Origin of the sequence: Aeromicrobium sp. HA, assembly GCF_027171405.1 — a bacterium.
In the GTDB taxonomy this organism is placed as follows: domain Bacteria; phylum Actinomycetota; class Actinomycetes; order Propionibacteriales; family Nocardioidaceae; genus Aeromicrobium; species Aeromicrobium tamlense.
Genome location: NZ_CP114372.1, coordinates 901,345 through 1,124,756 on the forward strand (window position 1 = coordinate 901,345; position 223,412 = coordinate 1,124,756).

Genomic DNA, 223,412 nt, shown 5'->3' on the forward strand with positions numbered 1-223,412 from the left:
CTCCACCGTGGATGAATGGCCGCGGTGGGTTGAGAGCACGGACATCATCGCAGCGCTGGAGCCCAAGCTGGTCGTCGCCGGGCACAAGCGGCCCGAGCTCCCGGACGACCCGAAGGCGATCGCCGAGACCAAGGCGTACCTCACCGCCTTCATCGAGGGCCACGACCACTTCGACTCCACCCGTGACCTGGTCAATCACATGCAGGCCAAGTTCCCCGATCACGACAATCCGTCCGCGTTGCTGTTGTCGGCCGCGCTGGCGATGAAGGCGAAGAAGAGGTTGAACCATGGTTGAGGCAGTCATCGTCTCCACGGCTCGTTCCCCGATCGGGCGGGCCGTGAAGGGTTCCCTAAAGGACCTGCGTCCCGACGACCTGGCCACTCGCATGGTCGAGGCCGCCCTGGGCAAGGTGCCCGAACTCGACCGCGCGGACATTGCCGATCTGCACCTCGGCGTCGGCCAGCCCGCCGGCGAGAGCGGGAACAACCTGGCGCGTGTCGTCGCCGTCCAGGCCGGCATGGACCACGTCCCGGGCGTCACCGTGAACCGGTACTGCTCGTCGAGCCTGCAGACGACCCGCATGGCGATGCACGCCATCCGCGCCGGCGAGGGTGACGTGTTCATCTCGGCCGGCGTCGAGACGGTCTCGCGATTCGGCAACGGGTACTCCGACAACCCCGAGGCCTTCAATCAGGGGGTTTTCGGTGACGCCATGAAGCGCACGGAGTCCCGGGCGGACGAAGGAGCGGCGTCCTGGACCGACCCACGTCTCGACGGTCGGATCCCGGACGTGTACATCACCATGGGCCAGACCGCCGAGAACGTCGCCCAGAAGATCGGCATGAGCCGGCGCGAGCAGGACGAGTTCGGTGTCCGCAGCCACAACCTCGCGGAGCAGGCGATCGCGAACGGATTCTGGGCCAAGGACATCACGCCGGTCACGCTGCCCGACGGCACCGTCATCAGCAAGGATGACGGGCCCCGGGCGGGGACGACGTACGAGGCCGTGTCACAGCTCCGTCCGGTCTTCCGGCCCGACGGAACGGTGACCGCCGGCAACGCCTGTCCGCTCAATGACGGAGCCGCGGCGGTGATCATCATGAGCGACGTCAAGGCCAAGGAACTGGGGCTCACGCCGCTCGCCCGCATCGTGTCGACGGGCGTGACCGGCCTCTCTCCCGAGATCATGGGCCTGGGCCCGATCGAGGCGACCAAGCAAGCCCTCGGACGCGCCGGACTGACGATCGACGACATCGATCTGTTCGAGATCAACGAGGCGTTCGCCGTCCAGGCGCTGGGCTCGGCCCAGGCGCTGGGCATTCCGCTCGACAAGTTGAACGTCAACGGCGGGGCCATCGCCGTTGGTCACCCGTTTGGCATGACGGGCGCGCGGATCACCTCGACCCTCATCAACTCGCTTCAGCACCACGACAAGCAGTTCGGTGTCGAGACGATGTGCGTCGGCGGCGGCCAGGGCATGGCGATGGTTCTCGAGAGGCTCAGCTGATGAGCAATCTGACCTTCGACTTCGCCGGACGATCGGTGATCGTGACCGGCGCGGGCCAGGGCATCGGCCTCGAGATCGGGCGCGCGTTCGCCCTCGCGAACGCCACCGTTTTCCTGGTCGACTTCGACCAAGGTGCTCTCGACTCCGCGACGAAGGAGCTCGGATGTCAGGGTGTGCTGGCTGACGTCAGCAGCAGCGAGGACGTGCAGCGAGTCGTCGACACCGTGATCGAGCAGACCGGGCGGATCGACGTGCTGGTCAACAACGCCGGGATCCTGCGGGACAAGCTGCTCTGGAAGATGAGCGATGACGACTACGAGTCGGTCATGGCGGTGCACTCAGGTGGCACCTTCCGGTTCACTCGGGCCTGCGTTCCCCACTTCCGGGCCCAGGGCAGTGGGCGAGTCATCAACGTCACGTCCTACACGGGACTCCGGGGCAACATCGGCCAGTCGAACTACTCGATGGCCAAGGCCGGGATCATCGGCTTCACGAAGACCGTGGCCAAGGAGCTCGCGCGCTTCGGGGTCACTGTGAACGCCATTTCACCCAATGCGGACACCCGCATGATTGCCAGCATCCCGCAGGAGAAGCGGGTGGGCCTGGAGGCTGCGATCCCGCTCGGCCGGTTCGCCCCGCCGAGCGAGATCACCGGAGCAGTCGCATTTCTAGCCTCAGACGAGGCTTCTTACATTACGGGCGTCGTACTGCCCGTCGACGGAGGGATTTCCATATGACCACGTTCAACTCGATCGAAGAGTTGCGCAACGCGGTGGGCACCGACCTGGGCGCGAGCCGCTGGTTCGAGCTCACCCAGGACCGCATCGACGTCTTCGCCGACAACACCGAGGACCGACAGTGGATCCACATCGACCCGGAGCGCGCGAAGGATGGTCCCTTCGGCACCACCGTGGCGCACGGGTTCCTCACCCTCTCGCTGCTCGCAGCGATGTTCGGAGACCTCGTCGACGTCAAGGGGGTGACGGCCGGAATCAACTACGGACTTAACAAGGTTCGCTTCCCCGCCCCCGCCCCTGTGGGCTCACGAGTGCGAGGGCACGGCAAGATCGTCGAGGTCACGGAGATCCCCGGCGGCGTGCAGATGGTCACCGCAGTGACCGTCGAGCGCGAGGGCTCGGACAAGCCGGTGTGCGTCGCCGAGTCCGTCAACCGGATCTTGGCCTGAGAGAACAGCCGTCGTCATGATCACGACCGATTTCACGACGCTGTTCGGGGTCGAGCATCCCATCGTGTGTGGGGGCATGACGGGCTTGGGCACTGCGCCGCTGATCAGCGCAGTGGCCAACGCCGGCGCGCTGGGCTTCCTGACGGCCCTGACCCAGCCGACGCCTGAGGAGCTGGTCCGGGAGATCGAGCGCACGCGCGACCTCACTGATCGACCCTTCGGGGTCAACCTGACGATCCTGCCGAGCCTGGTACCGCCTCCCTACGACGAGTACCGGGCGGCGATCGTGGAGTCGGGAGTCAGGGTGGTGGAGACCGCAGGTTCGTCTCCCGGGCCTCACCTGCCCGATTTCCACGGCGCTGGGATCAAGGTGATCCACAAGGCGACGAGTGTGCGTCATGCGCTCTCGGCTCAGCGCGCCGGCGTTGACGCCATCAGCATCGACGGGTTCGAGTGTGCCGGGCATCCGGGTGAGGACGACGTTCCCGGTTTGGTGCTGATCCCCGCCGCTGCTCGCGCGTTGGACATCCCCATCGTGGCGTCGGGTGGGATCGCCACTGGCGCCGGACTCGTCGCCGCCCTGGCGCTCGGTGCATCGGCCGTCAACATGGGCACGCGGTTCATGGCGACGGACGAGGCACCGATCCATGACAACGTGAAGCAGCAGATCGTCCGGAACGACGAGCGCGACACCGTGTTGGTGTTCCGCGAGTTCCACAACTCGGCGCGCGTGGCGCGCAATACGATCAGTGCGAAGATCGCCGAGATCGGAAGCAGGCCCGGCGCCGTCTTCGACGACGTGGCCGAGCTGGCCTCCGGCGCCCGCGGACGTGCGCAGGTCCTGGAAGCAGGTGACATGGACGGCGGCATGTGGTGGGCAGGGCAGGTCCAGGGCCTGATCCACGAGGTCGCGCCCGTCGCAGAGATCGTCGACACAATCGTCCAGACGGCCGAGTCCATCATCACCGACCGATTGCCGGAGGTGACGACGACCGTCTGAATGAGTTGGTGCCGAGGCGGCGGAAGAAGTTCGGACCGTTGCAGGGATCTAGTAGGCAGCCTCGCCGACCCGTGGGTGCTGATCTAGGTCACCTGCAGCTTGCTCATATAGACGGACGACTTGAACGTCTCGGTCGCCGCCATATCGGTCGCTGGATCCGGCTGACTGCCGGTGCCGACTTAGCCGACATCGTCGTCGAGCCCGCAGACCGGAGCTGGTCGGCTGGGGACCCGGTCGTCTTCAACGGCTGGCTCGCCCCGGTGCAGAGGCGCGAGGCGCTGTCCATCGCGCCGACGCCGGCTCGGGGAATTCTCGAGGCCAACTCAGCGGCCGGCGGGTGCTGGAACTCACGAGATCAGAGTGCGGCTCAGACGGCAACCGATTCGGCGATCGCCGCCGAGACCGTCTCCAGGGCACCCTCGTCGCGCGTCGACTGCGCCACGACGAAGGCGCCTTCGACGTAAGCATGAATCGTCGCACTGAGCTCGAAGACGTCGCGATCGGTGCGCACGTCACCGCGTGCCTGGCCGTCGAGAAGAATCTGCTCGACGGTGGAACGCCACCGGTTGAACTGCTCGGCGAGGGTGACGCTGATCGACTCCGAGCCGTTGGCAATCTCGGTGGCCAGCTTGCCGATGAGATCGACGTGCGTGAACCCCGAGTTCACGAAGTTCTCGACCAAGTCCTCGAAGTAGCCGGACAGCATCTCCGCAGTGGATAGCTCCTTGCGACTGCTCCATTTCTCCAGCAGCCTCTGATGGAAGTGGTCGTAGCGATGCAGGACCGCCACGACGAAGCTCTCTTTGTCGCCGAAGTGGTGGTAGAACGAGCCCTTCGGGACCCCTGTGGCGTCGAGCAGGCCGTCCACCGTCGTGCCGTGGTAGCCGTGGATGAACAGCTGGTTCAGGCCTTCGCGCAGCAGCGCGTCGCGGTGCGACGTGCTCGCGGCGACGTCGGTCACTGGTTCGGCCGCGGTGAGATCAGGTCGACGAGGCTGGTCGTCACCGCGTCGAGATAGCCGCGACCACGCAGGGCGAGCGCAGCCACGAAGGCCCCTTGGACCAGGGCCAGGCTGGCGTCGGCCAGTTCCTTAGCCGTGCGATCGGTGCGGACCTCGCCACGCTGCTGACCCTCGAGCAGCATCTCGGCGAGAGCATCGCTCCAGGCAACGAAGCCGCGGGCGAGCTCCCCGCGGTACGTATCCGAACTGGCGGCCAGTTCGTTGGAGAGCTTTCCCGCCAAGCACGCCCACCGCCAGTTGCTGTCAACGAGCGCATCGACCGAGGCGCGGTGGTAGCCGGCGAGCCGTTCCGGAACGCTGAGGTTCTCCTGCTCGGCCCATGAACGAAGCCGCGCCGCCTGGATGTCGTCGTAGCGGCCCAGAACTACTTGGCCGAATCGCTCCTTCGAACCAAAATGGTGATAAAACGAGCCCTTGGGAGCCTCGGCCTCCGTCAGGACGGCGTCGACGCTGGTCCCGTTGTAGCCGCGATCGTAGAGCAGCCGGATCCCCGCGCGCAGCATTCGTTCCTTATGGGGAACCTTCGCCGGGGTCGTCATATCTGATCCTCTTTCTCAATCAACCTGGGCGGGACCGGTCGCGCCCGCCTTCTTAGACTAATGCGTCTAACTGGCGAGCGCCATGATCCGTGCATCACGCCGAGTCGGCTCCTTCGCTGCGATGAAAGCGGAGTTCACCTGAGTCCGCGGGTGCAGCTCGTTTTCTACGAACCCGTCCCGTTTGCCAGGAGGCACACGCATGCCGGGGATGCACGGGGTGGTGCCCCCCTCTTACCGACCTGGGTCATCGTTGACGTGAAGCCGTCCGTCTTCGTCCAGATAGCCGAAGTCCCCAGTATGACGCCACGAGCTCGCCGCGATCGCAATCGACTCGGATCCTTGTTGACCGGGCTTCCGTACCAAGATCGAACCGTCGCCAGCGATCGTGACCCTCGAGCCCGGAAGGGGTATCCCGGCCGACCCAGGGATGCCCGTTCCTGGGAGATCGACCGAGATGAAGCCGGCGCATTCGTTGGTGCCGTAGGCACAGAGAACGTCGATTCCGACGGAGGCCCAGAACTGGTGAACGTCCTCCGCGAGGGTCGCTCCGCAGACCACGACGGCCAGTCTGTCGAGACCGAGATTAACGCGTACCTCGCGCATGGTGCCCCCGCGCGCGATCGCGGCGCGAACCATCACGTCTTGCGAGATCAGACCGCCCCCGCGGCGCAGCCAGTGAGCTTCTTCGAGAACGCGCCGAGACTGGACGATGTCGGCACGTGCGTGCGCGAGAACAGGGGAGGTCAACATCGAGTCGATCCAGCATCCCAGTGCCGAGAACATTGGGGGCCATCCGAACATGAAGGTGGGACGGAACTTGATCAATAGGGTGACGAGCGACTCTGCGTCGGGACAACACACCACATGTCCTCCAACTGTCGCCGGAAGGTGAATTGCCAGAAGTCGTGTCATGGCACTGTCCAGTGGGCTGTCCGCGATGTATCGATAGTCGAAGTCAAAAAGTCCCGTGGCTAGGAGGGATTCGGTGGCGCTCAACACGTCGATGGTGGAGATCGCGACTGTCTTCACGCTGCCATCGGCGCTCCGCTCGTGCAGCACGGTGATTGGGTCGTTCGAATCTAGGTCTCTGAGCCGCTGAACCAATTGGCCGCGCGTATCTCTTGGATCGCCCGGCTCCTGACCTGCGAGCACGTGCCTCCACAAACCGTCGGCGTCGAGATGGACGAGCTTGTATCCCAGTTCCGCATCATCGATCCGGCTCAGAACATCCACCATGCCGGGATCCTCTACGAACAAGACGGCTGGAGCGCTGACGCTGAGCAGGCTGCTCACTTCCGCCCCGTCGAAGTCCCCGGGAACGATCACGGTGGCCGCGCCACAGTGCATTGTTGCGAGGTCGATGACCAGATGATCGACGGTGTTTCCGAGCGCGAGCGCAACCGGACCTTGCGGACCCACACCCATGCCGATAAGCCATTCGGCGACGTTGAGTACCCTCTCGCGAAGGTCGGACCACGAAAGAGTGTGAGTCTCCAGGCCCTCGGACCAAGTGATCGCTGGCGCGGTTGGGCATGAAATCGCGTTACGAAGTACCAGCGCGGGAAGCGTCTGGTCGGTCGGTTCGATGGGCAGCACCCAGGCACCCTGTCCGCTCATACGCGGTTCTCCTCACTCGCGGTCCCGTCAGCTTCGACTAGACTGATGAGTCTAGTGTCCTGAGGCGGGGTGGTGCGACGCCGTCCATGAACGGAGCGCGCCAGAGGCTGAGCGATGTTCCGCCTTGATACGTGGTACGTCCTTGCGATGCGTAGGTCAGTAGCCACTATCGAGCGGACGTCGGACCAGTACGGCCGCAAGGGAGGGCGCCCCAACGTTCTGTGGCAACCTCCCGTGGCGTCGCGTTCTTCGGGATCACAGCCCTGGAACTCACGGGGAGGGGCTGGCTCCTGCGTCATGGTGACGATTCGAGTACAGCTCCTCGATTGCATCGGCATGTCGCTCTGCGACAGCCTTCCGCCGAATCTTCAGCGTGGGTGTGAGTTCACCGGTCGAGATGGCGAAATCCTCAGGGAGGAGCCTGAAGTACTTGAGTCGCTCGGGACGCGACAGGGACTCATTTGCGGCGTCGACGAGCCGTTGCGCTTCGGCCAGAACGACCGGATGCTCGATGGCTTCGCGAGGGGTCAGCGCACTCAGGCCCTGCGACTGGACGAACGTGGCAAGTCGCTCGGTGTCGACAGTGAGCAGAGCAACCAAGTACGGCCGCGCGTCGCCGATCGCCACGGCTTGGGACACGAAGGACTGGCCGGCGAGGCGAAACTCAATCGCCTGCGGAGCGATGTTCTTCCCGGATGCGTTGACGATGATCTCCTTCTTGCGCCCCGTGATGAACAACCGCCCGAACTCATCCAATCGGCCGAGGTCACCGGTTCGCAGCCAACCGTCCTCCGTGAAGAGTTCAGCATTCGCTTGGGGTGCGTTGCGGTATCCAGGGGTGTTGCCCGGGCCTCGAACCAAGACCTCGCCGTCCTCGCCTAAGCGCACTTCGGTACCGGGTATCCCAAAGCCCACGGAACTCGGGCCCGGAATGCCGGGGACTTCCGCGGTCACCACGCCGCTTGTCTCTGTCAACCCGTAGCCCTGAAGAATATCCAGTCCGAGAGTTGCGAAGAACTCAACGGTGTCCGGCCCAATCGCGGCGGCACTGCTGGCCGCAAGCGCCTGATCGAGCCCCATCAGCACCTTGACGTCCCGTACCGGGCCGCGGCGCGCGCGCATCGCGTCGACTTCAAGTGCCTGACTCACGTGACGCGCCGCCTGCCGCAGCTTGAACACCTCACGCAGAACTTCCCGATCCCGTTGCAACTCACCGTGGCGATCGGCCAAAGCCGGCGATGCCATGATCATCTTGGCCGCACTCGCAAGCTTCTCCCAAGCTCGCGGAACTGTCATGAAGTAGGTCGGCCTGTGGTGCTGCAGGGCCGCCAGCAACTGCGTCGTGTCAGGGCAGAGGTAGACGTGCCCGTGGGTTCGCACCGCCACGAAGATGCTCCAGAGTCGCTCGGCGACATGTGCCATGGGCAGCGCGCTGAGGGCTCTGTAGGGATAGTCGAAAATCCCGGCGCCGATCAAGGAGTTGGTCTCCCAGAGCAGATTGCCGTACGTGAGTACGACCGCCTTCGGCAATCCGGTGGTGCCGGACGTGTAGATGTAGGTGGCGGTGTCATCCGTGTGAACCGAGGACATCCGTTCCAGGAGGACTTCCTCGTGGGCCAGCCTGGTCGCCGCACCATGTGCCACCATCGATGCCCACGCGCGTTGTTCGCCGGCTGGTGCATCCATGACGATGACTGTTGGCTGGTGTTCAACGACCCACGGCAACTTCGCGAAGTCATCCGCGGTGGCCGCGTCCTCGACCAAAATCACCTTGGGAGCGCAGTCGGAGAGGACGAAGTCGATCTGCTCGGGGGCCAGCGTCGGGTAGAGACTGACCGGGATGGCATGAACCTGGCTGGCTGCCAAGGTGTAGGCGAGATGCTCAATGCGGGTGGGGGCGAGTACGGCCACCACATCGTCGATCCCGACGGACAGGTCGATCAAGCCGCTTGCAACGTCAAGCACGAGTTCTCGGTACTGGAACCACGTGAGCCCGCGTACCTCACCATCCGGCGCGGTCCAGGAGACAGCGGGATCATCCCGGTGATCTTCCGCGTTCAACTCGAGCAGTGTGGAGAGGCCAACGGCCCTACGTGTGAGTTCGTTGTTCATCGTCATCGACCCTCGAAGATGATCTCGTCGTGGTTCTGGATGAACCGCCGCGGGCCTTCCGTCAGCATGAAGTTGACCGCCTTCTGCATGTCCGCGCTCTCGAACAAGTAGGTAGCGTTCTCCACGTTGTACTGGTCGGCAGCCCGGATTCCGTACGTGGAGGAGTGCTTGATCAAGCGCTTTGTCATCTCATGCGCCAGCGCCGGACCCGCGGCGAATTCCCTGGCCAGCTTCATCGCTTCGTCGCGAAGGTCGGCCAAGGGAACGACACGATTGATGATGTTCCACCGCTCGAACGTTTCGGCGGGGTAGCGTCCAGCGGTGTAGACGATTTCGCGGGCTCGCGCGGGACCGCACCGCTCGGCGATGCGGTAGGCGCCGCCGAGGAAGGTTGTCGCCCCGATGAGTGCGCCGACCTGGGAGAAGACTGCGTCGTCGCTCGCGATGATCATGTCGCAAGCGAGGGCGAGCTCGAGCCCCGCGGCAAGAACCTGACCATTGACGGCGGCGATCACCGGGAAGGTCGCGTCCTCGATGCCGTTGATCAGTTCGAAACCCTCGGCCAACATCGCCGCGGCCTCGCGCTGGGACTTGCCCTTGAACTCGTGAAGATCAACTCCGCCAGAGAACAGGCCGCCATCGCTCCAGATGACCATGGCGCGGACCTCGTCTCGCTTCGCCTGCTCCACGCGCTTTGCGACGTCGCTCAGGAACTCTTGCGTGTAGAGCTCGGCGGGCGGATTGGTGAAGGACAGCACGGCCACGCTGTCGAGAACCTCGTACTTGGTGGCGTCCATGACATCTCCTCACTTCGTGTCGCCTCGGCGAGGGCGATCCTGAGATAAACTAGGTCGTCTAGACCAAAGCGTCAAGGAGTTCCAGCCTCGATGTGCATCCGCAGTGGAGGCCGAATTCGCTCGTCGCTGCGTTCGACGAAAGTCGGCGAGGACGCATCCGCCCTCGGTTGCGACGACGGGACTCCGCGTACTTCACCCGCTCCACCACGTGCCCTTCGAAGCGGTGCAGGCTCAGCAGGAGTTCCCCCAGGAATGTTGAGCGGCACCATCGTCCGCCAGGAGCGAGTCGTCGATGGCTGTCATTGGTCACCTTTCACACCGACTCCATGACCGGGCTCGGCAGAATAGACGATCTAGTCTAGACTTCCGGACGTACTGCGGGCGGGGCACTCGAGCCGCCTCACCTCCACCGGAAGGACGTACGGAATGCCATCACGATTCCTTGAAGCCCTCGGCCTCGAAATCGACTCCCCGATTCGTGCAGGCGAGGAGCTTCGTGGCTCAATCGAAGTAGGGCCGGACCACCACACTCCATGGGGCATCGTGCACGGGGGTGTGTGGGCGACCGTGATCGAGAGCCTCGCAAGCACAGCGGCATCCGCAGCCGTTGAGGATCGCGGGGAGTTCGCCGTCGGCATCGACAACGTCACGGACTTCGTGAGGGCCATGCGTGAAGGGCGGGCCGAGGCGGTTGCCACCCCTGTCCACATCGGTCGTCAAACGCAAATGTGGTCCGTGACGGTGACCGGAGCGGACGGCCGGGTTGTCGCCTCGGGTCGAGTTCGGCTTGCGAATCAGCCACTTGCGGGGCCATCGAACTAGTCGATCGCTTGGCGCGGTCAGGTGTGAAGCCGTGTTGTGGCCGCCGGGTCCATCAGGAGCGATCGTTGAGCCGGCGCAACCGTTCGCCCAAGAGCGCCATGACACGGTGCCGTTCCGGCATGTTCGCGACGACGGCCGCGCCCGACGTGCAGAGATCCCACCCCTCAAACCAGGAGCAACCATGGACTTCGCCCTTTCCTCCCAGGCCCAGGAAGCCAGCGAGAACATGTGGGACTTCATGACGTCCCACGTCTTCCCCGCCGAGTCGGAGTGGCAGGCGTACCTGCGCGAGCACGGCGCCCACACCAATCCGCCCGTGATGGAAGACCTCAAGGCCGAGGCTCAGCGCCGGGGCCTGTGGAACCTGTTCATGCCGAAGCTGTCAGGGTTGTCGAACGTCGAGTACGCCTCGATCGCTGAGATCTCGGGCTGGTCACCGGTCATCGCGCCCGAGGCGATCAACTGCCAGGCCCCCGACACCGGGAACATGGAGACCCTCGAGCTGTTCGCGACCGACGAGCAGCGCCGGCAATGGCTCGAGCCGCTGCTGGCCGGTGAGATCCGCTCGGCGTTCGCGATGACCGAACCCGCCGTCGCGAGTTCGGACGCGACCAACATCGAGACGCTGATCACCCGCGACGGCGACGAGTACGTCATCAACGGCCGCAAGTGGTTCATCACTGGCGTCGCCGACGAGCGCTGCCAGGTCTTCATCGTCATGGGCAAGACCGACACCAGCGCCGAGACCCACCGTCAGCAGTCCATGGTGCTCGTCCCCCGCGACACCCCTGGGCTCGAGATCGTGCGGCACCTCCCGATCTTCGGCTACCAGGACCAGCACGGGCACTCCGAACTCGTCTTCCACGACGTCCGCGTCCCCGCCACCAACCTGCTCGCCACCGAGGGCGACGGCTTCCTCATCTCCCAGGCCCGTCTGGGTCCCGGCCGCATCCACCACGCCATGCGGGCCATCGGCATGGCCGAACGCGCCCTGGCCCTCATGGTCGACCGCGCGAGGAACCGCGTGGCCTTCGGGCAGCACCTCTCGGAGTTCGCCAACGTCCAGGACCTCATCGCCCAGTCCCGCATCGAGATCGACCAGGCCCGCCTCCACATACTGGATGCCGCATGGAAGATCGACCAGTTCGGCGCGAAGGGCGCTCGCAGCGAGATCTCGGCGATCAAGGTCTCCGCGCCGGCCATGGCGACCGCCGTCATCGACCGCGCCATCGAGGTCTACGGTGGCGCCGGCGTCTCGGACGACACTCCGTTGGCCTATTTCTACGCGTGGGCGCGAGTCCTGCGTATCGTCGACGGGCCAGATGCCGTCCACCGCCGCACCATCGCGCGTGTGGAGATGAAGAAGACCCCGCGTTACCTCGGCTGAAGGCAGAGCATGGACCCGTTGGACCGTTTCCGACTCGACGACAAGGTCGTCGTCATCACCGGTGCCAGTTCCGGCCTGGGGCGCGGCTTCGCCCACGCGGTCGCCGCGGTCGGCGCACATGTCGTGCTCGCCGCTCGCCGGAAGGAGCAACTGGAGTCGCTACGTGACGAGTTGGCCCGTGCGGGGACTTGGGTCCTCGTGCACCGCACGGACGTCTCCGCCCTCGACGACTGCGAGGCATTGGCAGCCGCCACGGTGGCCGAGTTCGGTCGCATCGACGTGCTCGTCAACAACGCCGGCATCGGGTTGGCTGGCAGCGCGCTGCGCCAAAGCCCTGACGACTTCACGCATACGATCGACATCAATCTCAACGGCACCTACTGGATGGCTCGAGCCAGCGCACCCCACATGCCCACCGGTTCCGCGATCGTCAACATCGCCAGCGTCCACGGGTGGATCGCCAACCGCTACCCCCAGGCCGCATACGCGGCCAGCAAAGCCGGCGTCCTCGGACTCACCCGGGACCTGGCCCAACAGTGGTCACAGCGTCGCGGCATCCGCGTCAACGCGCTCTGCCCCGGCTACTTCGAGTCCGAGATCACCAGCTCGGAAGGCGCCGCGAACCTACGCACCATGGTCGCCGAAAGCTCGGTCCTCGGACGTTTCGGCGAGCAGGAGGAACTCGACTCCGCCCTGCTGTTCCTCGCGAGCCCCGCGTCCTCTTACATGACTGGAGCGTCTCTAGTCATTGACGGCGGACTGTCCTCCGGAGTCTGAGGCCCAGCCGGGGGGTCTCAACCGCGACCGATTGCGATCCGTCAATTCAAACTCATGCTTCGAACTTCAACCGTGATCTCGGGTCAGCTCCACGGTGCCGGTCCCGCACCGCTCGGCAGGAAGGGACTACCCGTTGCCGAGGTCTGGAGCAGTTCGGAGCCGTGGCGTAGGCACGAGTGAAGTGGTTTCTTGGTCGCGGGACAGATCCGCTCGTGCGGGCGTATCTGCATGCACGCAGGCACATCGGGAAGTGAACGCCCTTGACCCGAACCCCTGCGACCTCGCGATGGGCGATGAGCGATGGCGTAGTCGAAGGACACGTCTCCGGACATGCCGGATGTGTCGGCTCGATGATGGAAGAGATGCGCGATCTCCGCGTTGCGCAGGAGCGCCTCCGAGGGCACGCAGCCGACGTTGAGGCAGATCCCGCCCCAATGCTGGGACTCGACGATCGCGACGGTCTTGCCGAGTTGGGCCGCGCGGATGGCGGCGACTTATCCGCCCGGTCCGGCGCCCCGGACGTCGACGTCGACGCGTGTGCTCGTGTGAGGGCTCTCTGTGACGGCTGCGTGGGTGACGTGGGCGCCCTCAGGAGGCGGCCGCCGGCAAGTCCACGACGGTGACCTCGCCTCGTCGAACGACCTCGCCACAGGCTGCGCATGCCATCACTGGGTGGTAGGTGGCGCCGCAGGAGTGTTCAAGTCGGATCGGGGGCCCGTCGGAGCCGGCGAGGTGACGGTCTCCGAACTCGCGCAGTGTGGCGATGATCGGAATGAGGGACCGCCCGAGGTCTGTCAGGTGGTACTCGAAGCGCGGCGGGCGCTCCTCGTACTGGACGCGGGCGACCAGTCCCTCCGCCTCCAGCCTGCGCAGGCGGTCGGTGAGGATGTCGCGTGGTGCGCCCGTGTAGCGGGCGATCTCCTCGAAGCGATGGCTGCCCAGCAAGATCTCTCGGACGGCGAGCAACGTCCATTTTGTCCCGACCAGGTCGAGGGTACGTGCAACCGAGCACTCGCGAACATCGGGTTTCATGTTCTCAGTGTAAGTCAGTTGGACATCACAACCCACCTTGCTAGGTTGGAATTCGCAACGGAGGTCGCACGTGGCGCCCTCGCAAGGAAGAGAGGTTCTGCCATGACGTGTGGGAGTTCGCAGCAGGCGCTCCATTTCGCAGCTCAAGGCGCCATAGCCGGAGCCTACGACGTGGCCATCCGCACGGCGAGTCGGGTGCATGACTCGTGACCACCTTGCTGAACAACGTGGAGCAGACCGGCGGACGCTACGGACTCCAAGTCATGTTCGAGGCCGGCGGCCTGACCAACGCCACCATCATCGAGAGGATCTGAAATGCCAACGCCGAACGGAGCCGTCGTGCTCGTGACAGGCGCAAACGGTGGTCTGGGCGCCCACTTCGTCACCCAGGCGCTCGAACGCGGTGCGGTGAAGGTGTATGCGGCGGCTCGCGCGCCTCGCGAATGGGGCGACGAGCACATCGTGCCGTTGCGCCTCGACGTCACGGACCCAGAATCAGTCCGTTCGACCGCGGCTCGGGCCAGCGACGTCACCGTCCTGATCAACAACGCGGGCTCATCCAACGGATCGAGCGTCCTTGGTGACGTCCCGGCCGTGCGGGCTCTCTTTGAGACCAACTTCTGGGGAGCGCTCGACGTGGCGAACGCCTTCCTCCCTGCCTTGCTCGAGTCGAAGGGCACGCTGCTCAACGTGCTGTCCGTGCTGAGCTGGCTCGGCACCGGTGACGGGTACAGCGCCACCAAGGCAGCCCTGTGGTCGGCCACCAATACCCAGCGGATTGCGCTGGCCGGGAAGGGCGTCCACGTGGCGGCACTCCACCTGGGCTACACCGACACTCCGATGACGGCTGGCCTGAGCGTGGACAAGAACGATCCGGCTGACGTCGTCCGTGCTGCCTACGACGGAATCGAGGCGGGTGTCTACGAGATCCTCGCCGACGACATCAGCCGAACCGTCAAGGCCGCACTCGCGGCTCCAGTCGAAGCCCTCTACCCGCAGCTCAAAGGTGGTGCCGGATGAACCGTGAACGCACATATGGCTGGGAAGACCCGCACGCGCTCGCCGAGGCGAGCCGTGAGCTCAGCGGTCTGGACTTTCTGACTCGCCTCGGCGCGGGCGAACTCCCGGTCGCTCCGGTGAGCGCGACAACCGGCGTACTTCTTGACGGTGTTGGGGACGGGTGGGCTGTCTTCACTCTCGAACCCGCCGAGTGGCATTACAACCCGATCGGTTCGGTGCACGGTGGCATCCTTTCGACTCTCGCGGACAGCGCACTGGGCTGTGCTGTCCACACCAAACTCCCCGCTGGCATCGGCTTCACGTCCTTGGACCTGACGATGAAGTTCACCCGGGCTGCCACCGTCGACAGCGGTGTCCTGTCCTGCAAGGGGAGCGTCCTCACCATCGGTCGCCGCACGGCGACGGCCGAGGCGACGATCACCGGCAGCGACGATCGAGTCATCGCCCACGCTGTCTCGACCTGCATTCTGATGCGGTGACTGGCACCTGACATGGCAGTGACTGACAGCTCGGAACGATGGACCCGGCGCCGAGGCCGAGGTCCGGTGCCGGCGATCGTCGCAGGTACGGCGCTCGTGCTCGTGACCTACGTGACGCCGATGGCCACGCTGCCACCGACCGCCCGCGATCTCACGGCCTCGGGAGTCGCGCAGGCCTGGATCCTGAGCTCGATGAGCATCGGCCTGGCCGGGGGTCTTTTGGCGGCCGGTGTCCTGGGCGACCGGTACGGTCGCCGCCGGGTCTACCTGGCCGGGCTCGTCCTACTGACGGCGGGTGCCGCCGCCTCGGCGGCCGCGTGGAACCCGTGGATCCTGGTGGGGTCGCGAGTCCTTCAAGGACTCGGCGGCGCGGCGATCCTCGCGTGTGGCCTGGCGGTTCTGGCCCACACCTTCGCGCCGGGCCCGCAGCGCCTGCGTGCCACCGCCGCCTGGGGCGCCAGCGTCGGCGCCGGCATTGCCGGAGGCTCCGTCATGGCCGTTGCGCTCGACTTCGGCACGAGCTGGCGGGAGAACTACGTGGCCACCGCTGCCCTGGGTCTGCTCCTCCTGGCTCCCACGGCGCGAACCGTCCAGGAGTCCCGATCTGCCTTGCCGCGGCGGCTCGATGCGGCGGGAATGGCGCTGCTCGCGGCCGGCATGGTGCTCTTGGTTGCCACGTTGACCCAAGCCCGGACCGGGTGGGGTACGTCCTCGACGCTCCTGGTCGTCCTGGCGCTCACGAGCTTCATCGGCCTCGCCGTCATCGAGAGCCGCACACTTCAGCCGTTGGTCGACCCCGAGATGCTCCGGGAGCTACGATTTCTCGCCGCGATCGTCGGTGCCCTCACCGTGGGGTTATCGATCATCGCGGTCACCTCCTTCCTGCCCACGGTGGCCCAGGCGGGCTTCGGAGACTCCCTCCGGATCGCGAGCATTCCGACCTTGGCCTGGGCCGTGGCCAGCACGCTCGCTGCAGTGCTGCTGCGCCGAGTCCCGGTCAACACCGAGGGTCCGGCCGCCGTCAGCGTCCTGCTGGCCTTCACCGTCGCGGGCATGCTGTTGATGCTCCTCGCGGACTCCACTGCCGGACTCGTCCTCCCGATGACGATCGCGGGAATCTCCACTGGGATCCTCAACGCGGTCCTCGGCCGCGAGGCCGTGGCCAGCGTGCCGCTCGACCACGCGGCCATGGCCAGTGGCGCGACCAACACCGCACGCTACCTCGGTGCTGCGTGCGGCATCACGCTCATCGTGGTGATCGGCATGCACGGCGGCGCGGACATCGTCGCAGGGTGGCATCGAGCCGTCATCGCAGCAGCCGCCTTCGGTGCGTTGGGGTCACTGCTGACTGCCGTGATCGCGGTCCGCGGGCAGTCATAGACCCCGGGCGAGAAAGTCGGAGCCGGACCTCGCGTCGGCACGCCACGAAGCCGCGATCCGCAAGGCGGCGCCACGGCGCAACCCTCGTAGCCTCATGAGGATCACGTGGCGCATCCTCGCGAGACGCCTCGCCTATCTGACCGCAGAAGGCGCGATTGTCCGTTCGCAGTACCAAGTGCGGCCGCCGCGTTTCGAGTACGTCCTGACCGGCAAGGGCCGCGCCCTGTCGCCGGTGCTGGAAACGATCGAGCACTGGGATCGCACATGGCACGACATCGCATCGGAATCGTCAACCGTGAAGCGTTCTGGGGATCGTTTCGCTGCACGTTTACTGCACGGTTTGTGATGCGCAATAGTGGCGGTGGACGCGTTATATTGAGAAGCGTCAAAGTGCTGATTCATCAGCTATTTCAGCAGAAATTCGTTGGAACGGGAACCGCCGAGAAGCGTTGGGCAACGCCCCGGCTTCTTCCAGAGGTCGCAGGTTCAAATCCTGCCCCCGCTACCACCAACAGGGCCTGACCTGCGGAAACGCAGATCAGGCCCTGTTGCCATTTAGCGTCGTTCCCCACTTACTCCCCAGAAACGGCGCGAAGGGCCGGCTTGCCACTGGGAAGCACCATGACCTGAGCCGCGCGGGTAGGAGTGGTCTTCCGCCCGAGGTACTTCGCGGTGACGTTGATGTCTGCGTGCCCGAGCTGGTTCGCGATCTCAGCAAGTGGTGCCCCTGCAGCGTCCAACCAGGAGGCGACGGTGCGACGGAAGGTGTGGGTGCCTGCCCATGGGACGTCGGCGGTCTTGAAGACGCGACGTAGTGCCTTGCTGACGTTGTTGCGATCCCGGGGCTGCCCCGTCTTGCTAGTGAAGTACGTGATGCCGAAGACGAGCCCCTCGCGGCCGAAGAGGTCGGCGCGATCCCTGAGACGGTCCACGAGGCCTTCGCTCATCACGAGAACCCGGTCAGCCTGTGTGGTCTTCGTTCCACGGATGCGGACAGTGCCGGCCTCGAGGTCGACGTCGTCCCATGAGGTGCAGTGCAGGCCTTCGGAGATGCGGGCTCCGGTGCCGAAGAGGAATGCAGCAAGGTCGCCCACATCGGCCTTCGCCGAGTCGGCGGCCTCTTGGACTCGAATAGCCTCCGCGTGCGTGAAGGCTCGCTCGGTGTCGAGGTGACGCTTGCCGCAGTCGAAGTCGCACTCAGGGTCGGTGCACTTGCGATCGCCCGTTGACCCGGGCTTTGCGCCGGGAGTCTTGACGCGGTGCATCACGCTCGAAGCAATGGCCCCGCGCCGCTCGGCCAGGCCGAGCATGCCGGACAGAACCTTTCGAGCCTGCTTGGCTGCCGTCTCGCCCCGCTGGTCCGCAACCTCTGTCAGCCACGCTTCGATCCGGGCCACATCGTTGGCTTCGGAGATCGACAGGTGCGACAGCACGCCTTGTTTGATCGTGCGATCGATGTACCCCCGGTAGTCGCGCATCGTGTTCGCGGAGAGGCGCTCTCGCGCCTTGGTGTCGAGCCAGATCTCGGCAGCCTGAGTGAGCCGAGTGTCTTGATTGAGGACGTTGTCACCGCCCTTGTGCTGCTCTCGAGCTGCAGTGACCTTCGCCTGCAGAGCCCGCTTCGCGGCGGCCGCTGACTTGCCGCTGGCGGTGACTTCGGCTCGTCTGCCGCGGGTGTCCTTGTAGTAGCCACGTGCTTGGACCGCACCTGAGGTGGTCGGATGGGGCTTGGTGCTGATCGCGCCGAGCGTGTACGGCGGGTTGCTCGGTCGAGCCACGGGTCGAGTTCTCCTTCAGTTGTCGTCGTCTGGCCAACCCTGCCGGTTTGGTAGGGAATAGTCAACGCGGTTCAAAGTGCTGAGGGAGTGACCCCATTGGCCTCCTCGGCGCGACCGGTGGTGGATAGCAGCCAGGAACCTGCAACGGTTTCAGGGTCGCAATGTTCATACCCTGGGGGTATGAACCCTTGACGGCACGGTTTCGGACCGCCGCGTCATAGCAGCAGAGATCCCGCGCAGGTTCCAAGGTTGTCCAGGTTCTCCGGAAAGCGCCGGACGCGGTCGGTAAAGTGCCGATCATGTTGACGATCCCGGGGGCGAAGCGTTGAGCAGCGGCATCGACAACCCGATCCTGAACGGTCCGTACGACGCTCCCGATCGGCACTACGAGATCGGACCGTCAGGTCCGACCGGCGTGATCATCGATGGCCGACGCCCCAGCGAGTCCTTCATCCCGATCGCGGTGACCAGAAAGGGCAAGAAGGGACCAGACGGGTCGGAGCAGCAAGGCTTCGACTTCGATCTGACCGGCGAGCGCCGCGAGAAGAACAGTCTCATCAACGACATCCGACGTGACGTCGACAAGTGGCGGGCGAGCGGACACTACGACGGCGTCACCCCCATCACGCGCAAGCTCCTGCAACACTGGGCCGATCCGAACCGCGAGAACCGAGTCATCTTCGCCCAACGCGAGGCCGCCGAGACCGCGATCTTCCTGACGGAGGTTGCCGGCAGGCACCCGTCTTACGCCGACTGGCGCAAACGGCTCGAGCCGGAGAACGAAGTTCACAACGACAGGCTGCCGCGAGCAGCACTCAAGATGGCGACGGGCGCCGGCAAGACGATCGTGATGGCGATGCTGATCGCCTGGCAGACTCTCAACAAGGCGCAGTCGCCGAACGACGCACGGTTCACCAACCGGTTCCTCATCGTCGCCCCGGGTATCACCATCCGCGACCGCCTCAACGTCCTGCTGCCCGAGACCGAGGGCAACTACTACGACGTGCGCAACCTCATCCCGTCCGACCTCAAGGGCGGCATGGCGAGTGCGCGGATCGTCATCACGAACTTCCATGCGTTCCAACTCAAGGACGCCAAGGAGATCAAGGGCGTAGCCAAGAACACTCGCCTCCTCCTGAAGGGAAACAAGACCAGCGATCCCTTCAAGGAGTCGCCGAAGGCGATGGTCAGCCGCGTGCTTCGCGGCCTCGGTGTCACTGAGGCGGGCAAGAAGCAACAGATCATGGTCTTCAACGACGAGGCGCACCACTGCTACCTCGCAAGGCCCCTGGCATCGGGCAAGGAGACCAGTGAAGAGAAAGACGCCAACGAGAAGGCCGGACTGTGGTTCAACGGACTTCGCGCAATCGCGAAGTACGTGGGGATCAAGCAGATCTTCGACCTCTCCGCGACCCCCTTCTACCTGTCTGGGTCGGGTTACGCCGAGGGCTACATCTTCCCGTGGGTTGTCAGCGACTTCTCCCTGATGGATGCCATCGAGTCCGGCATCGTCAAAGTGCCAAGAACCCCAGTCGACGACGATGCAGAGACCGAGCACGTCGTCTTCCTCAGACTCTGGGACTTCGTGGGCAAGGAGCTGCCGAAGAGAGCAGCCAAGGATGCCGTCACTGATTGGGCACCACCGAAGGAGCTCGAGGCAGCCTTACGTAGCCTGCATCGCTCGTATGAGAAGGCCTTCGTTCACTGGGAGGAGAACCTCCAGCAGTACGGCGAGACCCCGCCGGTCTTCATCGTGGTCTGCCCGAACACCGTGGTCAGCAAGCTCGTCTACACCTGGATCGCAGGTGAGGAGGTCGCCCGGGATGACGAGGTCATCGCCCACAGGCCGGGCCACCTCGCGCTCCTCAGCAACGTCGTCGACGGCAGACCCTTGCCCAAGCCCCGCACGATCCTGATCGACTCTGCGCAGATCGAGTCCGGAGAAGCCATGAAGGCGGACTTCAAACAGGCGGCTGGCGCCGAGATCGCTCAGTTCAAGGCCGAGTACCGCAAGACCAACCCCGGCGCCGACGTCGCAAAGCTCACAGACGAGGACCTCCTGCGCGAAGTCATGAACACGGTGGGCAAGCCCGGCAAACTCGGAGCAGACATTCGCTGCGTGGTCAGCGTCTCCATGCTCACCGAAGGCTGGGACGCCAACACCGTCACCCACATCCTGGGGGTGCGAGCATTCAAGTCTCAGCTCCTTTGTGAGCAGGTCGTCGGCCGAGGCCTACGTCGCCGCTCCTACGAGGTGAGCGACGAGACAGGCAGGTTCGAGCCTGAATACGCCAACGTTTACGGGATCCCGTTCCAGTTCGTCGCCGGCGAACCGGCCGAAGGTGAGCCCGCACCTCCCAAGCCGTCCATCCACGTCCACGCGGTCGAAGGACGGGAACACCTACGGATCAACTTTCCGAAGCTGGACGGCTACCGAGTCGAGATCCCCGATGAGGACATCTACACCGACTTCGATGAGGCGCCCGAGTTCCATATCGGTAAGGACACAGTCCCTTCATGGGTCGAGCTGGGTGGACTCGTCGGCCAGAAGGAACTCGAAGAGGGCGACCCGACCATCTATCGAAAGCAGGAAGTCGCCTTCCGGCTTGCCAAGCGCATCCTCGACCAGCACTTCACGCGCGCAGGCGACAAGCGACCATGGCTCTTCCCAAGACTCGTCGGCATCTGCTCGGAGTGGATTGACACCAAGGTTGTCGTACACGAGGGGTATTCCCTGGGCTTCCTCGTCACCATCACCCAGGCTCAGATCCTTGCCGCCGAACAAGTCTGGAACGAGGTCATCCGGCTGTCCGGCAATCGCCGCGAGCGCTTGCGGCCGATGATCAACCGGTTCGACCCGGAAGGGTCGACCGGGGATGTCGACTTCGTGACACGGAAGCGAACCGTCCCGGTTGAGAAGTCCGAGGTCTCGCATGTGACGCTCGATGGGAACGGACCGGAGGGGAATGCGTGGGAGAGACGAATGGCCGCGATCCTCGAAGCGGACTCGAACGTCGCAGCGTTCGTCAAGAACGACCAGCTCGGTCTCACCATCCCGTACGTCCACAAGGGCCGCAGCCACTCCTACATCCCCGACTTCTTGGTTCGTCTAAAGCGCACGGACGATGATGTCGAACGAACCCTGATCATCGAGATCTCCGGCAGCCAGAAGAGTCCCGGTCCGACGAACCAGAAGGCGGAGACTGCCCGGAACTCTTGGTGCGTGGCGGTCAACAACCATGGCGGCTGGGGCCGCTGGGCCTACATCGAGATGAAGGATCCGGACCAGTTCAAGACGCTCCTCGCCGACGCGATCCAAAGCCTCTATGGCGACAACCCCATCATCGGCGACCCCGACCTACTTGACTTCGCCGAAACGAACGCTGACATCAACACCGCAAGGAGCGCTCGTGGCGCGTAACACCTCGAAGGGCCCGACCCCGATCGACTCGATCACGCACGGCGAGACCCGGAAGAACATTCCCACTGCCGACGCGCAGGATTTCGTGACTCCAGAGATCGAGGCCGTTCGCAAGGTCCGCTATCAGCGCGACGAAACCCTCGACCCCCAATTGGTCTGGCGGGGCAAGTACCCCGAGGACGCAGACGCGGCTGACAACGCCGACTCCGACCTGGTTACGGATGCGCCGCCGATCTACATCCAAGAGAAAATCGACCCGCGTGTGCTGGTCGAGAACCTCCGCCGCACTGCGGCTCGTCCGGACGACGAGCCAGAACTCACCCTCTTCGACACCTTCGATGGTCTTGACGAACTCGAGCAGGTGGACTTCTACCAGCACGACGCCAACTGGTCGAACCGAATGATCCTGGGGGACAGCCTGCAGGTGATGGCCTCCCTTTCTGACCGCGAGCATTTGCGCGGCAAGGTGCAGATGGTCTACATCGACCCGCCGTACGGCATCAAGTTCGGTTCGAATTGGCAGGTGTCCGCTCGAAACCGCGACGTGAAAGACGGCCGTCTCGAGGATGCAGTTCGCGAGGCTGAGGTCGTCAAGGCGTTCCGCGACACCTGGGAACTGGGCATTCATTCGTACCTTTCGTACCTGCGCGACCGGCTGCTTGCTGCCCGCGACCTCCTCTCTGAGTCGGGATCTTGCTTCGTCCAGATTGGCGACGAGAACGTCCACTTGGTTCGGTCCCTCATGGACGAAGTCTTTGGCCCCGAGAACTTCTGCTCGCAAATCAACTACCTGACGACGACGGGAGCCGGCAGTCCGGCCGTGCGGACTGATGTCCTGGCTAGCATCTCGGACACCGTGCTCTGGTACGCGCGCTCGAAGGAGGACGTCAAGTACCGGACGTTGTACAAGCGACGGAGCGTTGGGGATGACGCCAACTACCGCTTCGTTCAGGAGGACGGCGTAATCCGCTCCCTTTCAAGCGCGGAGTTGGCGCGGGTCGAGGAGCTGGCCAAGGCGGGGGCCAAGGTTCTGAGCCAGAACCCCCTCACCTCACAGACCGGTGGCGTGACAACTCAGTTCCCGGTTGAGTTTGCGGGCAAGGAATTCCGGCCAGCAAAGGGCGGATGGAAGACAAATGCGGAGGGCATGGAGCGGCTGCGTCACGCAGGCCGGCTCATGTCGAGTGGTTCAACGCTGCGCTTTGCACGCTATTTTGACGACTTTCCTTTCCAAGCGATCTCAAACTTCTGGAGCGATACTCGTCAGAGTGGCTTTGGCGAGGCGAAGGTCTACGTGGTCCAGACGGCGAGCCGGGTTATCGAGCGGTGCATGCTCATGTGTACTGATCCGGGCGACCTGGTTCTCGACCCAACATGCGGTTCGGGAACAACCGCCGTTTCTGCTGAGCAGTGGGGTCGTCGCTGGATCACGATCGACACATCCCGCGTAGCGCTTGCCCTTGCTCGGCAAAGAGTGATGGCGTCAAGGCATCCTTGGTATCTGCTCGCTGACTCGGCTGAGGGGCACAAGAAGGAGCAGAGCCTCACCGCGCATGTCGTCCCGAGATCCAACTTTGCAAACGACATCCGGGAAGGCTTCGTTTACGACCGCGCTCAACACATCACCCTGAAGTCCATCGCGCGCAACCCTGACATCGTCGCTGGTCTTTCGGGCGATGAGATCGACACCGCCATTCGTCGCCACGCCGACTACGAGTTGCTGTACGACCGCCCGTACGAAGATCCGAAGAAGGTCCGTGTCGCCGGCCCGTTCACAGTTGAGTCGCTAAGCCCGCACCGGGCTATCTCGTTCGGCGATGCCCCCGAGTCGCTCTCGGAGACGGACGCGGCAAAGGATGCTGATGGCCCTAACTTTGAGCAGTCGATCCTCGACAACCTAGCCAAGGCTGGGATCCAGAACGGCCAGCGTGCCGAGAAGCTGAAGTTTGAGGCGTTCGAGACCTACGCTGGACGGTACATCCAGGCCATCGGGCAACAGATCCCGAACGCGGAGCATGCCTCACCAAGTCGGATCGGCATTGCGATCGGGCCGCAGTACGGAACCGTCAGCGCGAAGTACGTGAAGGACGCCGCCAGGGAAGCCATCCGTGCTGGCGACATCGACTTGCTCTGCGTCCTTGGCTTCGCGTTCGATCCCCAAGCGACGAACGTGACAGAGGAGGACGGTTTCACAATCGAAGCCTCCGACGAGGGCTTCGCTCAGATCGGAGGAGCACGCACTGTTGGCCGTCTACCCGTCTTGATGGTCCGTATGAATGCGGACCTCCTCATGGGCGAGGAACTGAAGAAGACCGGATCGGGCAACCTCTTCACCGTCTTCGGCGAGCCCGACATTGACCTGCGTTCCACGGACGAGGGCTACATCGTCGATCTCAAGGGGGTCGATATCTATGACCCCACGACTGGGGAGGTCAGGAGCAGCGACACCGGCCAGATCGCGCTCTGGATGATCGACACCGACTACAACGAGGAGTCGTTCTTCGTCCGGCACTGCTACTTCACCGGCGGGAACGACCCCTACAAGCGACTCAAGACAGCGTTGAAGGCTGACATCGACGCGGACGCCTGGGAGTCGCTGTACCAGACCATCTCTCGGCCATTTCCGAAGCCGTCGACGGGCAAGATCGCGGTCAAGGTCATCAACGACTACGGCGACGAAGTCATGAAGATCTTCGAGGTGAGCGACTGATGCAGTTGATGTCCTTTTACCACGAGGAGCCGATCAAGGCGAAGGAGTCATCCGTACTCCAGCTCCCATTCGATCGTGCTCGCGAGTTCACGTTCGGGAACGAGCCGACGATCGCCAAGGTCGTCTACGTAAGCCACCCGCGGATTGCCACGCGAGTCGTCCCCTATGGCCAGTACGACAGTCTGGTCATGACTGACAAGTTCAACGAAGCGCTGCGTATCGTCCAGACCCTCGGCGCACATAAGGTCGTCACTAGGAGTTTCCGGGGCAACCTCTCGAGACTCTCCATCAAGGGAAAGCTCCCGCAGGGATCTGCCGCGTCGGAGATCTCGAAGTCGACAAGTGACGAGATCGCCTTCGAGCAGGTCGGAACGGGCGGTCCGCCGGTCGATCCCGGCGAGAGTGTCTACCCCGATGAAGCTGGCTTCGAGGCTGCTCGGCGGGCGGTGCTCCTCAACGGGGCCCGTCATGTAGCGATCAACATCGAGAGCCAATCAGCTTTCCGCGTGGACTCCGACGTGGCCACTGCGCTCAAGAAGTTCGGCTTCACCTTGGGGGCGAACGGGGAAAAGGCTCAAGTACGCCTACTGCGTCTCGATGCCTACTTCCCGGAGAAGGGCAAGCTGCACTCTCCCGATCTTTCGAGGCTGTCGCCGCTCTTCGATCCCCGCCCGGCGCTCGACCCTGACGCGCCTTCTTCGACCTCCAAGTGGCTGAAGTTCGGCAAGTGATGTGGGCATGACAACACAGATCTCTCAGGGGTGAGGCACTTGCCGACGACCACATACACGGACGATCAGAAGGCCGCGATCGACACGATCGACGAGCCCCTGCAGATCATCGCCTGCGCTGGGTCCGGCAAGACCCAGGTGATCTCCCAACGCATCGCCAAGATCTTGAGGCAGCCCGGGATCGAGCCACGCAACGTCATCGCCTTCACCTTCACGGAGAAGGCCGCAGCGGAGTTGAAGGAGCGAGTGCTGGGGATCCTTCAGGAGGAACACGGCGAGGTCACAGGCCTTGCCGAGATGTACATCGGCACCATGCACGGATACACGCTCGATCTCCTGCAGCGGCTGGTGCCCGACACGTTCAAGTACTCCGTGCTGACCGAGATCACGGCACGACTTCTTATCGACAAGTACAGCAAGCAGTCGGGTCTGACCACCTGCCCCACGATCGGTACGAAGCAGAGTCATCTCAAGCGCTGGCAGAACTCTCGGCTCTACCTGCAGGTCCTCGGCACGCTTCGAGAGGACGAGATCGATGAGTCTCTGGTCCCAGCCGGGGTTCTGGACTCTCTCGACTCCTACGTCCGGTTGATCCACGGGCAGGCCAGCTTCGATTTCACTTCAATGATTGCGCTCGCGGTCGAACTCTTGGAGATCGATCCTCACGAGGACGAGAACGCCGAGAACATCCAGCGGCACATCCGGGACGACATCAAGTACTTGGTCGTCGACGAGTACCAGGACGTCAACCCTTTGCAGGAGCGCCTGATCCGAGGGCTTGTCCAGTACGGCGCAAACCTGTGCGTCGTGGGAGACGATGACCAGACGATCTACCAGTGGCGGGGCAGCGAGGTTGCGAACATCATCGACTTCGCCGATCGGTACGGCGACGTCAAGCAGGTCGTGCTGAACGACAACTTCCGCTCGTCCAAGGGCGTGGTCGAACTGGGGCGATCCGTCGCGGAGCTGATCCCAAGCGGTGACCGTCTTCCGAAGAAGATGGTCGCTTCTGGTCACCAGAACTGGGAGCGAGGCGACCTCCTGGCCCTTGACTTTCCGACCCCTGAGGACGAGGCAGCCTGGATCTGCGACCGGATCGAGCACCTTCAGGGCGTGCCCTTCACGGACAAGCCGGGAGCAGAGCCGCGCGGCCTGTCGTATTCCGACTGTGCTGTGCTGCTGCGCTCGGTCGCCAAGGACGCAGGGCCGATCGTCGAGGAGATGAAGAAGCGCCAGATCCCCTACGTGATCAAGGGGTTGAACCGCCTCTTCGAGGCGGACGAGATCAAGGCGTGCGTCGGCATCTTCCGCTACATGGTGGACGAGATTGACGCGAGCCTGCTTCGGGACCTATGGGTGAGGGCAGACCTGCTGCCCAACCCCGCCAAGTGGGCCTCGGCTGTGGCGATCCTGAACGCTGGCAAGGACTTCAAGAAGGGTGAGCGTTGGGGGGTCTACAACATTCAACGCGTCTACCTCGACTTCCTCGCTGCCCTTGAGATCCGAGAGGAGACCATCCCCGGGCCGAAGGGCAGGGGAGAGCTCGTCTTCTACGAGCTGGGGAAGTTCAGCCAGGCCATCTCCGACTTCGAACAGATCCACTTCTCGAGCGAGCCGAGCGAGAAGTACAAGACGTTCGCCGGCTGGCTCGAGCACCAGGCGCCCGACTACTACGCCGAGTCGGACGGTGACGTTGGCTACGCAACCCCCGATGCCGTCACCATTGCCACCGTCCACCAATCGAAGGGCATGCAGTGGCCGGCCGTCTTCCTGCCCTGCATGCGCGCCAACAGGTTCCCGGCCCAGCGCATCGGCGGACTGTCGATGTTCCACGTCATCCCGGCAGAGGCGATCAACGATCCCGACCGGTACAAGGGAACGAAGGACGACGAGCGGCGCCTGTTCTACGTCGCAGTCACTAGAGCCCAGAAGTTCCTGAACGTCACCTTCTCGCCTGGTGAAGGCCGCAACCACAAGCGCCAGTCCGAGTTCTTCCTTCACTGCACCGGCAACCAGTGGGTATCGACGAGCGTGAAACCGATCCCAGGCGACCGTCTCGAGCCTCGAGCGATCCACGAGATCCCCCAGGTGACACTTTCCTTCTCGGAATTGAAGTACCTGTTCGAGTGCCCGTACGAGTTCAAGCTCCGCTTCCTCTACGGGTTTAACGCGCCGCTCCACGAGGCGCTCGGCTACGGCAAGGGACTGCACGACGCGCTCTCGGAGGTCCACAAGAAGGCCACTGACGGCGAAATGATGACGCCCGCCGATGCGGCCGACCTGGTCGAGCGGCACCTTCACACCCCTTTCGCGTACCCCGAACTGCGACGCAACCTCGAGCGATCTGCGACTGAGGCGATCGAGCGATACTTCAGGGTCCACGGCGACGAGATCGCCAACACGGTTCATTCCGAGAAGCAGATCCAGGTCCACATCGCCCCCGGCATCACCGTCGACGGGCGCATCGACCTGATCCGAAAGCTGGACACCGACGAACTCGCGATCGTCGACTTCAAGTCGACTGAGCGCGCCCAGGCTGAGGACGTCACCCGTGACCAACTGCACGTCTATGCCCTCGGATACGAGGAACTGAGTGGTGAGAACGCGGATGTCGTCGAGGTGCTGAACCTCGACGCCGGCGGCAAGAGCCATCGGGACCAAGTGGACAACCACCTGCTCGACGACGTACGAGGTCGCATCGGCAAGGCAGGCGATGCACTTCGCAAGAACGAGCTGCCTCGACTCGCGACCTTCGGGCACAAGTGCTCTACCTGTGATGTGGTCGAGCTCTGTCGTCCCAAGCCTCCTCGCTCCAAGTGACGAAGAAGGCCGGGCCCGCCAGGGCCCGGCCGTTTCTTGGCATCTCTTCGCTTCGAGATCAAGCCAAGGTCTCATTTGGGGGCTCCGCCCCCTTCCCGCCTGTTCCTCCGGTGAGAGAGATAAGAGAGAGCGCAAGCCGCTGACCTGCGCAAATGGCCGAGAACCTTGGCCTCATGGGCATCCGTCGACGGCCTGTGGTGCCAACTTCGGTCGAGATCACTGGCCCGTCAGGTCAACCTCAATGCACGGGGCAGTCGTAGTACGGCCCGCTATTCGCCTGGGCGACGATGTGTGGCACGACGAGGCAACGGTTGCTGCTGTCGTCAGCCAGAGCTCCTCGTTCGACGGCCTTCCTGACGGCACGGTTGATCGAGTCCGATCGCGCGCTCCTGACCTCGCCGGTCCGTCTGTCGACCATCGAGCAGATCCGCATCAGCTCACCCCGCTTGAACCGCGCATGGCCCTTCCGGTCCATCCTTCCGAGAGCGGCGAAGTAGACACGCGTTGGCAGATCGAAGTCCGGTGACTGCGCGAGGAGCATCTGCTGCTGCTGCCCCACAGCGACCCAGGACCCGTCCCCGCCGAACTGGATCTTGCCGTTCACGCAGCCGCCTCAACTTCGCTGAGTTGGGCACAAGACTGTGCGTGCCCTGCAGGTGAGTTCGTCAGCGATGCCCACATCTGCGGACGGCGGAGGCGCCTTCTCGAGGCCTTCCGCCACCCGTTCGGTGCGTCGTACTCGAAGGTCTCGACCACGGGCACGCAGAGCATGCACGGGCTCAGGACCACGCGGAACCCGTGCTGGTGGCCGTAGGAGGCCTGCCCGGCGCAGACACCGCAGAGCCCGTTGCGCTCGTAGCAGTTCCGTACTCGCTCGAACTCGAGATACTCCGAGATGCTCTCCGGTCGATCCATCCGAGCCATCACGCAGCACCCGCCGTGACAACCATGTTCTGTTCCTCGAAGGCGAGGACGTCGTCGATGCGGTAGAGCACCCTGGTCCCGATCTTGAAGTAGTGCGGGCCGGTCCCTCCGCTACGCATGTTGGCCAGTCGCCCCGTCGTCGTGTCCCACCGCTTGGCCAGCTCGACCGCGTTCATCGTATTGATGTCGATACCTCCTTGTTCTAGTGACCTCCGGGTGAGGTCACGTGAGTAGTGAACGCGGAAGTACCGGTTATCTGTTGCTACCATCACTATTTGTGGAACAGGGACGTGTTAAGAAGGTGCCTTCAAGCACCGTCGAGGCTGTCGCCATGAGCGATAGCGAGATCCAGATACTCAGGGATCAAGACGCCGGGCGCTGGTTCTGTGTCGTGACCCGCGGCGATATCAAGTTCGGAGTCGAACTGGCGGAGGGCATCCCCGGCTCGGGCGACATGTCGGTCGTGGGGCTCGAGGTTCGTCCACGGGTGGGCGCGCTGACGGTCGGCACCTTGAGGGATGCGCCCTACGGTGATGCGATCCGCACTGCTCGGGCAGAGGTTGAGAGAGCCACGGCAGCTCGCAGGCCTCGGATGTTCGCGAGGCCGAGTGATCCGCCGGCTGCTTTCAGAGGCGATAGGCGCGGGCGAGCCGCGAGGACAGACAAGGACTACGCGCTGCTCGCAGCGTCTTACCTCGCCATGGGTAAGGAGGCTCGTCGCCATGCCGCGGCAACTTGGGCGCAAGACTTCCCCGAGGGTGGTACAAAGCGGACTTGGTTGAACAGGCTCGTGCGGGCCAAGCGCTTCGTGGAAGGGGAACGTCTGACAGATGCAGGCATGGCTCTGGTCTACGGGGAGGACTGGCTTGAGCGCTTCGAGTTCGACGAGAAGTGGGACAATGCGCTCAACATCGCCACCATGACCCCCGGTGGCAAGTTCTGGCGCAAGCTGCAGCTCGACGGCAAGGACCCCAGGGCGTGGCTGCGCGCGGCACAGTGGGCCATCCAAGTCGACGCAGAGGGTCAGCCATTTCCCAAGCATTCCCCACAAACTTCCGAAGAATGTGGGGAACAGGAGTGATATGGGATGACGTCTCGGCACTGGAAAGACGCGGTTTCAAGCGTGATAATGACCCCGTATGATCAAGGGTGATCGTGGCACGTAGGACCCCAGAGGTCGCAGGTTCAAATCCTGCCCCCGCTACCACGAAGATCAGGCCCGGAATCCATTGGATTCCGGGCCTGATCGCGTGTCTGTGGGGCCATCGGGCCCGCGCTCGGTGACCATGCGCGACAATGAGCAGGTGATCGGAGCGAGTCTGGCTGCAGCCTCCATCGCTCTGGTCGCTGCGTGCCTCCTTCTGCCGGTGCGGACCTCCGCTGCCGCCCGACCGATCGCCATCCTGTGCCTTGCTGCGGCCCTCTGGTCGGCCGGCGCTGCCTGGAACTACGCCGAGCCCGGCCCGAACGCCAGCGCGAACGCCTGCATTCTCGCGGCCGCCGCCTCCGCCGCGGCCGCCGCCTTCGTGGCTGCCCAGCGCCTCGTGTCGGGTCGATGGTCGATACCCACCCTCGTGATGATCGTCTTCTTCATCGAGCCGATCGTGATCGTGTTCGTCCGCCTGGTGGTGTACCCGGACCTCACCTCGGCCGAGTTCCGTCGCACCGCGCCGTTCATCGTCCACGCGGCCTACTGCTTCGCCCTGCTGCTGAGCGTGATCCTGACGTTGAACATCCGTCAACGGCACCCTCAGCGTCGCGTTCGCATCTTCGTCCTCACGTCCCAGGTCCTGGTGATCGCGATCATCGCGATGGAGGTCTCAGCCAGCGAGCAGACGCACTTCGTGCTCGTCCTGGCCGCCCTCTTCGCCGTCTGGGTGGCGCGCCACCCGGACGATTGGAGCACGTCGCGAGCCCGCGCCGACAGTCTGCTCAACGCCATCGGCGTCTTCCTGTTCGTGTTCGACCACTTGGGCCGGCTCAAGGACTGGAACGGACCAGCCGATCGGCTCATTGAGCTGATCACGGGAGAGCGGTCACAACGCGAGCTCACGGCAGCGGACATTCTCGGTCGCCCGCTTCCCTTCGAGGATGGCGAGCGGATCGACCTCGACCTCGTGGGTGGGCGCATGCGCACCTCCGCCCACATCCACCGGGTCGATCCCACCTCGCGAACAGGACGGAGCGACTGGGTGGTGATGCTGCGGCCCGTGCGGTCGAGCGTGAGCACGTCATCGTTCCCCTCGATCTCCGGAGCCCTCGCCGGTCACGACCCCGCCACGCAGACCCTCAACCAGCGCGAGACCATCGACCTCCTGCGCGCTGCCACGACGAGCAGGCACGCAGCAGTCCGCGTGGACGTTCTCCCCGCAGACGCTGGGGCCCGTGAGGACGAGACCATGTTCGTCGTCGCCCGGCGCCTGGAGATGATGTTCCCCGGCGTGCGCTGGGGGCGACTCGCGGACTGGGCTTTCGTCGCCCTGTTCAAGCCCGCCCAGGCTCAGCAGGCGAAGCTGCTCATCGACGACGAGGCGCAGACGGCCCTGGGTCTCGATGCGTCCGTCGCCACCACGATCTGTGTGCCCACGCCGGGTGAGGACGCCGAGCGCTTCGTCCGGCGAGTCCAACTGCTGCACAGCCCCTATGGCTCATCGGACTCTTGATGGCAATGTCCCGACACACAGGACGGATCACCTGCTCCGTCCCCGTGAAAGGACACCTGATGAAGAACAACCCCCGTTCCCCATCCACTCACGTCCGTCCGGCCCGCGTGACCGACGTGCCCAGACTGGCCGAGATGATCCAGGCCCTCGCCGATTTCCATGGCGAAGGTGAATCCTGCCGGATGACCTGGCCCATCCTGCGCATCCAGCTCTTCGGAACCGATCCCACCCTGAGGGCTCACGTGGCCGAACGGGACGGGCGCATCACCGGGATGGTGCTCTGGTACCGCACGTACTCGACCTGGGACGCCGCGCCGGGCATCCACGTCGAGGACTTCTACGTGGACCCTGAGGCCAGGGGCCAGGGCACGGGTCTGATCCTGATGACCGAGCTCGCACGACTCGCCGTCGATCAGGGTTACACCCGTCTGGAGGGGCAGGTGATCAGCAGCAACCCCCTGCGCAGCGCCCTGGTCAGTCACGGCGGCGACCAGATGGACGTGTGGGAGACCTACCGCATCGACGGGGACGACCTGCTGGCACTGACCGGCCGAGAGCCGGCCGCTGCCGCCATGTGAATCCGACGGTGGCCACGGTCGATCTCGGCCGTGGCCACCGCCCACAGCTCCGCCCTCAGGCGTCGCGTGTCCTGAGGACCAGATGGGCGGCAAGCGTCGCCCAGAGGGTGAAGATCGTCATGACCGCCAGCCCGATGACCGGGGGCAGGGAGCCAGCTCCAGCGTTCGTGTACGAGATCTGTCCGGCGGTGGTGGGCCAGTAGGTTCCTGCGACGTCACCGAGGAGGCCGGGCATTCCCGGAGCGAGAGCGGGGACGAGCAGGGCGACGGTGACCATGATCGCCAGCGCGCCCGAAGAGCTCCTCGTGATGGCGCCGCATGCCAGGCCGAGGGCGGCGGTGAGGACGAGGTAGGCGACCGCACACAGGATGGCGCGGATCGTGCCCGGGTCGGCCACGCTCGCGGTCGGCAGTCCGGCCGCGGCGAGTGCCGCCTGGCTGGCGCCGAAGCTGCAGGCCACCGTGACGACGGCGGTCGCGAGCGAGACGAGTGCGGCGATGGCGAGCTTGGTCGCCAGGAGCTTCCCACGCCGAGGAGTGATGGCGAGACTCGTGACGATCTGACCTGTGGCGTACTCGCTGGTGATGGCCTGTGCGCCCAGGGTGGCGACGAGGATCTGGCCGACGAGGATGCCCTTGAAACTGACCCCGGTGGGGTCGAAGTCGGCGGGAAGATCGGCCTGCCAGTCGGCCAGCAGGCCGCTGATGCCCAGCAGGCTGACCATCACGGTGACGATGACGGTGGCTGCCGCGATGACCCATGTGCTGCGGACGCTGCGGGTCTTGATCCATTCGGAGGCGAGGACGCTCATGTCAGGCGGCCCCGTGCTCGGTGGCGGTCATGCTCAGGAATGCGTCTTCGAGGGAGTCTCGGACGAGCGTGAGCTCGGACAGCTCGATCGCGGAGGAGGCGGCGATGTGGCCGACGTGATCGGTCGTCGCCTCGGGGATGGTCAGCTCGTCGGAGGCGCTTGCTTCGGGTGCGGCGGACAGCCCGGCGCGAGAGAGTGCGTGGAGAAGTCCCTCTCGGTCCGGCGTACGGACGCGGACGTACTCGCTCGCATGGGCAGCGATGAACGCCTTCAGCGGCTGGTCCGCCAGGAGGCTGCCTCGGTGGATCACGACGAGATGGTCGGCGGTCAGCTCCATCTCGCCCATCAGGTGGCTGGAGAACAGCACCGTGCGGCCTTCGGCTGCCAGGTCGCGCATGAGGGATCGGGCCCACCGGATGCCCTCGGGGTCGAGGCCGTTGAGCGGTTCGTCGAAGATGACGATGCCGGGGTCGCCGATCAGCGCTGTTGCCATGCCGAGCCGCTGCTTCATCCCCAAGGAGTAGTCGCCGGCCGGCCGGTCTCCGTGCTCTGCCAAGCCGACGAGCTCCAGGGTCTCGGCCACCCGGCGCCGTGGCACACCGCCGGCGCGAGCGACGGCCGTGAGATGGTCGGCTGCCGTCCGACGGGGGTGCACCGCGCGCGCGTCGAGCATCGCACCCACCACGCGCATGGGCTGATGCAGCTCTGCGAGTCGGCGCCCGTCGATCGTCGCTGTGCCGCTGGTGGGCTTGTCCAGGCCCAGGAACATCCGCAAGGTGGTGGACTTGCCCGCGCCGTTGGGTCCGAGAAAGCCCGTCACCATGCCCGGCGTGACCTCGAACGAGAGGTGATCGACCGCGGTGATGGGTCCGTAGCGCTTCACGAGCGCGTGCGCCTCGAGGGGCGCGGGTGGGGAGGTCTGCATGCGAACAACACTACACCGTGTCGTGTAGTTCTACACTGATCGGTGTAGACTCGGGCGGGCACCGAGAAAGGACGCGACCATGACCCAAGCACCGGCGAAGCCAGTGCGGCAAGGACAGGCGCACAAACGCGCTGCCATCCTGGCTGCCGCGCGCGAGCTGTTCAGCCAAGAGGGCGTGGAGCGCACCAGCATGGATGCCATCGCCGCACGTGCGGAAGTCTCGAAGCGAACCGTCTACGACTATTACGGCGACAAGCGACGACTCCTGCTGGGCGTCATCGAAGATGCGGGCGAGGCGGCGCTGGCCACGTTGCGCGAGCTGATCGAGCAGCACCTGTCCGAGGAGGACCTCGACCGCTCCGCCGCAGGACTGGAGCGAGCCCTCACGACGTTCGCGACCGCTCTGGGGGGCTCCCAGCTCGCTTCATCGAACTACGCAGCCGCGGTCAAGCTGATCGCCGAGAACGAGTCACAGCTGCCTGAGCTGGACGATCACCCCCTGGACCGGGCGCATGCAGACGCGTTGGCCGAGCGGCTTGCCCGTTTCGCGAGCATCGGTCTGCTCGACGTCGAGGACCCTCGCCTTGCCGCCGACCACTTCCATGCCCTCACCACCCTGCGGGTGCTGAACGAACCGCTTCGCCGGCGCGCAGACCTCGAGCATGTCCGGCGCGTCATGGCCGACGGCGCACGCGTGTTCATGCGTGCCTACGGGACCGAGGCGCCTGCATGACCGGCGCCGACTCCGAGGGGTGCAACTCCCTCGTCGACAGCGAGGCGGCGACGCGAGCGCGTCAGGCGGCGGCACTGAAGGAGCGCATCTACGTCGTCTTCACGGTCCTCGCCGTCGTCATCGCGCTCCGCGCTCACGGCCAACATCCCACGGCCGGCGTCGCGATCGGTACCCTGGCGCTCGCTGTCATGGCCACCATCTGCGCGGTCTACGTCGCGGACCTCCTCAGCCACATGGTCATTCACGCCCACCTGCCCAGCGCCTCCGAGCACCGGCACATGCTCGTCGGCACTCTCGGTGCAGGTGCTGTCGCGATCCCGTCCCTGGTGTGCCTCGCGCTCGCCGGAGTCGGTCTCTATGACATCGCTACGGGCCTGCTGGCCGCCATGCTGGTCACGATGGCCACGCTCGTCGCCGTCGGCCTACTCGCTGTCCGCAGGCTCTCCATGTCCCGTGCTCAGCGGATCGTCATCCTCTTCGCGGAGAGCGCCCTCGTCCTGGTCGTCATCGCCCTCGAGCTCCTGTCGCATCTGTAGGCCGACCCCGTCATCGCTTGCGAGTGCCGATGCCGAACTGCATGAGGTCGCGTCCCACGACGACCTTCCCGTCGAAGCCACGTCCTGCGTTCTTCCACCGAGACTCGGGCCCCGAGGGTGGCACGAGGTGCGAGAGAACGAGCTGCTTGACGCCTGCCGGCTGGGCCACGTCCCGTCCCACCTGTTCGATGGTCGTGTGCGATGCGAGGAGGTGCTCGCGCGTGGCTGCGGCGATCTCCCCGGGCAGTTGAGACGTGATGTCCTGGACGAACATCGGATCGATCACCTCGTGGACCAGGCAGTCGGCACCCTCTGCCAGCGCGATGAGGTTCGGGCTCACCGTCGTGTCCCCGGAGACGACGATCGAGCCGTCGGGGGTGTCGAAGCGATAGGCGAACGCCGGGGCGGTCGGACGATGGTCGACCAGTGTCGCCGTCACTTTCACGTCCCCGTCGACCCAGACGTCGAGAGGACGGGTCAGTCGGGGCGGGACCCCGGCGGCGTCGACGTCCCACGTTCCGGCGAGGTCGATCTCGGAGATCTCGAACCGCGAGGCCGGGTCCGCCATGTTCGTGTCCCTGATCCGATCGTTGAGGTCAGCTGCGAACGCGTTGCGCAGCGTCGCGGTCATGCCTGCGATGCCCAGGGACGGATCGGCAGGATTGATCGGCTCGACGTCGGGGCGCGTGGGCGGGAAGAGTCGCGGCAGTTGCGCGCGCGGACCCGGCCCGAAGACGCGGATCGGGTCCGTGCGGCGGATCGAGTTCGGCGGTGCCGTCGCGTAGAGCGTCGGCCAGTCCGCGACGTGGTCACTGTGCAGGTGCGTGAAGAAGATCCCGCGGACGTTGTCCAGGAGGGCGCCGGCCGCATCGGGTGCGCCGCTCGAGGCGGCGACACCGCTGCGGTTGAGGCTGGCCATCGCTCCCGCGCCCAGGTCGACGAGGTAGACGCTTTCTCCATAGACCACGGCGGTGGAGATGCCGCACGACCTCTGGTCCTCGAAGAGCCCCGGTCCACCTGCGGTACCGAGGAGGACGACCCTGGTGAAGTGCTTGCTCACCGGGCCCTCGGCCCGTGGCGGCGCCGCCGCGCCCGCCTCCGGACTGGCGCCCAAGCCGAGCGGGTCCGCCAGGAACAGCGCCGACGACGTGGCTCCGAGTGCCGCAGAGGCGCCGAGAGCCCCGAGGAATCGTCTCCGACCAGGCGGAGCGGGTGAGTTCGACATCGTGAAGGTCTCCTTGCCGATCGTCGTGTGCCGAGAGCCTCAGGCCTGCGGCAGCGTCGAGACCCAGTCCCGCAGGATGCCGACGTAGCGCTCGGGCTCGAGCGCGTGCATGATGTGCGGCGCGTCGGGCGCATCGACGTAGTCGACCTTCACGCCGGCTTCACGCATGAGCTCCATCGCCTTCTCGGCCTGGAGGTCCGACATGGCGCCCATCAGTCCAGCGGTGGTGGGGTCGATGAGGCGGAAGTGGTGCGTCACGAGGACGGGAGCCTTGACCTGCGCCAGCATCGTGTGGTGAGGGCAGGTCTGGGCGACCGTGCCGTCGTAGAAGGCTCGAGCCCACTCGGCGTCGTACTCCTTCAGGTTCTGCGGGGCTTCGTCGGGGAGCGGCACCTGCCGGAGCATGGGGATCTCGGAGTTGCGCATGGCCTTCAGGTACGCCTCATAGTCCCCCACGCACCACTGGTCTCCGAGGAAGTCACGCCAGTTGACGAAGATGTGGCCGGCAGCCTGTCGGATCGTGTGTCCGACCTTCGGAGTGAGCTCGGAGGCGAAGAAGGGAGCATCCTCGGCGAACGCGGCACGGATCTGTCCCGGGAGGGAGTACGCCGCCAGCCACGCGGCGATCAGTCCGCCCGACGAGTTCCCCGCCACGATGACGGGGCGACCGATCACCTGGTCGATGAACCGGACGAGGTCGTTGCCGAAGTTGTCGAGGCTGTATCGGCCCGGAGTCCACGTGCTCCGCCCCTGTCCGCGCATGTCCACCGCGAAGACATGGAAGTCGTCCGTGAGCAGATGCATGACCTCTTCGTAGCCCCACCACGACTCGCTCTGGGACGGCAGGAGAAGCAGGGCGGGCTTCGTGGGTGATCCGGCCTCCGCGTAGTTCATGTCGATCTCGCCGAGGTTCACGAGCTTCTCCTCGAAGCCGTGCGCGACGAACACGTCGTCCGGTGCTCCGTGTCGGGTGGGGGACCTGTCGTTCATGGGCATTCCGTTCTGTGAATGGTCGTGCGTGAGGGCGGGTTCGCTAGACCGAGGCGGTCAGCGAGGGCGTGTGCCCCGTGATGATGTCTGGATCGAGGAGAGAGGCGTCGTCGCCTGTCCACGCGATGTGCTGGTCCGGCCGGACCACGGTCAGGTGGGATTCGCCGCCTGTCGTCCCGGCGGGAACGGTCGCGACCTTCACGGGGATGGATCTGCTGGAGAACTCGTCCAGGATGCGGGCCAGCGACGGGGAATCGAAGTCGCAGGGCGCCAGGACGGTGAAGGCCGTTCCGAGCACGTCGTAGAGGGACAGCGTCGGCCCCAGCCAGGCATGCGGGAGTCGCGCCCCCGGTGCAAAGGTCGGCTCGTAGCGCTGGACCTCGCGACGATCCGGCTCGGGGCCCTGCGCAACGATCGGAGAGCCTGCGTACGAGTAGCCCAGGACGAGGCCGAGGGAGTAGAACTCCTCGGCCTTCGTCCGTTGCAGCCCCTCGGCGGTGCGGGAGATCCCGGGACCGGATGCCTCGAGATTCGCGCGTGCGGAGGCGATCGTCTCGGCCGCCACGTGACGTCGTTCCGCTTCATACGATGCGAGGAGGTGAGGTCCGCCCCAGCCCTGCAGAACGGCGGCGAGCTTCCATCCGATGTTCACCGCGTCCCCGACGCAGGTGTTGAAGCCGTGGCCGCCGAACGGCGGATTGAGATGGGCGCTCTCGCCGACGAGGAAGATCCGCTCCGACGAGAACCGGTCCGCCAGGAGCATGCGAGGAGTCCATGGGTCCATGGCCTCGATGCGGAGGTCGAGATGGGAGGAGTCCACGCCGGCGAGCTCGCCGATCAGCCGGCACACCTCGGCCTCGTCGCTCACGTGCCCCGCACCCGCGAGCCCGGCCCACCAGCGACCGTCGTGGTCCAGTCTTCCCAGACCTCCGGGGACCGTCGGGCCGATCGCCCAGTAGTGGATGGCATCGCCGACGACGGGGCGAAGCTCTCGCGAGGTGAAGACGACGTTGAGGTTGGCGCGGGGAGCCGACGTACCCTCCAGGACGGCGCCGATCGCGTCTCGACACAGACTCCAGCCGCCGTCGCAGCCGACGACATACCTGGCGCGCAGCGCAGTGACCGTCCCGTCCGTCGGCTCGATCTCGACGGTGACGCCGTCGACGTCTTCGGCGACCTTGACTGCGCGAGAGCCGAGCCGAAGCTCGACGAGCCCGCTGGACTGGAGATGCTCGCGCAGGACGTCCTCGACCACTGGCTGGGGTACTTGCTGGCTGGTCTCGGCGGCGAACGGGAGTCGCTCACCGGACAGTCCGAAAGCGCCGTCGAACTCCGTGATCACGTCGCCGGACAGGTTGTCGCAGAACAGGACGCGTTGCGACCATTCGGGCTTCAGGTGTGCGCGCTCCCGCACGTCGTCGGCGACTCCCCACCGACGAAAGTGCTCCATCGTGCGGATGCTGGTGGTCTTGGCGCGAGGGCGGTCGTGGGACACGTGCTGGCGCGGCTCGACCACGACCGAGCGCACACCGTGGTGTGCCAGCTCGGCAGCCGTGGCAAGGCCGGAGGGACCGCCGCCGATGATGACGACATCGTGGACGGCGTCACGCGGGGGAGACGAGATCATGGCCTGTATGTTTCACCGTGTGACCGCAGACACACGACCGCAATTCCGATGAGTGGAACACTCGATGCGCAACCGAGGTCCGGACGGCCGGCCGAAGGGGAGCCACTGCTGGCACGTGCCTTTCGGATGCTCGGCGCCTTTCGGGCCCCCGGCGAGGCGCTCTCGCTGAGTGCGCTGGCCACCCGCGCGAGGCTGCCGAAGAGCTCCGCGCTGAGAATCGCGTCTCAGCTCGTCGAGCTGGGGGCGCTCGAGAGACACGCCGACGGCAGGTTCGTGGTCGGCCTGCACCTGCTGGAGCTGGCCACGATGGCTCCTCGGGGTCACGGACTGCGCAGTGCCGCGCTTCCCTTCATGGAGGACCTGCATCGCGTGACCGACGAGCACGTGCAGCTGGCCGTTCGTGAGGGGTCCGAGGCCGTCCTGGTCGAGCGACTCTCCTCCAGGGGCGCGGTCGCCGTGGCTCACCGAGTGGGTGGTCGGATCCCCTTGGACCAGACGGGTGTCGGGATCGCACTGCTCGCGCACGCGCCCGACGGCGTCCTGGTCGACGTGCTGGGGGAGTCGGCCGCAGATGCCGAGGCGGCCAGGCACCATCGTCGAGTCCGGCAGCTCATCGCCGTCGTTCGGCGGGAGGGCGTGGTTGCCCTGACTGGTCCCAATCCCCTGAGGAGTGGGCCGCGCCAGATCACGACCATCGCGGCGCCCGTCATGGACGGCCGCGGCGAGGCGCTTGCGGCGATCTCGATCGTGCTCCCCGGAAGCGTCACCTCGAAGAACTCCCTTCGAGTCGCCCTGCGGGCTGCGAGTTTGGGCATCTCGCGCGCGGCGATGCTGTCCTGACGCGCGCTGCCGACCGCATCAGTGGGCTTCGAGGGCGACGTCGCCGCGAAGTCGATGTCCTTCCAGCAGCAGGTCCGTCGTGCGGCGGATGTGCGCCTCGGTGCGACTGACCGCGGTCTCAGGGTCGCGTCCGATCGCCGCTTCCATCAGTTCACGGTGCTCGGACGCCACGTCACGGTGCGATGCCTCGATCGCCGGTGCAGCCCAGCAGCGGTACACCTCGGCGACGGACCTCAGGCGACGCGCGGTGTCCACCAGGTACGGATTCGGGCAGCCGAGCAGGATCGCCAGGTGGAACTGCTCGTGCGCCACGATCCAGTCCTCGTGAACGGTGGTGCCGGTTGCCTCGGCGGTGCGGCGCACGAGCGCGTGGTGTCGGGCGACGATCTCAGCCTCCCAGGCAAGATCGCCGTGGTGAATCGCCTGACGTGTCACGAGACCTTCGATCGCGACTCGCGCCTCCGTCAGGTGGGTCAGGCGATCGATGGAGACGTCGATGACGCGGTAGCCCAGCTGGGGTTCGGACGTGGCGAGCCCCTGCTCGACGAGTCGAGGCAGCACCTCGCGAAGCACGCCGGTCGAGACGTCGTACCGTGCGCCGAGATCGGTGAACCCGAGCCGCGACCCCGGGGGAAGGGTGCCGTTGAGGATGTCCAGACGGATCGACCGCAGAACGCCGTCTGCTCGAGTCGTGTTCCGGGGTCGAGCACCTCGCGTGGGCATGCGTCCACTCTACTCAATCTCGTCCCGACGATACGATCGTGTACGGTATTTCGAAATTGACAGGTATTGTCGAACACCTTCGAGGAAAGAGGGACGCGATGCGACTCGCGAACCGTGACGGACGCGCCGTCATCATCTCCCCAGACGGAACCTCGCTGACCGATGTCGAGCGAGCATCGAGCGGTCGCTTCGGGCCGGGGCTGCCCGAGGTCTACGATCGCTGGACCGAGTTCACCGAGTGGGCCGAAGGAGCGACCCTCGACGGCGAGCGTGAGCCCGTCACGATCAGCGACTTGGGGGCACCGTCGCCGGCGCCGCGCCAGATCTTCGCCATCGGGTTGAACTATCGAGATCACGCGGATGAGGCCGGCCTCGACCACCCGGCGGTTCCCCCGACCTTCACCAAGTGGGTCGGGAGCTTCGCAGGCCCCGAAGGAGCCCTTCGGCTGCCCGCTGCGACCGTGGACTGGGAGGCCGAGCTCGTTGTCGTCATCGGCCGCCGAGCGGACCGGGTGGCCGCTTCCGATGCCTGGCAGCACGTCGCCGGCCTTGCCGTGGGCCAGGACTACTCGGAGCGAGCCCTCCAGCTGACCGGGCCTGCTCCTCAGTTCTCGCTCGGGAAGTCCTACCCGGGATTCGCTCCCCAAGGTCCATGGCTCTCCACCCTGGATGAGGTGGAGGATCCCGATGATCTGCCGATCGAGTGCTCCATCAACGGCGAGACGGTGCAGAAGAGCTCGACGGCGAAGCTCATCTTCTCCGTTCCCCAGATCGTCGAGCACCTGTCCGCCGTGGTTCCGCTTCTCCCCGGCGACGTGATCTTCACGGGTACCCCGGCGGGTGTCGGCGGTGCCCGGAAGCCTCCTCGCTTCCTCGCGGACGGCGACGTCGTGGAGACGACGATCGCCGGGCTGGGCAGCCTGAGACAGACCTGCTCGATGATCAAGCGAGAGGACGCCTGACATGGCACTGCACCGACTCACCGGCATCACCCTCGGCGTCCCGGACGTCGCGAGGACCGCCGCCTACTACGAGGACTTCGGTCTCACTCGCGTCGAGGGAGCGGCCGACGCCGATCGTGCGCGGTTCTCCACGGTTGACGGCGGCGAGCAGCTGGCCGTCGTGCGCTCGGCACGTCGGCGTCTGCTCGACCTCGGTGTCGGAGCCGACGACCCTGACGACCTCGATCGTGTGGCCCGCGCCCTCGAGCGGCTCGAGGTCGAGGTCATCCGCTCGGCGACCAGCGTCGAGGCGGTGGATCCCGGCACCAACGTGCGTGTACGGGTCGAGATCGCCGAAAGGATCTCTTCCGACCCCGGTCCGCTCGCGACCTACAACCGCCCCGGAGCCACCGACCGGCTGAACGAGCGTGCCTCGAGCGTCTCCCGCGAGGCCCCGGTCCGTCCGAGGAAGCTGGGTCACGTTGTCCTGGGCTCGACCCAGCAGGAGGCATCGCAGCGGTTCTTCACCGAGGGACTCGGCTTCAAGGTCAGTGACGAGGTCAAGGGCGCTGCCGCGTTCATGCGATGCTCGACCGACCACCACAACGTGCTCGTCCAGAGTGCGCCGGTCGATCTCCTGCACCACACGTCCTGGCAGGTCGATGACGTCGACGAGGTGGGGCGCGGTGCGTCGGCGATGCTGGAGGCAGATCCCGAACGACACGTGTGGGGCCTGGGGCGTCATGCCATCGGTTCCAACTTCTTCTGGTACCTCAAGGACCCCGCAGGGAACTTCTCCGAGTACTACTCGGACATCGACTGCATCGTCGACGATGCACTGTGGAAGCCGCGGGTGTGGGAGGGGGCGCGAGCCCTCTACGACTGGGGGCCGCCTCCTCCGCCGTCATTCCTGGCTCCCGAGGATCTCGCGGCGCTGATGACGGGTTCGCACTCGTCATGACCGAGCACGTTGCGAAGAGCAGAGCCGGGGAGCACGACCTGCCGTTGCCGCCGGGCACGGCCATGAGGGACTTCGCCGATCAGGTCTCCCGGAGGCACGGAGTCGGCCTCTCGACCTACGGGCTGCTCCACGCGTGGTCCGTGGAGCAGCCGGAGCAGTACTGGGGGGAGGTCTGGCGGTACTTCGACGTGCAGGCGAGCGCCCCGTTCGACGAGGTCCTCGACTCCCAGATCATGCCGGGAGCACGGTGGTTCGGTGGCGCTCGGCTCAACTATGTCGAGCAGGTGCTGCGGCATGAGCATCACGGCGACGACCCCGCGATCATCGTTCTCGGGGAGGGACGGGATCGAAGCGTCGTCAGCTGGGCGGACCTTCACACCCGCGTCACCGCATTCGCGGACACCCTTCGCTCGAACGGCGTCGTCCCCGGCGACCGGGTCGTGGGCTACCTGCCGAACGCGGATGAGGCGATCATCGCTTTCCTGGGATCTGCCGCCGTGGGAGCGGTGTGGGCCGGATGCGCGCCTGACTACGGCGCAGCGGCCGCAGCAGACCGCCTGCAACAGCTCGAGCCCAAGGTGCTCGTCGGAGTCACGGCGACATCCTTCGGAGGAGTCCTGCAGGATCGTCGCGATGTGCTCCTGGAGCTGAGCAAGCGGCTCGATCCCGACCTGGTCGTGACCGTCGCCAGGGGCGAGATGGAGATCAGCGCGCCCGCCGACGGCCCCACGACATGGCTGACGTGGGACGAGGCCGTCACTGCGCACGACCATCCGGCTCCGCTTCGAGCGGAGCAGGTCGCGTCGGACCACCCGCTGTGGGTGCTGTTCTCCTCTGGCACGACGGGCGTGCCCAAGGGCATCGTGCACGGACACGCCGGCGTCCTGGTCACGCACCTCGCGGCACTCGGGCTGCACCAGGATCTGGGCGCCGAGGACGTGCTCTTCTGGTACACCACGACGAACTGGATGCTCTGGAACATCGTGGTCGGAGCCCTGCTCGTCGGCGCGACGACGGTCGTCTACGAAGGCAGCCCGGCCCATCCGACCCTCGATGTCCTCTGGGACATCGTCGCGGACGAGCGCGTCACGCAGTTCGGCACCAGCCCGGGCATGCTCCAAGCGGCAGCCTCGGCGGGTCTGGAGCCCGGACGTGATCATGACCTCTCGCGACTGCAGAGCATTCTCCTGACCGGTGCCCCGGCTCCAGAGTCGGTCTATGAGTGGTCGGCCCGCGCTGTCTCACCCCGCATCCCGTTGATCTCGACCAGCGGAGGAACGGACGTGGTGAGCTCGTTCATGGGAGGAAGCCCCGGCGTGCCGGTGCGTCCGGGGCAGATTCCGGGACCACTCCTGGGCGTTGCGGTCGAGGCCTGGGATGACGACGGCCAGGCTCGGCGCGACCACGTGGGCGAGCTCGTCGTGACCGCGCCGATGCCGTCCATGCCACTGGGACTCTGGAACGACCCCGACGGCTCGCGCTACCGGGAGGCGTACTTCGACCACTTCCCCGGCGTCTGGCGGCACGGGGACTGGGTGACGCACACCAGTGCGGGCTCGTTCATCGTGCATGGGCGATCGGACTCCACGCTCAACCGGAACGGTGTCCGGCTCGGCTCTGCGGACGTGTACTCGGTCGTGGAGAGCGTCGACGGAGTCGCGGAGGCACTCGTCCTCGGCGTCGAACGTCCTGACGGCACCTATCGCATGCCGCTCTTCATCGTGGCCGAGGAGGGGCACGAGGTGGACTCCGCCCTCATCGAGCACATCACGGAACGGCTTCGCGCGGAGTGCTCTCCCCGGCATGTCCCGGATGAGTTCCACGTCGTCGAGGCGCTGCCGCACACGAAGACGGGCAAGAAGCTCGAGGTGCCCCTCAAGCGAATCCTGCAGGGCGCTGATCCGGCCGACGTCCTGAGCGCAGGTGCCGTCGACCGTCCGGACCTGGTGGAGGCATACGTCGAGCTCGAACGGGCTTGGACCGAGGCCGCAGCCCGTGCCGGGACGACGGCAGGAGGCACCGCGTGAACAGCTGGGCCCAGGCCCGACGCCTGGTGCGTCAGCGGAGCGCTGATCGGCCACCAGGAGATGAAGGCTCACCCTTTTGGTGTTCATTGGCTCCGAGCAGGACGACTACTACCGCCTGATCGAAGGACTTGCCGCCGACGGACTGCGCCGCGGGAGGACTCCCGCCGGGGTGGCGCGGGGTGCCGAGCTCAGCCGAAGGCGCCGTGGCGGCCGGCGCCTTCGGCGAACCGGGTCGCCCCGGCGACCATGCCGGCGTCGATGGAGACGACGCCGTGGCGGTACTCGGCTGCGAGGGCCGCCTGCTCGTCGAGACCCTCCTGCTCGAGCACCGAGAGGCGGTCCTCGCGCAGGCAGGTCTGCGGGAACGCGGCGATCTCGCGCGCGAGCTGCTGAGCGGCGGCTAGGGCCTCGCCCGGCGGCACGACGCGGTTGGCCAGGCCGATGCGCAGGGCCTCGTCGGCCTCGACCGCGCGTCCGGTGAGGATCAGGTCCATCGCGACGCTCGTGCCGATGAGGCGCGGCAGGCGGACCGTGCCGCCGTCGATGAGCGGCACGCCCCAGCGCCGGCAGAAGACGCCGAGCACCGCGTCCTGCGCCACGACGCGCAGGTCGGCCCAGACCGCCAGCTCGAGGCCGCCGGCGACGGCGTGACCCTCGATCGCCGCGATGACGGGTTTGCCCAGCCGCATCCGCGTGGGTCCCATGGGTCCGTCGCCGTCGGGCTCGAACCGGTTGGGGTCACCGGCGGCGAGCGCCTTCAGGTCGGCTCCGGCGCAGAACGTCCCGCCCTCGCCGTGCAGCACCGCGACGCTGGCCTCCGTGTCGGCGTCGAAGGCCGCGAACGCCTCGACGAGCGCCTCCGCGGTGGCCCGGTCCACGGCGTTGCGGGCCTCGGGCCGCGCGATCCCGATCGTCGTGACCGGGCCGTCCCGGGTGATCGTGACGGACATCGTTCAGGCCGGCATCGCGCGGTCGATGATCTCGCCGACGTCGGCGCGCGGGGGGAGCGTGCCGAAGGCGCCGCCCCAGTCGCGTTCGAGGCGCGAGCCGGTGAAGGCGTCCGCGACCGCCGCCGGCGCGTGCCGGACGAGCTGGCTGGCCTGGAAGACGAGGGCCATCTGCTCGACGATGCGCCGGGCACGGAACTCGAGGTCGTCGAACGAGGTGAACTCCTTCTTGAGCCGGTCGACCGCGGCGTCGTACCGGCGGTCCGCCCCGCTCGCGAGCTCGGCCTCGGCGAAGAACGCGTCGAGCGTGTGCGGCTCCTTGGTCATGGCGCGCAGCGCGTCGAGCGCGGCGACGTTGCCCGAGCCCTCCCAGATCGAGAGCAGCGGCATCTCGCGGTAGATGCGCGCGACGTCGAAGTCCTCGATGTACCCGTTGCCGCCGAGGCACTCCAGCGCCTCGTTGACCATGGAGGGCGCGCGCTTGCAGACGTAGTACTTGGTGACGGCGAGCGCGATGCGGCGCAGGGCAGCCTCGCCCTCGTCGCCGCGCGTGGCCCGGTCGTTGGCGCCCGCCAGCCGCAGCATCGCGGTGGTCGCGGCCTCGGACTCGACCTGCAGGTCGGCCAGCACGTTGCGCATCGCGGGCTGGTCGACCAGCCGCTTCCCGAACGCCGACCGGTGCCGGGCGTGGTGGGCGGCCATCGTGAGCGCCGAGCGCATGCCGGACGCGGAGCCGATCACGCAGTCGAGGCGGGTCATGTTGACCATCTCGACGATGGTGCGGACGCCGCGGCCCTCCTCGCCGACGAGCCACGCGACGGCGGCGTCGTACTCGATCTCCGACGAGGCGTTCGACCGGTTCCCCAGCTTGTCCTTGAGGCGCATGAACCGCATGGCGTTCCGCTCGCCGCCGGGCAGGACGCGCGGCACGAGGAAGCACGAGACTCCGGCGGGCGTCTGCGCGAGGGTGAGGAACAGGTCGCTCATCGGCGCGCTGGTGAACCACTTGTGCCCGCGCAGGACGTAGGTGCCGTCCGGCTGCCGGGTGGCCGTGGTGGTGTTCGCGCGGACGTCGGAGCCACCCTGCTTCTCGGTCATGGACATGCCCGCGATCAGGCCGCGCTTCGTCTCGGGGTCGCGCAGGCCGAAGTCGTACTCGCGGTTCGTCAGCAGCGGCTCGAACCGCGCCGCGAGCTCGGGGTTGGCGCGCAGGGCGGGAACGACGGCGTAGGACATCGAGATCGGGCAGCCGTGGCCGGCGTCGACGTTCCAGGTGAAGAACTTGGCCGCGCGGGCGACGTGCGCGCCGGGACGGTCGTCGGCCCACGGCGCCCCGTGCAGGCCGTGCTCGACCGCGGTGCGCATGAGCTGGTGGTACGCCGGGACGTACTCGACCTCGTCCACGCGGTGTCCGTAGCGGTCGTGCGTGTGGAGGCGCGGCGGCACGCACTCGGCGAGCCGGCCCCAGTCCTGGGCTTCCGTCGTGCCGGCCAGCCGGCCCAGCTCGTCGATCTCGGGGAGCGCCCAGCCGGCGCCCTCGCGCTCGAGACCCTCGCGCAGCGCGGGATCCGCCGCCGTGTTGTGCCCCACCAGCGGGGGGACCTGGTTGAACACCTCGTGCGTGGCACTCGTCATGCCGTGATGTTACATATTCGACAACAGTCGTGTCCAGATGCGTAGCGTGCGAGGATGGGGCCGTGGCTTCCCAGCGTGTCGCTCCCGCGTCGCTCTCCGCGCGGTCGACGGTCCTGAGCCTGGTGCTCGGCGCGCACCCGGAGCCGTTCACGCCGGCCGATCTCACCCGTGCCGGCCAATACTTCGGCATCGCGCCCTCGACGGTGCGCGTCGCGGTCACCCGCGCCGTGGCCGACGGCGACCTGCGGCGCACCGACGCCGGCTACCGACTCGGCGACCGCCTGCTGCGACGCCAGCAGCACCAGGACGAGGCCGTGCGGGACGCCGAGACGGCCTGGGACGGCACGTGGGAGATGGCGATCGTGGTCGTCTCCGGCCGCTCGGGTGCGGAGCGCGCCTCCCTTCGCGACGCGCTGGCGGCCCGCCGTCTCGCGGAGCTGCGGGAGGGCGTCTGGACCCGTCCGGCGAACCTCACCCGTGCGTCCCCGGTCGACCCCGTGCTGCGGACCTTCAGGGCGACGCCGGAGCAGGATCCCGAGGAGCTGACCGCGCGCCTGTGGGACCTCGGCGGCTGGGCGCGTGAGGGTGAAGAACTGCTGGACCGGCTCGCGAGCGTCCGGGAGCCGGCATCTCGCCTCGCTGCGGCCGCGATGCTCGTGCACCACCTCAGCACCGATCCGCTGCTGCCGGCGGCCCTGCGCCCGCCGCACTGGCCCGCGGCCGACCTGCGCGACGCCTATCGCGCCTACCAGGACGAGCTGCAGCGGCTCGCCCTGCTCAGGACACCTCCCGCGTCACCGGGACTGGACGGCGAAGGGCCGTGACGCCGTAGGCGGAGAGCAGGATCACCACGGGCCACAGGGCGAGGCGCTCGAACAGGCCGGCGTACTCGTCCCCGGCCAGGATGAACGCCGCGGCGCCGGCGCCGGTGACCACGCCACCGCCCAGCATCACGCGCGCCAGGATCGGCTGTTCGTCGCGGATGTGGAACGCCAGTGCCACGAGCGCTGCCGGCTGGGCGACGAACAGAGGGGTCGCGGCGATCACGTGGGCGGTGGGGTGCTGATCCTGTGGCGTCAGGCCCGTCGCGACCGAGCTCAGTCCCGAGACCACCAGCAGGCCCGTCGCCCACGGGCCGAGTCGACGGCTCAGCGTCACCGCACTGCCGGCCAGCAGCAGGCCGAACGCCACGAACGATCCGTTCATCCAGGCGTGGCGGACCGAGCAGTAGTCGGGCGCGCAGCCGGTCTCGCCCAGTCTGCTCACGGTGTCGGCCAGGAGGCTGTAGTCGCCGATCACCGCGGCGGCGACGAAGATCTCCGTCGCGATGTAGAGCGGACGCGCGACGAGCGCCAGGGCGCCCCAGCGGGAAGCGGTCGGCATCCGTCAACCGTAGCCGTGAGAGGTTGAGTCATGGCCCAACGTCAGCTGCCGCGTCCGAGGGAGGTCTTCGACCTCCTCCGCTTCAAGAAGCCGGTCTGGAGCGCCAAGCAGCGACGGCTCGACGCCGCGCTGACCATCCACGACCTGCGGCGCATCGCGGCGCGTCGGACGCCGCGTGCCGCCTTCGACTACACCGACGGCGCGGCCGAGAACGAGCTGTCCCTGGCGCGGGCTCGGCAGGCGTTCGAGGACGTCGAGTTCCACCCGCGCGTGCTGCGACCCGCTGTCTCGGTGGACACCTCGACCACGATCCTCGGCGGGCCGTCGCGGCTTCCGTTCGCGATCGCGCCCACGGGCTTCACCCGCCTCATGCAGACCGAGGGGGAGATCGCCGGCGCCGGTGCGGCGGGCGCCGCGGGCATCCCGTTCACGCTCTCCACGCTGGGCACGACGTCGATCGAGGACGTGAAGGCGGCCAATCCGGAGGGCCGGAACTGGTTCCAGCTGTACGTCATGCGTGACCGGGAGATCTCGTACGACCTGACGCGCCGGGCGGCCGCTGCCGGCTTCGACACCCTGCAGTTCACCGTCGACACGCCCGTCGCCGGGGCTCGTCTGCGCGACCGCCGGAACGGGTTCTCGATCCCGCCGCAGATCGCCCTGAAGACCATCCTCAACGCGGCCGTCCGACCGTGGTGGTGGTACGACTTCCTCACCACGCCGAAGCTCGAGTTCGCCTCCCTCACCTCCACCGGCGGCACCGTGGGCGAGCTGCTCGATGCCGCGATGGACCCGACGATCTCCTATGACGACCTCGACGTCATCCGTGGCCTGTGGCCGGGGAGGATCGTCGTCAAGGGAGTGCAGAACGTCGAGGATGCCCGCGCCCTGGCCGACCGCGGGGTGGACGGCATCGTGCTGTCCAACCACGGCGGCCGCCAGCTGGACCGCGCCCCGGTCCCGTTCCACCTCCTGCCCGACGTCGTGCGCGAGGTGGGCGCCGACCTGGAGATCGGCGTCGACACCGGGATCATGCACGGCGCCGACATCGTCGCGTGCATGGCGCTCGGGGCGGACTTCACCATGATCGGCCGCGCCTACCTCTACGGGTTGATGGCGGGCGGGCGCCAGGGCGTGGACCGCACGATCGAGATCCTCGAGACGGAGATCGTGCGCACGATGAAGCTGCTCGGCGCCTCCTCGATCGCCGAGCTCGAGCCGGCCCACGTCACCCAGTTGCGCCGCCTCGTCCCCTTCAGCCGGCCCTAGCCGGCCGTCTCACCAGGAGTCGCCGAACTCCGTGAACGTGAAGCTGGGGTCGGCGGCATCCTGGACGGCCTTCGCGACGGCGTGGTGCACGCCGGGGTGGAAGACGCTCGGGATGATGTAGTTCGCGTTGAGCTCGCCGTGGGTGACGGCGTCGGCGATGGCCTCGGCCGCGGCCACGAGCGCGCCGGCGGGGATGTCATGGCTCTGGGCGTCGAGCAGGCCGCGAAACGTGCCGGGGAACGCGAGGACGTTGTTGATCTGGTTGGGGTAGTCCGAGCGGCCGGTCGCCACGACGCGGGCGGTGCGACGGGCGACGGCCGGGTCGATCTCGGGCGTCGGGTTCGCCAGTGCGAACACGATGGCGTCCTCGCCCATGGCCGCGACGTCGTCGCCGTCGATGATGTTCGGGGCGCTGACGCCGATGAAGACCTCCGCGCCGGGCAGGACCTCCTTGAGGGTGCCCGTGACGTCGTCGGGGTTGGTGTGCTCGGCGATCCAGCGCAGCGACTCGTGGTCGTTCTCGCGGCCGCGGTGGACGACGCCGTCGACGTCGCAGACCACGACGTTGCGCGCGCCGGCGGTCAGCAGCAGCCTGAGGATCGCCGTGCCCGCGGCGCCCGCGCCGGCGAGCACGATGCGCACATGTGCGAGCTCCTTCTCCACCACACGCAGCGCGTTCGTCAGCGCTGCGAGGACGACGATCGCCGTGCCGTGCTGGTCGTCGTGGAACACCGGGATGTCGAGTCGCTCGCGCAGCCGACGCTCGACCTCGAAGCAGCGTGGCGCCGAGATGTCCTCGAGGTTGATCCCCGCGAAGCCCGGCGCGATCGCCGCGACCGTCTCGACGATCTGGTCGACGTCCTGCGTGTCCAGCACGATCGGCCAGGCGTCGATGCCGGCGAACGACTTGAACAGCGCCGCCTTGCCCTCCATGACGGGCAGAGCCGCGTACGGGCCGATGTTGCCCAGGCCGAGGACCGCCGAGCCGTCGCTGACCACGGCGACGCTGTTGCGCTTGACCGTGAGCCGGCGCGCGTCCTCGGGGTCGGCGGCGATCGCGTTGCAGATGCGGGCGACGCCGGGCGTGTAGATCATCGAGAGGTCGTCGCGGTTCCGCAGCGGGTGCTTCGAGGCGGTCTCGATGACCCCGCCCAAGTGCATGAGGAACGTCCGGTCGGAGACCTTGAGGATCTCGACGTCCTCGAGGTGGCGCAGGGCGTCGACCACGCGCTCGGCGGCCCCGTCGCCCTCGGACGCCGCGCACGTGAGGTCGATCTGCAGCACGTCGACGCCCGAGCCCGTCACGTCGAGCGCGGTGACGAGCCCACCGGCCTCCTCGACGCACGCGCTCAGCGCGCTCACGCCGGAGCCGCCGGCAGGAACGGTGAGGCGGACGGTGATCGAGTTGGACACTCCGGGAGCAGACACGACAGCGTTTCTACCCTGCAATCCCCGTTACTCGCGAGTCGGGCAGGTGTGGCGTGCGACTCCTCAGGGCTCGTCGCCGGCGGGCGCGCGGTAGGCGTCGACGAGCTGGTCCCGAGCCGTGTGCAGGTAGGACGTCAGGTGGTCCGCGGCCTCGTCGGTGCGGCCGTCCTCCAGGAGTCGGCAGATGGTCTGGTTGACCGGCAGATAGGGCTCGTGGAAAGGCTTGAGCGGCTGCATGACGTGGAAGGCCAGGCGCAGCTCGGCCAGGGTCTGGCGTGTCATGGCGTTGATCCGCTCGTTCCCCGCCAGCGCCACCAAGGCGTTGTGGAAGCGCATGTTGGCCGTGCCCACGCCGTTCCAGTCGTCGGCCTCGGCCGCCTCCAGGGCCTGCGTGACGGCCAGGCGGGCGCGGGAGATGTTGGCGGGGGAGTGGGTCGATGCGCTGCGCACCGCTGCGACCTCGATGAACTCGCGCACCTGGTAGATCGAGATGATGTCCTCCGCCGTGAGCTTCCGGACGAAGATCCCGCGATTGAGCTCGTGAACGACCAGGCCCTCGTGGGCCAGCAGTCGCAGTGCCTCGCGCAACGTGTTGCGCGAGACGTTGAGACCATGCGCGAAGGCCTCCTCCGGCAGGTGTGACCCCGGCTCCAGGCGGCCCTCGATCAGCAGGTTCCGCAAGACGTCGGCGACGCGTTCTCCCGTCGTGGCGAACGTCGGCTTGTTCGAGCCGGCGAAGAGTGCCGCGACGGCCTCCTCGGACGTCAGATCGGTCATGAGATCCTTCTTCTAATGCGTGAACAACTGCTGTTCGCGGTGCGGGCTCAGGTTATGGGGACATTGTCCTACGCACAATGGGCCATGTTGCACGGATGTAAAAAGTGGATGGCATCTGACGATTCTTATTGCCTAATGTGTGAACAATCCGTATGTTCCTGCTGTGTGGCCTGCGCCACCTCCCCCGAGATGCGGGACCCCCCGACTCCTGACGAGAAGGAAGAACGGCATGTTGAAGAAGCGCCCTGTGCGGATGGCGGTGACGGCCCTGGCCGCCGTGCCCCTGTTGTTGCTCGCCGCGTGCAGCGAGGATCCCGGTGCCGCGAGCGGCAGCGCGGCGGACACCTCGGAGTACCAGGCCGTCGCCGAGAAGGCCATGGAGCCGGTCAGCGAGTTCACCGGTCCCACCGAAGGACCCGCGGCGCAGCCCGGCAAGAAGGTGGTCTTCCTGACGTGCGGCTTCGAGGCGGAGGGCTGCAACCTTCCCGGCAAGGCTGCCGCCGAGGCGGGCGAGGCTCTCGGATGGGACGTCAAGGTCGTCGACGGCAAGTTCGATCCGCGCGTCTACAGTCGCACCATCCAGGAGGCCATCGACGACGGCGCCGACGGCATCATCCTCGACGCCGTGTCGGCCAGCTCGGTGAAGGGGCAGGTCAAGGCCGCCCGCGACGCCGGTCTGGTGGTCGGCAGCTACGACTCGCTCAACGAGGTCTCCGAGTCGGGCGCCTCCTACGACGTGCAGGCCAGCATCGAGGACCAGGGCAAGGCCATGGCCGCCTACATGATCTGGAAGTCCGAGGGCGCCGCGAACGCCTACGTCCTCAACTCGCCCGAGTTCAACGCGCCCTACGCCTGGACCGAGGTCGCGCAGCAGGAGATCGAGTCGTGCTCCTCGTGCGAGCTCGTCGGCAGCCAGGACTTCACCGCAGGTGACGCGGCGACCCGACTTCCGCAGCTCGCGGTGACGGCGGCGCGCAAGGACCCGAACCTCAACGTCATGATCGCGTCCTACGACGCCGCCATGCTCGCCGCCATTCCGTCGATGAAGCAGGCCGGCATCCTCGACCAGGTCAAGGTCGGCACCTTCAACGGCGTCTCCCCGGCGCTCGACCTCATCCGCAAGGGCGATCTCGCCGCCAGCGTCGGTGGCGCCATGGAGTGGGGCACCTGGGCGGCCATGGACAACATGAACCGCATGCTGGCCGGCGAGGAAGCCGTCGAGCAGAACGTCCCGATCCGCCTGATCACGGCGGAGAACATCGACAGCATCGAGCCCGGCGGTCCGTGGACCGGCGACATCGACTACGCCGCCGAGTACCAGAAGATCTGGGACGCGAAGTGAGTCAGGTGCCCTCGACCGCAGGTCATCAGCCCATCCGGATCGAGAACGTCAGCAAGACCTTCGGGGCGACGAAGGCGCTCCGCAACGTCTCGCTGGAGGTGGCCCCCGGCTCCATCCATGCCCTCATCGGCCTCAACGGATCCGGCAAGTCGACCCTCGTCAAGGTGATGGACGGCTACCACAGCGCGGACGAGGGCACCGTCAGCATGGGGGAGGTGGCCTTCGTCCACCAGGACCTGGGCCTCCTCCCCAGTCTCACCGTCCTGGAGAACTTTGTCATCGGTCGACCGATGGCGATGCGCTTCGGACAGATCGACTGGAAGACCGAGGCGAAGCGAGCCCGCAACGCCCTCGCCGAGTTCGGTCTCGAGAACACGCTGGACCAGCAGCTCGCCAGCCTGAGCCTCGCCAACCAGGCGATCATCGCCTGTGCTCGGGCGCTGGACCGCTCCCGCGGGGCGGCGATCGACTCCCTCGTCCTCGACGAGCCGACGTCAGCGCTTCCCTCGCACGAGATCGGTCTGCTCGCCGATGCCATGAAGGCCTTCGCGGCACGCGGGGTCGGCATCGTCTTCATCACCCACCGCCTGCAAGAGGTCAAGGATCTCGCCGACACGGTCACGGTCCTGCGCAACGGCGAGTCGGTCTTCACCGGCCCGACCGCGGACCTGGCCATCCCGGACATGGTCCAGTTGATGGTCGGGGACGCGCCGGTGCACTCCACGCACGAGGCCAGAGCCAGTGTGCGCACCGCCGAGCCCGTGCTGTCGATCCGTGCGCTGCACGACGACACCATCGACGACCTCGACCTGGACATCTACGGAGGCGAGATCGTCGGCGCCTTCGGCATGGTGGGCAGCGGGCTGGAGCGCCTCGGCGCGCTGGCCGCCGGGCGCGAGATCGCTCGCGCCGGCAGCGTCGAGTTCGAGGGCCGGCCGCTCACCGCGGGCGACGCCCGCGCGCGCCGCATCGGCTACGTCCCCAGTGATCGGCCGCGCCGTGGCGTCCTGCCGGGACTGACCGTGCGGGAGAACATCTCGGTCCGCAGTCTCGCGCGGACCATCCGGGCAGGCGGGATCTCGCGACGTCGCGAGCAGGCGCTCGCGGCCCGGTGGACCGAGGAGCTGAGCGTCAAGCCGCGCGACCCCGAGGCGTCGATCCTGACGCTGAGCGGCGGCAATCAGCAGAAGGCGATCCTCGGTCGCTGGCTGGCGATCGAGCCGGCCGCGATCGTCGCGGAGGAGCCCACCCAGGGGATCGACGTCTGGGCGAAGCAGGACATCCTGCGCCGGCTCCGCATGACGGCGGAGACCGGTGCCGGCGTCCTGCTGACCGCGGTCGAGCCCGAGGAGATCATCGACTTCTGCGACCGCGTCGTCGTCCTTCGCGCGGGTCGCGTCGTCCTCGACGCGCGGCGCGAGGACGTCGTCATCACCGACATTCTCAGTGCGATGCACTGACCCACCAGGAAGAGCATCGTGACCACATCCAGCACCCGATCGGAGACGACCGACGTGTCGACCGCATCCACCGCCGTCCCGCCTGCGCACCGACTTCGCGCGATCCTGCCCCGCTTCGGCATGGTGGGCCTGTTCATCGTCCTCATCGTCGTCTTCAGCATCCTGCGGCCCGTGTCGTTCGCCAACAGCGCGAACCTGCGGACGATCCTGGTCGAGAGCGCCGTCCTCACGATCCTGGCGCTCGCGGTGATGATCCCGCTGATCGCCAACGACTTCGACCTGTCCGTGGCGTCGGTCCTGGGGCTGGCGTCCATCCTGGCCGCCGGCCTGCCCGCCAAGCAGGGACTTCCCGTTCCGGTCGTGATCGTGGCCGTGCTCGCCGTGGGCGCGGTGGTCGGACTCCTCCACGCGGTCCTCATCGTGAAGTTCGACCTGCCCTCGGTGGTCGTGAGTCTGGGCACCAGCACCGTCCTCGGCGGACTCGTGCTCTGGTACACCGGGGGAGCAGTGCTCTACGAGGGCGTGCCCGCCGCACTGACGAACCTCGGCTCGAAGTCGTTCCTGGGCCTGCCGCTGCCGGTCTACTACATGATCGTCGTCGCCGCTGTTCTGTGGTTCGTCCTCGAACGTCGACCGTGGGGCCGCAACCTGTACGCCGTGGGCTCGTCCGAGGTCGCTGCCCGCCTCGCTGGCGTGAACACCGCGCGGACGCGCGCCACGGCCCTGGTCGCCTGCTCCACGCTCGCAGCCCTGGCGGGCCTGGTCCTCACGGCTCGGGTGGGCTCGGGCAACCCGTCGATCTCGAACGCGTACTTCCTGCCGGCGTTCGCGGCCGCGTTCCTCAGCCTCGCGGCGTTCCGGCTCGGCTTCTTCAACCCCCTGGGCGTCGTGCTCTCGGTCTACCTGCTCGCCGTCGGCGTCAACGGCCTGACCATTCTCGGCGTCCCGTCCTGGGTCGAGCCGGTCTTCAACGGCACCGCTCTGATCGTCGCCATCGGACTCGCTCGTCTCTCGATCGGCAAGTCCCGCCGGCTCGTCGGCGCCTGAGCCCGCCTCCCACCACGCAACGCAAGGAGCGTCATCCCATGGCACAGCCCGACCGAGTCGAGGTCCTCATCGTCGGCGCCGGACCCACCGGAGCCATCGCCGCCAGCGAGCTCATCGCTGCCGGATTCTCCGTCACCTGCCTGGAGCAGGGCGACTGGACCCATCGTGCGGCGTTCAAGGGCGCCACGAAGGACTGGGAGCTGTCCGCGCAGCGTGACTGGCACCCCAACCCGAACGTGCGTGGCCGGGCGGCGGACTACCCGATCGACGTCACCGAGTCCGACGTCAACCCGCTCATGTACGCCGGCGTCGGTGGCGCGACGATCCTCTACGGCGCCCACTGGGTGCGTGCGCTCCCGTCGGACTTCCGCGTCAGGACGCTCGACGGGGTCGCCGACGACTGGCCGTTGACCTACGAGGACCTGCAGCCGTTCTACGAGGACATCGACCAGCAGATGGGCACCGCGGGGCTCGGTGACGACCCGACCTACCCCGACGGGGAGGCGCCCCCGCTGCCGCCGTTGCCGATCGGCAAGATCGGCCTGCGCGCGGCGCAGGGAATGGACCAGCTGGGCTGGCACTGGTGGCCCGCGCCCAACGCCATCGCGTCCAAGGCCTACCGCGGCCGCGAGGCGTGCGTGCGGCGTGGCACGTGCCAGACCGGGTGCCCCGAGGGCGCGAAGGGCAGCGCCGACCTGACGCACTGGCCGGAGGCCATCCGGGCAGGCGTGCGGCTCATCACCGGAGCACGCGTGGCCGAGATCACCGTCAACGCGCAGGGGCTGGCGGACGGTGCCGTCTACATCGATCGCGACGGCGTGCGCCACCACGTGGCGGCCTCGACCGTGATCGTGGCGGCGAACGGCGTCGGCACCCCGCGTCTGCTGCTGATGTCGGGTCGTGACAGCTTCGACCACGGTCTGGCGAACTCCTCGGGCCTGGTGGGGCGCCGCCTCATGATGCACCCGTACGCGGCGGTGAACGGCGTCTACGAGGAGGACCTGGAGAGCTGGCTGGGTCCTGCCGGTCAGTCGATCGTCTCTCACGAGTTCTACGAGACCGATCTGTCCCGTGGATTCGTCCGCGGCGCGAAGTGGCAGGTCATGCCGGCAGGTGGCCCGCTGGGCAACCGCTCGGGTTACGGCGGCCATGCCGAGCACGGTGACGCAGACGGCGAGCCCGACCCGCTCGCGGCGTGGGGTCCCTCCTTCCACGAGGCGGCGCGCCGGACGTTCGGCCGGTCGTTCGAGTGGGGCATCATCGCCGAGGACCTCCCTGACGAGGCGAATCGCGTCGTGCTGTCGGACTCGCTCGTCGACTCCGACGGACTTCCCGCTCCGAAGATCATCTACAAGACCAGCGAGAACACGCGCCGGCTGCTCGACTTCCACCTGGCGCGGGCGCGCGAGGCGCACCTGGCCGCCGGCGCCATCGAGACCTACGACACCCCGCTCATGCGGGACTGTGGCTGGCACCTGCTGGGAACGACGCGGATGGGAGACGACCCGGAGACGAGCGTCGTCGACCAGTACGGCCGGTCCCACGACATCGCGAACCTCTACATCTACGACGGGAGCACCTTCGTGACCTCGACGGGTCAGAACCCGACGGCGACCATCGCGGCGCTCACCCTGCGCGCGGTCCGTCACCTCATCGCCGGTCGTCGTGACCAGGAGGTGGCATCGTGACGACGCCCATCGGCATGAGTCCGACTGCCCTGAACACGGCGCAGCGCGAGACGCTGGTCCGTGTCCTCGACGTGCTGATCCCCGCGGCGGCCGGGATGCCCTCGGGTGCCGAGGTCGGCGTCGCGGATCGGTGGATCGATGAGGCGCTGAGGCTGCGACCCGACCTCCGCGACGACCTCCTGCACGCGCTGGAGACCCTCGAGCCGATCGACGCCGGCCTCGAGGACGCGCTGCGCGCTTATGCGAAGCAGCATCCTGAGGCGTTCGTCGCCGTCGGTGTCCTGGTGTCCGGCGCCTACTACATGGATGACCGCGCCCGCCTCGCCCTGGGATACCCGGGCCAGGAGGACCGCCGGCTGGTCGACGACACCGGCGACTACCTCGACATGCTCGAACGAGTCGTCGAGCGCGGACCGATCTTCCGACCCACCCCCGCCGAAGGAGCAGAGGCATGAGCGAGAGGTTCACGCAGCCCGTCGCGATCGTCACGGGAGCGGCATCGGGCATCGGACTGGCGTCGGCGCGCGAGCTGGTGGGCCGTGGGTACGCGGTCGTCGTCGCGGATCTCGACGAGACGAACGGGAACGCCGTGGCGGCCGAGCTCTCCGAGGCCGGCACGGCGATCTTCGTCCACGCCGACATGACCTCGGCGACGGACGTGGCGGCGCTGATCGAGCGCGTCCGGGAGTGGGCCGGCCGACTCGACGCCGTCGTCAACAACGCTGGCATCCAGAGGTCCGGTCCGATCACCCAGTTCGACGAGGGGACCTGGGACCAGCTGATGGGCGTCAATCCCAAGACGTGCTTCCTGGCGGCCAAGTACGGCGTGCCGCTCCTGGCCGAAGGTGGCGGCGGAGCGATCGTGAACATCTCGTCCATCGCCGGCGTGCGTGGCGGACCCGGTCAGGTGGCCTACTCGGCGTCGAAGGGCGCGATCGTGGCGTTCTCGCGAGCGCTGGCGAACGAGCTCGCGGACGAGGGCATCCGCGTGAACTGCCTCGCGCCCGGTTGGGTCGACACTCCGTTCAACGCACCCGCGATCGAGAACATGGGTGGTCGCGAGGTGCTCGACGAGATGGTCGCCTCCTCCGTGCCGATGAAGCGTCAGGGGACCCCGCAGGAGATCGCCAAGGCCGTCGCGTTCCTCGCGACGGACGACTCGTCCTACATGACCGGTCAGACGGTCATCATCGATGGAGGCCTGCTGTGACTCGACTCGAGCTCGACCTCGCCCAGGCCGCGGTGGCCGGTGCTCTCGCCCACGCCGCTCAGCGGGAGGCTCCCTCCGCGGTGGCCGTGGTCGATCTCGGCGGAAATCTGCTCGCCTTCGCCGCGGACCCCGACGCGATCCTGGCTGCGCGTGACCTCGCCGTGGCCAAGGCCTACACCTCGTTGTCGCTCCGCGCCGAGTCCGGTGCCCTGGACTCGTCCGTCCAGCCCGGAGGTCCGTTCTACGGGCTGAACACGGCGCTGAGCGGGCGCCCGCTCGTCACCTTCGCGGGCGGCCGTCCCCTGACGGACGAGACGGGGAACGTCATCGGTGCCGTCGGCGTGTCCGGTGGCACGCTCGACGACGACACGCAGATCAGTGCCGCCGCCGTGAGCGCGTTCGAGGACGCACGATCCCAGCAGGCTGCTCGTGAGCGCCTCGACGACTGAGTCCCTGGCACGTCCGCGGATCGACCTCAACGCCGACCTCGCAGAGGGGTACGGCCGCTGGGGCTTCGGAACGGACGACGATCTGCTCGACGTCGTCACCTCGGCGAACATCGCGTGCGGCTTCCACGCCGGTGACCCCACCGTCATGCGCCGTGCCGTCGCCCGGGCCGTGGCCAACGGCGTGCGCATCGGTGCGCACGTCGGCTATCCCGATCTCGCCGGGTTCGGCCGGCGACCCATGACGATCGCGCGCGAGGAGCTGGCGGATCTCGTCGCCTACCAGCTGGCAGCCCTCTCCGGGATCGCCAGCGCGGAGGGCGGCGAGGTCCGGTACGTGAAGCCTCACGGCGCGCTGTACAACACCGCGGTGCACGATGCCGAGCAGGCCGCGGCGATCGTCGACGCCGTGTGCCGGATCGATGTGTCGCTGAGGGTGATGTCCCTGCCGGGATCGGTGCTGCTCGAGACGGCGGCTGCTCGAGGGCTCACGACGATCACCGAGGGCTTCGCGGATCGGGCCTACCTCGCCGACGGTCGCCTCGCGCCACGCTCCATGGAAGGGGCGGTCATTCACGACCCTCAGACGGTCGCGGACCGTGTGGTGCAGGTCGTGACCCGTGGCGTGGTGGGGACGCTGGACGGCGGCACGACGCCCGTCCGCCCCGCCAGCATCTGCGTCCACGGCGACTCGCCGGGTGCCGTGTCGCTGGCGCGTCGGGTGCGCTCGGCGCTGTCCGCCGCCGGCGTGGAGATCGCCTCGGCGGTCGACGAGCCGGTCGGGAGCGCGCGGTGAGGCTGATGCCCGCCGGCACGACAGCCGTGCTGGCCGAGGTCGCCGACCTCGAGGAGATGATGGCGCTGTACCGCGGACTGCAGCAGGCTCGCGACACGCCTGAGGGCCGCGGGATCACCGAGCTCGTGCCGGCGGTGCGGACCGTCCTGATCGAGTTCGACGCGGCGACCACGACAGCACGTCGCGTGGCGGAGATCGCGGCGGAGCAGTCCTTGGCGACCGTGTCGGACGACGCGGGGGAGGTCCTGACCATCCAGGCCGTCTATGACGGCGTCGACCTCGACGCGACGTGCGAGGAGCTGGGCATGACGCGTGCATCGTTCGTGCAGTGGCACACGGGTCTGTCGTGGCGGGTCGCCTTCACGGGCTTCGCGCCCGGGTTCGGCTACCTGGTCGCACCGGGTCACACCGCCTCGATCCCTCGGTTGAGCGAGCCACGCACCCGGGTGCCTGCCGGATCCATCGCGATGGCCGACCACTTCACCGGCATCTATCCGTCCGAGTCCCCGGGTGGCTGGCGCATCGTCGGGCACACCGACCACCTCCTGTTCGACGTCGACCGACCCGAGCCGGTGACGCTCATGCCGGGCACGGCCGTTCGCTTCGAGGAGCGTCCGTGAGGCGCCCCGCGACAACACCGGTCGTGCGCATCGTCGAGCCCGGGATTCTCACGACCGTCCAGGACCAGGGCCGCCGTGGTCTCGCCGCGATGGGCGTGACCGTCTCCGGCGCCGTCGACCGGTCCGCCTATGCGCTCGCGAACCGCCTGGTGGGCAACTCGCCGGGATGCGCGGTGCTCGAGGTCACCTTCGGCGGGTTCGAGGCCGTCACGACTGGCGCGACCTGGATCGCCACGACCGGTGCGACGGCGCCCCTGTGGGTCGATGGCATCAGGCACGGCGCCAACTCGCGCGTCCACGTCCCCGCGGGTGCGACCATCCGACTCGGCCAGCCGGCGTGGGGCCTTCGGACCTACCTCGCAGTCCGAGGCGGCCTCGACGTCCCGCAGGTGCTGGGCTCGCGCTCGCGGGACACGCTGGCCGGCATCGGCCCCGCTCCGCTCGAGCGCGGCGACGAGATCACCCTCGGCACGGACTGGGGACGGTTTCCTCCCGTCGACCACGCGCCGGTGTCGACCGGGCGTGCCGGGGCTCCCATCGAGCTGCCGCTGGTGCTCGGGCCGCGTGACGACTGGTTCACCGGCGCCGCGTTGTCCACGCTCGCGGCGGCGAGGTGGACGGTGGGCGCCGCGAGCAACCGGATCGGCGTGCGTCTCATCGGACCTGAGCTCACCCGCGCCGTGTCCGGAGAGCTTCCCAGCGAAGGCGTCCCGGTGGGTGCCGTTCAGGTGCCCTCCTCGGGTCCCATCGTGTTCCTCGACGACCACCCCGTCACCGGCGGCTATCCCGTCATCGGCGTGGTGACACGCGAGGGACTGGACTCCCTCGCCCAGGCCCGTGCGGGAGACACCGTCGTCTTCCGTCCTGTCCCGGTCGACTTCGTCGCCCACGAGGCAGCCCGCCAGCGCATCTCCCACTGACCACCCTCGATCCGCCCATCCCCACCGACACAATGGAGTGACCGGTAGCCATGTCCACCAACCCCTCGAGCGCTCTCGTCGCGGACGCGACTCCCACCCCGCTGAAGGACGCGCGAGCCCAGCTCGCCGAAGCCGTCAAGATCCTCGGCTATGACGACGGCATGTGCGACATGCTCGCGACGCCGCGGCGCGAGGTGACCGTCTCGGTACCCCTGAGGCGCGATGACGGCTCGGTCGAGCTCCTCGTCGGCCACCGCGTCCAGCACAACATGTCGCGGGGCCCGTCCAAGGGCGGGTTGCGGTACAGCCCGACCGTCGACCTCGACGAGGTCCGGGCGCTGGCGATGTGGATGACCTGGAAGTGCGCGCTGGTCGACATTCCCTACGGCGGCGCGAAGGGCGGCATCGCGTTCGACCCGCGCCAGTACTCCCGTGCCGAGATCCAACGAGTGACCCGGCGGTACACCAGCGAGCTGATGCCGATCCTCGGTCCGACGACCGACATCCCCGCGCCGGACATCGGAACCGACAGCCAGGTCATGGCGTGGATGATGGACACCTACTCCGTCAACAAGGGCTTCACGATCCCCGGCGTGGTGACGGGCAAGCCGACGCAACTCGGCGGCTCCCTCGGCCGCGCCAGCGCGACGTCGCGAGGTGTGGTCCTGGTCGCCCTCGCCGCACTGCGTCATCGCGGTCTCGAGCTGGAACGGACCACGGCTGCCGTCCAGGGCTTCGGCAAGGTGGGGCGCGACGCCGCGCTCTTCCTCTGGAGGGCGGGCGTGAAGGTCGCCGCGATCAGCGACCAGTACGGGTCGATCCAGAACTCCTTCGGCATCGACGTGCCCGCGCTCGAGCGACACGTCGACGAGTCGGGCAGCGTCGTGGGGTTCAGCGGTGCAGACGACCTCCCGCATCGTGACGATCTGCTCGTCGCCGATGTCGATCTCCTCGTGCCTGCGGCGGTCGAAGGCGTCATCCACGCCGGCAACGCGGAGAGCGTCCGTGCGTCCATCGTGGTGGAGGGCGCGAACGGCCCGACGACGCCGGAAGCCGATCGCATCCTCGAGGATGCCGGATGCCTCGTGGTCCCTGACATCCTCGCCAATGCCGGGGGCGTCATCGTGTCCTACTTCGAGTGGGTCCAGGCGAACCAGGCGTACTGGTGGAGCGAACTGGACGTCGAGGCCCGGCTGAAGGAGCGGATGGACCACGCATGGGAGCGAGTCCTGAGCACCGCGAAGAGCCGCGACGTCAGCTTGCGCCAGGCGGCGACGGTGCTGGCCATCGAGACCGTGGCGACGGCTCACCTGGCGCGAGGTCTGTACCCCTGAGCATCACTCGGCGTCACGCCGGGCGAACCGCACGGACCACGACGTCGTGCAGCACGGTCGCGTGGCCGCCAGGGCCGTCGACGATGCGCTGCGACTCCTCGGCCGTCACGATCTCCCAACCGGGTGAGTCGAAGCGGGCGGTGATGTTCGCGGCCGTCGCGGAGGCCTCGTCCGGGGAGTCGTGGCCGTGGAGGTGTCCCACGATGAGCAGCGTGCCGCCGGGCGCGACCCACTCGGCGAGGCGGTCGTAGAACTCCAGCTGCGGCATTGCCGGGTGGGCGTAGTGCGTGGTGACGAGGTCGTACGTGGTGCCGGGGTCCCACGTGGAGAGGTCGGCGCTCAGCCACTCCACCTGCCCGGCAAGTCCGGCGGCCACCGCGCGCTCCTGCCCGAAGGCGAGTGCTGCTGGGGAGATGTCGGCGGCGGTCACGGTCCAGCCCTGACCTGCGAGCCAGATCGCCTCGGCTCCGGCGCCGCAGCCCGCGTCGAGTGCCGTCCCGGGCTCGAGGTGGCGCGTCTCGCGCTGCAGGTGGGGGTTCGGGTCGCTCGTGCTCATCGCGACGGCGCGGTCGCCCGTCCAGATGTCGTTCCAGTAGTGGTCGTCGAAGGTGTGCTCCATGCATCGACCATGACCCGCGTGCCGTCGATCCGGCAATCTTTGTTGCCGAATGGCAAACTGGGGCCATGGAGATCGATCGCACGCTCGATGCCGTCGGGCCTCGGCTCAAGGAGCTGCGCCAGCGGCGCGACGTCACGCTGAGCGAGTTGTCCGCCGAGACCGGCATCTCGACCAGCACCCTCTCGCGTCTCGAGGCGGGACTGCGCCGTCCCACGCTCGAGCAGCTCCTCCCGCTCGCGAAGTCGCACGGCGTGACCCTCGACGAACTCGTCGACGCCCCGCCGACCGGCGATCCGCGCGTCACCCTGAAGCCTCTCGCGACGAAGGACGGGCGGACGATCGTGCCGCTGAGCCGCCGCCCGGGCGGCATCCAGGCCTACAAGTTCGTGCTGCCCGCCGGTCGCGACGACGACGAGCCCGAGCTGCGCACGCACGAGGGCTACGACTGGGCCTTCGTCCTCGACGGTCGGCTGCGGCTCGTGCTGGGCGAGCACGACATCGTCCTCAAGCCGGGCGAGGCGGTCGAGTTCGACACCCGCACCCCGCACTGGTTCGGCGCGACGAGCGCCGGACCCGTCGAGTTCCTCAGCCTCGTCGGCAAGCAGGGCGAGCGGGCCCACCTGAGGGTCGCGCCGAAGCGACTCCGCGATCAGTCTGCGACCACCGCGGGGTCTTGAGCGCCGATCCGCGCGACCTCCCGGTCATACGTCTCGGCGTCGAAGGTGATCCCGTGCGGAACCGGCACTTCGACGTGCCAGTCCCAGTGAACGACCTCCCCGTCGCGGACGATCGTCACGTCGGTCGAGCCGCAGCCGTACTCGCCGCACGAGCACCGGGCGATGCAAATGCGGCGCGGCTCCTCGGTGGCGATCAGCCGGCACCGGACCATCATGACTCAGCCGGCGCGACCGAGGATCACGATCGCGATGACGAGGCAGGCGATCGCTGAGACGCAGCCGAGGGCGAGCGAGATCCGCGCGAGGTTCCGCATGCCGGGGGTGCGGTCGACCTCGTGCGTGGCCATCGTCCGGATCACGCCCATCGGCAGCAGCCAGCCGGTGGCGATGAGGGTCGCGGCGAGGGCGGCATAGAGGGTCGAGTCGCTCATGTGAGGGACGTACCCGCTCGCGCCCGCGCGACGCGTCAGGCGGAGGCGAGCACCGACTCAACCTCGACCGAATCGAGCCCGACGCCCGCCGCGACGCCGGCGTGGGTGACCTCGCCGGCATGCGTGTTGAGACCCTGCGCAAGGCCGGCGTCGGCGCGCATGGCGTCCACCCAGCCGTGCTCGGCGAGCGCGATCACGTAGGGGAGGGTCGCGTTCGTCAGCGCGTAGGTGGAGGTGTTCGGGACCGCGCCGGGCATGTTGGCGACGCAGTAGAACGTCGAGCCGTGCACGGTGAAGGTCGGGTCGTCGTGGGTGGTGGCGTGCGAGTCCTCGAAGCAGCCGCCCTGGTCGATCGCGATGTCCACCAGGACGGATCCGGGCTTCATCCGCGAGACCAGCTCGTTGGTCACCAGCTTCGGCGCGGCGGCGCCCGGCAGCAGCACGGCCCCGATCACGAGGTCGGCCTGGAGCACCTGCTGCTCGATCGCCAGCATCGACGAGGCCAGTCCGTGGACGCGGTTGTCGTACCGCCAGAAGCTCATCCGCAGCTTGTAGAGGTCGGTGTCGAGCAGCGTCACGTCGGCGCCCATGCCGAGCGCGATGTTGGCCGCGTTCTGCCCCGAGACGCCGGCTCCGATGATGACGACCTTCGCGTTCGCGACGCCGCCCACTCCGCCGAGCAGCAAGCCGCGACCGCCCTGCGCCTTCATCAGTGCGTGCGCCCCGACCTGCGGCGCGAGGCAGCCCGCGACCTCGCTCATCGGGTACAGCAGCGGCAGCCCGCCGGTGGCGCCGGTGACCGTCTCGTAGGCGACACCGGTGATCTTCCGCGTGAGCAGCTCCTCGGTCAGTGGGCGGTCGGCCGCGAGGTGCAGGTACGTGAACAGCAGCTGTCCCTCGCGCATCCGGTGGTACTCCGCCTCGACGGGCTCCTTCACCTTCAGCACCAGATCCATCCCGCCGTCGGTGCCCCACGCGGCCTCCGCGTCGCCGACGATCGTGGCGCCCGCGGCGACGTAGTCCTCGTCGCTGATCGACGAGCCGACCCCCGCGCCGGTCTGGATGTGCACCTCGTGTCCGCGATTGGTCAGCTCGCGTACGCCAAGAGGCGTGATCGCGACGCGGTACTCGTGGTTCTTGATCTCCTGCGGGACACCGATCCTCACGGCCTTTGCCTCTCCTCGTGTGACCCACCTCACGCTACCGGCGATCGCGGAGGTGGGCACGCGAGTCCTTCCTAGGCCTGCAGCGACGCGAGCTTGTCGACGGCGCGGTAGCCGTCGGGCACCCCCTCGACGATGCAGGTCATCGAGTTCGAGTGCTCGGTGCGCAGCGCGAGGATCGCCCGGTAGGCGTCCGAGTCGTACCAGGCGCGGGCCGCGTCGGCGCTCGGGAACTCGATGATCACGAGGTCGCCGTCCCAGGGTCCCTCGATGCCGGTGAGCTGACCGCCGTGCACGAGGAAGCGGCCGTCGTAGGGCTCCAGCGTCGCGTCGATCCGCTCGATGTACTCGACGATCTCGGGTCCGAGGTCGACCTCGCGGAGGTAGGCGAGGGCGTAGGCCTTGGTCGTGGTGGTCATGAGGTGCTCCGTTCGTCGGGGTGGATGGCTCGATCACACCCCGAGCACGCTTGATGGTCGATGACCTCCGAGGTCATGGTCACGATGCCCTCACGTGGCTAGGTTGACGATCGTGAGCGCAACCGCCGGCACCCTGATCCGCGAGTGGCGCCAGCGCCGCCACCTCTCCCAGCTGGACCTGGCCAACCGGGCCGACGTGTCCACGCGACACCTGAGCTGGATCGAGACGGGACGCAGTCGTCCCACGAGCTCGATGGTGCTGCGCCTGTGCACCCAGCTGGACGTGCCGTTGCGCGAGCAGAACCAGGTGCTGCTCGCCGCCGGGCACGCGCCCGCGCACCCCGAGCACGGTCTGGCCGATCCGCCGATGGCCGAGGCGAACCGCGCGCTGGAGGCGATCCTCGCGGCCCACCACCCCTATCCGGCCCTCGTGGTGGACCGCCGCTGGGACCTCGTCGCCGCGAACGAGGCGACGTACGGACTGCTGGCGGGCGTCGGCGCCGACCTGCTGGAGCCGCCGGTCAACGTGATCCGCCTGTCGATCCACCCGCGAGGGCTCGCGCCCCGCATCGCGAACCTCGATGAGTGGCGCGCGCACCTGGCCGAGCGGCTGCACCGCGAGCACACGAGCACCGGTGACTCGTTCCTCGCCGAGCTGCACGACGAGGTCGTGGCCGGCGGCATCGAGCCGGTCACCTCGCCCGCGCTCGTCGTGCCGTTCCAGCTGCGCACCGAGGCCGGGGTGCTCTCGTTCATCTCGACCACCACGGTCTTCGGGACGCCCCGCGAGGTGACGCTCTCCGAGCTCGCGATCGAGGCGTTCTACCCCGCCGACGAGGCCACCCGCCGCGCGCTCGGCTGACCCGGGCGTCGCCGCCCCTAGGGTGGGGCCGTGAGCGACGCCGAGAAGTCCGCCGCGGCGCGGGGCGCGCGTCGGCGCGAGCGCACGCGCACCTCGCTGCTCGACGCGGCCGAGCTGCTCGTGTCGCAGCGCGCGCCCGAGGAGCTCCGGATCGAGGACGTCGCCGCGCAAGCGGGCGTCTCGCCGGCGTCGGTCTACGTGCACTTCGGCACGAAGGACGGGCTGCTGGCCGCCGTGACCGAACGGGTCGTCGCGGTCGCCACCGAGACGCTGCGTGCGGCGTACGCCGCCGAGACCTCGCCGCTCGAGCGGTTCGCCGGTGTCGGCGCCGCCTACCTGCGGCTGGTGCTCGACCACCCCGTCGTCGTGAAGTACCTGATGGTGACGGGGGAGCGCGGGCCGCGGACTCCCGTCGAGGTCCAGGTCGTCGAGCGGTTCGGCGAGCTGCGCCGCGAGTTCGAGGAGAGCATCCGCGACGCGGTGGAGTCCGGCGCGATCCAGCGGGTCGACCCCGAGCTCGCCTCCTTCTTCCTCTTCGGCGCATGGAACGGCGTCGCCGCCCTGGCCCTGCGGCGCGACGCGCTCGAGCTCTCGCCGGAGCGGGTCGAGGCGGCCGTGATCGAGTCGGGACTCGTGCTGCTCGAAGGCCTGTTGGTGGGTGCCGCGGCGCCCGAGCATGGTTGACTTGGAGTCAGACTCCAGATCACTCTTCGAAGGGCCGCCATGACGCAGACTCCGACGACCTCGCCCGACCCCGCCGTCTGGGACGTCGTCATCGTGGGCGCGGGCCCCGGCGGCCTGACGACCGGCGCGTACCTCGCCGCGAACGGCAAGCGGGTGCTGGTGCTCGAGGCCAACCAGGTCGTCGGCGGCAGCACGCAGGTCTTCCGCCGCGCGGGCAACAAGTTCGAGTTCGACGTCGGCACCCACTACGTCGGCGAGTGCGAGCCGGGTGGCCGCATGCAGACCGCGCTCGCGGGCCTCGCCCTCACCCGGCGGATCGAGTGGCTGCGTCAGAACCCCGACGGCCACTGCCGGGTCATGGTGCCCGGCACCACCTTCGAGACGCCGACCGGATGGGACGCCTACGTCGAGCGCCTCGTCGAGACGTTCCCCGACGAGGAGGCGGGACTGCGCCGCTGCGTGCGGATCCTGCGCATCATCTCCGCGGGCGAGGAGCCGCGCCGGCGCCCGTGGGCGCTGCTGCGCTGGGGCGTCCGGCCGATCACCAAGCTGCTCGACGCCTGCGGGCTCAGTGCCGACGCCCAGGCCGTGATCCTCGCGGAGAACGGCGACTACACGTGGCCCCCGCACCGCACGCCCGCCGTCATGCACGGTGGCCTGCTGCACCACTACCTCCAGGCCGGCGCCTACTACCCCCGCGGCGGTGGCCAGGTGATCGGCGCGCACCTCACCGACGTCATCCAGACCCACGGCGGTCGGGTCCGCACCAAGGCCACGGTCGAGCGGATCCTGATCGAGGACGGACGCGCGGCCGGGGTCCGTCTCGTGGGCGGCGAGGAGATCCGCTCGGAGGTCGTCGTGTCGGCGGCCGACTTCAAGAAGACGTGGGCCGAGCTGGTGGGCGACGAGCACCTCACCCGTCGGCTGCGGCGGCGCCTGCGCGACCTCGAGATGACACTGCCGATGTTCGCGGTCTACGTCGCACTCGACGTGGACCTGCGCGAGCGCGACACCCCGCCGCTGGCCTGGGTGTGGCCGAACCACGACGTCGACGGCTACTACCGGGAGGTGGCCGCGGGCCGCTGTCCCGAGCAGATGCCGGTGGGCATCAGCTGCCCGACCGCGAAGGATCCCCACGGGACGCACTCGGCGCCGCCCGGCTACTCGACCCTCGAGCTCGTGAGCTTCGCGCCGAAGGAGCACGCGTTCTGGAACGTGGACTCGGACCCGACGCAGGGCGCGGGCTACGGCCGCGACGAGCAGTACCGCCAGCTCAAGGCCGAGCTCACGGAGCGTGTGCTCGACACTGCCTCGATGATGATCCCCGACCTGCGCGAGCGCATGGTGTTCTGCGAGGCGTCGACGCCGATCACGCAGGAGCGGTTCACCCTCGCGACCGACGGCTCCTGCTACGGCATCGCCCCGCTGATGAAGAACCTCGGCCCGTTCCGCCCGCGCGTCACCACCCACGTCCCCGGCCTGTTCCTGGCCGGCGGCAGCACGGAGTTCCTGTTCGGCATCAACGCCACCATCTGGGGCGGCATGGGCACGGCGAGCGCGATCCTGGGCCGCGACCTCGTGCAGGAGGTTCGCGACGGTGCGGTGTTCGTGGACGAGTCCCGGCTCACGGAGATCACCGAGGACTTCGACCCGCTGCTCGCGTCCAAGCCCGGCTCGGTCATCCGGCGGGCCGCGCGACGACGCCCGCGGGTGGACGCCTGAGTCAGGTCCGCGGTGGCCCCGTCGGATGCTCGGTGCGGGCCACCTTGCGGTCGGTCATGACGATCCAGACGGCCAGGGCGACGCCCGCGCACACGGCGAAGAGGAACAGCAGCATCGCCAGGCCGGGGTAGCCGAGCAGGGTCCACTCCGAGGGAACGCGCATCGTCAGGGCGGCGCCGAGGATCGTGGCGGCGATGATGATGCCGAGCGTCAGCCGGTTCGCGACGCGCTGGAGCACGGTGTGCAGGCGCTCCTCGTCGACCGCGTCGACCTTGACCCGGAACTCGCCCTCGGCGAGCGCATCCATGATGCGGTTCGCGCGCTTGGGCAGCTCGGCCGCGAAGGTCCGCGACTCGATCGCCGCCGCGACGATCCCGCCCGGCGACATCGTCAACCCGGCCGTGAAGATGCTCGAGACGTTCTCGCGGATCGCCTCCGCGGGAGCGAAGCCGGGGTCGAGGTGCGAGGTGGCGCGGTCGAGGTTGAGCAGTGCCTTTCCGACCATCGACATCTCGGCGGGCGGGCGCAGGCCGTGGCTGCCGGACAGCCGGCTGAGGTCCACCAGCACGGCACCGACCTCGACGTCGGCACCGCTGGCCACGGCCTCGGAGACGAGGTGGGCCACGTCGTCGCGGAACGCCGCGGCGTCGAACCCGTCGAGCCGGTGTCCCGCGCTCGCGAGGATCGAGGCGGCCTCCTCGCCGTCGCCGTCGCTGATGGCCAGCAGCAGCTTGATGATGTCGTGCTGGACCCGCGGCGGCACCGAGGCGGTCATGCCGAGGTCGAGGAGCGCGAGCCGGCCGTCGTCGGTGAGCAGGAGGTTGCCGGGGTGCGGGTCGGCGTGCAGGATGCCGGCGTCGAGGATCATGTGCAGGTACGCGCTGAACAGCTGCTCGACGATGGGCCGCGCGTCGACGTCGACCAGGCCCAGCCGACCGATGTCGGTGACCTTGCGGCCCTCGACGTAGTCCATGACGAGGACCTTCGAGGTCGTGTACGCCGGTACGGGCTGGGGGACCAGGAGCAGGTCGTAGGCCGCCGTGAGCTCGCCGAAGGTCACCAGGTTGCGCGCCTCCCGGCGGTAGTCGAGCTCACCGGCCAGCGACCGGCGGAACTGGTCGAGCAGGCGCCCGAACCCGAAGCTGCGCCCGGCCTCGGTGCGCTTGTCGGCCACGCGGGCGAGTCGGCCGAGCACCTTCATGTCCTCGCGCACCGTCTCGCGCACGTGGGGCCGCTGGACCTTCACCACGACCTCGCGCCCGTTGCGCAGCACCGCCCGGTGCACCTGCCCGAGCGAGGCGGCGGCGAGGGGCTCGGGGTCGAAGTCGCTGAAGCGCTCCTTGATGGTGGCCCCGAGCTCGGTCTCCACGACCTCGCGCACGGTCTCGAAGTCGATCGGGTCGACCTCGTCCTGCAGGCGCTCGAGCGCCGTCGTGTACGAGGACGGCAGCAGGTCGAACCGCGTCGAGAGCAGCTGGCCGAGCTTGATGAACGTGGGGCCCATGCGCTCGAGGTCGGCGGCGAAGGCCTCCGCGCGCTCGGCGTCGCCGAGCGGGGTCTCGTCGTCGATGTCGAACTCGTCGAGGTGGGCTCCGGCGAGCAGGTCGGACCGGCCGTGGCGCCGGACCAGGCGGGCCAGCGCGACGTACCGGTTGTCGTCCAGGATCGTCATGACCGCAAGCATGCCCAAGTCGGGCGGCGGTCGCTCCCTCACGCGCCGTCGAGCAGCCGTTGGACGATCGGGCCGTAGGCCTGCTCGACCCCGTCGAGGTCGGCCAGCAGCTCGGGGCTCTCGAAGAAGCGCAGCACGGTCGCCAGACCGGTGAGCGCCGCCACGGCCAGCTCGGCGCGCAGGCGCGCGTCGGGGCCCTCGAGTCGCTCGGCCAGCGGATCGACGTAGCCGCGCAGGAACTTCGCGCGGACCGCCTCGGGATCGGGCGCGTTGACGCGCAGCATCAGCGCACGACCCAGGTGCTCGAGGTCGCCGCGCCGCTGGCGGTCGACGAGCTCCTCGACCAAGGCGGCGCCCAGGCCGCTCGCGGGGGCGTCCGGCAGCGTCGGCGCGCTGATCGTCGCCGTGCGGTGGAAGAGCTCCTCCTTGCTGCCCGCGACCTTCATGACGAGTGCGGGGGAGGTGCCTGCGCGCGCGGCGATCGCCCGGATCGTCACCTCGGGGAAGCCGTTGCGGGCGAACAGCTCGGCGGCGGCCCGCAGCACCGAGGCACGCAGGGCGGCAGGCTCGTCGCGGACGGTCATGCGAGGGGAGTCCCGAGCGTGAGGTCGGCCGTGCGGTTGGCCTCCCACACCGTGACCGGCCGCGCACCCGTCGCGCCGTTGTCGGCGATCGCGCTGAGCACGTAGCGTCCGTTCGGCGGTCGAGGCACCGCGTAGCGGCCGTCGTGGTCGGTGCGCGCGGAGTGGACCGCCTCGCCCGCGTGGTGCGTCAGGATGACGAGCGCACCGGGGATGGGCTGGCCGTCGGTGTCGGTGATCGTGCCCTCGAGCGTCAGCCGGTGGCGCAGCACGAGCGGCGGCATCCGCGTCTCGTCGCCGAGCGTGACGATGCGCGACCTCGGCTGCCAGCCGTCGGCCGACATGACGACGAAGTAGTCGCCCGGGCCCGGCACCGCGACGGCCACCTGACCCTCGGAGTCGGCCTGGCCCCAGTCGACGGCGCTGCCGTCGGTGGTCAGCACGGTCACGACGGCGCTGCGCACCGGGCGGGCCTGCTCGTCGACGACCTGGCCACGCACGACGCGGGTCGGGCGGCTCGTGGTCGCCGTGCCGGCTCGGTCGGCGTCAGGGGAGAAGTCCTGCATCCGCAGCGTCGGGACCGTGACCGCCGCCGCCGCGAGGGACGTGGCCGCCGCGAGCCAGAACAGCAGGGTGATGGCCTGCTCGCCGGCCACCTCCTGCCCGCCGACCGTCACGACGAACGCGGACGTGACGGCCGTGACGATCGCGCTCGCGCTCGTGGTGCCGATCGAGCGCAGCAGCACGTTCAGGCCGTTCGCCGACGCCGTCTCGGTGACCGGGACGGCGCGCATGATCATCGTCGGCAGCGCGCCGTAGACCATGGCGGTGCCCATCCCGACGATCACCGAGCCGATCACGACCTGGGCGAGGTCGTCGCTGAGGAACACGCGCAGGATGTAGGCGACGCCCATGATCAGCGTCCCGGACAGGGCGGTCACCTGGGGGCCGAAGCGGCGTGTCAGCCACGCCGAGACCGGCGCCATCAGGCCGAACGCGGCCGCGTTCGGCACCATCCACCAGCCGGTCTCCAGCACGCCGAGACCGAGCCCGAACCCGGTCTCCTCGGGGAGCTGGAGCAGCTGCGTGGTGAGCAGCATGTTCGCGAACATCGCGAACCCGACGAGGATGGACGTCGAGTTCACCAGCACGACGGCGCGCCGCGACGAGACGCGCAGGTCGACCAGCGGGCTGGGCGTCCGCAGCTCGATGGGGACCCACGCGGCCAGCAGCAGGCCGCCCACGACGACCAGGCCGAGCGTCGTCGGCGAGGTCCAGCCCCAGATCGAGCCCTTCGAGATCGCGAGCATGAGGGCGGTCAACGCGGCCGACAGCAGGACGGCGCCGCGGATGTCGAAGGTGCCGCGGGTGCGGACCGGGGACTCGGGCAGGACCGCCATGGCCGCGCCGAGCAGGACGAGACCGACGGCGCCGGTCACCCAGAAGATCGCGTGCCAGTCGAGGTGCTCGGAGATCAGGCCGGCCACCGGCAGCCCGACACCCGCGCCGATCGCGAGCGTCGCGCTCATGAGGGCCACGCCCAGCGGGATCCGCTCGCGCGGCAGCTCGTCGCGCATGATCGCGATGCCGACCGGGACCACGGCGGTGCCCACGCCCTGCAGGGCCCGGGCGACGATCAGCAGCGGCAGGTCCTGGCTGAACGCGCCGAGGAGCGAGCCGAGGACCGAGATCGTGAGGGCCAGCATCAGCATGCGGCGCTTGCCGTACATGTCGGCCAGGCGCGTCACGGTCGGCGTGGCGATCGCTCCGGCCAGCAGGGTCGCGGTGACGAGCCACGAGGCACTGTCGACCGACGTGTCGAGCAGGTCCGGCAGGACCGGGAGCAGGGGGAGCAGGAGCGTCTGCTGGAGCGAGACGACGATGCCGCACAGCGACAGCGTCGTCACGATCAGTGCCGCACTGGGAGCCGGCGCCTCGTGACGCCGTGAACGCTTGTTCACGGCGCCATTCAATCACCGTTGTCGACCCGGCGCACCAGGCGTACAGTCGAAGGACCGGTCGATGCGACCTCGAGCGAAGGAGAGCATCATGGCCACTGCTCATCTCCACCTGCCGCACCTGCACGTGCCGCACGTCGGCCAGCCGCAGGACCAGGCCCACCGCGACGGCACCAGACCCTCCCACATCGGCGGCGTCATCCTCGGCATCGGCATGCTCGTCGCCGTGGGCTGCTGGGCGGCCTCGGTCGTCGCGCTGCTCAGCCTCGGCCCCGCCCGCTCGGGTGCCGTCGACGGCGTCACTGCCGGCTGGACCGCCCTGGCCATCGCGTCGGCGATCAGCCTGTTCCTGATGGGCATCTGGAAGGCCCACAGGGCCTGACCGATTCGGACCCATCCGAATCGAAGCCGCCTACGAAGCCCCCTCGAGCGGCCGGATCCGCCGGTCGCCGAAAGGGGAATCCATCATGAGGAAGGCAATTCTCGCGCTGCTGACGGTCGTGCTCACGCTCGGCATGGCGACCGCCCTGGGGGCACCGGCGCAGGCCACGTCGGCGAAGCACAGCGGCAAGAAGGTCGGCTACACGCAGGTCGTCGTGGCACCGCCGGTCTACGACCTGATCGCGGGCGCGGGCATCACCCCCGCTCCGACCGCGGGCGCGAAGGCGTTCGCGTACAAGGGCACGCTCGCCGCCCGGTTCCCGATCACGGGCTACCGCCTCAAGGGTCTGCAGATCAAGCACAGCGGCGGCCTCAGCCTGACCGCCGGCGCGTCGACGATCACGGTCTCCGACTTCACCATCGACCTGGCGCGGGGACGCGTCAGCGGCAAGGTGACCGGCACGATCGGCGACGTCGGCCGGGTGGACCTCTTCAAGATCCGCAGCTCGGATCGTCGTGACCTCGGCGCGGTGCGGCTGACGCTCACCGACACCGCCGCGGGTGCGCTCAACGCCACCTTCGGGGTCGACGCCTTCGCCGAGAACGCGACCTTCGGCTACGCGACGCCGCGGCCGTTCTCGCGGTTCTGAGGGAGCAGGAGAAGGGCGGCCCCATCCCACCTGGGGCCGCCCTTCGCCTGCACCGGGTGCTCGGTGCTCCGCCGGGCCTTGATACGTTCGAGGACGCGGCGTGAGCGTTCATCGGACGATTTCTGTCGTGTGGTGCCTGGCTTGATGTGGCGATCGCATGGTGGTCGAACCGGAGAGATCGGCTCTCGTCGTGGGAGCGACGCTCCCGACCCGACCACCGATCCGCAGGAGCGCGAGTGCCAGTCATCCAAGCCGAGAGCGTCTTCAAGGTCTTCGGCAAGCGACCCGAACGCGCGCTCGAGCCGCTGCGACAGGGAGCCTCGCGACAGGACCTGATGGAGCGCGGCCTCGTTCCGGCCGTGATCGACGCGAGCTTCGACGTCGAGGCCGGCGAGATCTTCGTCGTGATGGGCCTGTCGGGCTCGGGCAAGTCCACGCTGATCCGCATGGTCAACGGTCTGCTGACCCCCACCGCGGGCGAGCTGGCGGTCGGCGGGCAGAGCGTCAGTCGCGCGAATGCCAAGCAGCTGCGTGAGATCCGCCGCGACCAGGTGAGCATGGTGTTCCAGCACTTCGCCCTGCTGCCGCACCGCACGGTCGGCGAGAACGCCGCCTACGGCCTGAAGCTGCGGGGTCTGAACCGCAGTGATCGTGAGCGCGCGGCGAACGAGGCCTTGGCGATGGTGGGGCTGGACGGCTGGGGCGACTCCATGCCCGACGAGCTCTCCGGAGGCATGCGTCAGCGCGTCGGCCTCGCGCGGGCGCTGGCCGCCGGGACGGACGTGCTGCTGATGGACGAGGCCTTCAGCGCGCTCGATCCCCTGATCCGCCGTGAAATGCAGGACCAGCTGGTCGAGCTGCAGCACCGGCTGGGCAAGACCATCCTGTTCATCACGCACGACCTCAACGAGGCCATGCGACTGGGCGACCGCATCGCGATGATGCGGGACGGACGCGTCGTGCAGGTCGGCACGGCCGAGCAGATCCTCAACAACCCCGCGAACGACTACGTCGCCCAGTTCGTCCAGGACGTGGACTGGACCCGGGTGCTGACGGCGGCCTCGGTCATGGAGCCGCCGGTGGCCGTGCTCGGCTCGCTCCAGGGGCCGCGCGCCGCGCACCGACTCCTGCGCGAGCACCAGATCTCCACCCTGATGGTCGTCGACCGCGAGCGGCGGCTGCGAGGCGTCGTGCTCGAGGAGGATGTCGTCTCCGCGCTGGCCCGCGGCCAGGAGTCGCTCGACGGACTGGTGCAGCCCGCGGTGACGGTGCGTCCCGACGTGCCCGTCGTCGACCTCTTCGGCGCCGCGGCGGACAGCCCGGCGGCGCTCGCGGTCGTCGAGGACGACCGGCTGATCGGGGTGATCCCGCGGGTGACGCTGCTCAGCGCGCTGGGCTCCGTCGGCGGCAAGGAGACCGGCGACAACGGCATCGGCACGACGGCAGGAGCAGTGTGATGACTTCGACCTTGGCAACCATCGACACCGTGGAGTCCGGCGTCCCGCGGATCCCCGTGGGCGAGTGGATCGAGGTCGCGTTCGACTGGGTCCTCGACCACGCCGGCGGGTTCTTCGACGCGATCGCCGACGGCATCGGCGCCGTCTCGGGCGCGCTGACCGACCTGCTCCAGTGGCCGCCCGCGCTCGTCACCGTGCTCGTCATGGCCGTGATCGCCGCGCTGTCGGCCACCTGGCGACTCGGGATCGGCGCGGCGCTCATCCTCACCGCGGTCATCGCGATGGACCAGTGGGACAACGCGATGCAGACGCTCTCGGTGGTGCTCGTCGCGAGTGCGATCGCCCTGCTCATCGGCGTGCCGATCGGCGTCGCGGCCGCGCGCTGGGACGGCGTGAGTCGCCTCGTGCGGCCGGTCATGGACCTCATGCAGACGATGCCGGCCTTCGTCTGGCTCGTGCCGGTCGTCATGCTCTTCGGCATCGGCGTCGCCGCGGGTCTGGTGGCGACCGTGATCTTCGCGCTCCCGCCCGCGGTGCGGCTCACCGAGCTCGGCATCCGCCAGGTGGACCGCGAGATCGTCGAGGCGGGTCACGCCTTCGGCGGCACCCCGCGGCAGATCCTCGGCGGCATCCAGCTGCCGCTGGCGATGCCGACCGTCATGGCCGGCGTCAACCAGGTGATCATGCTCGCGCTGTCCATGGCGGTGATCTCCGGACTCGTCGGCGGCGGCGGCCTGGGCGGCGCGGTGATGACCTCGATCTCGCGCCTGGACGTCGGTCTGGGCTTCGAGGCGGGCCTGTCCGTGGTCGCGCTCGCGATCTACCTCGACCGCGTCACCGCGGGCGTCGGCGCGCGCAAGCGGCGCCGGCCGTCGCGACGGCGCTCGCGAGAAGCGGAGGAGCCCGCCCTCGCCGCCTGATCACGCACCTCTCGCACTGACTGAACGCACGATTCTCGAACCTGACGAAGCAACACGAAACAAGGAGAAGAAGTTGACGACACACATCCGCCGCGTGGTGGGAATGACCGCGGCGCTCGTGGCCCTCTGCGCCGGCCTGGCCGCCTGTGGCTCCGACGACGGAGACGATGCCGGGGGCGCTGACAAGAGCATCACCCTGGGCATCATCCCGTCGTGGACCGACGGCCTCAGCACGGCGTACCTGTGGAAGGAGATCCTCGACCGCGAGGGCTACGACGTCGAGATCAAGGACATCGCCGACGCCGCGCCGCTCTACACCGGCGTCGCCAAGGGCGACATCGACGTGTATCCCTCGGCCTGGTCCGAGGTCACGCACGAGGCGTACATGGACCAGTACGGCGACGACCTGGAGGACCTGGGCGCCTACTACGAGGGCGCTGCGCTGACCTTGGCCGTCCCCGAGTACTCGAAGATCTCCTCGATCGCGGATCTGCCCGACTACGCCAAGGAGCTCGACGGCAAGATCATCGGCATCGAGCCCGGCGCCGGCCTGACCAAGACCACCAAGGAGAGCGTCATCCCGGCGTACGGCCTGGACGACGACTTCACGCTCGTCGAGTCCTCGACGACCGCGATGCTGGCCGAGCTGCAGAAGGCCGTGAAGGACCAGCGCGAGATCGTGGTGACCCTGTGGCGTCCGTTCTGGGCCAACGCCCAGTTCAAGGTCAAGGACCTCGAGGACCCGGACGGCGCGCTCGGCAAGACCGAGGCCCTGCACGCGATCGCGACGAAGGGCTTCGGCGACGAGCACCCGGAGGTCGCGAAGATGTTCGCGAACTTCACGCTCGACGACGAGACCTACGGCTCGCTCGAGAAGTCCGTGGTCGACGCGTACGACGCGGACAAGGAGGCCGGTGTCGAGGCCGCCGTCAAGACCTGGCTCGACGAGAACCCGGACTTCGTCGACAACCTGAAGAGCTGAGCCGATTCACCCTGCGCGGGTCACCCGCGCAGGGTGAATTCCCTTCGTGCACGAAACTCTGCACCTCTCCAGCCGCGAGGATCGTCCCGGCGCGCTCGCGCCCCGACTCCGAGGAGAGACATGAACGACGTGTGGGACTTCGTGCTGGTGATGCTCTGGGCCTTCTTCTTCGTGGCCTACCTGATCGTGCTGTTCAACGTCATCGCCGACCTGTTCCGCGATCACGAGCTGTCAGGCTGGCTCAAGGCCGTCTGGCTGCTGTTCCTGATCTTCGTGCCCGCGCTGACGGCGCTGGTCTACGTGATCTTCCGGGGCCGGGGGATGACGGAGCGCTCGATCGCGGCGGCCGAGCGCTCGCGTCGCGCGACCGAGAGCTACATCCGCGAGGTGGCCGCAACCCCGGCCGGCGCGGCCGGTCCTGCCGACCAGATCGCGATCGCCAAGGCGCTGCTCGACGAGGGCACGATCTCGGCCGAGGAGTTCGAGGTCCTGAAGGCCAAGGCGCTCGCCTGATCGACCGTCGGACGTTTGGACCGGGGCGCGTAGCGCCTGCGATAGCCTGCCCCGCATGGGGCAGGCCATCGTCGACGGGTCGGCGCCGTGGATGGCGATCCGCCCGCCCGAGCCGGCGCCCGGGATCGTCCCGCGACCTCGGCTCGTCGAGGTCCTGACCGAGGCCGTGGCCGGCACGTCGGCGGTGGAGATCGTCGCGCCGGCCGGGTTCGGCAAGAGCACGGTGTTGGCGGAGTGGGCGCGCGCGCAGTCGTGCCCCGTCGGCTGGGTCTCGCTGAGCACCCACGCCCAGAACCCCCAGCGCCTCGCGAACGTCGTCCTCGCCTCGCTGGCCGCGGCGGCAGCGACCGCGGGCGACGAGTACGCGCCGCTTGCCCGGCTCCGAGGCCGGGCGGCACCGCTGCAGGAGCTGCTCGGCGAGCTGCTGACGGCGCTTGATGCGCTTCCCGACCGGGTGGTCCTGGCGCTCGACGACGCGCACGAGGTGCCCGGCCTCACCGAACACGGCCTCGTGGCCGACCTCCTCGCGGCGGCGCCACGCCACCTCTCGATCGTCCTGGCGACACGAGCGCCCGCACCCGGACTCGTCCGCCACCGCCCGACCGGCCGTGCCGTCCAGGTCGCGGCCGACGACTTGCGGATGACACTCGACGAGGTCATCGAGGTCGGGCGGCGCGTCGACGCTCGGCTCGACGGGGACGACGCCGACCAGATCGTGCGGGCCACGGGCGGCTGGCCCGTCGCCGTGCGGCTCGACCTGCTGACGCCCGGCTCGACCCTTCCGGGCACCGAGGAGTCGGTGGGGGAGTACATCGAGCTCGAGGTCCTCGCCCGGCTGCCCGCGCCGCTGCGGGAGGTCGCCCTGCGCACCACGGTGCTCGACCAGTTCGACCACTGGACCGCGCGCGAGCTGTCGGGGCGCGACGACGTGGAGCAGCTGCTGGCCGACGCCGAGGCGCGCGGCCTCTTCCTCACCCGCATCTCTCACGACGGGCACGTGGCGTACCGCTGGCACGCCCGCTTCGCCCAGGTCTGCCGCGCGCTCCTGAGGCGCAGCGATCCGGCCGAGTTCGTCCGGCTGTGCCGCACGGCCGCACGCCTCGCCGGACCCACGGACCCGCTGGCCGCGCTCGACGTGGCGCGCGTCGCCGGCGATCCGGACCTCGTCCTGGGGACGATCGCCGCGCACTGGCTGTCCCTCGTGATCGAGGGTGACCTCGACGTCCTGCGCGCGGCGGTCGACGGCCTGCCGCAGAGCCACCGCGAGGACCCCGTGATCATCGTCGTCGAGGCCGTCTGCGCCGACCTCGGCGGGCAGCGCGCCGTGGCGACGATGCTGCTGGAGCAGGCGACGGGACGGGCCACCGAGTCCTCCGACCGCGCGCGGCTCGCCCTCGCCCGGGGGCGCCTGCTGGTGATCGACGACGGCGCCGAGCTGGCGGCGGCCTGCGACGAGCTCGACGAGCTGCTGCGCACCCACCTCGCTCCCGGCGACCCGGCGCACGCAGACACGCTGTTCCTGCTGGGCTGGGCGGAGATGCGACTGCGGCGGAAGCCACTCGTCGCACTCGAGCTGCTGCGCATCGCGAGCCAGCTCGCCGAGCGCCGCGGGGCCACGGTCCTGGCCCACCGGGCCCACGCCAACGCCGCCTTCGCGGCCGCGTTCGCCGGTGACTTCGTGGTCGCGAGGCGTGAGCTGGAGCTGCTCGGTCCCGGAACGCGCCGCGGCACCGACCTGTGGAACGTCTACGACGGCGGCATCGAGGCCTTCGCCGAGGGGTGGATCGCCTACTGGTCGGGGGACCCGACGACCGCGGAGACCCGGTTCCTCGAGGTCCTCGAGCGGCACGAGGCCGCGGCCTACGCGCCCTTGGCGCGGATCATGTGCACGTTCGTGGCCTGCGACACCGGTGACCCGCGTCGGCTGGAGCGTGCCGAGGCGCTGCGGCGCGACGTCCCGAGCGTCGACCAGCACGGCGTGCCGTGGGGTCACTACTCCACGATGGCTGCGGCGATGATCCGCGCGGCCCAGGGCGACCTCGCGACCGCGCTCGAGCTCGCTCGGGCCGCCGTCGATCGCGGCCACGTGCCCGTGATCGGACTCCAGGCCGCCGTGCTGATGTGCCGGGCGCGTCGCTGGCCCGAGGTCGCCGCCCAGCTGCGCCGGCTGTCCCCGCTGGAGCAGCTGCCCCTCTACCTCCGGGTCGCAGCGCTGGCTCTGAACGCCCTCGTCCAGCGCCAGCGCGCGCAGCACGCCTCGGCCGCGCGGCTGCTGGAGCGCAGCCTCGACCTGGCGGTGCCGCTCGGCATCGCGCAGCCGTACGACCTGTCGCTGCCCGGCATGCGCCGGATGCTGGAGGCCCACCTGGAGGGCGGCACCCACCACCCGGAGTTCGTGGCCGGCCTGCTGGCCGCGGGCGCCGTCGACGAGGAGACGTCCGGCGTGGCGGCCCTCTCACCGCGCGAGCGCGAGATCCTGGCCTACATGCGCAGCACCATGACGAACGCCGAGATCGCCGCGGCGCTGCACGTCTCGCCCAACACGCTCAAGACGCACCAGCGCTCGATCTACCGCAAGCTGGGCGCCTCGACGCGGCGCGAGGCCGTGCGACTCACCCTGGGAGGGTGAATGGCGCGCGGACCGCGCGGCAACCATCGCTCGCCGACGCGTCGGAGCTCTACGCTGTCGTCATGCTCATCATCGCGATCATCGTGTTCGGAATCCTCGTAGGCGGCTTGGCGCAGATGGTCCTGGGCCGTCGCATGGAATCGGTGAACTGGACGGTGGCGATCGTCGCCGGCCTGCTCGGCTCGCTGCTCGGCGGTCTCGTGTCGAGCCTCATCGCCGGCGACGGGATCGAGCTGCGGGCCAGTGGCCTCATCGGCTCGTTCCTCGGTGCGCTCGTGGTGACCGCTGCCTGGGGCGCCCTCGCCTCGCGCAAGGCCTGATCCGTGCCCGTACACGTCAACGTCGACAACTTCGTCGACGCCGAGAACTCCCGCATGCTTCGCGACCTGCAGGCCGACGCCGGCGGCGTCAACGCGTTCTCGCACGTGCGCGAGCCCTCGCCCGTCGACCACCAGCTCGTCGTACGGCTCAATCGCGACACCCTGTACAGCTTCGCCGTCGTCGACCTCGCGCAGGACGCGATCCTGACGCTGCCCGACTGCGGCGAGCGGTACCTGTCGGCGATGGTCGTCAACGAGGGCCACTTCGTCCCGCTCGTGCTGCACGACTCCGGCACCCACCGCCTCACGCAGGCCCAGGTCGGCTCGCGGTATGCCGCCGTGGCGCTGCGGATCCTGGTGGACTCGCAGGATCCCGCCGACGTCGCCGAGGTCAACCGCCTCCAGGACCAGGTGACGATCGAGGCCGGCTCGTCCGAGCCGTTCGCGATGGCCGACTACGACTCGTCGAGCTTCGACGCCACGCGCGACGCGCTGCTCGACCTCGCCCGCGGCCTCACCGGCTTCGACCGGATGTTCGGCCGTCCCGAGGACGTCGATCCCGTCCGCCACCTCATCGGCACGGCCGCGGGCTGGGGCGGACTGCCCAGCTCCGAGGCCGCCTACGTGGGCGTCCAGCCCGAGGGCGACGGACGCTTCGAGCTGACGATGCGCGACGTGCCCGTCGACGGCTTCTGGTCGGTCTCGGTCTACGACGCGAAGGGCTTCTTCGCGAAGAACGACCGCGACGCCTACAACCTCAACGACATCACCGCAGCCCGGAACGAGGACGGCTCGGTCACCGTGCGCTTCGGCGACTTCGGGCCCGAGGTGCCCAACGTGATCCCCACGCCCGAGGGCTGGAACTTCCTCGTCCGCCTGTACCGCCCGCGCCGCGAGATCCTCGACGGCACGTGGCAGGTCCCCGCACTCGTCCCCCTCCCATGACATCCCCGAGCAGGAGCACCATGAAGAAGACCCTCGCCACCGTCCTGACCGCCAGTGCGCTGACCCTCGGCCTGAGCGCCTGTGGCCAGTCGCAGGAGGAGAAGGAGGCCGCCGCCTGCGAGGCGATCGACGAGCTGCGCACCACGCTGGCCGACGTCGGGTCGACCCTGAACGCCCAGTCCACGGTCGACGAGTGGCGCGACGCCCGCTTCGAGGTCCGCAAGGCGATCGAGAAGGCCGAGGATCGGATCGAGGAGGCCGACGAGGCGTCCTGGGACGAGGTGGACGACGCGTGGGACCGCTTCGAGGACGCGGTCGAGAACGTGGACGGCAACTCCACTCCCGAGGAGGCGCGCGCCTCCCTCGTCGACGACTTCGCCCAGCTGCAGGCGGCGCGCGACCGGGCCGCCTCCGGCTTCAGCTGCTGAGCGAGGTCAGTGAAGGAAGACCTTCGCGCCCAGCAGCAGGAAGCCCAGCAGGCTGGCCATGAGGGACTCGTGGAACGCGCGGCGCGTCGACAGGCGCGCCGCGCGTGACGCGATGAAGACCGTGCCGCCGAGCTGGACGATCGTCCACCCGATCGAGACGTAGACGGCCTCGCTCAGGCTCAGCCCGACTGCGACGGCGGCGAGGTAGGCCAGGATGACCGGCACGCCCCCGACGAGCACGCCGACCTGCAGGCCGGCGTTGTCGGCCAGACGCCGGTGCAGCGGAGCGGCCTGGCGGCTGAGCTGGTCGCGCAGCGCATGCAGGTACACGTGGGTGAGCCAATACACGACGATCACCACCGCCCACGCGACCGTCACACGGGCGGCCGAGCTCGCGTGCGCGCCGGCGATGGTGACGGCCGCGGCGCCGACGATCGTGCCTTCGACGGGCGCGCCGATGTCACGCAGGAGACGGTGGCCGAAGCGGCGGGTCGTCGTGGTCACGGGCTCACGCTAGTGGACGGGCGGCGCGGTCTTGTCGGGGTGCCCCGCGGCCTCCAGACTGAGGACCCATGAGCGTGCGCGTGGATCTGAACATCTCCCTCGACGGCTTCGCCACCACCACCGACGGGACGCCGGACGACCCGATCGGGCAGGACTGGATGCGCCTCGTCGCTGCCTACGCCGCGACGCGCACGTTCCGCGAGCGTGTGTTCGGCGACACCAGCGGCGAGGGCACCACCGGCGTCGACGACCGATACGCCGCCGCCTACTTCGAGGGCATCGCGGCCGAGGTCATGGGCGCCGGCATGTTCGGCCTCCACACCTTCCCCGACGATCCGGACTGGCGCGGCTGGTGGGGTGAGGAGCCGCCGTTCCGCGTCCCGGTGTTCGTCCTGACGCACACGTCGCGCGCCGACATCGAGTTCGAGAACGGCACGGTCTTCCACTTCCTCTCCGCCACGCCGCAGGAGGCGCTCGACCGGGCGACGGAAGCGGCGAACGGGGGCGACGTGCGCATCGGCGGCGGCGCGTCGACCGTGCGCGAGTTCCTCAGGGCGGGGCTCGTCGACCGGCTCCACGTGGGCATCACGCCGATGATCCTGGGCGACGGCATCCGCCTGTGGGACGACCTGCGCGGCCTCGAGCTGACCCACGACCCGCACACCGAGACCGCCGAGAGCGGTGTCGTGCACGTGACCTTCTCACGCAGGGCCACGTAAGATGTTGATGTGTCAACCTATGCGAACGGCCGGCCGCTCCGGTTCGGCGTCGAGGCCACGGCAGCGACGGCCCACCTCGTCGACGCACTCGGCTACGACTTCGCCCTCCTGACCGACGACGACGCGCTCACTACGGCGGCCTGGGCGGCTGCGCGCACCGAGGCGCTGCACCTCGTGGCGCGCGTCGACGCGGACGAGCGGACGCCCGAGATGCTCGCCCATGCCGTGGGCACCCTCGAGCGACTCTCGGGCGGCCGCATCGAGGTCGTCAGCCCGGTCTGGCCACGTGACGACGCGAGCGCGGTCCCGATCACCACGGAGAGCATCGCCGAGCTGGCGGCGCTCGCGCTCGAGCACGACACGTTCGTCCTCCGGGCGGACGAGCCGGCGATGCGCACGTTCGCCGTGGAGATCCTGCCGAAGGTGCGCGAGGCCATCGAGGGACCGCGCCGACGCGCCCTGCGGCGCCCCGGCATCGGCTACGACCACGTCCCGGAGGAGCTTGCGCACCGGGTCGTCGAGCCCGGCGATCCGGAGTTCCCCGGGCTCCGATCGACCTATCTGCGCGGCGGCGATCCCGGCCTCGTCCTGCGTCCGACGAACGCCGACGAGGTCGCCAGCGCGATCGCCTTCGCGCGCACCCACCGCCACCTGCCGCTGGGGATCCGGAGCGGCGGACACGGCATCAGCGGCCGCTCGACGAACGACGGCGGCCTCGTCATCGACCTCGGTCGGATGAACGCGATCACGGTCCTCGACGAGGCCACCCGGCTCGTCCGCATCGAGCCCGGCGCGCGCTGGCGCGACGTCGCGACGGCGCTCCAGCCGCACGGCTGGGCCCTGAGCTCGGGCGACTACGGCGGAGTGGGCGTCGGCGGACTCGCCACGGCCGGCGGCATCGGCTTCCTCGGCCGTGCGCACGGCCTGACCATCGACCACCTGCGCGCCGTCGAGCTGGTGCTCGCCGACGGCCGTCTCGTGCGCGCGACGGCGGACGAGCACGAGGAGCTGTTCTGGGCGGCCCGCGGTGCCGGGGCCAACTTCGGCATCGCCGTCGCCTTCGAGTTCGAGGTGGACGAGGTCGCCGACGTCGGCTGGGCGCAGCTGGCGTTCCGTGCCCCCGATCCCGCTGCCTACCTCGAGTCGTTCGGTCGCGTCGTGGCCGACCTGCCCCGCGAGACCACGCCGTTCCTCATCCTCGGTCAGGGCATGGCGCAGGTGATGGCGATGGTCGACTCGTCCGACCCCGAGGTCATCGTGAGCCAGCTGCAGCCGTTCGCCGAGGCCGCGCCGCTCGTGCAGCAGCAGGTCGTCGTCGCGCCGTATGCGGCGGTGATGAACATGTTTCCCGAGACGCCGCACCACGGTCGCGGCGAGCCCGTCTCGCGCTCGGTCCTGGCCCGCGAGATGACGCCGGGACTCGCGTCCGCCTCGGCCGACCTGATCAACAGCGGTGCCTCGCACTTCTTCCAGGTCCGCACCGTCGGCGGTGCCGTCGCCGACGTGCCGTCGGACGCCACGGCCTACGCCCACCGCGACGCGACCTACTCGATCACCGCGATGGGCTCGAACGCCCAACGGCTCGACCACTGGTTCGACTCCGTGCGCCGCCAGTCCGACGGGCTCTACCTGAGCTTCGAGAGCAGTGACGATCCGGCCCGGCTCGCCGACGCGTTCCCGCCGGCGACGCTCGCGCGACTACGGCGGCTGAAGGCCGAGCTCGACCCGGACAACCTCTTCCGCGACAACTTCAACATCGACGTCCCCGAGACCAGGAGCGCCTCATGACCGACACCACCGCCTACGGCCACGACCTGTTGTTCGGCACCTTCGTCACCCCGGCGAACCGGCCCGTCCAGCACGCCGTCGAGCAGGCGATCGTGGCCGACCGCGCGGGTCTCGACCTCGTGACCTTCCAGGACCACCCGTACGTCGCGAAGTTCCACGACACCTCCACCCTGCTGGCCTATGTGGCGGCCAGAACCGAGCGGGTCCGGCTGGCGGCGAACGTCACGAGCCTGCCGCTGCGGCCGCCGGCCGTGCTGGCCCGCTCGGTCGCCACGCTCGACCAGCTCAGCGGTGGCCGCATCGAGCTCGGGCTCGGCGCCGGCGCGTTCTGGGACGGCATCGTGGCGATGGGCGGCCCACGCCGCACCCCGGGCGAGTCGATCGAAGCGCTCGAGGAGGCCATCGAGATCATCCGGGGCATCTGGGACGCGGAGAACGGCGTCGTCCTCTCGGTGCGCGGCAAGCACTACGACGTGCACGGCGCGAAGCGCGGCCCGGCGCCGGCGCACCCGGTGGGCATCTGGGTCGGCGCGTACAAGCCGCGGATCCTGCGGATGACGGGACGGGTCGCCGACGGCTGGCTGCCCTCGCTGTCGTACCTCGAGGGTGGCGCGTCGGACCTGGCCGACATGAACCGGCGCATCGACGACGCCGCCGTCGGCGCGGGACGCGACCCGCGCGACATCCGTCGACTGCTCAACATCGGGCCTGACCTGTCGGCCGAGCAGCTGGCGGACATCGCGCTGTCCTACGGCACGAGTGGGTTCATCGTCGCGTCCGATGACACCGCCACGACCGAGCGGTTCGCGGCCGAGATCGCCCCCGCCGTGCGCGAGCTGGTCGATCGTGGCTGAGTGGCTCGACGACGAGGAGCAGCGCACGTGGCGCGCACTGCTCGCGATGCACGACGACCTGATGGCCGAGCTGGCGCAGGGCCTGAAGGCGAACGCCGACCTCTCGGCGGCCGACTACGCCGTGCTGGCGCACCTCTCCGAGGAGGCCGATGGCGTCCTGCGAGCGCGCGAGCTGCGCTGCCGCCTCCGCTGGGAGAAGAGCCGTCTCGCGCATCAGGTCCGGCGCATGGAGCAGCGCGGCCTGGTGCGCCGCGACGCGTGCGTGGAGGACGGACGCGCGCCCCTCGTGGCGCTCACCGAGGACGGCTGGGCGACCGTCCGCTCCGCCGCGCCGGCGCACGTGGCGCAGGTGCGCGACCTGTTCTTCGACGCGCTGAGTCCCTCACAGCTGGAGGCGCTGCGCGACGCGGCGGAGGCGGTGGTCGGTCGACTCAGTGCCCGATCAGGGGCTTCTTCGGCGTCAGACCGCTGATCAGCAGGCTGAGGCCGGCGCCGACGAGCCAGATGTCCTTGGCGATCGCGGTGCCGTCCTGGCTCGGGCGGACGCTCGAGCCCTCGGCGGTCATGCCCGGCGTGCTGAGGTACATCTTGATGAGCCCGCCGCCGAACGCGGTGAGCGCGGCGCCGGCCACCGCGGACGGCACGAACGGGGCCAGCAGGGCCGCGCCGAGCGCGATCTCACCGTTGCTGAGCGCCTTGCCGAACGCCGTCGGCTCCATCTCCTTGGCCTGCGGCACGGCGTTCGCGGCCATGCCCTGGAGACCCTCGGCCGCCTCGGGCGGCAGGTTCCGCTTGCTCAGGCCGCTGTTGAGGATGAACGCTCCGGTGGCGAGGCGCAGGGGGAGTTCGGCCAGCTTCATGGGGGAGTCTCCTTCGAGGATCGGGTTCCCCTTCACGCTACGTCGATCGGCGCCTCTCCGCGCTCCAGGACCGTGACGGCGAAGTCGCCGCCGGGCTCGAATGGGTCGAGGTGCCACGTGGCGAAGCGGTGCTGGACGGTGGCGATGCCGCGTTCCTCCAGCGAGGCGAGGTCGGCGTCGAGGGCCTCGAACGCGTAGTCGCCTCCGGGGCGCGAGCCGACCACCACGCGACCGCCGGGACGGGTGACCGCGCACAGCCGCTCGAGGACCAGCCGCTCGGTGCCCGGGGCGAGGAAGACCATCACGTTCCCGGCGCACATGACCAGGTCGACCGGCTCGCCGCCCACGTCCGAGAGCGCCAGCTCGCTGAGGTCGGCGACGCCATACGTCGGCCCGGGGTGGTCGGTCTCGGCGGCGGCGATCAGCTCGGGGTCGACGTCGACGCCGTAGGCCGTGTGCCCGGCCTCGTGCAGCGCCGCCGCCATCCGCCCGGTGCCGCAGCCGGCGTCGAGGATCCGCGATCCGCGTGCCGCCAGCATGTCGGCGAACCGCGCCTCGCCGAGCAGGTCGGCGCCGTCGGCCTCCAGTGCCCGAAAGCGCTCGATGAACCACTGGGAGTGGCCGGGCTTCGTGTCGGTGAACCAGCGGGGCTGCGGCGAGGAGGTCATGCCCCCATCCTGACCTTCCGCCGGTGGACCGCGGTCGCGAGGACCCATGAGGCGACCAGGAGGGCCACGCACCAGGCGGTCGCCATCAGCACGTCCGAGGCGACGGGTTGCCCGTCGAGCAGCCCGCGGAGGGCGTCCACGATCGACGTCACCGGCTGGTTCTCGGCGAAGGCGCGCACGGGTCCGGGCATCGTCTCGGTGGGCACGAACGCCGAGCTGAGGAACGGCAGGAAGATCAGCGGGTACGCGAATGCGCTCGCGCCGTCGACGGACTTCGCCGTCAGTCCCGGGATCACGGCGAGCCACGTGAGAGCCAGCGTGAACAGCACCAGCAGGCCCAGCACCGCGAGCCACTCCAGCACGCCGGCGCTCGACCGGAAGCCCATCAGCAGTGCCACACCGACCACGACGGCCAGCGAGACGAGGTTCGCGACGAGCGAGGTCAGCACGTGCGCCCACAGCACGGCGGACCGGGCGATCGGCATGGACTGGAAGCGCTCGAAGATCCCGCCTTGCAGGTCCATGAACAGCCGGAACGCCGTGTAGGCGATGCCGGACGCGACCGTGATCAGCAGGATGCCGGGCAGCAGGTAGTCGACGTAGTCGTCGGTGCCGACCTCCATCGCGCCGCCGAACACGTAGACGAACAGCAGCATGAACATGATCGGCATGACCGTGGTCGTGATGATCGTGTCGGGGCTGCGCAGCACGTGCCGCAGCGACCGGCCGGTGAGGGCCGCGGTGTCACTGAGGGGGGTCCATCGAACGGAGTGGGTGGTCATGCCGCCTCCTCGGGCGTGCCGATGATCGCGAGGAAGATCTCCTCGAGGGTGGGCTGCTTCTCGACGTACTCGACCTTCGCGGGCGGCAGCAGCCGCTTGAGCTCTTCGAGCGTGCCGTGCGCGATGATCCGGCCGCCGTGCAGGATCGCGATGTGGTCGGCGAGGTGCTCGGCCTCGTCGAGGTACTGCGTGGTGAGCAGCACGGTGGTGCCGCCGGCGGCGAGTCGCTCGATCGTGCGCCAGACCTCCAGCCGCGCCTGCGGGTCGAGCCCGGTGGTGGGCTCGTCGAGGAAGACGACCGGCGGGTCGCCGATGAGGCTCATCGCGATGTCGAGCCGCCGCTGCATGCCGCCGGAGTAGGTGCCCACGCGCCGGGCGCCGGCCTCGACGAGGTCGAACCGCGCGAGCAGCTCGTCGGCGACGGCACCGGGATCGTCGACGTGCCGGAGCCGGGCGATGAGCACGAGGTTCTCGCGGCCCGTGAGCATCCCGTCCACGGCGGCGAACTGCCCGGTGAGGCTGATCGCGCCGCGGACGTCGCCGCCCTGCGTGGCCACGTCGAAGCCCTCGACCGTGGCCTCGCCGGCGTCGGCACGCAGCAGGGTGGCCAGGATCCGCACCAGCGTGGTCTTGCCCGCGCCGTTGGAGCCGAGCAGGGCGAACACGCTGCCAGTCTCGATCTCGAGGTCGACCCCGCGCAGCACCTCCACCGTGCCGAACGACTTCCGGACGTCGCGGACGCTGATCGCGCTCATGTCCCCGCCTTCGTGATCGCCTCGGTCAGCCGCTCGCGCTCCTTGGTGAGCCAGCGGCCGGACGGGTAGTTGGTGATGAAGTCCTCGACGAAGGCGACCGGGTCGTCGCCGACGATGTCGCGGACGGGCGTGCCGTCGGCGGCGGACTGCTCGAAGAGCTCGGCCAGGTCGTCGAACATCTGCATCAGGCCCTGGGCGTCACTCACGAACACCGCGCCGACGCGCATCAGGTAGTGCTCGACCGCCTCGGCGGCCGCGCGGTGCGGCTGGGGGAGTGCCGCGACGCGCGCCTTGTACTGCCGCCACTGCTTCTTCTCGCCGATCATGCGGGAGATGGGGTTGGTCATGTCAGTTCTCTCCTTCGTGGAGCTGGGCGAGTCGTTCGGTCAGGAAGCTCCACGTCTCCCAGAACTCGTCGAGGTACTGCCGGCCCTCGTCGTTGAGCGAGTAGACCTTGCGCGGCGGGCCCTTCTCGGACGGCACCTTGGACACGTCGACGAGCCCGCGCTTCTCGATGCGGATGAGCAGGGCGTAGACCGTGCCCTCCGCGATCTCGGCGAACCCCCGGTCGCGCAGCCACGAGGTGATCTCGTAGCCGTACGCCGGACGGTCCGACAGGATCGCCAGGACGATCCCCTCGAGCGTGCCCTTGAGCATCTCGGTCAGCTGCTTGCCCACGTCACTCCTGCTGCTACTCAGTGATGTTGAGTACCAGTAGATAGCATCACTGAGTAGTGGTCAAGGGGTTGCTGGCATGTCCTGCGGATCGAACCGGTGCCCGATGCCGGGCTCGGTGACGAACAGCGTGGGGCGCGAGGCATCGGTCTCGAGCTTGCGGCGGATGCTCGCGAGGTGGACGCGCAGGTAGTTCGACTGGCCCTCGTAGCCCGGGCCCCAGACCTCACGCAGCAGCTCGCCCTGGCGCACCAGCCGGCCGCGCCGGCGCACCAGCGCCGCCACGATCTTCCACTCGAGCGGCGTCAGGTGGATCTCCTCGCCGTCGCGGGTGGCGCGGGACTCCGTCACGTCGAGAGTCAGGTCGCCGGCGCGGACGACGAGGGCGGGCTCGGCCGCGGCGCGCCGCGTCATCACGCGGATGCGTGCCATCAGCTCCTCGATCGAGAACGGCTTGGTGATGAAGTCGTCCGCGCCGAGGTCGAGCGCCTCGACCTTGTCGTCCGGCTCGGTGCGCGCCGAGACCACGATGACCGGAACCTGGGTGAACTCGCGCAGGCGCCGCAGCACGGTGATGCCGTCGAGGTCGGGCAGGCCGAGGTCGAGCAGCACCACGTCGGGCATCCGCTCGTCGACGATCTGCAGCGCGGAGCGACCGTCGCCCGCCGTCTCGACGTCGTAGTCGCGCGCCCGCAGGTTGATCCCGAGCGTGCGCAGGATCGCGGGGTCGTCGTCGACGGCCAGCACGAACGTCATGGCTGCTCCTCGGTCGCTCGGGGGAGGTCGATGGCGAACGTGAGCCCGCCGCCGGGGGTGGGCTCGGTGGCGATCGTCCCGCCCATGGCCTCGGTCAGGCCGCGGGCGACGGCCAGCCCCAGGCCCACGCCGTCCTGTCCCGGGACGTCGCCGAGCCGCTGGAACGGGGCGAAGATGCGCTCGAGGTCTCCGTCGCCGATGCCCGGACCGGTGTCGGCGACGCGCAGCGTCACGCGACCGCCGACCACCGCGGCGTCGACCCGGATGGGGGTGTCCGCGGGCGTGTACTTCACGGCGTTCTCGCCGATGTTCGCCAGCACCCGCTCCAGCAGGCCGGGGTCCGCGAGGACATCGAGGTCGGGCGCGACGTCCACGCGGATGCGCTCACCGGACTCGAGCGGCGCGAGCGCGGAGAGGACGGCGTCCTCGAGTCCCACCACGCTCGGGTGCGCGGTCACGGCGCCGGCCTGGATGCGACTCATGTCGAGCAAGTTCGTGACGAGCGCGGTGAGCCGGTCGGTGGACTCCTCGATCGTCTCCAGGAGGGCGGCCTCGTCCTCGGGCGAGAAGGTGACCGAGGTGCCGCGCAGGCTGGCGACCGCGACCTTGATCGCGGCCAGCGGCGACCGCAGGTCGTGCGAGACCGCCGCGAGCAGCGCCGTGCGCGTCCGGTTCGCCTCTTCCAGACGGTGGCGGTCGACCTCCGCCTCCTGCGCCAGCGAGCGGTCGGCCATCACCTTCGCGTAGGCGGCGTACGCGTTGAGCAGCCCGCGCTCGTCGGCGTGCTGGGCGCCACCGCGCAGGGCGAGGACCGTCCGGTCGTCGATGGACGTGCTGGTGGTGGCGGTCTCGGGACTCGTCGGCGCGTCCCCGACGGTGGCGACGATCTCCGGGCCGTCGGTCCGGAGGACCGCCGCCCCGTCGGCACCGAAGAGCTCGACGGCCGAGGTCAGCAGCGCGCGGAGGTCGTGCCCGGAGGTCAGCAGCGTGTGCGCGAGCACGGTGAGGCTGTCCGCCTCGGCACGGGCTCGCCGGGCCTCGGCGGCTCGTCGCGCGGCGATGCCGACGACGCTCGCCACCGCGATCCCCACGAGCACGAACAGCACGAGTGCTGCGGCGTTCTCGGGCTCGGCGACCGTGAGCGTGTAGCGCGGCGGCGTGAACAGCACGTTCAGCAGGACCCCGCTGAGCACGGCCGACAGCACGGCGGGCCACAGGCCGCCGATCAGCGCGGTCGCCACCACGACGGTCATGAGCAGCATCGCCTCGGACGGCAGCCCGTGCAGGGAGTCGGTCCACCACAGCAGCAGGCTGAGCAGGCTCGGTGCGAGCACGGCGAACGCGAAGCCCACAGCCCGGCGCCGGGGACTCAGGGCGGGGTCCGGGCGCTGCGACGCGGAGCCGCGACCCCGCGCGTGGTCGTGCGTGACGATGTGGACGTCGACGTCGCCCGATGCGCTGATGACGCGCTCGCCGATCCCGGGCCGCAGCAGGGTGGAGAGCCGTCCGCGCCGGCTGGCGCCGATGATCACCTGGTCGGCGTTCTCGGCCCGGGCGAACGCCAGGATGGCCTCCGCCGCATCGTCGCCGACGACGGTGTGGAACGTGCCGCCGAGCTCCTCGGTCTTCGCGCGCAGCTCGGTCAGGCGGTCGGGTGAGATCGAGCTGAGTCCGTCGTGGCGCGTGACGTAGAGCGCCAGCCACTCGCCACCCGCCCGCCGCGACGCGATCCGGGCGGCGCGGCGCATCAGGGTGGTGGACTCCGGGCCGCCCGTGACCGCGGCGACGATCCGCTCGCGGGTGGCCCACGTGCCGGTGATCCGATGTTCCTCGCGGTACCGGTCCATGCCCTCATCGACCCGGTCGGCGAGCCACAGGAGCGCGAGCTCGCGCAGGGCCGTGAGGTTGCCCTCGCGGAAGTAGTGGTGCAGCGCGGCGTCGACCTTCTCGGCGGCATAGACGTTGCCGTGCGCGAGGCGCCGGCGCAGCGCCGGCGGGCTCATGTCGACGAGCTCGATCTGGTCGGCGCCGCGGACCACCTCGTCGGGCACGGTCTCGCGCTGGCGGACGCCGGTGATCGACTCGGTGACGTCGTTCAGGGACTCGAGGTGCTGGATGTTGACGGTGGTGATGACGTCGATGCCGGCGTCGCGCAGGGCCTCCACGTCCTGCCAGCGCTTCTCGTGACGGCTGCCCGGCACGTTCGTGTGGGCGAGCTCGTCGACCAGCACGACCGCGGGCCGGCGCTCGAGGATCGCGTCGAGGTCGAGCTCCTCCTGCACGGTGCCGCGGTACTGCCTCCGGGCCCGTGGGACGACCTCGAGCCCGGCGACGGCGTCGATCGTGTGGGCCCGGCCGTGGGTCTCGACGAAGCCGACCACGACATCGGTGCCGCGGGCGAGCCGGCGGTTGCCCTCGTCGAGCATCTTGAACGTCTTGCCCACGCCGGGTGCGGCGCCGAGGTACACGCGCAGCGTGCCGCGCTCGTTCGCCGTTCCCACGTGCTCAGTCTCCACCCGCGCCGGCGCTCCCGGCAGCCGCCTCGGCGACGGCCACGTTGAGCTCGAGCACGTTGACACCCGGCTCGCCGTGGATGCCGAGGAACCGGCCCTGCGTGTGTGCCGCGACGAGCTCCCGCACGTACGCCGGCGTGAGCCCGTTCGCGCGGGCGACGCGCTCCACCTGGAGCTCGGCGTACGCGGGGGAGACGTGGGGGTCGAGCCCTGAGCCCGACGCGGTGACGGCGTCCGGCGGGACGTCGGACTCGGGGACGGACTCCCGCTGCGCGACCTCCGCCCGACGCTGCGCAATCGTGGCGATCAGGTCCTCGTTGAGGGGGCCGAGGTTGCTCGGCGCGGACGCGAGCGGGTCGTGGTCGTTCGCCGAGGGCCGCGCGTGGAACCACTGCGGGCCGTCGAAGGACTGGCCCAGCAGACGGGAGCCGACGACGCGGCCGTCGACCTCCACCGGCTGACCGGCGGCGCGCTCCCCGAACGCCTGGCCGACGCCCCACGTGGCCACCGGGTACGCGATGCCGAGGACGAGCGTGAGGACGACGAGCAGGCGCAGCGCCGCGAGGGACTGGCGACCGAGGTCGGAGAGGGTGGTGAGGAGCATGATGATCAGCCGATTCCGGGGAGGTTCGAGACGAGCAGGTCGATGAGCTTGATGCCGGCGAAGGGGACGAGCACGCCGCCCAGGCCGAACACGAGGACGTTGCGGCGCAGCACCGAGACGGCCGAGGCCGCGCGGAACCGCACGCCCCGGAGCGCCAGCGGGATGAGGGCGACGATCACGAGGGCGTTGAAGATCACCGCCGAGAGGATCGCCGACTCCGGTGTGGCCAGGTCCATGACGTTGAGCGCGTCGAGCGACGGGTAGGCCGCCACGAACATCGCCGGGATGATCGCGAAGTACTTGGCCACGTCGTTGGCGATCGAGAACGTGGTCAGCGCGCCCCGCGTGATGAGCAGCTGCTTGCCGATCTCGACGATGTCGATGAGCTTCGTCGGGTCCGAGTCGAGGTCGACCATGTTGCCGGCCTCCTTCGCGGCGGCGGTGCCGCTGTTCATCGCGACGCCGACATCGGCGGCGGCGAGCGCGGGGGCGTCGTTGGTGCCGTCGCCGGTCATCGCGACGAGCCGACCACCCTCCTGCTCCTTGCGGATGAAGGCGAGCTTGTCCTCGGGGGTGGCCTCGGCGAGGAAGTCGTCGACGCCGGCCTCCTTCGCGATCGCCCGCGCGGTGAGCGTGTTGTCGCCGGTGACCATGACGGTGCGGATGCCCATCGCGCGCAGCTCCTCGAAGCGCTCGGTCATGCCCTGCTTGACCACGTCGGTCAGCTGGACGACGCCCAGCACCGTGCCCTTGCCGTCGGGGTCGGTCTCGGCGATCACGAGGGGCGTCCCGCCGAGCCGGGCGATCGAGTCGATCGTGTCCGTCACGATGTCGGACGGGGCAACCCCGAGCCACGCCGTCACGGCCGAGCCCGCGCCCTTCCGAATGGACCTCCCGTCCGGCAGGTCCACGCCCGACATGCGCGTCTGGGCGGTGAACTCGACGAACTCCGCACCCGCGGGTGCCTCGTCGCCGCCCTTCGTGAGCTCGACGATCGAGCGGCCCTCGGGCGTGAGGTCGGCGAGGCTCGCCAGCCTGGCCGCGTCACGCAGGCGCTCCTCGTCGATCCCGGGAGCGGGGATGAGGAGCGTCGCCCGGCGGTTGCCCAGCGTGATCGTGCCGGTCTTGTCGAGCAGCAGGGTGCTGACGTCGCCCGCGGCCTCGACGGCGCGGCCGGACATGGCCAGGACGTTCACGCGGACGAGCCGGTCCATGCCCGCGATGCCGATCGCCGACAGCAGCGCGCCGATCGTGGTGGGGATGAGGCAGACCAGCAGGACCACCAGCACGACCGGGTCCTGCGGCGCCCCGGCGTAGTCCGCCATCGGCGCGAGCGTCGCGACCGCGATCAGGAACACGAACGTCAGGCTCGTCAGCAGGATCGACAGGGCGATCTCGTTCGGCGTCTTGCGTCGGGACGTGCCCTCGACAAGTCCGATCATCCGGTCGAGGAAGGTCTCGCCGGCCGCCGCGGTGATGCGGACGACGATGCGGTCCGAGAGCACGCGCGTGCCGCCGGTGACGGCGCTGCGGTCGCCCCCGGCCTCGCGGATGACAGGCGCCGACTCGCCGGTGATGGCCGACTCGTCCACCGAGGCGATGCCCTCGACGACGTCGCCGTCGCCGGGGATGACCTCGCCCGCCTCGACCACGACGCGGTCGCCGACGGCGAGCTCGGTGCCGGGCACGCGCTCCTCACCGTTGGCAGTCAGGCGCCGAGCCATCGTGTCCGTGCGCGTGGCGCGCAGCGAGGCGGCCTGCGCCTTGCCGCGGCCCTCGGCGACGGCCTCGGCGAGGTTGCCGAAGAGCACTGTCAGCCACAGCCACGCCGCGATCGAGATCGTGAAGGTGCCGGGGTCGGCGATCGCGGCCACGGTGGCGGCCAGCGAGCCGAGCCAGACGATGAACATGACGGGGGAGCGCCACAGGTGGCGCGGGTCGAGCTTGCGCAGCGCCGCCGGCATCTGGTCGAGCGCTTGGCGGCCGAGCGTGCTGGTGTTGGTGGTGGTGCTCATGCGAGGGCCTCCGCGATGGGTCCGAGGGCGAGGGCCGGGACGTACGTGAGCGCCGTCATGATGACGATCACGCCGACGAGCATCCCGACGAAGAGGGGGCGGTGGGTGGGCAGCGTCCCGGCGGTCACCGGGACCTTCGCCTGCTGGGCCAGCGAGCCGGCGAGCATCAGGACGAGCACGATCGGGATCAGCCGGCCGAGCAGCATCGCCAGTCCCAGGGTGATCTGGAAGAAGTCCGAGGTCACGGTGATCCCGCCGAACGCGCTGCCGTTGTTGTTCGCAGCCGACGTGTAGGCGTAGAGCACCTCACTGAAGCCGTGGCCGCCCGGGTTGCCCATGGCGTCGGCGGTGGAGTCGCGGGCGATCGCGGCGCCGGTGCCCAGCAGCACGAGGGTCGGCGTGGTGAGGGCGTAGAGGGCGACCCAGGTCATCTCGCGGGCGCGGATCTTCTTGCCGAGCAGCTCGGGCGTGCGGCCCACCATGAGCCCGCAGACGAACACGGCGAGGATGGCCATCACGAGGATGCCGTAGATCCCGGCGCCGACGCCTCCTGGCGCCACCTCGCCCAGCATCATGTTGACGAGCGTGGCGCCGCCGCCGACCGGGGTCATCGAGTCGTGCGAGGCGTTGACGGCGCCGGTCGAGGTGCCGGTGGTGGCCACCGCGAACAGCGACGAGGCCCACTCGCCGAACCGCGTCTCCTTGCCCTCCATCGCCGCGCCGGCCGCCTGCGCGGACGGGGCGTGCGCGCCGGACTCGGCCCACGTGGCGGCGGCGAGTGCGGTGCCCGCGAGGACCGTCATCGCGCCGAGCACCGCGAGGCCCTGACGCCGGTTGCCGACCATCGTGCCGAGGGTGCGCGTCAGGCAGACGGGCAGGACGAGGATCAGGAAGACCTCGAGCAGGTTCGTGTACGCCGTGGGGTTCTCGAAGGGGTGGGCGGAGTTCGCGTTGAAGAAGCCGCCGCCGTTGTTGCCCAGCAGCTTGATGGCCTCCTGGCTGGCGACGGGTCCGCCGGGGATCACCTGCGAGGCGCCGGTGAGGGTGGTCGCCGTGGTGTCGCTGAACGTCTGGATGACGCCGCCGGCCATGAGGGCGACGGCTCCGACGAAGGCGAGCGGGAGCAGGATGCGCACGGTGGCGCGGGTGAGGTCGACCCAGAAGTTGCCGAGCGACCCCGACCGGGAGCGGGCGAAGCCGCGGATCAGCGCCACGGCCACCGCGATGCCGACGGCCGCGGACAGGAAGTTCTGCACGGCCAAGCCGGCCATCTGGGCGGTGAAGCCGAGGGTGGACTCGCCCGCGTAGGACTGCCAGTTCGTGTTGGTGACGAACGAGATCGCGGTGTTGAACGACATCCACCACGGCATGCCGTCGAGGTCGCGGCTGAGCGGCAGGTGCGCCTGCGCGAGCAGGATGCCCATCAGCAGGGCGACGCTCACGAGGGTGAAGCCGACGACGCTCGTGGCGTACGACCGCGGGCTCTGCTCGGCGTCGGGGCCGACGCCCGTGAGGCGGTAGATCGCGCGCTCGACGCGCAGGTGCCGGGTGCTGGTGAAGACGCGCGCCATGTGGTCGCCGACCGGCACGTAGGCGACGGCCAGCAGCGACAGCAGGAGGGCGATGGAGAGGAGGCCTGCGAGGGTGTCGGTCACTGGAACCGCTCCGGCAGGACGAGGGCGACCAGCAGGTAGATCGCCAGGACGACCACCACGGCCGTCACGAGGACGCTTTCGATGCTCATGCCGCCAGCCAAGACCCGCGCAGGCCGGAACCCGCCGGTCTTGACGCGTTCTTGACGCGGCTTGACGCAGGCTTGTCGGCCCGGCCTACGGGGCCGTGCGGTACCGCTCGACGTGCTGGAGGGGCGCGACGAGGTGGCGGTCGTGGAGGTGACCGTGGGACTTCATGTTGTGGTGTTTTCGACAGAGGCAGCGGAGGTTGGTTCCGCTGGTGGATCCGCCGGAGTCGTAGGCCTTCGCGTGGTCGAGGTCGGTCTCGTGGACCGGGGCTCGGCAGCCGGCGACGCGACAGGTGCCGTCGCGCCAGTGCAGTGCTTGGCGGAGTGATTCGGGTGGTCGGTACTTGAGGACTTGGGTGTCGAGGACGTGTCCGAGGGGGTCGAGGACCAGCCGTCGGAGCACGGCGTGCTCGGAGGTGGCGAGCTCGCGGACCCATGCGGCGCCGACGGGCTCGCCGTCGAGGGTGAGGCCGGGGCCGTTGGTGTAGCCGAGCAGGTCGGTGGCGCTGATGCTGATGGCGATCTCGGCACGGAGGTCGCCGACGGTCCCGGTGTTGGAGGTCAGCCAGTCGGCGACGAGGTCGGCCTGCTTCTGGTCGCGGGTGCGGCGGTCGCGCTCACCCGTGACGGGGTCGATCGTCGGGATCGCGCGGGCGGCCTTGCGCAGCCGTTCGCCGATCGCGATCGCCAGCCCGGTGGGCAGCAGCGCGTTGAACCACGACGTGCCGTCGTCGTTGTGGGTGATCGAGACGCGTCGCTGCTCGACCGCACGGTCGGCCTCGGCCTGCGTCTCCTCGGGCTCGAGCCGTGCCCGCAGCCGACGCAGCCACGACCGCAGCTCGGCCAGCGTGTGGGTGGCCGCGTACTCCGGAGCCGAGTGCTCCAGCGCCGCCCACGCCTCACGCGTCTGGAGCCGCTCGGCCGTCGAGGCGATCGCGGACGTGCGGTCGGCGTCGATGTCACCGGACCGGAACGACTCCCACACCCCCGGCGCCCGCGTCTGCAGCGTGTCGGCCTCGTGGACCATGCCCCACACCTGGTGCTCGGTGGTCCGCAGCGCTCGCGCCAGGTCGAGTGTGACCTCACGCCGGGCCAGATCCTTCGACAGCGGGATGTCATCGACGCGGTCGATCTCGGCCACCCGCATCGCATGGTGGGAGACCACGAACTCCCACTCCTCGAACTCCGCGATCGCACGCGCGCGACGCACCGCGTCACCCGTGACCACCGCTCGGCTCAAGTCCATGAAGCCCAACGTAGTGAGCACCACCGACAAGACGTCGGGACCGCTGCAGGGGTGTGGATCGGTCGGCTTGACCCTGACGCGACGTCAGGGTTTGGACTGGTCCCATGCGGACATCAGTGCTCTATCTCGGCTCCTACTTCGTCTCGGTCCTGGGCAACTCCATCGCGGCCATCGCCCTGCCGCTGATCGTGCTGCAGGCCACCGGCAGCGCCATGTCGGCAGGCTGGGTGGCGGCGGCGACCGCGGTGCCGGCCGTGCTCGCCGGCCTGTTCATGGGCGTGGTGATCGACCGGATCAACCGCGTGACGTCGTCGGTCGTGACGGACCTCGTGTCGGCGGCGTCGATCGCGGCGCTGCCGATCGTGGACGGGCTGGTGGGGCTCGAGGTCGGCTGGTTCGTCCTGTTCGGGGTGATCGGGTCGCTCGGCGACGTTCCCGGCATGACCGCGCGCGAGGCGCTGCTGCCGGGGATCGCGAGGAGCTCGAGCCTCTCGACCGAACGGCTCATCGGGCTGCGCGAGTCGCTCGGTGCCATCTCGCTGCTGATCGGCCCGGCGGTCGCGGGTCTGTTGATGACGCTCTTCGAGGGCTCGACCGTCCTGTGGATCACGGCGGGCACGTCGTTCCTGGCGGCCCTGTTGACGCTCGGCATTCCACGGAGCGTCGGGCGGACGGACGACGTGCCGGCGACCGCGCCGCTCGGGGCGTGGCGGGAGTTCGTGGAGGGCTGGCAGCTCCTCACGCGGACCCGTCTCGTGGCGATGGTGACGGGGTTGTCGCTGCTGTCGGTGATGGTGCTGTCGGCGTTCCAGGCACTGATCCTGCCGGTGCACTTCACGCTGATCGACCGGCCGGGGCTGCTGGGCTTCGTGCTGACGTCGATCGCGGCGGGACTGCTGGTGGGGAGTGGGCTGTACGTCGCCTTCGCCGATCGCCTGGCCCGGCGGACGTGGCTCGTGACGGGGCTGCTGGTGTCGTCGGTCGGGTTCGCGGTGATCGGGCTGCTGCCGCCGACGTGGCTGCTTTTCGGCGCGGGGTTCGTGCTCGGGCTCGGCAGTGGACTGTGTGGTGCGCTGCTCGGGCTGCTGACGATCAGCGCGGTGCCGGAGCGGGCGCTCGGCCGGGTGATGGGGACCCAGAACGCGCTCGTCACCGCGGCGGCGCCGGCCGCGATCCTGCTCGCCGCGGTCACGATCGAGCACGTGAGCCTGACGGCTGCGGCGGTCGGCTTCGTGGCACTGTGGGTCGTGACGTCAGTCGTCGCGGTCGCGGGTCCCGTGCTGCGCGACCTCGAGCCGAGCGAACCGGAGTCCATCGATGCGTAGTGGGGAGCTCGCCGAGCTGGCGGGCGTCACGGTGCGGACGCTGCGGCACTACCACCAGATCGGGATCCTCGAGGAGCCGTCGCGGTCGCCCAACGGGTACCGCGAGTACGACGTCGGCCACCTCGTGCGGGTGCTGCGGATCAAGCGGCTCGCGGACCTCGGGTTCTCGCTGCAGGACCTCCCGCTCGAGGACGACGCCGACCACGACGCGCGATTGGAGTCCCTCGACGCCGAGCTGGCGGCGCAGATCGACCGCCTCACCCAGCAGCGCGCGGTGGTCGCGGCGCTGCGCGCGGGCGGCGCCGCGCCGGACCTGCCGCCCGAGCTGGCCGCCCACGCAGCCCTCGTGTCCGCGATCGGCCTGCCCCCGCGGCTCGCGAAGCTCGAGCGCGAGCAGCTGCTCCTGCTCGCGCACCTCGGGGGAGAGGAGGCGTCGCGGCTCATCCAGGAGATGTACGAGCGCTTCGCGGAGCCCTCGCTGATGGAGTCGTTCGGTCTTATCTATGAGCGGTTCGACGCGCTCGACGAGTCGACGCCTGCTGCCGAGGTGGAGCGGCTGGTGGCCGAGTCCGTCGACGCCCTGGCCGGTGTGGTCGCTGGCCTCGATCTCGATACTCCGCTCGACCTCGGCACCGCCGAGACCCTCTTCGACGAGCACGGCGCCACCCACCTCAACCCCGTTCAGGTTCGAGCCCTCAACCTGATCGGCGACCGCCTCGTGCTGCGGCTGAGCGATTGACCCGTGAAGCGCTTCGGGCGCGAAGCTCGCCTGCGGTTGGCCTGCACGACGCCGCCACGGGCGGGCCCTGCGACGAGGACTAGGCGGCGGAGTTGTCGCGAGTCTGATGTCGCCGCTTCGGGGCCATCGTGGATCCACTACCTCCGTTCGGTATTGGTCCAGCAGATCCCGTGCAGAGAAAGGTCCATTGATGAGTCCAGGGGTGGACCGAATCTCACTCAGCCGACCGGCGTGATCTGCCGCGTGCTCGTGCGGCAGTTTGGTCGGTGACAGCGACGTGAGCGGGCTCGGGACCCGTAACGGCAGAGGTTGCCCAAGGGGGCCATCAACTTTGTCGCGCTTGAGAGAAGGCAACGTGTCCGAAGTCTGATCCGCCCAAGTGCCGTGTGATGACTCATCTCTAGAGGCGCGAAATGCGACTGATCCGTCCGGGTGAACCGCTACGTTCGTGTGCAGTTGGCCGTCAGCGAGGGAGTACACATGCGAGTAAGCCGAATCGAGTTCGCTGGGTTCCGACGTCTCGCAGACACTGCAACGAGCATCGACGGGTCGCTGACCGCTTTTGTTGGGTTCAACGAGGCGGGAAAGACCACGGTCCTCAACGCGCTGACTTGGTTCACACAAGGAGGGATCGTCTCTCCAGTCGACTTCAACCGCAGCCGTCCACCAGCGAGTGATTCCACGCCGGTTGTGAAGGTGTTCTACGAACTGGACGATGACGACCAGAAGCTCTTCGCCGATATCGCGATGGAGAAGCCTCCGACGACTCTGGTTATGAACCGGAACAGAGATGGTGGCCTCTTCAGGAGTTTCATTCCGCGGCCAAGTCGCCCAACGGCTGCTTTCACCGCTGCAGCGGAGAGGCTCGCGATCGCCAAAGTTAGGTTGGCGAGTCAATTGGAGGGCGCTGCCGACGAGGATGCGGAAGATCCGAACGACTGGATCGACATGGTCGAGTCAGTACTTGGTGACTTCAGCGGCGAGTGGCCAGAGCAATCTCTGAGAGCAACTGAAAACCTAAGTAGTTGGCTGCGAGAGGTGCCACCCGGGAGGAAGCAGTCGCGCGACGCGAAGTTAGCAGACTTGCTTGACGTTGTAGTCGACTTGATGGGTGAGGATCATCCGTCCGAGGCGGTCTGGCAGGCAATCTCGGGGCGTCGACCCGAGTTTGTCCTCTTCCAAGAACAAGATCGGCTCCTCGAGACGTCCTACGAAATCAACCCGGACCAACGCTCCTTGGTTCACCCTGCGGTGGTTAGGTTGCTTTCCCTCGCGGAGATCGATCTCGACATGATGTGGACTCACATACAAGGTGGGGACTCCACCAAGCGGGAAACCCTCTTGGAGCGCGGTAACGATCGACTCCGAGAAGTCTTCGACCAAGCTTGGAATCAGAGTAAGGTCACGGTGCGGTTCAACGTGAACGGCCATCGTCTCGAAGTCCTCATCAAAGAGCTGCATAGTGCAGGGGACGTCACCACCATCAGCGAGCGGTCAGACGGAATGAGGACCTTCGTCGCGCTGGTCGCCTTCCTTGAAACAGGCGACCACGATGTACCGCCAGTGCTGCTGATCGACGAGGCCGAAACGCATCTCCACTACGACGCGCAGGCTGACTTAGTTAGCGTCCTACTCAAGAGCGTCGACACGACACAAGTGTTTTACACCACTCATTCGCCCGGATGCCTACCTAGCGATCTGGGTACAGGTATCAGGGTTGTAGTCCGGGATCCTGACTATGCGGACGCTAGCGTGATCAAGAACAACTTCTGGAATGGCGAGGGCCCAGGCTTTTCCCCACTGCTCTTTGCGATGGGGGCCGGAGCGGCCGCGTTCTCTATGTGTCGAAACGCGGTCCTTGCCGAGGGTGCATCAGACATGGTCCTGCTGCCGTCCCTCATCCGTGCGGCAACAGGAATCGACGACCTGGACTTTCAGGTCGCACCGGGCTTGGCGAATGCCCATGGCTCAGGAATTCGTGTCGAAGAGGTCGCTGCAAGAGTTGTTTATCTGACGGACGGGGACCAAGGCGGCAAGGATCACGAGAAGTTGCTTACGGCAGTCGGCGTGGATGCATCGCGCATCTTTCGATTGCCGGAGAATCACGCGGTCGAGGACCTCCTGCGGCCGGAGTTTTACCTTGCTACCGTGAATGAGTTTTTGGCGCGAATGGGCCAGGGGAAGAGGTTCGAAGCCACAGACGTGCCGCCGGGCATCCCGATCGCTAAGGCGTTTGCGGACTGGGCCAAAACGAACAGAGTCCAAGCGCCCAGCAAGGTGGAGATCGCATACGCGCTTCTTCGGCGCGAGGACCGCCAACTCACCTCCCGGGGCAAGAAAGCTCTCGCGCGCCTGCACGAGAAGTTTGGTACAGCGTTCGCCGTCCGATCTGCTCCTAAATGACAGTGCAACGGGAGAGATAGGCAACGAATCTTCGGGAAGGACTCCATGCTCGCAGCCGTGTCCCGGCAACTTTGTCCTATTGGTCGCAAGTAGCAAAATGTAGGGCTTGTACAGCTTCCGATAGCACGCAATCAGGATATGGATCTCCCGTTCGGACGGGTCAAGCACGCACTGAAGATGGCGTCTGCCTAGCTGCTAGGACGGACTGCCGACCAGCGCAATGAGGACGGTCGCTAGTAACGCGAGACCGGCAACAACGATGCTCATCCACATGAGGCGAGTCGTCGCAGCATTCATATCGTTGACGGCAGTGGTCACCTCGCCGAGCGCCTCCCGAACGTCCTCACGCATCTGGCCTACCGCTCGCTCCACGCCCTGGACGGACGCGCTCACATCGTCGCGCATCGCACTCACGGCGCTTTCAACGTGACGGACCGCGTCCTCCACGTTCCGGACAGACCCGTCGACGCGCGCAGTAGCGGCTGCGACGTCGTCAAGCAACTCGGCAAGATGGATGCTGGCTTCGACTACCTCGTCGTGCCGGGCCTGCTCCTCCGCGCGCGCGGCGTCCTGGCTGGCTTGGACGTCGTGGGCGAGTTGCTGAGCGACGTCGTGCTGACGTGCGATTCCCGAGTTCATGTTTTTGAAGAGCTCATCAGATGGCACGCCGCAATCTTAGAGCTCTTTCAGCCCGCGAAGGTCGGGCCGGAAGATCCTGACCAACGGCACCAAGCACTTGCCTGAAGGGCCGCGCCGTGGGTACCTCGGAGCATGAGCGAGCATCCCCGGATCCTGCAGACGGTCATCGACGCGACGGACGTGCGGCGGACGGCCGAGTTCTACCGCGAGCTGTTCGGCCTGGAGTACCGGGCGGGCGACGAGCCGCGGGAGGGCGAGGAGGACGTCGAGTGGCTGGTGCTGCGGGGACGCGACGGCGGGCATGGGCTGGCGTTCCAGCATGCCGATGAGCTGAAGCGGACCACGTGGCCCGATCCCGAGGTGCCGATGCAGATCCACCTCGACACGAGCGTGCCCGACGTGGAGGCGCTCGAACGGCAGAAGGCGCGCGCCGAGGCGCTCGGGGCGACGGTCATCCTCGACCGCACCGACGACCCCGAGGAGCCGCTCTACGTGTTCGCGGACCCCGAAGGGCACCCGTTCTGCATCTTCGTCGGCTGAGTGAGCGTCGAGGTCGCACTGGTCGGCGACCCGGGGTAGACCTGAGGGGAACGCAAGGAGGCCTGGCATGCATCGAACGACCGATCGAGATCCTCGTTCTTCGACACCCCTTCTCGTCCGCATCACGCAGCGACTCGAGGGCGCCCGCGTGCTGGACCCCGCCGTCCGGGCCCTGAGTCCGGTGGCCGGTGCCCTCATCGGCTCGGAGGACCGTCGTCGCCTCCTGCAGGGCGACTGGCTGGGGCACGCGATCCACCCGCTGCTCACCGACCTGCCGCTGGGGCTCTGGACCTCGGCCAGCGTGCTCGACCTGGTCGGCGGCAAGGACTCGCGTCCGGCCGCGCGACGTCTGGTCGGCCTCGGGGTCCTGTCGGCGGCGCCGACCGCGATCACCGGCTGGGCCGAGTGGGGCAGCATCCCGCGCCGTCCCGAGCGACGGGTCGGCGTGGTGCACGCCGTCGGCAACGCGGCCGCCGTCGTCGGGTACGCCGCCTCGTGGCAGGCGCGCCGTCGAGGCGAGCACGGCCGGGGCCGGAACCTCGCCCTCGGCGCAGCCATCGTCGCCGCTGCGGCCGGGTACCTCGGCGCCCACCTCAACGAGGTGCGTGAGGTCGCCAGCGAGCACCCCGCATTCGAGTGAGCCTGCTGACGATCGGGCACGGCACGTCCGACCGGCCCGACCTGACCCGACGCCTGCACGAGGCCGGGATCGAGGTGCTCGTGGACATCCGGCGGTTCCCCGGGAGCCGCCGGAACCCCGACGTGTCCCGCGACGCCCTCGAGGCGTGGCTCCCCGACGAGAAGGTCGAGTACGCCTGGGAGGAGCGCCTCGGCGGGCGCCGCCGGGTGCCCGAGGACGCCGGCGACACCGACGCCTGGTGGCGGGTCGAGGCGTTCCGGGCCTACGCCGCGTACACGCGCACACCGGAGTTCGCGGCAGCCCTCGGCGAGGTCGTCGATCGCGCCCAGGACGCGACCGTCGCCGTGATGTGCTCGGAGTTCGTGTGGTGGCGCTGCCACCGCCGCCTCGTCTCGGACGCCGCCGTGCTCCTGCACGGGCTGCCGGTTGAGCACGTCATGCCCGACGGTCGCCTCTCGGCGCACGAGCCGAGCGAGGGCGCTCGCGTCGTCGACGGCCAGCTCGTCTACCCGACGCCCTGATCGCTCCGCGGGCACGAAGACCCGGTGCGGTCTAGGGTGACGGGCGACCGGCCACTGGAGGTGCCCATGAGCTCTGACGACGACGCCCACATCCCCGTCATCCGAGGTGTGGCGGGACCCGCCCAGGCGCGGCGCTCGCGCAACTGGCGCCGCCTCGGCATCGTGCTGTTCCTGGTGGTCATCGTGCTCGCGTGCCTGGGCTGGCTCGGACCCCGCGACGCCACCGCGCGGGGAGCGACGCCCGACGGCTCCGAGGTGACGGTCACCTACCCGTTGCTCACGCGGTCTGGCGCCGACGCCGCGCTGGAGATCTCGATCGAGGACGTCACCGGCCCGGTGACCGTCCAGCTGCCGCGCGACGTGCTCGAGACGCTCGGTCTGGAGGTCGTGACACCGCGCCCCGCCGCCGAGACCGGCGACAAGACGGCCGTGCGTCTGACGTTCGCCCGACCGCCAGCCGGCGAGCTCACGGTCTACCTGCACGGCCGCATGCCGACTCGGTCGACTCTCGGCCCCGTGAGGTACGCGGTCCAGGTCGGTACGGGGGGCGAGCCGCCGGCAGAAGTCGCCTCGGTCCGAACGGTGGTGCTGCCATGAGCATCGTCCTGAGCGCCACCGCCGTCTTCTTCCTCGTCTGGGTGGTCGTCCGGATCGTCGGCAAGCGCGAGCTGAGCGAGATGGCCCCGTTCGACCTCGTCATCCTCGTCGTGATGGGCGACCTCATCGCCGAGGCTGTGATCGCCGAGGACACCTCGGTCACCGGCGCCGTCACCGCCGTGGCCACCTTCGGCCTGCTGACCATCGCGATGTCGTGGCTGTCGTACCGGATGCCGAGCCGGCGCGCGTTCTTCGAGGGCGTTCCGACGCTGCTGGTGCGCGACGGCGAGCTGGTCACCGAGTCGATGCGCGCCGAGCGGGTGACCCACGACGATCTCATGGTCGCGGCCCGGCAGGAGGGCATCACCGATCTGGACGACATCGCCTGGGCGGTCCTGGAGCAGGACGGCTCGTTCTCGTTCTTCAGCCGCGAGTCGAAGTCCTGACGCGATTGCCCGTGTAGCCCTGCCGTCGTCGGGTACTCCCCGAAGGACCGTGACTTCGAGGACAGAGGTGGGGACATGAAGGCCGTGACCTGGCAGGGCAAGCGCGACGTGCGCGTCGAGACGATGCCCGATCCGACGATCCAGGAGGACACCGACGCGATCATCGAGGTGACGACCACGGGCCTGTGCGGCTCGGACCTGCACCTGTACGAGGTGCTCGGGCCGTTCATGACGCCCGGCGACATCCTCGGCCACGAGCCGATGGGCCGCGTCGTCGCGGTGGGCCAGGGCGTCACCAACCTCGACATCGGCGACCGCGTCGTCGTGCCGTTCCAGATCGCCTGCGGCTCATGCTGGATGTGCAGCCGCGACCTGCAGACGCAGTGCGAGGTCACCCAGAACCGCGACACCGGCATGGGCGCCTCGCTGTTCGGCTACTCGAGCCTCTACGGTGCGGTGCCCGGCGGCCAGGCCGAGCTGCTGCGCGTGCCGCACGCCGACTACGGGCCCATCAAGATCGAGTCCGACCTCGACGACGAGCACTTCGTGTACCTGTCCGACGTGCTGCCCACCGCCTTCCAGGCGCTCGAGTACTCGGCCGTCGGCGAGGGCGACACACTGCTCGTCATCGGCCTCGGGCCGATCGGCGACATGGCGGCGCGACTGGCCCTGCATCGCGGCGCCCGGGTGATCGGCGCCGACCTCGTGCCCGAGCGGCTCGCCCGCACCGCCGCGCGCGGCGCCGAGACGTACGACGTCACGAAGGTCGACGTCGCCGAGGTCGTCCGCGAGGCCACTGGTGGGCGCGGCGCGGACGGCGTGATCGACGCCGTCGGCATGGAGGCGCACGGCTCGCCCGTGGCGCACGCCGGCCAGACCGCGGTCGGCTTCCTGCCGGACTTCCTCGCCCGCAAGGCGATGACCACGGTGGCCGTGGACCGCCTGGGCGCGCTGCACCTGGCGATCGACGCGGTGCGTCGCGGCGGCATCATCTCGCTCAGCGGCGTGTACGCCGGCACGGTCGACCCGATCCCCATGCAGACCCTGTTCGACAAGCAGGTGCAGCTGCACATGGGTCAGGCGAACGTGCGCCGGTGGGTGAATCAGGTCAAGCCGCTCGCGGAGGACTCGTCCGATCCGCTGGGCCTGGCCGACTTCGCCACGCACCGGGTGCCGCTCGACGAGGCGCCCACGGCCTACAAGAACTTCCAGGACAAGACCGACTCCACGATCAAGGTGCTGTTCAAGCCCTGATCGGTCACCGGGGTCAGTGAGGATCGCGCAGGATGCAGAACTCGTTGCCCTCCGGGTCACGCAGGACCACGAAGGGGTCGCCGGCGTGCTGGACCCAGACCGTGGGAGCGCCGGCCGGGGCGTCCTCGCGGGGGAGCAGGTGGCACGTCCGCCCGTCGCTGCCGTCGGACTCGATCCGGTAGTCGAGCGCCCCGGACCAGAAGCCGGCCAGCCGCTCGATGTCGTGCGCGTCGATCGTCCACTGGCGGAACACGCTCGTCATGACGTCTCCTTCGGGTCGGTGCGGGCGATGAGGTCGGACACCACGGCCCCCAGGTCGGGCGGGTCGCCGGCGGCCGCGCGCTGCCGGGCGGCGCCGTTGCCGCGGGTCAGGACGCGATGGATTCCGTCGGTCACGACGTCGGTCGTGCCGGCGGCGTCGAGCGCGTCGCGGGTCGACGACAGCAGCGACTCCAGCGCCTGCTCGGCCGGGACGAAGCTGCGGGTGACGGGGTCGAGCAGCGTGCCGCCGAGTCCATCGTGGCGGGCGCGCCACCGCGCCGCGCGTAGGGTCTCGAGCCGCCACTCACCCGACTCGGGCCGAGCGACGAGGGTCGTCACCAGCGCGCGGGCGACCTCGGCCACGAGGAGCGCGTCGTCGACGTCGGTGCACACGTCCGCCACCCGCACCTCGACGGTCGGGTACTTCTCGGCGATGCGCGCGTCGAGGTAGAGCATGTGCTCGTCGAGCGCGGCACCCGACTCGATCAGCCCCTGGGCGGTCGCCTGATAGGTCTCGAGGTCGCGGAACGGCTCGACCGGACCGGCCGTGGGCCACATGTCCCACAGGTGCCCGCGCCAGCTGGCGTGGTGGGTGTCGCGGCCGTGGAAGAACGGCGCGTTCGCCGAGAGCGCGGTCAGCACCGGGGTCCAGGGACGCAGCGCGTCGATGACGCCGATCGCCTGCTCGTCCGGCACTTCGACGTGCACGTGCATGCCGCAGGTCATGCCGTTGCGGCCGATCTCGCCGTAGCGGGCGATCATGCGCTCGTAGCGCGAGTGGGGCGTCGGTCGCGGCTCGCTGCCGCCCAGCACGTCCACCGGCATCGCCACGGCGTTCAGCCCGACGGCCCGGGCGGCAGCGACCGCGCCGGACCGCTGCGTCAGCAGGTCGTCGCGCAGGTCGGCGTGGTCGGCGTGGGGCGAGGTCTGCAGCTCGATCTGCTGGAGGAAGAGCTCGTGGTCGAGCTCCTCGCCGGGGTCCATGCGGCGATGGGCCCTCAGCACGGCCTCGGACTCGGGGACGACACGTCCCCGGTCGTCGACGACGAACAGCTCCTCCTCGATGCCCACGCGATGCACGGCGGTCACGTACCCCGGGACGCGCGGGACGAAACCGTCAGGCCGGGCGCGGGTCGGTGCGGCGGACGAGGTCGGTCATGACGGCCGTGAGGTCGGGCGGGTCGCCCGCCACCGCGCGCTGGCGCACCGCGCCGGTGCCGTACGTGAGCAGCCGGTGCACGCCGGACTCGACCCGGTCGGCCGTGCCGGCGTCCTTCAGCGCGACCGCCACGGTCCTCAGCAGGGAGTCGAGCGCCTGCGCGGCCGGGACGAACATCCCGGACAGCGGGTCGAGCAGCGTGGCGTCGAGCGCGTCGCGGCGAGCGCGCCAGGCCGCGTCGCGCAGGACGTCGATCCGCCATTCGCCCGGCTCGGTCCGCTCGGTGACGATCGTGGCCACCAGGGCGCGGGCCAGCTCGGCCACGAGCAGCGCGTCGTCCGCATCGGTGCACACGTCGGCGACGCGGACCTCGACGGTGGGGTAGCGGGTCGCGATGCGCGCGTCGAGGTAGACCATGTGCTCGTCGATCGCCGCGCCCGACGCGATCGCGTGCTCGACGAGCAGCCGGTAGGCCTCCCGGTCGCGGAACGGCTCGACGACCCCGGCCGACGGCCACGTGTCGCGCAGGTGGCCGCGCCAGCTGGCCACGCGCGTGTCCCGGCCGTTCGTGAAGGGTGAGTTCGAGGCGAGCGCGGCCAGCAGCGGCGTCCACGGGCGCAGCGCGTCGATCACCGGGATCGCGTCGTCCGGATCGACCTCGACGTGGACGTGCATGCCGCAGACCATCGTCGTGCGGGCGAGCTCTCCATAGCGCTCGACGATGCGGGTGTAACGGGGGTACGGCGTCACCACCGGGTCCTCGCCACCGAGCACGTCCACGGGGACGGCCGCCAGCTCCAGGCCCAGCGAGCGGGCCGAGTCGATCGCGTCACCGCGGCGCGCCACGAGATCCTCGCGCAGGGCGTCGGGGTCGTCCTGGGCACCCGTCTTCACCTCGACCTGCTGCAGGAACAGCTCATGGTCGAGCGGGTGCTCGGGATCGCGCTCGAGGTGCGCCGCGAGCACCTCCTCGGCCCGCGGCACGAGCCGTCCGCGCGCATCGACGACGAACAGCTCCTCCTCGATCCCGATGTGGCGCACGGGGACTCAGTCGGGTTGCCGGTCGTCCTCGGCCACGTCGGGCCGGGTGGGCGACTGCGGCATGTCGTGCACGTCCTCGGACGTGGTGACATCGGTGTCCGGCGGCGTCGGGTTGGCCGCCGACTCGCTGACGGTGCCCTCCTGCTCGGCGTCGTCGGAACGGTCTCGGGGGTCCTGCGGATCTGTGGTCATCGTGCCTCCTTGTGGGTCTCCAGTACCCGTTCGCGACGAGATGACGCGCGCGCGATTGACCCCCATGCGGAGGGGTACGTCCGGAAAGGACGACCGCCGATTCCCCGAGGAGACCACGATGGACCCGAGCAAGGCCGCGAAGAACATCAAGGACGCCGTCGAGAGCACGGCGGAGAAGGCGCTCGACAAGGCGGCGGAGCTCGCGAGCCCGGACATCCCGGGACGGCCCGGCCCGGAGCCGGCCCCGCTGGACGAGCCGACCACCCCGCGCGAGCCGCTGCCGCGCAAGAAGGACCAGAGCGCACCCGACACCCGGTCGGCGACCGGCGCGCCGTCCGGCGCCCCCGACGACGTGCGCACCCAGCACGGCGCGTATCTGACCACCTCGCAGGGCGCGCGCCTGCGCGACAGCGACCACTCGCTGAAGGCCGGCCCGCGCGGGCCGATCCTCATGCAGGACCACCACTTCCGCGAGAAGATCACCCACTTCGACCACGAGCGGATCCCCGAGCGCGTCGTCCACGCCCGCGGCGCCGGCGCCCACGGCATCTTCGAGGGCTACGGCACGGCGTCCGAGGTGACCCACGCGCAGTTCCTCCGGGAGGGCGTCACCACCCCGGTGTTCACGCGCTTCTCCACGGTGCTGGGCTCGCGCGGCTCGGCCGACACGGTGCGCGACACCCGCGGCTTCGCCACGAAGTTCTACACCGAGGAGGGCACGTTCGACCTCGTCGCGAACAACATCCCGGTGTTCTTCATCCAGGACGGCATCAAGTTCCCCGACGTCATCCACGCCGGCAAGCCGCACCCGGACCGCGAGATCCCGCAGGCGCAGAGCGCGCACGACACGTTCTGGGACTTCGTCTCGCTGCACTCCGAGGCCCAGCACCACACGATCTGGAACATGTCCGACCGCGGCATCCCGCGCTCCTACCGGATGATGGAGGGCTTCGGCGTCCACACGTTCCGCCTCGTCAACGCCGAGGGCGGCACGTCACTGGTGAAGTTCCACTGGAAGCCGAAACTCGGCGTGCACTCCCTGACGTGGGAGGAGGCGCAGTTCATCAACGGCATCGACCCGGACTTCCACCGCCGCGACCTCTACGACGCGATCGAGGCGGGCGCGTTCCCCGAGTGGGAGCTGGGCATCCAGGTCTTCGAGGACAACCCCGAGGAGGAGTTCGCCGGCATCGACCTGCTCGACCCGACGAAGATCGTCCCCGAGGAGCTCGCGCCCGTGCAGCCGATCGGCCGCCTGACGCTGAACGGCAACCCGACGAACTTCTTCGCCGAGACCGAGCAGGTGGCGTTCCACCCGGGCCACCTGCCGCCGGGCATCGACGTCACCAACGACCCGCTGCTGCAGGCGCGGCTGTTCTCGTACATCGACACGCAGATCACGCGTCTCGGTGGGCCGAACTTCTCGCAGATCCCGATCAACCGGCCGCACGCGCCCGTCAACGACATGCTCCGCGACGGCTTCCACCAGCACGCCGTGCACGCCGGGGTCGCGCCGTACAAGCCGAACTCGCTCGACGGCGGCTGCCCGTTCTTCGCCGGCGCCGACGACCGCGCCTTCGAGGACACGCCGGTGCGCGTCGCCGAGGCGACGAAGGTGCGCGCGAACCCGGCCTCGTTCGACGACCACTTCAGCCAGGTGCGGCTGTTCTGGGCCAGCATGAGCCCCGTCGAGAAGGAGCACATCATCCGCGCCTACTCGTTCGAGCTGGGCAAGTGCTACGAGGACGCGATCAAGGAGCGCCAGCTCCAGCACCTGGCGGACATCGATCCCGTGCTGTGCCAGGAGGTGGCCACGGCCCTCGGCCTGCCCGCGCCGGCGCCCACGGTCGAGCTCACGCAGGAGACGCCGAGCCCCGCGCTGTCGCAGGTCGGCGGCTCGTGGCCCGCGGACGGCCGCATGATCGGCATCGTCGTCGACCCCGACGGCGACCTGGCGGGCGTCGAGGCGCTGCGTGCGGCGATCTTCTCCGCCGGCGCCGTCCCGCTCGTGGTGGGCCCGCACGGCGGCACGGTCGGTCCGCTCACGGTGCAGCGGACGTTCGCGACCGGTCGCTCGGTCGAGTTCGACGTCCTCCTGCTGGCCGGCCTTCCGAAGCCCGCGCCCGACGCGCTGGCGTCGCGCGACGACAAGTCCGGTGCGCCCAGCGGTCCGGCGCTCGATCCGCGCGTGCAGCTGCTGATCGACGAGACGTGGCGCCACGCAAAGGTGATCGGTGCGTGGGGCGACGGTGTGACGGCGCTGGAGTCGGCGGGCTACTCGGGCCGGCTGACGGGCGTCGTGACGGGTGACGACGCCACCACGGTGTTCGGACAGGTCCAGGAGCTGATGGCCTCGCACCGCGTGTGGGACCGGTTCCCCGTGGCCGTGTCGTGATCGGGGACCTGGATTGACCACGAACTTCGTCGCAGAGCGCACCGCCACCGGGTCGCTGCGCATCGCCTCCGTCCCGTCGACGCACGTCTACGTGCGGCACCTGCGTCCGCCGGACGGGCCGAGCCCGTTCGTGCACCTGCCGGATCCCGACCCCGACCACCCCTCGCGCTCAACCACCAGCACGTGGTGGCCGCCGGTCATGCTGCGTCCGGAGTGGGCGGCCACGGCCGACTTCGACGTGTTCCACGTGCAGTTCGGCTTCGACGCCTGCTCGCCGGAGGACCTCCAGCGACTCGTCGACGTCCTCCGCGAGCGCGGCAAGCCCCTAGTGCTGACCGCGCACGACCTGCGCAACCCGCACCACCCGACCCCGCAGCTGCACGACGAGCAGCTCGGCGTCCTCATCACCGCCGCCGACGCGGTGGTGACCCTCACCGAGGGCGCCGCCGCGCAGATCCGGCGCCGCTGGGACCGGGAGGCGATCGTGCTGCCGCACCCGCACGTCGTCGAGCTCGACACGATGGCGCGGCTCCGCCGCGAGCGGGCCGCCCGTGACACGGACGAGTTCCGCGTGGGCGTGCACATCAAGAGCCTGCGCGAGTCGATGGACCCGTTCCCGGTGCTGGAGGTGCTCGACGAGACGCTCGCGGGCCTGCCCGGTGCGGTCCTGCAGGTCAACGGTCACCGCGACGTCCTCGACGCCGACGGCGCCCGGCGCGACGACGAGCTCGCGCGCTGGCTCGAGCAGAAGGCCGCCGCCGGCCGGATCGACCTGCGGGTGCACGACTTCCTGCCCGACGACCAGCTGTGGGAGTACCTCGCGAGCCTCGACGTGGCCGTCCTGCCCTACCGCTTCGGCACGCACTCGGGCTGGCTGGAGGCGTGCCGCGACCTCGGCACCACCGTGGTGGCGCCGACGTGCGGCTTCTATGCGGACCAGGGGCCGGTGCTGAGCTACGGCTTCGACGAGTCGCACTTCGACGCCGAGTCCCTGCGCGACGCGGTCCGGTTCGCGCACGCCGCCCGGCCCGACCACGGGGCCGACGTGGACGAGCGTCGCGCCCAGCGGATCGCGGTGTCCCGCGCCCACGAGGAGCTCTACCGGAGGCTGCTGTCGTGAGCGGCCTGCGGATCTGCCTCATCGCCTCGAGCCGGTTCCCGATCAGCGAGCCCTTCGCCGGCGGACTCGAGGCGCACACGCACGCCCTCGCCCGCCAGCTGACCCAGCGCGGCCACGACGTCTCGCTGTTCGCTGCGCCGGGATCGGACCCCGACCTGCGCACGGCGGAGCTGCCGGTGGAGGCGCTGCGGCACGAGGAGGTGAACCGTCCGGACGTCGACGTGACGCCCGGGGCCTGGATGGACGAGCACCACGCCTACCTCGGGCTCATGCTCGACCTCGCGCGGAACGCCCGCCGGTTCGACGTCATCCACAACAACAGCCTCCACCACCTGCCCGTGGCGATGTCGGCGATGCTCGACGTGCCGATGGTGACGACGCTGCACACGCCGCCGGTGCCGTGGCTGGAGTCCGCCCTGAAGTTCGCGTCGCCCGCCAGCACGTTCGTGGCGGTCAGCCGCTTCACGGCGCAGGCGTGGGCCCACGTCACCCCGACGACGACCATCCCCAACGGGGTGGACGTCGAGCGGTGGTGGCCCGGGCCCGGCGGCCGCGCGGCGATCTGGTCGGGTCGGCTCGTGCCGGAGAAGGGTCCGCACCTGGCGATCGACGCGGCGCGGGCGGCCGGGATGCCGCTCGACCTCGCCGGGCCGTCGCTGGACGCGCACTACTTCCGCACGCAGATCGAGCCGCGGCTCGGTGGGGACGTCCGGTATCTCGGACATCTCACGCACGACTCGCTGCGGGCCGCGGTGGGCTCGGCGCGGGTGGCCGTGGTGACGCCGATGTGGGACGAGCCCTACGGACTCGTGGCCGCCGAGGCGATGGCCTGCGGCACGCCCGTCGCCGCGTTCGCCAGGGGCGCCCTGCCGGAGTTCGTCGACGGCACCGTTGGCGCGCTCGCCGCGGCGGACGACGTCGACGGTCTGGCCCGGGCCATGCACCTCGCGGCCCGGCTCGACCGGTCGCGCGTCCGGCGGGCCGCGGTCGAGCGCTGCTCGATCTCGACGATGGTGGACCGGTACGAGGACCTGTACCGGGCGGTGTCGACGCCGCTCGCCGCATGATCGGCTACTACGTCCACCACCAGGGCAGCGGCCATCTGCACCGCGCCACCGTCCTCGCGCAGTCGCTGGACGAGCCGGTGACCGGCCTGTCGTCCCTGCCGAAGCCGGAAGGCTGGGCGGGGGAGTGGGTCCGGCTCGAGCGCGACGACGCGTGGGCCGAGGAGGCCGGCGACACCGCCGACGGCTTCCTGCACTGGGCGCCGCTCGGCGAGCCGGGGCTGCGCTCGCGGATGGCCGCGATCTCGACGTGGATCGGCGAGACGGCCCCGTCCCTCGTCGTCAGCGACGTCTCGGTCGAGGTCGCGCTGCTGGCCCGCCTGCACGGGGTCCCGGTGGTCTCGGTCGTCCTGCCCGGCGACCGCGGCGACCGCGCCCACCGGCTGGGTCGGGCTGCCTCGAGCGCGCTCGTCGCGTTCTGGCCCGAGGAGGCCGAGGGCATGGTGCGCGGCGTGGACGAGCCGCTCCACTGCGTCGGCGCGGTCTCGCGATTCCCGGTGCAGGACCAGCCCGTCCGGAGGACGTCGGCGCGACGCGTCGTGGTGCTCGGCGGCAGGGGCGGCGGCGGCCTCACCGACGCGGAGCTCGAGGTCGCCCGGGCCCAGACGCCCGGCTGGCAGTGGGAGGTGCTGGGCGGTGCCGACGGACCGTGGCTCGCCGATCCGTTCCCCTCGATCTGCGAGGCCGACGTGGTGGTGACGCACGCCGGCCAGAACGCGATCGCCGAGGTCGCCGCGGCACGCCGCCCGGCGATCGTCGTCCCGGCCGACCGGCCGCACGACGAGCAGCACTCCACCGCGCGCGTGCTGGCCGGGGAGTCGTGGCCGGCACTCGTCGAGTTCGGGTTTCCCGCGGCCGGGTGGGCGGAGCGGCTCGAGCGCGCCGCACGCCTCGACGGCTCAGGCTGGGAGCGCTGGTGTGACGGCCACGCACCCGAGCGGTTCGCGGCGCTCGTCGCCGGACTCGTCGCGGAGCCGGTCGCGCGATGACGTCCGTCGCGGTGATCACCGTCGCCCACGGGCGTCACGACCACCTGCGGGCGCAGCACGCGAGCCTGGCCCGCAACACCCGCCTGCCGGACCAGCGCGTGCTCGTCGCGATGGACGACCCGGAGCTGCTGGAGTGGAGCCCGGAGGCGCCACCCGCCGTGCACGCCCTCGCGATCGATCGCGACCCGCTCGGTCTGCCGCTGGCCGCCGCGCGCAACGCGGGCGCCGACGCCGCGCTCCGTGCCGGCGCCGAGGTGCTGGTGTTCCTCGACGTCGACTGCCTGGTCTCGCCGGGGCTGGTGCAGGACTACGTGGACGCCGTGACCACCGAGCCGGACCTCCTGTGGTGCGGCCCGGTCACCTACCTCCCGCCCCCGCCGCCGGAGGGCTACCCGGAGGACGTCGAGGCGTGGGACTCACCGCACGCCGCCCGGCCGGCGCCGGCCCCGGGGGAGCGGATCCGAGGAGGCGACCCCGACCTGTTCTGGTCGCTCTCCTTCGCGGTGCACCGCGAGACGTGGGACCGCATCGGCGGCTTCCACGAGGAGTACGTCGGCTACGGAGGCGAGGACACCGACTTCTCGCAGTGCGCCGCGCGCGCGGGCGTCGACCTCGGCTGGACCGGCGGCGCGAGGGCCTTCCACCAGCACCACCCGGTGCAACGGCCCCCGGTGGACCACCTCGACGACATCCTGCGCAACGGGGCGCTGTTCCACCGCCGCTGGGGCCGCTGGCCCATGACGGGCTGGCTCGAGGCGTTCGAGGAGCAGGGCCTGGTCGAGCGCCGCGGCGACGGCTGGGGTGTGAGAGCACGCGCCGCGGGTACGTGTCCTGCATGAGGATCGTCATCACCGGCGCGACCGGGAACCTGGGGTCCGCCGCCCTGCACGAGCTGTCCACCGGCGGCGAGCACGAGCTCACCGCCGTCGCACGCCGTCTGCCCGAGATCGCGAATGCGGGGGCCTCCTCGGTGCGCTGGCATGCCGCCGACGTCTCGCACGACGAGCTCACGACCGTCCTCACCGGTGCCGACGCCGTGGTGCACCTCGCCTGGAAGTTCCAGCCGACGCACCGCCAGGACGTCACGTGGGCCACGAACGCCGTGGGCACCCGGCGCGTGCTCGACGCGGTCCAGGCGGTCGGCGTGCCGAAGGTCGTCGTCGCGTCGTCGGTGGCCGCCTACTCGCCGGTCGAGCACGACACGCCCGTCGACGAGTCGTGGCTGACGGACGGTGCCTCGGAGGCGACCTACTGCCGCGAGAAGGCCTACGTGGAGCGCACCCTCGACGGCTTCGAGGCGTCGCACCCGGACGTCCGCGTGGTGCGACTGCGTCCCGCCTTCGTGTTCCAGCGCTCCGCCGCGAGCGAGCAGCGCCGCATCTTCGGCGGCGCCCTCGCGAGGCCCGCGCTGCTGGACCGCCGCCGCATCCCGATCCTGCCCGTGCCCGCCGGGCTCCGGTTCCAGGCGATCCACGCCGGCGACGTCGGCCGTGCGATCCGGGCCGCGGTCGAGCGCCCCGTCAGCGGCCCGTTCAACCTCGCGGGCGAGGGGGTGCTGCGCCATCCCGAGCTGGGCGAGCTCATGGGTGCGCGCACGGTCGAGGTCCCGGCGCGCGCCGCGCAGGCCGTGCTCGGCGCCGCGTGGCGCGTGCACGCCGCTCCGGTGCCCGGGAGCCTGCTGGGTGCGCTGATGCGCGTGCCCCTGATGTCCACCGCGCGCGCCCGGACGGAGCTGGACTGGACCCCGGACCACTCGGGACGCGACGCGGTCAACGCGCTGCTGTCGGGCATCCCCGAGCGCGCCGGCAGCACGATGCCCCCGCTGCACCCGTGACCCGTCAGGAGCCCCGATGACCTCACTGCCCCGCGCCGCCGAGGAGCTCGCCACCGGAGCCGGCCGCGTGGCCGCGCGGGCCGGCGGGCTGGTCCTCGAGGGCGCCACGCACGCCGTCGCGGTGGCTCGTCGGGCCCGCAAGCCGCTGCACCCGCGCGGCACGGTGTGGGAGGCCGAGCTCACCCGCACGGGCACGCTGCTGCCGACCGGGGTCCCGTGGCTCGACGAGCCCGGCACCGAGCGCGCGATCGTCCGCGTCTCCGCCGCGTTCGGCTTCCCGCACGGCTGGCCCGACATCCAGGGCCTCGCCCTGCGGCTGCCCGAGCAGGGCGATGCCGACGTGCTGCTCGCCAGCACCGGCTCGGGGCGGTTCAGTCGCTTCCTGCTGCGCCCCGTGAAGTCCTCGGGCTGGCACCTGTCGACGACGCTGCTGCCGTACCGCGGCCCCGAGGGTCCGCTGCTGCTGGCCGCCGCGCCCACGGGACCGCAGCAGTACGTGCTGCTGCGTGCCGAGGGGCAGGGCGCCTGGGTCGCCTTCGCGGTGCTGCGACTGCTCCACGAGTCCGCCGAGCAGCCCTCGTTCGACCCCGTCCGCAGGACGGTCCCGGGACTGCAGAACTACGACTGGGTCCGGCGCCTGCGCGAGCCCGCCTACGAGACGGCCCGGGAGGACCGGGGGGAGTCGCCTTCGTCCGCAGGTCGTGACAATGTGACGTAGGTCACAGTAAGGTGCTCGAACATCGAGTCTCTCGGGCTGTCCTGTTGGGAGTCAGGCATGCGTGCACCCCACCGTCCCCTTCGTCTCGTCCTCGTCGGCGCCGCCGGGCTCGCGCTCGTGGCGGGCGCCACCGTCGCCGCCGAGGCCGGCAGCCCGCGCCACGGCAACGCCCTGCGCATCGAGGTGCTGTCGAGCGCCCCGGACCAGGTCTCCGCGGGTGACGCGCTCGTCGAGGTGAGTCTGCCGAAGCAGGTGCGGCCGTCCGACGTGGTGATCCGCGCCGGCGCGGCCGACGTCACCGACGCGTTCGACCTGACCTCCGACCGCACCCTCGTCGGACTCGTCGACGACCTGCGCGTCGGGCGGACCACGCTGCGGGCCGAGGTCCGCAGGGGCGCCCGGCACGGCGCCCGCTCCGCCTCGCTGCGCGTCACGAACTTCCCCGAGTCCGGGCCGATCTTCTCCGGACCGCAGCAGCAGCCGTTCGTCTGCACCACGGCGCGCGGCCGCTTCGACGGCCGCAAGATCCTCGGCCAGCCCATCGTGGACAACCAGGACCGGCAGGGCATCGCGGTGGCGCGCGAGGACGCGAACGGCGACTACCCGCAGGACGGGCGCGGCTACCCGACCGCCGACGCCGAGACCGTCGGCTGGAGCGCGAACTGCGCCGCCGAGCGCCGCATCGGCTACATCTACCGCTCCACCACGGACAACCGGTTCCACTGGCTCGACGACCCGGCGAACGCGCCGGCCGACACCGCGACCACGACGACGAAGGACGGTCAGCAGGTGCCGTTCGTGGTGCGGTGGGAGCGCGGCACGGTCAACCGCTTCGTCTACAGCATCGCGGCGCTCGCGCCCGTGGGCGACGCCGATCCCGAGCGTCCCGACGACGCGCTGTGGAACCGCCGCCTCGTGTTCAGCTTCCAGGGCGGCGTCGCCATCGGGCACGCGCAGGGCACCACGAGCGACAGCGCGATGCTGCCCGCCGACCTGCTCGGCCAGGGCTACGGCGTCATGTGGTCGAGCGGCACCCGCACCAGCACGCACTACAACCTGCAGCTCGGCGGCGAGACCGCGCTGATGCTCAAGGAGCGCGCGATCGAGACCTACGGCGTGCCGGACTACACGGTGGCCGTGGGCGGCTCGGGCGGCGCGATCCAGCAGTACGTCTACGCGCAGAACCACCCGGGCATCATCGACGCGGCGATCCCGCAGTACTCGTACCCCGACATGGTCACGCAGATCATTCACGTGGGCGACTGCGAGCTGCTGGAGCACTACTTCGACGCCACCGACCGGGCGAACCCGAAGTGGAAGGACCCCGAGGTCCGGCAGGCGATCATCGGCCTCAACGGCACGAAGGAGCCGAAGAACCTGTCCGCCGGCGAGATCGCGCAGTGGAACCAGCTGTACGGCGCGATGCAGGCGCTGGGCTACCAGGTGATGGACCGTGCGCCCGGCTCGGCGGCGCCCCCGCTGATGGAGTGCAAGCCCGGCTGGTTCGGGCTCACGCCGCTGGCGCTCAACCCGACGTTCACCGACGTGCAGGACCTCGACAAGCTCGCGCAGGGCACCGAGGGCGTCCAGTGGACCCACTTCGCCGACCTCGTGAACATCTACGGCACCGGTTCCGACGGGTACGCCCGCGTGCCGTGGGACAACGTGGGCGTCCAGTACGGCCTGCAGGCGCTGAAGGACGGCGTCATCACGCCGGCCGAGTTCGTCGACCTCAACGCCAAGGTGGGCAGCTGGAAGGAGGCCCGCGACATGGTGACCGAGGGGGCACCGTTCGCCGGCGCCACGACGCCGCAGAACTTCGACCCGTGGAGCTCGCGCAACATGAACCTCAGCCCCGGCGGCGACGCACCCGCGCCGCGGCGGTCGGGCGACCTGAAGGCCATCCGCGCGGCCTACACCTCGGGCATGCAGTTCCAGGGCGACATCGACATCCCGATCATCGACCTGCGGCCGTACCTCGAGGACGAGCTGGACATGCACAACACCCAGCAGTCGTTCGCGGTGCGCCAGCGCATGCTCAACGTCGACCGGGACGCCTCGAACCAGGTCATCTGGTTCGCCGACGCGCGGCCTCAACAGGACTACGACCCGACGATGCGGGCGTTCGAGGTCGTCGACGAGTGGATGGCGAACATCGCGCGGAACCCGAGGAAGGGCGTCTCGGGCAACAAGCCGGCGCGCGCGGTGGACACGTGCTTCACCACGAGCGGTGAGGTCATCGCCGCCGGGCCGAAGGTCTGGAACGGCGTCCTCGACACGAAGGCCGCGGGGGAGTGCACGCAGCGCTTCCCGATCTACTCCAGCTCGCGTCGCGTGGCCGGCGCCCCGTACGAGGGCGGCATCTGGAAGTGCGCGCTCCAGCCGGTCTCGAAGGCCGTGAAGTCGGGGCTCTACGGCTCGTGGCGTCCCGGCCGCGCGGAGATCGCCCGCCTCGAGCAGGTGTTCCCCGAGGGCGTCTGCGACTACCGCAAGGGCGACGTCGGCAAGCCGAAGGGGCACGGGCACTGGCGCTGACGCCCTCGCGCCGGCCTGCGCGCCGGGCTACGTTGGACACGACCTGAGGAGGCCGCAGTGACCGATTCCGACGACATGAAGGCCAAGTTCCGCGAGGCGCTCGACAAGAAGAAGCACCGTCACCACGCCACGGCCGAGGGGGCCGAGCACGACGGCAGCGAGAAGTCCCACGGCTCCAGCAAGCCGATCGAGCAGCCGGAGTTCCGCCGCAAGGCGACCTGAGCCACGGCTCCGCCGCGCGAGATGTGTAGCGGCATCCACCGTTTTCCGGCGGATCCACCCCGAAAAGGGTGGACAACGCTACACATCTCGTGTCCGGGACGGACGACTTCCGTCGGGTCTCAGATGACGCCGAGGGCCAGCATTGCGTCCGCGACCTGCGTGAAGCCGGCGATGTTGGCGCCCGCGACGTAGTTGCCCGGCGTGCCGTACTCGTCGGCGGTCTCGAGGCAGCGGTCGTGGATGCCGCGCATCGTCTCGGCGAGGCGCTCCTCGGTGTACTCGAACGACCAGCGGTCGCGCGAGGCGTTCTGCTGCATCTCCAGCGCGCTCGTCGCGACGCCGCCGGCGTTCGCGGCCTTGCCGGGCGCGAAGGTGATGCCGGACTCGCCGAACGCCTTGATCGCCTCGGGCGTGCAGGGCATGTTCGCGCCCTCGGCCACGATCGTGCAGCCGTTCTGCGCCAGCGTCTTCGCGTCGGTCTCGTCGAGCTCGTTCTGCGTGGCGCACGGCAGGGCGATGTCGCACGGCACGTGCCAGATCGAGGAGTCGCTCACGAAGTGCGCGCCGTCGCGGCCCTCGGCGTACTCGCTGATGCGGGCGCGGCGCACCTCCTTGACGTCCTTGAGCAGCTCGAGGTCGATGCCGTTCTCGTCGACGACGTAGCCGCTGGAGTCCGAGCAGGCCACGACCGTGGCGCCGAGCTGCTGCAGCTTCTCGACCGCGTAGGTCGCCACGTTGCCCGAGCCCGACACGACGACGCGCTTGCCGTCGAACGACTCGCCGCGGGTGCGCAGGATCTCGCCGGCGAAGAACACCGTGCCGTAGCCGGTGGCCTCGGTGCGCACGAGCGACCCGCCCCACGTGATGCCCTTGCCCGTGAGGACGCCGGACTCGTAGCGGTTGGTGATGCGCTTGTACTGGCCGAACAGGAAGCCGATCTCACGGCCACCCACGCCGATGTCGCCCGCGGGCACGTCGGTGTACTCGCCGATGTGGCGGTAGAGCTCGGTCATGAAGGCCTGGCAGAAGCGCATGATCTCGCCCTCGGAGCGGCCCTTGGGGTCGAAGTCCGAGCCGCCCTTGCCGCCGCCGATCGGCATGCCGGTGAGGGAGTTCTTGAAGATCTGCTCGAAGCCGAGGAACTTGACGATGCCCAGGTAGACGCTGGGGTGGAACCGCAGGCCGCCCTTGTACGGGCCGAGCGCGGAGTTGAACTCGACGCGGAAGCCACGGTTGATCTGCACGTTGCCCTGGTCGTCGACCCACGGGACACGGAAGATGATCTGGCGCTCGGGCTCGCAGACGCGGCGGATGACGGCGGCGTCGGTGTACTGCGGGTGCTTGCTGACCACGGGGTTGAGGCTGTCCAGCACCTCGCGCACGGCTTGGTGGAACTCGGTCTCACCGGGGTTGCGGTGCAGGACTTCGTCGTAGATCGTCCCGAGGCTCTCGTGCAAGGTCACCAGGCTTCATTCCCGTCTGCTTTGTTACGTTCAGATTTCGTGGCGTGCGGGACCAAGCCTGCCTTACGGGTTCCGCTGACGGCCCCCGGGGCCCGTCTGCGTCGGTGGTGCGCGTAGGAAAGAAGATTCCCCGGTTAGCAGGGGAATCCCTCACGATGCGGGGGAAGCTCCCCCCGCATCGTGCAGGAAAACCCGGTTAACCGGGGAATCGTGTGACGGCTGAGACTCAGGCCGGGACGGCGGCGAGGAGGTCGCGGCGGGCCTCGTCGTACTCGCGGACGAGGCGGGCGACGAGGTCGGCCGTGGGCACGGTCGCGTCGACGACGCCGAGGCCCTGACCGGCGCCCCAGATGTCCTTCCAGGCCTTCGCGTCGGTGGTGCCGCCCGAGCCGAAGTCCATCGTCGACGGATCGCCGGCGGGGAGGTTGTGCGGGTCGAGCCCGGCGGCCTCGATGCTGCCGCGGAGGTAGTTGCCGTGCACGCCGGTGAACAGGTCGGAGTAGACGATGTCGTCGGCCGAGCTCTCGACGATCATCTGCTTGTAGCCGTCGACCACGTTGGCCTCCTCGGTGGCCAGGAAGGCCGAGCCGACGTAGGCGAGATCGGCGCCGGCGGCCTGCGCGGCCAGCACCGAGCGGCCGTGTGCGATCGAGCCCGAGAGCGCGAGCGGTCCGTCGAACCACTGGCGGATCTCCTGCACGAGGGCGAAGGGGGAGAGGGTGCCGGCGTGGCCACCCGCGCCCGCGGCCACCGCGATGAGGCCGTCGGCGCCCTTCTCGATCGCCTTGTGCGCGAAGCGGTTGTTGATGATGTCGTGCAGCACGATGCCGCCGTAGGAGTGCACGGCGTCGTTGATCTCGGGGCGGGCGCCCAGCGAGGTGATGACGATCGGCACCTGGTGCTCGACGATCGTGGTCATGTCCTCCTCGAGGCGGTTGTTCGAGCGGTGCACGATCTGGTTCACCGCGAACGGGGCGGCGTCGGTGCCGGCGAGCTCGGACTCGATGCGGTCGAGCCAGTCGTTCAGCAGCGACGCCGGGCGCGCGTTGAGGGCGGGGAACGAGCCGACCACGCCGGCCTTGCACTGCTCGATGACCAGCTCGGGACCCGAGGCGATGAACATCGGGGACGCCATCACCGGGATGGACAGACGGTTCTCGAGGACGGTGGGCAGGGACATGGGGTGACCTCCGGGCCGGGACTCATGCAACTCGTTGCATACAACGAGTTGCATACTAGCCGCGACCCGGAGCCACCACAACCGTCAGACCGCGGTAGCGCGCGCGGCGCGACGCGCGCGGCGCCGCTCCTTGCGCGTGCGCCAGCGCTCGACCACGAGGTAGAGCACCGGGACCAGGATCAGCGTGAGCAAGGTCGAGCTGGCCAGGCCGCCGATCACGACGATCGCGAGTGGCTGGCTGATGAACGCACTGCCGCCCGTGACGCCGAGCGCCATCGGGGTCAGGGCGCAGATCGTGGCGAGGGCCGTCATGACGATCGGGCGGACGCGGTGGCGCGAGCCCTCGCGGACCGCCTCCTCGGCTGAGGCGCCCTGGCGCCGGTACTGGTTCACCAGGTCGATCAGCACGATCGCGTTGGTGACCACGATGCCGATCAGCATGAGCATGCCGATGAGCGACGGGACGCCGAGCGGCACGCCGGTGATGACGAGCAGCAGGACAGCGCCGGTGGCGGCGAACGGGATCGACACCAGCAGCAGGAACGGCTGGATGAGGCTCTTGAACGTCGCCACCATGACGATGTAGACGATCGCGATCGCCAGCAGCAGTGCGATGCCGAGCTGGGCGAAGGCCTCGGCCTGGTCGGCGGACACGCCGCCGACGGTGGCCTCGGCGCCCTCGGGGAGGTCGACGCCGTCGATCGCCTTCGCGATCGACGAGTTCACGGTGCCCAGGTCGTCGCCCTCGGGCGTGACCGAGACCGTGATCGAGCGGTCGCCGTCCTGGCGCGTGACCGACACGGGCAGCGCGACCTGCTCGACCTCGGCGACGTCGCCCAGGGTGGCGTCGCCGAACGGCAGCCGGCGCAGCTCCTCGACCGAGGTGGGCACCTCGCCGCCCGGCAGGACGACCACGTCGGTCTGCGCGCCGGTGAGCACGACGCTGCCCAGCGGCGTGGGACCGGTGAGCGACGACACGGCCTGGCTGATCTGCTGCTCGCTCACGCCGAGCGTGCGGCCGACCTGGTTGAGGGTGACGGTGATCGTCGGCTGGGCGGCCTGCGCGTTGGACGAGACGTCGGACGCGCCGTCGACGTCGGTGAGCGCCTCGAGCACCTGCGCGGCGGCGTCGTCGAGCGAGGCCGGGTCGTCGGAGGTGACGACGACGTCGATCGTGGAGGAGCCGCCCATCGCGGCCGCGGCACTGATCTGCACCGTGCCGACGTCCTGCAGCTCGTCGAGCCGCGCGGAGACCTCGTCCTGGAGGGCCTCCTGGTCGGCGTCCTCGTCGGTGGTGACGGCGAAGTTGGCGTCGCCGCCCCCGCCGAAGAGCGCGGCCAGGCCGTCGCCCGAGCCGATCGTGGCCTGGACGGTGTCGACGCCGTCGACCGAGGTCAGCGCGTCCTCGACCTTCTGCGCGGCGGTGTCGATCGCGGCTAGCGAGGCGCCGGGCTCGAGCGACTGCACGACCGTGAACGTGTTCTGGCCGGAGTTGCCCAGGAAGTTCGTCTTCATGAACGGCGTGAGCGCCATCGAGCCGACGAAGAGGACGGCCGCGAGGACCAGCGTGATGACGCGGTGGCGCAGCGCCCAGTCGATGACCGGGACGTAGCCGCGCTGCAGCAGGGTGCGGCGCTCCTTCTCCTGGGCGGCGGCCTCGACGGCGACGGGGTCGACCTCGCCCTGGCGCTCGCGCAGGAACCAGTAGGCCAGCACCGGCACGATCGTGAGCGCCACGAGCAGCGAGGACAGCATCGCCAGCGCGACGGTGAACGCGAACGGGCGGAAGAGCTCGCCGACCTGCCCGCCGACCAGGCCGATTGGCAGGAAGACCGCCACCGTGGCCAGGGTCGAGGCGGTGATCGCCGAGGCGACCTCGCGGGTGCCGGTGAGCACCGCCTCGGACTTCCGCGTGCCGTAGGAGAGGTGTCGCTTGATGTTCTCGATCACCACGATCGAGTCGTCGACCACGCGGCCGATCGCGACGGTGATGGCGCCGAGGGTCAGGATGTTGAGCGAGTAGCCGAAGACCAGCAGGCCGACGAACGTGACCAGCAGGCTGAGCGGGATCGAGATCGCGGTGACGATCGTGGAGCGCAGCGACGCCAGGAACACCAGGATCACGACGACCGCGAAGACCAGGCCCAGCAGGCCCTCGGTGGTGAGGTCCTCGATCGACTTCTCGATGAAGGGCGCCTGGTCGAACACGACGTCGACCGACGTGCCCTCGCCGAGTGCCGTGCCGGCCTCGTCGACGGCGTCGGCCACCGCGTGCGAGATGTCGACGGTGTTGCCGTCGGGCGTCTTGGTGATCGCGAGACCGATGCTGGGGTTGCCGTCGGTGCGCGAGATCGAGGTGGCGGCCTTCTCGGCGAGGCGGACGCGCGCGACGTCGCCCAGCGTGGTGCCGGGGCTGCCCGCGAGGGGGAGTGCGGCGATGTCCTTCACGTCCTGCAGCTCGCTGCCGACCTGGACGCTGAGGGTGGTGGTGTCGTCGGTGACGGCGCCGGCGGGCAGCAGCGAGCCGTTCTGCTGCAGCGTGGTGGCGATGTCGCCGACGTTCGCCTTCGCGGCGGCGAGCGCGGCGGGCTGGATCGTGAGCTGCACCTGGTCGACCGGTCCACCCGAGACGGTGACGTCGCGGACGCCGGCGATGTCGTCGAGCAGCGGGACGAGCTCCTCGTCGACCTTCGACGTGAGGTCGGCCAGGTCGGCGCCCTCGCCCGAGACCGAGAGCTGCACGATCGGGATGTCGGCGATGCTGCCCGCGATCACGAGGGGCTCGACGTCGTCGGGCAGGCCCGCCAGCGCGGAGCCGAGGCTGCTCTCGAGGCGCTGGCGCGCGTAGGCGGTGTCGGTGCCGTAGTCGAGCGTGACCATGACGATCGAGCTGCCCGGGGTGGACGTCGACTGGATCGACTCCACGCCTTCCAGCGACTTCGCGGCCGAGTCGACCTTCTGGGTGACCTGCGCGTCCACGACGTCGGCGGAGGCACCGGGGTACTGCGACACCACGATGACGGCGGGGAACTCCAGAGCCGGGATCAGCTCCTGCTTCAGCTGGGTCACGGAGTAGACGCCGGCGATGGAGGCGACCACGGTGACCAGCGCGATGAGGGCGCGGTTGGCCATGCTGAAGCGAGCGAACAGATTCACGGAACTCCTCGAGACGACGCGTTCGCCCGGGCGCGAACACTGAAGTGTTGCACCCCACTACGACAGCCGGACCAAGCGCGGGCGACGCGACGGCGACGAGTGATTGCCGGTGTTGATTGACAGTCCGGACGGACTGTGAAATCGTGACGGCGACCACACACCCCGAGAAGGAGCTGAGCGTGCCTTTCACCGGCCACACCGTGCGCTACGAGACCCGCGACCGCCGCGCCTACATCACCCTCGACCGCCCCGAGCGCCTCAACGCAATCACCGCCGAGATGGCCCGCGAGATCCACGCCGCCGTCGACGAGGCGAACGCCGATCCCGAGGTGCGCGTCATCGTCCTGCAGGGGAGCGGCCGCTCGTTCTGCTCGGGCTACGACCTGAAGGTGTACGCCGAGGGCGGCATCGACCACCAGGGGGAGGTCTGGGACCCGATCCAGGACTTCCAGATGATGAAGGCCAACACCGACCACTTCTTCTCCCTGTGGCGCTCGGCCAAGCCGACGATCGCCAAGGTGCAGGGCCACGCGGTGGCGGGCGGCAGCGACATCGCGCTCTCGTGCGACCTCGTCGTGATGGCCGAGGACGCGCAGATCGGCTACATGCCGGCGCGGATCTGGGGCTGCCCGACGACCGCGATGTGGGTGTACCGGCTCGGTGCCGAGCGGGCGAAGCGCATGCTGCTCACGGGCGACACGATCAACGGCGCGCAGGCCAAGGAGTGGGGCCTGGTGATCGACGCCGTCCCCGCCGACGAGCTCGACGCCGAGGTGGAGCGGCTGGCCGAGCGGATGGCCGGCGTCCCGATCAACCAGCTCGTCATGCAGAAGCTCATGGTCAACCAGGCGCTGGACAACATGGGCCTGCAGAGCACCCAGAACATGGCCGTCCTGTTCGACGGCATCACGCGGCACTCGCCCGAGGGCCGGTGGTTCGTGGACTTCGCGAAGGAGCACGGCTTCGGTGCCGCGGTGCAGTGGCGCGACACGGGCCGCTTCATCCCCGACGGCGGCGGAGCGATCCCCACGGCCGACGAGGTCGCGGCGATGCGGCGCGACACGGCGGGCGGCGGCCGATGAGGGCGCTGACCCGGTCGCTGTGGGAGGCCGACACCAGCGAGCCCGTCCTGCCGCTCACCGTCGGCGACCTGCTGCGTGACGGGGCGGGGCAGGCGCCCGACGCGATCGCGCTCGTCTCGGTCGCCCCCGACCGCGACGACCGCGTGTGGACCTACGCCGAGCTGCTGGCCGACGCCGAGCACGCGGCCGCCTGGCTGCTCGAGCGCTTCGAGCCCGGCGAGCACGTCGCCGTCTGGGCACCGAACGTGCCGGAGTGGATCGTGCTCCAGTACGGGGCGGCGCTGGCGGGCCTCGTGCTCGTCACGGCGAACCCCGCGCTGCGCGGCGAGGAGCTGCGCCACGTGCTGGAGGCGTCGGAGGCGGTGGGCGTCTTCCACGTCGACGACTTCCGCGGCACCGACATGGCCACGATCGTGAAGGCCGTGCTGCCGCAGGTGTCGCGGATCCGCGAGGCCGTCGCACTCGGCGGCTGGCTCGAGGACGTCCGCGCCGCCCCGCGCCGCGTGGAGCTGCCGGAGGTCTCGCCGGACTCGCCCACGCAGATCCAGTTCACGTCGGGCACCACGGGCCGCCCGAAGGCCGCGGTCCTCAAGCACGTCGCCATGGTCAACAACGCGCGCTACGTGCGCGAGCGCTGTGACCTGCCGTACGGGGCGACCTACGCCACGGCTCTGCCGCTGTTCCACACCGCCGGCTGCGGCCTGGCCGCGATGGGGACGTTCGGTCAGGGCGGCACGCTCGTGCTGGCCGAGCTCTTCGACCCGTCCCTGCTGCTGACGGCGATCCAGGACCATCGCGTCAAGGGCATCGGTGCGGTCCCGGCGATGCTGCACGCGATGCTCGCCCACCCGGGCCTCGCCGGCTTCGACCTCTCCGCGCTCGACGTCGTGATGTCGGGTGGTGACCTCGTGCCGCCCGTCCTCGTCGACCGCTGGGACGAGGTGTGCGGAGCCCGCTTCAGCGCCGTCTACGGCCAGACCGAGCTGAGCCCGATCGTGTGCCAGACCCGCCCGGACGACGCCCGCGAGGACGCCCTGCACACCGCGGGTCAGCCGCTGCCGAACGTGGACGTCGCGATCCTCGACCCGCGGTCCGGTGAGGTCGTGCCCGTCGGCACGGAGGGCGAGATCTGCGCTCGCGGCTTCCAGGCGATGATCGAGTACCTCGGCCAGCCGGAGGCCACGGCCGAGACGATCGACGCGCGGGGCTGGCTGCACACCGGTGACCTCGGCAGCATGGACGCCCGCGGCTACGTCACCGTGACCGGCCGGATCAAGGACCTCATCATCCGCGGCGGTGAGAACATCTACCCGCGCGAGATCGAGGACGTCCTCGTCACGCACCCGGCACTGGCCTCGGCCGTCGTCGTCGGGCTCGCGGACGCGGCATGGGGCGAGTCGGTCGCGGCCGTGGTGCAGCTCGCGGGCGCCGCGCGTCCCTCGGCGGGCGAGCTCCAGACGTTCCTGCGCGAGCACCTGGCACCGCACAAGACGCCGAAGTCGTGGTTCGTGGCCGATCAGCTGCCGACGAACGCCATGGGCAAGCTGCAGAAGTTCCGTCTTCGCGACCAGATCGCGGCCGGGGAGCTCGCGCAGCTGTGAACACCGCCGCGGAGATTCAGTAACGTGGCGTCGTGTCCATGACCCGCAAGGAGCAGCTCGCCCACACGCGTGAGCGCCTGCTGGACGCCACCGTGGAGTGCCTCGTCACCTACGGGTACGCGGGCACGACGACCCAGCGCATCCAGGACGCCGCGGGGCTCTCCCGTGGCGCCCTGCTGCACCATTTCGGCTCCAAGTCCGAGTTGCTGGTCGCGGCCATTCATCACGTCGCCGACCAACGGTTCGCGATGATCAGCAGCACACTCGAGGAGCTCGAGGACGGTCCGGGTTCGCTGCGGCTGCTCGTCGAGGCGATCCGCGAGGCCATGACCGGTCCGTACTTCCAGGCGGCGCTCGAGCTGTGGTCGGCCTCGCGCACCGACGAGCAGCTGAGGGCCGCTCTGCTGCCGGCCGAGCGTCGGCTCGGCTCTGCGCTGCGCGATCTCTTCCGCCGCCACGCCGGGATCGAGGACCCCGACGAGGAGGCGCTCGCCTTCGAGTCGCTCATGGCCCTCGTTCGCGGGCTGGAGGTCACGCGCAACATGCGCTCCACCTCCGACATGGCCGACCGCGTGGTGGCGGCATGGCTGGATTCGGTCGAACGGGTGCGCCGAGCCTGAGTCAGTCGGACTCGGGCGGCAGCGTGCGCTCGGACACGAGGCGCTCGGCGATGACGCGCAGCTTCGTGTTGGAGTGCTGGGAGTACCGCAGCAGCACCGCGAAGGCCTGCGCGTCGGACAGCGAGAAGCGCTCCATGAGGATGCCCTGCGCCTGGCCGATGAGCTTGCGCGAGTCGATCGCCGCGTTGAGGTTCTGCTCCCGCACGGACGTGGAGATCGCGATGGCCACGTGGCGCGCGAACGCCTCGACCACCGACCGGTCCTCGTCCGTGAACGCGTCGGGATGGGTCGAGTAGACGGTCAGGCTGCCGAAGGCTCGGTCGCGCGTGGACAGCTTCACGCTGACCAGGCTGCGCAGGCCCAGCTCGGCCATGGCCTGCGCCCAGTGCGGCCAGTGCGGCTCGGCGCGGATGTCCGAGACGAGGATGGACTGGGCCTCCTCGATGGCGGCGAGGTCGGGCCCCTCGCCGACCTCGGCCTGGACGGCGCCCGCCTTCTCGACGATGTCGTCCGATCCCGGGACGGTCTCGATCGCTGCCTTCTCGCCGAAGAGCAGGGCGCCCGCGTACTGGGCGCCCACCGCGGTCTTGATGTAGCCGAGCACGGACTCGACGGTCGCTTCGGCCGAGTGCTCCTGATGCATCGACAGGGCCACGTCCGCGAGCTGGTTGATGAGGGGAGTGGTGGTGTCGCCGGTCACGCCCGGATCCTTCCTACAGCCGGTGGAGCTCCTCCATTTTATGCCGCAGCCAGGTCGGGATGCCCGCGGAGCGAGGACAGCACCTTGGACAGCCGGCGCGACACCTGCATCTGGCTGATGCCGAGCCGGTCGGCGATCGCCTGCTGGGTCATCTCGTCGACGTAGCGCCAGTGCAGCAGCTCGCGCGACTCGCGCTCCAGCTCGCGCAGCGGGCGCGCGACCGTGAGCCACTCGTCGACGAACTCGAGGTCGTCGTCCTCGCGCACGAATTCGCGCCGTCCGTGGCTGACGTCGTCCATGGAGTCGGGGTGGAAGCAGCCCCGTGCCGCGGCCGCGTCCCGGAGGTCCTCCGGGGCGACGCCGAGGCGCGCGGCCATCTCGTGGAGGTTCGCCGTCGTCAGCTCGGGCAGCTGCTCGCCGGCGATGAGCGCCTGGATCTCCTGGACCCGGCGCGGGGGTCGCACCATCCAGGCCCGGTCGCGGAAGTGCCGCTTGATCTCGCCCTGGATCGTGGCGGTCGCGAACGGCGGGAACGGGCCCTGAGCGGGGTCGTAGCGCTTCGCCGCCTTGACCAGGGCGAGCCGGGCGACCTGCTCGAGGTCCTCGGCGTCGACGCCGCGGTTGCCGAACCGGCGGGCGAGGGCGGTGGCGAGCGACAGGTGCTCGAGGACGAGGTCCTCGCAGCTCGTCGTGTGGGGGTGGTCGTACAACGCAGTCATGGAGCCTCCGTCGGATCGGGAGAGAACCGGGTGGCTGGGGGTTCAACCGCTCTCAGCCTCACACCGCCCCCGGGGGTCGGCAACCCGAGCGGAGGTCAGCTCGGACGGAGCCGGTGGAGCAGCCGCTCGGCGTCGTGCGGCGCGTGTCCCTGGGAGTCGTTGTCGAAGTACACGTGCACGTCGCGGCCCTCGGCGGACCGCCTGCGACACCACTGCGCCCACGCGTCCAGGGAGGAATCGCTGTAACGACTGGCGTAGAGGCGGGTGTGGCCGTGGAGGCGCGCGTAGGCGATCGAGCTCGAGGGCAGGTCGAGGACGGGCCAGTCCTTGGGCGCGTCCGACCAGACGCCGGCGACGTCGAGATCGCGCAGCAGGGCCGCGAAGCCGGGATCGGCGAACGAGGGGTGGCGGACCTCGAGGGCGTGGTGGGTGGGGGGCATCGACGAGGGCCTCGGTGAGGGCGTGCTCGGGTGGCACGCGGTCGTCGTGCTCGCCCGCCAGCACGGCGGCCTCCGCGGTCGTGCGGACGCCGACGAGTCGCAGCAGGTGCGTCATGTAGCGGCTGCCCTTCAGCGCGAACACGAAGTCCTCGGGCACCTCCGGGGCCCAGCGCTCGAAGGTGGTGCGCCGCTGCAGCGAGTAGAACGTGCCGTTGACCTCGACGGCCGTCAGGCGCGACGCGACGTGCTCGAGCTCGCGACGCCGGGGCAGGCCCTTCGGGTAGAAGTCGCCGCGCCACCCGTCGTAGCTCCAGCCGCTGACGCCGATCAGGAGGCGCGACACGTCCGCCCCTGAGGCGCTCGCGACGTCAGGACTCCTCCGAGGGCTCGAGCCGCTTGAGCGGCTTCGTCGCGGGACCGTTCAGCACCTCGCCCTCGGGGGAGAAGCGCGAGCCGTGGAGGGGGCAGTCCCACGACTGCTCGTGGTCGTTCCAGCGCAGCACGCCGCCGAGGTGGGTGCAGAGCCCGGACACGCGGCAGGTGCCGGTCTCGGAGCGCGACTCGGCGACCACGTGGACGCCCTCGCGGTGCACGCGTCCCTCGCCGGTCTCCAGCGGCGCGTCCGAGCCGGACAGCGCGCGGACGGCGCCGGTGGCGACCTCCTTGGCGACCTTGGCGTTGATCGACGCGCGGCCCTTCACCGACTGCAGCGGCGAGGAGTGGTCGACGACGCTGTCCGCCCAGGGCATCGGGTCGCCGAGCACGTCGTGCGCGATCGCGAGGGCCGCGGCCGTGCCGTTCGTGAAGCCCCACTTGGCGAACCCGGTGGCGAAGCGGATCCGGTCGCCGCCGCGGGGCATCCGCCCGAAGCGGGGCAGCCCGTCGCCAGTGGTGTAGTCCTGCGCGGACCACGCGGCGACCTCGCGAGCGGCGGGGAAGTGCTCGGCGGTCCACGTGCGGATGGCCTCGACGTGCTCGCGCTCGGACTCGGTGCGCCCGACGCCGTGGCCGAAGCCGCCCACCAGCAGCGCGGGCCGCCCGTCGGCGGTGCGGGCGTCGCGCAGCGACACCGAGGGCGAGCCGGACGACAGCGCCATGATCTGCGGCGGGTCGGCCAGCTCGTAGCCGACGACGTACGACCGCTGGGGCTCGAGATCGCTGAAGGCCAGGCTGCGGTCGAGGATCGGCGAGCCGGTAGCGACGACGAGGGACTCGGCGCGCACCGTGCGGCCGTCCTCGAGGTGCGCCGTCGGCGGACCGACCCAGTTCACGCTCGCGACCCGCGCGTTCTCCACGATCACGCCCTGGTGGGCGCGCAGCTCCGTCGCCAACGCGGACAGGAGCGACCCGGGGTCGACCTGCGCCTGGTCGGCGAGGGTGACCGCGCCGTGCACGTGCACCGGCAGGTCGAGCCCGTCGGACCACTCCACCGGGAGGCCCACGGACTGCGCGGCGACGAACTCGGCGCGCGCCCGCGAGGTCTCGTTCGGGCTGGCGGCGAAGGTGGCTGCGGCGCGGCGGTCGATGCGGACGTCGTGGGCCGTGGCGAAGTCGACCAGCCAGTCGAAGCCGGCCCGGTTCTCCTCGACGTAGGACTGCACGACGTCGCGCGAGTGCTGCTCCAGCAGCGTGGACAGGCGCGTGCCCTGCAGCAGCGAGACCTTGGCCGAGCTGTGCCCGGTGGAGCCGGCGCCGACGTAGCGGGCCTCGACCACGCAGACCCGCCGGCCCGCGCGGGCCAGCAGGACGGCGGTGGTGAGGCCGACCACCCCGGCGCCGACGACGAGGTCGTCACAGGCGTCGGGGAGCGTGTCGGAGCCCGCGACCTCCGCGGGCACGAGCCAGAGGGGTCGGTTGTCGCCGGTCATCGGCGCCTCAGGCCAGCCCGTCGCGCTCGAGGAGCTGCTGCTGGACGTCCTGGTTCGGCGCGGCGTCGACCGCGTCGTGCGGCGGGTCGTCCGGCTCGGTCGGGTCGGGCTGCGTCGACGGGTCGTCGGGATCGGGGCCCTCGGCGGGAGCGTCAGGGTGCGGTGTGCTCATGGATCCTCCTCGTTTCGACGGTCGAGGGTCACGTACCCGACTCGCGCGGTTCCATGCGCCGACTCGCGCGGTTCCATGCGCCGGGGCACGATGGGCGCGCGGTGCGCATGAGGCGCGCTCCGGGGGGTACCCCCACCGTGTCCCCCCGTTGCAGATCGAAAGGACCACGGATGCCATCAGCCGTCATCACCGGAAGTGGGCCGACCACGTCGACCCTGCCGCAGCCTCGTGGCGACCTGAGTGCCGCGACCGTCGCGGCCCTCACCGGGGCGATGCCGTGGGACCGGATCCCGCGGGTCCGCCCGTCGAGCGAGGAGGACGGGCTGCTGACGGCCTGGATCGCGCACGAGCTGCACCACCGCGGCTTCGCCGACGTGCAGGACGCGGAGTGGACGCCGGAGCTCATCGCCGTGCGCAACGAGGTCGAGCGCGACCTGGAGGCGCGACTGCGTGAGCGCGCCGTGGGTCGCCTGCCCGAGTCCGCCGATCCCGACGTCCTGCTCGAGTACGTGCGCAACGACGACGGGCCGTCGCTGGCCGCGCACGTGCAGCGCTCCGCCACGGCGGAGCAGGTCCGCGAGCTGCTCTGGTATCGGTCGATCTACCACCTCAAGGAGGCCGACCCGACCGCGTGGACCGTCGCACGGCTGCCCGGTCCGGCGCGCGCCGCGCTGGCCGAGCTCCAGTACGACGAGTACGGCGGCGGTCGTCCCGAGCGGCTCCACGCGCACCTGTTCGCCGAGGGCATGCGCGCCCTCGGCCTCGACGCCCGCGAGGGCGCGGCGATCGACGACGTGCCGGTCGAGGTGCTCGAGATGAACGTGACCCTGACGATGTTCGGCCTCCAGCGCCGGCTGCGCGGGGCCTCCGTGGGCCACCTCGTGGCGTTCGAGGCCTCCAGCTCGGGACCGTCGCGCCGGATGGCGCGCGGCCTGCGGCGGCTGGGCCTGCCGGAGGAGATCGCGGCCTACTACGACGAGCACGTCGAGGCCGACGCCGTGCACGAGCAGACCGCCGCGCGGTTCATCGCCGGCGCGCTGGTCGAGGCCGAGCCGCACCTGGCCGAGGACGTCGCGTTCGGCGTCTTCACGTGCCTGGACCAGGAGAGCCGGTTCGCCACGGCGATGTTCGACAAGTGGGGGATCTGATGTCGCGCCGCGTCGATCTGAGCGTGTGCCCCAACGGACCCCTGCTCATCCGCGGGGACATCGGCGTGCGCGCCCCCGACGGCGAGATCCACCGCACCGAGAGACCCGTCAGCGCCGTGTGCCGGTGCGGCAAGTCCGCGTCGCTGCCCTGGTGCGACGCGACCCACCAGGCGATCAGGACCCGATTCGACGACGAAGGAGAGTCCCATGAGTGAGGACCAGAGCGGCTTCCCGCCGCAGCAGCAGGAGCCCCCGGGCCGCACCGACGTGATGGAGCCCGTGCCCGACCACGGCGAGGAGAGCTACGTCGGCACCGGCCGGCTGGAGGGCCGCAAGGCCCTCATCACCGGCGGCGACTCCGGCATCGGTCGTGCGGTCGCGATCGCGTACGCCCGCGAGGGCGCCGATGTCGCGTTCACCTACATGCCCGAGGAGGTCGAGGACGCCCGCGAGACGTCGCGCCTCGTCGAGGAGGCCGGCCGCACCTGCCTGGCCATCGAGGCCGACCTGCGCGACAGCGCCACGTGCGACCGCGTCATCGCTCACGCCCACGACGGCCTCGGGGGTCTGGACATCCTCGTCAACAACGCCGGCTACCAGATGGCGCGCGACGAGGGCCTGGAGCAGATGGACGACGAGCGCCTCGAGCGCACCTACACGACCAACGTGCTTGCCCTGCTGTGGCTCACCCGCGCCGCGCTGGCGCACCTGGGTCGTGGCTCGTGCATCATCAACAACACGTCGATCCAGGCGTACGAGCCGTCGACGAGCCTGCTGGACTACGCCTCCACGAAGGCCGCGATCAACAACCTCACGGTGAACCTCGCGGCCGAGCTCGGCCCGCGGGGGATCCGCGTGAACGCGGTCGCGCCCGGCCCGATCTGGACGCCGCTGCAGCCCGCGACGCAGCCCGTGGAGAAGCTCGAGCAGTTCGGCTCGGACACGCCGCTGGGTCGCGCGGGCCAGCCCGCCGAGGTGGCGCCGGCGTTCGTGTTCCTGGCGTCGGAGACGGACGCGAGCTACGTCTCGGGCACCGTCCTGGGCGTCACCGGCGGAAAGCCGGTCTTCTGATGCTCCAGGCCACCGAGCCCGAGGCGCGGTCGACCACGTTCGGCGGCCGGTCGATCGGCTACGACGAGCGCGTGCTGACGCCCCGCCCCTGGACGGAGGCGCAGTCGGCCTGGGCCCGCGAGTGGCTCGACCGCGTGCCGGCCGGTCCCGTGCTCGAGGTCTGCGCGGGGGCGGGTCACATCGGCCTGCTCGCCGTGGCCGGCACCGGAAGGCACCTCGTCCAGGTCGACGCCGACCTGCACGCCTGCGTGTGGGCCTCGCGCAACGCGCGGGCGTGGGGCGTGGACTCCGACATCCGTCACGGCGGGATGTCGGAGGTGCTGCTGCCCGACGAGCGCTTCGCCCTCATCATCGCCGACCCGCCGTACCTGACCTCGGACGGCGTCGGGCAGTTCCCGGAGGACCCGCTGACCGCGATCGACGGGGGCGCCGACGGACTCGACCTCGCGCGCGAGTGCCTGACCGTGATCGCCCGGCACCTGTGCCGCGGCGGCGTCGGCCTGCTCCAGCTGCGCGACGAGGGGCAGGGACGCGATCTCGAGGCCGACGCGGCCGAGCGCGGCCTCACGATCGCCGAGAGCCGGCAGCTCGACGGCGGCGCCGTCCTGCTGCTGCACCGCACCACCGATGGAGGACAGCATGGACAGCACGCCGAAGACCGGTGACCAGGCGGAGGGCAAGGCCGCGAAGCTGGCCGACGAGCTCACCGTGGACCCGCAGCACGCGAGCGTCTCGGAGCCGGGCGGGAACGAGCAGGAGGCCGGCACGGAGACGGTGCCCGGCGTCGAGGGCCCCGCGGGGGTTCCCGACCTGCCGACGCCCGACGACCCCGGCACCGGCGGCCCCGGCGACGAGGGCGAGGACGACGACGCCTGACCGTCCGCCCCCGCGGCTCAGCTCCGGCTGAGCCGCACGGGGCCGGTCGCCCCGAGCTTGTCGGGATTGCGCACGATGTTCATCGTGACGACGACCCCGTCCTGCACCACCGCGGTCGCGATCGCGGTGATCGCGCCGGCCTGACGGGTGACGAGGCCCAGCTCGCCGTTGATCCACGCGGCCTCGACGACGACGTCGTCGGGCATGACGCCCGCGAGGAACCGCAGCACCTTGTCGCGCCCGACGATCGGGCGCCGGGCCGCGCTGACCTTGCCGCCGCCGTCGGACACCAGCACCACGTCGGGGGAGATGACGTCCAGCAGCTGCTGGAGGTCGCCCTCGGCGATCGCGCGCTGGAACCGCGCCACCACCTCGGTGCGCTCGCGCGGTGTCACCTGCACGCGCGGCCGGCGCGCGGCCACGTGCGCCCGTGCCCGCCGCGCGATCTGGCGCACCGTGGCGGGCGTGCGGTCGACCGCCGCGGCGATCTCCTCGTAGGGGACGTCGAAGACCTCACGCAGCACGAACACCGCCCGCTCGGTCTCGCCGAGGGTCTCCAGCACGAGCAGCATCGCCGTGGAGACCGAGTCGGCCAGGGCCACGTCGTCGGCGACGTCGGGCGCGGTAACGAGCGGCTCGGGCAGCCACGGCCCGACGTACGACTCGCGCCGACGCGCCAGCGTGCGCAGGCGGTTGAGGGCCAGGCGCGTCGTGATCCGCACGAGGTAGGCGCGCGGGTCGTGGACGTCCTCGCGGTCCTCGGCGCTCCAGCGCAGCCACGTCTCCTGCACGACGTCCTCGGCGTCGGCGGCCGAGCCGAGCATCTCGTAGGCGACCGTGAACAGCAGCGCGCGGTGCGCCGTGAACTCGTCGAGGACGGACGTCACCGCACGTCCGCCAGCGGCAGCTCGCACACGTCGCTGAAGCCCTGGCTGGCCAGGCCGGCGGCCAGGTTGAAGCGCGAGCGCTGGTTCTCCACGGCCACCATCATCGTGAGCTCGACGAGCGCCTGCTCGCCCAGGGCCGCGCGCAGCCCGGATACCTGCTCGTCGGTGACCGTCGGCGGGGTCGCGGTCATCGCCTCGGCGTAGGCCATGACGTCGCGCTCGAGGTCGGTGAAGGCGTCCGACTCGCGCCACCGCGGGACCTCGCGCACCTTCTGCTCGTCGAGGCCCTCGTCGTGGGCCAGGTAGTAGCCGAAGTCGAGGCACCAGCTGCAGCCGATGCTCGCGGCCGAGGCCATCACGGCGTACGACTTCAGGTGCGGGTCGAGAGCGTCCCACGTCGCGACGCGGCGCTCCCACGCCAGCACGGCGCGCAGCACCTTGCGGTGGTTCCACAGCACGGGCACAAGGTCGGGCACGCGGCCGTACATCCGGCGCGCTGCGGCGCTCACGACGCGCGCGGCGGGGGAGTCCATCGGGGCGGCGGGGATGCGGAACGTGCTGGGCATGGTGTCTCCTTCATCGGACCTCGGCGAGGTCGTCCGACATCAAGACACCGGCCGCGACCGATCCGTGACACCCGGCGCTCGACGGCCGCTCCCGCCGCCTGACCTGGCGCCGCGGCTTGGCTGGCAGAGCGGTGAGTCGTCAACCCCATGGCAGCCTGATTCGGTTGGTGACTCACCGCCGCTCGGCGGGAAGGGTTGACCTCTCACCGCTCCTCAGCGGTCGGCTGATTCAGTCGTCGAGGTCCTCGGGGGAGACGACGTCCTGCCGGTACTGCTCGCGCAGCCACTTCAGCGCCGCGTCGTGGGCGGCGCGATCGGCCGACGTCACGGCGCCCTCGGCGATCAGCACGCGCAGGTCGTGGGCGTAGGCGGTGGCGGCGGTCATCGCGAGGCACGCCTCGGTGACCACGCCGCCCACGATCAGCTCGTCCACGTCGAGGGCGCGCAGCCGCTCGAGCAGGTCGGTGCCGTGGAACGCGTCGTCGCGTCGCTTGACGATCTCGACGTCGGGCCGCAGGTCCAGCTCGGTGAGCGTCTCGGCGCCCTGCGTGCCCTCGAGCACCACCGGCTGGTCGTCCTCGCGCATGTTGAGCGCCCACGTCGACTTGTCCTCCGGCAGCACCGTGCGCGCCTCGATCACGGGCACGTCGTGGTCGCGGGCCCAGTCCGCCCAGCGCTGCACCGCGCGGACCAGGTCCGAGCGCTGCTCGGCCAGCGGCGGCGGGTCGAGGAAGTCCTCCTGGAGGTCGATGAGAAGGAGAGCACGCATGGGTCCATCCTGCCGGGGCCCCCGCGTGCTCGCCTCCCGGGACGACCTACTTCGGAGGCATCCGGATCGCGCCGTCGACGCGGACCGTCTCGCCGTTCATGTACGAGTTCGTGACGCACTCGACGACCATGCTCGCCAGCTCCTCGGGGTGGCCGAGGCGCTTGGGGAAGTTGACCGACTCGCCGAGCTTGGCCTTGAACTGCTCGGCGGCCTCGCCCTCGCCGTAGATGGGGGTGTCGATCAGGCCGGGGGCCACGGTGTTGACGCGCACGCCGATCGCCGCGAGGTCGCGCGCGACGGGCAGGGTCATGCCGACGACGCCGCCCTTCGACGAGGAGTACGCCGCCTGGCCGATCTGGCCGTCGAACGCCGCGACGGACGCGAGGTTGCAGATCGCGCCGCGCTCGCCGGACTCCAGCGGCTCGGTGCGACCGATCGCGGTGGCGGCGAGACGGATGGCGTCGAAGGTGCCGATCAGGTTGATGGCGATGACCTTCTTGTAGGCGTCGAGGTCGTGCGCGGACTCGAACGAGCCGTCGCGACCGACCGTGCGCTGGGCCCAGCCGATGCCGGCCGAGTTCACCAGCACGCGCAGCGGCGCGAGCTCCTCGGCGGCGGCGACCGCCGTCTCGATCTGCGAGGTGTCGGTGACGTCGACGTGGATGAACACGCCGCCGACCTCGTCGGCGAGCGCGCGGCCCGCTTCGTCGTTGAGGTCCGCGACGACCACGCGCGCGCCCTTCGCGGCGAGCTGGCGGACGACGGCGGCGCCGATTCCCGAGGCGCCTCCGGTGACGATGGCTGATGCTCCAGTGATCTCCATGTCCTGATCCAACCATTCCGGCGGTGGTCCATGCTGGAGGTGCCGACACACCGAGGAGGACCCACCGTGGCCGTGGAGCGCGTGATGCCCAGCGACGAGGCGAGCGACCTGATCGACCTGACTCGCCAGATCGTCGACGACCAGCTGCGCCCGCGCGTGGACGCCGACGAGCGCTCGGCGACGTTCCCGCGCGACGTGTTCCGCACGCTCGGTCGGGCCGGGCTGCTGGGGCTGCCGTACGCGGAGGAGCTCGGCGGCGGCGGCCAGCCGTACGAGGTCTACCTGCAGGTGGTCGAGGAGATCGCCACGGCGTGGGCCAGCGTCGGCGTCGGCACGAGCGTGCACGCGCTGAGCTGCTTCGGCCTCGACCACGCGGGCACGCCCGAGCAGAAGCAGCGCTGGCTGCCCGACATGCTCGGCGGCGAGCTGCTGGGCGCGTACTGCCTGTCCGAGGCGCACGCGGGGTCCGACCCCGCCGCGATGCGCACCACCGCGAAGCGTGACGGCGACGACTACGTGATCCGTGGCGCGAAGGCGTGGACCACGCACGGCGGCCAGGCCGACTACTACAAGGTGATGGCGCGCGCCGAGGCCGGCATCACGTGCTTCCTCGTGCCCGCCGACGCCGAGGGACTCGCGGCGGACGTGCCCGAGGACAAGATGGGCCTGATGGGCTCGACGACGGCCACCATGCTGTTCGACGACGTGCGGGTGCCGGTCGAGCGCCGGCTCGGCGACGAGGGCCAGGGCCTCGCGATCGCGCTGGCCGGACTGGACTCCGGTCGGCTCGGCATCGCCGCGGTCGCCACGGGCGTCGCCCAAGGCGCCCTCGACGCGGCCGTCGCGTACGCCAGGGAGCGCGAGGCGTTCGGCGTGCCGATCATCGACCACCAGGGTCTGACGTTCCTGCTGGCCGACATGGCCGCGGCCGTCGAGAGCGCCCGCGCCACGTACCTCGCCGCCGCGCGCCTGCGCGACCTCGGCCGCCCGTTCTCGCGGCAGGCCTCGATCGCCAAGCTCGTCGCGACCGACAACGCCATGAAGGTCACCACCGACGCCGTCCAGGTGCTCGGCGGCGCGGGCTACACGAAGGACTTCCCGGTCGAGCGCTACATGCGCGAGACCAAGGTCATGCAGATCTTCGAGGGCACCAACCAGATCCAGCGCCTCGTCATCGGGCGCGACCTCAAGAAGCGCGGCTGACCCCCTCTTCCACTCTTGGAACGCGTTGAACCGTTTCCGTCCGCGAAACGGTTCAACGCGTTCCGAAAGTGGGGAGGGGAGCCGCGCCAGAACGCTCGCGGCGGCTGGCTCAGGCGGCAGGGACGAGGTCGTGGCGGCACAGCTCGACCACCGACTCGGCGGGGGTCGAGCGCAGCCGGGCGCCGCACGAGTCGAAGACCTCGCCCATCCGGGCGGTGTAGCCGAGCAGGAAGCTGCTGCTGATGGCGTGGGCCGCGGCGGGCGCGCGCCGCGCCGGGCACAGGGTGGCCAGGCGCGTGAGGGTCGCGACGAGGCCCTCCGGGTCGGCCGGTGCGAGCCGGAAGACCCAGCGCGGCAGCACGGGCAGCGCCGTCGCGGCGGCGGACGAGGCGTGGACGAGGGTGGTGCCCAGACCGGCCACCGCGAGGGTGGCGGCCGTGACGTTGATCGTGCCCAGGACGCGGGCGCGCACGATGGCCTCGGGTGAGTCGGCCGAGTCGGTGGTGCCGCCCGCGTGGACGACCGAGACGACGGGCCCCGCCTCGCGGGCCGCCAGCATCAGCGCCTCCACCGAGCGCAGGTCGGTGACGTCGGCCACGATCGACTCGGCCGAGACCCCGGGGGAGTCCAGACGGTCCAGGGCGCGCACCAGCCGCTCGCCTCGTGCGTCGCTGAGGACGACGTGATGGTCGCGCGCCAGCAGGCGTGCGGCGGCCAGCCCCGTCTCGCTCGCCCCGCCCGTCACGACTGCCACCCGGTGCGTCACGTCGACCTCGTTCCCGGGACGCGCCACGCGTCCCACCCGACCCATCCTGCGCGCGCCCGCACGCCGGGGCGAGGCTTTCGGCGACATTCCCGAGGTATCTGGAAACCGCTGGGATTCGAGTGACTTTCGCCACCGGCGGGGTCACCCGGAGTTACACCGGTTACGAATCCGTCCTGCGATTCGAGGACGAACCCGCCGCATCTTGGACAAGTCCCTGACGCGATCAAGTGACCCGCTGGTAACCTTCGTCACATTACCTGCCGGTACACACAGGATGCGGAGAGAAGATGGGCGACCTCGGTTACAAGTTGAAGGTGCTGCGGCGAATCGGGCTGCTCAAGGCCCAGAACCCCGTCCGGTTGGTGAAGGCAGGCAAGAAGCTCGCCTCGTGGGGTCCCGGATTCCCGTCCGCCGTCGGCGCCGCGGCTGCCCGCAAGCCCCAGCAGGTCGCGATCATCGACGACGCCGGCCAGCTGACGTGGCGCGAGACGAGCGACGCCATCAACCGCCTGACGCAGGCGTTCAAGGACAAGGGCTTCGTCCCCGGCGACCCGATCGCGGTGCTGTGCCGCAACCACCGCCACATGGTGATCGCCATGGTCGCGATCTCGCAGTTCGGCGGCCGCATGCTGCTGCTCAACACGATGGCCAGCGGCGGCCAGCTCACCGAGCTGGTCAAGCGCGAGGGCGCCAAGATGGTCATCCTCGACCAGGAGTTCCTGCCCGTCGCCGCCGACATCGACCGCGAGTCGATCGTCGTGGCGTGGGAGGACGACGAGACCCACGGCCTGCCCACGCTGGGCAGCCTGGCCAAGGGCCTGTCGCCGGCCGACCACCCGAAGCCGGCCAAGCCGGGCAGCATCGTCATCTTCACGTCGGGCACCACCGGCCTGCCCAAGGGCGCGAAGCGCAAGGAGCCCGAGAACCTCGAGCCCCTGCTGACCTACTTCGGCGCGATCCCGTACGAGGGCAACTCCACCGTGGTCGTCGCGGCGCCGCTGTTCCACTCGTGGGGCCTGCTGAACTTCGGCTTCGGCCTCTCGACCGTCCCCACCTACGTCCTGCGTCGCCGCTTCGTGCCCGAGCAGGTCATCCGGGACATCGCGAAGTACAAGGCCGAGGTCCTCGTCGTGGTGCCGCTCATGATGCAGCGCCTCGTCGACGCCGATCCCGAGGTCATCAAGAGCCACGACGTCTCCAGCCTCAAGATCACCGCGTCCAGCGGCTCGGCCCTGGCCGGCGAGCTGGCCACGCACTTCATGGACACGTTCACCGACTCGGTCTACAACTTCTACGGCGCCACCGAGACCGGCTGGGTCACGATCGCCGGCCCGAAGGACCTGCGCGACGCGCCGGGCACCGCGGGCCGCGTGCCGTGGCACACCGTGGTCAAGGTGCTCGACGAGAACGGCCACGAGGTCCCACAGGGCGAGACCGGCGTGATCCACGTCGGCAACTCGATGATGTTCGCCGGGTACACCGACGGCCGCACGAAGGACTTCCGCGACGGCCTCATGCACTCGGGCGACCTCGGCTACTTCGACGAGGCGGGCCGCCTGTTCGTCGCCGGCCGTGACGACGACATGGTCATCTCCGGCGGCGAGAACGTCTTCCCGCGCGAGCTGGAGGACGCCCTCATCGAGCACCCGAAGGTCCAGGACGTCGTCGTCACCGGCATCCCCGACCCGCAGTGGGGCCAGTGCCTGGCCGCCTACGTCGTCGTCCGCGAGGGCGAGGAGCTCTCGCAGGACGAGGTCGTCGACTACGCCAAGCAGCACGTCGCCCGGTTCGCCGTGCCGCGTGCGGTGATGTTCCTCGACGAGCTGCCGCGCAACCCCACCGGCAAGGTCATGAAGCGCAACCTGCCGGCGTTCGAGACGCTGTCCTGATCGACGCAGGTCCCCGCGACGCCCGGTCCCTCCTGGGGGCTGGGCGTCGTCGCGTGCCGGGGTCCCTACGCACCCGGGACCAAGGGCCCGGGAAAGTGGGTCACTTCGCCTCATCCCGGGGCGCGCGGCGCTCCGTAGCGTCAGTGATGACGACGCAACGACGCGGAGTCATCGCACAGGAGGAACAGATCATGCGCCGCTCGGCATTCGACAAGCTCATCTCGTGGACCGGACTGGCCCTGGCAGGACTGCTGGTGGTCGTGGGCGGCCTGGCCTCCTGGGCACACTTCTTCATCGACGACCAGGTGCAGTCGCAGCTGGTGGCGCAGCGGATCACGATGCCCGAGGGCGACGCGCTGACGAGCCTGTCGGACGCGGACCGCGAGGCGCTCGAGCCCTTCGCCGGCAGCCCGCTCGACACCGGTGCCGAGGCCCGCGCCTTCGCCGACCACTACATCCTCGCCCACATGAACGCCTCCAGCGGCAACCGCACGTACGAGGAGGTCAGCGGTGAGTTCATGGCCCTGTCCGACCAGGAGAAGGCCTCCGAGGCCGGCCAGCAGGTCGCCGCGCTGCGGCAGTCGCTCTTCATGGGCAACACCCTGCGCGGGATGCTCCTGAACGCCTACGCCTTCGGCACCATGGGCCTGATCGCCGGGCTGACGGCCATCGCCTCCTTCGCCGGAGCCGTGGTCCTCGCGGTCCTCGCCGCCCTGGGTCTGCGTCACTCGAAGACCCGCGACGCCGAGCTGGCCAGCATCTGACCGACCCGACACGAGCGGCCGCCCGGAGCCCCGGGCGGCCGCTCCTCGTCGCGGTGACGGTTTCCCCGGTTAACCGGGGAAACTGTTACTTCACGAGGTTCGCGAACCACGTGAAGTGACAGGAAACCTCGTTCAGTCGCAGAGGACCGGCTCAGAAGGGCGGCCAGGGCACGGCGGGCATGTCGCCCTCGGGCGAGGGGAAGACGCCCTCGGCCAGCAAGCGGTCGCAGCGACGGCGCAGGGCCGCCAGCTCGGGCTCGCCGAGCCACTCCGCGAGCGTGGTGCCGAGCTCGTCCTCGAGGCCGTCGCGGACTCGACGCACGCCGCCGAGCTCGTCCTCGGAGAGCGCCTGTCCGAGCCAGCCCCACAGCACGGTGCGCAGCTTCGGCTCCTCGTGGAAGGTCAGGCCGTGGTCCACGCCGTGCCGGTGGCCGCCGGTCATCGCCAGCACGTGCCCGCCCTTGCGGTCGGCGTTGTTGACCATCGCGTCGAACACCGCCATGCGGCGCAGGCCGGTGGAGTCCTCGTGGACGAGCGAGACGGGCCGGTCCTCGGCGTCGAGGCCGTCGAGGACGTGGCACCAGCCGTCGGGGAGGTCGTCCGCCGGCACCAGCGTGACGGCCTCGGCCTCGGGATCGGCGTCCTGCCAGACCTGCAGCATCCCGGCCCCGTGGGGACCCTCGCCCCACCACGTGGGCGGGACGACGTCCCAGCCGGTGGCCTCCGACACCAGGCGCGACGCGACCTCGCGCTTCGCGAGGACGACGTCGGGGAAGTCCCACAGCGGCCGCTCGCCGGCGACGGGCTTGTAGACCACGCGGACGCCGTCGATCCGGCCGACGAAGGTGGCGTTGGACGCGGGCAGGATGCGACCCTCGAGCTCGAGGTCGCCCTCGAGGCTCACCAGGAGTCGTCCGTGGCGCCGCACACGTGGACGTCGCCGTCGATCGGCTCGAAGCACAGCGGGCACAAGGGACGGCCGGCCTCGACGACCGCGCGGGTGCGCTTGCAGAACGAGCGGGCGGCGCCCACGGGGATGCGGACGTGCAGCACCTCCGACGGTCCCTCGGGCTCGGGCTCGAGCAGCGACTCGGGGGAGTCCTCGACGAGCGGGAACGCCTCGATCACGACCTGCGCCGTGGTGGGGTCGAAGCCCAGCGAGAGGATCCCGACCCGGAACTGCTCGACGACGGGGGAGTCCAGCGGACCGTCGTCGTCGAGTCCCTCGGGGGCCTCGGCCGGCACGCTGAACGGGTTGCCGTCCTGGGCCATGAGCTCGTCGAGGACCTCGTCCAGCTTCTCGGCGAGGGTGGCCGACTGCTCCTTCTCCATGAGGGCGCTGACGAGGTGCTCACCCGTGCGCGCCTGGAGGTAGAACGAGCGCTCGCCGGGACGGCCGACCGTGCCGATCACCAGACGGTCCGGCCAGTCGAACTCGTGCACCCGTTGCGCCATGGCACCCATGCTAGGAGCCCGTGCCGCACGCCGCTGGGCGCGTGGACGTGACACGGCTCATGCGATCAGGCACGAGGACCCGCGCCGCCGCCCACCGCAGCGTCGGCGGAGGGCTCGGCGGCCTTGAGCCACGACAGGTCGCCGGCCGAGGTGTTGACCGCGACGACGTCGGGCCGGCGCGACCCGTAGCGGACGATCGACACGGAGGCCGGGTCCACGTGCAGGCGCTGGAAGAGGTCGAGGTGCATGCCGAGGGCATCGGCCAGGACCGCCTTGATGACGTCGCCGTGCGAGACCGCGACCCACACGGCCTCGTCGCCGTGCTCGGCCGCGACCCGTGCGTCATGGCCGCGGACGGCCGCGACGCCGCGCGCCTGCATGGCCGCGAGCGACTCGCCGCCCGGGAAGGCCGCGGCCGCGGGGTGGAGCTGGACGGTCTTCCACAGGTCCTCGGCGGCGAGCTCCTTCAGGGCCCGGCCCTGCCAGTCGCCGTAGCCGCACTCGGTGATCGCCTCGTCGACGGTGGGCTCGATGCCGTGGCGTCCGGCGATCGCGGCGGCGGTCTCGCGGCAGCGCTCGAGGGGGCTGGTGACCACGTCGGCCACCGGGACGTCCGCGAGACGGGCGCCGGTGGTCTCGACCTGCTCGCGCCCGAGGTCGTCGAGGTGGATGTCGGGGAGCCGGCCCGCGAGGGTGCCGGACGTGTTCGCGGTGGACCGACCGTGCCGGACCAGCAGGACGATCGCCATGGCCTGAACCCTAGCGGGAGGCGGATGTGGCCGACGCCGCGGCGACCCGCCCGGTGCGGTGCACCGAATTGTCCGAGCCGCTGGCTAGCGTCGAAGACGTGAAGATCCTCCACACGTCCGACTGGCACATCGGCCGGACGTTCCACCAGCACTCGACCGCCGAGGCCCTCGCCTCGGTGCTCGACGCGCTCGTGGAGGCCGTGCGCGACCATGCGGTCGACGTCGTGGTCGTGGCGGGCGACGTCTTCGACTCGTCCACCCCGTCGGCCGCCGCGGTCGAGGAGCTCGACCGCGTGCTGATCGCCCTGCGTCGCACGGGCGCCGCGGTGGTCGTCACGTCGGGCAACCACGACTCGCCGGCGCGACTGGGCGCCAAGGCCGCCTTCGCGCGCGAGTCCGGCGTCCACGTCGTCACCCGACCCGAGGACCACGCCACCCCCGTCACGCTCGAGGACGAGCACGGGCCCGTGCACTTCTACGGCATCGCCTACCTCGAGCCCGCGCTGATCCGCCACGTGTGGCCCGACCAGCGCCTCGCGCACCAGGCCGACGCGATCGGGTTCGCGCTCGACAACATCCGGGCCGACCTCGCCGAGCGCGGCGGTCGCTCGGTCGTGCTGGCGCACACCTTCGTCTCCGGCGCCGAGGGCGAGTCGTGCGAGTCCGAGCGCGGCATCACCGCCGGCGGCCTCGACCGCGTGCCCGTGCCCACGTTCGACGGCGTCACCTACGCGGCGCTCGGCCACATCCACGGTCGACACACGCTCGCGCCCCACGTCCGCTACAGCGGCGCGCCGCTGCACCTGTCGTTCTCCGAGCAGGACAAGCCGCGCGGCGCGTGGCTCGTCACCCTCGACGCCGACGGCCTCGGCGCCGTGGACTGGCTCGACCTGCCGGTCCCGCGGCCGCTCGCCACGCTCACCGGCACCCTCGACGAGCTGCTCACCGACGCCGCGCACGCGGCGCACGAGTCGTCGTGGGTCCGCGCCATCCTCACCGACGACGCGCGTCCTGACGACCCCATGCGCCGGCTGCAGCGTCGCTTCCCGCACTGCGCCCTGCTGGAGTTCCGCCCCAGCCGGGTCGACGACTCTGTGGCGCCCACGGATCCCCGTCGGCTCGCCACGCTCACCGACCAGCAGGTCATGGCCGAGTTCCTGTCGTTCGTGCGCGGGGGAGAGGGTCCCACCGAGGCCGAGGCCGCGATCCTCGACGACCTCGTCGGCCACGTCGCCGGCACCGAGGCGGCGCGATGAGGATCCACCAGGTCTCGATGACGGGGTTCGGCCCGTTCCGTCAGACGCAGACCGTCGACCTCGACACGTTCGCCGCCCACGGCATCTTCCTCATCACCGGCCGCACGGGCGCGGGCAAGTCCAGCATCCTCGACGCGGTCGTCTACGCCCTCTACGACTCGGCCCCGCGCTACGCCACCGGCGGCGGCAAGCAGGTGCGCAGCACGCACTGCACGCCCGACGAGCCCACGCGGGTCGAGCTCGTCTTCAGTGCGGCCGGTCGCACCTACCGCGTCGTCCGCACGCCCGAGTACCCGCGGCCGAAGGTGCGCGGCACCGGCATGACCCGCGAGAAGGCCACCGCCGAGCTGTCGGTGCGTGAGGGCGATCAGTGGGTCGGGATCGCGGCCCAGCCGCGCACCGTCGGCGAGGAGCTGCACGAGATCCTGCCGCTGCGCTGCGACCAGTTCCTCCAGGTCGTCCTGCTCGCGCAGGGCGACTTCCAGCGCTTCCTCGTCGCCTCCAGTGAGGACCGCCAGAAGCTGCTGCGCACCCTGTTCCGCAGCGAGCGCTTCAGCGACTACGACGTCGAGCTGCAGCGCCGCGCCGGCGCCCTGCGACAGTCCCTGCGCGAGGCCGAGTCCGGCACCGCCGCCACGATCTCCGCCCTGGCCCAGCACGCGGGACGGGACGTGCCCGAGGAGGTCGACGAGGCGTGGATCGCCCAGGTCCTCGAGACGCACGACGCCGACGTCGAGCTCGCCAGGGGCGACCTCGACCAGGCCACCAAGGAGGTCGAGGCCGCCGCCGAGCTGCTGCAGCAGGCCACCGAGCTGGCCGAGCGCCAGCGCCGCTTCGCCCGTGCCACCGAGGCGATGACCCTCGTGGTGCAGCAGGCGCCGGCGATCGCGGCCGACCGTGTCCGTCGCGACCTCGCCGTGGCCGCCCAGTCGGTCGAGGTGGCGCACCGGGCCCGGGTCGTCGCCGCGGCCCGTGCCGAGGAGGCCGCGGCCGGGCTCGCCGCGGCGCTGGCGGGATTCGAGGAGGTCGTCGACGGTCCGCCGCCGACCGACCTCGTCCAGCACCGCGACCGGCTCACGTCCGACCTCGCGGTGCTCACGGCCCGCCTCGCCGACGAGCAGGAGCTGGAGCGCCTGCGGGCCCTCGCGGGCACCCTGACCGAGCAGCTCGACGACCTCGGGCGGCGGGCCGACGACCTCGCGGCCCAGGCCCTCCACCACGACGCGGTCCTCGAGCGCGAGGTCGACGTCTCGGCCGAGCAGGCGGGGTCCGCCCTCGAGCGGCTGCGCGACGAGCTCGCCCTCGCCCGCAAGCGCGCCGCCGCCGAGCGAGAGCTCGCCGCGGCGCAGGTCGAGGAGCTGCAGCGCGGCAAGGCCCGCACGGCGGCCTCCACGGTCCTGGACTCGCTCAACGAGCGTCGCCTCGCCGAGTACGCCGGCACCCTGGCCCAGGCGCTCGTCAAGGGCGAGCCGTGTGCGGTCTGCGGCTCGGCCGAGCACCCGGCGCCGGCCGTCCTGGCCGACGGGCACGTCACCGAGGAGGCGCTCGACGAGGCGCGGCAGGCGTTCGACCGCGCCGACCACGCGGCCCGTCGCGCGGGCGAGCAGGCGGCGGCGCTTCGGGCCACGGTGCAGGGCTGGGCCGAGGTCCGTCCCCTCGACGAGCTCACCGCCGCGGTGCGCGAGGCCGAGGACGCGCTGGCCCGGGCCCAGCAGGCCGAGCAGGAGCGCGTCGACTCGCGAGCCGCCAAGGAGCGCATCGCCGCAGCGCTGGCCGATCTCGGGGTGCAGCGGGCGGCGGTCCAGCAGCGCGCCGCCACCACCGAGCAGCAGGCCGACGCCCTGGCCGCCACGGTCGCCCGGGTCCGTGGCGACTCCGGCTCGGTCGTGGAGCGCATCGCCGTCGTCACCGGCCACCTCGAGGCCACGAGCCGTCTCGTCGAGGCCCGCGCCGCCGACGAGGGTGCGCGCGAGCGCCTCCGGGAATGCGGCGAGACCCTCGCCGCCACGCTCGACCAGAACGGCTTCGCCGACGAGGGCGAGTTCGCCCAGGCGCGCCTCGACGCGGCCGCGATCGCCGACCTCAGCCGACGCATCGAGAAGCACGAGGCGCTGCGGGTGGCCAGCCAGACCGCCCTCGCCGCTCCCGAGCTACAGGACCTGCCCGCCGAGCCGGTCGACATCCAGGGCCCGCAGGCGGTGCACGCGCAGGCGCGCGAGACCTGCGAGGCCGCCACGATCCGCTACGGCTCGGTCGAGACCAGCGCCGTCACGGCGCACCGGCTCGCCACCACGATCCGAAGCGCGTGGGCCACGCACGCGCAGGCCCGTGCGGAGCTCGCGGTCCTCGACCGGCTGGCCCGGTCGGTGCACGGTGAGTCGCCCAACACGCGGCGGATGCGCCTCGAGAGCTACGTCCTGGCCGCCGAGCTCGAGCAGATCGTCGTCGCGGCCAACCTGCGCCTGCACGCGATGTCCAGCGGCCGCTATGCACTCGAGCGCAGCGACGTCACCGCCACCCGTGGCTCGAACTCCGGACTCGAGGTCCGGGTCCGCGACGAGTACACGGGCGTCACCCGCAGCCCCGAGTCGCTCTCGGGCGGCGAGAAGTTCCTCGCGTCGCTGGCGCTCGCGCTGGGCCTGGCCGAGGTCGTCACCAACCGTGCCGGAGGCATCACGCTGGACACCCTGTTCATCGACGAGGGCTTCGGCTCGCTCGACGCCGAGACGCTCGAGGTCGCGATGCAGACCCTCGACGGGCTGCGTCAGAACGGCCGCACGATCGGGCTCATCAGCCACGTCGAGACGATGAAGGAGCGCCTGCCCGCGCAACTCGCCGTCGAGCGCACCGCCGACGGGTGGAGCCGGGTCGAGGCGCGCGCCTGATCGCCGGCGTCTGCCGAAGCGCCGGACAGGCCGTCCGCGCCCACCTATCCTGCGGGAATGGAGGACGACGGTCTGCTCAGCCTGCTGCCCGATCGCCTCGACCTGCCCCGCGGCCGATCGGCCCTGTCGAAGTCCGACGTGGAGGCCTCCCGCCGGGGCCGCATCATGCAGGCCGCGCTCGACGAGGTCGCCGAGTCGGGCTACGCCGCCGCCACCGTCGCCGCGATCACGAAGCGGGCCCACGTCTCGCGCTCCTCGTTCTACGACGCCTTCGCCGACAAGGAGGAGGCCTTTGCCGCCGCGCACTGGCACGCCAGCGACCTGGCCCTCACGCGGGTGTGGGAGCCGGCGCTCACCCGGCCCGACCTCGAGTTCGACGAGCGCATCGCCACGGTGCTCGCCAGCTACCTCCACGTGCTGGAGACCGCGCGGTCGTTCACCGTCTGCTTCTTCGTCGAGATCCTCGCGGCGGGGGAGCGGCTGGCACGCCAGCGCGAGGAGATGCTCGAACGGCACGTGCAGATCCTGCACGAGCTGGCGAAGGTGTCGTCGGCCGACGACCCCACGATCCGGCTGCCCGAGCACGACGTCCTCCGCGCCCTGATCGGCGCGTTCGACGAGCTCGTCGCGCGGCGGGTGCGCAGCCAGCGACACGACGAGGACCTCGACCTCGCCGCCGTCGCCCCGCCGATCCGGGAGATCGTCACGGCCGTCATGCACCGACCGTGACGCAGGCCACGTCCCGACACGCTCGTGGTGGTGGCGGGACAGTTGTACTCGCGGTGTACTTTTGCCCATGACGGTGTGGTTCGTCTCCCCCGACCGAACCCCGTCCGACAGGTCGGTGCCCCCGCTCACCCCCCGATCGCGGGGGCACTGACCTCGTCCTCTCCTTCACCATTCACCGCATCGCGCGGCGCTGACCCATGGTCAATGCTCGGACGTCCGAGTATATTGCTAGGACATCCTAGTAATTGATGAGGTCGCCATGCACGTCCCCGTGAATCCAGTGCGTTTCGTCACCGCCTCAAGCCTGTTCGACGGGCACGACGCGAGCATCAACATCATGCGACGGATCCTGCAGTCGCAGGGCGCCGAGGTGATCCACCTCGGTCACAACCGCTCGGTCGCCGAGATCGTGGACGCCGCCGTGGAGGAGGACGTCCAGGGCGTCGCCGTGAGCTCCTACCAGGGCGGTCACGTGGAGTACTTCGAGTACCTCGTGCAGCTGCTGGCCGAGCGCGGCGCCGGCCACGTGCGGGTCTTCGGCGGGGGCGGCGGCGTCATCGTGCCGGACGAGATCGCCCGCCTGCGCAGCGCCGGCGTGACGATCTTCAGCCCGCAGGACGGCCAGCGGCTCGGCCTGGCGGCGATGATCAACACCCTCGTCGAGGCCTGCGACGTCGACCTCGTCGAGGCGGGGCTGCCCGCGGCGGACGCCGTGCTGGCGGGTGACCGCGCCTCGGTCGCGCGGGCCCTGACAGCCGCCGAGTCCGGGCGCCTCGGTCCCGACCTCACCGCGGCGATCACGACCGGCGCCGGCCGCTCGACCGCCCGCGTCCTCGGCATCACCGGCACCGGCGGATCGGGCAAGAGCTCGCTGACCGACGAGCTGGTGCGCCGGCTGCGTCTCGACCACGGCGACAAGCTGCGGGTGGCGGTCGTGGCCATCGACCCCACGCGACGCAAGGGCGGCGGCGCGCTGCTGGGCGACCGCATCCGGATGAACGCGATCGGCGGGCCGGTGTCGTTCCGGTCGCTCGCGACGCGCGGCAGCCACGAGGTGCCCGACCACCTCACCGACGTGATCGCCGTGCTGAAGGCGGCGGGCAACGACCTGGTGATCGTCGAGACGCCCGGCATCGGCCAGGGCGACGCCGGCATCCTGCCGTACGTCGACGCCTCGCTGTACGTCATGACGCCGGAGTTCGGCGCCGCCAGCCAGCTGGAGAAGACCGACATGCTCGACTTCGCCGACGTGGTGGCCATCAACAAGTTCGAGCGCCGCGGCGCGAAGGACGCGCTGCGCGACGTGGGTCGCCAGCTGGTGCGCAACCGCGAGGCGTTCGGGCAGCAGCCGTCGGACATGCCGGTGTTCGGCACGTCGGCGGCGCACTTCAACGACGACGGCGTGACGGCGCTCTACCAGGAGCTGCGGTCGGTGCTGGGCATCGAGCCGGGCGTCCTGCCGGAGGTGTCGGTGCGGCACTCCAGTGACGAGCACCACCTCGTGCCGCCCCAGCGGGTGCGGTACCTGGCCGAGATCGCCGAGACCGTGCGCGACTTCCACGACGAGACCGAGCGCTGGGCCGACGCGGCCGACCGGGCGCAGCACCTCGCCGCGGCGGCGGCCGAGCTGCCCGACGAACCGGGTCTGGCCGAGGCCGTGCGCCGCGCCCAGGACGAGCTCCCGGCCCCGGTGCGCGAGTCCCTCGACGCCTGGCCTGCCGTTGTGGAGGCGTACTCCGGCGACGAGCAGGTCGTGCGGGTCCGTGACAGTGAGCTGCGGTTCTCGCTCGTGCGCGAGACGCTCTCGGGCAACCGGCTGCGCCGGGTGAGCCTGCCGCGGTACCGCTCACACGGCGACCTCGTCCGCTTCTTGCGGTGTGAGAACCTGCCCGGCTTCTTCCCGTTCACGGCGGGCGTGTTCACCTTCAAGCGCGACAACGAGGACCCCGCCCGCATGTTCGCCGGCGAGGGCGACCCGTTCCGCACGAACCGCCGCTTCAAGCTGCTCAGCGAGGGCCAGCCCGCCACGCGGCTGTCCACGGCCTTCGATTCGGTGACCCTCTACGGCCGAGACCCCGACCTGCGCCCCGACATCTACGGCAAGGTCGGCACGTCGGGCGTCTCCGTCGCGACCCTGGACGACATGAAGGTCCTGTACGACGGCTTCGACCTCCTCGATCCGTCGACCTCGGTGTCGATGACGATCAACGGCCCGGCGCCCACGGTGCTGGCGTTCTTCCTCAACGCCGTGATCGACCAGGCCGCCGAGAAGGGCATCGACGCCGCCGAGGCGCTGCGGCAGGTGCGCGGCACGGTGCAGGCCGACATCCTCAAGGAGGACCAGGGCCAGAACACGTGCCTGTTCTCCACCGAGTTCAGCCTGCGGATGATGGCCGACATCCAGGAGTGGTTCATCGAGCACGGCGTCCGGAACTTCTACTCCGTGTCGATCTCGGGCTATCACATCGCCGAGGCCGGGGCGAACCCCATCAGCCAGCTGGCGTTCACGCTCGCGAACGGGTTCACGTACGTGGAGTCCTACCTCGCCCGCGGCATGGCGATCGACGACTTCGCCCCCAACCTGTCGTTCTTCTTCAGCAACGGCATGGACCCCGAGTACTCGGTCCTCGGCCGGGTCGCCCGCCGGATCTGGGCGGTCGCGATGAAGGAGAAGTACGGCGCGGGGGAGCGCAGCCAGAAGCTGAAGTACCACGTGCAGACGTCGGGCCGGTCCCTGCACGCGCAGGAGATGGACTTCAACGACATCCGCACCACGCTGCAGGCGCTCATCGCGATCTACGACAACGCCAACAGCCTGCACACCAACGCCTTCGACGAGGCCGTCACGACGCCGTCGGAGGAGTCGGTGCGCCGGGCGCTCGCGATCCAGCTCATCATCAACCGCGAGTGGGGGCTGGCCGCCAACGAGAACCCGCTGCAGGGGTCCTTCGTCATCGAGGAGCTCACCGAGCTCGTCGAGGAGGCCGTGCTGCGCGAGTTCGAGGCCATCAGCGAGCGTGGCGGCGTGCTCGGCGCGATGGAGACCGGCTACCAGCGCGGGCGCATCCAGGACGAGTCGATGCTCTACGAGCACCGCAAGCACGACGGCTCGCTGCCGATCGTCGGTGTCAACACGTTCAAGAACCCGCACGGCGACGAGGTGCCGCAGAAGCTCGCGCTCGCGCGGGCGTCCGAGGGCGAGAAGGAGTCGCAGCTGCGCCGCCTGCGCGCGTTCCAACAGGCGCACCGCGGCGAGGCCGAGGCCGCCCTTGAACGGCTCAAGGAGGCCGCCGCCAGCCACGAGAACGTCTTCGCCGTCCTGATGGACGCCGCGCGGGTCTGCTCGCTCCAGCAGGTCACCGAGGCCTTCTTCGAGGTCGGCGGCCAGTACCGCCGCAACGTCTGAGCGTCAGTCGGGGTCGAGGAGGCGAGGGCCGGCGCCGTCGGCGGCGAGGGCGTCGTCGGGGTTTCGCAGCCGGCACGTCCTGAGCGACAGGCAGCCGCAGCCGATGCAGCCGTCGAGGTCGTCGCGCAGCCGCTCGAGCCGGGCGATCCGCTCGTCCAGCGAACGGCGCCAGCGCCGCGAGAGCCGCGACCAGTCGGCCTTGGACGGGGCGTGGTCGGTCGGCAGGGACGCGAGCGCCTCGCGGATCTCGGCCAGGGAGATCCCGACGCGCTGCGACGTGCGGATGAACGCGATGCGCCGCAGCACGTCGCGTGTGTAGCGGCGCTGGTTGCCCGCCGTCCGCGTGGACGTGAGGAGCCCCTCGCGCTCGTAGAAGTGCAGGGCGGACACCGCGACGCCGGCTCGCTCGGCGACCTGGGACGGGGTCAGGAGGACAGTCATTGACCTGAACCTTAGTTGAGGTTGTTCGATCAGACCATGCTCCAGTCGAAGCCCACCCGGCGCCGCCGGGTCCGCCCGTCCCTGTCCGTTCCCGCACGCCTCGTCGAGGGCCGCATCCGCCCCGAGGGGTGTGACCGCTTCATCGCAGCCGCGGTGGTGAGCCTGCGGCTGCGATGAGGCGATGGGTCAGGCCGGGGCGAGCACCTCGCGCTCGAGCCGTGCGTAGCTGGTCTCCATGCCGTCGGTCATGCCCGTCGCCAGGATCTGGTCACGCAGCTCACGGCTCGGGTAGGTGACGTAGAGTGACATGAGCGTGCCCTCCTCGACGGGGGTGAGGGTCAGCTCGTTGATCGTGCCCTCGCCCTCCATGCCGATCATCCGCTCGGTGGTGACCGAACGGACGGGCGGGCTCACCTCGAGCAGCTCGCCGGTGAAGCCGAAGCGGTTCTCGCCGCCCTCCTGCTCCCACTCGTAGCGGTAGGTGTCGCCGACGTTCGTGGCGACCTCGCACACCGGCATCGTCCAGCCTTCGGGCCCGAGCTGCCAGCGCCGCAGCAGCTCGGGCTCGGTGTGGGCGCGCCACACCTGCTCGACCGTGCCGCGGATGATGCGGGTGATCCGCACGTGGGTGTCGTCGAGCAGCTGGCTCTCGGTGCCCACGGAGGCGGCGAACGAGCTCAGGTCGGCCACGACGGCGTCCATCTGGCTCATGGCGGAGGTCATGCCCTCCTCCATGCCCTGGGCGATGAGCTCCTCGAGGTCCTTCAGGGAGGCGAACCACGTCGTGGTCGTGACGCGGGAGCCCTCGCCGGTCTCCTCGAACGCGAAGGTCATCCGCATGGACGGCATGTCGGGGTTCGGCACGCCCGGGTCGGTGCAGAAGCCGTCCTCGACCTCGAAGCCCTTCCCCTCGTCGACCGAGCGGAACTTCCAGTAGCCGGCGCTCTGGTCGCCGTCCGGGCCGGTCATGACGTAGTGCGACTCGCCGCCCGGCGTCATGTCATGCCGGCTGAACGTCGCGGGCCACTCGACGGGCCCCCAGAAGCGCTCGAGCTGGCGGGGGTCGGCGTAGGCGTCCCACAGCCGGCGCACCGGCACGGGGAAGTCGGCGACGACGGTCATCGTGAGGTCGTCGGTGTCCTTGGACACGGAGGTGATGGGCATGGTCGTGCCTTTCAGGAGGGATCGGGTTCGTCCTCGGCCAGGAGGGCGTCGAGGCGCTCCACGCGCGAGCGCCAGATGAGCTCGAACTCGTCGAGCAGCTGTTGGGCCCGGGCGATCGTGTGCGGATTGCCCCGGACCAGTCGTTCGCGGCCCTGTCGGTGCTTGGTCACCAGTCCGGCCCCTTCCAGCACGGCCACGTGCTTCTGCACCGCGGCGAACGACATGTCGTACGAGTCGGCCAGACGGGACACCGACGCCTCGCCCACGAGGGTGCGGCGGACGATGTCGCGTCGAGTGGAGTCGGCGAGGGCGTGGAAGATGCGGTCGACCTCGGCGTCGGTCAGCTCGTTCTGAGTATTTACAACCATTTGGTTGCACGTTATGCCGAGGAGAGTCCGGCGTCAAGAGCGACGCCGGACTTCTTCGCGATCGGTGGATCAGTGGGCGGCCGAGAGGACGTCCGCGCCGGCGACGAGGCCGAACAGGTCCTTCGGGTCGGCGGGGTCGGCGATGAGGTCGAGCCACCCCACGAGGTCGGTGCCGGCGACGGACTCGTGCGCGTACCGCAGCGCCGCGAAGTCCTCCACCGCGAAGCCCACCGAGTCGAAGACCGTGACGGCGTCGGCGTCGCGGCGACCCGTCGCCTGCCCGGTGACGACCTGCCAGAGCTCGGTGACGGGATGGTCGGCCGCGACGGCCTGGATCTCGCCCTCGATGCGGGTCTGCGGCTCGAACTCCACGAAGACGTCCGCGCGGTGCAGGATCGCCGGGTCGAGCTCGGTCTTGCCGGGGCAGTCGCCGCCGATCGCGTTGACGTGCACGCCGGGCGCCACCATGTCGTCGGTGAGGACGAGGGCGCGCTGCTTGTCGGCGGTGCAGGTCGTGATGACGTCGGCGCCGCGCACGGCGTCGGCCGCGCTGGACGCGACGTGGACCTCGAAGCCGAGCGGCTCGGCGTTGCGGACGAACTTCTCCATCGCGGCGGGGTCGACGTCCCAGACGCGCAGTGACGTGATGCCCAGCGCCGCACGCATGCCGAGCGCCTGGAACTCGGCCTGGGAGCCGGTGCCGATCATCGCCATGACGCGAGAGTCCGGACGGGCGAGGTGGCGGGCCGCCATCGCCGAGGTGGCGGCGGTGCGCAGCGCCGTCAGGACGGTCATCTCGGCCACGAACGTCGGGTAGCCGGAGGAGACCTCGGCCAGGACGCCGAACGCGGTGACGGTCTGGAGGCCGTACGAGGGGTTCGAGGGGTGCCCGTTGACGTACTTGAAGCCGTACGCGACGCCGTCGCTCGTGGGCATCAGCTCGATGACGCCCTCGGACGAGTGCGCGGCCACGCGCGGGGTCTTGTCGAACGACGGCCAGCGGCGGAAGTCGGCCTCGACGGCGTCGGTCATGCCGGCGATGACGGCCTCGGCGCCGCGGGAGCGGACCCAGCGCACGGTGTTGGCAACGTCGAGGAAGGGGACGGAACTCATGAAGTCAACGCTACGCAGGGGTCAGGGTGCAAACAACGGAAATTTCTTGCGTGCTCAGCGCGGAAACGTTGCGTGCGAAGCCCTGCGGAGCAACATTTCTGCGCCGTCGGCCGCGTCCAGTCGCGGGAAAAGTCCGAGACACCCCGGGATTCCTGCGGATAATGTGTGCCGGGTGCCCGAAGACGCCCTGAGCCTGCTGCCGGAGCGGCTCGAACTTCCGCGGGGGCGCGCGGCCCTCCCCGAGTCCGAGGTCGCCGCCTCGCAGCGCGGCCGCATCCTGCAGGCCGTGTCCGACGAGGTGGCGCACGCGGGGTTCGCCGGCGCCACCGTCACGGGCATCACCCGACGGGCTCGCGTCTCGCGCACGACCTTCTACCGGTGCTTCTCCGACAAGGAGGAGGCCTTCGCCGCGGCCCACGAGACCATCAGCGAGCAGCTGGTCCAGTTCATCCGCGACCAGGGCGTGACCCTCGACGACGCGGCCTGGGAGCAGCGGATCGAGCTCGGCGTGCGGGGCCTCGCGGCCTGCCTCGAGGCGCGACCGACGTTCGCGCGCAGCTTCGTCGTGGAGATCCACGCCGCGGGGGAGCGTTTGCGCCGCCAGCGCGATGTCGTGGTGGAGCGCCACGCCCGCAGCCTCGCGCGCGTGGCCGAGCTCGCCGCGGCGTCCGGTGCCGACGTGCGCGTGCCCACCGAGCTCGAGGTCGTCGGCGCCATCGGCGCCGCGGAGGAGCTCGTCGCCCGCGAGATCCGGCGGACCCCACCGCGTCGCCGGCTGCGGCTGTCCGCGATCGTGCCGCCGGTCGTCGCGATCCAGACCAGCCTCCTCCGCCCGGTCTGAGGTGCGTTTTCCCCCGCCGTTGCAGGCTTTGTGCAGGGACTGAACAAATTGTGCGATTTTCGGGCGCGCTTGTGTACCAGTCCGGTACTTTTGGCTCGCGGCGCCTCGAGCTCACACCACTCGAGACTGCCGGGAGGGAAAGCGCTCGGTCCCCCAGCCGAGCTGTGTCTGTCGTGAGTCGGTGCCCCTGCACACCCCCCGAGGCGGGGGTACCGACTCCGCCTCCCATCGCCCGGCCCGGTCCGCCGATCTCGCATACGGTGGCCGTATGACCAAGCCCGCCGTCCGCCGTCGCGTCACCGTGGTCGAGGCCGGCCGCTCGCGCGTCCGCGAGGACCGGCTGACCGGCGAGGAGCCACTCGAGATCCGGGTGGACGGCCGCGCGCTCGCGGTCACCATGCGCACGCCGGGCCACGACGTCGAGCTGGCGCTGGGCTACCTCGTCTCCGAGGGCGTCATCACGCGGCGCGAGCAGATCCGCACCGCGCGCTACTGCGCCGGCGCCACGGACGAGGGCGTCAACACGTACAACGTCCTGGACGTCCAGGTCGACGCCAGCGCCCACCTCGACCACCTCGCCCTCGAGCGCCACGGCTACACGTCCTCCTCGTGCGGCGTCTGCGGCAAGACCAGCATCGACGCCGTCACCACGAAGTCCGCCTTCGAGGTCGGGCCCGACCCGCTGACGGTCCCGGCCGAGCTGCTGACGGCCCTGCCCGACCGCATGCGCGACGTCCAGTCGGTGTTCGACCAGACCGGGGGACTGCACGCCGCGGGACTCTTCGACGGCCGCACCGGGGAGCCGCTCGTGGTCCGCGAGGACGTCGGGCGCCACAACGCCGTCGACAAGGTCGTCGGCTGGGCGCTCGAGCACGAGAAGCTGCCACTGGCCGGCTGCGTCCTGCTGGTCTCGGGGCGCGCGGGCTTCGAGCTCGTGCAGAAGGCGTCGATGGCGGGCGCCCCGCTGCTCGCGGCGATCTCGGCTCCCTCGTCCCTGGCCGTCGAGCTCGGCGAGGAGGCCGGCCTGACCGTGGTCGGCTTCCTGCGCGGGTCGTCGATGGTCGTCTACTCACGTCCCGATCGGGTGGAGGCCTGATGACACGCAAGCCGCTGGTGGAGGACCCGAACGACGACGGCATCGAGGTGACCGGCCTCAAGGACTGGGCCGCGGGCGTCCCAGGCGTGCTGCACGCGATGCGTCCCGCCCTGAGCGCGATGGGCGTGGCGCGCACGGCGCGACTGCTCACGTCGATCAACCAGAAGGACGGCTTCGACTGCATGAGCTGCGCCTGGCCCGACCCGGGCCGGCGGCACTCGGCGGAGTTCTGCGAGAACGGCGCGAAGGCCGTGACGTGGGAGGCGACGCCGCTGACGGTGTCGCGCGAGTTCTGGGCGGAGCACTCCGTGGACGACCTCGCCGGCAGGAGCGAGTACTGGCTCGGCCAGCAGGGGCGGCTCACCGAGCCGGTCTACAAGGCGCCGGGGGAGGACCACTACCGGCCCGTGTCCTGGGACGAGGCGTTCCGGCTCGCCGCGGAGGCGCTGAACGGCCTCGACCACCCCGATCAGGCGTCGTTCTACACCTCCGGCCGTGCGTCGAACGAGGCCGCCTTCGTCTACCAGCTCTTCGTGCGGGCGTTCGGCACGAACAACCTGCCCGACTGCTCGAACATGTGCCACGAGTCCACCGGCTCGGCGCTCGTGGAGACGATCGGCGTGGGCAAGTCCACCGTGACCTACGAGGACATCCCGCAGGCCGACCTGATCATCATCATGGGTCAGAACCCGGGCACGAACCATCCGCGCATGCTCTCGGCCCTCGAGCGGGCGAAGCGGGCCGGCGCGTCGATCATCGCGATCAACCCGCTGCCCGAGGCCGGGCTGATCCGGTTCAAGAACCCGCAGAACGCGCGCGGCGTGATCGGCAAGGGCACGAAGATGGCCGACCAGTTCTGCCAGATCCGCCTCGGCGGCGACGGCCCGCTGCTGCAGGCGGTCATCCAGCGGGTCCTGGCCGCCGAGGACGCCGCGCCCGGCACCGTGCTCGACCATGCGTTCATCGAGCAGCACACGTCGGGCCTCGACGAGCTGCGCGCGAGCGTGGCCGACCTCGACGAGCAGGCGGTGCTGCGTGCGACCGGTCTGACCTCGACCGAGATCGACGAGCTCGCCCGCCGCTACCTCGCCGCCGACAAGGTGATCGTCACGTGGGCGATGGGGCTCACCCAGCACACGCAGGCCGTCGCGACGATCAAGGAGATCGTCAACCTCCTGCTGCTGCGCGGGCACATGGGCCGGCCCGGCGCGGGCGCCTCCCCGATCCGCGGCCACAGCAACGTGCAGGGCGACCGCACGATGGGCATCTGGGAGAAGATGCCCGACAGCTTCATGGACGCGCTCGCCGCGGAGTTCGGCTTCGAGCCGCCGCGCCGTCACGGCCTGGACTCGGTCGACTCGGTGCGCGCGATGCAGCGCGGCGACGTGCGCTTCTGGATGGCCCTGGGCGGCAACTTCGTCTCGGCGATCTCCGACACCGCGTCCGCGGAGGCGGCGCTGCGCGGCACCGCGATGACCGTGCAGGTCTCCACCAAGCTCAACCGCTCGCACGGCGTCACGGGCGACGCCGCGCTGATCCTGCCCACGCTGGGCCGCACCGAGATCGACCGGCAGGCCTCGGGGGACCAGTTCATCACCGTCGAGGACACGGTGTGCGCCGTCCACGCCTCGCGGGGCAAGGTGGACCCCGTCGCCGACACCCTCCTGTCGGAGGTCGCGATCATCAGCCGGCTCGCCCGCGCCACGCTGGCCGACCGGCAGCCGATCGACTGGGCCGCGTTCGAGGCCGACTACGGCACGATCCGCCACCACATCAGCCGCGTCGTCCCCGGCTGCGAGGACTACGAGCGCAAGGTCGCGAGCGAGGAGGGGTTCGTCCTCCCGCACGGCCCCCGCGACTCCCGCACCTTCGAGACCGCCACGGGGAAGGCGCGGTTCACCGCCAACCGGTTCGAGCCGATCGAGCTCGAGCCGGGGCGTCTGCTGCTGCAGACCGTCCGGTCGCACGACCAGTTCAACACCACGATCTACAGCCGCAACGACCGCTACCGCGGTATCAAGTCGGGCCGCGACGTCGTGTTCGTGCACCCCGACGACCTCGCCGAGCGCGGCATCGCGGACGGCGACGTGATCGACGTCTACAGCGAGTGGCCGGGCCAGCCCGACCGCGTGCTGCGCGGCTTCCGGGCCGTGGCCTACCCGACCGCGCGCGGGTGCGCCGCGGCGTACTTCCCCGAGGCCAACGTGCTCGTCCCGCTCGACTCCACGGCGCGCGAGTCCAACACCCCGGTGTCGAAGGCCGTGGTGGTGCGGATCGAGAGGGCCGCGGCCTAGGCGCGACCCCGGGCCGCCTGGCGTCGCGGCAGCAGCCACGCCACCACGAAGCCCGGCACGGCCCAGGCCGCCATCACGACGAGTGCCGCGGTCGGGTCGCCGATGGCCAGCTGCACCGTCAGCACCACGAGCACGGCGCCGAGGTTGCCGGCCAGCAGCAGCATGCCGGTGACCGTGCCCGCGCGGGTGGGCCCGACGTGGAGCTCGGACCAGTCCAGCACCACGGGCAGGGTGCCCATCAGCATGAAGCCGACGAGCGCGAGGCCGAGGTACACGAGCCAGACCGGCTGCGTGGCCGCGAGCGCCACCATGACCACCGCGAGGGTGGCGGTGGCGCCGAGCGCCACGGTGCGGCGGGCGTCGCGAGCCGCCGCGAGCCCCGGCAGCACGGCCGCGCCGGCGATGCCCGCCAGCGTCATGGTCGCGATCACGGGTCCGGCCAGGCCCGGGTGGCCGAAGTCCACGAGGATCGAGTCCAGCCACGTGGCGATGCCGTTGTAGATGCCGAAGCCGAGGAACAGCAGGCCCGCCATCTTCCACACGAGCGGGTCGCGCCGAAGCTCGCCGAGCCTCGCGCGGCCCAGGACGTCGACCGCGTGGGCCGGCAGGCGCAGGCTGAGCAGCACCGCGGCCGCGGCCACCACCGCGAGAACGGCGTGCGAGACCAGCAGCAGTCGGAATCCGCCGGCGTCCACGAGCCAGGCCGAGGTCAGCACCGCGACGAGGATGCCGGCGTACTGCGCGCCCGCGGCCACCGAGATCGCCGTGGTCTGCTCGCGGTCGGGGAAGTGGCGCGCGGCCACCTTGGTCAGCGCGTTGAGGACCAGGGGTTGGCCGACCGACATGATCACCTGGCCCGTCAGGATGACCGCGTAGGAGGACGGGTCGAGCGCGCGCACGATCGCGCCGACGGCGGTGAACAGCGCACCGGCGGCCAGCGCCCGCTCGTAGGACCGGTCCATCCAGCGTCCGGTCGGGATCGCCAGCAGCACGAACATCGCCGCGTTGACGACGGCGAGGTCGCCGACGGCGCCCTCGGAGACGCCCAGGTGCGTGGCGGTCTGCGGGGTCACCGCGGCGAACGTCAGCCACAGGACCTGGGTGGTCATGACCAGCAGGGCGAAGGCAGCCAGCGCCGGCCAGCGCGCCGCGAGGACGCGGGAGGCGTGGTCGGTCGAGGAGGGGGTCCGGGCCATGCTGCGCACGCTACTGGCAGGACGGCCCCCTACGGTGGAATCCGTGAACGAGGATCTCTTCGCGGCCGCCGAGGTCGTCGGGATCGTCGCGTTCGCGGTCTCCGGCGGGTACGCGGCCGTCCGGGCCGGGATGGACTGGCTCGGCGTCGTCGTGCTGGCCGTGGTCGTCGCGGTCGGCGGCGGTACGCTGCGCGACCTCCTGCTCGGCATCGAGCCGGTCTGGTGGGTCACCGCGCCCGGCCTGCTCATCGTCGCCGCCGTCACCTCGCTCGTGGTGATCGCCGTGGCGTCGCGGCACCCGCAGTCGAAGGTCGACTCGTGGCGCATCGTGCTCTACGCCGATGCCGGGGGCCTGGCCTCGTTCACCGTCACGGGCGCGTCGATCGCGCTGGCCGAGGATGTCCGGCCGTGGGTCGCCGTCGTCTTCGGCGTCATCACGGGCACCGGCGGCGGCGTCATCCGCGACGTGCTGGTGCGCCGCAAGCCGCTCGTCCTGGTGGGCGAGATCTACGCCTTGGCGTCCGTCGCCGGCGCCGCCCTCTACGTCGTCCTGCGCCAGACCACGGTGCCCACCGGCGCCGCCGCGCTGTCCGCCGGGGCGGTCGTACTGCTCATCCGCGTCGGTGCCATCCACTGGCACTGGCATCTGCCCCGGTTCTCGGCGCCCCACGCCTGAGACCCGACCCCACCGACCGAGGAGACCGCATGTCCGACCGCGCCGACCGCGCACCCCTGGAGGAGCTGTGGCGACGCTACGGCCGCTACCGCAAGCGGCTCGTGCTCGCGGTGGTGCTGTCCACGGTCAACAAGGTGGCCGACGTCGTCCCCGAGCTGCTGATCGGCGCCGCCGTCGACGTGGTGGTGCGCGGTGAGGGCTCCTTCGTCGCCGACGTGCTCGGCGTGGAGTCGCGGTTCGCCCAGCTCGGCTGGCTCGCGGCGATCAACGCGCTGGTGTGGATCGTCGAGTCGGCCTCGCAGTACTTCGCGGCGGTCACCTGGCGCGGGCTCGCGCAGTCGGTCGAGCACGACCTGCGGGTGGAGGCGTACGACCACGCGCAGCGCCTCGACGTGCACTGGCACGAGGGCCGGCCGCAGGGCACCACGCTCGCCACGATCAACGACGACGTGAACCAGCTCGAGCGGTTCCTCGACATCGGCGCGCCGGCGCTGCTGCAGACCGCCCTCAACATCCTGCTCGTCGGCGCGGTGTTCGCGGTGGCGTCGTGGGAGCTGCTGGTGCTGGCGTTCCTGCCGATCCCGCTCATCGTGTTCGGCTCGTTGTGGTTCCAGCGACGCCTCGAGCCGCTCTACGCCGCGGTGCGCGAGCGGGTGGCCGACCTGTCGGGCCTCGTCGCGGCGAACCTCGGCGGCATCACCACGATCAAGGCGTTCACCGCGGAGGATCGCGAGCGCGACCGTGTCGAGCGGGCCTCGGCGGACTACCGCCAGGCCAACGTCGACGCGATCCGCTCGTCGGCCGCGTTCGTGCCGCTCGTGCGGATGGCGATCCTCGTCGGCTTCACGTGCACGCTGCTGTTCGGCGGCTGGGCCACGTTGAACGGCGAGCTCGAGGTGGGCCTGTACTCGGTGCTCGTGTTCATGACCCAGCGGCTGCTGTGGCCGCTCACCGAGATCGCCGAGATGCTCGACCTCTACCAGCGCGGTCGCGCCTCGACGGCGCGCATCCTGGCGCTGCTCGACGAGCCGATCGAGGTGCCCGCGGGCACGGTCGCGCTGCCGTCGCCGGTGGCCGGCCGGCTCGAGCTGTCGGGCGTCCGCGCGGGCTACGCCGACGGGCCGGACGTCCTGCACGGCATCGACCTCGTCGTCCCCGCCGGCGAGACGCACGCGATCGTCGGACCCACGGGCGCCGGCAAGTCCTCACTGCTGCGCCTCATGCTGCGCTTCGACGACCCCCGTTCGGGCGAGGTGAGCCTCGACGGCCGCGACCTGCGCGAGCTGGAGTGGGAGTCGCTGCGCGGCTCGATCGGCTACGTCTCGCAGGACGTGTTCCTGTTCGCCGGCACGATCGCGGAGAACATCGCATACGGGCGTCCCGGTGCCGATCACGAGGCGGTCGCCGAGGCCGCTCGCCAGGCCGCCGCCGACGCGTTCATCGAGGCGCTGCCCGACGGCTACGACACGTGGGTGGGGGAGCGCGGCGTCACGCTCTCGGGCGGCCAGCGCCAGCGGCTCGCGCTGGCCCGCGCGCTGCTGCGCGACCCCGCCGTGCTGATCCTCGACGAGGCGACCAGCGCCGTGGACAACGAGACCGAGGCCGCGATCCAGGTCTCGCTCCAGACCGCCACCCGCGACCGCACCGCGATCATGGTGGCGCACCGCCTCTCCACGGTCCGCCACGCGCACCGCATCTGGGTCCTCGACGCCGGCCGCATCGTCGAGGCCGGCACCCACGACGAGCTCGTCGCCCACCACGGCGCCTACGCCGCCCTCTGGCGCGTCCAGACCGGCTCCGTCGCCTCCGGCGACCGAGATGTGTAGCGGCCTCCACCTTTTTACGGTCTGATCGGCCGAAAAAGGGTGGACAGTGCTACACATCTGGCGCGCCGGAGGCGCGGAGGTCAGCAGGTGGTCGTGGTGGGCTGATCGGCGAAGCGGTCGGTGGTCCAGTCGAGGAGCTCCTCGACGAAGGGGGAGCCCTCGCGCAGGAGGTCGCCGTGGCCGCGGCCGGGGTAGGTGCGGTAGTCGAGCGACTGGCCGGCCGCGCACCGCTCGCGCACGTACGCGTCCTGCAGGCCGAGCGTGACCACGCGGTCGCTCTCGCCCTGCGCGATCAGCACGGGCGCCTCCATGGCGCCCGTCGCGTCGTTCTCGCTGAGCCGCCGCCCGAGCGCGCCCTCGTACAGCGAGTTCGAGACGAACCGGTCGGCCATCACCCGCGCCTGCGCGAGCGAGATCTCCGAGGTCGGCGAGCGCAGGCAGCGGTCGGCGATCCGCTCGAGCGGCAGCCGCGCGCTGGCGCGCACGTGGTCGCCGGGCTCCACGTCGGGGTACGTCCCGCTGTACGCCGCCAGCGCGTAGGCGACGAAGATCGTGCCCACCGGGCGCCGGCCGAGGTCGCGCAGGAACGTGGTCGGGTTGCTGACCGGCGACATCGCGGCGACGCCCGCGAGCGGCACGTCGGGGGCGTAGCCCGGCTGCGTCATCGCGGTCCACAGGGCCGCGTGCCCACCCTGCGAGTGACCCCAGACGACCGTCTCGTTCGACAGCGACAGCTGGGGCAGCCGCCGTGCCGCGCGCACCGCGTCGAGCACCGACCGCGCCTCGCCCGACCCGACGAGGTACGGCTGCACCCCGCGGGTGCCGAGCCCCGGGTAGTCGGGCGCGACGACGGCCCAGCCCTCGTCGAGCGCCGCGTGCACGGCCTCGATCCCGCCGGCGCCGATCGTGCGGGACCGACGCAGGCTCGGCGCGCACCGACGGTCGAACCCCGTCGTCCCGTGCGCCCATGCGATCACCGGCGGCCGGTCCTGCAGGCGCTCGCGCGGGACGGCGACGAGCGCGCTCGCCACCGTGGGCTCGTCCCCCGCGCGCGTGGTGCTGTAGAGGATGCGCCAGGCGCGGGCCCCGTCGGGCACGTCGGTGACGAAGGGCTCGGCGCGCAGCAGCAGGCCGGGGGAGCGGGGCGTGTCGTCGGGCGCCGCGTAGAACGCGTCGGGCCGCGGCGCGATCGCCGTGACGACGACCGTGTAGGCGGCCAGTGAGACGGCCAGCGCGAGCACGAACGTCGCGGTGACGGGCGGCGGCACCCGTGCCCCCAGCCGCGGGAACCCGAACAGGAGGAGTCGCAGGCCGAGCACGAGCCCGATGACGAAGACCGTGACGTCCGGCCAGGCCAGCGCCAGCACGCCGAGGATCGCCAGGCCGGCGCCGGTGGCCAGCTCGGAGCGGGTGCGACGCCGCCGGACCCGCGCGAGCCCCTCGCCCAGCAGGACGACCGCGAACACCACGACCAGCACGCGCACGGTCCAGTGCGGCTCGAGCGCCAGTACCACGGACGCGACGAGCACCCCCGCGCCGATCAGCCGGTCGCGCAGGCGGGAGCCCGTGAGCAGCTCGTGTGCACCCAGAACCGCCAGCAGGCCGACCACGACCACGACCAGCGCGTCGACCGCACTGAGCGGCCGTGCCACGAGCAGGAGGCCGACGACGATCGCCACGGCGACGAGCGCGGGGGCGGCGCGGCGGCGGGATCGGTCGGAACGCATGTGACTCCACGGTAGACGGGCGAGCGGCGGAGGCGGCGCAGCCGTCGCCGGTCGGACCTCACTCGCCCGGCAGCACCACGCCCAGCTGCGACCGGATCTCATCCATCAGCGCCATGACGCGGCGGGTCTCGGACCACGGCAGGAGCGGAGACTCCGGGGTGCCGTCGGCCACGCATCGGGCGAGCTCGGCGGCCTCGTACCGCAGCCCCAGCAGCGCGTCGCGCGTCGGCGGCTCCCACACGTCGAGCGTGCGGTCGTTGGGGTCCACCAGCCGGATCGTGGACGGCTGGAAGAACGGCCCCTGGAGATCGAGCCGGGCCTTGGTGCCCGCCACGGTGGCCACCGTGGGCGAGGTGGCCGACATCGTGGCGCTGAGCGCGGCGAGGGCGCCCGAGGCGTCGCGCAGGGTCACGTTCTCCTGCTCGTCCACCCCGAGCGGCGTCAGCGTGCCGGTGGCGGTCACCTCGACGACGTCCGGCAGCAGCATCGCGGCCAGGTGGATCGGGTAGACGCCGAGGTCCAGCAGGGCGCCGCCGGCCAGTGCCGGGTCGGCGAGCCGCTCGGGCCCGTCGGGGTAGAGCAGCTGGCCGTGGTCGGCCTGGACCAGTCGCACGTCACCGACGAGGCCGTGGAGGACGGCCTGCCGCACGACGTCGTAGCCGGGCAGGAACCGCGACCACATCGCCTCGATGCACGTGACGCCCGCGTCGTCCGCGGCCTCGAGCACGGCGTCCGCCTCGGCCGCGTTCCGGGTGAACGCCTTCTCCACCAGCACGTGCTTGCCCGCCGCGATCGCGAGCAGCGCGTGGTCGTGGTGCTCCGAGTGGGGCGAGGCGACGTAGACGGCGTCGACCTCGGGATCGGCGACGAGGTCCTCGTACGAGCCGTGGGCGCGCCCGATGCCGAAGCGCCCCGCGAACGCGCGAGCCCGGCCGAGGTCGCGCGAGCCCACCGCGACGACCTGCTGCCGGGTCCCCTCCTGCAGCGCCGTGGTCATCGTCGCCGCGATGCCGCCCGCGCCGAGGACGCCCCAGCGCAGGGCGGGGGCGTCGCGAGGATCGGGGGTGCGTGCCACGGGCAGGGTCATGCTCTGCATCGTAGGTCGATGGCAGGATCGGGGCATGGATCTGAGCCTGAACGAGGACCAACGCAGCTTCCGCGCGCTCGCGCGCGAGTTCCTGGACAAGGAGGTCGTGCCGTTCCGCGCCGAGTGGGACCGCGTCGAGTCGGTCGACACCGCGATCATCCCCAAGCTCGGACAGCTCGGATTCCTCGGCCTCACCATCCCCGAGGAGTACGGCGGCATCGGCGGCGACTACGTCACCTACGTGCTGGCGATGGAGGAGCTCGGCCGCGCCGACTCGGCGATCCGCGGCATCGTGTCGGTGTCCACGGGCCTGTTCGGCAAGTCCGTCCTGAAGTTCGGCACCGAGGAGCAGAAGCAGCGCTGGCTGCCCGGGATCGCCTCGGGCGAGCTGCTCGGCTGCTTCGGCCTCACCGAGCCCGACCACGGCTCCGACGCCGGCAACCTCACCACCCGCGCCGTGCGCGAGGGCGACGAGTGGGTCATCAACGGCTCGAAGATCTTCATCACGAACGGCACGTGGGCGGACGTCGCACTCGTCTTCGCGCGCACCGGCGGTCCCGGCGCGCGGGGTGTCTCGGCGTTCCTCGTCCCGACCGACACGCCGGGCTTCGAGGCCACCGAGGTCACGGGCAAGCTCGGCCTGCGCGGCCAGGCCACGGCGGCGCTCTCGTTCACCGACGTGCGCGTGCCCGCCGACGCCCTCCTCGGCGAGGAGGGCCGCGGCTTCCGGATCGCGATGACCACGCTCGACAAGGGCCGTGTGGGCATCGCCGCCAGCTGCGTCGGCATCGTCCAGGGCTGCCTGGACGCGACCGTCGAGTACAGCACCTCGCGCGAGCAGTTCGGCAAGCCGATCGCGAGCTACCAGCTGGTGCAGGACATGATCGCCGAGATGTCGGTCGACGCCGACGCCGCCCGGCTGCTCACCTGGCGCGCGGCCGACCTCATCGATCGCGGCGAGACGTTCAGCGTCGAGGCGTCCAAGGCCAAGCTGTTCGCGTCCGAGGCCGCGGTGAAGGCCGCCAACCTCGCGATCCAGGCGTTCGGCGGGTACGGCTACGTCGACGAGTACCCGGTCCAGAAGTACATGCGCGATGCCCGCGTCATGACCCTGTACGAGGGCACGAGCCAGATCCAGAAGCTCATCATCGGGCGGGCCGAGACCGGGATCAGCGCCTTCTCGTGAGCAGTGTCGTCCTCGACCTGCTGGTCGCGCTGGCGATCCTCGTCGGCCTCGTCGGCGCGATCGTCCAGGTCATCCCCGGCGGCCTCGTCGTCGGCATCGCGGTCTTCACGTGGGGCGCGATCACCGGCGGCACGGCCGGCTGGACCGTCGCGGTCCTCGCCGCCGCGCTGACCGTGGGCGGGGTCGTGCTGAAGTACCTCATCGCGGGGCGCTACCTCAAGCGACGCGGGGTGCCCAACCGCAGCCTGCTGTTCGGCGCGGTCCTGGGCGTGATCGGGTTCTTCGTCATCCCGTTCGTGGGCCTGTTCATCGGCTTCATCGGCGGCACCTACCTCGCCGAGCTGCAGCGCCTGGGCGACCCCGTCGCGGCGCGGAAGGCCACGGGCCACGCGATGCGCGCCACCGGCATCTCGATCCTGGTCGAGCTGACGCTGGCGCTGCTGACCGCGATGGCGTGGCTTCTCGCGCTGCTGTCCGTGCGGCTGTGAGCCTGTCCTCACCGCCCGGGGCGTGGCCTAGCCTTCGAGCATGGTCGTCGAAGAGCCGCACGCAGCGGTCACGTCGCAGAAGCTGAACTGGCTCCGGGCCGGAGTGCTCGGAGCCAACGACGGCATCGTCTCGGTCGCCTCCCTCGTCGTCGGCGTGGCCGGCGCGACGAACGACGCGAGCGCGATCGCGACCGCCGGCACCGCCGCCCTCGTCGGCGGCGCGATCTCGATGGCGCTCGGCGAGTACGTCTCGGTCAGCAGTCAGCGCGACTCCGAGCGCAACCTCATCGCGATCGAGAAGGACGAGCTGCGCGAGGACCCCGAGGGGGAGCTCGACGAGCTCGCGCAGATGCTGCAGGACCGGGGGATCAGCGCTCCCACCGCCCTCACGGCGGCGAAGGAGATGACCGAGCACGATGCGCTCGCCGCCCACCTCGAGGTGGAGCTCGGGCTCGACCAGGACGACCTGGTCAGCCCGTGGCACGCGGCGTTCTCCTCGGCGGCCGCCTTCACGGTGGGCGGACTGCTGCCGCTGCTCGCGATGCTGCTCACGACCGCCGACTGGCGCGTGGCGGTCACGTTCGTGGCGGTGCTCGTCGCCCTCGCCCTCACGGGCACGATCTCGGCCAGCATCGGCGGCGGGCGCAAGGTACGTGCCGCCGGGCGCCTCGTGATCGGCGGCGCGCTCGCTCTCGCGCTGACCTACGCGATCGGCCAGCTGCTCGGCACGACCGGCGTGGTCTAGCCGGGCTCAGTCGTCGGCGTCCTCGTCGATCGGGACGATGCGCTCGGCGTCGGGTACGAGGGTGTCGTCCTCGTTCTGCCAGACCTCGCGGCGCTGGTCGGCGGCGTCGGCGGGCTCGGCCGCGGGCTCGAGGTCGGGGTCGACCTCCGGCAGCGGGGAGTCGGGCAGGGGTTCGTCAGGGCTCGTGGTCATGGTGCCTCCTTCACTGTCCTTCGATCCTGCCCCACCGTGCGGTCACCCGCAGGGCGCGTGTCGCGTGCGGGTGCGATGCACCCGGACGTCGCAGTAGGTTCGGGGCATGGAGGACAAGGAGCAGTACTCGCCCCCCGAGCGCCGGGGCTATCGGCGCTTCGCCGTCGGCGGCATCCTGCTGCTGCTCGCGTTGGGCCTGTTCCCCTCGACGGCGGCGGTGCTCGACGAGACGAACGAGGACCTGATCCTGCCGCTCTTCGTCGTCGTGATGGTCGTGGTCGGCGCCCTGCTGTGGTCGCTGATCCCGGGTCTGTCGTCGCGTCCGCACGACCGGGGACGCCTCGCGGGCCTGGGCGCGCTGGGCGGACTGCTGGCCGCGGGAGCCGCCCTCCTGGTGTTCTTCGCCCTGCTCAACGGCTACTCCGGCGCTTGATCCCTGGGATCACCCTCGCAACACTGGAAGGCATGCGTCACGTCATCGCAGCCTTCATGACCGCTCTCGCCCTGCTCGTCGTCCCGACGGCACCGCAGGCGTCGGCGATGTCCAACACGACGTTCGACCGGAAGCTGTTCCAGCAGACGAACACGTCTCGGGCGTTCCGTGACATCAAGAAGCTGAAGCACCACTCGTGCCTCAACCGGTACGCCCACCGTCAGGCGAAGCGCATGGCCGCGGAGCGCCGGATGTTCCACCAGAACCTCGGTGTCGTGCTCAAGAAGTGCAGGATGAGCCGCGTCGGCGAGAACGTCGCCACCGGCTTCACGTCGCCGAAGGCCAATGTGCGGGCGTGGCTGAAGTCGCCGGGTCACCGGCGGAACATGCTCAGCCGCGGGTACACCCGCCTGGCCACGGGCGTGGCGAAGGCCGACGGCCGCACCTACACCGTGCAGGTCTTCGGGCGTCCCTGACCGCTCACTGCAGCGTCGCGGTGAGGCGCATCGCGTTGTCGACGAAGCGCGTGCGCGCGGGGCGCTCCAGCCACTCGTCGAGCAGCAGCTCGCGTGACTTCGCGCGGTAGTCGTCCTCGACGACGCGGATCCGCCGGACCACCCCGGGGTCGGCGACCAGCAGGCTCATCTCGTAGTTGAGCGCGAACGAGCGCATGTCCATGTTGCTCGTGCCCACGACGGCCACGTCCTCGTCGATGCTGAAGTGCTTCGCGTGCAGGACGAAGGGCTTGGGGTAGAGCCAGATGCGCACGCCGGCCTCGAGCAGCTCGCGGTAGTAGGAGGCCTGCGCGTGGCCGACCATGAACTGGTCGGCCTGCTCGCTGACGAACAGCTCGATGTCGATCCCGCGCTGGGCGGCCGTCGTGACCGCGTAGAGCAGGGTCTCGTCGGGCACGAAGTACGGGCTGGTGAGGCTGATCCGATGCCGCGCGCTGTAGATCAGCGACGTGAACAGGCGCAGGTTGTTCTCGGCCTCGAAGCCCGGGCCGCTCGGCACCAGCTGGGCGCTGACGCCCACGACGTCGCGCTCGGAGTGCGGCACCTGGTCGACCTGCTGCATCGAGACCTGGAGGACCTCCTCGGTCTCCAGCGCCCAGTCCGCCGCGAACAGCGCGTCGATCGTGGCGACCACGGGCCCCTCGAGCCGCATCCACAGCTCGACCCACTCCCGACCGACCGCGAGGTTCTTGGGCTTGTTGTACGACGGGTGCGTCAGGTTGAGCGAGCCGGTGAAGCCGACGACGTCGTCGACCACGAGGAGCTTGCGGTGGTTGCGCAGGTCGGGCCGCCGGAAGCGCCGCTTCCAGGGCAGCAGCGGCATCATGAGGTGCCACTCGATGTCGGAGGCGGCGAGCCGTGCCTTGAGGTCCTGGTAGCCGGGGATGCCGCGCGTGCCGAGGTGGTCGAACAGCAGGCGCACCGTGACGCCGCGCGCGGTGGCACGGTCGAGGGCGTCGAAGAACGGACGGGTCATGTCGTCGAGCGCCATGATGTAGAACTCCACGTGCACGTGGCGCTGCGCCGTGTCGATCGCGGCGATCATCTCGTCGATCGACTCCTGGTACTCCGGGAGCAGGGTGACGTGGTTGCCCTCGGTGAGCGGCATCAGCGCGAGCCGGTGGTTGAGCCGCACGATGCCGTCGAGGTAGTCCGGGGCGCCGGCGGGCACGTCGGAGGCGAGCACCTGCGTCTCGCGGGCGATCACCTCGTTGGCGGCGGTGAGCTGGCGGTGGCGCTGGTGGCCGATGCGCGCGCTGCCGAAGAACAGGAACGCCAGGATCCCCAGGAACGGCGCGAAGACGATGAGGATGAGCCACGCCATCGCGGTCTGGGGACGGCGGTTCTCCGGGATGATGCCCAGGGCCGCGATGTTGATCGAGACCACGGCGACCACGGCCGCCAGCGAGATGATCGTGCCCCAGTCCATGGGCGCAGGCTATCGGCCGGGGGACCGCCCGGGGTCATCACCGGCGGATGGGATCACCAGTCGCGGCGGTCGCGCTTGAGCTGGCTGCGGCGCTTCTTCGCGTCGAGCCGGCGCTCGACCGATCCCCGGGTGGGACGAGTCGCGCGGCGGCGCTTGGCGGGGCGCAGCGCCTCGGCGACCAGCTCCTCGAGCCGGCGCAGCGCGTCCTCGCGGTTGCGCAGCTGGGAGCGGTGGGTCGAGGACACCACCGAGATCCGGCCGTCGACGAGGCGGTTGCGCAGGCGCGCGGTCACGCGGTCGCGCTGGTCGGGCGTCAGCACGGTGCTGTCCGCGGGGGACCAGAGGACCTCGACGCGGGTCTCGGTGGTGTTGACGTGCTGGCCGCCCGGGCCGGAGGAGCGGCTGAACCGCCAGCCCAGCTCCGACTCGGGCAGCCTCAGGCGATTGTCAGGCGTCATCGTCCGCGAGCAGGCCGTACAGCTGACGCCGGGCCTCGTTGACGATCTCGGCGGCCTTGGCCTGCTGGGCCAGGCTGCCGACGGTCATGACCTGCCGTGTGGCCGCGTTGAGCGTCTTGACCGAGGTGATCAGCGCGCCGGACTCGGCGTCGCCGCCGCGGCGCAGCTGCTCGGGGTCCCACGGCTCGCCGAGGGTCTCGCGGTGCTCCTCGACGTAGGCCTTGCCGGCGTCGGTGAGGGTGGCGGTCTTGCGACCGTCGACCCGCTCGAAGTCGATGAAGCCCTCGTCCTCGAGCTGCTGCAGGACCGGGTAGATGGACCCGGGGCTGGGCGACCACGCGCCCTCGCTGCGGGCGGCGATCTGCTGGATCAGGTGGTACCCGTGGGCGGGCGCCTCGTCGAGCAGGAGCAGGGCGGCGGCGCGGACGTCGCCCCCCTTGCGGCCTCGACGCGGACCGCGCGGTCCGGGACGGCCGCGGCCGGGACCGAGGTCCCAGTCGAAGTCACGGGGTCCGCCGGCGCGACGCGCCCTGCGGGGGTGCCGGTGCGGACCGGCGGGGTTGGGAGGAGTGCGATGCATGCTCGTCCCCTTTCGGTGTTCCACGGACACCACTGCGGCATCCGATGTACTTACGATATATCGATTGCATATCGACGCGCAAGGTGAGAGTGGTCACTGCGGGGGGTGGAAGGGCCTCAGCCCTGGACGTAGTGCGTCAGCTGGTCGCGCTCGAACTCCAGCTGGTCCATGCGGAACTTCACGGCGTCGCCGATGCTGAGCAGCCCGACGACCTCCTCGTTCTCCAGCACGGGGATGTGGCGCACGCGGTGCTCGGTCATCGAGCTCATGAGGGAGCCGAAGGAGTCCTCCGGGTGGCACACCTGCACGTCGGTGGTCATGATCTGCTGCACCGTCGCCGACCGGGGCTCGGGCAGGGCCCGCAGCTTGCGGACGATGTCGCGCTCGGACACGATGCCGGCCATCGAGCGGCCGTCGGCACTGACCACGAGGGCGCCGATGTTGTGCTCGGCCAGCAGGTCGAGGAGTTCCTCGACCGTGGCATCGGGGGAGATGGTGAACACGGTCGCACTGCCCTTGGCGGTGAGTACGTCACGTACGCGCATGGCTGCCTCCTCGACTGTCGTCGACACTCGACTGTGTGGGGAGTGTAGCCCGCATCACACCCGAGGCGCAGGTGTCGGTCTCACGGCTCAGTCGTCGCGGGAGAAGCGCAGCCGGGTGACGTTGTCGGCCAGCGGCTCGTCGTCGTCCTCCGGCTCGTCGGGCCACGTCGACGGCTCGTCGTCGGGGAAGTGCCCGAGGTAGGCCATCACGGCGTCGTGCAGGCGTCCGTTCGTGGCGACGGCGTTCGCGCCCCACGGGCCGGGCTCGCCGGCCAGGCTCGTGAACTGGCCGCCGGCCTCGCGGACGATGATGTCGAGGGCCGCCATGTCCCACACGTTGAGCTCGGGCTCGGCGGCGATGTCGACGGCGCCCTCGGCGACCATCATGTACGACCAGAAGTCGCCGTAGGCCCGCGTGCGCCAGCACTGGCGCAGCAGCGCGTCGAACTCGCCCTGGCGGCCGATCTGGCCCCAGCTGGGCGCCGAGGAGTAGGACATCGACGCGGCGGTCAGCTCGCGCACGCCCGACACCTGGATGGGACGCGTCTGGCGGAACGACTTGCCGGTGTGGGCGCCGTCGCCCTTCATCGCCCACCAGCGGCGGCCGATCGCGGGGGCCGACACGCAGCCGACGACGATCTCGCCGGCCTCCTCGAGGGCGATGAGGGTGGCCCACACGGGCACGCCGCGCACGAAGTTCGAGGTGCCGTCGATCGGGTCGACGATCCAGCGACGGTCGGCGTTCTCGGCGGTGCCCTCGGTCTCGCCGGCCTCCTCGCCCAGGACGATGTCGCGGCCGCGCGAGGTCTTGAGGGTGCGACGGATCGCCTCCTCGACGGCACGGTCGGACTCGGTCACGTAGGTCATGTCGGGCTTCGTGGAGACCTCGAGGTCGAGGGCGCCGAAGCGGTCCATGCTGAGGTTGTCCGCGGAGTCGGCCAGCACGTGGGCCAGGCGCAGGTCATCCAGGTACGGGTTGGCCATGGGGCCCACCCTACGGTCTGGCGGCCGCGGTCAGGTCAGTACTCGTCGGCCAGCGAGCGGCTGGCCATGATCCGGCGGAACGACGCGAGCCGGGCGGGATCGATCTCGCCGGCCGCAGCGGCGGCGTCGAGCGCGCACTCGGGCTCCTCGGCCAGGTGCGTGCAGCCGCGTGGGCAGTCGCGCGCCGCGGTGTTGAGGTCGGCGAACGCCCGCAGGATCCGGTCGATCTCCACGTGGGCGAGACCGAAGGACCGGAACCCGGGCGTGTCGACGATCCGGCCACCGAACGGCAGGGGCAGGATCATCGCCGAGGTGGAGGTGTGGCGGCCGCGTCCGGTGACCTCGTTGACGTGGCTGGTGGTGCGGCCGGCGTCGGGCACGAGGGCGTTGACCAGGGTGGACTTGCCCACGCCGCTGTGGCCGATCAGGACGCTGGTGCGGTCGCGCAGCAGGTCGCGCAGGGGCTCGAGGTCGCCCTCGATCCGCGTGGTCACGACGCGGACGCCGAGCGGCTCGAGCTGCGCCAGGATCTCGTCGGCCGGAGCGAGGTCGGCCTTCGTGAGGCACACCGCGGGGTCCATCCCGGCGTCGTACGCGGCCACGAGGCAGCGGTCGATGAGGCCGGGGCGCGGCGGCGGGTCGGCGAGGGAGGCCACGATCACCAGCTGGTCGGCGTTGGCCACCACGACGCGCTCGATCGGGTCGTCGTCGTCGGCGCTGCGGCGCAGCACCGTGCGGCGCTCGAGCACCTCGACGATGCGGGCGAGGCTGTCGGCCGAGCCCGAGACGTCGCCGACCACGCGCGCCTCGTCGCCGACGACGACGCCCTGGCGGCCCAGCGAGCGGGACTTCATCGCGGTGAGGACGGTGCCGTCGGGCAGCAGCAGCGTGTAGCGCCCGCGGTCGACCGTGGTGACGACGGCGACGAGCGCGTCGGAGTAGTCGGGCCGGTCCTTCGTGCGGGGCCGCGTGCGCCGGCGGGGGCGCTCGTACTGGTCGTGCTCGTCCCTCACGAGACCACGGCCGCCCAGTCGTCGGCGAAGCCCGGGTAGGTCTTGGCGGTGGTGCCGATGTTCTCCACGACGACCCCGGGCACGCGCAGCCCGATGACCGCGCCGGCGTGCGCCATGCGGTGGTCGTCGTAGGTGGCGAACGTGCCCCCGTGCAGCGGGGCCGGCGTGATCACGAGGCCGTCGGGCTGCTCCTCGACCTGACCGCCGAGGCGGTTGATCTCGGTCGCCAGTGCCGCGAGGCGGTCGGTCTCGTGACCGCGCAGGTGGCCGATGCCGGAGACCCGGGACGGGCCGTCGGCGACCGCGGCCAGCGCCGCGACCACGGGGGTCAGCTCGCCGACGTCGTGCAGGTCGAGGTCGACCCCGGCGAGGCGCTCGGGACCGAGGACGACGAGGTCGGCGCCGTCGCGCTCGGTGCGCCCGCCGAAGGCCGTGACCAGGTCGCGCCAGGCGTCGCCGGCCTGGTCGGTGGTCTCGGGCCAGTCGCGCACGCGCACCCGACCGCCCGTGGCGAGGGCGGCCGCGACGAACGGTCCGGCGTTGGACAGGTCGGGCTCGATCGTCACGTCGAGCGCCTTCACGGGCCCGGGACGGACGTGCCAGCGACCCGCCGACTCCTCGACCACGACGCCGCGGCGGCGCAGCTCGGTGACGGTCATCGCGACGTGCGGCAGCGACGGCAGCGAGCCACCCTCGTGGCGCAGGTCGAGGCCCTCGGCGAACCGGGGTGCGACCAGCAGCAGGGCCGAGACGAACTGGCTGGAGGCCGAGGCGTCGACGGTGAGCGCACCGCCACGCGCCGACCCGGCGCCGTGGACGGTGAAGGGCAGGCTGCCGCGGCCGTCGTCGTCGACGCGGACGCCGAGGTCGCGCAGGCTGGAGATCGTGGTGCCCATCGGACGCTCGCGGGCCCGGGGGTCGCCGTCGAACCGGGCCTCGCCCGAGCCGAGGGCGGCAACCGGCGGGACGAACCGCATGACGGTGCCGGCGAGGCCGCAGTCGACCGAGGCCGCCTCGACGGGCCGGATCGGGGTGACGGTCCACGAGCGCGTCCCGCGCTCGATCCGGGCGCCGAGCGAGACGAGCGCCTCGGCCATCAGCTCGGTGTCACGGGCGGCCAGCGGCTCGTGCACCGTGGACGGGCCGTCGGCGATCGCCGCGAGCACGAGGGCACGGTTGGTCTGCGACTTCGAGCCCGGCAGCCGGACGTCGGCGTCGACGGCGGCGGAGGGGAGCGGGGCGGGCCAGTCCATCCTCATCCCCGCAGGTCGTCGATCTGGTCGACGATCGTGTCCTTGGCGGCGACCGCGGTGTTCTTCGCGCGGGTGCCCAGCCACGGCTTGTGCGGGTCGGGGTCGAGGGTCGACAGCAGCAGGCCGCCGGTGAGCGACACGTTCTTGACGAAGTGGGTGAACTGGTTGCGGCGCGCGACGGGGTCGGTCTCGTTCCAGAACGGGTGACCCGACACGGTGGTGGCGGGCATCGTGGCGGCCAGGACGAGTGCCGAGGTGCGCGGCAGGTGGCCCGTGGCGAGCGCGGCGCCGGCGGCGACGTGCACGACACCGTTGAGCCGGATGAGGTTCGCGGCCGACAGGTCGGCCTGCGGCGCGATCCTGCGCAGGACATCGGCCACGGGCTGGGCCTTCGCGGCCAGCGCCTGCGGCTTGCGCAGCGCCATCACCCCGCCGGAGATGAACATCGAGGCGAGCATCGGACGGGCCACCGCGCGCAGGAGAGTCATGCCCTCATCATGCCGCAGGATGCGGACGCTGCCGAGGTCGCGCTCAGCGGAACGAGCCCGAGAGCGACGTGCCGCCGCTGGTGACGGTGTAGGTGCCCGACGCGAAGGGGATGAGGGTGCGGACCGTGAGGGTCGGCAGCGTGCGGTTCGCGGTGACGGTCTGGTTGCACGTGAGGGTCGGGCTCGTGATGCCTCCGGGACGGGTGCAGGTCCAGCCCGACCAGCTGGTGATGATCTCGAGGTCCGGGAAGCCGCCGGTGAAGGTGATGCGGATCTGCGCCGCCTGCCCGGGCTGGGCGTCGCGGCCGACCGTGAAGGCGAAGCTCGTCGAGAAGAACGAGGTCGTCGCGGACGCGCGGACGGTCTGGTCGACCGGAGCCGTCGTGGGCTCGCTGGTCGGCTCGGTGGTGGGTTCCGTGGTCGGCTCGGTGGTCGGTTCCGTCGTGGGCTCGGTGGTGGGTTCCGTGGTCGGCTCGGTGGTCGGTTCCGTGGTCGGTTCCGTCGTGGGCTCGGTAGTCGGTTCCGTCGTGGGCTCGGTCGTGGGTTCCGTCGTGGGCTCGGTGGTGGGTTCCGTGGTCGGCTCGGTGGTCGGTTCCGTCGTGGGCTCGGTGGTGGGCTCGGTGGTCGGTTCCGTCGTGGGCTCGGTGGTGGGTTCCGTGGTCGGCTCGGTCGTGGGCTCCGTGGTCGGCTCGGTGGTCGGTTCCGTGGTCGGTTCCGTCGTGGGCTCGGTGGTGGGTTCCGTGGTCGGCTCGGTCGTGGGCTCGGTGGTCGGTTCCGTCGTGGGCTCGGTCGTGGGTTCCGTGGTCGGTTCCGTGGTCGGTTCCGTGGTCGGCTCCGTGGTCGGTTCCGTGGTCGGCTCCGCGGTCGGGATCGTGGTCGGCTCGGAGGGCGTGGGCTCGGTGGTCGGCTCGGTGGGCAGCGGGACGGGGTCGGTGGGGACCGGGTCCTCGGGCGCGAGGTCGTCAGGCAGCGGCGGCTCGTCGTCGTCCGTCGGCTCGTCCACGGGCTCCTCGGGGTCCTGCCACACCATCGGGTCGGGCAGCGGTCCCACGTCGGGACCCTGGGTCTGGGGGACCACCGAGCCGTTCGGCCGCAGCACCGAGCCGGGCCCGTCGGCCGAGGTGGTGGTGTCGAACCCCGGGGGACGGTCCACGGTGATGAGCGCGGCTGCCCCGGCGATCACCACGACGCTGGCGGCCGCACCGGCCGCGATGCCCGCGGGACCGATCGTGCCGAGCACGCCCATGACACCGGAGGTCGAGCCGCCCACGGCGCCCGCGCCACCGCCGGCACCCGCGCCGCCTCCGCCGCCCGCGCCACCCTGGCCGCCGCCGGCACCGGCCAGCGCGCCGGCGGCACCGGTGCCCTGCAGGTAGCCCGAGGCGGCCGTGCCCAGGATCGCCGGGGCGAGGATGCCCGCGAGGCCGTGGTTGAAGTCCTGGAGCTCGAGGTACAGCCCCATGCACGAGCGGCACTCGTCGAGGTGGCGCTGCACCTTGCCCGCGTCGCGTCGTGAGAGGCCGCCGCGCACGAACGCGCCGAGGTTGCCGATCGCGAACTGGCAGTCGGGCGTCGTCGTGGGGACGAGGTGCTTCTGCAGGTACGCCTGGCGCAGTCCCTCGCGCGCCCGGTACGCCAGCGCCGAGACGCTGTTCGCGCTCATGCCGAGCATCGGCGCGATCTCGGCGGGCTTCTGGCCCTCGACGTCGAGGTGCCACAGCACCATCTGCCAGCGCTCGGGCAGCGACGCGAACGCCTCGGCGGTGGTGGTGCGCTCGAAGCCGAGCTCGGCGGTGTCGACGAAGTCCACGCGGCCGTCGAGCTCGAACTGGTCGTCGGTGGGACGCTCGCGCGTGACGGCCCGGATCCTGTCGACGTGCAGGCGACGCACCGCGGTCAGCAGGTAGGCCCGGAACGACTCCTGGGGCCCGCCGCCGTTCTGCACCGTCACGAGGACCTTGGTGAACGCCTCGGCGACGAGGTCGTCGGCGTCGGGCCCCCGCATGAGCTGGCGCGCCAGGCGCTGGGCCGCCGCCTGGTGGCGGGAGTACAGCTCGCCGTACGCGCCGGAGTCACCACCGCGCACCGCGGTGAGCAGGTCGGCGTCGCTGCGCTCCTGTCCGAGGGCAGGCGGCGGGGCGTCGAGGGTCACTGCCAGCCCCTTTCCCGAGTGGTCGCGAAGCAGAACGCGCGTGACCTCGGTCAGCCACGCTCCTCAGTCTAGGTGGCCGATCCGCTGCTGTCCGGTGTTCACGTGGCCCTTTGTGACTACGGGGGCGGACTCGTTTTGCCCGGATTTCTCGGGACGAACTCGCAGTTGCACGAAAACTCGTCGCCGAAGTCGCGTCATGGCCCCCGGCGGGCCCCGTCTCTTGGGTGACAACACGGCGACTGCGCCCGGCACCTGTGAGAGGAGGCACGGAGATGGATCCCTTCGACGTCAGCTATGTCGACCTCGACTCGGCCGTTCGTGCCGGCCGGGTGGACGCAGTGGACGTTGCACACGAGGTGGGAGCGAGTGCAGCGTCTCTCGGGGTCCCGCTCCACGAGGTCCTGGATCGCGTGGAGAGGGCCTTCGACGGCCTCGAACCGTCGTTCGCGATGGTCCGTGGAGTCGCCGTGGCGTGGGCCGAGACGTCGAGGGCGCTGCAGCTCGAGACGTCGTGCGAGGACCCGCTGACCCAGCTGTCGACCTTGGCGCACCTGCGACACAGCCTGGACGGGCTGTACCGCGGCGCGGTCCGGGACGACGGGACGGTCACGGATCGTCACGCCCTCGTGGTGGTCGAGCTGCCTCCGGAGCCCGGTCACCCGCTGGAGCAGGCGCTGCACGCGGTCGACGTGAGCGTCGCCCTGCGCACCGCATTCCCCGGCGACGAGGTCATCGCCCAGTTGAGCCCGCGGCGGTTCTGCGTGCTGGCCGAACGCCGGCGCCTGGACCAGCCGACGCTGAGCCTGGTCACGGTCCTGCTCCGCCGGACGTTCGAGTCGCCCCCGCCGCGGGTGTGGCTCGAGCTGCTGCCGCCGGTGGCCCAGGACGTGACCTGGGTGCTCGACGCACTCACCGGTTGAACCGGCGGGATCCGCCACCATCTCGGGTGTGGCGGAACCCGCCGGCTCGGCCCGGAGCGTCGGTGCCCGCGCCTACGATGGCCGCATGTGCGGCCGTTACGCGACCTCCCGGACCCCGGCCACCCTGGTCGACGACTTCGAGGCTGACCTCGGCGACCTGTTCGAGGACACCGGCGCCGACTACAACCTGGCGCCCACCAAGCTCGCTCCACTCGTGGTGCAGCGCACCGGCGAGGACACGGTCCGGCGCGAGCTCGTCACGGCGAAGTGGGGCCTGGTGCCCTCGTGGGCCAAGGACCCCTCGATCGGCAATCGGCTGATCAACGCTCGCAGCGAGACGGTGGCCGAGAAGCCCTCGTTCCGCAAGGCCTTCGCCAAGCGGCGCGCCATCGTGCCGGCCGACGGGTTCTACGAGTGGTACCAGCCCGAGGGCGAGCCCGGCGCGAAGCGCAAGCCGCCGAAGCAGCCGTTCTTCATGAGCGCCGAGTCGGGCCTGGGCCTCGCCGGCCTCTACGAGTTCTGGAAGGACCCCGAGGGCGCGTGGCTGCTGACCTACACGATCCTCACCACGTCCGCCGAGGGCGAGGACGGCCGCATCCACGACCGCGCGCCGCTGATCGTCGAGCCCGACGTCGCGAGCCGGTGGCTGGCGGCCGAGCCGTGGCCCGAGGCGCTCGACCACCTCGTCCCGGCCACGCCCGGCGTGCTGCGCACGTGGCCCGTCTCCACCGAGGTCAACAACGTCCGCAACAACGGTCCCGAGCTGGTCGAGCCGATCCCGATCGAGGGGGAATAGGGGTACGTGGCGAGTCGTTTGACCTGACAGGAGGTACGAATGCTCGCATGCCCCGTACGACCGGCCACAGTAGGCTGGACGACGATGACTGACGACACCGTCGTGGACCCGTCGAACGAGACCCCGGAGGAGCGCCAGGCCCGATTCGAGGCCGACGCCCTTCCCTTCCTCGACCAGCTGTACTCGGCCGCTCTGCGCATGACCCGCAACCCCCAGGACGCCGAGGACCTGGTGCAGGAGACCTATGCGAAGGCGTTCAGCGCCTTCCACCAGTTCAAGCCCGGCACCAACCTCAAGGCGTGGCTGTACCGCATCCTGACGAACACGTACATCAACCACTACCGCAAGAAGCAGCGCCAGCCCCAGCAGGTCACGGACGAGATCGAGGACTGGCAGATCGCGGCGGCGGCGGCGCACAGCTCGTCGGGACTGAAGTCGGCGGAGATGGAGGCGCTCGAGCGCCTGCCCGACTCCGACGTCAAGGACGCCCTGCAGGCGCTCCCCGAGGACTTCCGCTACGCGGTGTACCTCGCCGACGTCGAGGGCTTCCCCTACAAGGAGATCGCGGAGATCATGGACACGCCCATCGGCACGGTGATGTCGAGGCTGCACCGCGGACGTCGGCAGCTGCGCGACCTGCTCACCGACTACGCCCGCGATCGTGGGATGAAGGTTCCGGCCGGAGGTGACACCAAGTGAGCTGTGACGGACCCGACTGCGAGAAGGCGCTGGAGAACCTCTACGTCTTCCTCGACCAGGAGATCGACGGCGCCAGCTGCGACGAGATCCAGGCGCACCTGGACGACTGCTCGGACTGCCTGAACGAGTACCACCTCGAGCAGATTGTGAAGGCGCTCGTCGGTCGCTCGTGCACCGAGATCGCTCCCGAGCCCCTGCGCGAGAAGGTGCGGCTGCAGATCCGCACCGTCCAGGTCGAGATCACCGACCTGCGCTGAGTCCCGGAGACGACGAAACCCCATCCGCCGGATGGGGTTTCGTGCGTTATCGGCGCGGTTTCACGCGTTGGGGCGCTTACCGTGGTTCGCGCCCTTCTTGCGACGCGCCCGGCGCTTGCGACCGGTCTTGCCCATGGTTCCTCCTCAAAACGCTGACCATCAAGTCTCGCACACTCAGCCCACCGCGGGCACACGGGACAGGAAGCGCTCGCGATCGACCACGATCCGGCGCACCTGTCCGCTGGCCACGAGCACCTCGTTCTGGTCGCGGGCGGCGACGTCGAAGATCACCAGGCGCCCGTCGCGCTGGGTGACCGAGGCCGTCGCAGTGATGGTGGCGCCCACGGCGCTCGCGGCCAGGTGCTGCACCTCCACGCGGGTGCCCACGCTCGTCTGCGAGGGGTCGAGGTCGAGCGCGGCGCACGTGGCGGCCTCGAGCCAGGCCAGCACGACCGGCGTGCCGAGGACGTCGAGGTCGCCGCTGCCCACCGCACGGGCGGTGTGCTCGGGGCCGACGGTGTGCGTCACGGTGGCCTGTCCGGACGGGTCGGTCACGCTCAGACGCCCATCGTGTTGCGCGGGTAAAGCGCGTTCACGTCGGTGGCGACGTTGACTAGGTACGGCACGCCCGAGGCGAACGCGCGGTCGAGCGCCGGGCCGATCTCCTTCGGGTCGGTGACGAACTCGCCGCCGCCGCCCAGCGCCTGGACCACCTGGTCGTAGCGCGTGTTCGGGGCGAGGTCGGCCGCGACGTCGTAGCCGTAGAGCATCTGCATCGGGGGCTTCTCCAGACCCCAGGCGGAGTTGTTGCCCACCACCATGACGACCGGCAGGTCGTGGCGGACGAGCGTGTCGACGTCGATGATCGACATGCCGGCGGCGCCGTCGCCCATCAGCAGGACGACCTGGCTCGAGGGCCGCGCGATGCGGGCCGCCATCGCCGCGCCCAGTCCGGCTCCGAGGCAGCCGTACGGGCCCGGGTCGAGCCAGCCGCCGGGCCGCTGCGGCTCGACGAACTTGCCCGCGAACGACACGAAGTCGCCGCCGTCGCCGATCACGACCGCGTCGTCGGCCAGCCGCGGCAGCAGCTCGCCGTAGATCCGCGCGGGGTGGATCGGGTCGGCCTCGGCGGTCAGCAGCGCCGCGTCGCGCTGGACGGCCGCCGCGACGACGTCCTGCAGCTCGCTCAGCCACGGCGACCAGTCGGGCCGGCTGGTGCCGGACTGGAGTCCCTGGAGGAGCGCGTCGAAGATCGTGGTGAGGTCACCGGCCGCCGACGCGCCGAGCGACGCGTGGGTGGAGACCTGGCCGGGGGAGTCGCCGATGTGGACCGTGACGGCGGGGTCGCCGCCCTCCTTGCCACCGAACCGGCCGAAGCCGAGGCGGAAGTCCAGGGGGGTGCCGACGACCACGACGAGGTCGGCGGTGCCGAGGGCCTTCGAGCGTGCCTTCGTGACGAGGTTCGGGTGGCCGCCGGGGACGATGCCGCGGCCCATGCCGTTGGCGATCGCGGGGATGCCGGACTCCTGCACGAAGCGCAGGGCGGCCTCCTCGGCGTGGTCGGACCACACGTCGCTGCCCAGGATCACGACCGGACGCCGGGACTCGGCGAGCAGGCGCACGACCGACGCGACCGCGTCGGGGTCGGGCTCGATCCGCTCGGTCGAGGGGCCGCTCGACACGTGCGTGACCGGGCCGGAGTTGAAGAACTCGTCCATCGGGATGTCGACGAACGTGGGGCCGCGGTGCGACGAGCCGGCGAGGGTGAACGCCTCGTCGACGACCGGCGCGATGTCGGCCAGGCTCTTGGCCGTCGTGGCGGACTTCGTGATGGTCTCGAAGATCGGCGGGTGGTCGAGCTCCTGCAGCGTGCCGGTGCCCCACGTCGACTGCGCGGCGCGGCCGCCGACGACCACGAGGGGAGCGCCCGAGAAGTAGGCCTGCGCCACCGGGCTCACGCCGTTCGTCACGCCGGGGCCGGCCGTGAGCACCGCGAGACCGGGCGTGCGCGTGAGCTTGCCGATCGCCTCGGCGGCGAAGACCGCGGAGGGCTCGTGGCGCACGTCGATGATCGGCATCGGCTCGTCGGACTTCACGGCGGCGTCGTACATCGGGAAGATGTGGGCGCCCGAGAGGGTGAACATCGCCTCGGCTCCGTGGGCCCGCGCGACGTCGAGTGCGTGGTGGCCGCCGTGCGGTCCGGTGGGCTCCGGGAACGCGGCGTCCTGCTGCTGGTCTTCGGTCATGTGACGCAGGTTACCCGCGAGTCGCTTCCAGCGGAGCCCTAGTCTCGGAACGTGCCCTCCTTCGAAGACATCGCCGACGCGCAGACCGCGCTGACCACGGCACAGATCGACCGGCTGCAGCTGCTGGTCACCGACTGGCAGATCGTCGCCGACCTGTCGTTCAGCGACCTGGTCCTGTGGGTGGAGGACGCGGAGGAGAAGGGGATGTGGGCGGCGGCGCAGATCCGTCCGACCACGGGCCCGACCACCCTGCTGGAGGACGTGGTGGGCACCTTCGTCCCGCGCGACCTGACCGCGGTCGAGGACGAGCGGCTCGCCGATGGCACCTCGATCACGCAGGCCGCCGTGCCGGTGATGTGGGCCGGCCGACGCATCGGCGTGATCGTCAAGCGCCGCCCCGTCACCGACCGCCGCACCGCGAGCGCCCTCGAGTCGGCCTACCAGCGGGCCAGCGACGAGCTCTTCGAGATGATCCAGCGCGGCGAGTTCCCGCTGCCGGGCGTGCCGTCCGAGCTGGCCGACTCGCTGCGGGTGGGCGACGGCTTCGTCCGCACCGACGCGGAGGGCCGCGTGCTGTACGCGAGCCCCAACGCGCTGTCGGCGTACCGTCGGCTCGGCTACGTGGGCGACCTCCAGGGCGCCGACCTGATCGACGTCACGACGTACCTCATCGGCAACGACGCCGACCGCCCGTTCTCCACGCTGTTCGGAGCCGGCGAGACCGAGGCCGAGATCGAGGCGTCGGGTGCGTCGATGCTGCTGCGGATCATGCCGCTGCGCAGCGGGGGAGCGGCCACGGGCTCGCTCATCCTGCTGCGCGACGTGACCGAGCTACGACTGCGCGAGCGCGAGCTGGTCTCGAAGGACGCCACGATCCGCGAGATCCACCACCGGGTGAAGAACAACCTGCAGACCGTCGCGGCCCTGCTGCGGCTCCAGAGCCGGCGGATGGAGATCCCCGCGGCGCGCGAGGCGCTGCAGGAGGCCGAGCGGCGGGTGGGCTCGATCGCGCTCGTGCACGAGACGCTGAGCCAGTCCTTCGACGAGTCGGTGGAGTTCGACGCGATCGCCGACACGCTGCTTCGCACGGTGCTGGACGTCGGTGGCGGCGTCGTGAAGGCCGAGCGGGTGGGCTCGTTCGGGCTGGTGCCCGCCGAGATCGCGACCCCGCTGGCGATGACGCTGACCGAGCTGGTGCAGAATGCTGCCGAGCACGCCTTCGGACCCGAGGGTGGGCGCGTGACACTGGCCGTCAACCGGATCCGCGGACGGATCCGGCTGAGGGTGAGTGACGACGGACGGGGGCTGCCGGACGACTTCGACCCGACACTGAGTCTGGGCCTGTCGATCGTGTCCACGCTGGTGCGTGGCGAGCTGAAGGGCGACCTCGACTACGAGTCGATGCCCTCGGGCGGCACGACCGTGACGATCGCCTTCAGCCTGTGAGGGCGATCAGGCGGTCTTGATGCGGGCGCGCGCATTGCGGCGCTTGAGAGCGCGACGCTCGTCCTCGCTGAGGCCACCCCACACACCGTGGTCCTGGCCGGACTCGAGAGCCCACTGCAGGCACTGGTCGCGAACGTCGCACCGGCGGCACACCAGCTTGGCCTCCTCCACCTGGAGGATCGCCGGGCCCGTGTTGCCGATCGGGAAGAACAGTTCGGGATCTTCGTCCAGACAGGCCGAACGATGACGCCAATCCATGCGGATGACTCCTTAGGGCAGCTTACGTGGGGGGATCGAGTACGCCGGGGCGCACGCTCTACCAGTTTTGCAAGGTTCTGCGCACTCCACAACAGATGTACCCGGACAGATCCTGAGGGAAACGTCACATATTCGTAACGTGGAAAATGCTTGCATTCACGCCGCGTTAGCCTGAGCGCGTGCCTGTGTCCTCTCGCATCCCCCTCGGGATCGCCGCCGTCGTCGTCGCCCTCCAGGGGCTGGTCTTCATCGCGTTGGCGGTGCTCGACCTGGCCGGACTCGTCCCCGGACGCATCGCCGTGGGCGTGGGCATCGGGGTGCTTCTGCTGATCCTCGGCGCCGGCCTCGTGGCCGCGGCCGTGGGCCTGGTGCGCGGTGCCCACGTCGCCCGGGGACCCGTGGTGGTCGCCCAGCTGATCGGCCTGGGGCTGGCGTGGTCCCTGCGCAACCCCGACGCGAACACCGGCGACAACCGCGCCGTGGGGATCGCGATCGCGGTCTCGGCGCTGGTCGTGCTCGCCTGCCTGGCCACCGGCCCGGCGCGACGGGCGCTGGCCGACGACCACGGGGAATGACCGGTGTGGGAGACTGGACGGTGGGGCACACCCCGTCCTCACCCGCGGCACGACACCGCACCCGGCAGCCGGATCGGCGCCGCCCGCACCTGATCACCCCCTGCTGCGCGAGGAACCATGTCCACCCACATCGACCCGATCGACACCGACCTGCTCATGACGCTCACCGACGACGACGATCCCGTGTTCTCGCTGCACCGCGGCGGCAAGATGGAGGTCACCGCGACGGTACCCGTGGGGAACGCCGACGACCTGTCGCTGGCCTACACCCCCGGCGTCGCCAAGGTCTGTGAGGCGATCGCCGCCGACCCTGAGGTCGCGCACCAGTACACGTGGGTCGGCAACACCGTCGCGGTCATCACCGACGGCACCGCCGTGCTCGGCCTGGGCGACATCGGCCCGGCCGCCGCGATGCCCGTGATGGAGGGCAAGGCGATCCTGTTCAAGCAGTTCGGCGGCGTCGACGCCATGCCGATCGCGCTGGACACCACCGACACCGACGAGATCGTCGAGACGATCGTGCGCCTGGCGCCCACGTTCGGCGGCGTCAACCTCGAGGACATCTCGAGCCCGCGCTGCTTCGAGATCGAGCGTCGGCTCATCGAGCGTCTCGACATCCCCGTCTTCCACGACGACCAGCACGGCACGGCCGTGGTGGTGCTCGCGGGCCTCTACAACGCGCTGCGCCTCACCGACCGCGAGCCCGACGAGGTCAAGGTCGTCATCTCCGGTGCCGGAGCCGCGGGCGTGGCGATCACGAAGATCCTCCGCTCGGCCGGCGTGCGCAAGATCAGCGTCACCGACCGCGCCGGAGTCATCACGCCCGAGCGCGACGACCTCAACGAGGTCAAACAGTGGCTGGCGCAGGAGACGTCGGGCTGGGCCCGGCCCGGGACCATCGCCGACGCCCTCGACGGCGCCGACGTCTACATCGGCGTCTCCGGCGGCACGGTTCCGGAGGAGGCCGTCGCGCGCATGGCCCCCGACGCGATCATCTTCGCGCTGGCGAACCCGAACCCCGAGGTGCACCCCGACGTCGCCCACCGGCACGCGCGGATCGTGGCGACCGGCCGCTCGGACTTCCCGAACCAGCTCAACAACGTGCTGGTCTTCCCGGGCATCTTCCGCGGCGCCCTCGACGTGCGCGCCACCGAGATCTCCGAGTCGATGAAGCTGTCGGCCGCGCGCGCGATCGCCGACCTCGTGGACGAGGACGAGCTGACCGAGACGCACATCATCCCGTCGCCGTTCGATCCTCGCGTCTCGCAGGCCGTGGCCCGCGCCGTGACGGACACCGCGCGCCGCGACGGTCTCGCTCGTCGCCCGTACTGATCGGACGCCCCTCGCGGGCGAGCACGGCCGGACCCCGTTAGGGTCGCAGCGGTAGTTGTCGCCCGACCCCAGGAGATCGCCCGTGTTCGCCGTCTACGCCGCCTCGATGGACAAGAAGAACCCCCTGGACGGCCTCGTGGTGGGGGAGCGGCCCGATCCGGTGGTCCCCGACGGCTGGACCACGGTCACGGTGAAGGCCGCGTCGATCAACCACCACGACGTGTGGAGCCTGCGCGGCGTCGGCCTGCGCGAGGAGTCGCTGCCGATGATCCTGGGCTGCGACGCGGCGGGCTTCGACGAGGACGGCAACGAGGTCATCGTCCACGCCGTCATCAGCGACCCGGACTGGATCGGCGACGAGACGCTCGACCCGCGCCGCTCGCTGCTGTCGGAGCGCCACCAGGGCACGTTCGCCGAGAAGGTCGCCGTGCCGAGGCGCAACGTGGTGCCCAAGCCCGCGGGCCTGTCGATGGCCGAGGCCGCGTGCCTGCCCACCGCGTGGCTGACGGCCTACCGGATGCTCTTCACGCAGGCCGACCTGCACCCCGGCGACTCCGTGCTCGTGCAGGGCGCGGGCGGCGGCGTGGCCACCGCCGCGATCACGCTGGCCCGGGCCGCGGGCTTTCGCGTGTTCGCGACCAGCCGAGACGAGGACAAGCGCCGGCGTGCGCTCGAGATCGGCGCCCACGAGGTCCTCGAGTCAGGTGCGCGGCTGCCCGTCAAGGTCGATGCGGTCATGGAGACCGTCGGTGCCGCCACGTGGTCGCACTCGGTCCGCGCGATGCGCCCCGGCGGCACGATCGTCATCTCGGGCGCCACGTCGGGCGACGCCCCCTCGCACGCCGAGCTGACCCGCATCTTCTTCCAGCAGATGCGCGTCCACGGCTCCACGATGGGCACCCGCGACGAGCTGCGGCGCCTGGCCGAGTTCATGGACGTCACCGGCACCAAGCCGCTCATCGACGCGGAGATCGCCATGGAGGACGCCGCACAGGGCCTCCAGCGCGTCATCGACGGCGACGTCTTCGGCAAGATCGTCCTGACCCGCTGAGCCGCGCGAGCCGCTCCCCTGCGCCCGGCCGACGCCGAGTGGCGCAAGAAGGCCCGCCACTCGTCGAGTGGCGGGCCGTTCTGCGCCACTCGCGGGTGGCGGGGTCCTGCGGGGTCGTGCGGGGTCGGGCTAGTCCTCGTCGTCGTCGAGGCGGGCCAGCCAGGTGGCCAGCCGCTCGACGGGCACCTCGAATTCGGGGTTCAGGTCGACGAAGATCGACAGCTGCTCGGCCAGCCAGGCGAAGGAGACCTCCTCCTCGCCGCGGCGGGCCGCCAGCTCCTCAATGCCCCGGTCGGTGAAGTACATCGACCGATCAGGCGAACGCGCGGTTCATCAGGTCCTTGAACTCGGTGACGTGCACCGAGTGCGAGCCCACCGACGGAGCCGAGGACTCCGGGCGGGTGACCTGCGTCATCGGCAGACCCAGCGCGTCGCGCAGGTAGAGCGCGACGTGCGGCCACGGGCCCTGGTTCTCGGGCTCATCCTGGACCCAGCGGATCTCGCGGGCGTTGGGGTACTTCGCGAGCTCCTCCTTGATCTCCTCCAGCGGACGCGGGTAGAGCTGCTCGAGGCGCACGATCGCCGTACGGGGGCTGTCGCCCTCGAGGCTCTTGCGCTCGGTCAGCAGGTCCCACGTCACCTTGCCGGAGCACAGGATGACCTTCTCCACGCGCTCGGCGTCGACCGTGTCGTCGCCGATCACCGGGCGGAACGTGCCCGAGGTGAAGTCGTCGGGCTGGCTGGCCGCGAGCTTGTTGCGCAGCATCGACTTCGGCGTGAAGACGATGAGCGGACGGTGCTGCGACTGCAGGTTCTGACGACGGAGCAGGTGGAAGTACGACGCGGGCGTCGACGGCTGGGCGATCGTCATCTCGTCGTTCGCGGCGAGCGTCAGGAAGCGCTCGATGCGGCCCGACGAGTGGTCGGGGCCCTGGCCCTCGTAGCCGTGCGGCAGGAGCAGGACGACGCCCGACTTCTGACCCCACTTGGTCTCACCGGAGCTGATGTACTCGTCGATCACGGACTGGGCGCCGTTGACGAAGTCGCCGAACTGGGCCTCCCACATCGTGAGCGCCTCGGGACGGGCCACGGAGTAGCCGTACTCGAAGCCGAGCGCCGCGTACTCCGAGAGCAGCGAGTCGTAGACGTAGAACGACGCCTGCTCGTCGGCCACGTGCTGCAGCGGCGTCCACTCGGCCCCGTCCTTGCGATCGATGATCGTGGCGAAGCGGGTGGTGAACGTGCCGCGGCGCGAGTCCTGGCCAACGAGGCGCACGGGGCGACCGTCGGCGAGCAGCGAGCCCATCGCGATGATCTCGCCCGTGCCCCAGTCGATGGGACCGGCCGTGATCGAGGCCGCGCGGCGCTGCAGCTGGGGCAGCACCTTCGGGTGGACCGTGAAGCCGTCGGGCACGTTCGTGTAGGCGTCCGAGATGGCCTTGAGCGTGTCGGCGCTGATCGCGGTGACCAGCTCCTCGTCGTACGGCTTCTCCGGGTAGTCCGGGGTGCGCGTGTAGCCGGGGTCGTGCTGCGCCTGCTTGACCTTCGCCAGGTTCTGCTCGAGCAGCTTCTGGTAGTCCTTGAGCGCCTCCTCGGCCTCCTCGAGCGTGATGTCGCCACGACCGACGAGAGCCTCGGTGTACAGCTTGCGCACCGACTTCTTCTTCTCGATCGTGTCGTACATCAGCGGCTGCGTGAAGCTCGGGTCGTCGCCCTCGTTGTGGCCACGGCGGCGGTAGCAGACGAGGTCGATGACGACGTCCTTGTGGAACGTGCGGCGGTACTCGTAGGCCAGCTGCGCGGCGCGGATGCAGGCCTCGGGATCGTCGCCGTTCACGTGGAAGATCGGCGCCTGGATCATGCGGGCGACATCGGTGCAGTAGGTCGACGAGCGCGACGAGGACGGGCTCGTGGTGAAGCCGACCTGGTTGTTCACGATCACGTGCACGGTGCCGCCGGTGCGGTAGCCCCGCAGCTGCGACAGGTTGAGCGTCTCGGCGACGACGCCCTGGCCGGCGAACGCCGCGTCGCCGTGGACGAGGACCGGCAGGACCGGGAACTCCTCGCCGCGGTTCAGCACGTCCTGCTTGGCGCGGGCGATGCCCTCGAGCACCGGGTCGACGACCTCGAGGTGCGACGGGTTGGCCGCGACCGAGACCTTGATCTTGTCGCCGCGGACCGAGGTGAACTCGCCGTCGACGCCCAGGTGGTACTTGACGTCGCCCGAGCCCTGCACGGTGCGCGGGTCGATGTTCCCCTCGAACTCGCGGAACACGTTGGCCGGGTCCTTGCCGGCGATGTTCACCAGCACGTTGAGGCGGCCGCGGTGGGCCATGCCGATGCAGACCTCCTCGAGGCCGTCGGCGGCGGCGCCCTCGCAGATCTCGTCGAGCAGCGGGACCATCGTCTCGCCACCCTCGAGGCTGAAGCGCTTCTGGCCGACGAACTTGGTCTGCAGGAAGGTCTCGAAGGCCTCGGCCTGGTTGAGCTTCTGCAGGATGCGCAGCTGCTCCTCGCGCGGCTCCTTGACGTGCGGGCGCTCGAGGCGCTCCTGGAACCAGCTGCGCTCCTCGGGCTCCTGGATGTGCATGTACTCCACGGCCATCGTGCGCACGTAGGAGTCGCGCAGGATGCCCAGGATCTCGCGCAGCTTCATGAAGCGCTTGCCCGAGGCCTTGCCGAAGGAGCCCACCGGGAACTCGCGGTCGAGGTCCCACAGGGTGAGGCCGTGCGACGCGATGTCGAGGTCGGGGTGGGTGCGCTGGCGGTACTCCAGCGGGTTCGTGTCGGCCATGAGGTGGCCGCGCACGCGGAACGAGTGGATCAGCTCGAGGACGCGCGCCTGGCGGTCGACGTCGTCGTCGTGGCGGACCGAGATGTCCTGCGCCCAGCGGATCGGCTCGTAGGGGATCCGCAGCGAGGTGAAGATCTCGTCGTAGAAGCCCTCGGCGCCCAGCAGGAGCTGGTGCACGCGACGCAGGAACTCGCCCGACTGCGCGCCCTGGATGACGCGGTGGTCGTACGTGGACGTCAGCGTCATCATCTTCGAGACGGCCATGAGCGCGAGGGTGTCCTCCGACGCGCCCTGGAACTCCGGCGGGTAGTCCATCGAGCCGACGCCGACGATGAGGCCCTGGCCGGCCATGAGGCGCGGCACCGAGTGGTTGGTGCCGATGCCGCCCGGGTTCGTCAGGCTGACGGTCGTGCCCTGGAAGTCGCTGACCTCGAGCTTGTTGTCGCGGGCCTTGCGCACGATGGTCTCGTAGCCGCGCCAGAACTGCGCGAAGTCCATCGTCTCGGCGGCCTTGATGTTCGGCACCATGAGCTGGCGCGAGCCGTCGGCCTTCTGCACGTCGATGGCCAGGCCGAAGTTCACGTGCTCGGGGTTGAGCTGGACCGGCTTGCCCTTCTCGTTGTACTCGAAGCCGGTGTTCATCTCGGGCATGGCCGCGACGGCCTTGACGACCGCGTAGCCGATGAGGTGCGTGAACGACACCTTGCCGCCGCGAGCGCGGGCGAGGTGGTTGTTGATGACGACGCGCTGGTCGAACAGCAGCTTGACCGGCACCGAGCGGACGCTGGTGGCGGTGGGGACCGCGAGGCTGGCGTCCATGTTGGTCGCGGTGCGCGCCGAGGCGCCCTTCAGCACGACCTTCTCGACCTCACCAGGACCCGTGGGGGTCTCGGCGGGCTTGTCCTGCGCGGCGGACTTGGCCGCGGCGGGCTGCGCCTTCGCGGGCTGCTCCTTGGCGGCGGGCTTCGGCGAGGTCGGGGCGGCGGCCGGGGCCGGCGGGTTCTTCTCCTCGGCGGCACGCGCCGAGGGAGCCTTCTGCGGCGTGGCCGGCTTCTCGGCCTGCTGCTGCGACGGCTCGATCGCCGGCTCGTCGGTGCGGGTCTCGGAGGACTCGGACTTCGGGGCGGGCTTCTCGGCCGTCGTCGACGACCCGGCCGTCTTCGACTCGGACGAGGCGGCGCCGTTGGCGCCGTAGCCGCCCTTGCGGAAGAAGTCGGCCCACTCGGCGTCGACCGAGGACGGGTCGGCGGTGAACTGGTCGTACATCTCTTCGACCAGCCACTCGTTGCTGCCGAAGTCGGGGTGGGGAGCGTCGGTCGCCGACGCGGTGGGGGAGGACTCGGCCACGGCCTGAATCGCCTCTTCCGGGGAAAATCGCTCGCGTGATCGCGCACGGATGGTGGACTCAAGACAGGGTAACGCGCTCGCCCACAGGGTCGCAGGCAGGTCGCAGAACCCGTCGGTAACCTCGCGCCGGGGACCGGCGCGAGGCTCTAGAGCGTCTCGAGGGTGGCGTCGAGACCCATGTCGTCGACGCCGTCGAGCGCCTTGCTCACGGGGCAGGTCTCCTTGGCCTCCTCGGCCACCTGCTGGAACTCCGCGTCGTCGATGCCTTCGGCCTCCGCGCGCACGGTGAGGTTGATGCGGGTGATGCGGAACCCGCCGTCGGGATCGGGGCCCAGCGTGACGTCGGCCGACGTCTCGACGGCGTTGACCGTGGCGCCCGCGCGGCCCAGCAGCGCGGTCAACTGCATCGTGTAGCAGGCCGAGTGCGCGGCCGCGATGAGCTCCTCGGGGTTGGTGGCGCCGCCACCGTCGTCGGACGAGCGCTTGGGGAACGACATCTCGAAGGTGCCCAGGCCGGACGACGTCAGCTCGACCTGGCCGGATCCGTCCTCGAAGCCGCCGTCCCAGGCGGTGCGTGCGGTGCGAGTGGGCATGAGGGCCTCCTGTGGCTCGGGGTGTGGTGCTCACGTGGTGGTTCCCTCTCGACGCTAACCACGTTTCGGCGGGTCCGCACGGCGCGTCCGTGGACAGCGCCTGCGCGGCCTCCTAGGTTCGAGCCGTGGAGGTCACCGAGGTTGCCGACGGGATCTGGTTCGCCCGCACCGAGTACGTCAACTGGATCGTCCTGGTGGAGGGCGACCGCGCCGCGCTGGTCGACTGCGGCTACCCGGGCCAGGCGGGCCTCCTCGAGGAGTCCGTGCGGCGCGCGGGCGTCACGATGGAGCAGGTCGAGGCGCTCGTGGTGACCCACAACCATGTCGACCACACGGGCTCGATGCCGGCCCTCTCGGCGCGCGGCGTGCGCGTGCTGGCGGGCGCCGACGAGATGCCGATGCTGCGGGGCGAGCGCGTCGAGAGCGCCACCACCACCGACGTCCTGCTGCGCGCGTGGCGTCCGCGCGTGCTGCGCTGGGCGCTCGGCATCGCGCGCCTCGGCGCGTCGGGCCACCCGCACGTCGACACGGTCGAGGCCGTCGTGCCGGGGCAGCCGCTCGACCTCCCGTGCTCGCCCGTCCCGGTGTCGCTGCCCGGGCACACCTCGGGACACATCGCCCTGCACTTCCCGGCCCAGCGCGCCGTCGCCACGGGTGACGCGCTCGTCACGGGGCACTCGCTGAGCCCGGTCGAGGGGCCCCAGGCGATCGACGCGTTCTTCCACCACGACACGGCGCGACTGCGGGCCACGCTGCCGGACCTCGCGCTGCTCGACGCCGACCTCGTCCTGCCTGGCCACGGTCCCGCGGCCCACGTCCCGATCGCGCGTGCGGTCGGCGAGGCGCTGAGCGTCTGATGGAGACCATCGACGAGTACGTCGTCCGCACCCTGCCTGGACTGCAGCCGGACCCGGAGGCCGCCCGCGACGTCGACGTGGTGGCGCTGCGCCACCTCTTCGCGGCGCAGGTGCAGAGCCGCCACCTCGACTTCGCGGCGCGCTGGCTGCAGGGACGCGGCGAGGGGCACTACACGATCGGCTCCGCCGGCCACGAGAGCAACGCGGCGCTCGGCCTGCTGTCCGAGGTGAGCGACCCGGCCCTGCTGCACTACCGATCCGGCGGGCTGTACGCCGCGCGGTCGGCGAAGTCGGGCCGCGACGACGGCGTGCGGGCGATCCTGCAGAGCCTCACCAGCGCGCGCAGCGACCCGATGTCGGGCGGGCGGCACAAGGTGTTCGGGCACCCGGCGCTGAGCATCGTCCCGCAGACCTCCACGATCAGCTCGCACCTGCCGCGGGCAGTGGGGCTCGGGCTCGGGCTGGGCTTCGCGCGCCGGCTCGGGCGTCACACGGCCTGGCCCGAGGACGCCGTCGTGCTGTGCAGCTTCGGCGACGCCTCGGTCAACCACTCCACGGCGGTCGGCGCACTCAACGCCGCGGCCTACCTGACCCACCGAGGGCTCGCCTGCCCCGTGCTGTTCGTGTGCGAGGACAACCGCATCGGCATCAGCACGGCCTCGCCCGAGGGCTGGCCCGGCGCCATGCTCGAGGGCCTGCCGGGGATTGCGTACCGCGCGGCCGACGGCGACGACCCCGTCGGGCTGCTGCGCCAGACGCAGGACGCCCTCGACGCCGTCCGGTCGAGCCGCAGCCCCGGGGTACTGCACCTCTCCACCGTCCGGTTCCTCGGCCACGCGGGGTCCGACGCAGAGGTCGCCTACCGCACCCGCAAGCGGATCGAGGCCGACTACGACCGCGACCCGATCGTCGCCACGGCGCGCGCCCTCGTGGACGCAGGAGCGATCACCGGCGCCGAGGCTCTCGAGGCCTACGAGAGCACGCGGCGCGGGGTCATGGCGCAGGCCGAGGACATCATCGGCGAGCCACGACTCGACTCGCGCGCGGCCGTCGTCGCGCCGCTCGCGCTGCCGCGGTTCGACTCGGTGCCGGAGCGTGAGGTCGAAGGATCGCGGCGCACGCTGGCGCAGGCGATCAACGCGACGCTCGGAGAGCTGCTGGAGGACCATCCCGAGACGCTGCTGTTCGGTGAGGACGTGGCGGTCAAGGGCGGCGTCTACGGCGTCACCCGCGGACTGCGCAAGCGGTTCGGCGGGCAGCGGGTCTTCGACACGCTCCTCGACGAGCAGACGATCCTGGGCACCGCGCTGGGCACCGCGCTCGCGGGCTTCGTGCCGATCCCGGAGATCCAGTACCTGGCCTACCTGCACAACGCGGAGGACCAGCTGCGCGGAGAGGCAGCATCGCTCGGGTTCTTCTCGGCGGGGCAGTACCGCAACGGCATGGTGGTGCGCATCGCCGGACTGGCCTACCAGCGCGGCTTCGGCGGCCACTTCCACAACGACAACTCCGTGGCCGTGCTGCGCGACATCCCGGGCCTGGTGCTGGCGGTGCCGAGCCATCCCGCCGACGCGCCCGGTCTGCTGCGCGCCTGTCACCGGCTGGCGCGCGAGGGTCGGGTCTGCGTCTACCTCGAGCCCATCGCCCGCTACCACTCGCGCGACCTCCACGAGGACGGCGACGGCCTGTGGACCGCCCCGCCGTCCGAGGACGCGGTGATCGCCCCGGGCGAGGTCGGCGTGCACGGCGACGGTCGCGACCTCGTGATCCTGACCTTCGGCAACGGCACGTTCATGAGCCGGCGCGCCGCGGAGGAACTGCGTCGGCGGGGGGTCGAGGCCACCATCGTCGACCTGCGCTGGCTCGCGCCGCTGCCCGAGGAGCAGATCGTCGACGCCTGCCGCGGCTTCGACCGCGTGCTCGTGGTGGACGAGACGCGACACTCCGGCGGCGTGGGGGAGGGCGTCGTCAGCGCCCTCGTCGCCGCCCGCCACCCGGGCCGCATCGCCCGCGTCGCGAGCGCCGACAGCTTCATCCCCCTCGGCCCCGCCTCCGACCAGGTCCTGCTGGGCGAGGACGAGATCGTCCGCGCCGCCCTCGGCCTGATGGCCTGACGCCTCAGGTCCGGCGCTGACCGGTGCCGGGGAATCGGCGGCCCCGTGCGCGGGCGCCCGGAGGCCGACAGGATGGTCGCGTGAGCGTGTACCTGGCGTGGACGGAGCGGGAGCCCGAGGACCTCGAGGGGCCGTGGGTGGAGGCGCGGACGATCGCGCCGGGGCTGCTGCTGGTCGAGAGCTCCGAGACGCTGTCGGTCGTCTACCACGCGATCAAGTGGTCGCTGCCCGACGACGCCGCGCTCATCGTGACACCGGTCGACCGCACGCCGAAGCTGCGCGGCCTGGAGCCCGGCACCACCTCGTGGCTGCGCGAGCGCACCAGTCCCGCCGGGAGCTGAGCGTCAGACGCCGAGGTCGAGGTCCTTGAACCAGGACTCGGTGACGTAGTCCGTCTCCCAGCCCAGTGACCGGTAGAGCTCGTCGGCCTTCGTGGGGGAGTCCGCGTCGACCTCGAGGGACACGCGGTCGCGACCGTTGCGGGCGGCGTCGGCGATCACCGTGGCGAGCAGCGACTTGGCCACGCCGCGACCCCGGGCGGCGCGCGTGACGCCGATGTACTCCACGTACGTGCCCTGCGTGCCGCCCTCGGGCGCCGCGCTCGACGAGCACACGACCGTGCCCGCGGGCACGTGATGGCCATCGTCGGTGTCCACGTACGCGAGCCACCAATGGTCCCAGCTGTGCGCGGGGTCCTCGCGCATCCGCTGGACGAACTCCGAGAAGCTCTCGCGGTACGAGTTGAAGTGGTCCTGGAACGACGTCTCGAGCATCTGGTGGACGACCTGCAGATCGGAGGCCACCGGCATCCCGTTCTCGTGCCGCTCGACCGGCCGCACCGTGACGCCGGCGCGTGGCTCGAGCGAGGCCTCGTCGGGGGTGACGGGCCGCTCCATGTGCAACCACGTGCGGCGCTTGGCGTAGCCGGCGTCGATGAGCCATCCGGCCTGGCGCGTGTCGCTGGCGAACGGGCTCTCGTCGAGCCGCGTGGCGCTGATCCCGCGGAAGCGCGCCATCGTCACGGCCGCGGACTCGGCCCAGCGGTAGAACGCCGCGGCGATCGCGTCGATCTCGGGCACGTCGCGGTCGAAGTAGCCCCAGATGAGGGCACGGCCCGCGGCGCGGTCGTGCACCGTGATCCAGGCGCGGGGGACGTCGTCCTCGCCCACGGCCACGAGCTGGCGCCGGGTCCACGAGGCCTGGCCGGCGACCTCGGACTCGATGCCCGCCGGATCGACGTGCGCCTCACCGGTGCCCTGGAGCTCGTCGAGCCGTCTGAGGGCCACGAGGGCGTCGATGTCGGAGTACCCGGGAACCCGGGCACGCCACGGGCTCGGGAGGGTCGGCAGGTCGTCGTGGGTCGCGCTCGTGGTGTCGGGCATCGGGTCCATTGTGGTGGAAGCGACTCCGGGCGTCGCCCCCACGGGGGAAGGTCACACGCGGGTGAGGGCCTTGTCGCGCCGTGCGGCGACGGCCGATCCGGACTCGCGGCGGGCCATCCGCTGCAGCAGCCGTGGCGCAAGGACGAGCCCGATCACGGTCCACACGGTCAGCACCGCGACCGCCTGCCAGACCCGCCACTCGCCGCCCGGCTCGAGCGTCGCCGCCCAGTCCGGGAGCAGGGCCGCACGCATCCCCGCGGCGAGCCAGTGCAGCGGGAACAGCTGGCCGATGACCTCCACCCAGCGGGGCAGTCCGCCGGTGCTGAAGATGCCCGAGGCGTAGACGAGCGCGCCGATGACGACCATGCCCCAGCCGCCCACCGAGCGCGGGTTCTTGAAGATCGAGCCCAGCACGAAGCCGATCGGCGCGCAGGCGAGCAGGCCGAGCACGATCAGGCCGACCACGCCCAGGAGGCCGAGGACGCCGCGGTGCCAGAGTCCGTCGATGAGCACGGTGGCGGCGACGAGGATGATCGCCGAGCCGAAGACGGTCTCGTACGTGACCCGGGCGGACTGCCCGACCACGTAGCCGCGCATGCCGTGCGGCACGCTCTTCGCGCGCAGCAGGGTGCCGTCCTCGCGCTCGGTGGTGACCGCCGTGGCCAGTCCGTAGGCGGCGCCGAAGACCACCATCATCGCGAGCGCGTTGGGCACGATGAAGTGGGCCACGCTGATGTCGGCGTCCTCGATCATGTTGTTGCGGTTGAGGTACAGCACCAGCGCGAGGATGCCGTTGAGGAACACGTAGTACGTGAGGTCCTCAGGGGCGCGCAGGCTGTTGCGGAACTCGATCCAGCCACGCCTCAGGCCCGACCGGACGGCGACGTCGGATGCGCTCATGCCGGCACCTCCTGCTGCTTGTCGGACTCCTCGTGCCGGGCGACCATGGCCAGGTAGGTGTCCTCCAGGGTCGACCGCCGCACCTCGAGGTCGGCGATGCCGTCGGGGTGGCTCGCGAGGAGCTCGCGCACGAACGCGGTGCCGTCGGCGGTGGTCTGCGCGTGCGTCGTGCCGTGCTGGGTCCAGCGCACCTCGGTGGTGCCCGAGATCTGCTCGGCGAGCGAGGCGGCGCTGCCGTCGGCCACGATACGGCCGTGATTGAGGATCAGGATCCGGTCGGCCAGCTTCTCGGCCTCGTTGAGGTCGTGGGTCGTGAGCAGGATCGTGGTGTCCTCGAGGTCGCTGAGCCGGTCGACGAGCGCGTGGAAGTCGCGCCGGGCCACCGGGTCGAAGCCCACGGTGGGCTCGTCGAGGAACAGCACCTCGGGCCGACCGACGATGCCGATCGCGACGTCGAGCCGCCGGCGCTGGCCGCCCGAGAGGGACTTGACCTTCGCGTCGGCCTGCGGCGTGAGGCCGACGCGGTCGAGCAGGTCGTCGGTGTCGTACGGCCGCTCGCGGCCGGGCGTGGCGTACGGCGCGTAGTAGGAGCCGAACTGCTCGAGCAGCTCGCGCACCTTCCACCGGCCGTGGTCGCGCCACGACTGCAGCACGACGCCGACACGCGAGCGCCAGGCCTCGTCGGCGGTCAGCGGCACCGCGTCGAGCACGCGCACGTCGCCGTCCGACGGCTTGCGGAAGCCCTCCAGGATCTCGATCGTGGTGGTCTTGCCGGCTCCGTTCGGGCCCAGCAGCGCGACGACCTCGCCGCGCCGGACCTCGAAGTCGAGCCCCTTCAGCACCTCCTTCTCGCCGTAGGACATCCGCAGGTCGGCTGCGGTGACGACGGGTGGGTTCTGCGCAGGGGCTGGGTCCACGGACTCGCTCTCGGTCGAAGGTGTTCGTCCGAACCTAGTACGCGTGCGCCACGCGCAACAAGGTCGAGGCGGGGGCTCGATCAGGGGCGGACGGCGATCCGGGAGGTCAGCTCGCGGGCGACGTCGCGCGGCTCGTCGACCCACAGGCCGACGCGGTCGGCGATGACCTCGCCCCTCGACGAGCGCAGCACCGTGGGGCCGCCGAGATCGAGCTCGAGGTTCGTCCGACCGCTGACGCCGACCAGCAGCAGGCCGTCCTCGTGGTGCACGGCTCGGATGGTCCCCGGGAGCTCGTGCTCGACCGAGCGGGCGCGCGTCAGCGCGGCCAGCGGGACGTCGACCCACGTGCGGGCACCGTTGCGGACGCGCAGGTGATCCGCCTCCAGGAGGTGCGGCCGCACGCGGTAGGACGCGAGCATGCCGAGCATCCACAGCACGCCCCAGATGCCGAGCACGAGCAGCGGGAGCCGGATCGCCTCGGCCCAGCCGGCGTCGACGTGCCGCAGGACCAGCTCGACCGCGACCGTCTCGGTGGCCGAGCCGAGGATCCACAGCCACAGCATCGGTCCGACGAGCTGGGCGTAGCGGAGGGGAGTGGCGCCGTCCGGCACGTCGGGCCGACGGGCGATCCAGCGCCCGAGCGAGCGGTACAGCGCGAGCTCCATCAGCACGGCCTCCCGACCGAGGTGGAGGAGCCCTCGCCCGCTCACGTGGCCTCCTCCATCAGGCGGCGGAAGGTCGCGATGGTCTCGTCGAGCGTGGACTCGAAGGTGGTCAGGCGCGTGTCGGGGACGTCCCCGAAGAGCTGAACGGCCAGGTCGGCGTGACTCGACCTGAGGTCGTCGATCGCCCGACGGCCCCGCGCGGTCGGGGTCACGAGGATGGCGCGGCGGTCCGTGGGGTGGGGCTCGCGCGTGACGTGCCCCGAGCCCACGAGCCCGTCCACGAGACCCGTGACGTTGCGCGGCGTCACGTCGAGCGCGGCGGCGAGCGCCTGCTGGGTGCTGGGCCCGGACAGTCCGAGGACCCAGAGCAGGTGCGTGCGGGCCGTGGTGAGACCCGACTCCTGCTCGAACCGGGTCAGGTCGGTCGACATCAGGCTCGACAGCAGCAGCAGCTTGTCGAGCACGGACGTGGCGCGGGACTCCATGTGATGAGTCTACTTCACGATGCAGTGACTTCAATGATTGGCGGACCCCGGAGAAAAGCAAGAGGATCCGCCCCGGGACGGGACGGATCCTGGTGCTGCGCTGCTTCTCGTGCTGCGTGGTGCCCCCGGCAGGATTCGAACCTGCGCTCCCGCCTCCGGAGGGCGGTGCTCTATCCCCTGAGCTACGGGGGCCTTTCACGGCGTGACGTCGCGAGAACCAAGGTAGCGCACCGGTAGCGTTGTCCCCGTGCCCCCCACCGTGCTGGTCGTCGACGACACGGCGTCCATCCGTTTCCTCATCCGGACCAACCTCGAGCTGGCCGGCTTCGACGTGATCGAGGCCGAGGACGGCCAGGACTGTCTGGACACCCTGCGCGACCTCGAGACCCTGCCCGACGTCATCACGATGGACATGATGATGCCGCGCATGGACGGCGTCACCGCGATCACGCGCATCCGCTCGAACCAGCGCTACGCCGGCATCGGACTGGTGATGGTGTCCACCCAGAGCCAGCAGATCGACCTCAACCGGGCCGCGGCCGCGGGCGTCGACGACTACGTCACGAAGCCGTTCGACCCCGACAACCTCGTCGAGACCGTGCGCCGGGTCCTGCAATCCCGCGCGTAGACCGACGCCGATAGGCTGTGTCGGTGACCCCCGACCAGCTCTCCGACGCCATCGTCGCGGCCCTGACATCCCTCGTGGACGCCGGCCGCGTGACCCTTCCCGACCCGGTTCCCACCCAGGTCCGCGTCGAGCGACCGAAGGTCAAGGAGCACGGCGACTACGCCACGAACATCGCGATGCAGCTGGGCAAGAAGGCCGGCATGAACCCGCGCGAGTTCGCCGAGCTGCTCGCCGCCGAGCTGGCCACGGACGACGGCATCGCCGGCGCCGAGGTCGCGGGTCCGGGCTTCCTCAACATCCGCGTCGCCGCCGGCGCCCAGGGTGAGATCGCCCGCGTCGTGCTCGACGCGGGGGAGGGCTACGGCCGCAACGACCTCTACGCGGGCCAGCGGATCAACCTCGAGTTCGTCAGCGCGAACCCCACCGGCCCGATCCACATCGGCGGCGTCCGCTGGGCGGCCGTCGGCGACTCGCTGGGCCGGCTGCTGCAGTTCAGTGGCGGCGACGTCACCCGCGAGTACTACTTCAACGACCATGGCGCGCAGATCGACCGCTTCGCGCGGTCCCTGCTGGCGTCGGCGCGTGGCGAGGACGCCCCCGAGGACGGCTACGGCGGCCAGTACATCCACGACATCGCCGCCCGCATCGTCGAGGACCACCCGGATGCCGCCGCGCTGCCCGACGACGAGGCCGCCGAGCTGTTCCGCGCCGAGGGCGTCGAGCAGATGTTCGCCGAGATCAAGGGCAGCCTGCACGACTTCGGCGTCGACTTCGACGTCTTCTTCCACGAGAACCACCTGCACGAGACCGGCGCCGTGGATCGCGCGATCGCCCGCCTCACCGAGCTGGGCAAGATGTACGAGTCCGAGGGCGCGCAGTGGCTGCGCACGTCGGACTACGGCGACGACAAGGACCGCGTCGTCATCAAGTCCGACGGCAAGCCGGCGTACATCTCGGGCGACCTGGCCTACTACCTCGACAAGCGCGAGCGTGGCTTCGACCGGGCGATCATCATGCTCGGCGCCGACCACCACGGCTACGTCTCGCGGATGATGGCGATGTGCGCCGCGTTCGGCGACGAGCCGGGCGTCAACCTCGAGATCCTCATCGGCCAGATGGTCAACCTGCTGCGCGACGGCCAGCCGCTGCGGATGAGCAAGCGTGCGGGCACCGTCATCACGCTGGAGGACCTCGTCGACGCGATCGGCGTCGACGCGGCGCGGTACGCCCTGGCCCGGTACTCCACCGACTCCACGATCGACCTCGACCTCGACCTGTGGGCCAGCGCCAGCAACGACAACCCCGTCTACTACGTCCAGTACGCGCACGCGCGGCTGTCGTCGATCCTGCGCAACGGCGCCGACCTGGGTCTCACGGCCGACCTCGGCGCGTTCGACCCGTCGCTGCTCGTCGAGGAGCGCGCGGGCGACCTGCTGCGGGCGCTCGCGGAGTTCCCGCGCGTCGTCCAGCGCGCCGCCGAGCTGCGCGAGCCGCACCGTGTGGCCCGCTACCTCGAGGACACGGCCTCGACCTTCCACAAGTTCTACGACGTGTGCCGCGTCCTGCCTCAGGGCGACGAGGAGGCCACCGACACGCACCGCGCCCGCCTCGTGCTGGTGTCCGCCACGCGTCAGGTGTTCGCCAACGGACTCGGCCTGCTGGGCGTCTCGGCGCCGGAACGGATGTGACGATGCGATCGCACGAGGCTGGAGCCCTCCACGGGCAAGCCGGCACCCGTGGCCCCGAGTGGCTGCGCGAGCCCGACGACGCGAACGAGCTCGTCCCGCACCTGTGGTCCGCCAACGTCAGCAAGGTCGACGGCGTCCTCACGGTCGCCGGCGAGACGGCGGCCGAGCTGGCCCAGGAGTTCGGCACCCCGCTCTACGTGGTGGACGAGGACGACTTCCGCTCGCGGGCGCGTGCGTTCCGCGACGCGTTCCCCGACGCCGACGTCTACTACGCCGGGAAGGCGTTCCTGTGCGTGGCCACGGCCCGCTGGATCGCCGAGGAGGGCCTCAACCTCGACGTGTGCACCGGGGGAGAGCTGGCGGTCGCGCTGCGCGCCGGCTTCCCGCCCGCCCGCATCGGCCACCACGGCAACAACAAGTCGGTCGCCGAGCTGCGCCGGGCCCTCGAGGTCGGCGTGGGCCGCATCGTCATCGACTCGTTCGAGGAGATCGAGCGGCTCGCCGCGCTCAGCGCCGAGCTCGACGTGCGCGCGCCCGTGATGGTGCGCGTCACCGCCGGCGTCGAGGCGCACACCCACGAGTACATCTCCACGTCGCACGAGGACCAGAAGTTCGGCTTCTCGATCTCCGACGGCGCCGCGCTGGAGGCCGTGCGCCGGGTGCTCGCGGCCGACGGCCTCGACTTCCTGGGCCTGCACTCGCACATCGGCTCGCAGATCTTCGTCACCGACGGCTTCGAGGTGGCCGCGCGCCGCGTCCTGCGCCTGCACGACCAGATCGCGCGCGAGCTGGGCGTCACCGCCCCCGAGCTCGACCTCGGCGGCGGCTTCGGCATCGCCTACACGACGCAGGACGACCCCCGCGCCCCCGAGGACCTCGGCCGCGAGATCGTCAAGATCGTCACCGACGAGTGCGCGGCGCTGGGGATCGACCTCCCGCAGCTGTCGATCGAGCCCGGTCGCGCGATCGCCGGCCCGTCCACGTTCACGCTCTACGAGATCGGCACGACCAAGGCCGTCGGTCTGGACGGCGGCGGCTCGCGCATGTACGTGTCGGTCGACGGTGGCATGAGCGACAACATCCGGCCCGCGCTCTACGGCGCCGACTACTCGTGCACGCTCGCGTCACGCGCGTCGGACGCCCGTCCGGTCCTCGCCCGCGTCGTGGGCAAGCACTGCGAGTCCGGCGACATCGTCGTGAAGTCCGAGTTCCTGCCGTCCGACATCGCCGCGGGCGACCTGCTCGCCGTGCCGGGCACGGGCGCCTACTGCCGCTCGCTGGCCAGCAACTACAACCACGTCCCCCGGGCCGCGGTCGTCGCCGTGCGCGACGGCGAGGCGCGCCTCATCCTGCGCCGCGAGACCGAGGACGACCTCCTCGCGCTCGACGTCGACTGAACCCGTACGGAGCGCCGGATCGGCGCCGCTTGACCTCAACCGCGGTTGAGGTTGTTGGCTGGCGTCGAACCCGTTGAAGGAGAGCGATGCGCGCCGTACGCCTGCACCACCACGGAGGACTCCACGTCCCCGTCCCGAAGGAGACCCACCGATGAGCACGGTGACGCGCGAGCGGCTGTGGACCGGCCCGCAGGGCGCGGTCGTGGCCGGCGTCTTCGCCACGGCGTTCCTCTTCGCCTTCGAGTCCTACGCGATCGCCACCGCCCTGCCGCTCGTGGCGGCGGACCTCGACGGCCTGTCGCTCGTCGGCGTCTCGTTCGCCGTCATGCTCGCGGCGTCGGTGGTCACGATGACGGTCTCGGCGCCGTGGTGCGACCGCGAGGGACCCACCGTCCCGCTGCTGACCGGCGTCGCCGGCTTCGTCGTCGGCCTCGTCGTCTCGGGCACCGCCTCGACGATGGAGGTCTTCGTCGTCGGGCGGGCCGTGCAGGGCCTCGGCTCGGGCCTGACCACCGTCGCGCTCTACGTGCTCGTCGGGCAGGCGTTCGCCGAGCACATCCGCCCGCGCGTGTTCGTCGTCCTCACCTCGGCGTGGGTGCTGCCCGCGCTCGTCGGCCCGCCGGTCGCCGGCTGGGTCGCCGAGACCTTCGGCTGGCACTGGGCCGTCCTCGGCGCCATCGTCCCGGCGCTCCTGGCGGCCGGGCTGCTGACGCCGGCGCTCGGCACCCCCGGCGCGCAGTCCGACGTCCGTCTCAGCGCCCGTCGCGTCGGGCTGGCGAGCCTGGGCGCGCTCGCCGTCCTGGCGGTGAGCGTGGCCGGCCAGCGCGGCTTCGACGGCTGGTGGGCCCTGCTGCTGCTCGGTCTCGTGACCGCGGTCCTCGTCGTCCCGCCCCTGCTCCCCGCGGGCACGTGGACCGGCCGCCGCGGCCTGCCGACGGTCATCGCGACTCGTGGCGTCGTCTCCCTGGCGTTCTTCGGCGTCGAGGCGTACCTGCCCCTGGCGCTCGTGGAGCACCGCGGCCTCACCCCGACGCAGGGCGGCATGTTCCTCACCGGTGGCGCCGTGCTGTGGTTCAGCGGCTCGTGGCTGGCCGCCAACGTGCCCGCGCTCGCCGACAAGCACCGGCGCGTCCGGATCGGGACCACCCTGGTCTCGATCGGCAGCCTGGCGGGCGTCCTGGTCCTCGTCGAGGCGCTGCCGCTGACGGCGCTCGTGCTGCTGTGGCCGCTGGCCGGCCTCGGGATGGGCATGGCGACCTCGACGCTCTCGGTGCTGCTGCTCGAGACCGCGCCGCCGGGGGAGCACGGCGCGGCGAGCGCCGCGATGCAGACGAACGACGCCGTCGTCCAGGCGATGGGACTGGCGCTGGGCAGTGCGGTCTTCGCCGCGCTGCTCACGCGCTCGAGCGAGGAGGCGTTCGCGGTCGTCCTCGGCATCGCGCCGCTCGTGGCCCTCGGCGCGGTCGTCCTCAGCGGACGCCTGCGCGAGTCGTGAGGTCGAGGGGCGGACCCGCCTGCGCGGTGGGCCCGTCCCATCCTTCGCCCTCCCGGGTCTGGCGGCGTCCGGCGGCCGATAGGCTGCTCGGGTGACCACGACCTCGCCCGAGGCTCCTGCCGGAGCCCGCCCGATCCGCATCGCGATGCTCGGTTGTGGCGTCGTCGGCACAGAGGTCGCCCGCTTCCTCGTCCGCGACGCCGAGGAGCTGGGTCGCCGCGTCGGCGCCCCCGTCGAGCTGGTGGGCATCGCCGTCCGCCGCCTCGACCGTGCACGTGACCTCGACCTCCCGTCCGACCTGTTCACCACCGACGCCAAGGCGCTGGTGACCCGCGGCGACCTCGACGTCGTCATCGAGGTCATCGGCGGCATCGAGCCCGCCCGCGAGCTGATCCTGGCGGCCCTCGAGAGCGGCGCGTCGGTCGTCACCGCCAACAAGGCGCTGCTCGCCGAGGACGGCGACACCCTCTACGAGGCGGCGGTCAAGGCCGAGCGCGACCTCTACTACGAGGCCGCCGTGGCCGGTGCCATCCCGATCGTCCGTCCGCTGCGCGAGTCCCTCGCCGGCGACAAGGTGGAGCGCGTGCTGGGCATCGTCAACGGCACCACCAACTTCATCCTGGACGCGATGACCACCACCGGCGCCGGCTTCGACGAGGCCCTCGACGAGGCGCAGCGGCTGGGCTTCGCCGAGGCCGATCCCACGGCCGACGTGGAGGGCTTCGACGCCGCCGCCAAGGCCGCGATCCTGGCCGGCCTGGCCTTCCACACGCGCGTCACGATCGGCGACGTGCATCGCGAGGGCATCACCGAGGTCACCGCGGCCGACGTGCGCTCCGCCGGCGAGATCGGCTCGGTCGTCAAGCTGCTCGCGATCTGCGAGATCGACCCCGCGGGCACCGCGGTCTCCGTCCGCGTGCACCCCGCGATGATCCCGTCGACCCACCCGCTGGCCAGCGTCCGCGGCGCCTACAACGCGGTCTTCGTCGAGAGCGAGGCCGCCGGCCAGCTCATGTTCTACGGCCCCGGGGCCGGCGGAGCGCCCACCGCGAGCGCGGTCCTGGGCGACGTCGTCACCGTGGCCCGCCACCGCGTCGACGGCGTCTTCGGGCCGGGCGAGACCGCGCACGCGCAGGTCGAGGTGCTCGACATGGGCCGGGCCCGCACGCGGTACCACGTCCAGATCGACGTCGAGGATCGTCCGGGCGTGCTGGCCGCCGTCGCGGAGGCCTTCGCCGTCCACGACGTCTCGATCAAGACGGTCCGCCAGGAGGGCCGCGGCGGCGACGCCCAGCTCGTCGTCGTCACCCACGAGGCCGACGACGCCGCCCTGGCGGCCACCGTGCGACAGGTTCGCGAGCTGGAGATGGTGCGCGGGGTCTCGTCGGTCATGCGAGTCGAAGGAGTGTCGTGATGGCCAGCCCGTGGCGCGGAGTCATCGAGGAGTACCGGGACCGCATCCCGCTCGACGCCGGAGCGACCGCCGTGTCGCTGGGGGAGGGCGGCACGCCGCTCGTCCACTCGGCGTGGCTGTCGGGTCTGGTCGGCGGCGACGTCTTCGTCAAGGTCGAGGGGAACAACCCCACCGGCTCCTTCAAGGACCGCGGCATGACCACCGCGATCAGTGCGGCCCTCGCCGAGGGCGCCAAGGCCGTCGTGTGCGCCTCCACCGGCAACACCTCCGCCTCCATGACCGCCTACGCCGCGCGGGCGGGGCTGACGCCCATCGTGCTCGTCCCGCAGGGCAAGATCGCCGCCGGCAAGATGGCCCAGGCGGTCATGCACGGCGGCGACATCATCCAGGTCCGCGGCAACTTCGACGACTGCCTGAACATGTCGCGCGGACTCGCCAAGGAGTACCCGGTCGCGCTCGTGAACTCGGTCAACCCGATGCGTCTCGAGGGCCAGAAGACGGCCTCGTTCGAGATCGTCGACGTCCTCGGGAAGGCTCCCGACATCCACGTGCTGCCCGTCGGCAACGCGGGCAACATCAGCGCGTACTGGAAGGGCTTCGTCGAGTACCACGAGGACGGCGTCGCCAGCTCGCGTCCGCAGATGTGGGGCTTCCAGGCCGCCGGCGCCGCGCCGCTCGTGAGCGGGCGGGTCGTCGCGAACCCCGAGACCATCGCCACCGCGATCCGCATCGGCAACCCCGCCTCGTGGACCCTCGCCGAGAACGCGCGCGACGAGTCGGGCGGCCGCATCGAGGCCGTCTCCGACGAGCAGATCCTGCACGCCCAGCGCGAGCTCGGCCGTCACGAGGGCATCTTCGTCGAGCCCGCTTCCGCGGCGGGCGTCGCCGGCCTGCTGGCCGCGGTCGAGGCGGGCGACGTGCCCACCGGCCTGACCATCTCGATCACCGTCACGGGCCACGGCCTCAAGGACATCGACACCCCGCTGTCGCAGATCGGCTCGGTCGTCGACACGGTGATCGACGCCGACGTGCACGCGGCCGCGGAGGCGGCCGGTCTCGCATGACGTTCGTCGACGTGCCGGTCACCGTCAGGGTCCCGGCGACGAGCGCCAACCTGGGCCCCGGCTTCGACTCCCTCGGCCTGGCGCTGAGCTGGTTCGACGAGGTCACGGCCGAGGTCACCACGTCGGGCCTGACGTTCGACATCGAGGGCGAGGGCGCCGACGAGGTGCCCCGCGACGAGACCCACCTGCTCTACCGCGCCATGGACGCCGCGTTCGACCTGCTGGCCGAGAAGCCGGCCGGCCTGCACCTGTCCTGCCGCAACACGATCCCGCACGGTCGCGGCCTCGGCTCGTCCGCGGCGGCGATCGCCGCCGGCCTGGTGCTGGCGCGCGCGCTCGTCGTCGGCGGCGAGGACCGCATGGACGACCGCACGATGTTCGGCCTGGCGAACGACCTCGAGGGCCATCCCGACAACGTCGCCCCGGCCCTGTTCGGCGGCTTCACGATCTCGTGGATCGAGGGAGCGGCCGCCGAGACGCAGCGGCTCGACGTGGAGGCGGACGTCACGGTCTTCGTGCCGCCCGAGCCCGTCGCGACGTCGGTCGCCCGGGGCCTGCTGCCCGAGAGCGTGCCGCACGCCGACGCCTCCTTCACCGCCGGTCGCGCCGCCCTGCTGGTCGCGGCGCTGACCACCGCGCCCGAGCGGCTGATCTCGGCCACCGAGGACCGGCTGCACCAGACGTACCGTGCCGAGGTCATGCCCGACTCGTACAAGCTGCTCCGTCAGCTGCGGGTCGAGGGGGTGCCCGCGGTGATCTCCGGGGCCGGCCCCACGGTGCTGGCGTTCGCGCACGGACTCGAGGACTGGACCCCGTCCGGATGGGCGCGACGCGAGCTGCGCGTGTCGCCCGAAGGTGCCCACGTCGCGCCGTGAGTGCGTGTTACAGTGAAGCTGTCGGAGTCGAGTTTCTCTCCCCGACACCATGCCACCTCTGAGCCCGTCGGATACGGGCGATCCTGAACGCGACGCACCGTCGGCGAACCCGACCGGCGTCGGCAGGAACGTGGCCTCCCGATAAGGACAACGTGTGACGGAATCAACCACGGTCGATCCCACTCCCGCGGAGGGTGCCGACAAGGCCCCCGCGAAGGCTCCCCGCAAGTCCGGCGGAGCGCTCGGTGGCAAGGTGATCGCCGAGCTCCAGGAGATCGCCAACGGCCTCGGCATCGAAGGTGCCGCCAAGATGCGCAAGGGCCAGCTGATCGACGCCATCAAGACCGCTCGCGGCGACGCGAAGCCGGCTGAGGCGCCGCGCGCCAGCCAGGACACGCTCATCGACGTGCCTGCCGAGACGAAGACCTCGCGCCCCGCCCGCGCCAAGAAGCCCGCCGCCGCCGAGCCGGCCGCCGACGCCGCCCCGCAGGCCGAGCCGGCGCAGGCCGAGCCGGTCGAGGCGAAGGCCGACCAGGCCGAGAAGCCCGCGAAGGCCGACAAGCCGCAGGGCGAGAAGAGCGACAAGGGTCAGAACGACCGCGGCCAGGGCGAGAAGGCCCAGGGCGACAAGGCGCAGGACAAGGGCGATCGCCGCGAGTCCGGTGACCGCGAGGGCCGGGGCCAGGGACGCAACCGGAACCAGGACCAGGGCCGCGGCCAGGGTCAGGGCGCGGGCAACCGCGACAACCAGAACCGCGACCAGAACCGCGAGACCCAGAACCGCGACCAGAACCGCGACAACCAGGGCCGCGACAACCGCGACCAGAACCGCGACAGCCGCGACAACCGCGACGACGACGGCGGACGCCGCCGCAACCGCCGTGGCCGCAACCGCGGTGGCAGCGGTGGCCGCCTCGAGGACAACCCCACCTTCACCGAGGACGACGTCCTGGTGCCGGCCGCGGGCATCCTCGACATCCACGACAACTACGCCTTCGTGCGCACCACGGGCTACCTGCCCAGCGAGAACGACGTCTACGTCTCGATGTCGCTCGTGCGCAAGCTCGGCCTGCGTCGCGGCGACGCGATCACCGGCCAGGTGCGCCAGCCCCGCGAGGGCGAGCGCAAGGAGAAGTTCAACCCGATGGTCAAGGTCGACTCGGTCAACGGGTCGGACGCCGAGGAGGCCAAGCGCCGCGTCGACTTCTCGAAGCTGACGCCGCTGTACCCGTCGGAGCGCCTGCGCCTCGAGGGCCAGGCCGGCGGCATGACGGGTCGCGTCATCGACCTCGTCTCGCCGATCGGCAAGGGCCAGCGCGGCCTCATCGTCTCGCCGCCCAAGGCCGGCAAGACGATGGTGATGCAGCAGGTCGCCAACGCGATCACCGAGAACAACCCTGAGTGCCACCTGATGATCGTCCTGGTGGACGAGCGTCCCGAGGAGGTCACCGACTTCCAGCGCACCGTCAAGGGCGAGGTCATCGCGTCGACGTTCGACCGACCGGCCTCGGACCACACCACGGTCGCCGAGCTGGCCATCGAGCGCGCCAAGCGCCTCGTCGAGCTGGGGCACGACGTCGTCGTGCTGCTCGACGGCATCACGCGCCTGGGTCGTGCCTACAACCTGGCCGCGCCCGCGTCGGGCCGCATCATGTCCGGTGGCGTCGACTCCTCGGCGCTGTACCCGCCGAAGAAGTTCTTCGGCGCCGCGCGCAACATCGAGGACGGCGGCTCGCTGACCATCCTGGCCACCGCGCTCATCGAGACCGGCTCGCGCATGGACGAGGTGATCTTCGAGGAGTTCAAGGGCACCGGCAACTGGGAGCTGCGCCTGCGCCGCGAGTTCGCCGACAAGCGCATCTTCCCGGCGATCGACGTCGACGCCTCCAGCACGCGCCGCGAGGAGTTGCTGATGGCCCGCGACGAGCTGGCCATCGTGTGGAAGCTGCGTCGCCTGCTCTCGGGCCTCGAGGGCCAGCAGGGCCTCGAGCTCATCCTGGGCAAGCTGAAGAAGACGCAGAACAACGTCGAGTTCCTGATGGAGATCAACAAGACGATGCCCGGCGGGTCCAACGACGGTCAGAGCTGACCGTGGGCGGCCCTGAGCCGCCTCCGCCGATCCACGAAGGCCCGGTTCCCGTCAGGGGACCGGGCCCTCGTCGCTAGGCTCGCGGCATGACGACCGCCTGGGACTTCAGCGCCACGACCATCGACGGCATCGAGCAGCAGCTGGCCGACTACCGCGGCAAGGTCGCGCTCGTGGTCAACACCGCCTCGCAGTGCGGCTTCACGCCGCAGTACGGACCGCTGCAGGACCTCTACGACACGTACGCCGAGCGTGGCTTCGTCGTCCTGGGGTTCCCGTGCGACCAGTTCGGCGGCCAGGAGCCCGGCTCCGAGGGCGAGATCGCCACGTTCTGCGAGTCGCAGTTCGGCGTGCAGTTCCCGATGTTCTCCAAGGTGAAGGTGAACGGCTCGGACGCGCACCCGCTCTACCAGTGGCTCAAGTCCGAGAAGAAGGGCGTGCTCGGCGGGGCGATCAAGTGGAACTTCACGAAGTTCCTCGTCGACCCCGAGGGCAACGTCGTCAAGCGCTACGGCTCCACGACCAGCCCGCAGGACATCGCCCAGGACATCGAGGCGCTGCTGCCGGCCTGATCAGGCGTCGGAGACGTCCTTGCGGCGACGACGACCCACCTGCTGGTCGTCGCCCGGCAGGATCGTGCGGCGCGCCACCGGGCGCTGCTCGTTGCGCGGGGTGGTGTCCTCCTCGGACACCACCCGGCGGGCGCGGGTCGCGGTCGCGATCGACACCACGGCCAGCACCACCCACGTGAGGGCAGCGATCAGTCCGACCGCCGCGATCACCGTGATGGCGCGGGAGCGGCCGTACTCGCTCGCGATGTAGAGGCCGGCTCCGCCGATGACGACGAGCATCACCAGGGTGACGAGGATGGTCTTGAGTCTCCCGGTGCGCATGGAGGTCATAGTAGGCGGTGCGGGGTTTTTCGGAACGCCGGGAACACCCGGGCCCCGATTTGGGTTATGCCAGTGCCGACTGGCACAATCGATCCTTGGTTCCGGTTCACGGTCCGCGCCCCGCGTCCCGACCCGGCGACCACACGAGAGGACATCATGAAGAAGGACATCCACCCCGCGTACGTGGAGACCCAGGTCACCTGCACCTGCGGCAACTCGTTCACCACCCGCAGCACGGCGACCGAGGGCACCCTCCGCGCCGACGTCTGCTCGGCCTGCCACCCGTTCTACACGGGCAAGCAGAAGATCCTCGACACCGGCGGCCGCGTGGCCCGGTTCGAGAAGCGCTACGGCAAGAAGTAGGACTTCTCCGGCGCCGGTCGCTCTACGGAGCGATCGGCGCCGTTGTCGTGTCCGGGCACCCGAAGGCAAGGAGGTGACGACGTGTTCGAAGCCGTCGAGTCGCTGATCGACGAGCACGCCGAGGTGGAGCAGCAGCTGGCCGATCCGGCCGTGCACTCCGACGCGCGCCGTGCGCGCGACCTCGGGCGACGCTACGCCGAGCTCACCGCCATCATCCGGGTGTACCGCGAGTGGCAGGAGGCCCGCGAGGACCTCGTCGCCGCGCAGGAGCTCCACATGACAGAGGAGGCCGAGGCCCTCGAGCGTCGCGTCCCCGCGCTCGCCGAGCGCCTCGAGCGCATGCTCGTCCCGCGCGACCCGGCCGACGGCAAGGACGTCATCCTCGAGATCAAGGGCGGCGAGGGCGGCGACGAGTCGGCTCTGTTCGCGGGCGACCTGCTGCGGATGTACTCGCGCTTCGCCGAGCAGCACGGCTGGAAGGTCGAGGTGCTCGACTCCACCGAGACGGCTCTCGGCGGCTACAAGTCGGTCACGGCCGCGGTGAAGGCCAAGGGCACGCCCGAGCCGGGGGAGGCCCCCTACGCGCTGCTGAAGTTCGAGGGCGGCGTGCACCGCGTCCAGCGCGTGCCCGTCACCGAGTCGCAGGGACGCATCCACACGTCCGCCGCCGGCGTCCTGGTGCTGCCCGAGGCCGAGGACGTCGACGTCCAGATCAACGACAACGACCTGCGCATCGACGTGTTCCGCTCGTCCGGACCCGGCGGTCAGAGCGTCAACACCACCGACTCGGCGGTGCGCATCACGCACCTGCCCACGGGCATCGTCGTGAGCTGCCAGAACGAGAAGTCGCAGCTGCAGAACAAGGAGCAGGCGATGCGGATCCTGCGCTCGCGGCTGCTCGACGCCGCGCAGGCGCAGGCCGACGCCCAGGCCGCCGACGCGCGCCGCTCGCAGGTGCGCACGGTCGACCGCTCCGAGCGCGTCCGCACCTACAACTTCCCCGAGAACCGCATCTCGGACCACCGCACCGGCTTCAAGTCCTACAACCTCGACCAGGTCATCGACGGCGCCCTGGACGACGTCATCGGCTCGCTCGTCGAGGCCGACCTGGCCGAGCGGCTCGCCGCGCTCGAGGACCGCGGATGAGCACGCGCCGCCTGCTCGAGGACGCCGCCGCGCGGCTCGAGGAGGGCGGGGTCGCGTCCCCGCGCCACGACGCGGAGGTCCTGCTGAGCCACGTCACCGGCACGCCGCGCGCGCTGCTCACGCTGACCGCGCGGGTCGACGACGCCCAGCGCCGTACCTACCTGGAGATGATCGACGCCCGCGCCCGTCGCGTGCCGCTGCAGCACATCACCGGCTCGGCCGCGTTCCGCTACGTCGACGTCGAGGTGGGGCCGGGCGTCTTCGTGCCGCGCCCCGAGACCGAGCTCCTCGCCGGCTGGGCGATCGACTCGGCGCGCGAGGTCCTCGCGCAGGGCCGTCCGCCGGTCGTGGTGGAGCTGTGCGCCGGCTCCGGCGCGATCTCGCTGTCGGTGGTCCACGAGGTGCCCGAGGCCCGGGTGCACGCCGTGGAGCTCGACGAGTCCGCCTACGGCTGGGCCCTGCGCAACCTCGACGGCACCGGAGTCGACCTGCGCCGCGGCGACATGGCCGACGCGTTCGGCGACCTCGACGGCACGGTCGACGTGGTCGTGGTGAACCCGCCGTACATCCCGCTCGACGCGTGGGAGTCGGTCGCGCCCGAGGCCCGCGACCACGACCCCCAGCTCGCGCTGTGGTCCGGCGACGACGGTCTCGACGCGATGCGCGTCGTCGAGCAGGTCGCCTGGCGACTCCTGCGCTCCGGGGGAGTGGTCGGCGCCGAGCACGCCGACGCCCAGGGCGAGTCCGCCCCCGCGGTCTTCACGGCCCGCTGGGCCGAGGTCCGCGACCACGCCGACCTCGCCGACCGCCCCCGCTACGTCACCGCCCGCCGCCCCTAGCTCCCGCTTCGTCCCGTCCCACTTTTGGAACGGGATGCACGCTTTCGTGGTCGAGAACGGTGCAGACCGTTCCAGAAGTGGAGCTAGCGGGCGCGGGCGCGGAGGCGGAGGTCAGGCGACGCGGGCCCGGGGGCCGGCGTCGGCGATCCGGTAGAGGCCCCACGCGATGCCGACGAGGCCGAGGGCCTGCAGGGCCAGGGTCGCGGGGGAGGTCGGCAGCGACTCGTCGAACAGCAGCGCGCCGAGCAGGATCGACAGCAGCACCGACGTCACGTTGAGCACCGGCATCGAGTGCGAGAGGCGCGAGAGCTGGTAGGCGCGCTGGTTGAGCGACATCGCGAGGAACGCGCACGCCAGCAGCACCCACGGCGACCAGGTGCCGAGGAACCCGGGGACGCCGTGGTCGCCGATCGCGCTGCCGACCACCTTCATCAGGCAGGCGGTGATGCCGAACAGCATGCCCGCGGTCATGCCGAGGAAGAACGCGGCCATGCCGCGCCGCGGGAGCTCGTTCGCGAAGCGCGTCACGACGAGCGCGGTCGCGACGCCCGTTCCGGCCACGGCCAGCATCAGGCCGGTGGGCGCCATCGCGCCGCCGTGGTTCGTGTCGGCCACGGAGACCACCGCGATGAGCGAGACGATCGTGACGAGCACGCCGGCCAGCTCGTTGCGGCGCGGCCAGCGGCGGTCGAGCGCCGACCTCACGACCACCGCGAGCACGACGCCCAGCAGGATGATCGGCTGGACGAGCGACAGGGTGCCGAGGTTGAGGGCGACCGCGTGGAGCAGCCACGCGACGAGCCCGATCGAGCTGCCGGCCAGCCAGCGCGGGCTGCGCAGGAGCTGCAGCAGCACGAGCAGGGGATGCGTCACGGTGAGCTGCACGCGTCCTGCGGCCAGGTGCTGGAACGAGGTCGAGAACGCGAACCCGAGCGCCGAGCTCAGGGCCAGGACGGCGGCCAGCGTGGGGGACGGGGTCATCGCGCCACGTCGGTGGTGACCAGCCTGGAGGAACGCATCCTGACGATTCTAACGATCCCCCCGGCGGCATCCCGCGCCGTGGGTGCCGGTGTCGACCCCTAACCTTGACCCATGAGGTTCGACTGCGCGACCGAGCTCGACGAGGGTGTCGAGGCGGCGGTCTCGGCGTTGCGCGAGGGCGCGCTCGTCGTGCTGCCGACCGACACCGTCTACGGCGTGGCTGCCGACGCGTTCGACGCGATGGCGGTCGCGCGGCTGCTCGAGGCGAAGGGCCGAGGTCGTGACATGCCACCGCCCGTACTCATCGCCGATCCCGCCACGCTCGACGCGCTCGTCGCCGAGCGCCCGCCGGCGTGGCTGCAGACGATGCTCGAGGACCTGTGGCCCGGCCCGCTGACCGTCGTGTTCCGAGCCCAGCCGTCGCTCACGTGGGACCTCGGCGAGACGCACGGCACCGTGGCGGTCCGCGTCCCCGACGACGAGCGCACGCGCGCCGTCCTGCGCCGTTCGGGCCCCAGCGCGGTCAGCAGTGCCAACCTCAGTGGTCGCCCCGCGGCCGAGTCGGCCGACGAGGCCGAGGCCATGCTGGGAGAGTCCGTGAAGGTCTACCTCGACGGTGGCCCGTCCGCCGGCTCCACGCCGTCCACGATCCTCGACGTCACGGGCCCCGTGCCGCGCGTGCTGCGCCAGGGAGCGATCGAGCTCGCCACGCTGCACCGCTACAACAACACGATCGAGCCCGCCGGCGGTGGAGCCGGTGCGTGAGTACCTCGTCGTCTTCGGCGTCGCGATCGGCGTCGCGTACCTGCTGTCGTCGATCGCGCGGCAGACGGCCCAGCAGCTCGGCGCCGTCGCCCAGGTGCGCGACCGCGACGTCCACGCCATCCCCACGCCGTACTTCGGCGGGCCGGCGATGCTGGGCGGACTCGTCGCGGCGTACCTGACCGCCACCCACCTGCCGTTCCTCTCCGGCGGCGACGCGTCGCTCTACGCCGACGTCCGCGCCGTCCTCGTCGGCGCCAGCGTCATCTGCATCGTCGGCATCATCGACGACCTCTTCGAGCTCGACGCGCTCAGCAAGTTCGCCGGCCAGGTGCTGGCCGGCGTCATCACCGTGGCGATGGGCCTGCACTTCGTCTACCTGCCGCTGCCGAACACCTACCTGGGCCTCGATCAGGCGCAGGCGATGATCCTGACCGTCTTCCTCATCGTGGCCACGGCCAACGCGATGAACTTCGTCGACGGCCTCGACGGACTGGCCGCCGGCATGGCCGCGATCGGGTCGATCGCGTTCTTCATCTACGCGTTCGTCCTCGCCGTCGAGAACGGCGAGACCCGTGCGGTCGCGGCCGCGCTGCTCACGATCAGCCTCGCCGGTGCGTGCCTGGGCATCCTGCCCCACAACTTCTTCCCGGCTCGCATGTTCATCGGCGACTCCGGCTCGATGCTGCTGGGCTTCGTCCTGGCGTGCTCGTCGATCAGCCTCACCGGGCAGTTCCCGGCCACGAGCCTGTCCGAGGGCATCGGCGGCGCCGACTCCAGCCTGCTGCCCGCGGCGATACTCCCGTTGATCCTGCCGTTCGCGATCCTGACGATCCCGTTCCTCGACATGGGCCTGGCGGTGTTGCGGCGCACCCGTGCGGGCCGGTCGCCGTTCAGCCCCGACAAGATGCACATCCACCACCGGCTGCTCGAGATCGGGCACTCGCACCGTCGTGCCGTGCTGCTCATGTACGCGGCCGCGGCGCTCGTCGCGTTCGGGGTGGTCGCGGTGGGCCTGTTCAGCGGCTGGCAGCTCTTCGTGGCGATCGCGCTGATCACCGCCCTGGTGACGGCCGCGATCTTCCTGCTTCCCCGACTCGAATCGAAGGTGTGGTCGTGAAACGACGCCAGCTCGCCCCGTGGATCGCGCTCGCGGTGATCGTGGTCTGCACCGTCGTGGCCGCGGCGGTCGTCGGCGTCGAGGGGCTCCTGGGCGCGATCATCGGCGGCGTCATCGTGCTGGCGTTCTTCGCCACCACCCCGGCGGTCCTCGGACCCGTGGCGAAGGCCACGCCCGGCCTGTCGATGATGTTCGCGCTGATCTTCTTCTTCACGAAGGTCGTCGCCCTGCTGGCGCTGTTCGTGGTGCTGCAGCGCTCGTCCGGCGACTCGGGCCCGATCGACCCCGAGTCGGTCTCGGTCACGGTGATCGCCACCACCCTCGCGTGGCTGACCGCCCGACTCGTCGACGCCACCCGGGACCGCACGCCGATGTACGACCTGCCCGAGAAGACCGCTGGAGAACCGGGCGAAACCGGTCGCGACTGAGCCTCGCCCGCGTGTCCTCGACGCTGCGAAACGGGTCGCACGCGAGCAAGTGACAACTTTCACGACCTGCCTGCAGCGGCTGCAAACGGCCCTGATAGATTCGGGGTGCAATGAACGACGCACCGCCGCCGCAGGATCCGTGGGTTGCCTTCGGGCGTGTGGCCGGTGGAGTGATCTTCTACGGTGGAGTGGGCTTCCTGCTCGACCGATGGTGGGACACGTCGTTCATGGTGGCCATCGGAGTCGTGGTGGGTGCTGCACTGGGCATTCTCACGGTCGCGATGGCGCAACGCGAGAAGTGACCCGCGCGAACTGCCGACCGACGTCGGGGCCGACAGGGCTCGACGCCACAGAAGGGTGATCGATTGTCCGCCGTGACGACCGCCGTGCTGAACGCCGCCTCGGACTCTGAGGGCTATCACGCCCCCGGGCCGGCCAGCTTCGACCTCCCTCCGGTCTTCTCGATCGGTGACTTCGGGGTCACCAAGCCGATGCTCCTGCTGGTCCTCTCGGTGCCGCTGATCGTCGGCTTCTTCTGGGCCGCCTCGAAGAACAAGGCCGTCGTCCCGGGCAAGCTGCAGTTCGCCGGCGAGTACGTCTACGGCTTCGTCCGCAACGGCGTCGCCCGCGACTCGATCGGCTCGCACGACTTCATGAAGTTCGTGCCCCTGCTGTTCTCGCTCTTCACCTTCATCCTGGTGAACAACTACTTCGGCCTCATCCCGTTCCTGCAGTTCCCGTCGTTCTCGCGCTTCAGCTTCGTGCTGCCGCTGGCGGCGCTCGTGTGGCTCGTCTTCAACGGCGTCGGCGTCGCGAAGCACGGCTTCCTCGGCTACCTCAAGCACGTCACGGTCCCGGGCGGCATCTCCGGCCCGATCCTCGTGCTGATCATCCCGCTCGAGTTCCTGTCCACCGTGCTGGTCCGCCCGGTCACGCTGGCGCTTCGTCTCTTCGCCAACCTGTTCGCCGGCCACCTGCTGCTGATCCTCTTCGCGACCGGTGCGGCCTACCTGATCCTCGACTCCGGCAACCCCTGGTACATCCCGGTCGGCGCGCTGTCGTTCGTCCTGGGCATCGCCGTGAGCTTCCTCGAGCTGCTGGTCCTGTTCCTGCAGGCCTACGTCTTCACCCTGCTGACCGCCATGTACATCGGTGGGGCACTCGCCGACGAGCACTGAGCGCCGGCCACAACCGAATAGCCTCCCAGTTTTCGCAAACCGACGGCGCGCCCTGCGTCGTCAACGAAAGGAAAAATCCGTGGATCTCGAAACCCTCGGCTCCCTGAACATGATCGGCTACGGCCTGGCCGCCATCGGCCCGGGCGTCGGCATCGGTCTGATCTTCGCCGCCTACATCAACGGCGTCGCCCGTCAGCCCGAGGCCCAGAGCCGCCTCCAGACGATCGCGATCCTCGGCTTCGCTCTTGCCGAGGCCCTGGCCATCATCGGCATCGCGCTCGCCTTCGTCCTCTGACAACGTCAGGAACTGACTGATGTACTCCACGATTCTCGCCACGGCTGCCGAAGGCGAGGAACACAGCCCGCTGATGCCGATCCTCTCGGAGATCGTGCTGGCAGTGGTCGTCTTCGCGATCCTGTACTTCCTCATCCGGAAGTTCGTCATTCCGAACTTCGAGCAGGCCTACGCCGAGCGCACGGCCGCCATCGAGGGCGGGATCGAGGAGGCGCAGTCGGCGCAGAAGGAAGCCCAGGCCGCGCTCGAGCAGTACACGGCGCAGCTGGCCGAGGCCCGGCACGAGGCCGCCGCCATCCGCGAGGAGGCGCGCGAGCAGGGCGCCCAGATCGTCGTCGAGATGCGCGAGCAGGCTCAGGCCGAGTCCGCGCGCATCGTCTCGGCGGCGCAGGCCCAGATCGCGGCCGAGCGCCAGCAGGCCATCGCGCAGCTGAAGTCCGAGGTCGGCGGCATGGCCACCGAGCTCGCGGGTCGCATCGTCGGTGAGTCCCTCGCCGACACCGATGCCCAGCGTCGCACGGTG

The 223,412-nt window shown here is 70.3% G+C and carries 224 protein-coding genes, 1 tRNA gene and 1 pseudogene (2 of these 226 only partly in view); 130 read left to right on the forward strand and 96 right to left on the reverse strand.

The features are described 5' to 3' along the window. The 5 genes in view from O3S82_RS04370 to O3S82_RS04390 are tightly spaced (at most 16 nt apart) and all read left to right on the forward strand, a layout consistent with a single transcriptional unit that may run on beyond the window. On the forward strand, window positions 1–295 hold the 3' end of the coding sequence (locus O3S82_RS04370; RefSeq protein WP_269305809.1) for an MBL fold metallo-hydrolase. Its footprint begins 542 nt before the window's first position; 295 of the gene's 837 nt are visible here — the last part of the coding sequence; its start codon lies off the left edge, out of view; its stop codon occupies window positions 293–295. Further along, the gene (locus O3S82_RS04375; RefSeq protein WP_269305811.1) at window positions 288–1,508 is read left to right on the forward strand and encodes an acetyl-CoA C-acetyltransferase; all 1,221 of its coding nucleotides are present in this window, start codon (window positions 288–290) and stop codon (window positions 1,506–1,508) included. Before O3S82_RS04370 ends, O3S82_RS04375 begins: the two co-directional genes overlap by 8 nt. Continuing rightward, complete coding sequence (locus O3S82_RS04380) at window positions 1,508–2,245, forward strand: SDR family NAD(P)-dependent oxidoreductase (RefSeq protein WP_269305812.1); 738 nt, start codon at window positions 1,508–1,510, stop codon at window positions 2,243–2,245. The genes O3S82_RS04375 and O3S82_RS04380 overlap by 1 nt, the downstream gene beginning before the upstream one ends. Continuing rightward, on the forward strand, window positions 2,242–2,694 hold the full coding sequence (locus O3S82_RS04385; protein WP_269305814.1) for a MaoC family dehydratase: 453 nt from the start codon (window positions 2,242–2,244) through the stop codon (window positions 2,692–2,694). Before O3S82_RS04380 ends, O3S82_RS04385 begins: the two co-directional genes overlap by 4 nt. A 16-nt stretch (window positions 2,695–2,710) precedes the next feature. Continuing rightward, window positions 2,711–3,694, forward strand: a complete 984-nt coding sequence (locus O3S82_RS04390) for an NAD(P)H-dependent flavin oxidoreductase (protein ID WP_269305815.1) — start codon at window positions 2,711–2,713, stop codon at window positions 3,692–3,694. Between the two features lie 367 nt (window positions 3,695–4,061). Here O3S82_RS04390 and O3S82_RS04395 read toward each other — a convergent pair whose 3' ends face one another. The 5 genes from O3S82_RS04395 to O3S82_RS04415 all read right to left on the reverse strand — a co-directional run bounded on the left by O3S82_RS04395 (window position 4,062) and on the right by O3S82_RS04415 (window position 9,780). Next, on the reverse strand, window positions 4,062–4,655 hold the full coding sequence (locus O3S82_RS04395) for a TetR/AcrR family transcriptional regulator (RefSeq protein ID WP_269305816.1): 594 nt from the start codon (window positions 4,653–4,655) through the stop codon (window positions 4,062–4,064). After that, window positions 4,652–5,254: a TetR/AcrR family transcriptional regulator gene (locus O3S82_RS04400; protein ID WP_269305818.1), complete on the reverse strand. Its 603-nt coding sequence runs from the start codon at window positions 5,252–5,254 to the stop codon at window positions 4,652–4,654. Before O3S82_RS04400 ends, O3S82_RS04395 begins: the two co-directional genes overlap by 4 nt. A gap of 231 nt (window positions 5,255–5,485) precedes the next feature. Continuing rightward, window positions 5,486–6,850, reverse strand: coding sequence for an AMP-binding protein (locus O3S82_RS04405; protein ID WP_269305820.1), 1,365 nt, complete (start codon window positions 6,848–6,850; stop codon window positions 5,486–5,488). Window positions 6,851–7,141: 291 nt separating this feature from the next. After that, window positions 7,142–8,983, reverse strand: coding sequence for an AMP-dependent synthetase/ligase (locus tag O3S82_RS04410; RefSeq protein ID WP_269305822.1), 1,842 nt, complete (start codon window positions 8,981–8,983; stop codon window positions 7,142–7,144). Window positions 8,984–8,985: 2 nt separating this feature from the next. After that, entirely contained in the window at window positions 8,986–9,780 is a 795-nt protein-coding gene (locus O3S82_RS04415; protein ID WP_269305824.1) for an enoyl-CoA hydratase/isomerase family protein, read from the reverse strand. Window positions 9,781–10,206: 426 nt separating this feature from the next. On the opposite strand from O3S82_RS04415, the gene O3S82_RS17340 reads away from it, so the two are divergent. The 3 genes from O3S82_RS17340 (at window position 10,207) to O3S82_RS04425 (ending at window position 12,766) form a co-directional block, all read left to right on the forward strand. Then, window positions 10,207–10,602, forward strand: coding sequence for a PaaI family thioesterase (locus tag O3S82_RS17340; protein ID WP_442864696.1), 396 nt, complete (start codon window positions 10,207–10,209; stop codon window positions 10,600–10,602). A 181-nt stretch (window positions 10,603–10,783) separates the two neighbouring features. Beyond that, a complete protein-coding gene (locus O3S82_RS04420) occupies window positions 10,784–11,989 on the forward strand; it encodes an acyl-CoA dehydrogenase family protein (protein ID WP_269305826.1) in 1,206 nt (401 codons plus the stop codon). Between the two features lie 9 nt (window positions 11,990–11,998). Continuing rightward, the gene (locus O3S82_RS04425; RefSeq protein ID WP_269305828.1) at window positions 11,999–12,766 is read left to right on the forward strand and encodes an SDR family NAD(P)-dependent oxidoreductase; all 768 of its coding nucleotides are present in this window, start codon (window positions 11,999–12,001) and stop codon (window positions 12,764–12,766) included. Window positions 12,767–13,354: 588 nt separating this feature from the next. On the opposite strand, the gene O3S82_RS04430 is transcribed toward O3S82_RS04425, so the two are convergent. Continuing rightward, entirely contained in the window at window positions 13,355–13,798 is a 444-nt protein-coding gene (locus O3S82_RS04430; RefSeq protein WP_269305830.1) for a winged helix-turn-helix transcriptional regulator, read from the reverse strand. A 339-nt stretch (window positions 13,799–14,137) separates the two neighbouring features. On the opposite strand from O3S82_RS04430, the gene O3S82_RS04435 reads away from it, so the two are divergent. From O3S82_RS04435 to O3S82_RS04450, 4 genes are all read left to right on the forward strand, one after another. After that, window positions 14,138–14,818, forward strand: coding sequence for an SDR family oxidoreductase (locus tag O3S82_RS04435; RefSeq protein WP_269305832.1), 681 nt, complete (start codon window positions 14,138–14,140; stop codon window positions 14,816–14,818). Next, entirely contained in the window at window positions 14,815–15,297 is a 483-nt protein-coding gene (locus tag O3S82_RS04440) for a PaaI family thioesterase (RefSeq protein ID WP_269305834.1), read from the forward strand. The genes O3S82_RS04435 and O3S82_RS04440 overlap by 4 nt, the downstream gene beginning before the upstream one ends. A gap of 66 nt (window positions 15,298–15,363) precedes the next feature. After that, window positions 15,364–16,677, forward strand: a complete 1,314-nt coding sequence (locus tag O3S82_RS04445; RefSeq protein ID WP_269305835.1) for an MFS transporter — start codon at window positions 15,364–15,366, stop codon at window positions 16,675–16,677. A gap of 94 nt (window positions 16,678–16,771) precedes the next feature. Continuing rightward, window positions 16,772–17,023 (forward strand): winged helix-turn-helix transcriptional regulator, encoded by a 252-nt coding sequence (locus tag O3S82_RS04450; protein ID WP_269305837.1) that lies wholly within the window; start codon window positions 16,772–16,774, stop codon window positions 17,021–17,023. A gap of 226 nt (window positions 17,024–17,249) precedes the next feature. On the opposite strand, the gene O3S82_RS04455 is transcribed toward O3S82_RS04450, so the two are convergent. After that, on the reverse strand, window positions 17,250–18,455 hold the full coding sequence (locus tag O3S82_RS04455) for a tyrosine-type recombinase/integrase (RefSeq protein ID WP_269305839.1): 1,206 nt from the start codon (window positions 18,453–18,455) through the stop codon (window positions 17,250–17,252). 325 nt (window positions 18,456–18,780) lie between these two features. Here O3S82_RS04455 and O3S82_RS04460 point away from each other — a divergent pair, with 325 nt between their 5' ends. From O3S82_RS04460 to O3S82_RS04475, 4 genes are read left to right on the forward strand one after another with little or no spacing between them, the layout of a single operon-like run. Further along, the gene (locus O3S82_RS04460) at window positions 18,781–21,876 is read left to right on the forward strand and encodes a BPTD_3080 family restriction endonuclease (protein WP_269305841.1); all 3,096 of its coding nucleotides are present in this window, start codon (window positions 18,781–18,783) and stop codon (window positions 21,874–21,876) included. Beyond that, a complete protein-coding gene (locus O3S82_RS04465; protein WP_269305843.1) occupies window positions 21,866–24,586 on the forward strand; it encodes a site-specific DNA-methyltransferase in 2,721 nt (906 codons plus the stop codon). Before O3S82_RS04460 ends, O3S82_RS04465 begins: the two co-directional genes overlap by 11 nt. Continuing rightward, on the forward strand, window positions 24,586–25,317 hold the full coding sequence (locus O3S82_RS04470; RefSeq protein WP_269305845.1) for a hypothetical protein: 732 nt from the start codon (window positions 24,586–24,588) through the stop codon (window positions 25,315–25,317). Before O3S82_RS04465 ends, O3S82_RS04470 begins: the two co-directional genes overlap by 1 nt. A gap of 39 nt (window positions 25,318–25,356) precedes the next feature. Next, the gene (locus O3S82_RS04475; RefSeq protein ID WP_269305847.1) at window positions 25,357–28,137 is read left to right on the forward strand and encodes an ATP-dependent helicase; all 2,781 of its coding nucleotides are present in this window, start codon (window positions 25,357–25,359) and stop codon (window positions 28,135–28,137) included. 238 nt (window positions 28,138–28,375) lie between these two features. Here the strand turns inward: O3S82_RS04475 and O3S82_RS04480 are convergent, their stop codons facing one another. Continuing rightward, on the reverse strand, window positions 28,376–28,741 hold the full coding sequence (locus O3S82_RS04480) for a hypothetical protein (protein WP_269305849.1): 366 nt from the start codon (window positions 28,739–28,741) through the stop codon (window positions 28,376–28,378). A gap of 319 nt (window positions 28,742–29,060) precedes the next feature. Further along, window positions 29,061–29,237: a hypothetical protein gene (locus O3S82_RS04485; RefSeq protein WP_269305850.1), complete on the reverse strand. Its 177-nt coding sequence runs from the start codon at window positions 29,235–29,237 to the stop codon at window positions 29,061–29,063. A 155-nt stretch (window positions 29,238–29,392) separates the two neighbouring features. On the opposite strand from O3S82_RS04485, the gene O3S82_RS04490 reads away from it, so the two are divergent. The 3 genes from O3S82_RS04490 (at window position 29,393) to O3S82_RS04500 (ending at window position 32,302) form a co-directional block, all read left to right on the forward strand. Continuing rightward, window positions 29,393–30,142, forward strand: a complete 750-nt coding sequence (locus tag O3S82_RS04490; protein ID WP_269305852.1) for a hypothetical protein — start codon at window positions 29,393–29,395, stop codon at window positions 30,140–30,142. Window positions 30,143–30,341: 199 nt separating this feature from the next. Then, window positions 30,342–31,724 (forward strand): hypothetical protein, encoded by a 1,383-nt coding sequence (locus O3S82_RS04495; RefSeq protein WP_269305854.1) that lies wholly within the window; start codon window positions 30,342–30,344, stop codon window positions 31,722–31,724. A 59-nt stretch (window positions 31,725–31,783) separates the two neighbouring features. Further along, window positions 31,784–32,302 (forward strand): GNAT family N-acetyltransferase, encoded by a 519-nt coding sequence (locus O3S82_RS04500; protein WP_179425862.1) that lies wholly within the window; start codon window positions 31,784–31,786, stop codon window positions 32,300–32,302. A gap of 55 nt (window positions 32,303–32,357) precedes the next feature. Here O3S82_RS04500 and O3S82_RS04505 read toward each other — a convergent pair whose 3' ends face one another. Further along, window positions 32,358–33,113, reverse strand: coding sequence for an ABC transporter permease subunit (locus tag O3S82_RS04505; RefSeq protein WP_269305856.1), 756 nt, complete (start codon window positions 33,111–33,113; stop codon window positions 32,358–32,360). Window position 33,114: 1 nt separating this feature from the next. Then, entirely contained in the window at window positions 33,115–34,038 is a 924-nt protein-coding gene (locus O3S82_RS04510) for an ABC transporter ATP-binding protein (protein ID WP_269305858.1), read from the reverse strand. Window positions 34,039–34,117: 79 nt separating this feature from the next. On the opposite strand from O3S82_RS04510, the gene O3S82_RS04515 reads away from it, so the two are divergent. After that, a complete protein-coding gene (locus O3S82_RS04515; protein ID WP_269305859.1) occupies window positions 34,118–34,771 on the forward strand; it encodes a TetR/AcrR family transcriptional regulator in 654 nt (217 codons plus the stop codon). Beyond that, window positions 34,768–35,307, forward strand: coding sequence for a hypothetical protein (locus O3S82_RS04520; RefSeq protein WP_269305861.1), 540 nt, complete (start codon window positions 34,768–34,770; stop codon window positions 35,305–35,307). The genes O3S82_RS04515 and O3S82_RS04520 overlap by 4 nt, the downstream gene beginning before the upstream one ends. A 10-nt stretch (window positions 35,308–35,317) precedes the next feature. Here O3S82_RS04520 and O3S82_RS04525 read toward each other — a convergent pair whose 3' ends face one another. The 3 genes from O3S82_RS04525 to O3S82_RS04535 all read right to left on the reverse strand — a co-directional run bounded on the left by O3S82_RS04525 (window position 35,318) and on the right by O3S82_RS04535 (window position 39,107). After that, window positions 35,318–36,367 (reverse strand): MBL fold metallo-hydrolase, encoded by a 1,050-nt coding sequence (locus O3S82_RS04525; protein ID WP_269305863.1) that lies wholly within the window; start codon window positions 36,365–36,367, stop codon window positions 35,318–35,320. Window positions 36,368–36,571: 204 nt separating this feature from the next. Beyond that, window positions 36,572–37,522 (reverse strand): alpha/beta fold hydrolase, encoded by a 951-nt coding sequence (locus O3S82_RS04530; RefSeq protein WP_269305865.1) that lies wholly within the window; start codon window positions 37,520–37,522, stop codon window positions 36,572–36,574. A 43-nt stretch (window positions 37,523–37,565) separates the two neighbouring features. Continuing rightward, complete coding sequence (locus tag O3S82_RS04535) at window positions 37,566–39,107, reverse strand: FAD-dependent monooxygenase (RefSeq protein WP_269307031.1); 1,542 nt, start codon at window positions 39,105–39,107, stop codon at window positions 37,566–37,568. Between O3S82_RS04535 and O3S82_RS04540 the strand changes: the two genes are divergently transcribed. Further along, window positions 39,018–39,989 (forward strand): IclR family transcriptional regulator, encoded by a 972-nt coding sequence (locus tag O3S82_RS04540; RefSeq protein WP_269305867.1) that lies wholly within the window; start codon window positions 39,018–39,020, stop codon window positions 39,987–39,989. The two genes, O3S82_RS04535 and O3S82_RS04540, sit on opposite strands and share 90 nt — an antisense overlap. Window positions 39,990–40,007: 18 nt before the next feature. Here O3S82_RS04540 and O3S82_RS04545 read toward each other — a convergent pair whose 3' ends face one another. Then, the gene (locus tag O3S82_RS04545; RefSeq protein WP_269305868.1) at window positions 40,008–40,712 is read right to left on the reverse strand and encodes a GntR family transcriptional regulator; all 705 of its coding nucleotides are present in this window, start codon (window positions 40,710–40,712) and stop codon (window positions 40,008–40,010) included. Window positions 40,713–40,810: 98 nt separating this feature from the next. Here O3S82_RS04545 and O3S82_RS04550 point away from each other — a divergent pair, with 98 nt between their 5' ends. The 3 genes from O3S82_RS04550 to O3S82_RS04560 are packed head-to-tail and all read left to right on the forward strand — an operon-like array spanning window position 40,811 to window position 44,641. After that, window positions 40,811–41,674: a fumarylacetoacetate hydrolase family protein gene (locus O3S82_RS04550; protein WP_269305869.1), complete on the forward strand. Its 864-nt coding sequence runs from the start codon at window positions 40,811–40,813 to the stop codon at window positions 41,672–41,674. A 1-nt stretch (window position 41,675) separates the two neighbouring features. Further along, window positions 41,676–42,614 (forward strand): VOC family protein, encoded by a 939-nt coding sequence (locus tag O3S82_RS04555; protein ID WP_269305871.1) that lies wholly within the window; start codon window positions 41,676–41,678, stop codon window positions 42,612–42,614. Further along, window positions 42,611–44,641 carry an acetoacetate--CoA ligase gene (locus O3S82_RS04560; protein WP_269305873.1) on the forward strand — a complete coding sequence of 677 codons (2,031 nt, stop codon included), beginning with the start codon at window positions 42,611–42,613 and terminating at the stop codon, window positions 44,639–44,641. Before O3S82_RS04555 ends, O3S82_RS04560 begins: the two co-directional genes overlap by 4 nt. A gap of 188 nt (window positions 44,642–44,829) precedes the next feature. Here the strand turns inward: O3S82_RS04560 and O3S82_RS04565 are convergent, their stop codons facing one another. Both O3S82_RS04565 and O3S82_RS04570 read right to left on the reverse strand, forming a co-directional pair. After that, window positions 44,830–45,591: a crotonase/enoyl-CoA hydratase family protein gene (locus tag O3S82_RS04565; protein ID WP_269305875.1), complete on the reverse strand. Its 762-nt coding sequence runs from the start codon at window positions 45,589–45,591 to the stop codon at window positions 44,830–44,832. Between the two features lie 3 nt (window positions 45,592–45,594). After that, window positions 45,595–47,223, reverse strand: coding sequence for an acyl-CoA dehydrogenase family protein (locus O3S82_RS04570; protein WP_269305908.1), 1,629 nt, complete (start codon window positions 47,221–47,223; stop codon window positions 45,595–45,597). A 62-nt stretch (window positions 47,224–47,285) separates the two neighbouring features. On the opposite strand from O3S82_RS04570, the gene O3S82_RS04575 reads away from it, so the two are divergent. Further along, window positions 47,286–48,047, forward strand: coding sequence for a PaaX domain-containing protein, C- domain protein (locus O3S82_RS04575; RefSeq protein WP_269305910.1), 762 nt, complete (start codon window positions 47,286–47,288; stop codon window positions 48,045–48,047). Here the strand turns inward: O3S82_RS04575 and O3S82_RS04580 are convergent. Next, window positions 48,001–48,606: a DUF998 domain-containing protein gene (locus O3S82_RS04580; protein ID WP_269305912.1), complete on the reverse strand. Its 606-nt coding sequence runs from the start codon at window positions 48,604–48,606 to the stop codon at window positions 48,001–48,003. The two genes, O3S82_RS04575 and O3S82_RS04580, sit on opposite strands and share 47 nt — an antisense overlap. 30 nt (window positions 48,607–48,636) lie before the next feature. On the opposite strand from O3S82_RS04580, the gene O3S82_RS04585 reads away from it, so the two are divergent. After that, a complete protein-coding gene (locus tag O3S82_RS04585; RefSeq protein ID WP_269305914.1) occupies window positions 48,637–49,875 on the forward strand; it encodes an alpha-hydroxy acid oxidase in 1,239 nt (412 codons plus the stop codon). 9 nt (window positions 49,876–49,884) lie between these two features. Here the strand turns inward: O3S82_RS04585 and O3S82_RS04590 are convergent, their stop codons facing one another. Both O3S82_RS04590 and O3S82_RS04595 read right to left on the reverse strand, forming a co-directional pair. Further along, window positions 49,885–51,303 carry an NAD-dependent malic enzyme gene (locus O3S82_RS04590; protein WP_269305916.1) on the reverse strand — a complete coding sequence of 473 codons (1,419 nt, stop codon included), beginning with the start codon at window positions 51,301–51,303 and terminating at the stop codon, window positions 49,885–49,887. 63 nt (window positions 51,304–51,366) lie between these two features. Beyond that, entirely contained in the window at window positions 51,367–52,080 is a 714-nt protein-coding gene (locus O3S82_RS04595; RefSeq protein ID WP_269305918.1) for a GntR family transcriptional regulator, read from the reverse strand. Window positions 52,081–52,309: 229 nt separating this feature from the next. On the opposite strand from O3S82_RS04595, the gene O3S82_RS04600 reads away from it, so the two are divergent. The 11 genes from O3S82_RS04600 to O3S82_RS04650 are packed head-to-tail and all read left to right on the forward strand — an operon-like array spanning window position 52,310 to window position 62,943. Further along, window positions 52,310–53,422 (forward strand): sugar ABC transporter substrate-binding protein, encoded by a 1,113-nt coding sequence (locus O3S82_RS04600; RefSeq protein ID WP_269305919.1) that lies wholly within the window; start codon window positions 52,310–52,312, stop codon window positions 53,420–53,422. A 5-nt stretch (window positions 53,423–53,427) separates the two neighbouring features. After that, window positions 53,428–54,882, forward strand: coding sequence for a sugar ABC transporter ATP-binding protein (locus tag O3S82_RS04605; protein WP_269305921.1), 1,455 nt, complete (start codon window positions 53,428–53,430; stop codon window positions 54,880–54,882). A gap of 18 nt (window positions 54,883–54,900) precedes the next feature. Then, on the forward strand, window positions 54,901–55,929 hold the full coding sequence (locus O3S82_RS04610) for an ABC transporter permease (protein WP_269305922.1): 1,029 nt from the start codon (window positions 54,901–54,903) through the stop codon (window positions 55,927–55,929). Between the two features lie 38 nt (window positions 55,930–55,967). Then, window positions 55,968–57,617 (forward strand): GMC family oxidoreductase, encoded by a 1,650-nt coding sequence (locus O3S82_RS04615; RefSeq protein ID WP_179425840.1) that lies wholly within the window; start codon window positions 55,968–55,970, stop codon window positions 57,615–57,617. Beyond that, a complete protein-coding gene (locus tag O3S82_RS04620) occupies window positions 57,614–58,072 on the forward strand; it encodes a hypothetical protein (protein WP_179425838.1) in 459 nt (152 codons plus the stop codon). The genes O3S82_RS04615 and O3S82_RS04620 overlap by 4 nt, the downstream gene beginning before the upstream one ends. Next, window positions 58,069–58,827, forward strand: coding sequence for an SDR family NAD(P)-dependent oxidoreductase (locus tag O3S82_RS04625; protein ID WP_179425835.1), 759 nt, complete (start codon window positions 58,069–58,071; stop codon window positions 58,825–58,827). The genes O3S82_RS04620 and O3S82_RS04625 overlap by 4 nt, the downstream gene beginning before the upstream one ends. Further along, window positions 58,824–59,276, forward strand: coding sequence for a GlcG/HbpS family heme-binding protein (locus O3S82_RS04630; protein ID WP_269305927.1), 453 nt, complete (start codon window positions 58,824–58,826; stop codon window positions 59,274–59,276). Before O3S82_RS04625 ends, O3S82_RS04630 begins: the two co-directional genes overlap by 4 nt. Further along, complete coding sequence (locus tag O3S82_RS04635) at window positions 59,257–60,069, forward strand: LamB/YcsF family protein (RefSeq protein ID WP_269305929.1); 813 nt, start codon at window positions 59,257–59,259, stop codon at window positions 60,067–60,069. The genes O3S82_RS04630 and O3S82_RS04635 overlap by 20 nt, the downstream gene beginning before the upstream one ends. A 5-nt stretch (window positions 60,070–60,074) precedes the next feature. Beyond that, window positions 60,075–60,689 carry a 5-oxoprolinase subunit B family protein gene (locus O3S82_RS04640; protein ID WP_269307033.1) on the forward strand — a complete coding sequence of 205 codons (615 nt, stop codon included), beginning with the start codon at window positions 60,075–60,077 and terminating at the stop codon, window positions 60,687–60,689. Then, window positions 60,686–61,609 (forward strand): biotin-dependent carboxyltransferase family protein, encoded by a 924-nt coding sequence (locus O3S82_RS04645; RefSeq protein ID WP_269305932.1) that lies wholly within the window; start codon window positions 60,686–60,688, stop codon window positions 61,607–61,609. The genes O3S82_RS04640 and O3S82_RS04645 overlap by 4 nt, the downstream gene beginning before the upstream one ends. Window positions 61,610–61,659: 50 nt before the next feature. Next, a complete protein-coding gene (locus O3S82_RS04650) occupies window positions 61,660–62,943 on the forward strand; it encodes a Glu/Leu/Phe/Val family dehydrogenase (protein WP_269305934.1) in 1,284 nt (427 codons plus the stop codon). Window positions 62,944–62,956: 13 nt separating this feature from the next. Here O3S82_RS04650 and O3S82_RS04655 read toward each other — a convergent pair whose 3' ends face one another. Beyond that, window positions 62,957–63,562, reverse strand: a complete 606-nt coding sequence (locus O3S82_RS04655; RefSeq protein ID WP_269305936.1) for an SAM-dependent methyltransferase — start codon at window positions 63,560–63,562, stop codon at window positions 62,957–62,959. 65 nt (window positions 63,563–63,627) lie between these two features. Here O3S82_RS04655 and O3S82_RS04660 point away from each other — a divergent pair, with 65 nt between their 5' ends. Beyond that, complete coding sequence (locus tag O3S82_RS04660) at window positions 63,628–64,239, forward strand: helix-turn-helix domain-containing protein (RefSeq protein ID WP_269305938.1); 612 nt, start codon at window positions 63,628–63,630, stop codon at window positions 64,237–64,239. Here O3S82_RS04660 and O3S82_RS04665 read toward each other — a convergent pair. The 4 genes from O3S82_RS04665 to O3S82_RS04680 all read right to left on the reverse strand — a co-directional run bounded on the left by O3S82_RS04665 (window position 64,212) and on the right by O3S82_RS04680 (window position 66,252). After that, complete coding sequence (locus O3S82_RS04665) at window positions 64,212–64,454, reverse strand: hypothetical protein (RefSeq protein WP_269305940.1); 243 nt, start codon at window positions 64,452–64,454, stop codon at window positions 64,212–64,214. The genes O3S82_RS04660 and O3S82_RS04665 overlap by 28 nt on opposite strands. A 3-nt stretch (window positions 64,455–64,457) precedes the next feature. Beyond that, complete coding sequence (locus O3S82_RS04670; protein WP_269305942.1) at window positions 64,458–64,670, reverse strand: hypothetical protein; 213 nt, start codon at window positions 64,668–64,670, stop codon at window positions 64,458–64,460. A gap of 35 nt (window positions 64,671–64,705) precedes the next feature. Beyond that, entirely contained in the window at window positions 64,706–65,836 is a 1,131-nt protein-coding gene (ald, locus tag O3S82_RS04675) for an alanine dehydrogenase (protein ID WP_269305945.1), read from the reverse strand. A gap of 71 nt (window positions 65,837–65,907) precedes the next feature. Beyond that, on the reverse strand, window positions 65,908–66,252 hold the full coding sequence (locus tag O3S82_RS04680; protein WP_269305947.1) for a DUF1330 domain-containing protein: 345 nt from the start codon (window positions 66,250–66,252) through the stop codon (window positions 65,908–65,910). 112 nt (window positions 66,253–66,364) lie between these two features. Here O3S82_RS04680 and O3S82_RS04685 point away from each other — a divergent pair, with 112 nt between their 5' ends. The 3 genes from O3S82_RS04685 to O3S82_RS04695 are packed head-to-tail and all read left to right on the forward strand — an operon-like array spanning window position 66,365 to window position 69,520. Beyond that, window positions 66,365–67,114 carry a helix-turn-helix domain-containing protein gene (locus O3S82_RS04685; protein ID WP_269305949.1) on the forward strand — a complete coding sequence of 250 codons (750 nt, stop codon included), beginning with the start codon at window positions 66,365–66,367 and terminating at the stop codon, window positions 67,112–67,114. A gap of 30 nt (window positions 67,115–67,144) precedes the next feature. After that, a complete protein-coding gene (locus O3S82_RS04690; RefSeq protein WP_269305951.1) occupies window positions 67,145–67,798 on the forward strand; it encodes a TetR/AcrR family transcriptional regulator in 654 nt (217 codons plus the stop codon). A gap of 39 nt (window positions 67,799–67,837) precedes the next feature. Next, window positions 67,838–69,520 carry a phytoene desaturase family protein gene (locus O3S82_RS04695; RefSeq protein ID WP_269305953.1) on the forward strand — a complete coding sequence of 561 codons (1,683 nt, stop codon included), beginning with the start codon at window positions 67,838–67,840 and terminating at the stop codon, window positions 69,518–69,520. 1 nt (window position 69,521) lies between these two features. Here the strand turns inward: O3S82_RS04695 and O3S82_RS04700 are convergent, their stop codons facing one another. Genes O3S82_RS04700 through O3S82_RS04710 form a run of 3 tightly spaced genes read right to left on the reverse strand, consistent with a single transcriptional unit; the run spans window position 69,522 to window position 73,734 of the window. After that, a complete protein-coding gene (locus O3S82_RS04700; protein WP_179425809.1) occupies window positions 69,522–71,192 on the reverse strand; it encodes an ABC1 kinase family protein in 1,671 nt (556 codons plus the stop codon). Between the two features lie 38 nt (window positions 71,193–71,230). Continuing rightward, window positions 71,231–71,776, reverse strand: coding sequence for a TetR/AcrR family transcriptional regulator (locus O3S82_RS04705; protein WP_269305955.1), 546 nt, complete (start codon window positions 71,774–71,776; stop codon window positions 71,231–71,233). Further along, entirely contained in the window at window positions 71,773–73,734 is a 1,962-nt protein-coding gene (locus O3S82_RS04710; RefSeq protein WP_269305958.1) for an MFS transporter, read from the reverse strand. Before O3S82_RS04710 ends, O3S82_RS04705 begins: the two co-directional genes overlap by 4 nt. 88 nt (window positions 73,735–73,822) lie before the next feature. Here O3S82_RS04710 and O3S82_RS04715 point away from each other — a divergent pair, with 88 nt between their 5' ends. From O3S82_RS04715 to O3S82_RS04760, 10 genes are all read left to right on the forward strand, one after another. Beyond that, window positions 73,823–74,113: a hypothetical protein gene (locus O3S82_RS04715; protein ID WP_179425803.1), complete on the forward strand. Its 291-nt coding sequence runs from the start codon at window positions 73,823–73,825 to the stop codon at window positions 74,111–74,113. Window positions 74,114–74,198: 85 nt separating this feature from the next. Continuing rightward, entirely contained in the window at window positions 74,199–74,762 is a 564-nt protein-coding gene (locus tag O3S82_RS04720) for a hypothetical protein (protein WP_179425801.1), read from the forward strand. A gap of 236 nt (window positions 74,763–74,998) precedes the next feature. Beyond that, window positions 74,999–76,219: a quaternary amine ABC transporter ATP-binding protein gene (locus O3S82_RS04725; protein ID WP_269305960.1), complete on the forward strand. Its 1,221-nt coding sequence runs from the start codon at window positions 74,999–75,001 to the stop codon at window positions 76,217–76,219. Then, complete coding sequence (locus tag O3S82_RS04730) at window positions 76,219–77,139, forward strand: ABC transporter permease (RefSeq protein ID WP_179425797.1); 921 nt, start codon at window positions 76,219–76,221, stop codon at window positions 77,137–77,139. The genes O3S82_RS04725 and O3S82_RS04730 overlap by 1 nt, the downstream gene beginning before the upstream one ends. A gap of 73 nt (window positions 77,140–77,212) precedes the next feature. Beyond that, window positions 77,213–78,121: a glycine betaine ABC transporter substrate-binding protein gene (locus tag O3S82_RS04735; RefSeq protein ID WP_269305962.1), complete on the forward strand. Its 909-nt coding sequence runs from the start codon at window positions 77,213–77,215 to the stop codon at window positions 78,119–78,121. A gap of 120 nt (window positions 78,122–78,241) precedes the next feature. After that, entirely contained in the window at window positions 78,242–78,634 is a 393-nt protein-coding gene (locus O3S82_RS04740) for an SHOCT domain-containing protein (RefSeq protein ID WP_269305964.1), read from the forward strand. Window positions 78,635–78,689: 55 nt separating this feature from the next. Further along, complete coding sequence (locus O3S82_RS04745; RefSeq protein ID WP_269305966.1) at window positions 78,690–81,263, forward strand: LuxR C-terminal-related transcriptional regulator; 2,574 nt, start codon at window positions 78,690–78,692, stop codon at window positions 81,261–81,263. Between the two features lie 62 nt (window positions 81,264–81,325). Next, window positions 81,326–81,583, forward strand: coding sequence for a GlsB/YeaQ/YmgE family stress response membrane protein (locus O3S82_RS04750; RefSeq protein WP_179425793.1), 258 nt, complete (start codon window positions 81,326–81,328; stop codon window positions 81,581–81,583). 3 nt (window positions 81,584–81,586) lie between these two features. Beyond that, the gene (locus O3S82_RS04755; RefSeq protein ID WP_269305969.1) at window positions 81,587–82,528 is read left to right on the forward strand and encodes a DUF1214 domain-containing protein; all 942 of its coding nucleotides are present in this window, start codon (window positions 81,587–81,589) and stop codon (window positions 82,526–82,528) included. 20 nt (window positions 82,529–82,548) lie between these two features. Continuing rightward, a complete protein-coding gene (locus tag O3S82_RS04760; RefSeq protein WP_269305971.1) occupies window positions 82,549–82,956 on the forward strand; it encodes a hypothetical protein in 408 nt (135 codons plus the stop codon). Window positions 82,957–82,962: 6 nt separating this feature from the next. Here O3S82_RS04760 and O3S82_RS04765 read toward each other — a convergent pair whose 3' ends face one another. Beyond that, window positions 82,963–83,460 carry a hypothetical protein gene (locus O3S82_RS04765; RefSeq protein ID WP_179425787.1) on the reverse strand — a complete coding sequence of 166 codons (498 nt, stop codon included), beginning with the start codon at window positions 83,458–83,460 and terminating at the stop codon, window positions 82,963–82,965. Between the two features lie 68 nt (window positions 83,461–83,528). On the opposite strand from O3S82_RS04765, the gene O3S82_RS04770 reads away from it, so the two are divergent. From O3S82_RS04770 to O3S82_RS04785, 4 genes are read left to right on the forward strand one after another with little or no spacing between them, the layout of a single operon-like run. Continuing rightward, on the forward strand, window positions 83,529–84,179 hold the full coding sequence (locus O3S82_RS04770; RefSeq protein WP_269305973.1) for a dihydrofolate reductase family protein: 651 nt from the start codon (window positions 83,529–83,531) through the stop codon (window positions 84,177–84,179). 9 nt (window positions 84,180–84,188) lie between these two features. Further along, entirely contained in the window at window positions 84,189–85,967 is a 1,779-nt protein-coding gene (locus O3S82_RS04775; RefSeq protein ID WP_269305976.1) for an FAD-binding oxidoreductase, read from the forward strand. Continuing rightward, a complete protein-coding gene (locus O3S82_RS04780; RefSeq protein WP_269305978.1) occupies window positions 85,964–86,821 on the forward strand; it encodes an LLM class flavin-dependent oxidoreductase in 858 nt (285 codons plus the stop codon). The genes O3S82_RS04775 and O3S82_RS04780 overlap by 4 nt, the downstream gene beginning before the upstream one ends. Further along, the gene (locus O3S82_RS04785) at window positions 86,814–87,293 is read left to right on the forward strand and encodes a MarR family winged helix-turn-helix transcriptional regulator (RefSeq protein WP_179425781.1); all 480 of its coding nucleotides are present in this window, start codon (window positions 86,814–86,816) and stop codon (window positions 87,291–87,293) included. Before O3S82_RS04780 ends, O3S82_RS04785 begins: the two co-directional genes overlap by 8 nt. Here O3S82_RS04785 and O3S82_RS04790 read toward each other — a convergent pair. The 13 genes from O3S82_RS04790 to O3S82_RS04850 form a co-directional block, all read right to left on the reverse strand. Then, complete coding sequence (locus O3S82_RS04790) at window positions 87,253–87,681, reverse strand: hypothetical protein (protein WP_179425779.1); 429 nt, start codon at window positions 87,679–87,681, stop codon at window positions 87,253–87,255. The two genes, O3S82_RS04785 and O3S82_RS04790, sit on opposite strands and share 41 nt — an antisense overlap. A gap of 32 nt (window positions 87,682–87,713) precedes the next feature. Beyond that, a complete protein-coding gene (locus O3S82_RS04795) occupies window positions 87,714–88,349 on the reverse strand; it encodes a class I SAM-dependent methyltransferase (RefSeq protein ID WP_269305981.1) in 636 nt (211 codons plus the stop codon). Continuing rightward, window positions 88,346–89,131, reverse strand: a complete 786-nt coding sequence (locus O3S82_RS04800) for an ABC transporter permease (protein ID WP_269305983.1) — start codon at window positions 89,129–89,131, stop codon at window positions 88,346–88,348. The genes O3S82_RS04795 and O3S82_RS04800 overlap by 4 nt, the downstream gene beginning before the upstream one ends. Further along, the gene (locus O3S82_RS04805; RefSeq protein WP_179425773.1) at window positions 89,128–89,886 is read right to left on the reverse strand and encodes an ABC transporter ATP-binding protein; all 759 of its coding nucleotides are present in this window, start codon (window positions 89,884–89,886) and stop codon (window positions 89,128–89,130) included. Before O3S82_RS04805 ends, O3S82_RS04800 begins: the two co-directional genes overlap by 4 nt. Further along, the gene (locus O3S82_RS04810; protein ID WP_269305986.1) at window positions 89,883–90,233 is read right to left on the reverse strand and encodes a DUF1048 domain-containing protein; all 351 of its coding nucleotides are present in this window, start codon (window positions 90,231–90,233) and stop codon (window positions 89,883–89,885) included. The genes O3S82_RS04805 and O3S82_RS04810 overlap by 4 nt, the downstream gene beginning before the upstream one ends. 1 nt (window position 90,234) lies before the next feature. Further along, the gene (locus tag O3S82_RS04815; protein ID WP_179425769.1) at window positions 90,235–90,564 is read right to left on the reverse strand and encodes a PadR family transcriptional regulator; all 330 of its coding nucleotides are present in this window, start codon (window positions 90,562–90,564) and stop codon (window positions 90,235–90,237) included. Window positions 90,565–90,624: 60 nt separating this feature from the next. After that, window positions 90,625–91,317: a response regulator gene (locus O3S82_RS04820; protein WP_269305989.1), complete on the reverse strand. Its 693-nt coding sequence runs from the start codon at window positions 91,315–91,317 to the stop codon at window positions 90,625–90,627. Further along, on the reverse strand, window positions 91,314–93,818 hold the full coding sequence (locus O3S82_RS04825) for a sensor histidine kinase (protein WP_269305991.1): 2,505 nt from the start codon (window positions 93,816–93,818) through the stop codon (window positions 91,314–91,316). Before O3S82_RS04825 ends, O3S82_RS04820 begins: the two co-directional genes overlap by 4 nt. A 4-nt stretch (window positions 93,819–93,822) precedes the next feature. Next, window positions 93,823–94,434, reverse strand: coding sequence for a potassium-transporting ATPase subunit KdpC (gene kdpC, locus O3S82_RS04830; RefSeq protein WP_269305993.1), 612 nt, complete (start codon window positions 94,432–94,434; stop codon window positions 93,823–93,825). Window positions 94,435–94,439: 5 nt separating this feature from the next. Continuing rightward, window positions 94,440–96,398, reverse strand: a complete 1,959-nt coding sequence (kdpB, locus tag O3S82_RS04835) for a potassium-transporting ATPase subunit KdpB (RefSeq protein WP_442864728.1) — start codon at window positions 96,396–96,398, stop codon at window positions 94,440–94,442. A 47-nt stretch (window positions 96,399–96,445) separates the two neighbouring features. Continuing rightward, window positions 96,446–98,104 carry a potassium-transporting ATPase subunit KdpA gene (gene kdpA, locus O3S82_RS04840; protein ID WP_269305997.1) on the reverse strand — a complete coding sequence of 553 codons (1,659 nt, stop codon included), beginning with the start codon at window positions 98,102–98,104 and terminating at the stop codon, window positions 96,446–96,448. Continuing rightward, the gene (locus O3S82_RS04845; RefSeq protein WP_179425759.1) at window positions 98,101–98,193 is read right to left on the reverse strand and encodes a potassium-transporting ATPase subunit F; all 93 of its coding nucleotides are present in this window, start codon (window positions 98,191–98,193) and stop codon (window positions 98,101–98,103) included. Before O3S82_RS04845 ends, kdpA begins: the two co-directional genes overlap by 4 nt. An 85-nt stretch (window positions 98,194–98,278) precedes the next feature. Then, on the reverse strand, window positions 98,279–99,436 hold the full coding sequence (locus O3S82_RS04850) for an HNH endonuclease signature motif containing protein (RefSeq protein WP_269306000.1): 1,158 nt from the start codon (window positions 99,434–99,436) through the stop codon (window positions 98,279–98,281). A gap of 104 nt (window positions 99,437–99,540) precedes the next feature. Here O3S82_RS04850 and O3S82_RS04855 point away from each other — a divergent pair, with 104 nt between their 5' ends. The 3 genes from O3S82_RS04855 to O3S82_RS04865 all read left to right on the forward strand — a co-directional run bounded on the left by O3S82_RS04855 (window position 99,541) and on the right by O3S82_RS04865 (window position 103,903). Then, window positions 99,541–100,761 carry an MFS transporter gene (locus tag O3S82_RS04855; protein ID WP_269306002.1) on the forward strand — a complete coding sequence of 407 codons (1,221 nt, stop codon included), beginning with the start codon at window positions 99,541–99,543 and terminating at the stop codon, window positions 100,759–100,761. After that, entirely contained in the window at window positions 100,754–101,500 is a 747-nt protein-coding gene (locus O3S82_RS04860) for a MerR family transcriptional regulator (RefSeq protein WP_269306004.1), read from the forward strand. Before O3S82_RS04855 ends, O3S82_RS04860 begins: the two co-directional genes overlap by 8 nt. A 480-nt stretch (window positions 101,501–101,980) precedes the next feature. Beyond that, window positions 101,981–103,903, forward strand: a complete 1,923-nt coding sequence (locus O3S82_RS04865; RefSeq protein WP_269306006.1) for an AAA family ATPase — start codon at window positions 101,981–101,983, stop codon at window positions 103,901–103,903. Between the two features lie 195 nt (window positions 103,904–104,098). Here O3S82_RS04865 and O3S82_RS04870 read toward each other — a convergent pair whose 3' ends face one another. Next, window positions 104,099–104,569, reverse strand: coding sequence for a hypothetical protein (locus tag O3S82_RS04870; RefSeq protein WP_269306008.1), 471 nt, complete (start codon window positions 104,567–104,569; stop codon window positions 104,099–104,101). A gap of 105 nt (window positions 104,570–104,674) precedes the next feature. Between O3S82_RS04870 and O3S82_RS04875 the strand changes: the two genes are divergently transcribed. The 6 genes from O3S82_RS04875 (at window position 104,675) to O3S82_RS04900 (ending at window position 108,540) form a co-directional block, all read left to right on the forward strand. Continuing rightward, window positions 104,675–105,082: a VOC family protein gene (locus tag O3S82_RS04875; protein ID WP_269306010.1), complete on the forward strand. Its 408-nt coding sequence runs from the start codon at window positions 104,675–104,677 to the stop codon at window positions 105,080–105,082. A 67-nt stretch (window positions 105,083–105,149) separates the two neighbouring features. Then, window positions 105,150–105,722: a DUF2231 domain-containing protein gene (locus O3S82_RS04880; RefSeq protein WP_269306012.1), complete on the forward strand. Its 573-nt coding sequence runs from the start codon at window positions 105,150–105,152 to the stop codon at window positions 105,720–105,722. Next, window positions 105,719–106,243, forward strand: a complete 525-nt coding sequence (locus O3S82_RS04885) for a DUF488 domain-containing protein (RefSeq protein ID WP_269306014.1) — start codon at window positions 105,719–105,721, stop codon at window positions 106,241–106,243. Before O3S82_RS04880 ends, O3S82_RS04885 begins: the two co-directional genes overlap by 4 nt. Window positions 106,244–106,309: 66 nt before the next feature. After that, window positions 106,310–106,840, forward strand: coding sequence for a hypothetical protein (locus tag O3S82_RS04890; RefSeq protein WP_269306016.1), 531 nt, complete (start codon window positions 106,310–106,312; stop codon window positions 106,838–106,840). Beyond that, entirely contained in the window at window positions 106,837–107,286 is a 450-nt protein-coding gene (locus tag O3S82_RS04895) for a DUF421 domain-containing protein (RefSeq protein ID WP_179425737.1), read from the forward strand. The genes O3S82_RS04890 and O3S82_RS04895 overlap by 4 nt, the downstream gene beginning before the upstream one ends. A 75-nt stretch (window positions 107,287–107,361) precedes the next feature. Further along, window positions 107,362–108,540: an alcohol dehydrogenase catalytic domain-containing protein gene (locus O3S82_RS04900; RefSeq protein ID WP_269306019.1), complete on the forward strand. Its 1,179-nt coding sequence runs from the start codon at window positions 107,362–107,364 to the stop codon at window positions 108,538–108,540. A gap of 13 nt (window positions 108,541–108,553) precedes the next feature. Here O3S82_RS04900 and O3S82_RS04905 read toward each other — a convergent pair whose 3' ends face one another. From O3S82_RS04905 to O3S82_RS04920, 4 genes are read right to left on the reverse strand one after another with little or no spacing between them, the layout of a single operon-like run. After that, entirely contained in the window at window positions 108,554–108,802 is a 249-nt protein-coding gene (locus O3S82_RS04905) for a VOC family protein (RefSeq protein ID WP_269306021.1), read from the reverse strand. Then, on the reverse strand, window positions 108,799–109,872 hold the full coding sequence (locus O3S82_RS04910; protein ID WP_269306023.1) for a carboxylate-amine ligase: 1,074 nt from the start codon (window positions 109,870–109,872) through the stop codon (window positions 108,799–108,801). The genes O3S82_RS04905 and O3S82_RS04910 overlap by 4 nt, the downstream gene beginning before the upstream one ends. 46 nt (window positions 109,873–109,918) lie before the next feature. Then, complete coding sequence (locus O3S82_RS04915; RefSeq protein WP_269306025.1) at window positions 109,919–111,001, reverse strand: carboxylate-amine ligase; 1,083 nt, start codon at window positions 110,999–111,001, stop codon at window positions 109,919–109,921. Between the two features lie 6 nt (window positions 111,002–111,007). Then, a complete protein-coding gene (locus O3S82_RS04920; RefSeq protein WP_269306026.1) occupies window positions 111,008–111,193 on the reverse strand; it encodes a hypothetical protein in 186 nt (61 codons plus the stop codon). Between the two features lie 118 nt (window positions 111,194–111,311). Between O3S82_RS04920 and O3S82_RS04925 the strand changes: the two genes are divergently transcribed. From O3S82_RS04925 to O3S82_RS04965, 9 genes are read left to right on the forward strand one after another with little or no spacing between them, the layout of a single operon-like run. Next, window positions 111,312–113,588, forward strand: coding sequence for a catalase (locus tag O3S82_RS04925; RefSeq protein ID WP_269306028.1), 2,277 nt, complete (start codon window positions 111,312–111,314; stop codon window positions 113,586–113,588). Window positions 113,589–113,601: 13 nt separating this feature from the next. After that, a complete protein-coding gene (locus O3S82_RS04930; RefSeq protein ID WP_269306030.1) occupies window positions 113,602–114,708 on the forward strand; it encodes a glycosyltransferase family 1 protein in 1,107 nt (368 codons plus the stop codon). Then, window positions 114,705–115,775, forward strand: coding sequence for a glycosyltransferase family 4 protein (locus O3S82_RS04935; protein ID WP_269306032.1), 1,071 nt, complete (start codon window positions 114,705–114,707; stop codon window positions 115,773–115,775). The genes O3S82_RS04930 and O3S82_RS04935 overlap by 4 nt, the downstream gene beginning before the upstream one ends. After that, the gene (locus tag O3S82_RS04940) at window positions 115,772–116,761 is read left to right on the forward strand and encodes a glycosyltransferase (protein WP_269306034.1); all 990 of its coding nucleotides are present in this window, start codon (window positions 115,772–115,774) and stop codon (window positions 116,759–116,761) included. The genes O3S82_RS04935 and O3S82_RS04940 overlap by 4 nt, the downstream gene beginning before the upstream one ends. Then, a complete protein-coding gene (locus tag O3S82_RS04945) occupies window positions 116,758–117,600 on the forward strand; it encodes a glycosyltransferase family 2 protein (RefSeq protein WP_269306036.1) in 843 nt (280 codons plus the stop codon). Before O3S82_RS04940 ends, O3S82_RS04945 begins: the two co-directional genes overlap by 4 nt. Beyond that, window positions 117,597–118,595: an NAD-dependent epimerase/dehydratase family protein gene (locus O3S82_RS04950; protein ID WP_269306038.1), complete on the forward strand. Its 999-nt coding sequence runs from the start codon at window positions 117,597–117,599 to the stop codon at window positions 118,593–118,595. Before O3S82_RS04945 ends, O3S82_RS04950 begins: the two co-directional genes overlap by 4 nt. Window positions 118,596–118,611: 16 nt before the next feature. Next, a complete protein-coding gene (locus O3S82_RS04955; protein WP_269306040.1) occupies window positions 118,612–119,313 on the forward strand; it encodes a hypothetical protein in 702 nt (233 codons plus the stop codon). Between the two features lie 57 nt (window positions 119,314–119,370). Beyond that, complete coding sequence (locus O3S82_RS04960) at window positions 119,371–121,848, forward strand: DUF6351 family protein (RefSeq protein ID WP_269306042.1); 2,478 nt, start codon at window positions 119,371–119,373, stop codon at window positions 121,846–121,848. Window positions 121,849–121,905: 57 nt separating this feature from the next. Further along, the gene (locus O3S82_RS04965; RefSeq protein WP_269306044.1) at window positions 121,906–122,070 is read left to right on the forward strand and encodes a DUF5302 domain-containing protein; all 165 of its coding nucleotides are present in this window, start codon (window positions 121,906–121,908) and stop codon (window positions 122,068–122,070) included. A 119-nt stretch (window positions 122,071–122,189) separates the two neighbouring features. On the opposite strand, the gene gdhA is transcribed toward O3S82_RS04965, so the two are convergent. From gdhA to O3S82_RS04980, 3 genes are all read right to left on the reverse strand, one after another. Further along, window positions 122,190–123,527 carry an NADP-specific glutamate dehydrogenase gene (gdhA, locus tag O3S82_RS04970; RefSeq protein ID WP_223303462.1) on the reverse strand — a complete coding sequence of 446 codons (1,338 nt, stop codon included), beginning with the start codon at window positions 123,525–123,527 and terminating at the stop codon, window positions 122,190–122,192. Between the two features lie 232 nt (window positions 123,528–123,759). Beyond that, window positions 123,760–124,713, reverse strand: coding sequence for an NAD(P)H-dependent flavin oxidoreductase (locus tag O3S82_RS04975; RefSeq protein ID WP_269306046.1), 954 nt, complete (start codon window positions 124,711–124,713; stop codon window positions 123,760–123,762). Window positions 124,714–124,797: 84 nt separating this feature from the next. Further along, on the reverse strand, window positions 124,798–127,869 hold the full coding sequence (locus tag O3S82_RS04980) for an efflux RND transporter permease subunit (protein ID WP_269306048.1): 3,072 nt from the start codon (window positions 127,867–127,869) through the stop codon (window positions 124,798–124,800). A 143-nt stretch (window positions 127,870–128,012) separates the two neighbouring features. Between O3S82_RS04980 and O3S82_RS04985 the strand changes: the two genes are divergently transcribed. From O3S82_RS04985 to O3S82_RS04995, 3 genes are read left to right on the forward strand one after another with little or no spacing between them, the layout of a single operon-like run. Next, window positions 128,013–128,951 carry a crotonase/enoyl-CoA hydratase family protein gene (locus tag O3S82_RS04985; RefSeq protein ID WP_269306050.1) on the forward strand — a complete coding sequence of 313 codons (939 nt, stop codon included), beginning with the start codon at window positions 128,013–128,015 and terminating at the stop codon, window positions 128,949–128,951. After that, window positions 128,948–130,552, forward strand: a complete 1,605-nt coding sequence (locus tag O3S82_RS04990) for a class I adenylate-forming enzyme family protein (RefSeq protein WP_179425708.1) — start codon at window positions 128,948–128,950, stop codon at window positions 130,550–130,552. Before O3S82_RS04985 ends, O3S82_RS04990 begins: the two co-directional genes overlap by 4 nt. 38 nt (window positions 130,553–130,590) lie before the next feature. Further along, entirely contained in the window at window positions 130,591–131,172 is a 582-nt protein-coding gene (locus O3S82_RS04995) for a TetR/AcrR family transcriptional regulator (RefSeq protein ID WP_179428224.1), read from the forward strand. A gap of 1 nt (window position 131,173) precedes the next feature. Here the strand turns inward: O3S82_RS04995 and O3S82_RS05000 are convergent, their stop codons facing one another. The 6 genes and pseudogenes from O3S82_RS05000 to O3S82_RS05025 form a co-directional block, all read right to left on the reverse strand. Next, window positions 131,174–131,872, reverse strand: coding sequence for a GAF and ANTAR domain-containing protein (locus O3S82_RS05000; RefSeq protein ID WP_269306053.1), 699 nt, complete (start codon window positions 131,870–131,872; stop codon window positions 131,174–131,176). A 38-nt stretch (window positions 131,873–131,910) separates the two neighbouring features. After that, window positions 131,911–132,591 carry a sigma-70 family RNA polymerase sigma factor gene (locus tag O3S82_RS05005; protein WP_269306055.1) on the reverse strand — a complete coding sequence of 227 codons (681 nt, stop codon included), beginning with the start codon at window positions 132,589–132,591 and terminating at the stop codon, window positions 131,911–131,913. A gap of 95 nt (window positions 132,592–132,686) precedes the next feature. Further along, the gene (locus O3S82_RS05010; protein WP_269306057.1) at window positions 132,687–133,031 is read right to left on the reverse strand and encodes a DUF72 domain-containing protein; all 345 of its coding nucleotides are present in this window, start codon (window positions 133,029–133,031) and stop codon (window positions 132,687–132,689) included. Window positions 133,032–133,191: 160 nt separating this feature from the next. Then, window positions 133,192–133,374 (reverse strand): annotated as a pseudogene (locus tag O3S82_RS05015) (DUF72 domain-containing protein); the annotation flags it as partial. 25 nt (window positions 133,375–133,399) lie between these two features. Continuing rightward, complete coding sequence (locus tag O3S82_RS05020; RefSeq protein ID WP_269306059.1) at window positions 133,400–134,899, reverse strand: FAD-dependent oxidoreductase; 1,500 nt, start codon at window positions 134,897–134,899, stop codon at window positions 133,400–133,402. Between the two features lie 7 nt (window positions 134,900–134,906). Then, window positions 134,907–135,071: a hypothetical protein gene (locus O3S82_RS05025; protein WP_179425700.1), complete on the reverse strand. Its 165-nt coding sequence runs from the start codon at window positions 135,069–135,071 to the stop codon at window positions 134,907–134,909. Between the two features lie 170 nt (window positions 135,072–135,241). Here O3S82_RS05025 and O3S82_RS05030 point away from each other — a divergent pair, with 170 nt between their 5' ends. Genes O3S82_RS05030 through O3S82_RS05050 form a run of 5 tightly spaced genes read left to right on the forward strand, consistent with a single transcriptional unit; the run spans window position 135,242 to window position 138,166 of the window. Beyond that, window positions 135,242–136,219 (forward strand): iron-containing redox enzyme family protein, encoded by a 978-nt coding sequence (locus O3S82_RS05030; protein WP_269306062.1) that lies wholly within the window; start codon window positions 135,242–135,244, stop codon window positions 136,217–136,219. Next, entirely contained in the window at window positions 136,219–136,434 is a 216-nt protein-coding gene (locus tag O3S82_RS05035; RefSeq protein ID WP_179425699.1) for a CDGSH iron-sulfur domain-containing protein, read from the forward strand. The genes O3S82_RS05030 and O3S82_RS05035 overlap by 1 nt, the downstream gene beginning before the upstream one ends. Further along, a complete protein-coding gene (locus tag O3S82_RS05040; protein ID WP_179425697.1) occupies window positions 136,427–137,290 on the forward strand; it encodes an SDR family oxidoreductase in 864 nt (287 codons plus the stop codon). The genes O3S82_RS05035 and O3S82_RS05040 overlap by 8 nt, the downstream gene beginning before the upstream one ends. Beyond that, a complete protein-coding gene (locus O3S82_RS05045) occupies window positions 137,290–137,955 on the forward strand; it encodes a methyltransferase (protein WP_269306065.1) in 666 nt (221 codons plus the stop codon). The genes O3S82_RS05040 and O3S82_RS05045 overlap by 1 nt, the downstream gene beginning before the upstream one ends. Continuing rightward, window positions 137,930–138,166 carry a hypothetical protein gene (locus tag O3S82_RS05050; RefSeq protein ID WP_269306067.1) on the forward strand — a complete coding sequence of 79 codons (237 nt, stop codon included), beginning with the start codon at window positions 137,930–137,932 and terminating at the stop codon, window positions 138,164–138,166. The genes O3S82_RS05045 and O3S82_RS05050 overlap by 26 nt, the downstream gene beginning before the upstream one ends. Before the next feature lie 17 nt (window positions 138,167–138,183). Here the strand turns inward: O3S82_RS05050 and O3S82_RS05055 are convergent, their stop codons facing one another. From O3S82_RS05055 to O3S82_RS05070, 4 genes are all read right to left on the reverse strand, one after another. Beyond that, on the reverse strand, window positions 138,184–139,053 hold the full coding sequence (locus tag O3S82_RS05055) for an RNA polymerase sigma-70 factor (RefSeq protein WP_269306068.1): 870 nt from the start codon (window positions 139,051–139,053) through the stop codon (window positions 138,184–138,186). After that, the gene (locus O3S82_RS05060) at window positions 139,050–139,619 is read right to left on the reverse strand and encodes a carboxymuconolactone decarboxylase family protein (RefSeq protein WP_179425689.1); all 570 of its coding nucleotides are present in this window, start codon (window positions 139,617–139,619) and stop codon (window positions 139,050–139,052) included. The genes O3S82_RS05055 and O3S82_RS05060 overlap by 4 nt, the downstream gene beginning before the upstream one ends. A gap of 229 nt (window positions 139,620–139,848) precedes the next feature. Beyond that, window positions 139,849–140,388 (reverse strand): cysteine hydrolase family protein, encoded by a 540-nt coding sequence (locus tag O3S82_RS05065; protein WP_269306070.1) that lies wholly within the window; start codon window positions 140,386–140,388, stop codon window positions 139,849–139,851. 46 nt (window positions 140,389–140,434) lie between these two features. Further along, window positions 140,435–141,211, reverse strand: a complete 777-nt coding sequence (locus O3S82_RS05070) for an SDR family NAD(P)-dependent oxidoreductase (protein ID WP_269306071.1) — start codon at window positions 141,209–141,211, stop codon at window positions 140,435–140,437. A 66-nt stretch (window positions 141,212–141,277) separates the two neighbouring features. Here O3S82_RS05070 and O3S82_RS05075 point away from each other — a divergent pair, with 66 nt between their 5' ends. Beyond that, a complete protein-coding gene (locus O3S82_RS05075; protein WP_269306073.1) occupies window positions 141,278–142,414 on the forward strand; it encodes an acyl-CoA dehydrogenase family protein in 1,137 nt (378 codons plus the stop codon). Between the two features lie 109 nt (window positions 142,415–142,523). Here the strand turns inward: O3S82_RS05075 and O3S82_RS05080 are convergent, their stop codons facing one another. Beyond that, entirely contained in the window at window positions 142,524–143,207 is a 684-nt protein-coding gene (locus O3S82_RS05080) for an SDR family NAD(P)-dependent oxidoreductase (protein WP_269306075.1), read from the reverse strand. Between the two features lie 260 nt (window positions 143,208–143,467). On the opposite strand from O3S82_RS05080, the gene O3S82_RS05085 reads away from it, so the two are divergent. After that, the gene (locus O3S82_RS05085) at window positions 143,468–145,069 is read left to right on the forward strand and encodes an AMP-binding protein (protein ID WP_269306077.1); all 1,602 of its coding nucleotides are present in this window, start codon (window positions 143,468–143,470) and stop codon (window positions 145,067–145,069) included. A 191-nt stretch (window positions 145,070–145,260) separates the two neighbouring features. Further along, window positions 145,261–145,833 carry a hypothetical protein gene (locus O3S82_RS05090; RefSeq protein WP_179425677.1) on the forward strand — a complete coding sequence of 191 codons (573 nt, stop codon included), beginning with the start codon at window positions 145,261–145,263 and terminating at the stop codon, window positions 145,831–145,833. Between the two features lie 151 nt (window positions 145,834–145,984). On the opposite strand, the gene O3S82_RS05095 is transcribed toward O3S82_RS05090, so the two are convergent. The 3 genes from O3S82_RS05095 to O3S82_RS05105 all read right to left on the reverse strand — a co-directional run bounded on the left by O3S82_RS05095 (window position 145,985) and on the right by O3S82_RS05105 (window position 148,037). After that, entirely contained in the window at window positions 145,985–146,737 is a 753-nt protein-coding gene (locus tag O3S82_RS05095; protein ID WP_269306079.1) for an SCO1664 family protein, read from the reverse strand. Beyond that, a complete protein-coding gene (locus O3S82_RS05100) occupies window positions 146,734–147,288 on the reverse strand; it encodes a DUF3090 domain-containing protein (RefSeq protein ID WP_179425675.1) in 555 nt (184 codons plus the stop codon). The genes O3S82_RS05095 and O3S82_RS05100 overlap by 4 nt, the downstream gene beginning before the upstream one ends. A 65-nt stretch (window positions 147,289–147,353) precedes the next feature. Beyond that, window positions 147,354–148,037 (reverse strand): histidine phosphatase family protein, encoded by a 684-nt coding sequence (locus O3S82_RS05105; RefSeq protein ID WP_179425673.1) that lies wholly within the window; start codon window positions 148,035–148,037, stop codon window positions 147,354–147,356. 98 nt (window positions 148,038–148,135) lie between these two features. On the opposite strand from O3S82_RS05105, the gene O3S82_RS05110 reads away from it, so the two are divergent. From O3S82_RS05110 to icmF, 4 genes are all read left to right on the forward strand, one after another. Further along, window positions 148,136–149,293: an exonuclease SbcCD subunit D gene (locus tag O3S82_RS05110; protein WP_269306082.1), complete on the forward strand. Its 1,158-nt coding sequence runs from the start codon at window positions 148,136–148,138 to the stop codon at window positions 149,291–149,293. Continuing rightward, window positions 149,290–152,178: an AAA family ATPase gene (locus tag O3S82_RS05115; RefSeq protein WP_269306085.1), complete on the forward strand. Its 2,889-nt coding sequence runs from the start codon at window positions 149,290–149,292 to the stop codon at window positions 152,176–152,178. Before O3S82_RS05110 ends, O3S82_RS05115 begins: the two co-directional genes overlap by 4 nt. Window positions 152,179–152,235: 57 nt before the next feature. Then, window positions 152,236–152,907: a TetR/AcrR family transcriptional regulator gene (locus O3S82_RS05120; RefSeq protein WP_179425667.1), complete on the forward strand. Its 672-nt coding sequence runs from the start codon at window positions 152,236–152,238 to the stop codon at window positions 152,905–152,907. 259 nt (window positions 152,908–153,166) lie between these two features. Then, window positions 153,167–156,313 carry a fused isobutyryl-CoA mutase/GTPase IcmF gene (icmF, locus tag O3S82_RS05125; RefSeq protein WP_269306087.1) on the forward strand — a complete coding sequence of 1,049 codons (3,147 nt, stop codon included), beginning with the start codon at window positions 153,167–153,169 and terminating at the stop codon, window positions 156,311–156,313. Between the two features lie 3 nt (window positions 156,314–156,316). On the opposite strand, the gene soxR is transcribed toward icmF, so the two are convergent. Further along, window positions 156,317–156,754: a redox-sensitive transcriptional activator SoxR gene (gene soxR / locus O3S82_RS05130; RefSeq protein ID WP_269306089.1), complete on the reverse strand. Its 438-nt coding sequence runs from the start codon at window positions 156,752–156,754 to the stop codon at window positions 156,317–156,319. A 36-nt stretch (window positions 156,755–156,790) separates the two neighbouring features. On the opposite strand from soxR, the gene O3S82_RS05135 reads away from it, so the two are divergent. Continuing rightward, entirely contained in the window at window positions 156,791–156,931 is a 141-nt protein-coding gene (locus O3S82_RS05135; protein ID WP_269306091.1) for a hypothetical protein, read from the forward strand. Window positions 156,932–156,940: 9 nt separating this feature from the next. Here O3S82_RS05135 and O3S82_RS05140 read toward each other — a convergent pair whose 3' ends face one another. From O3S82_RS05140 to O3S82_RS05150, 3 genes are all read right to left on the reverse strand, one after another. Next, window positions 156,941–157,918 carry an SRPBCC family protein gene (locus O3S82_RS05140; RefSeq protein ID WP_179425659.1) on the reverse strand — a complete coding sequence of 326 codons (978 nt, stop codon included), beginning with the start codon at window positions 157,916–157,918 and terminating at the stop codon, window positions 156,941–156,943. Between the two features lie 11 nt (window positions 157,919–157,929). After that, window positions 157,930–158,286, reverse strand: a complete 357-nt coding sequence (locus tag O3S82_RS05145) for an ArsR/SmtB family transcription factor (protein ID WP_269306094.1) — start codon at window positions 158,284–158,286, stop codon at window positions 157,930–157,932. A 69-nt stretch (window positions 158,287–158,355) separates the two neighbouring features. After that, window positions 158,356–159,399, reverse strand: coding sequence for an ornithine cyclodeaminase (locus tag O3S82_RS05150; protein WP_179425655.1), 1,044 nt, complete (start codon window positions 159,397–159,399; stop codon window positions 158,356–158,358). A gap of 172 nt (window positions 159,400–159,571) precedes the next feature. On the opposite strand from O3S82_RS05150, the gene O3S82_RS05155 reads away from it, so the two are divergent. From O3S82_RS05155 to O3S82_RS05165, 3 genes are all read left to right on the forward strand, one after another. Next, window positions 159,572–160,240, forward strand: a complete 669-nt coding sequence (locus tag O3S82_RS05155; protein ID WP_269306097.1) for a TetR/AcrR family transcriptional regulator — start codon at window positions 159,572–159,574, stop codon at window positions 160,238–160,240. 268 nt (window positions 160,241–160,508) lie between these two features. Further along, a complete protein-coding gene (gene fdhD / locus O3S82_RS05160) occupies window positions 160,509–161,336 on the forward strand; it encodes a formate dehydrogenase accessory sulfurtransferase FdhD (RefSeq protein WP_179425651.1) in 828 nt (275 codons plus the stop codon). Further along, window positions 161,336–163,630, forward strand: coding sequence for an FdhF/YdeP family oxidoreductase (locus tag O3S82_RS05165; protein WP_269306099.1), 2,295 nt, complete (start codon window positions 161,336–161,338; stop codon window positions 163,628–163,630). The genes fdhD and O3S82_RS05165 overlap by 1 nt, the downstream gene beginning before the upstream one ends. Here O3S82_RS05165 and O3S82_RS05170 read toward each other — a convergent pair. Then, window positions 163,627–164,826, reverse strand: a complete 1,200-nt coding sequence (locus O3S82_RS05170; protein WP_269306101.1) for an MFS transporter — start codon at window positions 164,824–164,826, stop codon at window positions 163,627–163,629. The two genes, O3S82_RS05165 and O3S82_RS05170, sit on opposite strands and share 4 nt — an antisense overlap. Window positions 164,827–164,869: 43 nt before the next feature. Between O3S82_RS05170 and O3S82_RS05175 the strand changes: the two genes are divergently transcribed. Further along, on the forward strand, window positions 164,870–165,502 hold the full coding sequence (locus O3S82_RS05175) for a trimeric intracellular cation channel family protein (RefSeq protein ID WP_269306102.1): 633 nt from the start codon (window positions 164,870–164,872) through the stop codon (window positions 165,500–165,502). A 29-nt stretch (window positions 165,503–165,531) separates the two neighbouring features. Continuing rightward, window positions 165,532–167,328, forward strand: coding sequence for an ABC transporter ATP-binding protein (locus tag O3S82_RS05180; protein ID WP_269306104.1), 1,797 nt, complete (start codon window positions 165,532–165,534; stop codon window positions 167,326–167,328). 80 nt (window positions 167,329–167,408) lie between these two features. Here O3S82_RS05180 and O3S82_RS05185 read toward each other — a convergent pair whose 3' ends face one another. Both O3S82_RS05185 and O3S82_RS05190 read right to left on the reverse strand, forming a co-directional pair. Then, window positions 167,409–169,055, reverse strand: a complete 1,647-nt coding sequence (locus O3S82_RS05185) for a lipase family protein (RefSeq protein ID WP_269306106.1) — start codon at window positions 169,053–169,055, stop codon at window positions 167,409–167,411. Between the two features lie 58 nt (window positions 169,056–169,113). Beyond that, a complete protein-coding gene (locus O3S82_RS05190; RefSeq protein WP_269306108.1) occupies window positions 169,114–170,142 on the reverse strand; it encodes a Gfo/Idh/MocA family protein in 1,029 nt (342 codons plus the stop codon). A 34-nt stretch (window positions 170,143–170,176) separates the two neighbouring features. Between O3S82_RS05190 and O3S82_RS05195 the strand changes: the two genes are divergently transcribed. Genes O3S82_RS05195 through O3S82_RS05205 form a run of 3 tightly spaced genes read left to right on the forward strand, consistent with a single transcriptional unit; the run spans window position 170,177 to window position 172,561 of the window. Then, window positions 170,177–171,328 (forward strand): acyl-CoA dehydrogenase family protein, encoded by a 1,152-nt coding sequence (locus tag O3S82_RS05195; protein WP_269306110.1) that lies wholly within the window; start codon window positions 170,177–170,179, stop codon window positions 171,326–171,328. Next, complete coding sequence (locus O3S82_RS05200; RefSeq protein WP_218845835.1) at window positions 171,325–171,816, forward strand: DUF456 domain-containing protein; 492 nt, start codon at window positions 171,325–171,327, stop codon at window positions 171,814–171,816. Before O3S82_RS05195 ends, O3S82_RS05200 begins: the two co-directional genes overlap by 4 nt. A gap of 40 nt (window positions 171,817–171,856) precedes the next feature. Further along, window positions 171,857–172,561: a VIT1/CCC1 transporter family protein gene (locus tag O3S82_RS05205; RefSeq protein WP_179425635.1), complete on the forward strand. Its 705-nt coding sequence runs from the start codon at window positions 171,857–171,859 to the stop codon at window positions 172,559–172,561. A 6-nt stretch (window positions 172,562–172,567) separates the two neighbouring features. Here the strand turns inward: O3S82_RS05205 and O3S82_RS05210 are convergent, their stop codons facing one another. Then, on the reverse strand, window positions 172,568–172,753 hold the full coding sequence (locus O3S82_RS05210; RefSeq protein WP_269306113.1) for a hypothetical protein: 186 nt from the start codon (window positions 172,751–172,753) through the stop codon (window positions 172,568–172,570). A gap of 106 nt (window positions 172,754–172,859) precedes the next feature. On the opposite strand from O3S82_RS05210, the gene O3S82_RS05215 reads away from it, so the two are divergent. Then, window positions 172,860–173,186 (forward strand): hypothetical protein, encoded by a 327-nt coding sequence (locus O3S82_RS05215; protein WP_179425632.1) that lies wholly within the window; start codon window positions 172,860–172,862, stop codon window positions 173,184–173,186. Between the two features lie 32 nt (window positions 173,187–173,218). Further along, window positions 173,219–173,662 carry a CAP domain-containing protein gene (locus tag O3S82_RS05220; RefSeq protein ID WP_269306114.1) on the forward strand — a complete coding sequence of 148 codons (444 nt, stop codon included), beginning with the start codon at window positions 173,219–173,221 and terminating at the stop codon, window positions 173,660–173,662. A gap of 4 nt (window positions 173,663–173,666) precedes the next feature. Here O3S82_RS05220 and cls read toward each other — a convergent pair whose 3' ends face one another. The 9 genes from cls to O3S82_RS05265 form a co-directional block, all read right to left on the reverse strand. Further along, window positions 173,667–175,130: a cardiolipin synthase gene (gene cls / locus O3S82_RS05225; protein WP_179425628.1), complete on the reverse strand. Its 1,464-nt coding sequence runs from the start codon at window positions 175,128–175,130 to the stop codon at window positions 173,667–173,669. Window positions 175,131–175,183: 53 nt separating this feature from the next. Continuing rightward, window positions 175,184–175,588, reverse strand: a complete 405-nt coding sequence (arfB, locus tag O3S82_RS05230; RefSeq protein WP_269306116.1) for an alternative ribosome rescue aminoacyl-tRNA hydrolase ArfB — start codon at window positions 175,586–175,588, stop codon at window positions 175,184–175,186. After that, entirely contained in the window at window positions 175,578–176,168 is a 591-nt protein-coding gene (locus O3S82_RS05235; protein WP_179425624.1) for a PadR family transcriptional regulator, read from the reverse strand. Before O3S82_RS05235 ends, arfB begins: the two co-directional genes overlap by 11 nt. 116 nt (window positions 176,169–176,284) lie before the next feature. After that, the gene (locus O3S82_RS05240) at window positions 176,285–176,713 is read right to left on the reverse strand and encodes a CBS domain-containing protein (RefSeq protein WP_179425622.1); all 429 of its coding nucleotides are present in this window, start codon (window positions 176,711–176,713) and stop codon (window positions 176,285–176,287) included. An 87-nt stretch (window positions 176,714–176,800) separates the two neighbouring features. Then, complete coding sequence (gene hisN, locus O3S82_RS05245; RefSeq protein ID WP_179425620.1) at window positions 176,801–177,697, reverse strand: histidinol-phosphatase; 897 nt, start codon at window positions 177,695–177,697, stop codon at window positions 176,801–176,803. 35 nt (window positions 177,698–177,732) lie between these two features. After that, the gene (rsgA, locus tag O3S82_RS05250; RefSeq protein ID WP_269306119.1) at window positions 177,733–178,710 is read right to left on the reverse strand and encodes a ribosome small subunit-dependent GTPase A; all 978 of its coding nucleotides are present in this window, start codon (window positions 178,708–178,710) and stop codon (window positions 177,733–177,735) included. Beyond that, on the reverse strand, window positions 178,707–179,969 hold the full coding sequence (gene aroA, locus O3S82_RS05255; protein ID WP_269306121.1) for a 3-phosphoshikimate 1-carboxyvinyltransferase: 1,263 nt from the start codon (window positions 179,967–179,969) through the stop codon (window positions 178,707–178,709). The genes rsgA and aroA overlap by 4 nt, the downstream gene beginning before the upstream one ends. Next, window positions 179,966–180,451: a DoxX family protein gene (locus O3S82_RS05260; protein ID WP_179425618.1), complete on the reverse strand. Its 486-nt coding sequence runs from the start codon at window positions 180,449–180,451 to the stop codon at window positions 179,966–179,968. Before O3S82_RS05260 ends, aroA begins: the two co-directional genes overlap by 4 nt. Before the next feature lie 43 nt (window positions 180,452–180,494). After that, window positions 180,495–182,603 (reverse strand): sigma-70 family RNA polymerase sigma factor, encoded by a 2,109-nt coding sequence (locus O3S82_RS05265; protein ID WP_269306123.1) that lies wholly within the window; start codon window positions 182,601–182,603, stop codon window positions 180,495–180,497. Between the two features lie 410 nt (window positions 182,604–183,013). On the opposite strand from O3S82_RS05265, the gene O3S82_RS05270 reads away from it, so the two are divergent. From O3S82_RS05270 to rsrA, 4 genes are all read left to right on the forward strand, one after another. Then, window positions 183,014–183,523, forward strand: coding sequence for a hypothetical protein (locus O3S82_RS05270; protein WP_179425614.1), 510 nt, complete (start codon window positions 183,014–183,016; stop codon window positions 183,521–183,523). 85 nt (window positions 183,524–183,608) lie between these two features. After that, entirely contained in the window at window positions 183,609–184,319 is a 711-nt protein-coding gene (locus tag O3S82_RS05275; RefSeq protein ID WP_179425612.1) for an SOS response-associated peptidase, read from the forward strand. 84 nt (window positions 184,320–184,403) lie between these two features. Further along, a complete protein-coding gene (locus O3S82_RS05280) occupies window positions 184,404–185,018 on the forward strand; it encodes a sigma-70 family RNA polymerase sigma factor (protein ID WP_179425610.1) in 615 nt (204 codons plus the stop codon). Further along, on the forward strand, window positions 185,015–185,275 hold the full coding sequence (gene rsrA, locus O3S82_RS05285) for a mycothiol system anti-sigma-R factor (RefSeq protein WP_179425608.1): 261 nt from the start codon (window positions 185,015–185,017) through the stop codon (window positions 185,273–185,275). The genes O3S82_RS05280 and rsrA overlap by 4 nt, the downstream gene beginning before the upstream one ends. 60 nt (window positions 185,276–185,335) lie before the next feature. Here the strand turns inward: rsrA and O3S82_RS17345 are convergent, their stop codons facing one another. From O3S82_RS17345 to O3S82_RS05295, 3 genes are read right to left on the reverse strand one after another with little or no spacing between them, the layout of a single operon-like run. Then, on the reverse strand, window positions 185,336–185,410 hold the full coding sequence (locus O3S82_RS17345) for a 50S ribosomal protein bL37 (protein WP_369797015.1): 75 nt from the start codon (window positions 185,408–185,410) through the stop codon (window positions 185,336–185,338). 39 nt (window positions 185,411–185,449) lie between these two features. Then, the gene (locus O3S82_RS05290; protein WP_269306128.1) at window positions 185,450–185,830 is read right to left on the reverse strand and encodes a thioesterase family protein; all 381 of its coding nucleotides are present in this window, start codon (window positions 185,828–185,830) and stop codon (window positions 185,450–185,452) included. Window positions 185,831–185,832: 2 nt separating this feature from the next. Continuing rightward, entirely contained in the window at window positions 185,833–187,521 is a 1,689-nt protein-coding gene (locus O3S82_RS05295; RefSeq protein ID WP_269306130.1) for an acetolactate synthase, read from the reverse strand. Window positions 187,522–187,572: 51 nt separating this feature from the next. On the opposite strand from O3S82_RS05295, the gene O3S82_RS05300 reads away from it, so the two are divergent. Further along, on the forward strand, window positions 187,573–188,967 hold the full coding sequence (locus O3S82_RS05300; protein ID WP_179425602.1) for a sensor histidine kinase: 1,395 nt from the start codon (window positions 187,573–187,575) through the stop codon (window positions 188,965–188,967). 6 nt (window positions 188,968–188,973) lie between these two features. Here the strand turns inward: O3S82_RS05300 and O3S82_RS05305 are convergent, their stop codons facing one another. Beyond that, the gene (locus O3S82_RS05305) at window positions 188,974–189,225 is read right to left on the reverse strand and encodes a WhiB family transcriptional regulator (protein WP_179425600.1); all 252 of its coding nucleotides are present in this window, start codon (window positions 189,223–189,225) and stop codon (window positions 188,974–188,976) included. Between the two features lie 179 nt (window positions 189,226–189,404). On the opposite strand from O3S82_RS05305, the gene O3S82_RS05310 reads away from it, so the two are divergent. From O3S82_RS05310 to O3S82_RS05320, 3 genes are all read left to right on the forward strand, one after another. After that, a complete protein-coding gene (locus O3S82_RS05310) occupies window positions 189,405–189,800 on the forward strand; it encodes a hypothetical protein (RefSeq protein WP_179425598.1) in 396 nt (131 codons plus the stop codon). Between the two features lie 117 nt (window positions 189,801–189,917). Then, entirely contained in the window at window positions 189,918–191,132 is a 1,215-nt protein-coding gene (locus O3S82_RS05315; RefSeq protein ID WP_269306133.1) for an NAD(P)-dependent malic enzyme, read from the forward strand. 82 nt (window positions 191,133–191,214) lie between these two features. Beyond that, window positions 191,215–192,183, forward strand: coding sequence for a zinc-binding dehydrogenase (locus O3S82_RS05320; protein ID WP_269306135.1), 969 nt, complete (start codon window positions 191,215–191,217; stop codon window positions 192,181–192,183). 129 nt (window positions 192,184–192,312) lie between these two features. Here O3S82_RS05320 and O3S82_RS05325 read toward each other — a convergent pair whose 3' ends face one another. The 3 genes from O3S82_RS05325 to O3S82_RS05335 form a co-directional block, all read right to left on the reverse strand. Then, complete coding sequence (locus O3S82_RS05325; RefSeq protein ID WP_179425593.1) at window positions 192,313–192,489, reverse strand: DUF6104 family protein; 177 nt, start codon at window positions 192,487–192,489, stop codon at window positions 192,313–192,315. Between the two features lie 7 nt (window positions 192,490–192,496). Then, complete coding sequence (locus O3S82_RS05330) at window positions 192,497–196,324, reverse strand: multifunctional oxoglutarate decarboxylase/oxoglutarate dehydrogenase thiamine pyrophosphate-binding subunit/dihydrolipoyllysine-residue succinyltransferase subunit (protein WP_269306137.1); 3,828 nt, start codon at window positions 196,322–196,324, stop codon at window positions 192,497–192,499. A 146-nt stretch (window positions 196,325–196,470) separates the two neighbouring features. Continuing rightward, window positions 196,471–196,917, reverse strand: a complete 447-nt coding sequence (locus tag O3S82_RS05335) for an OsmC family peroxiredoxin (RefSeq protein ID WP_179425589.1) — start codon at window positions 196,915–196,917, stop codon at window positions 196,471–196,473. Between the two features lie 125 nt (window positions 196,918–197,042). Here O3S82_RS05335 and O3S82_RS05340 point away from each other — a divergent pair, with 125 nt between their 5' ends. The 3 genes from O3S82_RS05340 to O3S82_RS05350 all read left to right on the forward strand — a co-directional run bounded on the left by O3S82_RS05340 (window position 197,043) and on the right by O3S82_RS05350 (window position 200,229). Beyond that, the gene (locus O3S82_RS05340; protein WP_269306139.1) at window positions 197,043–197,774 is read left to right on the forward strand and encodes an MBL fold metallo-hydrolase; all 732 of its coding nucleotides are present in this window, start codon (window positions 197,043–197,045) and stop codon (window positions 197,772–197,774) included. Beyond that, complete coding sequence (locus tag O3S82_RS05345; RefSeq protein ID WP_269306141.1) at window positions 197,774–199,888, forward strand: thiamine pyrophosphate-dependent enzyme; 2,115 nt, start codon at window positions 197,774–197,776, stop codon at window positions 199,886–199,888. Before O3S82_RS05340 ends, O3S82_RS05345 begins: the two co-directional genes overlap by 1 nt. A gap of 80 nt (window positions 199,889–199,968) precedes the next feature. Continuing rightward, a complete protein-coding gene (locus O3S82_RS05350) occupies window positions 199,969–200,229 on the forward strand; it encodes a hypothetical protein (protein WP_179425582.1) in 261 nt (86 codons plus the stop codon). 3 nt (window positions 200,230–200,232) lie between these two features. On the opposite strand, the gene O3S82_RS05355 is transcribed toward O3S82_RS05350, so the two are convergent. From O3S82_RS05355 to O3S82_RS05380, 6 genes are all read right to left on the reverse strand, one after another. After that, on the reverse strand, window positions 200,233–201,270 hold the full coding sequence (locus O3S82_RS05355) for a GNAT family N-acetyltransferase (RefSeq protein ID WP_269306143.1): 1,038 nt from the start codon (window positions 201,268–201,270) through the stop codon (window positions 200,233–200,235). Between the two features lie 51 nt (window positions 201,271–201,321). Further along, on the reverse strand, window positions 201,322–202,170 hold the full coding sequence (locus tag O3S82_RS05360) for an ABC transporter permease (protein ID WP_269306146.1): 849 nt from the start codon (window positions 202,168–202,170) through the stop codon (window positions 201,322–201,324). Next, the gene (locus O3S82_RS05365; protein ID WP_269306148.1) at window positions 202,167–203,087 is read right to left on the reverse strand and encodes an ABC transporter ATP-binding protein; all 921 of its coding nucleotides are present in this window, start codon (window positions 203,085–203,087) and stop codon (window positions 202,167–202,169) included. The genes O3S82_RS05360 and O3S82_RS05365 overlap by 4 nt, the downstream gene beginning before the upstream one ends. Before the next feature lie 80 nt (window positions 203,088–203,167). Then, window positions 203,168–203,797: a hypothetical protein gene (locus tag O3S82_RS05370; RefSeq protein WP_269306149.1), complete on the reverse strand. Its 630-nt coding sequence runs from the start codon at window positions 203,795–203,797 to the stop codon at window positions 203,168–203,170. Beyond that, on the reverse strand, window positions 203,794–204,237 hold the full coding sequence (locus O3S82_RS05375) for a MarR family winged helix-turn-helix transcriptional regulator (protein ID WP_269306151.1): 444 nt from the start codon (window positions 204,235–204,237) through the stop codon (window positions 203,794–203,796). Before O3S82_RS05375 ends, O3S82_RS05370 begins: the two co-directional genes overlap by 4 nt. Before the next feature lie 117 nt (window positions 204,238–204,354). Next, a tRNA-Arg gene (locus tag O3S82_RS05380) sits at window positions 204,355–204,429 on the reverse strand. 55 nt (window positions 204,430–204,484) lie between these two features. Here O3S82_RS05380 and O3S82_RS05385 point away from each other — a divergent pair. From O3S82_RS05385 to O3S82_RS05425, 9 genes are all read left to right on the forward strand, one after another. Beyond that, a complete protein-coding gene (locus O3S82_RS05385; RefSeq protein WP_269306153.1) occupies window positions 204,485–204,865 on the forward strand; it encodes a response regulator in 381 nt (126 codons plus the stop codon). A 23-nt stretch (window positions 204,866–204,888) separates the two neighbouring features. Continuing rightward, window positions 204,889–206,553, forward strand: coding sequence for an arginine--tRNA ligase (gene argS, locus O3S82_RS05390; RefSeq protein ID WP_269306155.1), 1,665 nt, complete (start codon window positions 204,889–204,891; stop codon window positions 206,551–206,553). 2 nt (window positions 206,554–206,555) lie between these two features. Continuing rightward, window positions 206,556–207,950: a diaminopimelate decarboxylase gene (lysA, locus tag O3S82_RS05395; protein ID WP_269306156.1), complete on the forward strand. Its 1,395-nt coding sequence runs from the start codon at window positions 206,556–206,558 to the stop codon at window positions 207,948–207,950. 151 nt (window positions 207,951–208,101) lie between these two features. Beyond that, entirely contained in the window at window positions 208,102–209,445 is a 1,344-nt protein-coding gene (locus O3S82_RS05400) for an MFS transporter (RefSeq protein WP_179425569.1), read from the forward strand. A 91-nt stretch (window positions 209,446–209,536) separates the two neighbouring features. Beyond that, on the forward strand, window positions 209,537–210,859 hold the full coding sequence (locus O3S82_RS05405; protein WP_269306158.1) for a homoserine dehydrogenase: 1,323 nt from the start codon (window positions 209,537–209,539) through the stop codon (window positions 210,857–210,859). Beyond that, window positions 210,859–211,923, forward strand: coding sequence for a threonine synthase (gene thrC, locus O3S82_RS05410; protein WP_179425567.1), 1,065 nt, complete (start codon window positions 210,859–210,861; stop codon window positions 211,921–211,923). The genes O3S82_RS05405 and thrC overlap by 1 nt, the downstream gene beginning before the upstream one ends. Further along, complete coding sequence (thrB, locus tag O3S82_RS05415; RefSeq protein ID WP_179425565.1) at window positions 211,920–212,798, forward strand: homoserine kinase; 879 nt, start codon at window positions 211,920–211,922, stop codon at window positions 212,796–212,798. Before thrC ends, thrB begins: the two co-directional genes overlap by 4 nt. Window positions 212,799–212,952: 154 nt before the next feature. Next, entirely contained in the window at window positions 212,953–214,887 is a 1,935-nt protein-coding gene (gene rho, locus O3S82_RS05420; RefSeq protein WP_442864700.1) for a transcription termination factor Rho, read from the forward strand. 86 nt (window positions 214,888–214,973) lie between these two features. Further along, entirely contained in the window at window positions 214,974–215,456 is a 483-nt protein-coding gene (locus O3S82_RS05425; RefSeq protein ID WP_179425561.1) for a glutathione peroxidase, read from the forward strand. Here the strand turns inward: O3S82_RS05425 and O3S82_RS05430 are convergent, their stop codons facing one another. Next, on the reverse strand, window positions 215,457–215,777 hold the full coding sequence (locus O3S82_RS05430) for a hypothetical protein (protein ID WP_179425559.1): 321 nt from the start codon (window positions 215,775–215,777) through the stop codon (window positions 215,457–215,459). 156 nt (window positions 215,778–215,933) lie between these two features. Here O3S82_RS05430 and rpmE point away from each other — a divergent pair, with 156 nt between their 5' ends. From rpmE to prmC, 3 genes are all read left to right on the forward strand, one after another. Continuing rightward, window positions 215,934–216,140: a 50S ribosomal protein L31 gene (gene rpmE, locus O3S82_RS05435; RefSeq protein ID WP_179425557.1), complete on the forward strand. Its 207-nt coding sequence runs from the start codon at window positions 215,934–215,936 to the stop codon at window positions 216,138–216,140. Window positions 216,141–216,221: 81 nt separating this feature from the next. Further along, a complete protein-coding gene (gene prfA / locus O3S82_RS05440; protein ID WP_179425555.1) occupies window positions 216,222–217,286 on the forward strand; it encodes a peptide chain release factor 1 in 1,065 nt (354 codons plus the stop codon). Beyond that, window positions 217,283–218,125 carry a peptide chain release factor N(5)-glutamine methyltransferase gene (prmC, locus tag O3S82_RS05445; RefSeq protein ID WP_179425553.1) on the forward strand — a complete coding sequence of 281 codons (843 nt, stop codon included), beginning with the start codon at window positions 217,283–217,285 and terminating at the stop codon, window positions 218,123–218,125. Before prfA ends, prmC begins: the two co-directional genes overlap by 4 nt. Window positions 218,126–218,236: 111 nt before the next feature. Here the strand turns inward: prmC and O3S82_RS05450 are convergent, their stop codons facing one another. Next, the gene (locus O3S82_RS05450; RefSeq protein WP_269306162.1) at window positions 218,237–219,106 is read right to left on the reverse strand and encodes a DMT family transporter; all 870 of its coding nucleotides are present in this window, start codon (window positions 219,104–219,106) and stop codon (window positions 218,237–218,239) included. Between the two features lie 111 nt (window positions 219,107–219,217). On the opposite strand from O3S82_RS05450, the gene O3S82_RS05455 reads away from it, so the two are divergent. The 7 genes from O3S82_RS05455 to O3S82_RS05485 form a co-directional block, all read left to right on the forward strand. Then, window positions 219,218–219,871 carry an L-threonylcarbamoyladenylate synthase gene (locus O3S82_RS05455; RefSeq protein ID WP_269306163.1) on the forward strand — a complete coding sequence of 218 codons (654 nt, stop codon included), beginning with the start codon at window positions 219,218–219,220 and terminating at the stop codon, window positions 219,869–219,871. Continuing rightward, the gene (locus tag O3S82_RS05460) at window positions 219,864–220,988 is read left to right on the forward strand and encodes an MraY family glycosyltransferase (protein WP_179425547.1); all 1,125 of its coding nucleotides are present in this window, start codon (window positions 219,864–219,866) and stop codon (window positions 220,986–220,988) included. The genes O3S82_RS05455 and O3S82_RS05460 overlap by 8 nt, the downstream gene beginning before the upstream one ends. Next, window positions 220,985–221,416: a hypothetical protein gene (locus O3S82_RS05465; RefSeq protein ID WP_179425545.1), complete on the forward strand. Its 432-nt coding sequence runs from the start codon at window positions 220,985–220,987 to the stop codon at window positions 221,414–221,416. The genes O3S82_RS05460 and O3S82_RS05465 overlap by 4 nt, the downstream gene beginning before the upstream one ends. A gap of 110 nt (window positions 221,417–221,526) precedes the next feature. Next, window positions 221,527–221,718, forward strand: a complete 192-nt coding sequence (locus O3S82_RS05470; protein WP_179425543.1) for a hypothetical protein — start codon at window positions 221,527–221,529, stop codon at window positions 221,716–221,718. A gap of 72 nt (window positions 221,719–221,790) precedes the next feature. Then, window positions 221,791–222,594: a F0F1 ATP synthase subunit A gene (gene atpB / locus O3S82_RS05475; protein WP_269307038.1), complete on the forward strand. Its 804-nt coding sequence runs from the start codon at window positions 221,791–221,793 to the stop codon at window positions 222,592–222,594. A 109-nt stretch (window positions 222,595–222,703) separates the two neighbouring features. Continuing rightward, the gene (atpE, locus tag O3S82_RS05480) at window positions 222,704–222,889 is read left to right on the forward strand and encodes an ATP synthase F0 subunit C (protein ID WP_179428207.1); all 186 of its coding nucleotides are present in this window, start codon (window positions 222,704–222,706) and stop codon (window positions 222,887–222,889) included. Window positions 222,890–222,908: 19 nt separating this feature from the next. Next, window positions 222,909–223,412, forward strand: partial view of a F0F1 ATP synthase subunit B gene (locus O3S82_RS05485; protein WP_269306164.1) — the 5' portion only. The gene runs 39 nt beyond the window's last position; 504 of the gene's 543 nt are visible here — the first part of the coding sequence; it begins with the start codon at window positions 222,909–222,911; its stop codon lies beyond the right edge, outside the window.

Coding starts and splice junctions, on each gene's coding strand:
- O3S82_RS04375 (WP_269305811.1), top strand. CDS start 288: ATGGTTGAGGCAGTCATCGTCTCCACGGCTCGTTCCCCGATCGGGCGG.
- O3S82_RS04380 (WP_269305812.1), top strand. CDS start 1,508: ATGAGCAATCTGACCTTCGACTTCGCCGGACGATCGGTGATCGTGACC.
- O3S82_RS04385 (WP_269305814.1), top strand. CDS start 2,242: ATGACCACGTTCAACTCGATCGAAGAGTTGCGCAACGCGGTGGGCACC.
- O3S82_RS04390 (WP_269305815.1), top strand. CDS start 2,711: ATGATCACGACCGATTTCACGACGCTGTTCGGGGTCGAGCATCCCATC.
- O3S82_RS04400 (WP_269305818.1), bottom strand. CDS start 5,254: ATGACGACCCCGGCGAAGGTTCCCCATAAGGAACGAATGCTGCGCGCG.
- O3S82_RS04410 (WP_269305822.1), bottom strand. CDS start 8,983: ATGAACAACGAACTCACACGTAGGGCCGTTGGCCTCTCCACACTGCTC.
- O3S82_RS04415 (WP_269305824.1), bottom strand. CDS start 9,780: ATGGACGCCACCAAGTACGAGGTTCTCGACAGCGTGGCCGTGCTGTCC.
- O3S82_RS17340 (WP_442864696.1), top strand. CDS start 10,207: ATGCCATCACGATTCCTTGAAGCCCTCGGCCTCGAAATCGACTCCCCG.
- O3S82_RS04420 (WP_269305826.1), top strand. CDS start 10,784: ATGGACTTCGCCCTTTCCTCCCAGGCCCAGGAAGCCAGCGAGAACATG.
- O3S82_RS04425 (WP_269305828.1), top strand. CDS start 11,999: ATGGACCCGTTGGACCGTTTCCGACTCGACGACAAGGTCGTCGTCATC.
- O3S82_RS04430 (WP_269305830.1), bottom strand. CDS start 13,798: ATGAAACCCGATGTTCGCGAGTGCTCGGTTGCACGTACCCTCGACCTG.
- O3S82_RS04440 (WP_269305834.1), top strand. CDS start 14,815: ATGAACCGTGAACGCACATATGGCTGGGAAGACCCGCACGCGCTCGCC.
- O3S82_RS04450 (WP_269305837.1), top strand. CDS start 16,772: ATGAGGATCACGTGGCGCATCCTCGCGAGACGCCTCGCCTATCTGACC.
- O3S82_RS04470 (WP_269305845.1), top strand. CDS start 24,586: ATGCAGTTGATGTCCTTTTACCACGAGGAGCCGATCAAGGCGAAGGAG.
- O3S82_RS04485 (WP_269305850.1), bottom strand. CDS start 29,237: ATGAACGCGGTCGAGCTGGCCAAGCGGTGGGACACGACGACGGGGCGA.
- O3S82_RS04490 (WP_269305852.1), top strand. CDS start 29,393: ATGAGCGATAGCGAGATCCAGATACTCAGGGATCAAGACGCCGGGCGC.
- O3S82_RS04500 (WP_179425862.1), top strand. CDS start 31,784: ATGAAGAACAACCCCCGTTCCCCATCCACTCACGTCCGTCCGGCCCGC.
- O3S82_RS04505 (WP_269305856.1), bottom strand. CDS start 33,113: ATGAGCGTCCTCGCCTCCGAATGGATCAAGACCCGCAGCGTCCGCAGC.
- O3S82_RS04510 (WP_269305858.1), bottom strand. CDS start 34,038: ATGCAGACCTCCCCACCCGCGCCCCTCGAGGCGCACGCGCTCGTGAAG.
- O3S82_RS04515 (WP_269305859.1), top strand. CDS start 34,118: ATGACCCAAGCACCGGCGAAGCCAGTGCGGCAAGGACAGGCGCACAAA.
- O3S82_RS04520 (WP_269305861.1), top strand. CDS start 34,768: ATGACCGGCGCCGACTCCGAGGGGTGCAACTCCCTCGTCGACAGCGAG.
- O3S82_RS04530 (WP_269305865.1), bottom strand. CDS start 37,522: ATGAACGACAGGTCCCCCACCCGACACGGAGCACCGGACGACGTGTTC.
- O3S82_RS04545 (WP_269305868.1), bottom strand. CDS start 40,712: ATGCCCACGCGAGGTGCTCGACCCCGGAACACGACTCGAGCAGACGGC.
- O3S82_RS04550 (WP_269305869.1), top strand. CDS start 40,811: ATGCGACTCGCGAACCGTGACGGACGCGCCGTCATCATCTCCCCAGAC.
- O3S82_RS04555 (WP_269305871.1), top strand. CDS start 41,676: ATGGCACTGCACCGACTCACCGGCATCACCCTCGGCGTCCCGGACGTC.
- O3S82_RS04560 (WP_269305873.1), top strand. CDS start 42,611: ATGACCGAGCACGTTGCGAAGAGCAGAGCCGGGGAGCACGACCTGCCG.
- O3S82_RS04565 (WP_269305875.1), bottom strand. CDS start 45,591: ATGTCCGTCACGATCACCCGGGACGGCCCGGTCACGACGATCGGGATC.
- O3S82_RS04570 (WP_269305908.1), bottom strand. CDS start 47,223: ATGACGAGTGCCACGCACGAGGTGTTCAACCAGGTCCCCCCGCTGGTG.
- O3S82_RS04580 (WP_269305912.1), bottom strand. CDS start 48,606: ATGCCGACCGCTTCCCGCTGGGGCGCCCTGGCGCTCGTCGCGCGTCCG.
- O3S82_RS04585 (WP_269305914.1), top strand. CDS start 48,637: ATGGCCCAACGTCAGCTGCCGCGTCCGAGGGAGGTCTTCGACCTCCTC.
- O3S82_RS04595 (WP_269305918.1), bottom strand. CDS start 52,080: ATGACCGATCTGACGTCCGAGGAGGCCGTCGCGGCACTCTTCGCCGGC.
- O3S82_RS04600 (WP_269305919.1), top strand. CDS start 52,310: ATGTTGAAGAAGCGCCCTGTGCGGATGGCGGTGACGGCCCTGGCCGCC.
- O3S82_RS04615 (WP_179425840.1), top strand. CDS start 55,968: ATGGCACAGCCCGACCGAGTCGAGGTCCTCATCGTCGGCGCCGGACCC.
- O3S82_RS04625 (WP_179425835.1), top strand. CDS start 58,069: ATGAGCGAGAGGTTCACGCAGCCCGTCGCGATCGTCACGGGAGCGGCA.
- O3S82_RS04640 (WP_269307033.1), top strand. CDS start 60,075: ATGCCCGCCGGCACGACAGCCGTGCTGGCCGAGGTCGCCGACCTCGAG.
- O3S82_RS04650 (WP_269305934.1), top strand. CDS start 61,660: ATGTCCACCAACCCCTCGAGCGCTCTCGTCGCGGACGCGACTCCCACC.
- O3S82_RS04655 (WP_269305936.1), bottom strand. CDS start 63,562: ATGGAGCACACCTTCGACGACCACTACTGGAACGACATCTGGACGGGC.
- O3S82_RS04660 (WP_269305938.1), top strand. CDS start 63,628: ATGGAGATCGATCGCACGCTCGATGCCGTCGGGCCTCGGCTCAAGGAG.
- O3S82_RS04665 (WP_269305940.1), bottom strand. CDS start 64,454: ATGATGGTCCGGTGCCGGCTGATCGCCACCGAGGAGCCGCGCCGCATT.
- O3S82_RS04670 (WP_269305942.1), bottom strand. CDS start 64,670: ATGAGCGACTCGACCCTCTATGCCGCCCTCGCCGCGACCCTCATCGCC.
- O3S82_RS04680 (WP_269305947.1), bottom strand. CDS start 66,252: ATGACCACCACGACCAAGGCCTACGCCCTCGCCTACCTCCGCGAGGTC.
- O3S82_RS04695 (WP_269305953.1), top strand. CDS start 67,838: ATGACGCAGACTCCGACGACCTCGCCCGACCCCGCCGTCTGGGACGTC.
- O3S82_RS04700 (WP_179425809.1), bottom strand. CDS start 71,192: ATGACGATCCTGGACGACAACCGGTACGTCGCGCTGGCCCGCCTGGTC.
- O3S82_RS04705 (WP_269305955.1), bottom strand. CDS start 71,776: ATGACCGTCCGCGACGAGCCTGCCGCCCTGCGTGCCTCGGTGCTGCGG.
- O3S82_RS04715 (WP_179425803.1), top strand. CDS start 73,823: ATGGCCACTGCTCATCTCCACCTGCCGCACCTGCACGTGCCGCACGTC.
- O3S82_RS04720 (WP_179425801.1), top strand. CDS start 74,199: ATGAGGAAGGCAATTCTCGCGCTGCTGACGGTCGTGCTCACGCTCGGC.
- O3S82_RS04730 (WP_179425797.1), top strand. CDS start 76,219: ATGACTTCGACCTTGGCAACCATCGACACCGTGGAGTCCGGCGTCCCG.
- O3S82_RS04740 (WP_269305964.1), top strand. CDS start 78,242: ATGAACGACGTGTGGGACTTCGTGCTGGTGATGCTCTGGGCCTTCTTC.
- O3S82_RS04745 (WP_269305966.1), top strand. CDS start 78,690: ATGGGGCAGGCCATCGTCGACGGGTCGGCGCCGTGGATGGCGATCCGC.
- O3S82_RS04750 (WP_179425793.1), top strand. CDS start 81,326: ATGCTCATCATCGCGATCATCGTGTTCGGAATCCTCGTAGGCGGCTTG.
- O3S82_RS04760 (WP_269305971.1), top strand. CDS start 82,549: ATGAAGAAGACCCTCGCCACCGTCCTGACCGCCAGTGCGCTGACCCTC.
- O3S82_RS04770 (WP_269305973.1), top strand. CDS start 83,529: ATGAGCGTGCGCGTGGATCTGAACATCTCCCTCGACGGCTTCGCCACC.
- O3S82_RS04780 (WP_269305978.1), top strand. CDS start 85,964: ATGACCGACACCACCGCCTACGGCCACGACCTGTTGTTCGGCACCTTC.
- O3S82_RS04790 (WP_179425779.1), bottom strand. CDS start 87,681: ATGAAGCTGGCCGAACTCCCCCTGCGCCTCGCCACCGGAGCGTTCATC.
- O3S82_RS04795 (WP_269305981.1), bottom strand. CDS start 88,349: ATGACCTCCTCGCCGCAGCCCCGCTGGTTCACCGACACGAAGCCCGGC.
- O3S82_RS04800 (WP_269305983.1), bottom strand. CDS start 89,131: ATGACCACCCACTCCGTTCGATGGACCCCCCTCAGTGACACCGCGGCC.
- O3S82_RS04805 (WP_179425773.1), bottom strand. CDS start 89,886: ATGAGCGCGATCAGCGTCCGCGACGTCCGGAAGTCGTTCGGCACGGTG.
- O3S82_RS04810 (WP_269305986.1), bottom strand. CDS start 90,233: ATGACCAACCCCATCTCCCGCATGATCGGCGAGAAGAAGCAGTGGCGG.
- O3S82_RS04820 (WP_269305989.1), bottom strand. CDS start 91,317: ATGACGTTCGTGCTGGCCGTCGACGACGACCCCGCGATCCTGCGCACG.
- kdpC (WP_269305993.1), bottom strand. CDS start 94,434: ATGCTCCTCACCACCCTCTCCGACCTCGGTCGCCAGTCCCTCGCGGCG.
- kdpB (WP_442864728.1), bottom strand. CDS start 96,398: ATGCCGGCGGCGCTGCGCAAGCTCGACCCGCGCCACCTGTGGCGCTCC.
- O3S82_RS04845 (WP_179425759.1), bottom strand. CDS start 98,193: ATGAGCATCGAAAGCGTCCTCGTGACGGCCGTGGTGGTCGTCCTGGCG.
- O3S82_RS04850 (WP_269306000.1), bottom strand. CDS start 99,436: ATGGACTTGAGCCGAGCGGTGGTCACGGGTGACGCGGTGCGTCGCGCG.
- O3S82_RS04855 (WP_269306002.1), top strand. CDS start 99,541: ATGCGGACATCAGTGCTCTATCTCGGCTCCTACTTCGTCTCGGTCCTG.
- O3S82_RS04860 (WP_269306004.1), top strand. CDS start 100,754: ATGCGTAGTGGGGAGCTCGCCGAGCTGGCGGGCGTCACGGTGCGGACG.
- O3S82_RS04865 (WP_269306006.1), top strand. CDS start 101,981: ATGCGAGTAAGCCGAATCGAGTTCGCTGGGTTCCGACGTCTCGCAGAC.
- O3S82_RS04875 (WP_269306010.1), top strand. CDS start 104,675: ATGAGCGAGCATCCCCGGATCCTGCAGACGGTCATCGACGCGACGGAC.
- O3S82_RS04880 (WP_269306012.1), top strand. CDS start 105,150: ATGCATCGAACGACCGATCGAGATCCTCGTTCTTCGACACCCCTTCTC.
- O3S82_RS04890 (WP_269306016.1), top strand. CDS start 106,310: ATGAGCTCTGACGACGACGCCCACATCCCCGTCATCCGAGGTGTGGCG.
- O3S82_RS04895 (WP_179425737.1), top strand. CDS start 106,837: ATGAGCATCGTCCTGAGCGCCACCGCCGTCTTCTTCCTCGTCTGGGTG.
- O3S82_RS04900 (WP_269306019.1), top strand. CDS start 107,362: ATGAAGGCCGTGACCTGGCAGGGCAAGCGCGACGTGCGCGTCGAGACG.
- O3S82_RS04905 (WP_269306021.1), bottom strand. CDS start 108,802: ATGACGAGCGTGTTCCGCCAGTGGACGATCGACGCGCACGACATCGAG.
- O3S82_RS04920 (WP_269306026.1), bottom strand. CDS start 111,193: ATGACCACAGATCCGCAGGACCCCCGAGACCGTTCCGACGACGCCGAG.
- O3S82_RS04925 (WP_269306028.1), top strand. CDS start 111,312: ATGGACCCGAGCAAGGCCGCGAAGAACATCAAGGACGCCGTCGAGAGC.
- O3S82_RS04940 (WP_269306034.1), top strand. CDS start 115,772: ATGATCGGCTACTACGTCCACCACCAGGGCAGCGGCCATCTGCACCGC.
- O3S82_RS04945 (WP_269306036.1), top strand. CDS start 116,758: ATGACGTCCGTCGCGGTGATCACCGTCGCCCACGGGCGTCACGACCAC.
- O3S82_RS04950 (WP_269306038.1), top strand. CDS start 117,597: ATGAGGATCGTCATCACCGGCGCGACCGGGAACCTGGGGTCCGCCGCC.
- O3S82_RS04955 (WP_269306040.1), top strand. CDS start 118,612: ATGACCTCACTGCCCCGCGCCGCCGAGGAGCTCGCCACCGGAGCCGGC.
- O3S82_RS04960 (WP_269306042.1), top strand. CDS start 119,371: ATGCGTGCACCCCACCGTCCCCTTCGTCTCGTCCTCGTCGGCGCCGCC.
- O3S82_RS04975 (WP_269306046.1), bottom strand. CDS start 124,713: ATGTCCCTGCCCACCGTCCTCGAGAACCGTCTGTCCATCCCGGTGATG.
- O3S82_RS04990 (WP_179425708.1), top strand. CDS start 128,948: ATGAGGGCGCTGACCCGGTCGCTGTGGGAGGCCGACACCAGCGAGCCC.
- O3S82_RS04995 (WP_179428224.1), top strand. CDS start 130,591: ATGACCCGCAAGGAGCAGCTCGCCCACACGCGTGAGCGCCTGCTGGAC.
- O3S82_RS05005 (WP_269306055.1), bottom strand. CDS start 132,591: ATGACTGCGTTGTACGACCACCCCCACACGACGAGCTGCGAGGACCTC.
- O3S82_RS05010 (WP_269306057.1), bottom strand. CDS start 133,031: ATGCCCCCCACCCACCACGCCCTCGAGGTCCGCCACCCCTCGTTCGCC.
- O3S82_RS05020 (WP_269306059.1), bottom strand. CDS start 134,899: ATGACCGGCGACAACCGACCCCTCTGGCTCGTGCCCGCGGAGGTCGCG.
- O3S82_RS05025 (WP_179425700.1), bottom strand. CDS start 135,071: ATGAGCACACCGCACCCTGACGCTCCCGCCGAGGGCCCCGATCCCGAC.
- O3S82_RS05030 (WP_269306062.1), top strand. CDS start 135,242: ATGCCATCAGCCGTCATCACCGGAAGTGGGCCGACCACGTCGACCCTG.
- O3S82_RS05035 (WP_179425699.1), top strand. CDS start 136,219: ATGTCGCGCCGCGTCGATCTGAGCGTGTGCCCCAACGGACCCCTGCTC.
- O3S82_RS05040 (WP_179425697.1), top strand. CDS start 136,427: ATGAGTGAGGACCAGAGCGGCTTCCCGCCGCAGCAGCAGGAGCCCCCG.
- O3S82_RS05045 (WP_269306065.1), top strand. CDS start 137,290: ATGCTCCAGGCCACCGAGCCCGAGGCGCGGTCGACCACGTTCGGCGGC.
- O3S82_RS05050 (WP_269306067.1), top strand. CDS start 137,930: ATGGACAGCACGCCGAAGACCGGTGACCAGGCGGAGGGCAAGGCCGCG.
- O3S82_RS05060 (WP_179425689.1), bottom strand. CDS start 139,619: ATGCCCAGCACGTTCCGCATCCCCGCCGCCCCGATGGACTCCCCCGCC.
- O3S82_RS05065 (WP_269306070.1), bottom strand. CDS start 140,388: ATGCGTGCTCTCCTTCTCATCGACCTCCAGGAGGACTTCCTCGACCCG.
- O3S82_RS05070 (WP_269306071.1), bottom strand. CDS start 141,211: ATGGAGATCACTGGAGCATCAGCCATCGTCACCGGAGGCGCCTCGGGA.
- O3S82_RS05085 (WP_269306077.1), top strand. CDS start 143,468: ATGGGCGACCTCGGTTACAAGTTGAAGGTGCTGCGGCGAATCGGGCTG.
- O3S82_RS05090 (WP_179425677.1), top strand. CDS start 145,261: ATGCGCCGCTCGGCATTCGACAAGCTCATCTCGTGGACCGGACTGGCC.
- O3S82_RS05100 (WP_179425675.1), bottom strand. CDS start 147,288: ATGGCGCAACGGGTGCACGAGTTCGACTGGCCGGACCGTCTGGTGATC.
- O3S82_RS05105 (WP_179425673.1), bottom strand. CDS start 148,037: ATGGCGATCGTCCTGCTGGTCCGGCACGGTCGGTCCACCGCGAACACG.
- O3S82_RS05115 (WP_269306085.1), top strand. CDS start 149,290: ATGAGGATCCACCAGGTCTCGATGACGGGGTTCGGCCCGTTCCGTCAG.
- O3S82_RS05120 (WP_179425667.1), top strand. CDS start 152,236: ATGGAGGACGACGGTCTGCTCAGCCTGCTGCCCGATCGCCTCGACCTG.
- icmF (WP_269306087.1), top strand. CDS start 153,167: ATGCACGTCCCCGTGAATCCAGTGCGTTTCGTCACCGCCTCAAGCCTG.
- soxR (WP_269306089.1), bottom strand. CDS start 156,754: ATGACTGTCCTCCTGACCCCGTCCCAGGTCGCCGAGCGAGCCGGCGTC.
- O3S82_RS05135 (WP_269306091.1), top strand. CDS start 156,791: ATGCTCCAGTCGAAGCCCACCCGGCGCCGCCGGGTCCGCCCGTCCCTG.
- O3S82_RS05140 (WP_179425659.1), bottom strand. CDS start 157,918: ATGCCCATCACCTCCGTGTCCAAGGACACCGACGACCTCACGATGACC.
- O3S82_RS05145 (WP_269306094.1), bottom strand. CDS start 158,286: ATGGTTGTAAATACTCAGAACGAGCTGACCGACGCCGAGGTCGACCGC.
- O3S82_RS05150 (WP_179425655.1), bottom strand. CDS start 159,399: ATGAGTTCCGTCCCCTTCCTCGACGTTGCCAACACCGTGCGCTGGGTC.
- fdhD (WP_179425651.1), top strand. CDS start 160,509: ATGACCAAGCCCGCCGTCCGCCGTCGCGTCACCGTGGTCGAGGCCGGC.
- O3S82_RS05165 (WP_269306099.1), top strand. CDS start 161,336: ATGACACGCAAGCCGCTGGTGGAGGACCCGAACGACGACGGCATCGAG.
- O3S82_RS05170 (WP_269306101.1), bottom strand. CDS start 164,826: ATGGCCCGGACCCCCTCCTCGACCGACCACGCCTCCCGCGTCCTCGCG.
- O3S82_RS05180 (WP_269306104.1), top strand. CDS start 165,532: ATGTCCGACCGCGCCGACCGCGCACCCCTGGAGGAGCTGTGGCGACGC.
- O3S82_RS05185 (WP_269306106.1), bottom strand. CDS start 169,055: ATGCGTTCCGACCGATCCCGCCGCCGCGCCGCCCCCGCGCTCGTCGCC.
- O3S82_RS05190 (WP_269306108.1), bottom strand. CDS start 170,142: ATGACCCTGCCCGTGGCACGCACCCCCGATCCTCGCGACGCCCCCGCC.
- O3S82_RS05195 (WP_269306110.1), top strand. CDS start 170,177: ATGGATCTGAGCCTGAACGAGGACCAACGCAGCTTCCGCGCGCTCGCG.
- O3S82_RS05205 (WP_179425635.1), top strand. CDS start 171,857: ATGGTCGTCGAAGAGCCGCACGCAGCGGTCACGTCGCAGAAGCTGAAC.
- O3S82_RS05210 (WP_269306113.1), bottom strand. CDS start 172,753: ATGACCACGAGCCCTGACGAACCCCTGCCCGACTCCCCGCTGCCGGAG.
- O3S82_RS05215 (WP_179425632.1), top strand. CDS start 172,860: ATGGAGGACAAGGAGCAGTACTCGCCCCCCGAGCGCCGGGGCTATCGG.
- O3S82_RS05220 (WP_269306114.1), top strand. CDS start 173,219: ATGCGTCACGTCATCGCAGCCTTCATGACCGCTCTCGCCCTGCTCGTC.
- cls (WP_179425628.1), bottom strand. CDS start 175,130: ATGGACTGGGGCACGATCATCTCGCTGGCGGCCGTGGTCGCCGTGGTC.
- arfB (WP_269306116.1), bottom strand. CDS start 175,588: ATGACGCCTGACAATCGCCTGAGGCTGCCCGAGTCGGAGCTGGGCTGG.
- O3S82_RS05235 (WP_179425624.1), bottom strand. CDS start 176,168: ATGCATCGCACTCCTCCCAACCCCGCCGGTCCGCACCGGCACCCCCGC.
- O3S82_RS05240 (WP_179425622.1), bottom strand. CDS start 176,713: ATGCGCGTACGTGACGTACTCACCGCCAAGGGCAGTGCGACCGTGTTC.
- hisN (WP_179425620.1), bottom strand. CDS start 177,697: ATGGCCAACCCGTACCTGGATGACCTGCGCCTGGCCCACGTGCTGGCC.
- aroA (WP_269306121.1), bottom strand. CDS start 179,969: ATGAGGATGGACTGGCCCGCCCCGCTCCCCTCCGCCGCCGTCGACGCC.
- O3S82_RS05260 (WP_179425618.1), bottom strand. CDS start 180,451: ATGACTCTCCTGCGCGCGGTGGCCCGTCCGATGCTCGCCTCGATGTTC.
- O3S82_RS05275 (WP_179425612.1), top strand. CDS start 183,609: ATGTGCGGCCGTTACGCGACCTCCCGGACCCCGGCCACCCTGGTCGAC.
- O3S82_RS05280 (WP_179425610.1), top strand. CDS start 184,404: ATGACTGACGACACCGTCGTGGACCCGTCGAACGAGACCCCGGAGGAG.
- O3S82_RS05295 (WP_269306130.1), bottom strand. CDS start 187,521: ATGACCGAAGACCAGCAGCAGGACGCCGCGTTCCCGGAGCCCACCGGA.
- O3S82_RS05305 (WP_179425600.1), bottom strand. CDS start 189,225: ATGGATTGGCGTCATCGTTCGGCCTGTCTGGACGAAGATCCCGAACTG.
- O3S82_RS05315 (WP_269306133.1), top strand. CDS start 189,918: ATGTCCACCCACATCGACCCGATCGACACCGACCTGCTCATGACGCTC.
- O3S82_RS05325 (WP_179425593.1), bottom strand. CDS start 192,489: ATGTACTTCACCGACCGGGGCATTGAGGAGCTGGCGGCCCGCCGCGGC.
- O3S82_RS05335 (WP_179425589.1), bottom strand. CDS start 196,917: ATGCCCACTCGCACCGCACGCACCGCCTGGGACGGCGGCTTCGAGGAC.
- O3S82_RS05345 (WP_269306141.1), top strand. CDS start 197,774: ATGGAGACCATCGACGAGTACGTCGTCCGCACCCTGCCTGGACTGCAG.
- O3S82_RS05355 (WP_269306143.1), bottom strand. CDS start 201,270: ATGCCCGACACCACGAGCGCGACCCACGACGACCTGCCGACCCTCCCG.
- O3S82_RS05360 (WP_269306146.1), bottom strand. CDS start 202,170: ATGAGCGCATCCGACGTCGCCGTCCGGTCGGGCCTGAGGCGTGGCTGG.
- O3S82_RS05375 (WP_269306151.1), bottom strand. CDS start 204,237: ATGGAGTCCCGCGCCACGTCCGTGCTCGACAAGCTGCTGCTGCTGTCG.
- lysA (WP_269306156.1), top strand. CDS start 206,556: ATGCGATCGCACGAGGCTGGAGCCCTCCACGGGCAAGCCGGCACCCGT.
- O3S82_RS05400 (WP_179425569.1), top strand. CDS start 208,102: ATGAGCACGGTGACGCGCGAGCGGCTGTGGACCGGCCCGCAGGGCGCG.
- thrC (WP_179425567.1), top strand. CDS start 210,859: ATGGCCAGCCCGTGGCGCGGAGTCATCGAGGAGTACCGGGACCGCATC.
- thrB (WP_179425565.1), top strand. CDS start 211,920: ATGACGTTCGTCGACGTGCCGGTCACCGTCAGGGTCCCGGCGACGAGC.
- O3S82_RS05425 (WP_179425561.1), top strand. CDS start 214,974: ATGACGACCGCCTGGGACTTCAGCGCCACGACCATCGACGGCATCGAG.
- O3S82_RS05430 (WP_179425559.1), bottom strand. CDS start 215,777: ATGCGCACCGGGAGACTCAAGACCATCCTCGTCACCCTGGTGATGCTC.
- rpmE (WP_179425557.1), top strand. CDS start 215,934: ATGAAGAAGGACATCCACCCCGCGTACGTGGAGACCCAGGTCACCTGC.
- prmC (WP_179425553.1), top strand. CDS start 217,283: ATGAGCACGCGCCGCCTGCTCGAGGACGCCGCCGCGCGGCTCGAGGAG.
- O3S82_RS05450 (WP_269306162.1), bottom strand. CDS start 219,106: ATGACCCCGTCCCCCACGCTGGCCGCCGTCCTGGCCCTGAGCTCGGCG.
- O3S82_RS05455 (WP_269306163.1), top strand. CDS start 219,218: ATGAGGTTCGACTGCGCGACCGAGCTCGACGAGGGTGTCGAGGCGGCG.
- O3S82_RS05470 (WP_179425543.1), top strand. CDS start 221,527: ATGAACGACGCACCGCCGCCGCAGGATCCGTGGGTTGCCTTCGGGCGT.
- atpE (WP_179428207.1), top strand. CDS start 222,704: ATGATCGGCTACGGCCTGGCCGCCATCGGCCCGGGCGTCGGCATCGGT.